This window comes from Streptomyces sp. MAR4 CNX-425 (genome assembly GCF_048656465.1).
GTDB lineage: Bacteria > Actinomycetota > Actinomycetes > Streptomycetales > Streptomycetaceae > Streptomyces.
Genome location: NZ_JBMDLF010000003.1, coordinates 1 through 225212 on the forward strand (window position 1 = coordinate 1; position 225212 = coordinate 225212).

Consider the following 225212-nt stretch of genomic DNA (forward strand, 5'->3'; position numbering starts at 1 on the left):
CATCACCAAGAGTAGACGAGTACGGGGCAGAATTGCTAGCCTCGTGAAAAATTCTGCCCCGGCTTGGAGGAATGGATTTGGCTGCCAGGAACACGCCGACTGAGCGGCAGAAGCGCTTGGGCAGCGAGGTGCGCAAGATCCGCACCTCCGCGGGCATGTCTGCCACGTACGCAGCGGGACTGCTGGGAGTGGACAGCGGCAAAATCTCCAACATGGAGTTCGGTCAGCGCACCATCACACCCGAGCGGTTGCGCACTCTGGCCTGCAACTGCCACTGCACCGACGAGAAGTACGTCGAGGCTCTGGTGGCGATGGCCGAGCCGGGCGAGAAGGGCTGGTGGGAACGGTACCGCGGGAGCCTCCCCCACGGGCTGCTGGACATCGCGGAGCTTGAGGCGCACGCCAAGCGGATGCGGATCGGAACGACCGTGCACGTCCCCGGCCTGCTACAGACTTCCGATCACGCCCTTGCCGTCTTCCGCGAGGTCATGCCGCCCCTGCCCGAAGACCAGGTCGGCCTCCGGCTCGCACTCCGCGCCAAGCGCCAGCAGGTGCTCTTCAGCGCCAATCCGCCTGACTATGTCGCAGTGGTACACGAAGCGGCCCTGCGCATGCAGTTCGGCGGTCGGGTGGTGGCACGCGCACAGTTGGGGCATCTTCTCGACATGTCCAACCGGGAGAGAGTCACCATCCGGGTGATCCCGTTCGACCAAGGCTCCTTCCCCGGCGCCGGCCAGAACATCCTCTACGCCGAAGGACCGGTACCCCAGCTCGACACCGTGCAGATCGACAACTCACACGGACCAGACTTCCTGCACGCGGACGGGCAACTCGCGAAGTACAGAGCACAACTGGACCGGCAGGAGGACGCGGCCCTGCCCCCGGACGAATCCCGGAACCTCATCCACGAGATCGCACGCCACCTCTAGAGAGAAGAAGACATGCCACCCACCATCGACTGGGAAGACCCGTTCTGCGGCGAAGGCAATGCGTGCTTCCGCATAGGCACGGACGCCGAGGGCAACGCCCACATCGCCGTCGCAGGCAGCGAGGAGCACCGCATCACCGACTCCGTCGAAGCCCTCCGGACCCTCATCCGCGACATCAAGGCCGGCAAGGCCGACCACCTGCTGTGACCGCACCACCCGCCATCCGGGGCGCCCGGCGCCGTACGGTTCCGCGCGGACGGAGCCCAGGACGAGCTTGGCGATGAGGATTGTCCGCCAGCACGTCGTCGAGCAGCGCGCCGATCGACGCGCGGCTCGCGTGTTCGGCCACAGCCTGCCGCAGGCCGGTCGTTCCTTTGAAGTAGTAGTGCACGAGGCCGGCGTTCGCCTTGGCGCGTGCAGCCACCGCACAGTGGGTGACTCCGCTCCAGCCCTGCTGGGCCAGAAGCGAAGCGCCGGCCTCGATCAGCTCCGCCCGGCGCTGCCGCCCTCGGGCGTCAGGCACCCGCACCTCACCTGATACAAGGCGAATGCACTGGTCGCGGGGTATCCGGGGCACGACGGCGCCCGCAGATCGGCAGCCCGCACGAGCCGGCAACCGCGCCCGCTGCCCCGGCCGGGACACCCGGGGCAGCGGGCGCAACCTCATGGTGGAAGATGGGGCGGCCCCCCAACTTCCAGTCACAGGAGTGGTGATGAGGGTGTTCGCAGATCACCTCCGCAGATCCGGCCGGAGAACCGGCGGCTGCGTCGTCGCGGTCGCGTTATCGATCGCGATGGCCGGCTGCGGGAGCCGGGACACCGCCGAGAGAGCGGATGAGGACGCGAAGAAGAACGAGGCGCAGGACACCAGGCCAGTCGTGCTCGTCAACAGGGCGCTGGAGACGACGTTCGACACGACGACGTCGCTGACGTCCACGAAGGACGCGCTGACGAAGGGGACGGTGGTCGTGCGCAGCGCCGTCGTCGACGGCACCCCCGAGTGCCACATGCGCATAAGTAAGGGCGACGACAGCTCCATAGATTTCCTGGTGAACGACTCAGGGATCTACACCCGCATCACAGAAGAAGCGATACGAGAGACTGCGCTGCGGCAGGGACAAGTGTTGCCGGAGCAGATCACGGCGATGGCCGGCCGATGGGTGAAGCGCGACGCGTACAAGGCCGAGATCATGCGCGAGGAGCTGTGCCGCCCGGAGGCTCAGCGTGCCCAGTTGGAGGAGCAGCTCCTGACCCCGAAGAACCTCAGGCACGGCAAGAAGGAAGCCGCGAGCCTGAACGGCCGGCCGACCACCAAGCTCACCTTCACGGGGGGACCGAGCAGGCTGGAGGTGCAGGTCGCGGCCGAAGGCCGACCGTACCTGCTGAAGATAGTCGAGTACGGTGGCGTGCTCTGGGAGTTCGGCGGGTTCGACAAGCCGTACCGGGTGAGCACGCCCGAGACGTCGATAGACGAAACGGACGTGGCGGCGGAGATCCTGGACGCCCTGTGACTGTGTCCACCCGGCGTGGCGTACCGCGCCGTCGTCAGCCGGGCCCGCCGCGCCAGGACCCGCTGAAGGCGACGGCAGGCCCTGGGCCGGGCCGGCCGGGCCGCAAGAGGCCCGCCGCGGACGGGTGATACGCCGTGGCGGGCCTCGCCGCGCGTGGTGCAGGTCAGCTCATGGGCGTCGAGTCGACCTTGAAGTCCATCTGGACCGTGTCTCCGGTGACCGAGGTCGCGGTGACCGTCACGCCCCACTGCTGGCTTTCCGCGCCGAGTACGCAGCGGATGGTGGCGTTCACCCGAGCCGGCAGGTCCTCGGTGCAGTCGAAGCTGTCGGGCTCCCGGCCGACCTGCGCCGCCAGGGCACTCCTGCCCTGGCGTTCGACCTCGGTGCTCGGCACCGACTCCGACGCGCCTCCGGCACTCGGGGACGCGGAGCCGTCCTCGGCGGGGGGTGCGGAGGAGTCCGTCTTGGGGGCGTCGTCCGCTTGGACGTCCATGTGGATCGTGTCGCCGTCGACCGACTCCGCGGTGACCGTCACGCCGATCTTGGTGCCGCCGTCGGTCAGTTCGCAGCGTACGGTCGCACCCACCTCGGCCTTGAGGTCGTCTTCGCAGGTGACATCGTCGGGCTCGCGGCCGACTTCCTTCGCCAGAGCTTCCGACGCCTTCTCCGCGACGTCCTCTTTACTCATGCTGTCCGACGAGCTTCCGAAGCTGACCGAGCACCCGGCGGAGAGCAGCACCGCCAGTACGCTCGCGGCGGCTCCCGTCACAATCCGGCTCGAAACTGCATGGCGCATTGCATCCCCCGAAAATACTCATGGCTCAATCCAGTCGATCGAATCATGAACATATCATTCGTCGATCAGGCCGGGCGGATGACCACGATGACGGTCCCGGAAACATCCGGGGTCGGCCGTGCCTGCCTCCTCCCGACGTCACGGTCCCGGCGGCATCGGCTGGACGGCACCCTGGCGGGTGCGGCCACGGCGCCCCCGACGCCCGCGGCACGGGCCCGCGGTCGATCGCGACCGGCGCTTTTCGGTCAGCGCCAGAGGCGGCGTACCTTCGCCGCCGGGGGCCTCCCGGGACACGTCCCACGGCGGGCGTCGCGGGCACCCCGTCACGCGGTCTCCGCGTCGGCTTCCCGCGGCCAGCGGCCCTCTGCGTACCGCTGGATGAGCGCCGCGTGGGAGAGCGGGCTGGTGGGATCCGCGACGTCGCCGTTGGTGGTGTAGTCCAGGAGCACGACATCGCTCTTGTCACGTATCCGCTCGACCAGGTCGGCGACGCGGTGTTCGAGGACCCACCGGTAGGCAGGCAGGTATATGCGGCGCCGGGCGCTCTCGTAGGGCAGCAGCCGGTCGCCGTGCAGACCGGTGCGGTGGCCCCGGACGGGACCGTACCGACGTACCGTTCGCTTCAGGCCCTTCATCGCGGTGATCCCGAGCCTGGCCGGGTCGACGTCGACGTCCTGGAAGACCTTGAGCGCCTGCCAGATGCCCTCCACGGACTCGCTGGTCACGCCCGCGTCGTACGGAACGGGGATGCCGCCGTGCGGATAGAAGGGGCTCAGCCGGACCCACGGCTCGGCGGTCCTGGAGGTCACGTCGACGAACTCCGCGCCCGGGAACGCGGCGGCGAGCGACGCCGCCGTACGGCGACGGCTGGCAACACGGATCGGCATCTGAGGTCTCCCGCCTCGGCGGCTTGGGCTGCCCAGCATCGCCGACGCCACTGACATCGAGGCGTCCGCACACCGCCTACGACGCCGGCGTCCGTACGGGGCGCACCGGGCGGAACTCGCGCGGGCGTGGGGGGGGGAGCGGTTAGCGGGCGTGAGGGGCGTAGCGGCGCAGGATGCGGTGGAGCTGGAAGGCCCACCGCGCCAGCTCCGCCTCGGTCCCGGCGTGCACCGTGCACGGCTCGGTCGAGCCATCGGCGGTCGCCGCCACCACGTCGAGGGCGCGCCACCGGAAGTGCGGGGCGACCGTCACCGAGTCCAGCTCCGCCCAGTCGAACTCGGTCGTGTCGCCCTCGACTCCGAGCGCGAGGCCGTCGGGGCCGGCGGTGAGGGCGTTCATGTGGTCGCGGGCCGACAGGGTGGGCTCCGGGCCCTCGCTGTCGGCCGGGTCGTCCTCGACGTCGAGCTCGTGGCCGAGGAGGGCCGCCAGCCACTCCAGCATCTCCGCCGCGGTGGGCCGCAGTTCCGGCTCGGGGGCCAGGCAGGCGGCAACGAGGGGGCGGATGTCACCGGTGAGGGGGTCGAGATCGGGCTCGTCGTGCGCGATGCGGTGTGCGGTCATGAGCGGCGTGTCCGCTTCGTATCCACTCCCGCCGGCGGCCGCCACCAGCACCGCGCCCAGCGCGAAGGCGTCACCGGCCCGGGTCGCCGCCCCGTCGTCGCCGAGCTCCGGCGCCCGGTAGGCGGCGGGCAGCGGGCCGACGGTCTCGGGGTCCACGAGCCAGGGCCCGTCCTCGTCCAGCACGACGCTGGCGGGATAGAGCATCCCGTAGGCCGGCGCTCCTTCTTCGCGTACGGCCTCCAGCTCGCCGACCAGCGCGACCCCGAGGTGTATGACCTCGTCCGGGTCCAGCGGCCCCTGTTCGACGAGCCGTTCGGCCAGCGACGGCGGCGGCAGCGGTTCCTCGTGGTCCATGACCGTGGATGCTCTCACGCGCCCCTGCGCAGCGCCGCCGGTTGCGGGGCGGCGGGGGGTGCAGCCGGGATCGAGGGTGCGTGGTGGGGGTGGCGGCGGGTGCGGCGGGGCGGCGGGGCGGCGACGGGGTGGTGGCCGCCGCCCGGAGGGTTCGCGGTCGACGGGGGGTCTGGCGTCGGGGGCGGGCGGGGACGGTGGGTGGCCGGGTGTCGGGGCGGCGTCGGGGGTGGGCGAGAGCGGTGGTGAACCCGGTGCCGGGGTGGACGCGGCAGCGTCGCGCTGGGCGAGGGCGGCGGGTGGACCGGTGTCGGGGTGGGCAGGGCGGCGACGGGGTGGCCGAGTGCGGTGGTGAACCCGGTGCCGGGGTGGACGCGGCAGCGTCAGGGGCGGCCGGGGGCGAGGGTGGGCCGGTGTCGGGTGGGCGGGGCAGCGACGGGGTGGCCGGGGGCGATGGGTGACCCGGTGCCGGGGTGGACGCGGCAGCGACGGGGTGGGCAAGGACGGCGGGTGGGGCGGTGCCGGCGGAGGCGGCAGCGTCGGGGCGGGCGGGCGAACGTGGGGGCCGCGGCGTCGGGGTGTTGGAGCATTTGTCCCCCGGGGCCCCGCTGCCCGGCGTGTCAGGAGTGCGGGCGTCGGGCTTCGCCGGCGATATGGCGGAGCTGGGCGGCTATCGGCCCTCGTATCGCTTCCGCACCGCAGGGCGCCCCACTGGCGCTGCCGACCGGCGGCGATGCGCCTGCGGCTGCTCGCCGCCCCCGGAAGGGGACGCGCCGCGTGTCACAACCTGCGGTAACCCCCTCCCCGAACCCGGGCAAATCGCCCGCCAGGGCCGAGTTTTGACCAGCTACGTGCGTGCGGGAGCTCGTTGCGCACGTGGCGGTGACGAACTCGCGGTAACCCACCCATCAAACCGGCCCGAATCGCCCACCGAGGCCGGGTTTTGACCACTCACGTGCGCGCGGACGCTCGGCACGCACGCGGCGGTGACGAACCCGCGGTAACCCACCCGCCAAACCGGCCCGAATCGCCCACCGAGGCCGAGTTTTGACCACTCACGTGCGCGCGGACGCTCGGCACGCACGCGGCGGTGACGAACCCGCGGTAACCCATCCGCCAAACCTGTCTAAATCACCCACGGGGGTCGGGTTTCGCCCGGCGACGTGCACCCCGGCGGGCCCTGGCCGCACCGGGCCCCGTGCGGACCCCGGAGAGCGGCGCGAGCGGGCGCCGCAGGGCAAGGTGCGGCCCCCGGGCAGCGGCGCGGACGCGATACGAGGGCCGATCGCTCGCCAGCTCCGTGCCAATCGCCGATCAGGCCCGACGCCCGTACTCCTGACACGCCGGGCAGCCGGGCCCCGGGGGACAAATGCTCCACACCCCCGACGCCGCAACACCCACCCGTACGCGCGCCCACCCCGATACCGCCCCTGCCCCCGACGCCGGGCCGTCCGCGGACCTGCCCGTCCCCGACACAGGCCCCACCCGACGCAGGCCCGCACACACGACCGCCCACCCCGACACCGCCCCCTCCCCCGGCACCGGGCACCCACCGCCCCCGGCCGCCCCCGACGCAGACCCCCGTCGCCGAGGCCGTGCACGCACGACCACCCACCCCGGCGCTGCCCGGCCCACCCCGCCACCGCTCCACCCACCGCCCCCGGCAATCCCCGACCCAGCCCCCCGGCGGGAGACGCCCCGGCCCCGTACGGCTGCAACCCCGCGCTGTCAGTGCGGGCGCATACCCTGGGGTGGGAGTGCGGGGATGTGAGGGCTGGGCGGATCTGGGGTACCAGCGACGCTCCCGAGCACCCGCGCGCCCGACCCAGCACCCCGCTCCCCCGCCCCCGCGCCTCCGGCGCCTCGTGCCCCGCGCCCGCCTCCGGCACCCCGCACCTCCAGCGCCCTACGCCTTCCGCGCGCCGCACCTCCGGCGCCCCACGCCGTCGCCGCGCCGCCGCGCCGCCCGCAGCGCCCCGCGTGCCCCCGCGACCGCCTCCCACGCCTCCCGCGCCCCACGCCGTCGCCGCGAAGCGGGCTTCGCACCGCCGCCGCGCCACCGCGCCGGCAGCGCCCCCCTGCGCCCGCCACAGCCGCGCCCGCCGCGCCGCCGCGACGCCGCACCCGCAGCGCCCCCGCCCCCCGGCACCGCCGCCGCGCCGGCCGCGCCCCCGGCGCCGCAGCCGCGCCCCCGGCGCCCCCGCGCCCCCCCCGCCCGCTACCCCACCGTCGGCGGGCCCGCCTCCACCCGGCGGCGCACCGGCGCCAGGTGGTCCAGGTCCGGGCCCGACTGGATCTGCCGCTCGTCCCACCACGTCGCGCCCGCGTGGTGCAGCGGGCCGATCACGTCCCGCGCCTTGGCCGCGTCCGGGGGCGTGGCACCGCCGAGTACGAACTCGAAGGGCTGGTCCGCCCCGGCCGCCGCCCGGTGCTCACGTACGTACGCGACGAGTTCCCGCACCTCGGCCGGCTCCGGCACGTGGCCGTGCCTCGCCGACTCGAACAACGGCACCGCCCCGTCCCACCGCGCCGCCCGCCGCATCGGCGGGCGGCGCGGCCAGAACCCGCCGATCCACACCGGTGGCCGGGGCTGCTGCACGGTGGCGGGCAGCAGGGCGGCGTCCCGTACCTCGTAGTGGCGCCCGCGGTGGTCGACCGGCTCGCCGGACCAGAAGCGCCGCAGCAGGTCCAGCCCTTCATCCAGCCGCTCGCCCAGCACGCGCGGTTCGGCGTGGTCGCCGAAGCTGCGGTACTCGTCCTCGACGGGGCCGCCGAGGCCCGCGCCGAAGGTCACCCGCCCGCCGCTGAGCGCGTCGAGGGTGGCCACCTGCCGGGCGAGTTGCTGCGGGCGGTAGCGGGGGACGGGGGTGAGCAGGGGGCCGAGCCGGATCCGGGAGGTCGCGAGCGCGGCGGCGGTCAGCAGCATCCAGGGATCGCCGAAGGGCCGCCCCTGGTGCCGCCGGTGCAGGACGTGGTCCCAGACGAAGAGCCCGTCCCAGCCGGCCTCTTCGGCGGCGGCCGCGAGCGTGGCGACGTTGCGGGGGTCGGCGAAGTCACCGAAGTTGGGGATGTTGACGGAGAAGCGCATCTGCGCAGGATGCGCGGCGAGCCCCGCGCGGGGCAATCACTTTCGCAGCGGGTCGGGCACCCACGGCGGCCAGGCACAGCGCCCCGCTCCCCTCCCCGCCCCGGCGCCGGGAACAGGGCGCCGTCACACACCCTGCCGCGGTCCCCTCCCCCCGGCGGTGAGTGCGACTTCATGGTGCAAGATTGGGCGTCCACCAACTTCCACCCCCGGAGGGGTTATGCCTGCGTTCCCCGGCGAAATACGTCGATCCCGCCACAGAACCACCGGTCCCCTGCTCGCCGCCGCCTTAGTCCTCGCCCTGAGCGCCTGCGGGAGCCGCACCCCCTCCGAGGAGATGCTGGTCGATGACGCTCTGGCCACCACCTTTGACGAGGTGGACAGCGTGACGTCGACCCACCGGACGCTGACGGACGGGTCGACCGTGATGCGCCGTTCCGTGGTCGACGGCGAGCCTCAGTGCCACATGCATGTGAGCGACGGCCGGCGCAGCATCGACCTCCTGCTGAACGACTCGGGCCGCTACACGCGAGGCAACGAGGAAGCGTTCCGGTGGACTCGCCGCCAGGGAGCGGATGTCACACCGGAGCAGATCGAGGAGAGGGCCGATCGCTGGGTGAAGCGCAGCAATCCGCTCGCGACCGACCTCCTCCGCGAGGACGTCTGTGATCCGAAGGCTCAACGGACCATCCTGGAGGAGAAGCTCCTCGCCCCGAAGAACCTCAAGGACATGGAGAAACAGGACGGGGCCGTGAACGGGCAGGAGACCACCAAGCTCATCTTCTCGGGCGGCCCGGACACGGTCGAGGTGCACATCGCGGCGGAAGGCCCTCCGTACCTCCTTAAGGTCGTCGAACGCGGCGGTGGCATCTGGACGTTCAGCGACTTCGACGAGCCGTACCGGGCGGAGACTCCCGCCGAGTCGATCAGTGAGGACGAGCTCTCCGGCCAGGCCGTCGACCTCGTCTGACGCCGGCACGGCGCCCTCCTGTGGCGCCCGCCTCCCGCCCCCGCCAGGGCCCGGCCGGTACTGCGGCAGGCCGGGCCCAGGCGTCGTAGCGGCGGACCACGTGACGGTGCCGGCGGGGCTCTCCCGGTTACACCACCTCCCCCAGCACCTCGTCCACCGCCGTAGCGGTCACCCCGAGGACCTTCTCCGTCTCCGACCAGTCGACGACGAACGGGTGCCCGGGCTTGACCAGAACCTCGTGCATCTCCGCCCAGAACGGCTCCGTGAGCGACAGCAGCGCGATGTCGCGTTCGCTCAGCTCCTCCATCCGCGGCTCGGGCGCCCCGGCCAGGGTGGCGAACCGCGCGGCCAGTTCCCGTACCGGCAGCGTCGAGGTCGGCGCGTGCCAGGCGCGGCCGTACGCGGCCTCCTCCCGGCTCGCCGCGATCAGCGTGCGGGCCGTGTCGGTGATCGCCGAGTAGCTGTGCGGTACGTCGAGGGGTTGCGGTACGAGGACCGGCCGGCCCGCCCTCACCTGGCCCTGCACCATGAGGCTGAACACCGAGACGGCGCCGGCGCCGTAGAACTGCCCCGCCCGTACCTCCGTCACCCGCACCCCGGAGGCCGCGGCCTCCTCCCAGACCCGCGCCCGTGCCCGGCCCTTGGGACCGGTCGCGGCGAGCGGGAGGTCCGGGGTCAGGGGACCGGCCACCGGGCCGTAGGCGTAGTGGTTGCCGAGCATCACGTACGCGGCGCCCGTCCGCCGCACCGCGCGCAGCAGGGACGCCGACAGGACCGGGAACTGCTCGGGCCACAGGTGGTACGGCGGGGCGGCGGTGGTGAAGAGCGTGTCCGCACCCTCCGTCACTGCGGTGAGCCGGTCGGTGTCGGTCGCGTCGGCGGCGATCCGCTCGACGAGGGGGTGGTCGGGGCCGCCGCCGGTCCGGCTGAGCATCCGTACCCGCTCGCCGTCCGCGGCCAGCAGCAGGGCGGTCTTCGACGCGGTGGCTCCGCGCCCCACGATCACATGAGTTGTCATGCGGACGACGGTGCCGCCGCGCGGCCTCGTACGATAGTGGCCGGAATGCCAAGTGTCCGGAGGTTCAGGCCATGGAGGCCATGCACCGCATCGCCGCGGTCACCGTCCAGCCGGTGCTGAGCTTCGACGTGTCGATCCCGCTCATGGTGTTCGGGAGCGTTCCTCAGTACGAGGTGCGCGTGTGTGCGGTACGGCCCGGGCCGATGGGGACCGTCGGCGGGCCCGACATCGTCGTCCCGTACGGGCTGGAGGGGCTGGACGGCGCGGACACCGTGCTCGCCGTCGGCAGCGGCGGCGAGGAGGCCCCGGCGGAGGTGCTGGACGCGCTGCGGAAGGCGGCGGCCCGCGGCGTACGGATCGCGTCCCTGTGCACGGGGGCGTTCGTCCTCGCCCAGGCCGGCCTGCTCGACGGGCGCCGCGCCACGACCCACTGGGGACTGGCCGGCGACCTCGCCGCCCGCTTCCCGTCCGTCGACGTACAGCCCGACCTCCTCTTCGTCGAGGACGGCGGCATCTTCACCTCGGCGGGGGCCGCCGCCGCCATCGACCTGTGCCTGCACCTGATCGGCGTCGACTACGGCGCCTCGGTCGCCCACACGGCCGCGCGGCGTGCGGTCGTGCCGCCCGTGCGGCCGGGCGGGCAGTCGCAGTTCATCGAGACGCCGCTGCCGCCGGAGCGCGGCACCTCACTGGCCTCCACGCGCGCGTGGGCGCTCGAACACCTCGATCGCCCGCTGACGCTCACGGACCTGGCCCGGCACGCACGGACCAGCGTGCGGACGCTGACGCGCCGCTTCCGCACCGAGACGGGGGTGAGTCCGCTGCAGTGGCTGCTGCACCGGCGCGTCCAGCGGGCGAAGGAACTGCTGGAGACGACCGGGCTGCCGATGGACCAGGTGGCCGCGAAGAGCGGGCTCGGAAGTGCGGATTCGCTGCGGAAGCACATGTCCGCCCAGGTCGGCCTCACACCCACCGCCTACCGCGCGAGCTTCAGCCGGGCCGCTGCGCCTCCGCGCGCCCCACAGCCCCCGGCCGCTCCCGGTTCCGGAAGCGAAGGCGCCGCTCGCGCGAATCCCGGGTGAACGAAACGGGAACGTTGCGCCTCGATTGCCAGTTCTCATCCGAAATTCGTACAGGGGTGCAAAAGTGCGCCTCGGGGGAAGGGCGGGGCAGTCGGGCACGACGTCGGTGCCCGCAGGCTCTGAGGGTGGGATCTCCGTGTCCTGGTGTCCGCCGCTGCCGTGCGGCGGACGGCCGCCGCCGTTCCGCGACAACTGCCGGCGCGCCCGGTGTCCCGGCGGGCCGCGAGGCATCCACCGACATGAAGGACAGGACAACGTGAGACGCACGCTTGTAGCACTGGCCAGCCTCTGCACCGCGCTCGGACTCTCCGCGCTGGAGACGGCCGCGGCGCAGCCCGGCTCGTCGCCGGCGGCGGCGCCCGACGGGTGGCAGGAGGTACAGGGTACGGAGGCGGCCGGCGCGCTCGGCGGGGCGCCGGCGCGTACCGCCGCGGCGGACGCGCAGGACACCATCGCGATCCAGTCGGTGACCAACGGCCGCTTCACGACCGCCGAGGTCAACTACGCCGCCCCGCACACCGGCGTGCTGCGCGCCCGCTCCGACCGCCCCGGCGGCTGGGAGACCTTCGACCTGATCTGGGACGAGGACACCGAGACCTACGCGCTGAAGTCCAAGGCCAACAACCGATTCGTGGCGGTGGAGCGCAACTTCACCGGCAAGGCCGCGAACGTGCTGCGCGCCCGCTCCACCACCGCCGGCGCCTGGGAGCGCTTCTCGCTCTGGTACAACGAGGACCTCGACCGCTGGGCCTTCCGCTCCGAGCTGAACGGCCGGTTCGTCACCATGGAGAACAACTACACCGGCTCCCTGCGGTACGTGCTGCGCGCCCGCTCCGACCGCCCCGGCGGCTGGGAGGAGTTCGCGCTGTACGACCGCAGCTGACCGACGACACCGCCGCCGGGTGTCCCCTCCGGCCGCCCACGCCCCACCGGCGGCCGGAGGCCGGGTCCGGGGCGGCGAAGACGGCGACGGACGGACGCCGACGCGTCACGCGCGTACGCTACGGGCCGACTCCGCGCAGCACCCGGCGGCACAGCCTGTCCGCGACCCGCGTCGTCTCCGGCAGCCGGTACCGCCGCGCCAGCCCGAGCGTGACCGCGCACGCGCCCTCCGCCCCGACCAGGTGACCGGCGGACACGTACACCGGCTTCACCCCCGTCTGCGTACGAAGCGCACGCCCCACCGCCTCCGCACCGTCCATCAGGGGCGCCGACGAACCCCGCTCCTCGCCCGGCGCGTCACACCGGAAGTACAGCGGGTTCTTCGCCACCCCGAACGACGGAACACCCGTCAGCACCCCCAGGTGACTCGCCAGGCCCACGCGGCGGGGATGGGCGATCCCGTACCCGTCGCACACGAACACGTCCGGCGCACGGTCCAGTTGCCGCAGCGCGGCCACGACCGCGGGAATCTCCCGGAACGCCAGCAGCCCGGACACGTACGGGAACGCGATCCGCGACACGGCGGTCACCGAATCGACGACGTCCAGACTCCCCACATCCAGCACGGCCACCGCCGCCGCGCACACCCCGGCCTCGTCGTCGTACGCCACGTCGACCCCGGCCGCCGTCCGCCACCGCGACACGTCGAACGCCCCCTCGACCCGGACGAGACCCCGCAGCCGCCGCTGCTCCGCCACCGCCTCCTCGACGGACCGCGGCTGACGCAACTCCCCGACCGGCTCCACCCGGCCACCGTAGCCGGGGCCCGGTCACGGCCAGACCGTGACCGGGCCCCGGCCGTCGCTAGTTCCGGTACCGGAAGACGATCCGGCCGCGCGCCAGGTCGTACGGCGGCAGCTCCACCAGCACCCGGTCCTCCAGGTTGATCCTGATGTAGTGCTTGCGCATCTTCCCGCTGATGTGCGCGAGCACCCGGTGGCCGTTCTCCAGCTCCACGGTGAACATGGCGCTGCGCAGGCACTCGACGACCCTGCCCTCGGCCTCGATGACGTTCTTGTCCTTGGTCATCGGACCAGCTCCAGGTTGCTGCCCACCGGCCGGGCCCCGACGCCCTCGAAGAGGGCGGTGGCGGGCCGGTTGGACGCGTGGACCCCGGCCCGGGCGGCGTCCGCCCCGGCCCGGTACAGCGCCCCCAGCGCGACGACCACGTCGTCGTCCGGTGCATGCCATTGCCGGTCCGCGACGCGGGCGATCGTCACCGCGTTCTCGCTCGGGCCGGCCAGGAAAGGTTTCGTATCCATCGGAGTCTCCCTCCCAGGAGTGCCTCGATCTCAGGCGCTCCGGGCGACACCGAAGGTCAGCCGCCGGACCGTGACGGGTTGGGGGAGCACCCATGGGTTGTTGCGTTCACGGGACTCACCTCCAGCAGCCGACTTCACGGTCCGCCCCAGACCGTAGCGCCCCGCCACCATCCCGCTCAAACCCTTTTCCGCGCCGCCGGGTCAGTCCCGCCAGTCCAGCTGCGCCTCGGGGACCCCGATGGCACGCGCGTACTCCAGAGCCCGCATACGGCCCTCGTCCTGCTGGCGCGGATAGCGGAAGACCACGCCCGCAAAGACCACGAACGCCTCGGCGGCGGTGTTGTAGTTGACGTACCAGCCCCCCACCGGAGCAAGGGAGGCGGCCAGCCGCTCGGCGAGCAGCCCGGCGTCGGCCGCGTCGGCGGTGAAGTCCAGCAGCGTCCAGTGCCGCGGCTGCCCCGCAGCCGTGTCACCCGCTTTCACCCGCGTGATCCTGGTGACCCGGAGCGGAACCCCCGCCACCTCGGCCCCCACCCGAAGGCTCTCCGCAACCAGCACCCCTTCAAGCACGCGGCCAACCTAGCGAACCGCTCCCGGACGGCGATCCCCCATCACTCCGTCGACGAACGCTTCCGGCGGCAGGTAGCGGTGTGCTTCGACGTAGTGGTGGATCAAGTCGGGCGCCGCCAGCCGGACGCCGCTGGTACCGCGCACCCGGACCTCGGCTCCCCCGAGCGCTACGGACCGCCCACCCGCCTCGATGGTGACCGGACAGGGAGGCGGCCCGTCCGGGTGCGGCAACTGGCACAAGTGCCACCCGCGCGTTCTCGCCTCGGCGTGGTCGGCGCAGAGAGTCCCGAGCCTCTCCAGAAACCCCACGGGCGCACTCCCCACCGGGTAGCCCCGACCCGCGTCCAGCCAGCCCACGTTGAGCACGGAGACGTCCGGCGGGACGCTCCCGGGAAGGTACGAGTACGGCGAGAGATCATCGAAAGCCGTCATACCACTCGCACCTCCTCCCTCCCGGTGATCCTGCACCCACCCTTGGCTGCCGGGTCTCTGCCGGGGGCGTCGAAGCCGACGGTCGCGGCGCAGACCACCGCCCCGGGTCAGCCTCTGCCGTGACGGCTCGGCCGGGAGGTGTTCGGGTCGGGGGTGGTTTCGATGACTCGGGTGAGTTGCCAGCGGGCTTCCTCCCACCGGCCGCTGCGGGCGCGGGAGGACTCGCCGGCAGGGTCATCGGCGTCTTCGGCCCGCCGCCGGCCGACGGCGGTCTGGGCCGAGCGGGCCACGTCCTTGCAACTTGGTGGCGACGACCCCATGCGGACGATGAGGTCGGCTGCCTCCATCAGACGTTGGGCGCTGCAGCCCAGAGCCATGTGCGCCACCGAACTCGCGTCGTCGCTCACACCGCCGCCGGTGGGGGTTGTGCGCACCGCGTAGAATTTGTGGTACGCGTCCGCCAGCCGCTCGTGTGCCCGGTCCAGGTCGACCGCCTCGCGTGCCGCCGCGAGGAGTTCGGCGCACGTGTCCCGGACGGGCGGTGCGAGCCGGCCGGCGTAGATTTCCAGGGTGTGCTCGGCGAAGTCCAAGGCCAGCTCGCGCTGGTGGAGCTCGTCGGCCTCGTCGAGCAGGGCTCCGAGCACCCGCGGAATGACGATCATGTCTCTACCATGCCCTACGCGGCTTGCTGAGGACTTCCAGCAGCTTGGCTGTGTCTCCTGCCGCCAGGTCGAATTTGGCCAGCCCCAGGTCCGCGGCGGCTTGGGCGGCGTTGCGCAACTGGTGGCCCGGGAGGGCTCCGCCGCCCATCTTGTGATCCACGATCCAGCCCACCTTCTTGGTCGCGTCGGACATGTCCACGATGGCGAAGTCGCCCATGCCGGCCTTCTGATCGGTCCGGTACACCTGGAGGTTGCCCCGGCGTTCCAGCAACTTCTTGACGAAGTCCCGCTCCACGTCTGTCAGCTTGTACTCCGGCCCCTTGAGCTGAAGCTTGTTCAGCGTCATCCGCACCGGCTTGCCGTATGGCGCCAGGCCCAGCGGGTCCGTCCACACGTGGGGGTTGTCGACGTATGCGGCGGGGTTGGGGCCCGGAGCCAGGCCGAGCGGGTCGGGGGTGAGGTAGCGGGCGATGCCGGGGTCGTAGTAACGCAGGACGTTGTAGTGCAGGCCGGACTCGGGATCGTCGTACTGGCCGGGGAAGCGCAGCGGTGTGTGGGCGGTGCTGTCGGCGGCCCACGCGGTGCGGCCCCACAGGGTGCTACGGCTGTGCCAGGCGACGGCCCCCTGCTCGTCCACGAGTTCGGTGGGCGTTCCCACCAGGTCGGTGACGATGGCGAAGAACCGGGAGTCGACAACCTCCTGCGCGGCCGGGTCGGTGAGCCGCTCCGCCTGTATGACCGGGGTCCCGCCGTCGTATTCCCAGGTGAGGGTGACCGGGTGGGGCAGCTCCGGGCCTAGGGTGGTCTGCTCGATGAGGGTGGTTTCGTGCCATGTGAAGCGGGTCTCCTCGACGGCTGTCGTCCCGTCGGCCGCCATGCGGAGCTTGGCGGTACGGCGCCCCAGCGGATCGTAGAGGTAACGCCAGAGGGTGCCGTCCGGCGTGGTGACCGCGGTGAGCCGGTCCTCGGCGTCCCATTCGTAGCGCCAGACGTCCGGTTTGCGCGACAGCCGCTTTCTGACGCGCGCGGTGACCCGCCCCACCCGGTCGTACTCGTAGCGGGTGCCGCCCGCGGTGACCAGGGCGGGGGCGTATGTGCGCTCTCCCGTGGCCACCGCGTCGGCGTGCCGCTCAGGCCACGTGGCGGCTACCTGGTTGCCCAGCGCGTCGTAGGCGTACGTCTCCTGCCAGCCGGGGCCGTGGACAGCCGTGACGCGCTCGGAGGCGTCCAGCTCGTAGTCCGTCCGGCCGTGCGCTCGGTCCTCCACAGCGGTGAGGGCGCCGCCGGGGCGGTAGTAGTAGCTGCGGGCGCGCGTCGTCCGGCCGTGGGCGAGGATCTGCCGGCCGTTCAGCCGGCCGGCCGGGTCCCACGTCTGCTCCAGCGTGAGGGAACCCAGCGTCCGGGAGAGCACCTGGCCGAGCGGATCGTGGGTGACGGCGAGGGCGGGCCCGGTAACCATGGTGAGCGAGGTCAGGTTTCCGGCCGGGTCGTAGTGGTAGCGGCTGTCGTGCCCGGCGGGTGTGGTACGGCGGACGGGCCGACCGGCGGCATCATAGGCGAAGGTCGTCGTCCGGCCGTCGACCGTCTCCGTAACGATCCGGTCGAGAGCATCGCGCTCCCATTCGACCCGCCCGCCCGCGCCCGCGGCGCGGACCAGCTCTCCGGCCGGACCGTACTCGTAGGTGCTCACGGCGCCCGCGGAGCGTTTGGCGGTGAGCTGGCGCAGGGCGTCGTACTCGAACTCCACCCTCTGTCCGACGGCGTTCTCTCTCCGTACGAGAGCCCCCGTGGCGTCGTAGGAGTAGGCCATGCGCCGGCCGTCGAAGTCGGTCTCCTCTACCAGCCTACCCGCGGGGTCGTAGGTATACGTCCACGTCTGCCCGAGCGGGTTCGTCACGGAGGTCACCCGCCGCTGGGTGTCGTACTCGTACGTGTGCTCCGCCCCGTCCGGCCCTGTCCTTGTCGCCAGCAGGTCGAAGTGGGTGTACGTGTAGCGGCTGGTAGCGCCGGAAGCGTCGGTGTGCCGGACGCAGTTGCCCTCGCCGTCGTAGGCCCAGGTGTACTCCGAGCCCTCGGGGGCGGACCAGCACAGCAGCTCGCCCTCCACAGACCACCAGACCCGGGTGGTGGCGCCCAGCGGGTCTGTCTGGGCGTGGATGCGGCCGAACGCGTCGTACCGGTAGCGGGTGGTGCGGCCGAGCGGGTCGGTCAGCTGGGCAGGCAGTCCGGCCGGGGTGCAGCGCACGTCCGTGGTCGTGCCGTCCGGCTCCGTGACGGAGGTGAGAAGCCCGTTCTGGTCGTATGTGTAGCGCGTGGCCCAGCCCGTCGGATCGACGGAAGTAAGACAGTTGCCCCGCTCGTCGTACTCCCAGCGCCACTCGACACCGCCGGGCAGCTCAGCACGGGTGAGCAGTTCGAGTTCGTCGTACACGAAACGCGCACTGGCGCCGTCCGGCCAAGTCACGCGCTCCGGCCGGCCTGCGGCACCGTACTCGTAGGCAGTGCTGTGGCCGAGAGGGTTGGACTCGGCGATGAGGTTGTGGTGTTCGTCGTATTCGGTGCGGGTGACGTGGCCGAGGGGATCGATCTCGGCGACGATCTGGCAGTTGTCGTTGATGACGAAGCGGGTGGTGCCGTCGGCTGTAGTGAGGGTGGTGATGGTGTGGTCGGGCCAGGCGGGATCGGTGCCGTCGTAGTCGAGGGTGAGGGCGAGGTGGCCGGCTTCACCGCCTTCGGCCGTGCAGCGGTCCTGGGCGTCGTAGGTGTAGTCGTAGCGGTGGCCGTTGCGGTCGGTCCAGGACGTGACGCGCAAGCGGTGGTCGTAAGTGAAGGCCAAGGGCAGACCGGAGGAGTTGATGTCCTGGGCCAGGTTGCCGTCGGTGTCGTAGCTGAATCGTTTGACGACGACGTCGGTGCCGTCGTCGGCGGCGTTCGCCAGGCTGAGGGCGGTGATGCGGTCGCGGCCGGTATTGGTGCTGAACTTGAGGTGGTAGCCACCGGAGTGGCGGATGTCGGTGGGGGTGCCCTCGTCGTCGTAGGCGAAGGTGATGGTGTGGCCGTTGCGGTCGGATATCTGCTCGATGGCTGCTAGGCCGTGGGCGTCGGGTGAGGTGAAGCAGCGCGTGTGGCCGGTGACGGTGTCGGTGATCGCGAAACCGCCGGTCTCCAGCCGCGTGAGCGGCCAGCGCGGGCCCTGGTCGGGCTGTACCTCGACGTCGGTTCTGGCGGGGTGCGGGTAGGCCAGGAGTCGGCCATCTTCGGTGACGAACACCACGCCTTGGTCGTCGATTTCGAGGCGTTGGTCGATCGTGGACGCCCAGGTGGGGCCGAACCACCAACCGCAGCGGTAGGTCGACCCCAGGCGGCGGGTGAACGCCAGCGGGAGCAGGCCGGGGAGTTCGACGTCGGTCTGCGGCAGGTACATCTGTCCAGTGGCCAGGTCCACGGGGTCAGTGAACTTCGAGACAATGTTCTTCAGCCGGGTCGTGGCACCCTGCACGGCGTCGTCGATCATCGTACGGCCGCGTTTGGCCAGGCCCAGCAATCCGGCCTTCATGGCCTTGAGGCCCTTCATGGCCTTCATGCCGCCCTTGGCCAACTTCGCCAGGCCGCCGAGGGTGGTGAGGCCCTTCATGCCAGGGATGCAGTCGAGGGCGGCGAAAGCGACGTCCCAGAGCGACGCCTCGCCGTTCATGTACTTGTAGAGGGTGTCGGCGAGGACAACGAGGGCTGCGGCGAGGACGACCAGTGCGAGAGGGCCGCCGATGATCATCACGACGATGCCGAGGACGGCGACGATGACCTTGCAGACGTTGACGATGGTGTCCCAGTTGTCCTTGACCCAGTCGACCGCCTTCTCCCACCACTTGCGGTTCTGGATCCCCGCGTCGGAGGCGTCCTCCAGCTTGTCCTTCGCCTCCGACGCCGCGTCCTCGCGCATCTTCTTCGCGTCCGCGGCCATCTTCTTCGCCGCCTCCAGGCCGCCCTCGGCGTTGTCGACCGCCCGCTGCGCGGACGACTGGGCGGACTTCGCGTCGGTGGCGTTGCGGGCCGCGGCGCGTACCTCCGAGTCGTCGGGCTTCTCCTTGCCCTCCGCCTCGTCGTACTTCTCCGCCTTCTCCGTCGCCCGCTCCACCCACGAGTTCGCCGAGTCCAGACGGCCGCTGGCGGCCGTCAGGTCGTTGCGGGCCTCCCGGCCCCGCGCTAACGCCTTGTCGGCCAACGACTGGGCACGTTCGAGCTTGGGCCAGTAGGCGGCAAGGGCGTCGCCCGCCATATCGTACGAGCGCTGCAGCTTCTTCAGGTTCTTGGGAACTTCGTCGAACTCGTCCTGGAACGCCTTCGCGGTCTTCCCTGCCCAGCGCAGGATCGCGTCCTCGCCGGCCATGCCCTTGATCTGGCGCAGCGCGTCCGCCACGTCGTCGGCGAAGTCGTGCAACTCCCGGGCAAGCTGCCGTACCCGCTCCGGATCACCCGGGGTGGGGTCCTCGTCTAGATCCAGCACGTGCCAGTCAGTCGGACGATTCGCCACCGTTTCCTACCTCCGTGTCATCAGCGGACGACCGACTGGATCTCGTCGACCTCCAGCTCGGTGGTCGTGCCGAAGTCGCCGTCCGGCAGGTCACCGCCGGTGTCGCCGGAGCCCTCCCAGCTGATCTCCCACCGGATCGTTGCGCGGAACGGGTAGGTCGCACCGTCGGGCGTCGCGCGCAGGTAGGTCAGCCCGCAGGGCGGGGTCTCCTCCGCCAGTTCCGCCGTGTACGGGGTGCCGACGGAGCCGTCGTCGTTGATGGGGCAGGTGCCCGAGGAGGGGTGCAGTTCGGCGTCGTCGGTGCCGGGGTCGAGGGTGAGCGAAACCGGGGTGGCCGTGGTCCTGGCCCATAAGCCCAGGACCGGCACCTCGGCGGTGACCGAGACGGGCGCGAAGGTGGCGTCGTCCAGCCAGGCCCAGGTCGGGAGGTTCACCTTCTGCGCGTTCTGGGCGTCGGGCTTGAGGTTGATCTCGGTGTCCGGCACCCGGATACGGTCGTACGCGATCTCCGCGAGGATCCGCGGTGTCACCGCGTTCTCGTACTCCGCCGGCGGCGGGTCGCCCGTGTCCACCCAGAACGGCCCGGCATCGCACTCCATCGCCCCCGGGACGCCCTCGCCGCCTTCCGGCACGTAGCCGTCCCAGAAGTAGCCCTCGCCGGTCTTGGCCATGTTGAAGTTCTCGTACGTGCCCGGCGTGTCCCCGCCTGCTACGTACTTGTCCCGCTGCATGTTGTCGAACTCGCTGCCGGTGGAGCCCAGCGACCAGGTGTGCTCCCGCTCCTTCTTCAGCTGCTTCGGCGTGTACTTCGGTGCGTACCAGCACGGCGGCGGCGACCAGTCCCCCACGGGGTCCAACGCCCCACCGGAACCCCCCGACCCGCCACCTTCCCCGCCCCCGTTCGCCGACTCGTCGACCACGATCCCGGAGGCTCCGGCGTCCAGCATCTGCCCATCGGCGCCACCGTGGGTGTCCGGGGGAGGCTGTGCAGCATCGGTTCCTCCACCGATCGTCTCGCCGGCCCATGCGGGCGACGAGACAGCCAGTAAGCTGACGGCCACTAAGGCGGTCACCCGGTGGAAGCGGCTCAGGGCAGGCATTGCTCGGCCCCCTTGCTCGCGATGTTCTGCTCGGTGACCCACACGCCCGCATCGTTCTCCCTCAAGCGCGCCTGATGAACGATGTAGTCATCGTTCGACGGCTCGGTTCTGTTCACCTTCTCGGGCTCCAGGTACATGTCGAACGACTTGGTCTGGTCTTCGCAGTAGATGAGGTCGGCAACCCCGGGTTCGTCCATCGTGATCTGTGCGTCGTAGAAACGGGTTCTTCCCGTAGTGCGGGCCTTCTCGTCCACATACGCCTGGATGTAGGTCTCGGTGTCCGCCGCGACTTCCCCTCCGGAGAAGAACCGGTATGCCTCATGCACCGGGTCCTGTTCCACGAGAGCCAGATCCACAGCGCGAATGCGGAGCTCTGCGTCCTGGAGAACGGCGTCCTTCGTGTCATCGCCGGTGCTCGGCCAGTCGAAGATCAGCTCCAGGTCATCCGGCAGCTTGATCTCCGGTCTGCCCGGTGTCTCGGGCTCCGAAGGGCTCGGCGACGGCGAGTCCTTCGCCTTGTCTGCGCCCTGGATCTTGTCGTCCGACGAGGCGTCGCCGTCGTCGTCGCCGCAGGCGGTCAGCAGCAGGCTCAGGGCGGCGGCGGCCGCCATCGCGGTAGCAGGAAGGGCGCGGGGGGACACGATCAACTCCCGGTTGCGGTGCGGATACGTACGGGAGCCGACGCTAGTGGATCCGCGACCCGGCTCACCACCCCGGATTTCGCCCTTGTGGATAACCAGAATGTGGCGCGGTAATCCATCGCCACCCCCACCAGGTGAGTGCAATTCCATCACGCTTCACGGCAACCGCCGACTGCCGGAATAGGCATATCCCCGCCCATGCCAAAGGCCCCGCCCCGCCGAAAGAATCGGCGGGGCGGGGCCCCGGGAACGCTTACCGTCAGGTCACTTGATGATCTTGGTGACCTGGCCGGCGCCCACCGTCCGGCCACCCTCACGGATGGCGAACTTCAGGCCCTCCTCCATGGCGATGGGCTGGATCAGCTCCACCTTCATGTCGGTGTTGTCGCCCGGCATGACCATCTCCGTGCCCTCGGGGAGGTGCACGACGCCGGTCACGTCGGTGGTGCGGAAGTAGAACTGCGGGCGGTAGTTGTTGAAGAACGGGGTGTGCCGACCGCCCTCGTCCTTCGACAGGATGTACGCCGTCGCCTCGAACTCGGTGTGCGGGGTGACGGTGCCCGGCTTGATGATGACCTGGCCGCGCTCGACGTCCTCGCGCTTGATGCCGCGGAGGAGGAGGCCGACGTTCTCACCGGCCTGGCCCTCGTCCAGCAGCTTGCGGAACATCTCGATGCCCGTGACCGTGGTCTTGGTCTTCTCTTCCTTGATGCCGATGATCTCGACTTCCTCGTTCACCTTGAGGATGCCGCGCTCGATGCGGCCGGTGACGACGGTGCCGCGACCGGTGATCGTGAACACGTCCTCGATCGGCATCAGGAACGGCTTGTCGATCTCCCGCTGCGGCTCGGGGATGGACTCGTCGACGGCCTTCATCAGGTCGAGGACGGTCTTGCCCCACTCGGCGTCGCCCTCCAGCGCCTTCAGCGCGGAGACCTTGACGACCGGGACGTCGTCGCCCGGGAACTCGTACTCGGAGAGAAGCTCACGGACCTCAAGCTCGACGAGCTCCATGATCTCCTCGTCGTCCACCATGTCGGCCTTGTTCAGCGCGACGACGATGTACGGCACGCCGACCTGGCGGGCGAGCAGCACGTGCTCCTTGGTCTGCGGCATCGGACCGTCGGTGGCGGCGACCACGAGGATCGCGCCGTCCATCTGGGCGGCACCGGTGATCATGTTCTTGATGTAGTCCGCGTGACCGGGGCAGTCGACGTGCGCGTAGTGCCGCGACTCGGTCTGGTACTCGACGTGCGCGATGGAGATCGTAATACCGCGCTGCTTCTCTTCCGGAGCCTTGTCGATCATGTCGAAGGCCGAAGCCTCGTTCAGGTCCGGGTAGGCGTCGTGCAGCACCTTGGTGATCGCCGCGGTAAGAGTGGTCTTGCCGTGGTCGATGTGACCGATGGTGCCGATGTTGACGTGCGGCTTAGTCCGCTCGAACTTCGCCTTCGCCACTGGGGTCCTCCTGTGGACTGGTGCTGTACGCCCCCCGCCTTCTACGGAGGGGTTCAGGTGGTCGTTCCGAACCGGTCAGGACCCCTAGGGGGACGCCCTTGACCTGTCCGACTGTGGTCGGCGGCGGGGGGACCCGCCGCAGTTCCCGGGGGATCTGCGGCGGTATGCCCCGTATGCCGTTTGCTACAGCCTACGGCTTCACTCGCCCTTGGCCTTCGCGATGATCTCCTCGGCGACGTTCTTGGGAACCTCGGCGTAGGAGTCGAACTGCATGGAGTAGCTCGCCCGGCCGGACGTCTTGCTGCGCAGGTCGCCGACGTAGCCGAACATCTCCGACAGCGGGACCAGACCGGTGACCAGCTTGGCACCGCCCCGGTCCTCCATGGACTGAATCTGCCCACGGCGCGAGTTGATGTCGCCGATCACGTCGCCCATGTAGTCCTCGGGCGTCGTGACCTCGACCTTCATCATCGGCTCCAGCAGGACCGGTGCGGCCTTGCGGGCGGCCTCCTTGAAGGCCATCGAGCCGGCGATCTTGAAGGCCATCTCGGACGAGTCCACCTCGTGGTAGGCACCGTCCAGCAGGCGCACACGCACGCCCGTCAGCGGGTAGCCGGCGAGGATGCCGAACTCCATGGCCTCCTGGCTGCCCGCGTCCACCGAGGGGATGTACTCCTTGGGGATACGGCCGCCGGTGACCTCGTTGACGAACTCGTAGCCGTCGCCCTCCAGCGGTTCGAGCGCAATGATCACGCGCGCGAACTGGCCGGAGCCGCCGGTCTGCTTCTTGTGCGTGTACTCGTGCTTCGCGACCTGCCGGCGAACCGTCTCGCGGTACGCCACCTGCGGCTTACCGACGTTCGCCTCGACCTTGAACTCGCGCTTCATGCGGTCGACCAGCACGTCCAAGTGCAGTTCGCCCATGCCCGAGATAATGGTCTGACCGGTCTCCTCGTCCGTCTTGACCCGGAAGGACGGGTCCTCCTCGGCGAGGCGCTGGATCGCGACGCCCAGCTTCTCCTGGTCGCCCTTCGACTTCGGCTCGATGGCGACCTCGATCACCGGGGCCGGGAAGTCCATCGACTCCAGGATCACCGGGCTCGCCGGGTCGCTCAGGGTCTCACCGGTGGTGGTCTGCTTCAGACCCATGACGGCGACGATGTCGCCGGCACCCACCGATTCGATCTCCTCGCGCTTGTTGGCGTGCATCCGGTAGATCTTGCCGATGCGCTCCTTGCGGCCCTTGACCGAGTTCTGCACCTGCGAGCCGGAGTTCAGCCGGCCCGAGTAGACCCGGATGAAGGTCAGCTTGCCCAGGTGCGGGTCGCTGGCGATCTTGAAGGCGAGCGCCGAGAGCGGCTCCTCCTCCGAAGGCCGGCGGACGATGACCTCGTCGGGGTTGTCGACGGCGTGGCCCTCGACGCCCTCGACGTCCAGCGGCGACGGCAGGTAGCGCACGATCGCGTCCAGCAGGGGCTGGACGCCCTTGTTCTTGAACGCGGTGCCGCAGAACACCGGGGTGACGGTGGTGCCCTCGCCCTTGCCGGAGTTGATGGTGATACGGCGCACGGCCGCGTAGAGCTGCTCCTCGGTGGGCTCCTCGCCCTCCAGGTACAGCTCCATCATCTCCTCGTCGTTCTCGGCGACGGCTTCGAGCAGCGTGCCGCGCCACTCGTCGGCCGCTTCGAGGTGCGTGTCCGGGATGTCGACGACGTCGTACGCCTCGCCGAGCTTCGCCTCGGGCGACCAGACGAGCGCCTTCATCCGGACCAGGTCGACGACGCCCCGGAAGTCCGCCTCGGTGCCGATCGGGATCTGCATGACCAGCGGGGTCGCGCCCAGCCGGTCGGTGATCATGTCGACACAGCGGTGGAACTCGGCGCCCGTGCGGTCCAGCTTGTTGACGAAGCAGATGCGCGGGACGCCGTAGCGGTCGGCCTGGCGCCACACGGTCTCGGACTGCGGCTCGACACCGGCGACGCCGTCGAACACCGTCACCGCGCCGTCGAGCACGCGCAGCGAGCGCTCCACCTCGATGGTGAAGTCGACGTGGCCCGGGGTGTCGATGATGTTGATGGTGTGGTCGACCTCGTCGAGCGGCCAGTGGCAGGTCGTCGCGGCGGACGTGATCGTGATGCCGCGCTCCTGCTCCTGCGCCATCCAGTCCATCGTGGCTGCGCCGTCGTGGACCTCACCGATCTTGTACGAGACACCGGTGTAGTACAGGATCCGCTCGGTGGTGGTCGTCTTGCCCGCGTCGATGTGGGCCATGATCCCGATGTTGCGGACCTTGGCCAGGTCAAGCGAAGTGGTGGCCATGTTGGCTCAGTCTTCTCTCTCGTAATACGGGGTTTTCGACTACCAGCGGTAGTGCGCGAAGGCCTTGTTGGCCTCGGCCATCTTGTGGGTGTCCTCGCGGCGCTTGACGGAGGCGCCGAGGCCGTTGCTGGCGTCCAGCAGCTCGTTCATCAGCCGCTCGGTCATCGTCTTCTCGCGGCGGGCGCGGGAGTAACCGACGATCCAGCGCAGCGCGAGCGTGGACGAGCGGCCGGGCTTGACCTCGACCGGGACCTGGTAGGTCGCACCGCCGACGCGGCGGGACTTGACCTCGATGGCCGGCTTGACGTTCTCCAGGGCGCGCTTCAGAGTGATCACCGGGTCGTTGCCGGTCTTCTCGCGCAGCCCTTCCATGGCGCCGTAGACGATGCGCTCGGCGGTGGAGCGCTTGCCGTGCAGCAGGACCTTGTTGATCAGCGAGGTCACCAGAGGAGAGCTGTAGACCGGGTCGATGATGACCGGGCGCTTCGGGGCGGGGCCCTTACGAGGCATGCTTACTTCTCCTTCTTGGCGCCGTAGCGGCTGCGGGCCTGCTTGCGGTTCTTGACACCCTGGGTGTCGAGCGAACCACGGATGATCTTGTAGCGAACGCCCGGCAGGTCCTTCACACGGCCACCGCGCACGAGCACGATCGAGTGCTCCTGCAGGTTGTGCCCCTCCCCCGGGATGTAAGCGGTGACCTCGATCCCGCTGGTCAGACGCACACGCGCGACCTTACGCAGGGCCGAGTTCGGCTTCTTCGGGGTGGTGGTGAACACACGCGTGCACACGCCGCGGCGCTGGGGCGAACCCTCAAGCGCGGGCGTCTTGTTCTTCTCGACCTTGTCCTGCCGGCCCTTGCGGACCAGCTGCTGGATCGTAGGCACCGTTTCTCCGGTTTCTGTGTGCCGATCTCGATACTTCTAACCTGGGGTTCTGTCCGTGAAGACCGGCCGGCCCCCGACCCACGCGGTCGGGTGTGTCGCAAGCCCCGAACGTCCCCGCGAAAATCACGGGGAAGTGCAGCTCTTCGGTGTCACAGCCTCGGCGCCTTCGCGGGAGCGCCCCCGCGCACGCGAAGACCCGGGGACACCCCAGGCACAAGGTCAGAGCGTACCTACAGCAACCCGCTCCGGTCAAAACAAAAAGACATAAGGGACGGCCGGCCCGGGTAACCTTATGCGCCGCTGCTGGCCACGGCCGCCACGATGACCGCGATGAAGGCCACGAAGCTGAGCGCCAGATAGCCGATGACCAGGCCCGCGAGCGCCATCCCGTCGCCCTGCTCACCGGTTCTGCGGATCTCCGCGCGCGCCTTGTGCCCCAGGATGATCGCCGGGATGAACGTCACCCCGACCACCGGCACCAGCGCCCCGCACACCATCGCGCCGACCGCCGAGCTGTTCGTGCTCCGCGGGGGCGGCAGCACCGGGACGGGCTGGAACGTGCGCGGCACCACGGCCGGCATCGCCGGGATGCCCATGGGGCCCTGCGGCAGATCCGAGATGAGCGTGTGCAGCTCGCCGTACGTCTGCGCCTCGTACGCCCGCGACATCCGCTGCTCGTACTCCGGCTGGGTGAGCCTGCCCTCGGCGAACCCCGCCTTGATCACGTCGACGGTCCGCTCCCGGTCGGCGTGCGAGGCACGCATGGACGGAGGCCGGCTTTGGTCCCACGGCTGCATGGACACTCAGGAACCTCCCCACCCGCGGTCTCAGGTACCGCGTGCTTTCTATTGTGCTCGACGCACGGGACGCCGGGGGAGTTCCGGCGCGGGGCCGTGAAGTTCGCCTCCATGGTAGCCCGGTGGGCCGCTTTCCTCCCCCCGGGGAACGCCGCAGGGCGGCTCTCCCGCCGGGAGAGCCGCCCTGTGGTCCGTGCGGTGCCGCAAGGCCCGCCTTACTGGTTGTACGGGCCGTAGTCGTAGTCCTCCAGCGGGACCGCCTGGCCGGAGCCGGTACCGAAGGGCGAGTAGTCGATGTCGTCGTAGCCGACGGTCGAGTACATCGCGGCCTTGGCCTCCTCGGTGGGCTCCACCCGGATGTTGCGGTAGCGGGACAGGCCCGTACCGGCCGGGATCAGCTTGCCGATGATCACGTTCTCCTTGAGGCCGATCAGGGAGTCCGACTTGGCGTTGATCGCCGCGTCGGTCAGCACCCGGGTCGTCTCCTGGAACGACGCCGCCGACAGCCACGACTCGGTGGCCAGCGACGCCTTCGTGATGCCCATCAGCTGCGGACGGCCGGAGGCCGGGTGACCGCCCTCCGCCACCACGCGGCGGTTCTCGCCCTCGAACTTCGAGCGCTCGACCAGCTCGCCCGGCAGCAGCTCCGCGTCACCGGACTCGATGATCGTCACCCGGCGCAGCATCTGCCGGATGATGATCTCGATGTGCTTGTCGTGGATGGACACGCCCTGGCTGTTGTAGACCTTCTGGACCTCGGCGACCAGGTGGACCTGCACGGCCCGCTGGCCGAGGATGCGCAGCACGTCGTGCGGGTTCTCGGTGCCCACGGTCAGCTTCTGGCCGACCTGGACGTGGTCGCCGTCGCCGGCGGTGAGCCGGGCCCGCTTGGACACGCCGTACGCGACCTCGTCGGAACCGTCGTCGGGGGTGACGACGACCTTCTTGGTCTTCTCCGTCTCCTCGATCCGCACCCGGCCCGCGGCCTCCGAGATCGGCGCCACGCCCTTGGGCGTACGGGCCTCGAAGAGCTCGACGACACGCGGCAGACCCTGGGTGATGTCCTCACCCGCCACACCGCCGGTGTGGAAGGTGCGCATCGTCAGCTGGGTGCCGGGCTCACCGATGGACTGGGCGGCGATGATGCCCACGGCCTCGCCGATGTCCACCAGCTTGCCGGTGGCCAGCGAGCGGCCGTAGCACATGGCGCAGGTGCCGACGGCGGACTCGCAGGTGAGCACCGAGCGGGTCTTGACCGTCGCGACGCCGTGCCGGATCAGCTCGTCGATGAGCACGTCGCCCAGGTCGGTGCCGGCGGGGGCCAGCACCTTGCCGTCGACGACGATGTCCTCGGCGAGGCAGCGCGCGTACACCGAGGTCTCGGCGTCCTCCTCCTTACGGAGAACGCCGTCGGTGCCGGGCGTCGCGATCTTCAGCTTGAGGCCGCGGTCGGTGCCGCAGTCCTCCTCGCGGATGATCACGTCCTGCGAGACGTCCACCAGGCGCCGGGTCAGGTACCCGGAGTCGGCGGTGCGCAGCGCGGTGTCGGCGAGACCCTTGCGGGCGCCGTGCGTGGAGATGAAGTACTCCAGGACGGACAGGCCCTCGCGGAACGAGGACTTGATCGGCCGCGGGATGGTCTCGTTCTTGGCGTTGGACACCAGGCCGCGCATGCCCGCGATCTGGCGCATCTGCATCATGTTTCCGCGCGCGCCCGAGTTGACCATCATGAAGATCGGGTTGGTCTTCGGGAAGTTCTCGTTCATGGCCTCGGCGACCTCGTTCGTCGCCTTGGTCCAGATCGCGATCAGTTCCTGGGTGCGCTCGTCCTTGGTGATCAGGCCGCGCTCGTACTGCTTCTGGACCTTCTCGTCCTGGGCCTCGTACCCGGCGATGATGTCCTTCTTCGCCTCCGGGACGACGACGTCCGAGATGGCGATGGTGACGCCGGAGTGGGTGGCCCAGTAGAAGCCCGCGGACTTCAGGTTGTCGAGGGTCTGCGCGACGAGGACCTTCGGGTAGCGCTCGGCGAGGTCGTTGACGATCTCGGAGAGCTGCTTCTTGCCGACGGTGTAGTGGATGAACGGGTAGTCCTCGGGCAGCAGCTCGTTGAAGAGCGCCCGGCCCAGCGTCGTACGCAGCCGGAACGGGTCGCCCGGCTGCCAGTCCGCGTCGGTCGCGGTCTCGCCCTCCGGCTCCGGCGGCGTCCAGCCGCGCGGCGGCACGGAGCCGACCGGGAAGCGGATGTCGACGTTCGCCTGGAGGGACAGCTCGCCGGCGTCGAAGGCCATGATCGCCTCGGCGACCGAGGCGAACGAGCGGCCCTCGCCCTTCTTCTCACCCTCGATCTCGTCGGTGGTGAGGAAGAACAGCCCGAGCACCATGTCCTGCGTGGGCATGGTCACCGGCCGGCCGTCGGCCGGCTTGAGGATGTTGTTCGAGGACAGCATGAGGATGCGGGCCTCGGCCTGCGCCTCCGCGGACAGCGGCAGGTGCACGGCCATCTGGTCGCCGTCGAAGTCCGCGTTGAACGCGGTGCAGACGAGCGGGTGGATCTGGATGGCCTTGCCCTCGACCAGCTGCGGCTCGAACGCCTGGATGCCGAGGCGGTGCAGCGTCGGCGCCCGGTTCAGCAGCACCGGGTGCTCGGCGATGACCTCTTCCAGCACGTCGTACACGACCGTGCGGCCGCGCTCGACCATCCGCTTGGCGCTCTTGATGTTCTGCGCGTGGTTGAGGTCCACCAGGCGCTTCATCACGAACGGCTTGAACAGCTCCAGCGCCATGGCCTTGGGCAGGCCGCACTGGTGCAGCTTCAGCTGCGGGCCGACGACGATGACGGAGCGGGCCGAGTAGTCGACGCGCTTGCCGAGCAGGTTCTGCCGGAAGCGGCCCTGCTTGCCCTTGAGCATGTCGGACAGCGACTTCAGCGGGCGGTTGCCCGGGCCGGTCACCGGCCGGCCGCGGCGGCCGTTGTCGAACAGCGCGTCGACGGCCTCCTGAAGCATGCGCTTCTCGTTGTTGACGATGATCTCGGGCGCGCCGAGGTCGAGAAGCCGCTTCAGCCGGTTGTTGCGGTTGATGACCCGGCGGTACAGGTCGTTCAGGTCGGAGGTCGCGAAGCGGCCGCCGTCCAGCTGCACCATCGGACGCAGGTCCGGCGGGATCACCGGGACGCAGTCCAGCACCATGCCGTTGGGGCTGTTGCGGGTGTGCTGGAACGCGGAGACGACCTTCAGCCGCTTCAGGGCGCGGGTCTTCTTCTGGCCCTTGCCGGTGCGGATGATCTCGCGGAGCTTCTCCGCCTCCTCGTCCAGGTCGAAGGACTCCAGGCGCTTCTGCAGCGCCGCGGCGCCCATGCCGCCCTGGAAGTACGTGCCGAAGCGGTCGCGCAGCTCGCGGTAGAGCAGCTCGTCGCCCTCCAGGTCCTGCACCTTGAGGTTCTTGAAGCGGCTCCACACCTCGTCCAGGCGGTCCAGCTCGCGCTGGGCCCGGTCGCGGAGCTGCTTCATCTCGCGCTCGCCGCCCTCGCGCACCTTGCGGCGCACGTCGGCCTTGGCGCCCTCGGCCTCCAGCTCGGCCAGGTCGGCCTCCTGCTTCTTGGCCCGGGCCTCCAGGTCGCCGTCGCGGCGCTGCTCGATCTGCTGGCGCTCGACGGAGATCTGCGCCTCCAGCGACGACAGGTCGCGCGTGCGGCGCTCGTCGTCCACCCACGTGATCATGTAGGCGGCGAAGTAGATGACCTTCTCCAGGTCCTTCGGAGCCAGGTCGAGCAGGTAGCCCAGGCGCGACGGGACGCCCTTGAAGTACCAGATGTGCGTGACGGGCGCGGCCAGCTCGATGTGGCCCATCCGCTCCCGGCGCACCTTGGCGCGGGTCACCTCGACGCCGCAGCGCTCACAGATGATGCCCTTGAAGCGGACGCGCTTGTACTTGCCGCAGTAGCACTCCCAGTCCCGGGTGGGGCCGAAGATCTTCTCGCAGAAGAGGCCGTCCTTCTCGGGCTTGAGGGTGCGGTAGTTGATGGTCTCGGGCTTCTTGACCTCGCCGTGCGACCAGGTCCGGATGTCGTCCGCGGTCGCCAGGCCGATCCGCAGCTCGTCGAAGAAGTTGACGTCGAGCACTCTCGTCAATCCCTCTCAGGGTCGTGTGTCAATGGTCTGATCGGGGTCGCGGGGGCCGGAGCGGCTTCGGGGGAAGCCGCTCCGGGACCCGTCAGACCTCTTCGACGCTGCTCGGCTCACGCCGGGACAGGTCGATGCCAAGCTCTTCGGCGGCACGGAAGACGTCCTCGTCCGTGTCGCGCATCTCGATGGACATGCCGTCGGAGGAGAGGACCTCCACGTTCAGGCACAGGGACTGCATCTCCTTGATGAGGACCTTGAAGGACTCGGGGATGCCCGGCTCGGGGATGTTCTCGCCCTTGACGATGGCCTCGTAGACCTTCACGCGGCCGGTGACGTCGTCCGACTTGATGGTGAGGAGTTCCTGCAGCGCGTACGCGGCGCCGTACGCCTCCAGGGCCCACACCTCCATCTCGCCGAACCGCTGGCCGCCGAACTGCGCCTTACCGCCCAGCGGCTGCTGGGTGATCATCGAGTACGGGCCGGTGGACCGGGCGTGGAGCTTGTCGTCCACGAGGTGGTGCAGCTTGAGGATGTACATGTACCCGACGGAGATCGGGTCCGGGAACGGCTCGCCGGAGCGCCCGTCGAACAGCTGCGCCTTGCCCGACGGCTGCACCATGCGGTTGCCGTCGCGGTTGGGCAGGGTGTTCTGGATCAGGCCGGCCAGCTCGTCCTCGCGGGCGCCGTCGAAGACGGGGGTCGCGACGTTCGTACCGGACTCGACCTGGTCGGCGCCGATGCCCTGCAGCCGCTCGGCCCACTCCTCGCGGATGCCGGAGACGTCCCAGCCCTGGGCGGCGAGCCAGCCCAGGTGGATCTCCAGGACCTGCCCCGGGTTCATCCGGGAGGGCACGCCGAGCGGGTTGAGGATGATGTCGACCGGGGTGCCGTCCGCCATGAACGGCATGTCCTCGATCGGCAGGATCTTGGCGATGACGCCCTTGTTGCCGTGCCGGCCGGCGAGCTTGTCGCCGTCGGTGATCTTGCGCTTCTGGGCCACGTAGACGCGGACGAGCTGGTTCACGCCGGGCGGCAGCTCGTCGCCCTCCTCGCGGTCGAAGACGCGGACGCCGATGACGCGGCCGGTCTCGCCGTGCGGCACCTTCAGCGACGTGTCGCGGACCTCGCGGGCCTTCTCGCCGAAGATCGCGCGCAGCAGCCGCTCCTCCGGGGTCAGCTCGGTCTCGCCCTTGGGCGTGACCTTGCCGACGAGGATGTCGCCGGCGACGACCTCGGCGCCGATGCGGATGATGCCGCGCTCGTCGAGGTCGGCGAGGACCTCCTCGGAGACGTTCGGGATGTCCCGGGTGATCTCCTCGGGGCCCAGCTTGGTGTCGCGGGCGTCGACCTCGTGCTCCTCGATGTGGATCGAGGACAGGACGTCGTCCTGCACGAGGCGCTGGCTAAGGATGATGGCGTCCTCGTAGTTGTGGCCCTCCCACGGCATGAACGCCACCAGGAGGTTCTTGCCGAGCGCCATCTCGCCCTCGTCGGTCGAGGGGCCGTCGGCGAGCACCTGGCCCTCGATGACGCGGGCGCCCTCGTCCACGAGCACCTTCTGGTTGAAGGAGGTGCCCTGGTTGGAGCGGTGGAACTTGTTGACGCGGTACGTGGTGTAGGTGCCGTCGTCGTTGGCGACGGTGACGTAGTCCGCGGAGACCTCCTGGACCACGCCGTCCTTCTCGGCCTTGATGACGTCGCCGGCGTCGACCGCGCAGCGGTACTCCATGCCGGTGCCCACCAGCGGGGCCTCGGCCCGGATCAGCGGCACGGCCTGGCGCATCATGTTCGAGCCCATGAGGGCGCGGTTGGCGTCGTCGTGCTCCAGGAACGGGATCATCGCGGTGGCGACCGACACCATCTGGCGCGGCGAGACGTCCATGTAGTCGACGTCGTCGCCGGGGATGTAGTCGACCTCGCCGCCGCGGCGGCGGACCAGGACCCGGTTCTCGGCGAAGTGCAGGTCGTTCGTCAGCGGCGCGTTGGCCTGCGCGATGACGAAGCGGTCCTCCTCGTCGGCCGTCAGGTAGTCCACGTCGTCGGTGACGACGCCGCCCTCGACCTTGCGGTACGGGGTCTCGATGAAGCCGAACGCGTTGACCCGGCCGTACGAGGCGAGCGAGCCGATGAGGCCGATGTTCGGGCCTTCCGGCGTCTCGATCGGGCACATGCGGCCGTAGTGCGACGGGTGCACGTCGCGGACCTCGAAGCCGGCCCGCTCACGGGACAGACCGCCGGGGCCGAGCGCGTTGAGCCGGCGCTTGTGGGTCAGGCCCGACAGCGGGTTCGTCTGGTCCATGAACTGCGACAGCTGGCTGGTGCCGAAGAACTCCTTGATGGAGGCGACGACCGGCCGGATGTTGATCAGGGTCTGCGGCGTGATCGCCTCGACGTCCTGGGTCGTCATGCGCTCGCGCACGACGCGCTCCATGCGGGCGAGGCCCGTACGCACCTGGTTCTGGATCAGCTCGCCGACGTTGCGGATGCGGCGGTTGCCGAAGTGGTCGATGTCGTCGGTCTCGACGACCACGGCCTGACCGTTGTCCCCGAGCGTCTCGACCTCGCCGGCGTGCAGCTTGACCAGGTACTTGATCGAGGCGATGACGTCCTCGACCGTCAGCGTGCCCGAGTCCAGCGGCGCGGCGGCGCCCAGCTTCTTGTTGATCTTGTAGCGGCCGACCTTGGCGAGGTCGTAGCGCTTGGGGTTGAAGTAGAGGTTCTCCAGCAGCGTCTGCGCGGCCTCCTTGGTCGGCGGCTCGCCCGGACGCAGCTTGCGGTAGATGTCGAGCAGCGCGTCGTCCTGCCCCTGGGTGTGGTCCTTCTCCAGGGTGGCGCGCATGGACTCGTACTCGCCGAACTCCTCAAGGATCTGCTCGTTGGTCCAGCCGAGCGCCTTGAGCAGCACGGTGACCGACTGCTTGCGCTTGCGGTCGATGCGGACACCGACCATGTCGCGCTTGTCGATCTCCATCTCCAGCCAGGCGCCCCGGGAGGGGATGACCTTGACGGAGAAGATGTCCTTGTCGGAGGTCTTGTCGATGGAGGAGTCGAAGTAGACGCCCGGGGACCGGACGAGCTGCGAGACCACGACACGCTCGGTGCCGTTGATCACGAACGTGCCCTTGTCGGTCATGAGCGGGAAGTCGCCCATGAAGACCGTCTGGGACTTGATCTCACCGGTCTCGTTGTTGGTGAACTCGGCGGTGACGAAGAGCGGTGCGGCGTAGGTGAAGTCGCGCTCCTTGCACTCGTCGATGGAGTTCTTCGGAGGCTCGAAGCGGTGGTCGCGGAAGGTCAGCGACATCGACCCGGAGAAGTCCTCGATCGGGGAGATCTCCTCGAAGATCTCTTCGAGGCCGGACTTGGTGGGGACGTCCTGTCCATGATCCAGGGCCTCCTCGACACGAGCCTTCCAGGCGTCGTTGCCGAGGAGCCAGTCGAAGCTCTCGGTCTGGAGCGCAAGAAGGTTCGGAACCTCGAGGGGCTCCTTGATCTTCGCGAAAGAGATGCGCAGCGGGGCGGTGCTGGCGCCGTTGTTCATACTAGCGGTCGAGGCGGTGCGCGAGGCGGCCAAGAGGGGTCCTTCCGAGGGCTCGGACTCACTACGCGCGTACCGGTCCCAAAACCCACACGGAGAAGAAACGCCCAGGTCAAAGCGTGTCTCTCAAGATCGTACGAGCTCTGGACAGACCCCTGGTGACGGGCAGGGGGCAGTTAACAGGCAGCGCAAAGGGTCAGTGTAGCGACTCGCCACACTGATGTCCAGCGGAGGCTGGAGACCAGCAAATCTTCGATCTCTCCCTGCCTGGGGAGCGCCCGCCTCGCGTGGGGCCTCCCCTGAAGTTATGCCGAGTACCGGATGCCTTCGCGCTTGAAGCCATTCCCACTCCGTCACCGATCCATGCCTCGGAGTACGGACCGATGTGACGACCTGAGAATCGCGCGCCGCTGGCCGTTCGTCAAGGCCCCCCTGCCCCAGGGAGATCATGCCGGCGCGCCCCGGCCGGTGAAGATCACCATACCCGCAGCCGCGCACGGGGCAAGCGCTCCGGCCGGAGGGCCCGGCAACGCAGCGAGGGCGACCACCCGTCTGGGTGATCGCCCTCGGCGGTGACCGCGACGGCCGCGGGGCCGTCAGGCCCGGCGGCCGGGGCTCAGAGCGCCCCGGCCGGCCGGGACGGGGTCACTTGACCTCGACGGAGGCGCCGGCGCCCTCAAGGGACTCCTTGGCCTTGTCCGCGGCCTCCTTGTTGACCTTCTCCAGCACGGCCTTCGGCGTGCCGTCGACCAGCTCCTTGGCCTCCTTCAGGCCGAGCGAGGTCAGCTCGCGCACGACCTTGATGACCTGGATCTTCTTCTCGCCGGCACCGGTGAGGACGACGTCGAACTCGTCCTTCTCCGGCTCGGCGTCGGCCGGGGCGCCCGGGACGCCCGGGGCGGCGACGACCGCGGCCGGGGCGGCGGCCTCGACGTCGAACTTCTCCTCGAACTTCTTGACGAACTCGGAGAGCTCGATGAGGGTCATCTCTTCGAACTGCGCGAGCAGGTCGTCCTGGCTGAGCTTCGCCATGGTGGCGGTCCTTCCACTAAGTCGGCTGGTGCCGGTTGTGCTGATGCGTCGGTGCGGCGGGCGTACGCGCTGCCCCCCGCCAGGCCGCGGACTACTCCGCGGCGTCGGCGGGATCCGGCGTACCGGCACCGCCCTGCTCGCGCTTGTCGCGCAGCGCGTCCGCGGTGCGGACGAACTTCGACAGCGGGGCCTGGAAGGTCGCCGCGGCCTTGGCCATGGACGCCTTCATGCCGCCGGCCAGCTTGGCGAGCAGCACCTCGCGGGACTCCAGGTCCGCGAGCTGGTTGATCTCCGCGGCGGTCAGGGTCTTGCCGTCGAGGACACCGCCCTTGATGACCAGCGCGGGGTTGTCCTTGGCGAAGTCACGCAGCCCCTTGGCCGCCTCGACCGGGTCACCGGTCACGAAGGCCACCGCGGTCGAGCCCTGGAGGTGCTCGTCCAGCTGGTCGAGCCCGGCCTCCTTCGCCGCGATCTTGGTGAGCGTGTTCTTCACCACTCGGTACTGCGCGTTCCCGCCGAGAGAACGGCGCAGGTCCTTCAGCTGCGCCACGCTCAGTCCGGTGTACGCGGTCACGACGGCCGCGTGGGAGTTACGGAGCTTGTCCGTGATCTCCTTGACGGCATCGACCTTGTCCGGCGTCGCCATGTGCCTCAGCCTCCTTCCGGGTGATGGACCGCCCTTCGGATGCACGAGGCCCCCGCACACGACGAACGCCCCGGCGCAGGCGCACGGGGCGTGACTCGACCGCACGGGCTCGGGGCCCGGCGGGAGGATCTGCCTCATTCACCTGCGCGGGCCGTCCGCGGCGTACGCGGAACCTTCGGCCACCGCACCCCCTTGCGGGCGTACGGCGACGGCCAGCGGTCTTTGGCTACGAGGAGGAAGCGTACGGCAGCGGCCGCCCCACGGGCAAATCGCCCCCGGGACGGCCGGGCCGTACGTACCGCCTGGTCCGGCTTACGCGTCGGGGGGCGTCTCCTGCATCGCCTCGTCCATGTCCATGACCTCGGACGCCGGCGGGGCCTTCACTGTCACGGGCTCGTTGTAGCTCAGGAAGGTCATGGTGCTGTCCATCGGACCCTCCTTCGTCTCGGCCTGCATGCGGAACTGCCTGGTGTGGTCCTCGCCGTCGATCCACATGTCCAGGGTGAGCTCGTCGACACCGAGCTCCGCCATCTCGTCGATGTTCTCCCGGCGTTGCTTCTTCGTCTCCGCGTCCTCGCCCTTCAGCTGTGCGCGGAGGTCGTCGAGGGTGACGGTGCCGGTGTAGTGGGTGGTCCCGACCCCCTCGATCTCCTCCTCGCCGACCCGCTCCAGGTCCTCGGCCGCGGTCATCATCTGGGCTTGGTCGGCGGGGTTGTCCTCCGACTGGCCCAGGTCCAGCATCGGCTCCTCGTCGTCCGAGGCCGAGCCGAGCTTGATCCAGGACTTGCCGCCCATGCCGCCGGCGGACGCCGAGTCGACCTTCATGTACGTGATGTCGTCGACGACGCGTATCTCCATGCTGCCGTCCTCGTCGGCGGTCGCCCCGTCCGTCGTCATCTTCATCCGCAGGGCAGGCGGGTCCATGCTCATCGCCCCGGAGCCCTTCATGGCGCCCTCACCGGGGACCGTGCCGTCGATCCGGTACTCCAGGGACGTCAGCTCCTCCGCGTTGTCCGTGGCCTTACGGACGGCGGCGGCGGGCGTGACGTCCACCGGCTGACCGGCGTTCCCGCCCTTCTTGCCGTCCGCCTTGCCGTCTCCCCCGTCGTCGGAGCAGGCCGTGAAGGCGGTCAGGGCGAGGGCGGCCGCGCCGAGCGCGGCACCGCCCCGTACGAACGTCGAGCGCATCATGATCCTTTCCCTCCGGGCACGCATGTCCCGGCATATGGCGGGGCAACACGCTAGTGCCTCGGGCGAGATGGGGTGGATCCGGGCGGCGGCCGGGACCGGAGGCCGCCGGCGGCGGAGCCCCGCGATCCCGCCCGGAGGCGCCGCGCGGGCGGGCCGGCGGCTACCGGACCTCGGTGAAGTCGATGCTCTCCGCCGCCGAGGGCTCCTCGACCTCGACCTCGGTGCCGTAGTCCGAGTAGTAGACGGTGGAGCTGAACTCGCCGCCCGTCATCTCGCCGGACTCCTCACGCTTGATCATGAGGTCGTTCTCGTCCACCCAGATGTCGACGGTCTGCGTCGTGATGCCGGACGCCTCCAGCTGGTCCTCCAGGTCCGACAGCTCTTCCTCGCTCATCGTCTTGGACGACGCGCGGGCCAGGTCGGCGACGTTCACCGTGCCGGAGTAGTGCGTGGTCTGGACGCCGCGCACCTCCTCCTTGCCGACCTCCTCGACGTCCTCGGAGGCCAGCAGCAGCTTCACGGCCTGCCCCGGGGTGCTGTTCTGCATCTGGTCCTTCATGTACGCCCCGGACGGGCCCATGAGCTCGGCCATGTCGTCGTAGTCGTAGCGGATCCACTTCTTGCCCGGGTACTGCGTCTGGAACGCGCCCTCCACGCCCGCGTAGTACGCGTCCGGCAGGTAGCGCGCGTCCAGCGTGCCGTCGTCGTCCATCAGCTGAATCGACGAAGCCATCTGGCCGTCGGTGTACTCGACGGTGGCGGTGCCGATCGCGCCGTCGGCCCAGTCGAGTTCGCCCTCGTTCTCGGTGGTCATCGCGTCGCCCATGACCACGGTGCTCTCGAACTTCGACGACTCCGCGCCCGTGGTCTTCTCGTCGACCGCCAGCAGCGCGGCCTGGGCGCCCTCAACGACGCCGCCACCGCCGCCGCCGTTCCCGCCGCCGTCCGTGCCCCCGCCGCCGGAACCGCCGTCGCCGCCGGAGTCGGACCCGCAGGCCGCCGCGAATGCGAGCAGCAGCGCAGCCCCCAGCGAGACACCTGCGCGCTTCACGGTCGTGTGCATGAGAATCCCCGCCCCCTCGTGGGTCAGTCGTTCGCCGGGCAGGTGTTCTGCCCGTACGGCCAGTCAACACGAGAAACGGGCCGGATCCGGTTCCCCATGGGGGTTCGGATCCGACCCGTTGCCTGGTCGTGACAGTCGATGCGCGATCGTCGCACGGGCGGCGCCCGCCGGACCGCGCCGACGCGCGGCGTCAGACCGCGGCGTCCTCCGTCAGGAGGTTCCGCGTCCGCGCGGGGTCCACCGGGATGCCGGGGCCCATCGTCGTGGTGATCGTGGTCTTCTTGATGTAACGGCCCTTGGCGGCCGACGGCTTGAGCCGCAGGACCTCCTCCAGCGCCGCGCTGTAGTTCTCCACCAGCTTCTGCTCGTCGAACGAGGTCTTGCCGATGATGAAGTGCAGGTTGGAGTGCTTGTCCGTACGGAACTCGATCTTGCCGCCCTTGATCTCGGTCACGGCCTTGGCCACGTCGGGCGTGACCGTGCCGGTCTTCGGGTTCGGCATCAGACCGCGCGGGCCGAGGACCCGGCCGAGGCGGCCGACCTTGCCCATGAGGTCCGGGGTGGCGACGACCGCGTCGAAGTCGAGGCGGCCCTTCTGCACCTCCTCGATCAGCTCGTCGGCGCCGACGATGTCGGTGCCCGCGGCCTCCGCCGCCGCTGCACGGTCACCGGTCGCGAAGACCAGGACCCGGGCGGTCTTGCCGGTGCCGTGCGGGAGGTTCACGGTGCCGCGGACCATCTGGTCGGCCTTGCGCGGGTCGATGCCCAGGCGCATGGCGACCTCGACGGTGCCGTCGAACTTCGTCGTGGACGTCTCCTTGGCGAGGCGGACGGCCTCCAGGGGTGCGTACTGCCGCGTGCGGTCGACCTTGGCGTCGCCGCCGCGGAGTGCCTTGCTGCGCTTCACTGCTGCTCCTGATGTGTCGGTACGGAGTCGTGGTCCGGGCCGGCGCACGGCCCTGCCACAGGTGGTGCCGCGGGGCCGTCAGCCCTCGACCGTGACGCCCATCGAGCGGGCGGTGCCGGCGATGATCTTCTCGGCGGCGTCCAGGTCGTTGGCGTTGAGGTCGGACATCTTGGTGGTGGCGATCTCGCGGACCTGGTCGCGGGTGATCTTCGCGACCTTGGTCTTGTGCGGCTCGCCGGAGCCCTTCTCCACGCCCGCGGCCTTGAGGATCATCTTCGCGGCCGGCGGCGTCTTGGTGATGAAGGTGAACGAGCGGTCCTCGTAGACCGTGATCTCCACCGGGATCACCCAGCCGCGCTGCGACTCGGTGGCGGCGTTGTAGGCCTTGCAGAACTCCATGATGTTCACGCCGTGCTGGCCCAGCGCGGGGCCGACCGGCGGGGCCGGGTTCGCGGCACCGGCCTGGATCTGGAGCTTGATCAGCCCCGTGACCTTCTTCTTCTTGGGAGGCATGTCTCTCCGGGTCCTTGAATGAGAGGTTTGCGCCTCGATCCGGTGATTGGCCGTCTCCCGGACGGAGGCATACCGCACCACGATAGCCGTATCGGGTACGAGTCCTGAAACCGAGCAGGTCAGAGCGGCTGCGAAGCCGTCTGACCTGGTCGGAAGCGTACGGGGCGGGCCGGGCGCGCCGCCGTCAGTCGTTCTTCTGGATCTGGTCGAAGCTCAGCTCGACCGGGGTCTCCCGGCCGAAGATCTCCACCAGGCCCTTGACCTTCTTCGAGTCCGCGTTGATCTCGTTGATGGTCGCCTGCAGCGTCGCGAACGGGCCGTCGGTGACGGTGACCGAGTCGCCCACGGCGAAGTCGAGCACCTGCACCTCGACCTGGCGGGACGGCGCCGGCTTGCCCTCGGCCTCGGCGGCCTCGCGGGCGGCCTTCTCCTCGGCCTCCGGGGCGAGCATGCGGACGATCTCGTCGAGCGTCAGCGGGTACGGGTCGTAGGCGTTGCCGACGAAGCCGGTGACGCCCGGGGTGTTGCGCACGACGCCCCACGACTCGTTCGTCAGGTCCATCCGCACCAGGACGTAGCCCGGGAGCTTGTTCTGCCGGACGTTCCTGCGCTCGCCGTTCTTGATCTGGACGACCTCTTCCTCGGGCACCTCGGCCTGGTAGATGAAGTCCTCGACGTTCAGGGAGACCGCGCGCTGTTCGAGGTTGGCCTTGACCCGCTTCTCGTAGCCCGCGTAGGTGTGGATCACGTACCACTCGCCGGGCAGGCCGCGCAGCTCCTGGCGCAGCGCCTCGACGGGGTCGACGGCCTCGTCCTCCGCGGCCGCGTCCTCCGCGACCTCGTCCTCGGTGGCCTCGTCCTCCGTGGCCTCGTCTTCCGCAGCCTCGTCCGCGGCCGCCTCCGGTGCGTCGTCGTCCGCCGCGCCCCCGGCCTCGGCGTCCTCGGCGGCTTCCGTGATCTCGATGTCCTCGACGTCCTCGTCGGCCCCGGTGACCGCGGCGTCCTCCACCTGCCCGGCAGGGGCACTCTCGGCAGGCTCTGCCCCCGTGGCGCCGGCAACCTCGTCGGTCGCGACTGCGTCGTTCAGGTTCGGGTCAGACACGGTAGCTGCTTCTTCCTGGTTCAAAAGGGGATGTGCACATGCAGTCGCCTACCTTACGTACCTTACGGGGCGGCGTACGCGAATCGGTCAGCCGAAGACGTACTGCATGAGTTCGGTGAACCCGAAGTCGATCACCGTCACGATGCCGATCATGACCACCACGAAGATGATCACGACGGTCGTGTACGTCGTCAGCTGGTTGCGCGTCGGCCAGACGACCTTGCGCAGCTCCGCGACGATCTGCCGGTAGAAGAGCCCCAGGCGGGCGAACGGGCCCTTCCGGCCGCGCTTGCCGCCGCGGCGAGCGGGTCGCGCGTCGCCTTCGGGGCGGTCAGGCGTCGCGGTGGGAGCTTCCGTCACTCGTCCTCACCTGGATCCCGGGTCGTTGACCTGCCGCGCCCGGTGGAGCCGCACGGCGGGGTTGCTGTGAACTGCGTACGCACCTCCTGAGGAGATGCGCGTAGCAGGGCCGGAGGGACTTGAACCCCCAACCGCTGGTTTTGGAGACCAGTGCTCTTCCAATTGAGCTACGACCCTTTGTGTCATCCCAACCTAACGCATTCTTGCAGGGCCTTCACGGGCGCGTGCAAGATCTGCACCTGGGCTGGCACGGTCCATGAGTGTACGGGTTTCACGCCCCGCCGTCGAACGAGTACGCCGCGCGCCCCGCGGACGAGCGGTGCGACCCGTGTGCCGCCGCCCCCGCCGGTCTGGAACGATGGGCGCCATGACCGCTGCAAACTCCGCACCCCAGTCCCCGACCGAACGCCGGGTGTCGGCCCGCGTCGGCGCTATCTCGGAGTCCGCGACGCTCGCCGTGGACGCCAAGGCCAAGGCCCTCAAGGCCGCCGGCCGCCCGGTGATCGGCTTCGGCGCCGGCGAGCCCGACTTCCCGACGCCCGACTACATCGTCGAGGCCGCGATCGCAGCGTGCACCAACCCGACGTACCACCGCTACACGCCCGCCGGCGGGCTGCCCGAGCTGAAGTCCGCGATCGCCGCGAAGACCGCGCGCGACTCGGGCTACGAGGTGGAGCCGGCCCAGGTGCTCGTCACCAACGGCGGCAAGCAGGCGATCTACGAGGCGTTCGCCGCCCTGCTCGACCCGGGCGACGAGGTCGTCGTCCCCACGCCGTACTGGACCACCTACCCGGAGTCGATCCGGCTGGCCGGCGGCGTGCCCGTCGACGTCGTCGCCGACGAGACCACCGGCTACCGGGTGTCCGTCGAGCAGCTGGAGGCCGTACGCACCCCGCGCACGAAGGTGCTGCTCTTCGTCTCCCCGTCCAACCCGACCGGCGCGGTCTACTCCCGCGAGCAGGTCGAGGCGATCGGCCGCTGGGCGGCGGAGCACGGGCTGTGGGTGCTGACGGACGAGATCTACGAGCACCTGGTGTACGGCACCGCCGAGTTCCACTCGCTGCCGGTGGTCGTGCCCGAGCTGCGCGACCGGTGCGTCGTGGTCAACGGCGTGGCCAAGACGTACGCGATGACCGGCTGGCGGGTCGGCTGGGTGATCGGCCCGAAGGACGTCGTCAAGGCCGCGACGAACCTGCAGTCGCACGCCACGTCGAACGTCTCCAACATCTCCCAGGCCGCCGCGCTGGCGGCCGTCTCGGGCGACCTGGACGCGGTGGCGAAGATGCGCGAGGCGTTCGACCGGCGGCGCCGGACGATCGTGCGGATGCTGAACGAGATCGAGGGAGTGGAGTGCCCGGAGCCGGAGGGCGCGTTCTACGCGTACCCGTCGGTGAAGGGGCTTCTCGGTAAGGAGATCCGCGGCCGGCGCCCGGCGGACTCGGTGGAGCTGGCCGGGGTGATCCTGGAGGAGGCCGAGGTCGCGGTGGTGCCGGGCGAGGCGTTCGGCACACCCGGGTACCTGCGGCTGTCGTACGCGCTGGGCGACGAGGACCTGGTCGAGGGCGTCTCGCGGATGCAGAAGCTGCTCGCGGAGGCCGCGGTAGCGGCCGCGGCGGGAGCGGCGCGGGGCTTGTCCGGACAGCCGTCCGGGCAAGATCTCTTCGTGACTCCGCTCCGAGGGAGCTTCCAGCCCGAAGGCTGCGGTCCAGCCCGAACCGGCCCTTGCAGGACGCCGCGACAATACCACCGGAAGGGGGCGCAAGGTGACCATGGAACATCGCCGAGACGTCCGCCGCCTGCCCAAGGCCCACCTGCACCTGCACTTCACCGGCTCCATGCGCTCCGGCACGCTGATCGAGCTGGCCGCCAAGTACGGCGTCCACCTGCCCGAGGCGCTGAGCGGCGGCGAGCCGCCCCAGCTGCGCGCGACCGACGAGCGCGGCTGGTTCCGCTTCCAGCGGCTCTACGACCTCGCCCGCTCCTGCCTGCGCGCCCCCGAGGACATCCAGCGGCTGGTGCGCGAGGCGGCCGAGGAGGACCTCGCGGACGGCTCGCGGTGGCTGGAGATCCAGGTCGACCCCACGTCGTACGCGCCGCGCCTCGGCGGGCTGATCCCGGCGCTGGAGATCATCCTCGACGCGGTCGAGACGACCTCCCGGGACACCGGCCTCGGGATGCGCGTGCTGGTCGCCGCCAACCGGATGAAGCACCCGCTCGACGCCCGCACCCTCGCCCGCCTCGCCGTGCGCTACGCGGGCCGCGGTGTCGTCGGCTTCGGGCTCTCCAACGACGAGCGCCGCGGCTTCGCCCGCGACTTCGACCGCGCCTTCGCCATCGCCCGCGACGGCGGCCTGCTGGCCGCCCCGCACGGCGGCGAGCTGGCCGGGCCGGCGAGCGTGCGGGACTGCCTGGACGACCTGGACGCGCGCCGCATCGGGCACGGCATCCGCGCCGCCGAGGACCCGCGGCTGCTGTCGCGGCTGGCGGCGGCGGGCGTGACGTGCGAGGTGTGCCCGTCGTCGAACGTCGCGCTGGGGGTGTACGAGCGGCCGGAGGACGTGCCGCTGCGGACGCTGTGGGACGCGGGGGTGCCGATGGCGCTGGGCGCGGACGACCCGCTGCTGTTCGGGTCGCGGCTGGCGGCGCAGTACGAGCTGGCGCGTGCGCACCACGGGTTCACCGACGAGGAGCTGGCGGAGCTCGCGCGGCAGTCGGTACGGGCCTCGGTGGCGCCGGACGAGGTGCGGCGGGGGCTGCTGGCGGACGTGGACGGCTGGCTGGCGGGCGCGCCGGACGGCGGCGGGGGCCGGGGCGGGCCCGCGGGGCGTCAGGGGGCGGACGGGGGCGCCACGGGCGGCGGGGAGCCCGCGGGTGGCGGGGGCGCCGCGGAGTCCGCCGGAGGCGGGCAGACGGCCGCCCAGACCGTCCGGGACACCGCCGCGGCGAAGTCGTCCGCCGGCTGAACCGCCGCCGGCCCGCCGAAGGCGACGAAGAACGCCCGCTGGAAGCACGCGCCGAGCAGCAGCACCGCCGCGGCCCGGGGGTCCGCGTCGGGCCGGATGCGGCCGCGCTCCCGCTCCCGTACCAGGTACGCCGCGAGCGCGTCGCTCGCCTCGTACGGCCCCTTGCGCCCGACCGCGGTAAGCCCCTCGGCGAACCGCGTGAGCAGCCCGGGCTCGACCAGCAGCGCGCCCACCATGGGCAGCATCTCCTCGTAGAACTCGGCCGCCTTCCGGGCGACGACCCGCAGGCACTCCTCGACGCCGCGGCCGCCCGGGTCGTCGGCCAGCTCGGTGAGCAGCGCGCCGAGGCGCGGCAGCCGCTCGAAGAGGACGCGGAGGAAGATCTCCTCCTTGTTGACGAAGTGCTTGTAGAGCAGCGCCTCCGAGCAACCCGCCTCGCGCGCGATCTCCTTGGTGGTCGCGTGCACGAATCCGGCGGTGCGCACGAGGCGCTCGGCGGCGTCCACGATGCGCTCCGGAGCCGGCCTTGACGGCGGGGTGGGCATTCACTCACCCTAACAGTGAGTGGGCGATTACCCACTGCGGGAGGGGACGATGAAGCTCACGGTCCTGGGCGCGTCCGGCGGCACCGGCCGGGAGGTGGTCCGGCAGGCGCTGGCCGCCGGGCACGAGGTCACGGCGGTGGTGCGCAAGGGCGCGCGGCTGCCGGGCGCGCGGCTGGCGGCGGCCGGGACGGCGGCCGGAGGGACTGCGACCGGCGGGACTGCGGCGGCCCGGACGGCGGCGGCCGGGACCGCGGCCGGCGGGACGGCGCCCGGGCGCGGTGGGACCGCCGGTGCGGAGACCGCCGCCGCGAAGGGCGGGAAGGGCCGCGGGAGTGCGGAGGACCGGGACGGCGCGGCCGGCGGCGGGCGCGGCCGGCTGGCGGTGACGACCGTCGCCGACGCGACGGATCCCGGCGCCCTCGCCCCCGTCGTCCGGGGCCGCGACGCGCTGCTGTTCTGCCCCGGCCTGCAGAGCACCGCCCGGCCCCCGGGCCGCCTCGGCGCGGCGACGCACGCGCTGGTACGGGCCGCGCGGGCGGCGGGCGTACGGCGGCTGCTCGTGGTCAGCTCGGCGCCGGTCGGGCCGCTGCCGCCGGACGAGGGGATGTTCGGGCGGGCGGTGTCGCCGGTGCTGCGGACGGTGTTCAAGGACGTGTACGCGGAGGCCGCCGCCATGGAGTCGGAGCTGGCGCACAGCGGGCTGGACTGGACGGTGCTGCGGCCGGGCAAGCTGACGAACCGGCGCGGCAAGGGCCGCTACCGCCGCCGGGTCGGCGGGAACGTGCCGGGCACCGGCATGATGGCCCGCGCGGACCTGGCGCGCGCGATGCTCGACCTGCTGGACGACCCGGCGGTGCGGGGGCAGACGGTGGGGCTGGGTTCGGCGCGGGGGTGAGCGCGCGGGGCCCGTACCGGACGAAGGCCGCGCGAACCGGCGCTAGAGGCGCACGCCGACCGTCACCGGCTCGTTGACCAGCGTGACGCCGAACGCCTCCCGCACCCCGTCGCGCACCTCGCGGGCGAGCGCGAGCAGGTCCTCGGTGGTCGCCGAGCCGCGGTTGGTCAGGGCCAGGGTGTGCTTGGTGGAGATACGGGCCGGGCCGGTCCCGTACCCGCGGGTGAAGCCGGCGCGGTCGATGAGCCAGGCCGCCGACGTCTTCGTGCGCCCCTCCCCCGCCGGGAACGCCGGGGGGTGCACGTCCGGCCCGAGGCGGTCCGCGACGCGGGCGCGGAAGGCGGCGTAGGCGGGCTCGTCCAGGATCGGGTTGGTGAAGAAGGAGCCGGCCGACCAGGTGTCGTGGTCCTCCGGGTCGAGCACCATGCCCTTGCCCGCGCGCAGCTTCAGCACGACGTCGCGCGCCTGCGCGGCGGGCACCCGCTCGCCGACCTCGACGCCGAGCGCGCGCGCCGTCTCCGCGTACCGGACGGGCGCGGACAGGCCGCCCGCGTCGGCGAGGCGGAAGCGGACGCGCAGGACGACGAAGCGGCCGGGGTCGGCCTTGAAGCGGCTGTGGCGGTACGAGAAGCCGCACTCGGCGCCGGGGACGGTGACGGTCTCGCCGGTGGTGCGGTCGTACGCGACGACCTCGGTGATCGTCTCGGCGACCTCCTGGCCGTACGCGCCGACGTTCTGGATCGGCGTGGCCCCGGCCGAGCCGGGGATGCCGGCGAGACACTCGACGCCGGCGAGGCCGGCGTCGACGGTGCGGGCGACGGCGTCGGACCAGTTCTCGCCGGCGGCCAGTTCGAGCGCGGTGCCGTCGAGGGTGAAGCCGGTGGTGGCGAGGCGCAGGGCGGTGCCGGGGAAGCCGGCGTCGGAGACGACCAGGTTGCTGCCGCCGCCGACGATCAGCAGCGGGGTGCCGGCGGCGTCGGCCGCGCGCACGGCGTCCACCACCTCGGCGTCCGTGGTGGCGGTGACGAGCCGGGCGGCGGGGCCGCCGAGGCGGAAGGTGGTCAGCGGGGCGAGCGGGGCGTCGTGGCGTACCTGCACGGGGACAAGGTTACGGGCCGGGGGTGACAGCGGGCGCCGGCGGCGCCGGTGTCCCGGCGCAGGTGGCGTTCTTCGCAGGAGAAGTGCGCGGCTCGGTGCGGACAGCGGCGGGGGTGGCCGGGGCCGGGGGCGCGGCCTGCGGCGGGGCAGGGGCCGGCTCGCATACGCGGTCCAGCATCGCGGTGACGGCGCCGTGCTCGTCGCGGAGGGGCGACCCGCCGTAGGGCCGCGGGCGTACGGGCCGGGCGCCCCCCGCGTGCGCCGCTACGCGCCCCGCCGCGGCGCCCGGTGCCGCCCGCGGCCGGCGGCCACGGCCCGTACCACCAGGAACACCACCACCGCCAGCGCCACCACCCCCAGCACCGCCTTCGAGTACACGCCGACGATGTCGCTGATCTCGTGCCAGCGGGACCCCAGCCCGTACCCCGCGAGCACGAACACCGTGTTCCACAGGGCGCTGCCCGCGGCCGTGAGCCCCAGGAAGACCGGCACCCGCATCCGTTCGACCCCCGCGGGCACGGATATGAGGCTGCGGAAGATCGGGATCATGCGGCCGAAGAACACCGCCTTCGTGCCGTGGCGGGCGAACCATGCCTCGGTGCGCTCAATGTCGCGCACCTTCAGCAGCGGCAGCTTCGCCGCCAGCGCGACCGTCCGCTCGCGGCCGAGGAGCGCGCCCACCCAGTAGAGCGCGAGGGCGCCGACGACGGAGCCGACGGTGGTCCAGACGAGGACCGCCGCGAGGTTCAGCCCGCCCTGCTGCGCCGAGAAGCCCGCGAGCGGGAGGATGACCTCGCTGGGCAGCGGCGGGAACAGGTTCTCCAGGGCGATGGCCAATCCGGCCCCGGGCGCCCCGAGATCCTCCATGAGCCCGGCGGCCCACCCGGCGACGCCGCCGCTGGGCGCCTCTCCGGAAGCGATTCCGATCATGGCGTCGACGTTACGGGGCCGGTCCGGCAACCGGAATCCGGGGTCCCGTCCAAGCCGCTGCGGGACACCGCACGCACGTCAGGACGGCACCCCCCACCCCCGCCCTGCGGAAAGCCGCAGTGCGCCGCCCGGCCGGCCGCGGTTAGCGTGACCGCATCATGCGTCCGATCCTGCTCCGCCGCCTGCGTACCGCGGCCGGGGTCCTCACCGGCTGCCTCACCGCCCTCGTCGAGCTGCCGCTCGTCGCGCTGTGCGGGCTGTGGCTCCTCGCCACCTGGCCGTGGCAGGCCGCCGCCGGCGGCGCCCCGCGCGCCACCCGCGTCCCGTACGGGGCCGCCGCGCGCCTCACCGCCGCCGAGCGCACGCGCATGACGTACTTCTACGGCAGCGAGCTCGCCCCGCCCCGGCCGTCCCCGCGCGCGCTGCAATACCTCGCCCTGCGCTGGGGCGTCGGCGTGCTCGGCGGCGCGGTGCTCCTGACCGCGCTGATCGGCGCGCTGTACGGCTCGACGCTGCTGTGGATCTGGTTCGTGGCGCGGGACGCCGACCCGTTCATGCTCGTCGCCGCCGGCCTCGCCGGCCTCTTCCTGCTCTTCCTGTCGGTCCAGGGCGTCGACGGCGTGGCCGCCCTGGACAACCACCTCGCCCACCGCTTCCTCGGCCCCAGCCCCGCCGACCTCCTCCAGCGCCGCATCGGTGAACTCGCCGCCACCCGCGCCGGCGTCGTCGCCGCCGTCCACGACGAGCGCCGCCGCATCGAACGGGACCTCCACGACGGCGTACAGCAGCGCCTCGTCGTCCTCGGCATGCTCCTCGGCCGCGCCCGCCGCACCGCCGCGGCCGACCCGGCGAAGTCGCGGGAGCTGCTCCGCCAGGCCCACGAGCAGGCGCAGCTGACGCTCACGGACCTGCGCGAGGTCGCCTGGCACGTCTACCCCGCGGCGCTCGACGACGCCGGGCTGCGCGCCGCGCTGGAGGCGCTGGCGGAGCGCGCGGAGCTGCCCGTACGGATCGAGTACGGGCTCGCCGAGCCGCTGCCGGAAGCGGTCCGTACGGTCGCGTACTTCACGGTCTCCGAGGCCGTCACGAACGCGATCAAGCACTCGTCCGCCACGCTGGTGACCGTACGGCTGACGCGGGATGCGACGATGGCGCGCGTGAGCATCGAGGACGACGGCGCGGGCGGCGCGAACCCGTCGGGCGGCGGCCTGCTGGGCCTCGCCCGCCGCGTCGCCGCCCTCGACGGCCGGCTCACCGTCGCCAGCCCCCCGGGCGGGCCCACCACCGTCACCGCGGAGCTGCCGTGCGCGTAGTGCTGGCCGACGACTCGACGCTGCTCCGCGAGGGCCTCGCCCGCCTCCTCACCGACGAGGGCCACACCGTCACCGCCGCCGTGGGCGACGCCCCGGCGCTGGTCGCCGCGGTCGCCGCCGGCCCCCCGGACGTCGCGGTGGTCGACGTCCGCATGCCGCCGGGCCACGCGGACGACGGGCTGCGCGCGGCGCTGGAGATCCGCGGACGGTGGCCGGAGACGGGGGTGCTGGTGCTGTCGCAGTACGTGGAGCGGCGCTACGCGGCGGAGCTGGTCACCGGCAGCACGGGCGGCGTGGGTTATCTCCTGAAGGACCGCGTCGTCGAGGTCGACGAGTTCCTCGACGCCCTGGACCGGGTGGCCGCGGGCGGCACGGCCCTCGACCCCGAGGTCGTACGCCGCCTCCTGGCCCACAGCACCCGCACGGACCCGCTGGACCGCCTCACCCCGCGCGAACGCGAGGTGCTGGACCGGATGGCCCAGGGCCACACCAACGCGGCCATCGCCGCCCGCCTGTACGTCTCCCAGAGCGCGGTCGAGAAGCACGTGAACGCCATCTTCGACAAGCTCGACCTCGGCCACGCCGAGGGCTACAGCCGCCGGGTCCTGGCGATCCTGCGCTACCTGGATCCGTAGCGCGGGCAACGCATCCGGCGCTCCCTGGACTCTCCAGGGGTGAAGGGAGTGCCCATGACAGCCGAGCAGACTCAGCGGGACACCGATTTCCAGAGCTTCATGGCGAGCCGGTGGCCGCGGCTGCTGCGTACGGCGTACCTCCTCACCGGCGAACAGCACGCCGCGGAAGACCTGGCGCAGATCGCGCTGGAGCGCGCGTACGTCGCCTGGCGGCGAGTGACGCAGGCCGACGACCCGGACGCGTACGTCAGAAGGATCCTCTACAACGCCCACGCGCGGCGCTTCCGCTCCGGCCGGCGCCCGGAGCTGCCGAACGGCGGCCGGAGCGGCACCGAGGAGACGCACCCGGCCGACCGGGACCGCATCGCCCAGGCGGACGACCGCCTGGCGCTGCTGCCGGCGCTGCTCGCGCTGCCGCGGCGGCAGCGGCAGGCGGTGGTGCTGCGCTACTGGGAGGACCTGAGCGTCGACGAGGCCGCGGCGGCCATGGGGTGCTCGACCGGAACGATCAAGAGCCAGACCGCCAAGGGCCTCGCCAAGCTGCGGAGTTCACCGGCCCTGAGGGAGCGGATCGACGAGACCCGTGAGCGCAGCGGGAGGAGCGGGTGAGGGGCATGCGCGACGACGACATCGACATCGGCATCGACATCGGCACGGAGCTGCCGGAACGGCTCGCGACGGCGGCCGACCAGGCGGTGATCACCGCGGTACCCACGGCCGCCGTGCTGCGCCGCGCGCGCCGGCGGCGGCGCGGCAGGCGGCTGGCGTCGGGCTCGGCCGTCCTGGCCGCCGGCGGGCTCCTCGCGGCCGGGCTGGCGGCGCTGCCGCAGGGCGGGCAGGAGCGGCCGGCGGCGATCGTCGTCCCGCCCGGCTCGGCCACCCCGGCGCCGGCGGGGGTGACGCGGCCGTCGAACGCGGTCCTGGGCGAGGGCGAGGCGGGCGGGTACCGCTTCCGGGTGGAGCTGGACGTCTGGGCAGCCGCCGCCGACGAGGAGGACGTCTGGCGCCAGGTGCGGGCGATGTACGAGAGCGACACCGAGCTGCCGTTCGAGGTCGAGACCGGCGCCAACTACCCGCCGGTGCGGGGCGAGGACGAGCTGCCGTACGGCCCGGGAACTTCCTGGTACTACGTCTACCTCTCGGTGGACGGCAACCCGCGCGCCGCGTACATGCAGGGAGAGGTGCGCGGCGGCAGCCGCGACGAGATCCGGGTCTCCGGCACCAACCTGGACGGCAACGGCAACGAGAGCCCGGACGCCGAGGAGACGACGGTCGAGCTGATCTTCGGCCACGTGCCCGAGGGGGTCGAGCGGGCGGAGATCGTGTGGGAGAACGACACGGTGTCGGAGCCGGAGCTGGTCGAGGGGGCGGGAGCACCGGGGGGCTGGTTCACGGCCGCGGGGCCGGAGGGCGGGGTGGACCCGGTCGAGCTGCGGACGTACGACGGACGGGGAAGGCCCGGCCCGGGGTACGCCTTCAACGGCTGGTGAGCCGCGCCGTACGGGAGCGGCGGCGGGGTCGCCGCTCCCGTACCGTGCACGCCGACGGGCGGAAGCCCGGCCACACGGGCGATGTGCGCCGCTTCCCGACGGAGGATGCCGCCGATAGCGCCCACCTGCGCGCACCCGCGCAGGCGTCAGCCCTCGCCGTCAGCTCCGACGGGATACGGCTCGAAGCCGATGTAGTCGAGGGGATCCTCGTCGTCCCGCCCGAGCCGGGGCAGGCCCTCGGTGGCGAAGCCGCCGCGCAGCCAGTCCAGCAAGGTGTCGGCGAGACCGCGCCCCCGCAGCGGCGGGCCCTCGTCGGCGTGCCGGGGCACGACGATCAGAGGCCAGTCCTCCGGGGTGTCCCCCTCGGTGAGCCAGCAGAGCTGGTCGCCGTCGATGGAGTCGGCGAACGGCAGGAACCCGCCGGGCTCGGGCCACACCGCGAGGGAGTGGAACTCCGGGAACCTGGTGCGGCTGCGGACATAGTTGCCGGAGTACCAGGTGGCCCAGGGCGCGAGCGCGTACTGGTGCTCGCTGAGCGGGCGCTTGAACCGCAGCCAGCCAGTCCAGCAGCCCGCGCCGTACGTCTCCATCAGCCGCACGTACTCCTCGGGCAGCCGGGTGCCCAGCCCGTCGTACAGCCACTCCCAGCCGCGCTCTCCGAGCACCGGAGCCGGCGGCGGGGGAACGAGGGCGGTCAGCGTCCGCAACCCGCTGCCGGAGGTGAGCGCCGCGCGCTGCCGCGCCGTCGGCTCCGGCCGCCGCCGCGGCGGGGTCCAGGCAGCGGATTCGAGTTCGCCGTACACACGGCTGCGGACGGCGACCGGCCGCAGCCCCTCGGCGACGAGCCGCGCCAGCGTCGGCACCAGCGGCGCGCCGAAGCGGCGCCACACGTCGCGGCTCCCGTCCCGGTGGTCGGGGCAGTGCATCACGACCGGCCACTGATCCGGGTCGTCGGACGCCGTGGTGTCCCAGAACAAGGTGTCGCACCTGCGGGTCTCGCCCACGGCAAGGACGCCGGGAGCCTCGCGCCGCGTCTCCGGCGCCCACGTCCCGTAGTCGAACGTCCCGCTGCCGTGCGGGGTGTGCAGCCAGAGGTGCTCGCCGATGTCCAGCGGGCCGTACGCGGAGGCGACGGCCTTGTAGTCGGCGGGCAGCGCCGTCCCCAGCCAGGTCTCGACCGCCTCCCAGTCGACCGGGACGGCGAAGCCGGCCGGCGGCGCGCCGAATATCTCGGCGAAGGCAGCGACATGCGGGTTCGTGGGCGACATGGCGGTACGGACCTCCCAGGCGCTGCGTTGCCCCACGACGATAGGTCTCGCCACCGACAACGGCGGCCGCCGCGCATGCACCAGCCGCGGCAGCCCGCGGTGCTCGCCTCCGCGCGCCCGTCGTCGGCGGTCGACCGCCACGGAGAGGCTTTTGTCACCTACGTGAGAGGCCGGTTGGGGACCGCCCTCGTCAACCGGCCGTGGCAGCGCCTCGACCTTGCCCCGACCTGGGCGTCAACACTCCGTCTCACCACCCACCGACCGCGCCATCTCCAGCAACTCGAACAGGTCGACATGCGTGCCGACGATCCCCTCGTCATGCAGATGGGCGTTGTCCGGCGACACGGTCACCCCGCTCGCGATGAGGTGGAACTGCTCTGCCGGATCCGGCAGGTGGCGCAACCCGGCCACGATGAGGCGGGTGACATGCGCCTGACTGCGGCCGTGAGAGTGCCCCCAGGCGCGCGTCCCTACGGCCTCGGACGGATCCGGCAGTTCGGCGAAGGTGCGCTCGTACAACTCGAGATGAGGGTGCCGATTCGGCCCGTCCACGAGGTGCACGTGTCCGACCACCCAGCAGCGGCGCAACCGGATCGCGAGGACGTCTCCGCCTCGGGTGAAGGTGAGGGTCTCCCGCGTGCTCGGCTTCCGCGTGAGCGGGGGCGGCGGCGAACGCAACAGCGCGATCATGTCGTCTGTTCGATGCAGGAACGCGTCGCTCAACCACACGGCGTCGTTCAGGGCATGGATCCCGGCGGTCGCCGATTCGGTGAGCTCGGGATCCACCAACCCGACTTCGTGCAACGCGGTAGCCAGGGCGATCGCAACCTTGTAGCCGTTCATCCGTTCACTCTCGGATGCGCCCGAATCCTCACGGGTTGCATCGAGCAGGAACCGCCACCGGCCCTTCACGGCCGGCACGACGTCGGCGTACCGAACACCTTCCAGACCTTGGTGCCTGGCGGAGAAGAAGCTCTTCTGCGCCAGGATCCGCACTTCATCCCGCGCTGTCGGGGCCACGGCACCGGCCGCGAGCTTGTCGAGGATCTGCTGGTGACGCACGAGGCCGCCCTCAGGGTCGTCCCGTAAATGATCTACGGTGTGGGTCGTTGACCTGCTCGCTTCCCCGTCATCCGGCAAGGGCGGGGCTGTGCAGGCAGGCGATGCCGGGCATGGCTCCCCGAGCCGGGGCGCTTCCGCCGGGCCACCACCGGCACCCCTCCGGCCGCACGACGAGGACACCACCCGTTCGGCGGTGGAGACCACGCTCGCGCACGCGCCCTGAATATTCGCAGGTCAGCGGCCCGGGCTAACGGTAGTTGACGAACTGGACCGCGAAGTCGAGGTCCTTGCCCTTGATGAGGGAGATGACGTCCTGGAGGGCGTCCCGGCTCTTGGAGGTCACCCGCAGCTCGTCCCCCTGCACCTGCGCCTTGACGCCCTTCGGCCCCTCGTCGCGGATGATCTTCGCGAGCTTCTTGGCGTCGTCCTGGGAGATGCCCTCCTTGACCGTGGAGTACAGCCGGTACTCCTTCCCGGACGCCTGCGGCTCCCCCGTCTCCAGGGCCTTCAGCGAGATCCCCCGCTTGACCAGCTTGGACTGGAAGATGTCCAGCACGGCCTTGGCCCGCTCCTCGGCGTTGGCCCGGATCTCGATCCGCTCCCCGGACCACGCGATCGCGGCGCCGACACCCTTGAAGTCGTAGCGCTGCGAGATCTCCTTGGCGGCCTGGTTGAGAGCGTTGTCGACCTCCTGCCGATCGACCTTCGAGACGATGTCGAAACTGGAGTCGGCCATCTTCGGTGCGCTCCTCGTGCACTGGTTCCCTGATACCGCACCCCGGTCCCGGGGCCGTGGGCCAGCCTAGTCACCCCCGCCCGGCCCACCAGCCCCGCAACCGGGTGGCGGACCACCCCCGGCCATCGGGTATGGTTTACGACGTTGCCGGGCAGCCCCAGCGGCCGGACCAGGCGACATCCCCAGGCGGTGTGCCCGAGTGGCCAAAGGGAGCAGACTGTAAATCTGCCGGCTCAGCCTTCCCAGGTTCGAATCCTGGCGCCGCCACACACGAAGAAACCCCTTCTGACCTGCCAAAAGGCAGCCCAGAAGGGGTTATGTGCTTTTCGGACGACCGCGTTCGGTCGGGGGCCGAAAGGGCCCGTCCTGCCTCGCCTCGCCCCGGCGCAGACCGGACTCGGGAAGCCCGTGCTCGGTGTCGACGGCGCACCCGGTACGGCTTGGCCCGGTCGGGGCGCACCTCCCGTGGAGGAGGTCCGTACGTCGTAGCCCGGCACTCCAGGTCCTCCGTCCACGACTCCAGCCCCCGGGGGCATGTGGTCGGGGGAACGCGCGCAGGTCGTGACGGAGTCCCAACTCCGCACGGCCTTCCGGCTTTTCGGCAAGCCACCGGCGTATTACGAAACGCGGACGCCCGGCCGGAGACGGAACCGGGGGACCCCGGGGGGTGTCTAGCGTGCGGGGAAGTCCGCTCGCCCCGAGCGGTGTCCCCGATGAGAAGGACGACTCATGCGTGTTCGGAGGAAGGCGGCCCTGGCCGTCGCCGCCCTGGCGGCCGGCCTGGTGCTCACCGCCTGCGGTGGAGACGACGGCTCCGCGTCGGACTCCTCGACCGCCGCCGCCGAGTCCTCGGACAGCGCGGCGCCCGAGGCCGACGCGCCGGACGGTGACGAGGAGGGGGCCACGGACGAGTACGTGAGCTGCACGGATCAGATCAACTACGCCGGTGACCCCCGCGCCAACGCCGAGATCAACACCATCGGTGAGGAGACCGGCGAGTGCCCGGAGCCCCTGGACCCCGACGAGGTCTCGGATATCCCCTACGACCCCGAGGTCAGCTGCACGGACCAGATCAACTACGCCGGCGACTCCCGCGCCAACGCCGAGATCGACACCGTCGGCGAGGAGACCGGCTGGTGCCCGCAGCCGCAGACGGCCGACGAGGCCGACGAGGCCGACGAGGCCGACGAGGGCGGCGTCGCCTACGACCCCGAGGTCCCTTGCACGGACCAGATCGACTACGCCGACGACCCCCGGTCCGACTCCGACATCAACCTCGCCGGCCAGACCACCGGCTGGTGCCCGGAACCCCAGCGGTAGCCACAGCAGCGGTGAGGGCTCTCCCCCGCTCTCTCTTTCGGGCACGGGCCCCCCGGTCGGCCGACACCGGCCGGGGGCGGGTCCGGCGCGGCACGCGGCGGGGCCGGACTCGTCTCCGGCGGCCGCTATAGGCTGCCCGCACACCTGTTCCGCGTGGAGGGGGCCGCCGCCGTGATCGACACCACCGTTCCGCACATCGCGCGGGTATGGAACTACTGGCTGGGCGGGAAGGACAACTACGAGGCCGACCGCCAGGCGGGTGAGCGCGTCAAGCAGGCGTTTCCGCAGATCACCGACATCGCGCGGGCCGACCGCGCCTTCCTCGCCCGCGCCGTCGCGTACCTCGTCGAGGAGGCCGGCATCCGGCAGTTCCTCGACATCGGCACCGGCCTGCCCACCGCCGGGAACACCCACGAGGTGGCCCAGTCGCTCGCGCCCGAGGCGCGCGTCGTCTACGTCGACAACGACCCCCTCGTCCTCACCCACGCGCGCGCCCTGCTCACCTCCAGCCCCGCGGGCGCCACCGACTACGTCGAGGCCGACGCGCGGGACCCGGAGACGATCCTCGGCGCCGCCGCGCGCACCCTGGACTTCGACCGCCCGGTGGCGGTCATGATGCTCGGCGTCCTGCACTACGTCCCCGAGTACCAGCGGACGCTGGGGGTCGTACGCCGGCTGCTGGAGGCCGTGCCGGGCGGCAGCCACCTCGCGATCACCCACGCCACCTTCGACGCCGCCCTCGGCGGCCGGGAGGGCATGGAGGGGAACGCGGAGGCCACGGAGTACTGGAACCGCAACGCGCCGATGCCCATCGCGCACCGCGCCAAGGAGCTGATCGCGGCGTACTTCGACGGCCTGGACCTCGTCGACCCGGGGCTCGTGTCCATGCCGCTGTGGCGCCCGGAGACCACGCCCTTCGGCGAGCCGCCGCCCCTCTTCGGGTACAGCGGGGTCGGTCGGAAGCCGTGACCGGCAGGACGGCCGCCGAGCTGACCTTTCTCTCCCGGGTCGCCTTCCGGGGGCGGGAGATCACCGCGCCGCGGGTACGCGCCCTGCTGGCCCTGCTCGCCGGGGAGCTGCGCGGCGGGTGCAGTGTCGCGCGGCTCGTGGACGGGATCTGGGGGGACGAGGCGCTGCCGGCGGATCCGGCGAACGCGCTGCGGATCCTGGTGTCCCGGGCGCGGGCCCAGGTGGGGGCCGACACCGTCGTCGGCACGCCGGCCGGGTACCGCCTGGCGCTGGCGGCGGACCGGGTCGACACGGCGGCGGTGGAGCGGTGCGCCGAGGCGTGCGCGCGGGCCGCGCGGGGCGGGGACCACGCCGGGGCGCTGGCCGCCGCCGAGGAGGGGCTCGGGTTCTGGGACGCGGCGCCGGAGGCGGGCGGGGGGCCGGTGGCCGGGGATCCGGTGGCGGAGCTGCGGGCCGCGCGGGCGCCGCTGTACAGCGATCTCGTACGGGCCCGGGCCCTGGCGCTCGCGCGCACGGGCCGGCGCGAGGAGGCGGCGGCGCCGCTGGCGCAGGTTCTCGCCGGCGCGCCCCGCGACGAGGAGGTGCTCGCCGAACTGCTGCGCGCCGAGGCGGCGTCGGCCGGGCCCGCGGCGGCGCTCGCCCGCTACGACACGTACCGGCGCGAGCTCCGCGACGACCTCGGCGCCGACCCGGGCGCCGCGCTCCGGGCCGTCCACCGCGAGCTGCTGCGGGAGGAGGCCCCCGCCGTCCGCCGCGGCGTGCCGCACGACCCGAACCCGCTGCTGGGGCGGGACGGCGACGTCGCGGCGGTGTCCGGGCTGCTGCGCTCGTCGCGGCTGACGTCGGTGGTGGGGCCGGGCGGGCTGGGCAAGACGCGGCTGGCGTACGCCGTGAGCCGGCGGGCGGAGCAGCGGCTGGTGCACTTCGTGTCGCTGGCCGGGGTCCGGGCCGACGAGGACGTGGCCGGGGAGGTGGCGTTCGCGCTGGGAGGCGGGGCGGGCGGGGCCGGAGGGGCCGGGAGCGGGGCCGGGAGTGGCGACGCTCTCGCCGCCGTCCTCGCCGCCCTCGGCGGGCAGCCCGCGCTGCTCGTCCTCGACAACTGCGAGCAGGTCGTCCAGGGCGCCGCCGACCTGGTACGGGAGCTGGTGGCGCGCGCCGCCGACCTCCGCGTGCTCGTCACCAGCCGCGCGCCCCTCGGGCTCAGCTCCGAGGCCGTCTACCAGCTCCCGCAGCTCTCCGCCGCGACCTCCGCCGAGCTGTTCGCCCAGCGCGCCCGCGCCGCCCGCCCCGACGTCGCGCTCCCGGCCGCCGCGGTCGCAGAGCTGTGCCGGCACCTCGACGGGCTGCCGCTCGCGGTGGAGCTGGCGGCGGCGCGGGTGCGGGTGCTGTCCGTACCGGAGATCGCGCGGCGTCTCGGCGACCGGTTCGCGCTGCTGCGCGGCGGCGCGCGGGACGCGCCCGAGCGGCACCGTACGCTGCACGCGGTCGTGGAGTGGAGCTGGAACCTGCTGGACGAGGACGCCCGGGCCGCCCTGCGGACGCTGTCCGTCTTCCCCGGCGGCTTCACGGCCGCGGCGGCGGATCACCTGCTGGGCGGGGACGACGCGCTGGAGCTGCTGGAGCAGCTCGTGGACCAGTCGCTGCTGAAGGCCGCCGACACCGCCGCCGACGCCGCGGCGGGGGTCCGCTTCCACATGCTGGAGACGGTGCGCGAGTTCTGCGCCGCCCGGCGCGCGGCGGCCGGCGAGGAGGAGGCGGTCACCGACCGGTTCCTGGGCTGGGCGCGGGACTTCGGGCTCGCCCACCACGACGCGCTGTTCGGCCGCGAGCCGCTACGGCACTGGGCCCGGCTGCGCGCGGAGCAGGACAACCTCGTCCTCGCCCTCCGCCACGCCCTCGCCCGCGGCGACCACGCCACCACCGCCGCCGCCGGCGCCGTCCTCGCCGGCGTCTGGACCACCGACGCCGCGACCTTCCACCGCACCTTCGCCCTGGCCGCCGACACCGCCCGCCCGCTGTCGCACTACCGCCCCGCCCCCGGCCACATCGAGGTCGCCCGCACCCTCAGCACGCTGTGCACCGCCGGCCCGTTCATGGGCTACGGACCGCTCCACGCGCGCCACCTCGCCACCCTGCGCCGGCTGCCGCCCGCCGAGCCGGACACCCTGCTGCGGGCGCTCTCCGTCGTACTGTGCGCCGTCCCGGACATGCGCGCGCCCCGCTACGAGGCGCTGGACGCACTCCGCACCAGCGACTCCCCGCTGCTCGCCGGCATCGCCGAGTGCGTCGCCAGCTACCTCTGGGAACACGGGCACGAGCCGGAGCGCGCGCTGGCCGCCGCCCGCCGGATGCACGCCGCCGTCGGCGCCGTCCCCAACCCGTCGCTGAAGCTCCTCGCGCACTCGCGCTGCAGCGAGCTGTGCATGGAGGCCGGGCTGGGCGAGGAGGCGTACGGGCATCTCCTCGCGGCGCTGGACGCGCTGGCGCACCTGAGCGACCAGTCGCCGACGACGGGGCTGCGCCGCGGGCTGGTGCTGGCGTGCCTCCAGCGCGGGGAGCCGGAGGAGGCGGAGGAGTGGCTGCGGCGGGTGGAGGCGGCCCGGTCGGCGGCGGAGCAGCCGCAGATGGTCGCGGGCGACACGGGGGCGTGGGCGGAGATCGCGCTGTCGCGCGGGCTGACGGAGCTGGGGCTGAAGCGGTGGCGTACGGCGGTGGCGCAGCTGCGTACCGCCGCCCCGCCCCACGCCTTCGTCCCCGCGCTCGCCGACGCGCACGCCGAGCCCCACGCCGACACCAGCCCCGACGTCGACGCGGAAGTCCGCCCCGACGCCCACGTCGACGCCCACGCCGGGTCGCCCGGTGCGCCGCCCGGCGGCGCGACCGGTACCGCGCCCGGCGGCCCGCCCGCCGACCCCCTGGCCGAGTCCTGGGGCATGCACCTCGCAGCCACCGCCGTCGCCGCGCACGCCCACGCCGGCCGCCTGGAGCCCGTCGCCGGTCTCGTGGCCGAGCTGGAGGGCCGGATCCGTACGCTGCTCGCCGCGGACCCCCGCACCGGCGAGGTTCCCGCGGAGGCCGCGGTCGACGGCGCCGCGGTGCTGTGCCTGGGCCTCGTCCGGCTGGCCGCCGGCGACGACCCCGCGGCGGCGGTACGGCTGGTGGCACTCGCCGAGCGGCTGTACGTGCCGCAGGCGTTCCACCCCACGCTGTCCGTCGCCCGCGCCCGCCGCGCCGCCGAGGACGCCGACGGGGCGGCGTACGCCGACGCGGTGTCGGAGTACGCCGCCCTGGGGCGGGGCGAGCTGCGCGAGGTGGCCCGCGGGCTCATCCCGGTCACTTCGCCTCGCGGTTGAAGGACGCCTGGGACCAGAAGTAGCCGAGGACGGTCAGCCCCACGCACCAGCCCACGGCCAGCCAGCCGTCGTGCCCGATCTCCGTGCCGAGCAGCAGCCCGCGCAGGGTCTCGATGGCCGGGGTGAACGGCTGGTACTCGGCGACCGGCCGGAACCATCCCGGCATCGCGTCGAGCGGCACGAAGGCGCTGGACAGCAGCGGCAGCAGAATCAGCGGGGTGGCGTTGTTGCCGGCGCCCTCGGCGTTCGGGCTGACGAGCCCCATGCCGACGGCGATCCAGGTCAGCGCGAGGGCGAAGAGCACCAGCAGGCCGAAGGCGGCGAGCCACTCCAGCACGGTCGCGTCGGTGGAGCGGAAGCCGATGGCCACGGCGATCGCGCCGACGAGGACCACGCTGGCGAGGCATTGCAGCACGCTGCCGAGGACGTGCCCGATGATCACGGAGCCGCGGTGGATCGCCATGGTGCGGAAGCGGGCGACGATGCCCTCGGTCATGTCCATCGCGACGGAGACCGCGGCGCCGACCGTGGTGGACCCGATGGTCATGAGCAGCAGGCCGGGCACGACGTAGGCGATGTAGACGTCGCGGTCGGGGGCGCCGCCGACGAGGCCGGCGCTCATGGTGTCGCCGAAGACGTAGACGAAGAGCAGGAGCAGCATGACCGGGGTGAGGAGCAGGTTCAGGGTCAGGGAGGGGTAGCGCCGGACGTGCAGCAGGTTGCGGCGCAGCATGGTGGACGAGTCGCGTACGGCGAGGGCGAGGGAGCTCATCGGACGTTCTCCTTGACGGTGGTGGCGGTGGTGGCGGTGAGGGCGAAGAAGACGTCGTCCAGGTCGGGGGTGTGGACGGTGAGGGTGTCGGCGTGCACGTCGCCGGCGTCCAGCCAGTCGAGGATCGCGCGCAGCTCGCGCTGCGTGCCGTCGCTGGGAATCTGGAGCGTCAGCGCCTGGTCGTCGCGTACGGTCTCGCGCAGCGCGCGGGCGGCCCGCTCGTACGCCCCGGGGTCCTCGAACCGCAGCCGGACGTGGCCGCCGGGGACGAGCCGCTTCAGCTCGTCGGCGGTGCCGTGGGCGGCGATCCGGCCGTCGTGCAGGACGGCGATGGTGTCGGCGAGTTCGTCGGCCTCTTCGAGGTACTGGGTGGTGAGGAAGACGGTGACGCCGTCGGCGACCAGCTCGCGGATGATCCGCCACATGTTGTGGCGGGAGCGCGGGTCGAGGCCGGTGGTCGGCTCGTCGAGGAAGAGGATCCGCGGGCTGCCGACGAGGGTCATGGCGATGTCGAGGCGGCGCCGCATGCCGCCGGAGTAGGTGGCGGCGGGCTTGCCGGCGGCGTCGGTGAGGTCGAAGCGGGCGAGGAGTTCGGCGGCGGCCCGGCGGCCCTCCCGGCGGGGCAGGTGGTGCAGGTCCGCCATCAGGAGCATGTTCTCCTCGCCGGTGATGAGGTTGTCGACGGCGGAGAACTGGCCGGTGACCCCGATGGCGGCGCGGACGGCGCCGGGGTCGGCGGCCGGGTCGTGGCCGGCGACGCGGATGTCGCCGGCGTCGGCGGTGATGAGGGTGGAGAGGATCTTCACGGCGGTGGTCTTGCCGGCGCCGTTGGGGCCGAGGAGCGCGAAGACCGTGCCCCGGGACACGTGCAGGTCGATGCCGTCGAGGACGGTCTTCTCGCCGTACGACTTGCGCAGCCCGGTGGCCGCGATGGCGGTGGTGGTGGCGGTGGTCGTCGTCATGCCCCGTAGCCTGCGGGGCGCGGCGCTCAACGGCCTTTCAGCGCCGTTTCAGCGTCCGCCGCTCCCCGGCGGGGGCTGAAATACCCGGCCCGTACGCCCCGGATGCCCGGAAAGCGGCCCGGCTGGTCAGACGCGCGGTCACCCGCTAGATTCCCCCGACCGCAGGGGAGGGTCTTGTGAGCTTGTGTTTCGTGCCGTTCAGGAAGTACGCGGACTTCACCGGCCGGGCGCGCCGGCGGGAGTTCTGGTCGTTCCTGCCGCTCGTTCTGCTGCCGGCCGCCGCTCTCGTGGGCGCGGCGCTGCTGTCGGGGTCGGACGCCGTCTGGTTCGCGTTGACCAGCTACGTGCTGGTGACCTTCCTGCCCTCGCTCGCCGCGAGTGTGCGGCGGCTGCACGACGTGGGCAGGTCCGGCTGGTGGTGGCTCCTGACGGCGTTCGTCCCGTTCGGCGGAGTCGTGGTCCTCGTCTTCCTGCTGCTGGACAGCGAAGCGCGGGACAACGACCACGGGCCCTGCCCGAAGGCCGTCCCGGTTGCGGCGCACCCGGTTCCGCCGCCCCCGGCGTGAGTCCGTACGGCCCGGGTGTGGCGGCTGCGCCGCGGGGCCGTCCGTCGGGTTGAATCCCCTTCGTCTCCGGCAACGACGCGGTGGGAGTGGTGACGGTGGACAGCGGCGGGGAGCGGTTTCTGCGGCGGGCCTTCGAGCTGGCGGCCGAGGCGCGGGCGGCGGGCAACGGGCCGTTCGGGTCGCTGCTGGTGGGGCCCGGCGGAGACGTACTGGCGGAGGACCGGAACACCACCGTCGTGGACGGCGACATCACCGCGCACCCCGAGCTGAAGCTCGCGCGGTGGGCCGCGCGGGAGCTGGACGCGGACACGGCGGCGGGGACGACGATGTACACCAGCTGCGAGCCGTGCGGGATGTGCGCGGGGGCGCTGGTGTGGTCGGGGATCGGGCGGGTGGTGTACGCGCTGTCGGCCGGGCAGCTGCGGGAGTTGCGGGGGCGGCCGGGCGGGCCGGCGGCGGTTCCGTCCGCGGGGCCTTATCTGTATGAGGAGGCCAGTCGCGTCTTCGAGGGGTACGTCCCGTAGCCGGTCGGCGCGGCGAACGGGGATGTGTAGTATCCCCGTTATGCACATGGGTGAAGGCGTCGAGTGGGGGCTGCACAGCTGCCTGACCCTGGCCTGGCTGCGGGACGCGGGCCCGGTGCCGATCCGCCGCCTGGCCGCCTGGTTCGACCTGCCGCAGGAGTATCTGAAGAAGCGCCTCCAGGCCCTCGCCCGCGCGGGCATCCTCGCCTCCACGCCGGGAGCGCGCGGCGGGTTCTCCCTGGCGCGGGCGCCGGAGCGGATCACGCTCATGGACGTCGTGACCGCCCTGGAGGGCCCGCTCGAACCCTTCACCTGCACCGAGATCCGGCAGCGGGGGCACGGAGGGCGGGGCGGGGAGCGGGAGTTCACGCGGCCCTGCGGGGTGGCCACCGCCATGCGCCGCGCCGAACTGGCCTGGCGGCGCGAGCTGGCCGGCCAGACGGTCGCCGACCTGATGGCCGCGGCGCCGGCGGCCAGCGCGGAGCGTACGCGACGGCAGTACGCCCGGCTCGCCGGCTGACCCGCGGCACGTACACCGACAACCCGGCCACCTGGCCAACGGGCCGCGGGCCGCCACAGGGGAGGAATAGGGATGGCAGATATCCCGGTTACGCGCGCGGCCGGGGACGCCGGAGCCGTCGGGTCCGCCGGAGCCGCCGGCCGCTCCCGCGGGCTCTCCGCCACCCTCGTCCTCGCCCTCGGCACCTTCGCCGTCGGCACCGACGCGTTCGTCGTCGCCGGCTTCCTCCCCGCCATGGCCGGCTCGCTCGGCGTCTCCGAGTCCGCCGCCGGGCAGTCCGTCACCGTCTTCGCCGCCGCGTACGCCGTCCTCTCCCCCGTCCTCGCCACCGCCTGCGCCCGCGTCCCCCGCCGGGCGCTGCTCGTCGGCGCCCTGCTCGTGCTCGCCGCCGCCAACCTCGCCTCCGCGCTCGCGCCGAACTACGCCGTGCTCCTCGCCGGCCGCGTCCTCGCCGCGGCCGGCGCGGCGGCGTTCACGCCCGGCGCCGGCGCCGTCGCCGCCGCCCTCGCGCCGCCCGAGCGGCGGGCGCGGGCGCTCGCGGTCGTCGTCGGCGGGCTGACCATGGCCACCGCCCTGGGCGTGCCGCTGGGCACGCTCGTAGAGCGGGCGGTCGACTGGCGTACGGCGCTGGGGCTGGTCGCCGCGCTCTGCGCGGTGTGCGCGGCCGGGGTCCACGCCGCCATGCCGCCCCTGCCCGGCGCCGCGCCGGTGCCGCTGCGGGCGCGGCTGCGCGCGCTGCGCCGGCCCGGGGTGCTCGCCGTGCTGCCGCTGACCGCGCTGGGCATGGGCGCGGGGTACACCGTCTACGCGTACACCGTGCCCCTCCTCGCCAACGCCGGCGTCGGCGGCGCGGGGGTGACGTGGATGCTGTGCCTGTACGGGGCCGGGGCCGTCGCCGGCAACCTCGCCGCCGGTACGGCCACCGACCGCTGGGGCGCGGTGCGGGTGCTGGCCGCCGGGTACGCGCTGATGGCGGCGGGCCTGGGCGTCCTCGCCCTGGCGGCCGCGGCGGGCCCGCGCGCCCTGCCGCTGACGGCCGCGGCGGTGGTGGCGTGGGGCGCGGGCAGCTGGTGCCAGACCCCGCCGCAGCAGCACCGGCTCATCTCCGCCGCGCCCGGGGAGACCGCGCTCGTGGTCGGCCTGAACGCCTCGGCCATCTACACCGGCATCGGATTCGGCACGCTGCTCGGCGGGCTGCTGCTGCCCCTCGGGACCGCGTCGGCGGCGGCGGCCGGGGCGGTGCTGGCGCTGGCGGCGGGTGCCTGGCTGGCGGGGACGCGACGGTACCGGTGAGCGGGCGCGGCGGGGACGTACGGGCGGCGGGATACGCCCGTACGGAACGAACAGGCCCGCACCCACCCGAAACCCCCGCGCCTTGGCGGGTCCGCACCACCGCGCGCCCCCAGGACTGTCGCCCCGACCCTCCTGCCCACGGCGGCCGTTGTGCTGCAATCAACTATGGCCACGACCACCGACGGCACCACGCCCTCCGTACCGGACGAACCGGTCCACCGGCTGCGTACCGAGATCCAGCGGTTACGGGACGAGGCCGCGCAGCAGAAGAAACTGGCTCACCGCCGGGCCGAGTTCTGGGCCAAGGCCGACGTCGCGCTCGGCTTCCCCGCCGCCCTGCTCGCCGCCGTCTCCGGCGCCGCCGCGCTGGCGTCCCCGGACGCGCGGGTGCCGGCGGCGCTGGGCACCCTGGTCTCGGCGGGCTTCGCGGCGGGGGCCGCGTTCCTGCGCAGCGAGCGGCGGCGGCTGGCGAACAAGTGGTCCCGGCAGGCGTGGGCGGCGGTGGAGGCGAAGGCGACCGTGCTGCTGGCGCGGGAGTGGATCGGCCCCGCGGACCTGGCCGAGCTGTTCGAGGTGCGGCAGGTGGCGCTCGGGGCGTACGAGGGCGACGAGACCCCGCACCCCCCCGGCCCACCACCCGCAACCCCGGGCCCGGCCTGACGCGCGCGGCCGCTACTGGTCCGGGCCCACCGTGGGCAGGTAGCGCGGTGCTCGCCAGGCGTCCAGCCGGTGCTCCACCGCCGCCCCGAGCGCCAGCAGTTCGGCGTCCTGCCGGTCGCCGGCCATGAGCAGCAGCCCCACGGGCAGCTCGCCGACGAAGCCGGCCGGCACCGACAGCGACGGGTAGCCGGACACCGCGGCGGGGGTGGAGGAGGGGATCACGTCGTCGTCGCCGCGGGCGCAGTCCGTGGTCCAGGCGGGCGGGTTCGTCGGGGCGGCGATGGCGTCGAGGCGGTGGGCGGCCAACGTCTCGTCGATCGAGCGCTTCGACAGATCGTTCAGCTCCGCGCGCATCGCCCGGTACCCCGGGTCGGTCGGCGGCGGGGCGGCGAGCGCCGCCTCGAACAGCTCCTGGCCGGCGAAGCAGCTCTGCTCCTCCGGGTGGGTGCGGTTGAACTCGATCAGCCCCGCGAGGTCCACCGGGCCCTCGCGGGTGGCGAGGTAGGCGTCGATGTCCCGGTGGAACTCCGTCAGCAGCGCCGGGAACTCCAGCTCCGCGAGCCGCTCCTGGTACGGCAACGTCACCTCCACGACCTCCGCGCCGGCGCGGCGCAGCTTCCGGGCCGTACGGACCATCAGCGCGTCCACCTCGGGGCCCAGCGTGGGCAGCCGCCACAGCCCGATGCGCTTGCCGCGCAGGCCGCGGACGTCGTCCGGCGTGAGGGCGGCGCGTACCGACTCGTCCTCGGCGAGGGCGGCGAGGGTGAGCGCGGTGTCGGTGACGTTGCGGGCCATCGGTCCCGCCGTGTCCTGCTCGGCCGAGATCGGGACGACGCCGTCCTGGCTGACGACGCCGAGGCTCGGCTTGTGGCCGACGACGCCGGTCATCCCGGCCGGGCAGACGACGGAGCCGTCGGTCTCGGTGCCGATCGCGACCTGGGAGAGGGAGGCGGCCAGGGCGGCGGCGGAGCCGGCGGAGGAGCCGCAGGGGTTGCGGTCGAGGACGTACGGGTTGCGGGTCTGCCCGCCGACTGCCGACCAGCCCGACGTCGGCTTGGCGGCACGGAAGTTGGCCCACTCGGAGAGGTTGGCCTTGCCGAGGATCACGGCTCCGGCCGCGCGCAGCCTGGTGACGAGCGCGGCGTCGTCGGCGGGCGGCTCGCCGGCGAGGGCGAGGGAGCCGGCGGTGGTCGGGAGGTCGCGGGTGTCGATGTTGTCCTTGAGGAGGACGGGGATGCCGTCCAGCGGGCCGCGGGTGCGGCCGCGGCGGTGCCGGGCGTCGCTGGCGGCGGCCTGGCGGAGGGCGGTGGGGTCGGTGCGCAGCACGGCGTCGATACGGGGGTCGACGGCGCGGATGCGGCGGAGGTAGGCGCGGGTGAGGGCGGTGGCGGTGAGGGAGCCGCTGTGCATGCGGCGTTGCAGCTCGGGGATGGTGACGGTGTCGAGGTCGACGCCGAGGGAGGCGGGCGTGGCCGGGGCGCCCCCGGCGGCGGTGCCGGGGGCGGGCGGGGCGGCGTGGGCGGACGGGCCGGGCAGGCCGGTGGGACCGGCGAGGAGGGCCCCGGCGGCGAGGACGGCGACGAGTGCGGCGGTGCTCCTGTTCCCCATGCGGTCAGGGCACCTCAGCCCCGCGGGGCACCGCAAGGGCGCACGGCGGTATGGGCGGGACGTGAGGGGTGGGACGCCATGGGTGGGCGCGGCCCCTCTGTCATCCCGTGTCGTCGGCTACGACGCCGGGCCCGCCACCGCCGCGACCGCCTCCAGCACCGGCGTGCCGCCGGCGACCAGCTCCAGCGTCAGCCCCGCCGTCCGCGGCTCGTCGAGCAGCGCGACCAGCACCGCCGCGACGTCGTCACGGGCGATCTCCGAGCGGCCCGTCCGCTCGGCGAGGTGCACGAGGCCGGTGCCGGCGTCGTTGATCAGCCGACCGGGGCGCAGGATCGTCCAGTCGAGGGCGGCCCGGGCCCGTACGGCGTCGTCCGCGGCGGTCTTTGCCCGCAGGTACGCGGCGAAGACCGGGTCCGTGCCGGGCGGCGGCTCACGGTCGGTGCCCATGGCGGAGACGACGACGAAGCGCCGCACGCCGGCCGCCTCGGCGGCGTCGGCGAAGAGCACGGCCGCATCGCGGTCGACGGTCTCCTTGCGCGCCTCGCCGCTGCCGGGTCCGGCGCCGGCGGCGAACACCGCGGCGTCGGCGCCTTCGAGGTGCCGGGCCACCTCGTCGGGGGCGGCGGACTCCAGGTCGCAGACGACGGGTACGGCGCCGACGGCCGTCAGGTCCTCGGCCTGTTCGGGGCGGCGGATGAGCCCGGCGGCCTCGTCGCCGCGGGCGGCGAGCAGGCGCTCCAGTCGCAGGGCGATCTGACCGTGTCCTCCGGCGATGACGATGCGCATGCGTTCGACGGTAACGCCTCCCCGTCCCCGGCGCGCGACACGGCACGGAGCGGCGGGGGGGAGGGGGTGAAGAGCGGCGGGCGCAGGGGCGGTGCGGCGGAGTGCGGCGGGCGCTGGCGCGGTGCGGCGCGGCCAGGTGTTGCGCGCAGGCGGGGCGCGGCGGGCGCTGGCGCGGTGCGGCGCGGCCAGGTGTTGCGCGCGGGCAGGGCGCGGCGGGCGGTACGGCGTAGTGCGGTGGGCGCAGGGGCGGTGCGGCGCGGCCAGGTGTTGTGCGCAGGCGGGGCGCGGCGCGCGGTACGGCGTAGTGCTGCGGGCGCAGGGGCGGTGAGCGCGGTGGGGTGTTGTGCGGCGGGCGCAGGCGCGGTACGGCGTAGGCGCGCGGACGCCGGCGCGGCGCGGTGCGCGGCCGGGTGTTGAGCGCAGGCGCGGTACGGCGTAGTGCGGCGGGTGCTGGCGCGGCGCGGCCAAGTGTTGTGCGCGGGCGGGGTGCGGCATGCGGTACGGCGGCGGGCGTGGGCGTTGTGCGAGCGGCCGGGGAGGAAGGGGCGTAGGGCAGTTGGCGACAGCAACCTGCCGTTCCCCGCACTCCCGCCCCAGGGTAAGCGGCGCCCCTGACAACGCCTGCGACTCCGACCGCACCTGCGGCGGCGGAGCCCCGCGCCCCGCCGCGCGGCGGGCGGCGGGCGGCCTCAGCCCGCCGTGCGGCGCAGGCCCTGGCGGGGCAGGTCCAGCTCCGCGGCGACCGAGTCGCAGTACTCCCGTACCGCGCTCGTCCGGGCCACCACCCGGCCGCGGTGGATCACGATCCGGCTGTACCCCAGCGACAGCGCGCCCGCGACCGAGTCGCCCCGCACCGCGAGCAGCTCCGCCGGGAAGCCCGCCTCCACCCGCACCTCCGGCAGCCCCAGCACCGCCCGCGCCTGCCCGGCCACCGCGTCGTACGCCGCCGCCGGGCCGGTCGCGCGGGCGGCGGCGAGGAGGTACGCGGACTGGAGCGGGTCGCCGCGGCCCACGGGGTTCGCGGCGTCGCGTACGGCGCCGCTCCCCGCCGCGACGCGCACGCCGGCGGCGCGCAGGAGTTCCACGGGGGCGTACGAAAACGCCCGCGCCCCCGCACCGCCCGCCCCCGCGCCACCCGCCACCGCACCGTCCCCGTGCCCCGCACCCCGCCGCACGCCGACGCAGTCCCCCTGCGGCAGACACACCACCGACACCCCCGCGCCCGCCAGCCGCTCCGCCACCCCCACCGCCGTCTCGTACGGCACCCGCGCCAGCCCGCCGCACGGCCCGACCGCCACCCCCGCCCCGCCCCGCAGCTCCCCCGCCATGGCCGCCACCCGGTCGAGCCGCGCGGGGTCCGCGCCGTCGCAGTGCAGGTCGACCGCGCACCCGTACTCCGCGGCGACCCGCAGCACCGTCTCCGTGAAGCCGTCCGGGTCCGGGTCCAGGTCCGGGCGACCGCCCAGCGCGGTGGCGCCCATGGCGACGGCGTCGTGGAGCAGCGCCCGGCCGCCGGCGCCCGCGACGCCGGTCAGCACCCGGGGCGCGGCCACCACCGCGACGTCGGCGAGGCCGCGCAGCGCGGCGCGGGCGGCGAGGACGGCGCCGAGCGCGTCGAGGGCGCCGGAGCCGCCGGGCCCGCCGGAGCCGGCTCCGTCACCGATACGTACATGCGTGCGCAAGGCGGTCGCGCCGTGCCCGAGTTGGAGAAGGGCCGCCTCGACGGCCCGCCGCTGCACATCGGCAGCGGAGGCAGCGGAGGCGCCCGAGACGCCCGAGGCCCGCGAGGCGCCCGGGGCGTCAGCGGGACCCGGGGCCGCCGCCGTCAGCGCCGTGTCGAAGTGCGCGTGCGGCTCCGCCGGCGCCGGCAGCAGCAGATACCCGCCGAGTTCCACGCGCGCCCCGCACCCGCCCGCCTCCCCCGCCAGGCTGCCGGCCGTCCCCACCGCCAGGATCCGGCCGCCCCCGAGACGTACGTCCACCGTCCTGCCGTCCGCGAGCCGCGCGCCGCACAGCACCGGTGTTCCCTCGCCGCCCGGGGCCGGGGCGGACCCGTACCGGGGCTGCTGCGGAGGCGGAGGAGGAGGGCTGGCGGGCATGTGACTCCTGCGGACAGGTCAGGGTAAACATCCCCGATGTGGGCAAAATCGCATAGTCAAGAACACACAGGCACAGTCAGGACCGATCAAGATCAGAAGGCGAGACCGTGCCGGGCGGCGCGAACGAGCCTAGGCGGGGCGGGCGCGCGCGACGCGGAGGAGGCGATAAGTCGTACCGGCGTGGCAACCGGCAGGTCCGCCCGCCGGCGGAGATCGACAGGCGTGCGGGGGCGCGGTCGGGGGCGGGTTACTGATTTCACGTTCGGCCGCTCAGCGTGTAGTGTCTTCATCGCTCGCCCCAATAGCTCAGTCGGCAGAGCGTCTCCATGGTAAGGAGAAGGTCAACGGTTCGATTCCGTTTTGGGGCTCTGATGCGTATAGCACCTCGCTACCCTGGGAGGAGCAGAGCATCGCAGCGGTGTAGCTCAGTCGGTAGAGCAAGCGGCTCATAATCGCTGTGTCACCGGTTCAAGTCCGGTCACCGCTACTCACCCCAAGTAGCCGATTGCAGGCTCGGACCTACGATCGGCTACTCTTTCTGCGTTGAACAGTTGTCCGTTCGTCAAGGAGCACTCACGTGGCTGCCACAGACGTCCGCCCGAAGATCACGCTGGCCTGCGTGGAGTGCAAGGAGCGGAACTACATCACCAAGAAGAACCGGCGTAACAACCCGGACCGACTGGAGATGAAGAAGCACTGCCCGCGCTGCAACGCCCACACGGCGCACCGCGAGACCCGCTAAACCGCAGGCCCTCGAACCCCTCGTCCCGGCCGGGGCGGGGGGTTCGCCGCGCTTCCGGCCCGCGCGCACCCATGCCCACACCGCCGCCCCTGCGCCGCGCCCGCGCAGCGCCCCGGCACGCCGCGCGGCTAGGGTGGTGCCCCGCCGCGCGACAGGAGGGTCCATGCCGCTCGATCAGTCCTTCGTGGGCCGGAGTTATCCGCCCACCGCCCCCTACGAGGTGGGCCGGGAGAAGATCCGCGAGTTCGCGGAGGCGGTGGGTGATGCCAACCCCGCGTACACCGACCCGGAGGCCGCGAAGGCCCTGGGCCACCCCGACGTGATCGCGCCGCCGACGTTCGTGTTCGCGATCGCGTTCCGGGCGGCGGGCCGGGTGATCGAGGACCCGCAGCTGGGGCTGGACTACAGCCGGGTCGTGCACGGGGACCAGAAGTTCGCGTACAGCCGTCCGGTACGGGCCGGGGACCGGCTCTCGGTGACGTCGACGATCGACTCGATCAAGTCGATGGCCGGGAACGACATCATGGATGTGCGCGGCGAGGTGCGGGACGAGGCGGGCGAGCATGTGGTGACGACGGTCATCAAGCTGGTCGCCCGCGCCCCGGAGACCCCCGAGACCCCCAAGACCCCCGAGACCGCCGAGGAGGGCTGAGGAGCCGATGGTGGCGAAGGTGGCGTACGACGCCGTCGAGGCCGGTACGGAGCTGCCGGCGCAGTCGTTCCCGGTGACCCGCGAGACGCTGGTGCGCTACGCGGGCGCGTCGGGGGACTTCAATCCGATCCACTGGAACGAGCGGTTCGCCCGCGAGGTCGGGCTGCCGGACGTGATCGCGCACGGGATGTTCACGATGGCCGAGGCGATCCGGGTGGTCACGGACTGGGTCGGCGACCCGGGCGCGGTGGTGGATTACGGGGTGCGGTTCACGAAGCCGGTGGTGGTGCCGGACGACGGCACGGGGGCGGTGATCGAGGTCTCCGGGAAGGTCGCGCAGAAGCTGGACGACGGGGCGCGTACGGTCCGGGTGGACCTGACGGCGACGAGCGCCGGGCAGAAGGTGCTGGGCATGTCGCGGGCCGTGGTCCGGCTGGCGTAGCGGGGGTGCGCCGCCGCGGTTGACAAGTTAGTGAGTAGCCAATAACTTAATCGGCATGGCAAGGATGAGCGCAGAGGAGCGGCGCGAGAGCGTCATCCGCGCGGCGATCACGGAGTTCGGCCGCGGTGGTTACCACGGCACGTCCACCGAGGCGATCGCCAAGCGCGTCGGCGTCTCGCAGCCGTACCTCTTCCGCCTCTTCCCCAACAAGCGCGCCATCTTCCTCGCCGCCGCCCTGCGCTGCGTCGAGGACACCGCCGCCGTCATGCGCGCCGCCGCCGAGGGCCTGCCGCCGGAGGAGGCGCACAAGGCCGTGGCGGTGGCGTACCAGCGGCTCATCGAGGACCGTGACCGGCTGCTGATGCAGATGCAGACCTACGTCGCGGTGGCCTCGGCCGAGTCGTCGGGCGACCACGACTTCGGCAGGCCCATCCGGGCCGCCTGGTCCGAGCACCTCTACGACTTCGCGCTGCTGACGTTCGAGGGCGACGCGTCGGAGGCCACGACCTTCCTCGCCTTCGGCATGCTGATCAACACCCTGGTCGCGCTCGGCTACCCGCCGGACGACCGGGTCTGGGACGGGTTCTGGCCCGAGACCAAGCCCAGCACGTAGCCCCACCCCACACCCGCACCACCGCACACCCGCACCACCGCACACGTCCGTACCCCCGCACGGCCGCGAAAGTTATTGAGCGATAACTAATCTGGAGGGACCATGCCAGCCACCGGCACCGCACCGCCCGAGCGCCGCCGCCCCGGCGCCACCTTCTGGGCGCTGCTCCTGACCAGCGTCGCCAGCTTCATGGGCGCGCTCGACAACCTCGTCGTCGTCACCGCCCTCCCCGCCATCCGCGAGGACCTCGGCGGCGGCATGGCGGACCTGGAGTGGACGGTCAGCGCGTACACGCTCACCTTCGCCGTCCTCCTCATGCTCGGCGCCTCCCTCGGCGACCGCTTCGGCCGCCGCCGGATGTTCGGCGCCGGCATCGCGATCTTCACCGCCGCCTCCGCCGCCGCGGCCCTCTCCTCCGGCCTCGGCACCCTCGTCGCCGCCCGCGCCGTCCAGGGCGTCGGCGCCGCGCTGCTGATGCCGCTGTCGCTGACCCTGCTCTCCGCCGCCGTGCCGGCCGCGCGCCGCGGGATGGCGCTCGGCGTCTGGGGCGCGGTGCAGGGCCTGGCCGTCGCGTCCGGGCCGCTGGTCGGCGGGGCGCTGACCGAGCACATCTCGTGGCACTGGATCTTCTGGCTGAACGTGCCCGTCGGCCTCGCCCTCCTGCCGCTGGTCCGGCTGCGGCTGGCCGAGAGCCGCGGCCCGAACGACCGCCTCGACATCCCCGGCACCCTGCTCGCCAGCACCGCGCTCTTCGGCCTCGTCTACGCCCTCGTCCGCGGCAACGCCGACGGCTGGACCTCCGGCCCCGTCCTCGCCGGGCTGATCGCCGCCCCGGTGCTGCTGGCCGCCTTCGTCGCGTACGAGCTGCGCGCCGCGAACCCCATGCTGCCCATGCGCCTCTTCCGCAACCGCAGCTTCAGCGCCGTCAACGCGGCGAGCGTGCTGATGTTCGTCGGGATGTTCGGCTCGATCTTCCTGCTGAGCCAGTTCCTCCAGGACGTCGGCGGCTACTCGCCGCTGGAGGCGGGCCTGCGGATGCTGCCGTGGACCGCGATGCCGCTGATCGTCACCCCGATCGCCGGCGCGCTGTCCGACCGCATCGGCGGCCGGCCGATCATCGCCGCCGGGCTCGCGCTTCAGGCGGTGGGCCTGGTGCTGTGGGCGGTGACGGTCGAGGTGGGCTTCTCGTACGGGGCGACCCTGCCGGCGCTGACGGTGAGCGGCGTGGGCATGGCGATGTACTTCGCGCCCTCCGCGAACGTCGTCCTGTCCAGCGTCGCCCCCGAGGAGCAGGGCATCGCCTCCGGCGCCAACAACGCCTTCCGGGAACTGGGCGGCGCGCTGGGCATCGCGGTGCTGGCCGCCGTCTTCTCCGCCCAGGGCGGCTACGAGACCGGGCAGACCTTCGTCGACGGGCTGACCCCGGCGCTGTGGGCGGGCGCGGCGACGGTGGCGGTGGGCGCCGTGGCGGCGCTGCTCATCCACCGGCACCGGCCGGCGCGGGTCGCGCCGGCGGACGCCCCCGCCTCCGCCCCCGCCCCCGGCTCCGACGCCGCGGACCAGGACCGTACCCCGGTCGGCGTCTGACCCGTCTGGCTCGTCTGACCCGTCCGCCCCCCGCCCCACGGGACCGCCCCGCGCCACCGGCCGCGGGGCGGTCCCGTGGCCGCTCCGTTTCCGTCCCGGCACGTCCCGTGCCGATACTGGTCACGACGGACCGCACGCCGACGCGAGAGGTGCCGACCGTGAAGCTCTTCAACCTCCTCTTGAACGTCCTGTGGCTGATCTTCTGCGGCATCTGGATGGCGATCGCCTACACGATCGCCGCGCTGGTGTGCTTCGTCCTGATCATCACGATCCCGTTCGGCGTCGCGTCGCTGCGGATCGCGGGCTACGTGCTGTGGCCGTTCGGCCGCACCACCGTGGAGCGGCCGGGCGCCGGGGCGCCCTCCTTCGTCGGCAACGTGATCTGGCTGGTCTTCGCGGGCTGGTGGCTGGCCCTCGGGCACCTGCTCACCAGCATCCCGCTGTTCCTGTCGATCATCGGCATCCCCTTCGGGTGGGCCAACCTGAAGCTGATCCCGATCTCGCTCATGCCGCTGGGTCGCGAGGTGGTCCCGACGGACGAGCGCTTCGGGTACGCGCGTCAGCCCGCCCCGCGCTGACCCGACGCCGGCGCGCCCGGCGTGTATCCGCTTTGTATGCGCGCCCTGTTGAATCGGCGGTGACGCCGACGACAGGGGAGAACCGTGCGCAGACGTTTCCGCCGACTGCTCGCCGCGGCCGCCGCGGCCGCCGCCGTGGCGGTCGTGGCGCCGCTCGCCGGCGCGGCCCCGCAGGCCCCGGCCGCCGGGGGCCTCGCGCCCGCCGCCAACCCTTCTTCCTTCCGGCTGGCCGACCCGGACACCGTACGGGCGAAGGACGGCAGATACGTCACCTACGGCACCACCGTGCCCGCCGGCCGCGGCAAGCGCTGCGGCGGCGCCACCGGCCGGCTGTACGTCCCCGTCCTCGTCCACGGCTCCGGCAACACCGTCGGCATGACCGACTGCGCCTCCGGCGACGCGCTGCCCGGCGGCCCCGGCGCCTGGGCCGAGCCGGGCGGCGCGATCTGGGCGCCCGGGGTGGCCCGCTACGGCGACCGCTACTTCATGTTCTACACCGCCTCCCGCCGGGACTCCGGGCAGAAGTGCATCGGCCGGGCCGTCTCGGGGTCCGCCCGCGGCCCGTTCCGCAACGCCGGCGAGTGGGCCTGCCCGCCGCGCGGGCGGTGGGCGATCGACGCGAACCCCTTCACCGGCGGCGGCAGGCTGTACGTCACGTACCGGGACGACGCGATCACCGCCGGCGCCGAGACCGGCATCTCGACCGTACGGACCGACAGCGCGGGCCGGGCCGTCTGGAGCACCCGCCGCGACGTGCTGAAGAGCACCGACATCACCTGGGACACCCGCCGGACCGGCGGCGGCACGCACGTCGTCGAGAACCCGTCGATGTGGCGACGGGCGAACGGCACCTGGTACCTGATGTACTCCGGCAACAACTGGGACAGCGCCCGCTACTCCACCGGCATCGCCGAGTGCGGCGGCAGGCCGCTCCCCTCGTCGCGCTGCAAGCCGCTGCGCCGCGGCGTGGAGCGCCCGTACTTCGGCTTCACCGGCTCCGGCGGCCTCGGCCCGTACCGCGGCCTGCCGGGCAACCACCGGGGTCCCGGCGGCATGGACGTCTTCAAGGCCGCGGACGGCACCTTCCGGGTGGTGTGGCACTGGTGGGACGGCGGCCCCCGCTACCCGATCACCGGCGCGCTGCGCCTCAACTCCGGCGGCTACTACGTGCGGTAGCCCGCCGGCACGCCGATCGCACAGAAGCTCGCGGAGGGAGAAGTCGTGGACGGGATCACCAGGAGGCGCGCGCTGGGGCTCGGCGGCGCGGCCGTCGTCGGCGGCGCGGGGACGCTGGCCGCCGCCGACGGCGCGGAGGCGGCCGGCGGCTGGAAGCGGCTCGTCGTCGTCACCGCCAACATCGGGCGCAAGAACCCGGGCCAGCGCGAACGCGCCATCCGGGACGTCCGGCACGCCGTGCGGATCGACGGCAGGCTGACCAAACCGCTGGTCGGCTGGCAGGAGATCGGCGAGGGGGACGGCGACAACCGGGAGCCGCGGTGGATCAACCAGTACTTCGGCACCGCCTACCGGAACATCTTCGAGTACGACGACAGCGCCCACCGGGTGCCGATGTCGATCCCCCGGGCGTACGACATCCTCGACCGCCGGGAGACGTTCGTCCACGGCGGCAAGGCGGGCGTCTCGCCGCACCGGGTCATCACCGAGGCGGTGCTGGCGCGGGCGGACGACCCGAAGGTGAGGTTCGTCTTCGTCAACACCCACTACGTCGCCGGGGCGTTCAACGGCAAGCAGGACTCGTACGAGGCGTGGCGGGACGACATGTGGCGGCGCCACTTCCGCAAGCACCGCGACGACGTGCTGGGCCACTGGCGCGCCCGCGGCTTCCCGGTGATCTGGACCGGCGACGTGAACCGCAGCCCGATGCCGCTGCTGCTGCCCAACTACGAGAAGCGCGCCTTCCGCCGCGGCATCGACCAGATCGGCTGGGTCCCGGGCACGAACGGCACGCAGCTGCGGCTGCGCTGGACGAAGACCGTCCCCATGTACGTGGACGGCCACGACGCCCGCGTCGCGGTGATGCAGGTCCGCCGCGCCTGAGGGCCCGGGGGCGGTGTTCCGGTGCTACGGTCCCGGCATGGCGGAGCGGATCAGTTACGAGTTGACCGACGCCGAGGCCGAACTGCTGCTGGAGCTGGCGAAGGACGCCGCCGGCGCGGCGGGCGAGCTGGGCGGCAGGATCGGCGGCGGGGCGGCCGGAGGCGGCGGCTCCGCCGGCGCGTCGGGCGGCCGCCGGGGCGGGCGGCTGGGGGCGCGCATGACGAAGGCGCAGACCGCGGCGGCGACGGTCGACGTGCCCGTCGGCCCGGACGACGCGCGCGCCCGGGCGCGGAGCGCCATCGCGCGGCTCGGCACCGGGATCGAGGATCCCAACGGGGCGGGCGACGGCTCCCTCTGGGGCGTCATCCCGTCCGGCGTGGCGAACATGTCGCCGGCGCTGCTCCGTGTGCAGGTGGAGCCGCACGGGTCCGGTGCCCGGGTGCATCTGCGGGCCAGCGGGCGCGAGGCTCTGATCAAGCAGCGCATCGGGGCGAAGGCCGTCGACCGGGTCGCCGCGGCCATCGCCGCGGGGCAGTAGCTCCCGTACCGGACCGGGGGCCCGTACGCCTCAGTTGCCGGGGCTGCGGCCGGCCATCCGCTCCAGGCGGGCGATACGTTCCGCCATCGGCGGGTGCGTCGAGAACAGCCGCGACATGTTGCCCGAGCCGCGCCGGAACGGGTTGGCGATCATCATGTGGCTCGCCGTCTCGATGCGCGGCTCCGGGGGCAGCGGCAGCTGCTTCGTGCCGGCTTCGAGCTTCCGCAGCGCGCTCGCCAGGGCCAGCGGGTCGCCGGTGAGCTGGGCGCCGGTCTGGTCGGCCTCGTACTCCCGGGAGCGGCTGACCGCCAGCCTGATGATGCTGGCCGCCACCGGGCCGAGGAAGAGGACCAGGAGCATGCCGAACGGGCCCGGGCCGTTGCCGTTGCGGTCGCCGCTGGGGATCAGCCAGGCGAAGTTCACCAGGAACATCACCACCGAGGCGAGCGCGCCGGCGATCGAGGAGATGAGGATGTCACGGTTGTAGACGTGCATCAGCTCGTGGCCCAGGACGCCGCGCAGCTCGCGCTCGTCGAGGATCTGCAGGATGCCGTCGGTGACGCAGACCGCGGCGTTGCGCGGGTCGCGGCCGGTGGCGAAGGCGTTCGGGGCCTGGGTGGGCGATATGTACAGCCGGGGCATGGGCTGGCGGGCCTCGGTGGAGAGCTCGCGCACGATGCGGTAGAGGTTCGGCGCCTCGATCTCGCTGACCGGGCGGGCGCGCATCGCGCGCAGCGCCAGCTTGTCGCTGTTCCAGTACGCGTACGCGTTGGTGCCGATGGCCACGACGAGCGCGATGACCAAGCCCGTACGGCCGAAAATGCTGCCGATGAGCAGGATCAGCGCCGACATGCCGCCGAGGAGCGCGGCTGTCTTCAGCCCGTTGTTCGACCGGTGCACGGTGTGCCCTCCAAAACCTGCCGCCGCAAGGTGTCGGCCGTCTCCTTCCAGTGGACCCCTCCCACGCACAGAACGCCCGGTCGGCGGGGTAAGTTCCCTGGTCAAGCGCGGACGCCGATTGCGCCGAGCGGGTGAGGCGGCGCTAGAGCAGGGCGTCGCCCGCGAAGCGGAGCACGAGCTGCGGGGCGCCGGAGAGCGCGAGGCCGAGCGCCGCGGTCAGGCCGACGGCGCCGCGCAGCGGCGCGGCCAGGGCGGTACGCACCGGGGCGGGCGCGGCGGACGGTGCCGCCGGGCGGAACAACAGCGCCGTCCACCGGAGGTAGTAGTACAGGCCCATGACCACGTTCGCGGCGGTCACCACGGCCAGCCAGCCCAGCCCCGCGTCCACCGCCGAGCCCAGCACGGCCACCTTCGCGAAGAGGCCGATGATCCCCGGCGGCAGCCCGGCGAGGTTGATCAGGAAGAACGCCAGCGCCAGCGCGAGCGGCAGCCGCGTCGCCGCGAGCCCCCGGTGGTCCGTGACCCGGCCGCCGCGCCCGCCGCTCCCGCCGTCCCCGCCCTTCTTCGCCGCCACCGCGGCGACCACCGCGAACGCGCCGAGGTTCACCACCCCGTACATCAGCGCGTACGAGAGCGTGGCGCCCACCGCGCGCCCCGGCTCGTCGGCGTAGCCCGCGGCGGCGATCGGGACCAGCAGGTAGCCGGCCTGCGCCACCGACGACCAGGCCAGCAGCCGCACGGCGCTGTGCGGGGCGTCGAGGCGCTGGCGCAGCGCGGCGACGTTGCCCGCGGTCATCGTCAGCGCCGCCAGCACCGCGACCGCCGGGCCCCACACGTCGTCGTACGCCGGGAAGGCCACCACGGTGACGAGGATCAGCCCGCTGAAGCCCACCGCCTTGCCGACGACCGACAGGTACGCGGCGACCGGGAGCGGCGCGCCGACGTACGTGTCCGGCACCCAGAAGTGGAACGGCGCCGCCGCCGTCTTGAACGCGAACCCGACCAGCGTCAGCACCACCCCCGCCGCCGCCAGCGTCTCCAGCCGCTCCGGCGCGGCGGCGAGCCCGTCGGCCAGCCGCACCAGGTGCAGGCTGCCCCCGGCGGCGTAGACGAAGCTGACGCCCAGGAGCATGACGGCGGTCGCGGTGACGGAGGAGAGGAAGAACTTCAGCGCCGCCTCGGCCGACAGCCGGTCCCCGCGCCGCAGCCCGACCAGCGCGAAGGCCGGCAGCGAGGCGACCTCCAGGGCGATCACGAGCGTGGCCAGGTCGCGGGCCGCGGGCAGCAGCGCCGCGCCGGCGGCCGAGGCGAGCAGCAGGAACCAGAACTCCCCGGCGGGCAGCCGCGTCGCGCGCACGTCGTGGACGGACAGCAGCGCGGCGAGCAGCGCGCCCGCCAGCACGAGGAACTGCACGACGAGCGCGAAGCGGTCGGCGGTGTAGCTGCACACGTCCGCGTCGGCGGTGAGGCAGAAGGTGGCGCGGTCGCCGTCGAGGAGCGGCAGCAGCGCGAGGAGGGCCACGGCGAGGGCGGCGATCGCGCCCCAGCCGAGGAGGTGCTTGGCGCGTTCGGGCACGAAGAGGTCGGCGACGAGCAGCGCGACGGCGGCCACGGCGACGACCGTGGGCGGCGCGACGGCGAGCCAGTCGACGGACTGGACGACGGACTCGGCGAGCTGCGTGTCCGCGTACGCTGCGTACGTCATCAGCTGCCTCCCGCGAGGAGCTTCTGCACGGCCGGGTCGGTCAGGCCGAGGAGGGCCGCGGGCCAGAGGCCGGCGAGGACGGTGAGGGTGACGAGCGGGCTCCAGGCGGCGAGCTCGTAGCGGCGTACGTCCCCGAGGGCCGCCGGCCGGTGGGCCGTACGGTCGCCCATGCAGACGCGGCGGACGACGACGAGCAGGTACGCGGCGGTGAGCAGCGTGCCGAAGCCGGCGACCGCCATGCAGACCAGGTACGCCGGCCGGGACAGCCCGGCGGCCGGGTCGTACGCCGCGAACATCGCCAGCATCTCGCCCCAGAACCCCGCGAGGCCCGGCAGCCCCAGCGACGCGACGGCGCCGAAGGCGAGGAGGGCGCCCAGCCGGGGGGCGCTGCCGTAGAGGGCGGCGCCGGTGCGGCCGGCGAGGGCGTCGAGGTCGGTGGTGCCGGTGCGGTCCTTCAGCGCGCCGACGAGGAAGAAGAGCAGGCCGGTGATGAGGCCGTGGGCGATGTTGGCGAAGAGGGCGCCGTTGACGCCGGTGGGGGTGAGGGTGGAGATGCCGAGGAGCACGAAGCCCATGTGGCCGACGGACGAGTACGCGATGAGCCGCTTGAGGTCGCCGCGGGCGCCGGTCCGGGCGAGGGCGAGGCAGGCGAGGGAGCCGTAGAGGATGCCGGTGACGCCGAAGGCGGCGAGGTAGGGGGCGTACGTCTCCATGCCGTCGGGGGCGATGGGCAGCAGGACGCGGACGAACCCGTACGTGCCCATCTTCAGCAGCACGCCGGCGAGGAGGACCGAGCCGACGGTGGGGGCGGCGGTGTGGGCGTCGGGGAGCCAGCTGTGCAGCGGCCACATCGGGGTCTTCACGGCGAGGCCGATGCCGATGGCGAGGACGGCGATGAGCTGGGTGGTGTGGCTGAGGCCGGACCCGTTGTCAGTGGCGAGTGCCACCATGTCGAACGTGCCGCCCTGGAACCCGACGAGGAGGAGGCCGAGGAGCATCACGACCGAGCCGAGCAGCGTGTAGAGGATGAACTTCCAGGCGGCGGGGCCGCGGCCGTCGCCGCCCCAGCGGGCGATGAGGAAGTACATCGGGATGAGGACCATCTCGAACGCCAGGAAGAACAGCAGCAGGTTGAGGACGGCGAAGGTGGCGAGCATGCCGCCTTCGAGGACGAGGAGCAGGGCCACGAACGCCCGGGGTGACGGCCCGGTGGCCCGCGGCGACAGCCGCTGATGTTGCTGCGCGAAGTAGCCGTAGACCGCGCAGAGGAAGGTCAGCAGCGCGGTGAGGACGAGAAGGGGGAGCGATACGCCGTCGACGCCGAGGTGCAGCCGGATCCCGAGGGCGGGGATCCAGCCGACGTCGGAGTCGGCCTGCATGGTCCCGGCGTCGTCGTAGTCGAAGCCGGCGGCCAGGACGACGGACAGGACGAACACGGCGCCGGTGACGGTGACGCCGTGGCGCAGCACGGCCTGGTCGGGGCTCTTGCCCTTCAGGCCGGGCGGCGCGGGGAACAGGGCGGCCAGAGCGCCGAGAAGGGGGAGCACGACGATGGCGGCGAGGACGAGTTGCATCGCGGTGTGGTTCATATCCGGCGTCAGCCTCCCGTGACCGAGGTGGTGGCGACGACCACGGCGACGGCCAGGACGAGCGCGCCGCCGAGCAGCGCGCTGAGGTAGCTCTGCACGTTGCCGGTCTGCGCCCGGCGGACCGCGGCGCCGAGCAGCCGGGGCGCGGTGCCGGCGCCGCGCACGTACGTGTCGACGACCTCCCGGTCCAGGAAGCGGACCAGCCGGGCCGCGGCCCGGACCGGGCGGACGAAGAGCGCGGCGTACAGGGCGTCGACGTGGAAGCCGCCGCCGGCGTGCCGGTAGAGGACGGGGCCGAGCAGGATGCGGCCGGGGTCGGTGGCGGTGCCGTCGGGGGCGGCGCCCGAGGCGGCGGCGCCGTCGTCCGCGGGGCTGCCGTACACCTGCTCGTGGGTGGCCTCCGCCTCGGCCTCGGTGAGCGCGGGCTCGGCGTCGGGGTGCGCGGCGACCGCGCCGGCGGGGACGCGGACGGCGACCCCGGCGGTCTGCCGCCAGGCCGCGTACGTCGCCGCCGCGCCGACGAGCGCCAGCCCGGTGCCGAGGACGGCGGTGGTGAGCGTCGGGGTGAGCGGGTGTTCGCCGTCGCCGAGCCAGTCGGGCAGCGTCCACACGGTCAGCCCGAACGCCAGGGTGGGCACGAGCAGCAGCCACAGCACGGCGTTCATGACGACCGGGGTCCGTACCCGGTGCCCCGCCTCGGCGGCGCCGTCCGTGACGGACGCCGGTGCCGGCGGTGCCGGCGCCGCGGCGTCGGGGGCCGGGGCACCGGCCCCGCCCGGGTCCCGCCGGGGCGGGGACGCCCCGGCCAGCAGCCACAGCCGAGCGGCGTACGCGGCGGTGAGCAGGGCGGTGGCCAGCCCGGCGACCAGAACGAGCCAACCGGCCCCGGCCGGCACACCCGTCACGTCGCCCATGGCCGCGTGCTCCGCGGCGGCGAGGATCGCCTCCTTGGAGAAGAAGCCGGCGAAGGGCGGGATGGCGGCGAGGGCGAGGAGGGCGACGGCCATCGTCCAGTAGGCGTCCGGCGCCCGCTGCCGCAGGCCGCCCATCCTGGCCATCGCGGCGAGCGAGTTGGTGCCGACGGCGTGGATGACGACGCCGGCGGCGAGGAAGAGCAGCGCCTTGAAGGCGCCGTGCGAGAGGAGGTGGAACACGGCGGCGTCCCGGGAGCCGGCGGCCAGCGCGCCGGTCATGTAGCCGAGCTGGCCGACCGTCGAGTACGCGAGCACCCGTTTGATGTCGTCCTGCGCCAGCGCGGCCAGCGCCGAGCCGACCATGGTCACGGCGGCCAGCACCGCCAGCACCACCAGCGCGGCGGCCGAGGCGGCGAAGACGGGCAGCAGCCGGGCCACGACGTACACGCCGGCCGCGACCATCGTCGCCGCGTGGATCAGCGCGGACACCGGCGTGGGGCCGGCCATCGCGTCGGGCAGCCAGGTGTGCAGCGGGAACTGCGCGGACTTGCCCGCGACCCCGGCGAGCAGCAGCAGCGCGATGAGCGTGGGGTGGGCGAGGCCGTCGCCGGAGGCGGCCGCGGTCAGGATGCCGCTGATGCGGAACGTACCGGCCTCGGCGGCGAGCGCGAAGATGCCGAAGAGGAAGGGTACGTCGCCGAGCTTGGTGACCAGGAACGCCTTGAGCGAGGCGGACCGCGCGACCTCCGTCTCCCAGTAGTGGCCGACGAGGAAGTACGAGCAGATGCCCATGATCTCCCAGCCGACCAGCAGCACCATCAGGTCGCCGGAGTAGACGACGAGGAACATCGCGGCGGTGAAGAGGGAGACGAACGCGGCGTACGAGGGGTAGCGCGGGTCGTCGCGCAGATAGCCGGTCGAGTAGACCTGCACGCAGGTGGCGACGACGCCGACGAGCACGGCGACCAGCACCGCCATGCCGTCGAGGTGCAGCGCCAGGTCGACGGGCACGGACCCGGTCGGGGTCAGCTCCGTGGCGGCGGTCACCGGCTCGTCGCCGCCCTGCCGGACCGCGACGACGGCGGCGAGCACGGCGGCGGCCACGGTCGGCAGCACGGCCAGCGGCTGCACCATGCCGGGCGAGCGGCGGCCGAGGAGCAGGCCGGCGACGGCGCCGAGGAAGGGCAGGAGGGGGACGAGCGCGGCGAGGGTGGTGGTGGTCACGCGGTGGCCTCGGCCTTCTGCGCGGCGGCGCCGGCGCCGCCGCCGTCCGGGTCCGTCTCCGCCGCCGCCTCCGCCGCCGCCGCGCCGCCGCCCGGGACGTCCGTCTCGGCGAGGTCGCGGAGGCGGTCGACGGCGGAGGTGCCCCGGTTGCGGTAGACCATCAGCACGATGGCCAGCCCGATGCCGATCTCGGCCGCCGCCAGCGCGATGATGAACAGCGTGAACGACTGCCCGGAGCGCAGCGCGTCGCGGAACGCGATGTCGAAGGCGACGAGGTTGAGGTTGACGGCGTTGAGCATCAGCTCGACGGACATCAGCACGAGGATGGCGTTGCGCCGGGCCAGGACGCCGTAGAGGCCGACGCAGAACAGCAGCACGGCCAGCACGGCCGGATACGCGAGATGCATCAGCCCTCCCCGCTGTCGTCGGCGGCGTCCTCGGCGGCCGCCTCCTCGTGCCCGGCTCCGCCGTTCCTGCGGGACAGCACGATCGCGCCCACCAGCGCCGCCAGCAGCAGCACCGACAGCGCCTCGAACGGCAGCACCCAGTGCCGGAAGACACTGGCCCCCAGCAGGTCCGTCGTCCCCCGGGGCTCGTCCAGGCCGATCCACGTCGTCCGGAACGCGTCCACGACCAGCGTCACCAGCAGCACCGCGGCCACCCCCGCCACCCCCAGGGCCACCCACCGGTTGCCCGAGTCGGCGTCCGGCGAGCGGCCTATCGGCGCGCGGGTCAGCATCAGCCCGAAGAGCAGCAGCACCACGACGGAGCCGACGTAGATCAGCACCTGCACCCAGGCCACGAACTCCGCCGTCAGCAGCAGGTACTCGACCGCCAGCCCGCCCAGCGCGACCACGAGCCACAGCGCGGCGTGCACCAGCTGCCGCGTCGTCACGGTGATCACGGCGGCCCCGAGGGTCACCAGGCCGGTGAGCAGGAAGACGATCTCGACGCCGGTGGGCGACAGGAAGCCGTGGGTCTCGGCGGCGAAGGTCATGCGTCGCCCTCCCCGGCGCCGGACCCGCGCGCCGCCCGCGCCGCGGCCTCCGCCTTCTCCGCCTTCTCCGCCTTCTCCGCCGCCTTCCGCGCCGCGCCCAGCTCCTTCGGCTCCTCCCCCGCCGGGTCCGCCGCCGGCGGCGGCGGCACCGTCCACATCCAGTCCCGCAGCCGGTCCCGCTCGTGGGTCAGCTCGTGGATGTCGGTCTCCGCGTACTCGAACTCCGGCGACCAGAACAGCGCGTCGAACGGACAGACCTCGATGCAGATCCCGCAGTACATGCACAGCGCGAAGTCGATCGCGAAGCGGTCGAGCACGTTGCGGCTGCGCTCCCGCCCGCCGGGCGCGGCGGGCGGCACGGTCTCCTTGTGCGAGTCGATGTAGATGCACCAGTCCGGGCACTCGCGGGCGCACAGCATGCACACCGTGCAGTTCTCCTCGAACAGCGCGATGACGCCGCGGCTGCGCGGCGGCAGCGCGGGCAGGGCGTCGGGGTAGTGCGCGGTGTGCGAACGCCGCGTCATCGTGCGCAGCGTGACCGCGAGCCCCTTCGCAAGCCCCTTCACCGTCAGATCACCACCTTCACGATGCCGGTCAGCGCGATCTGCGCGAGCGCGAGCGGAATGAGAGTCGTCCAGGCGAAGCGCTGCAACTGGTCCTCGCGCAGCCGGGGGTACGTGACGCGCAGCCAGATCACCGCGAACGCCAGGACCCCGGTCTTCAGCAGCGTCCACAGCCAGCCGAGCCCGTCGGCGTACGGGCCGTGCCAGCCGCCGAGGAACAGCACGGCGGTCAGCGCGCTGAGAACGACGATGCCGGCGTACTCGGCGAGCAGGAACAGCGCGAAGCGCAGACCGGAATACTCGGTGTACGCGCCGAAGATGATCTCGGAGTCGGCGACGGGGGCGTCGAACGGCGGACGCTGCAACTCGGCGAGCCCGGCGGTGAAGAACACGAAACCGCCGACGAGCTGCCACGGCAGCCACCACCACTCGAACCCGTCGACGATCCCGACGAGGGACACCGTCCCGGCGGCCATGGCGACGGAGGCGGCGGCGAGCAGCATGGGCAGCTCGTAGGCGAGAAGCTGCGCGGCGGTGCGGAGGCCGCCGAGGAGCGAGTACTTGTTGGCGGAGGCCCACCCGCCCATGAGCGACCCGAGAACGCCGACGCCCATGACGGCCAGCACGAAGAAGATGCCCGCGCCGAGCGACTCCCCGACGCCGCCGTCGGGGGCGAAGGGGATGGCGACGAGGACGACGAGGTAGGGGAGCAGCGCGACGGCGGGGGCGAGTTGGAAGACGCGGCGGTCGGCCCCGGCGGGGACGACGTCCTCCTTCTGCGCGAACTTGACGCCGTCGGCGACGAGCTGGGCCCAGCCGTGGAAGCCGCCGGCGTACATGGGGCCTACGCGGCCCTGCATGTGGGCCATGACCTTGTGCTCGGTCTGGCCGACGAGGAGGGGGAAGAGCAGGAAGACGGCCAGCACGGCGAGAAGGGTGAGCAGGGTTTCGAGCACGTCGTTCACGACTCACCGCCTTCGTCCGGGGGTTCGCCTGCGGCGGGCTCCGCGGGGGAAGTGCCGCCGTGGCGTGGCTCGGGAGGAGCCGGATCGCCACCGGCACCGGGGGCACCTGCGGCAGGGCCGGGGGTCCCCTCGGCAGGCGGCTCGGACGGAGCCGGGCCGCCTGCGGCGGGCGGATCTGGCTCGCCTGCGGCGGGCTCCGCGGGAGAAGTGCCGCCGTGACGTGGCTCGGGAGGGGCCTGATCGCCACCGGCGGCCCCGGGGGCACCTGCGGTGGGCTCGGCGGGTGGGGAGCCCTCGCCGTCTGCGGGGCCGCCGGGCGGGGTCGGCTCGTCGTCGGGTCGGGGGCGCTGCCAGGGGGCGTCGGGCGTACGGGTACGGGCCCGAGGGGTCTCCCCCGCGGACGCGTCCCCCTCAGCCGCCCCGCCCCCGGCGGCCCTCTGCGATGCGGAACCCTCGCTTGCCGATCGCACGCGCCGCGCACCGCGCGCCGGGCGGGCGGGCCCGGGGCCGGTCCCGGCCCCGCCGGGGGCCGCGCCTTCGGCGCCGTCCCCGGCGGGCGGCGGCTTCGCCGCCTCGCCTGCCGCCGAACCTTCGGCCGCCGAACGCGTACCACCCGCCGCGCCTTCGGCGCCCGGCGCCGCCGCCTCGTCCACCCCCTCCGGCCCGCCCCCGGCGGGCCGCTGGGACGCCGAGCCCTCGCCTGCCGAACGGGCGCGCCGGGTGCTGCCTGCCGGGCTGCCGGGGCCGGGTTCGCCGTCCGTGGGTCGCTGCGACGCGGAGCCCGCGTTTGCCGAGCGGGCGCGGCGGGGTGGGGCGTCGCCTCGCGCGCCCGCGCGGCGCGGGGTGCGGGTCGGGGCCGGGGGGAGCTGGCCCTTCTGGGGGCCCCAGTCGTTCGGGTCGGGGACGCCCGGGGGCTGCATCTGGCGGCGCTTCGGGCCGCCGTCGTGGGGCTCGCCCGGTTCCTTCGCGCCCGGCCACGCCTTCGCCACCCGGGCCGCCAGCACGAAGTCCTTCCGCAGCGGATGCCCCTCGAACTCCTCCGGCAGCAGCAGCCGCGCCAGATGCGGGTGGCCGGCGAAGTCGACGCCGAACATCTCGTGGGTCTCGCGCTCGTGCCAGGCCGCGCCTGCGTACACCTCCGTCGCCGTGTCCAGCGCCGGCGCGCCGTGCGGCACCGTCGTGCGGAGGAGCAGGCGGCGCGGGGGTGTGCCGACCGCGACCACGTGGGCGGCGACGCGGAAGCCCTGCTCCGGTTCGTCGACGGCGCTGAGCCAGTCGAAGAACGTGCAGCCCAGCTCGTCCCGCGCCGTGCGCAGCGCCGCTGTCCACGCGGCCGCCGGCACGTCGACGGTCAGGACGTCGTACGCCTCGCTCGCCGCCGCTCCCGGGCCGAACACGTCCTCCGCCGGGCCCGGGAGCCAGCCGGCTCCCGCGGCGCCCTCCTCCTGCTCCGTCATCCGGCGCCCTCCGGCGGCTTCACCAGGCCGCTGGTCAGGGCCGCTGCCGGGGTCCCGTCCCCGTACCGCTCCGCCAGCGACTCGCGCGCGATCTTCTCCTGGAGCTTCAGGATCCCCTGGAGCAGCGCCTCGGGCCGCGGCGGGCATCCCGGCACGTACACGTCCACCGGGACGATCTGGTCGACGCCCTTCGTCACCGCGTACGAGTCCCAGTACGGGCCGCCGCAGTTGGAGCAGGCGCCGAAGGAGATCACGTACTTCGGCTCCGGCATCTGCTCGTACAGCCGCTTGACCGCCGGGGCCATCTTGTCGGTGACCGTCCCGGACACCACCATCAGGTCCGCCTGCCGCGGGCCGGGCGCGAAGGGGATGACGCCGAGGCGGATGAAGTCGTGCCGGGCCATCGACGCCGCGATGAACTCGATCGCGCAGCAGGCGAGGCCGAAGTTGAAGACCCACAGGCTGTAGCGGCGGCCCCAGTTGAGGACGACCTTCATCGGCTGGGGTGCCAGGCGCTGCAGTACGCCGACACTCTGCCCGGGCCGGCGCGCGGGGTTCACGTCCATGCGAGGACGCCCTTCTTCCAGGCGTAGAGGAGGCCGACGGCGAGGAAGCCGAGGAAGAGGAACATCTCCACCAGCGTCACCGCCCCGTATCCGGGCGCCGCGAAGACCGTCGCCCAGGGGAAGAGGAAGATCACGTCGACCGCGAAGATCACGTACAGGAAGGCGTACACGTAGTACCGGACCTGCGTGTGCGCCCAGCCCTCCCCGACCGGGTCCACCCCGCACTCGTACGTGAGCAGCTTCTCCGGCGTCGGCACCGCCGGGCGCAGCAGCCGGGCGCCGCCGAAGGCGACCCCGACGAAGAGCAGGCCCAGCACGGCGACGAGGCCGACCACCCCGTAGCCGTCGAAGTACCCGGCGGCAACGGCGTCGGCAGCGAGCATGTCCGGCACGTCCGCTTCGCTCCCCTGGCTGCTGTGGCTGGCTGACCCGTGCTCGTTCGGTCAGGACATCGACCTGTACGGGCAAGGAGTGTAGGCCCTGCCCCGCGCCGCGCGCCCCTCCCGTGTACGCCACTTCCGGCGCGCCGCACGCGCCGCACGCCCCCCGCCCGGCCCACGGCGGGCGGGGGAAGCGGAGACTTCTCCGCAATGGGTGGGGTTAACCCCCGTACGTTCCCCCCACGCCCCCCATGGCGCCCGGCCGCTCCGGCGCGGCAAGCTGGGAGGATGACGTACAGCCGCCCCGGTGCGGAGCCGCTGCCCAAGCCCGGCGGCGCCGAGCCGCTTCCGCCGCCGCGCCCGCCACTCGGCGGCACGACCTGGCTTGAGATCGTGCACCTGCTGGTGAACCTGCCCATGGCGATCTTCACCTTCACCTACGTCTCGATCTGGCTCTACGCCGGCGCGCTGCTGTCGATCACCGTGATCGGCCTGCCGCTGCTGGCCGCCGGGCTCGCCGGGGCGCGCGGGATCGGCGGGTGGGAGCGCGCGCGGGCGCGGGTGCTGCTCGGCGTGCACGTCGAGTCGCCGACGCCGATCCGGCGGAGCACGTACGGGGGCTTCCTGCCGTGGCTGTGGGCGACGCTGAAGGACCCGGTGGGCTGGCGGACCACGCTGTACAGCCTGATCCGGCTGCCGTGGGGGGTCCTCTCGTTCGCGCTGACGACGGTGGCGCTGTTCGTGCTGTGGCCGCTGCTGCCGTGGCTGGCGCGCGGGCTGTCGGAGGTGGACCGGGCGATGGTGCGCGGGCTGCTGGCGCCCTCGACGCCGCTGGAGCGGCGCATCAAGGAGCTGGAGCAGAACCGCGGGGTCGTGGTGGACACGGCGGCGGCGGACCTGCGGCGCATCGAGCGCGACCTGCACGACGGCGCGCAGGCCCGGCTGGTGGCCCTGGCCATGGGGCTCGGCCTGGCGAAGGAGAAGCTGCTGGAGGACCCCGAGGCGGCGGCGGAGATGGTCGGGGAGGCGCACGGCGAGGTGAAGCTGGCGCTGGAGGAGCTGCGCGACCTGGCCCGCGGCATCCACCCGGCGATCCTCACCGACCGCGGCCTGGGCCCGGCCCTGTCGGCGGTCGCCGCCCGCTGCACGGTGCCGGTGAAGGTGACCGTCGACCTGACGGAGCGGCCGGCGCAGGCCATCGAGGGCATCGCGTACTACACGGTCTCCGAGCTGCTGCAGAACATCAGCAAGCACAGCGGCGCGAAGACCGCGAACGCCGACGTGTGGCGGACCGAGGACCGCATCATGCTGCAGGTCACCGACGACGGCAGGGGCGGCGCCCGGCTGGACGCCGGCAGCGGCCTGTCGGGGCTGGCGGACCGGCTGGGGTCGGTGGACGGGCTGCTGGTCGTCGACTCGCCGGAGGGCGGCCCCACGGTCGTCACCGCCGAACTGCCCTGGCGCAACCGCGAGTCGCGGACACCGGGGCAGGCGCCGCCCGGGAACCGGCCGCCCGCCCGCGCGCGCGTGTAGGCCCTCCGCCGGAGGTGGGGTTTTCCCCCGTACCGACAGACCGACCCGCTCCATGGCCCGCGGCGCCCCGCTTAGGGAGGCTGGAGGCACAAGCTCGACAGACCCGTCACCAGCGCTCCGGCAGAAGGACTTCCGACGATGGACAGCACCGCGTACGCCCCCGAGGACCGCCGCCCGCGGCTCCCCCTCGCCCTGCGCGCCCCCTTCGAGGCGCGCACCTGGCGCGAGTTCCTCTTCCATATGCTCAGCCTGCCGGTCTCCGTCGTGTTCTTCGTCTACACGATCACGATGCTGTCGCTGGGCCTGGGCCTGCTGATCACGTTCCTCGGCGTCCCGGTGCTCGCCGGGATGCTGGCGGGCTGCCGCGGCATGGGGTACTTCGAGCGGGCCCGCGCGCGGCTGCTGCTGGGCCTGGAGGTCGACGATCCGGAGCCGCTGCACCGGCGGTCCTCGGGGTTCATGGGCTGGGTCGGGGCGCTGTTCCGCAGCGGCGAGTCGTGGCGGTCCATGCTCTACGGGCTGCTGCACATGTTCTGGGCGGTGTTCTCGTTCGGCATCTCCGCGGCGGTGATGTTCTGGAGCTGGTCGATGGTCACGTACCCGCTGTGGATGTGGGTCTTCCCGGCGCACTGGGAGCAGGACGGCCTCCAGTTCTACGGGAACGACGACGGCTCCGGCTGGTACCTGGACACGCCGCTGGAGCAGCTCTTCGCGGTCTGCGTCGGCGCGGTGTTCCTGATCGCCTCGCCGTGGGTGGTGCGCGGGCTGTCGTACGTGGACCGGGCGATGGTCGCCGGGCTGCTCGGCCCGTCGAAGCTGGCGACCCGGGTGCACGAGCTGGAGACGGACCGCGGCGTCGTGGTGGACACGGCGGCGGCGGACCTGCGGCGCATCGAGCGCGACCTGCACGACGGCGCGCAGGCCCGGCTGGTGGCCCTGGCCATGGACCTGGGGCTGGCGAAGGAGAAGCTGCTGGAGGACCCGGAGGCCGCGGCCGAGATGGTCGACGAGGCGCACGGTGAGGTGAAGCTGGCGCTGGAGGAGCTGCGCGACCTGGCCCGCGGCATCCACCCGGCGATCCTCACCGACCGCGGCCTCGGCCCGGCCCTGTCGGCGGTCGCCGCCCGCTGCACGGTGCCGGTGTCGGTGACGGTGGACCTGCTGGAGCGGCCGGCGCAGTCGATCGAGGGCATCGCGTACTACACGACGTCGGAGCTGCTCCAGAACATCAGCAAGCACAGCGGCGCGAGCCGGGCGATGGTGGACCTGTGGCGGGCCGACGGCCGGCTGATGATCCAGGTGACGGACGACGGCAACGGCGGCGCCCGGCTGGACGGCGGCACCGGCCTGTCGGGGCTGGCGGACCGGCTGGGGTCGGTGGACGGGCTGCTGGTCGTCGACTCGCCGCCCGGCGGGCCGACGGTGGTCACGGCGGAGCTGCCCTGGTGGGCGTAGCCCCGGGGCCGTAGGCGGGGCGGCGCCGTACCGCCTACGGCCCGGGGGCGCAGGCGGCGCCGCACCGCCCCGCCCGCCGTTTCCCGCCCTTTACCCGGCGTTGTCCGTCGCCTGCGTCTCCCCCGCCCCCGAAGCCTGGGATGCTGGAGGTCTACACATCTTCTTCTGGGGGGCAGGCAACGGTGGAGGACAGCGTGCGGGTGGTCATCGCCGAGGACTCGGTGCTGCTCCGGGAGGGGCTCACCCGGCTGCTCACCGACCGGGGACACGAGGTCGTCGCGGGCGTCGGGGACGGCGAGGCGCTGGTCCGGAAGGTCGGCGAGCTGGCCGGCGAGGGCAGCGCGCCGGACGTGGTCGTCGCCGACGTGCGGATGCCGCCGACGCACACGGACGAGGGCGTGCGCGCGGCCGTGCGGCTGCGCCGCGACCACCCGGACGTCGGCGTGCTGGTGCTCTCCCAGTACGTCGAGGAGCAGTACGCCACCGAGCTGATCGCCGGGTCCAGCCGCGGGGTCGGCTATCTGCTGAAGGACCGGGTCGCGGAGGTCCGCGAGTTCGTGGACGCCGTCGTCCGGGTCGCCGAGGGCGGCACGGCGCTCGACCCCGAGGTCGTCGCCCAGCTGCTCGGCCGCAGCCGCAAGCAGGACGTGCTCGCGGGGCTGACCCCGCGGGAGCGCGAGGTGCTGGGCCTGATGGCCGAGGGGCGGACGAACTCCGCGATCGCCGGGCAGCTCGTCGTGAGCGACGGCGCGGTCGAGAAGCACGTGAGCAACATCTTCATGAAGCTGGGCCTGGCGCAGAGTGAGGGAGATCACCGCCGGGTGCTCGCGGTCCTCACGTACCTCAACTCCTGACCGCTGCCCGACCGCGGCCCGACCCCCGCTGACCGCCTCCTGACCGCCCGCTGACCGCCCGCACAGTCACCGCCAAGCGACCCGCAAGCACCGCTGACAAGTGATTGTCAGCCCGGTGGGCGGCTCCTGACGGGCAGCTAGATAGCGACAAAAGGGGATATAAACCCACGTCTCGGCGCCGTCCAGTTTCCGGACACGCCGAGGAAGGCATGCCTAACCGACGTACGATGGTCACTGGGTCAGGCGGTCGGCATCCCGTTCCCGAAACGGCCGTCGCGAGGGAGGTCCACGAAGGTGACCAGCGAGGTCAACAGCAAAGAGGTCAGGCGTCTGGACCGGGTGATCGTCCGGTTCGCCGGGGATTCCGGTGACGGGATGCAGCTGACCGGGGACCGCTTCACCTCGGAGACGGCGTCGTTCGGCAATGATCTGTCGACGCTTCCGAACTTTCCGGCCGAGATCCGCGCCCCGGCAGGGACTCTGCCGGGGGTTTCGAGTTTTCAGGTGCATTTCGCGGACCACGACATCCTGACGCCGGGGGATGCGCCGAATGTGCTGGTGGCGATGAACCCGGCCGCGTTGAAGGCGAACATCGGTGATGTTCCGCGCGGCGCGGAGGTGATCGTCAACACGGACGAGTTCAACAAGCGGGCGATGGCCAAGGTGGGGTATGCGGCCAGTCCGCTGGAGGACGGGTCGCTGGACGGGTACAGCGTGCACGAGGTGCCGCTGACGACGCTGACGGTTGAGGCGTTGAAGGAGTTCGGCCTGTCGCGTAAGGACGCCGGGCGTTCGAAGAACATGTTCGCGCTGGGTCTGCTGAGCTGGATGTACAACAGGCCGACGGAGGGGACGGAAGGCTTTTTGCGGGCGAAGTTCGCGAAGAAGCCGGACATCGCCGAGGCGAACATCGCCGCTTTCCGGGCGGGGTGGAACTTCGGGGAGACCACGGAGGACTTCGCGGTCTCGTACGAGGTGGCGCCGGCGCGGTCGGCGTTCCCGGCGGGCACGTACCGTTCGATCTCGGGGAACCTGGCTTTGGCGTACGGGCTGATCGCGGCGGGGCAGCAGGCGGACCTGCCGCTGTTTTTGGGCTCGTATCCGATCACGCCGGCCTCGGACATCCTGCACGAGCTGAGCCGGCACAAGAACTTCGGCGTGCGTACCTTCCAGGCGGAGGACGAGATCGCCGGGATCGGCGCGGCGCTGGGCGCGGCGTTCGGCGGGGCGCTGGGGATCACGACCACCTCCGGGCCGGGTGTGGCGCTGAAGGCGGAGACGGTGGGGCTGGCGGTGTCGCTGGAGCTGCCGCTGCTGATCGTGGACATCCAGCGTGGCGGGCCGTCGACGGGGCTGCCGACGAAGACGGAGCAGGCGGATCTGCTCCAGGCGATGTTCGGGCGCAACGGTGAGGCGCCGGTGCCGGTGGTGGCGCCGTCGACGCCGTCGGACTGCTTCACCGCGGCGTTGGACGCGGCGCGGATCGCGTTGACGTACCGCACGCCGGTGATGCTGCTGTCGGACGGGTATCTGGCGAACGGCTCGGAGCCGTGGCGGATCCCGGAGGTCGACGAGCTGCCGGATCTGCGGGTGCAGTTCGCGACCCAGCCCAATCACACCCTGGACGACGGCACGGAAGTGTTCTGGCCGTTCAAACGTGATCCGCAGACGCTGGCGCGGCCGTGGGCGGTGCCGGGCACGCCGGGGCTGGAGCACCGGATCGGCGGGATCGAGAAGGAGGACGGGTCGGGCAACATCTCCTACGCGCCGTCCAACCACGACCTGATGGTGCGTACGAGGCAGGCGAAGGTCGACGGCATCGAGGTCCCCGACATCACCGTCGACGACCCCGAGGGCCCGGAGGGTGAGCGGGCGCGGACGCTGGTGCTGGGCTGGGGTTCGACGTACGGGCCGATCACCGCGGCGGTACGCCGCGTACGCCGCGCCGGAGACCGGATCGCGCAGGCCCACCTGCGCTACGTCAACCCCTTCCCGTCCAACCTCGGCGAGGTCCTGGCCGGTTACGACAAGGTCATCGTGCCGGAGATGAACCTCGGCCAGCTCGCGACCCTCCTGCGCGCCCGCTACCTCGTGGACGCCTTCTCCTACAACCAGGTCAACGGCATGCCGTTCAAGGCCGAGCAGCTCGCCACCGCTCTCAAGGAGGCCATCGACAATGGCTGAGACGACCGCTGAGGGACCGGCGATCGACACCCTTTCGCTGATCCCCAAGGCCGAAGCCAAGCAGTCCATGAAGGACTTCAAGACCGACCAGGAGGTCCGCTGGTGCCCCGGCTGCGGTGACTACGCCGTCCTGGCCGCCGTCCAGGGCTTCATGCCCGAACTCGGGCTGGCCAAGGAGAACATCGTCTTCGTCTCCGGCATCGGCTGCTCCTCCCGCTTCCCGTACTACATGAACACCTACGGGATGCACTCCATCCACGGCCGCGCCCCCGCCATCGCCACCGGCCTGGCCGCCACCCGCCGGGACCTGTCGGTGTGGGTCGTCACCGGCGACGGCGACGCGCTGTCCATCGGCGGCAACCACCTCATCCACGCCCTGCGCCGCAACGTCAACCTCAAGATCCTGCTGTTCAACAACCGGATCTACGGCCTGACCAAGGGCCAGTACTCGCCGACCTCCGAGACGGGCAAGGTCACCAAGTCCACCCCCATGGGCTCGCTGGACTCCCCCTTCAACCCGGTCTCCCTCGCGCTCGGCGCGGAGGCGTCGTTCGTCGCCCGCACCGTCGACTCCGACCGCAAGCACCTCACCGAGACCCTGCGCGCGGCGGCCGCGCACCCGGGCACCGCGCTGATCGAGATCTACCAGAACTGCAACATCTTCAACGACAACGCCTTCGAGGTCCTCAAGGACCGCGAACAGGCCCAGGAAGCGGTCATCCGGCTGGAGCACGGCAAGCCGATCCGCTTCGGCGCCGACGATCACAAGGGTGTCGTACGCGACCCGGCCACCGGCGACCTCCAGATCGTCGAGGTCACAGCGGACAACGAAGCCGACATCCTCGTCCACGACGCCCACGCCGCGACCCCCACCACCGCCTTCGCCCTCTCCCGCCTCGCCGACCCCGACACCCTGCACCACACCCCCATCGGCGTGCTGCGCGACGTCAACCGCCAGGTCTACGAGACCGAGATGGCCGAACAACTCGACGACGCCGTCCAGCACAAAGGCAAAGGCGACCTCGCCGCCCTCCTCGCCGGCGGCGACACCTGGACCGTCCTCGGCTGACGCCGCCGCGCGCCGGGGGCCGACACCACCCGGACCCGGACCCGGGCCCGCACCCCGGGTCCGGGTCCGGGCGCGTTCGGCGCACGCTCAGGCGCGCGCCTCGTCGTACCCGGACCGCGCCCGGTGCACCTCCGGCACGCTGTCGTTCGCCCAGACCGCCAACGGCCGCACCAGCACGGCCGCCTGCTCACCGAGCGGCCGCAGCGAGTACTCCACGTGCGGCGGGATGACCGGCTTCGCCTCGCGCCGCACCAGGCCGTCGCGCTCCAGCGTCTGCAACGTCTGCGCGAGCATCTTCTCGCTGACCCCGCCGATCCGCCGCCGCAGCGCGCTGAACCGCATCGTCCCGTCCAGCAGCGCCAGCAGCACGAGCATGCCCCAGCGGCTCACGACGTGCTCCAGGATGTTCCGCGCCGGGCAGTCCGCCGAGATCACGTCCGGGAAACCCAGCAGCCCGACCTCTGCCTCTTCACTTACCTTCATACCAGTACCTTACGTCAAAGTGGGTACTTTCTCGCCGTAAGCATGCAGCCTACGGTGGTTCTCATGAAGATCACCGTCACCGGAGCCACCGGACACCTGGGCCGCCTCGTCGTCGCGGCCCTGCTGGAGCAGCTGCCCGCGGAGCGGATCGCCGCCGTCGTACGCAGCAAGGACAGGGCCGCGGACCTCGCGGCGCGCGGCGTGGAGCTCCGGATCGCCGACTACGACGAGCCCGCCGCGCTCGCGGACGCCTTCCGCACCGGTGAGCGGGTGCTGTTCGTCTCGGGCAGCGAGGTGGGGCGGCGGGTGCCGCAGCACCAGGCGGTCGTCGACGCCGCCGCGGCGGCGGGCGTCGGGCTGCTCGCGTACACCGGCATCCTGGGCGGGCCTGAGGCCGACTTCCCGCTCGCGGACGAGCACAAGGCCACCGAGCGGATGATCCTCGACTCCGGCCTGCCGTACACCTTCCTGCGCAACGGCTGGTACCACGAGAACTACACCGAGCACCTCGCCCCCGTCCTCGCCCACGGCGCCGTCGTCGGCAGCGCGGGCGCCGGCCGGATCGCCTCCGCCGCCCGCGCCGACTACGCCGCGGCGGCCGTCGCCGTGCTCACCGGCACGGGCCACGAGGGACGGGCGTACGAGCTGAGCGGCGACACGGCGTGGAGCCTCCCGGAGTACGCCGCCGAGGTCGCCCGGCAGTCCGGCGCGGCCGTCGGCTACCGCGACCTGCCGCCCGCCGAACACCTGCGGACCCTGCTCGGCACGGGGATGCCGGAGCCCATGGCCGAGGTGCTGGTCGGCGTCGACGCGGCGGTCGCCCGCGGGCTGCTCGCCGGCACGACGGGCGAGCTGTCCCGGCTCCTCGGCCGGCCGACGACGCCGCTGGCGGAGGCGGTCGCGGCGGGGCTCGCGGCGCCGGGGGCGGGGCGGGGCGCAGCACCGGAGGCGTAAGGACCCAAATGCTGATACGAGAATGACAAGCGGCCCTCCCGCCCGCTACCGTCATCACGGCGACAGGCCGTGTGGGCGGCGCGGACGGGAGGGCGGCCGTGGGGTCATCAGGTGACGCTCCGGCGAAGTCGGCGGCCGAGACGCGGCTCGGGCTGCTCTACGGCTTCGCCGCGTACGGCAGCTGGGGGATCATCCCGCTGTTCTGGCCGCTGCTGGAGCCCGCGAGCCCCGCGGAGATCCTGGCCAACCGCATGGTGTGGTCGCTCGCCGCCTGCGTGCTGCTCCTGCTGGTACTGCGCCGCTGGGCGTGGATCCGGCCGCTGCTGCGCGAACCGCGGCGCCTGGGGCTGGTCACGGCGGCCGCGGCGACGATCACGGTCAACTGGTTCGTCTACATCTGGGCGGTCAACTCCGGACACGTCGTCGAGGCCGCCCTCGGCTACTTCATCAACCCCCTCGTCAGCATCGCCTTCGGCGTACTGCTGCTCCGCGAACGGCTGCGCGTCCCGCAGTGGGTCGCGGTCGCGGTGGGCGCGGCGGCGGTCGCGGTGCTGACGGTGGGGTACGGGCGGCTGCCGTGGATCGCGCTGGTGCTGGCGTTCTCCTTCGGGACGTACGGGCTGATCAAGAAGCGGATCGGGCTGGAGGGCATCGAGTCCTTCGCGGCCGAGACGTCGGTGCAGTTCCTGCCGGCGCTGGGGTTCATGCTGCTGCTCGGCGCCCGCGGCGATGCGACGTTCCACACGGAGGGCCCGGGCCACGCGCTGCTCCTCGCGAGCTGCGGGGTGGTGACGGCGGTCCCGCTGATCTGCTTCGGGGCGTCGGCGGTCCGGCTGCCGCTGTCGACGATCGGGCTGATGCAGTACCTCGCGCCGACGTTGCAGTTCATGCTGGGCGTGCTGTACTTCCGCGAGTCGATGCCGGCCGAGCGGTGGACGGGGTTCCTGCTGGTGTGGGTGGCGCTGGGACTGCTCACGTACGACGCGCTGCGCACGGCGCGGCGGGGTCGGCTGGAGCTGCGCCGCGCGGCGGCCGCCGCGGAGGCGGCGGGCGCGGCCGGCCCGGGCGCGGAGGCGCCGGGCGCGGTGGGGCAGGCGGGTCCGGCGCGACCGGGCTGAGGCGGGGGCCGGGGCTGGGGATGGTGAACCGGCCGGGCGTCAGCCCTCGGTGGCCGCCGCCGCGGTCGGCCGCGCGGTGCCGGCGAAAACGTGCCGCGCTCGCGTACGTCCGCCGCCCGGCCGAGCGCCGCGAGGTCGGCCGCCGGCGCGCGCGGCTCGTGGAAGAGCTTCACGCGGGCCCGGTAGCGGGCGGTCTGCTCGGCGAGGCGGTCGTCGTCGCTCAGGGGCCCGACGGTGACGGGGCGGGGGCGGGCCGGGGGTGCGCGCGTAGGCTGCGGGGATGGTGGAGGAGCGGGTGGGCGGGGCGCAGTTGCGGGCTCAGGTGGGCACGGCGGGAGTGATGGGCGCGTTCGCGGGCGCGGCGCTCGCGGGCGGGCGGGGGGCCCGGGCGGCGGCCGTGGGGGCGCTCGCGGGGGCGGTGGGGCTCGGTGCGGCGGAGGCGGTCGCCCGGGCGCGGCAGCGGCCGGGTGAGCTCCCGGCGCTGTGGCAGCGCATCGCCACCAGCGGCGCGCTGTCCGCCGCCGCGGGCTGGGCGGGCGCCCGGCTGACGGGCGCGGGCCCGGTGGCGGTGGGCACGGTGGCCGGCACGGCGGCGGGGGCGCTGGGCGTACGGCCGCACAAGGTGGCGCTGGGCCCGGTGGTGGGCGCGGCGGTGGGCGGCGCGGTCGCGCTGCGCGGCGGCGGCTCCGCCGCGGGTGGGCGGGGCGACGCGGGCGGGACGATCGGCGCGTACGTCCTGCGCCGGGGCGGCGGCACCGACACGAGCGGCGGAAACCGCACCGGAGGCAGGAGCGGCGCGGCGCGCCGGATCGCCGCGGGCGGCCGGAGCGGCGCGGCTGGCGGCGGGAGCGGGCCGGCGAAGGCCGGCGGCCAGAGCGGCGCGGGCGCGCGGATCGGCGCGTACGTCCTGCGCCGGGGCGGCGGCACGGGCGGGACCCGCGCGGCGCTGCGCGCGCTCGGCGCCGCAGGGCGCCAAGGCGGCCCCCGGGTCGCCGGCACCGCGGCCGCGGTCGCCCCGCCGCGGCGCCTCGGCGCCGGGGGGCGGCACGCGCGCGGGTATCCGCTGCGGCGCCGCGGGCTTCCCTTTCCCGGGCCGCCCGGTGCCGTCGCCGCGCGGGGGGCGGCGGTGGCGGGGGGTGCGGTGGTGGCGTTCCGGGTGGTGTCGGCGCTGGTGTTCCGGGAGGCGCAGGTCAGCCTTGTCGCCGAGGAGGCCACCGCGGGCGACCTGCCGTTCGTCGTGCCGCTCGAAGCGCGGTCCGCGTACGTCGGGACCTCGTACGTACGCGACCTCGCCGGTGTCCTCGGCGGTGCGTACACCGCGGACGCCCCCGACGTCGGCATCGTCGACTCCCTCGACGCGCTCGCCGGGCCCGGCTTCGACCCGGCCGCCGTGGATCCGCGGGTGCGGGAGTTCTACGAGCACACCGCCCGCTTCACCCTCGATATCGAACCCCGCTGGCGCCTGTGGGTCCGCCCCGGCTACCTCCTCTACCGCACCCTCGTCGCCCGCCCCCTCGGGCAGGCCAACGTGCCCATGAACCAGCGCGAGGTGCAGCGCGGCATGCGCAGCCGCATCGACACGATCACCCCGGACGCCGCGGCCCGCGCCGAGCCCGGCGCCGCGGCCACCGCCGTCCGCGGCTGGATCCGGTCCTTCGCCGACACCGACGACCCCATCTACGTCGGCATCTACACCACCTACCGGCACGGCGGCCGCGGCTACGTCAGCGTCGGCTTCCCCCTCCCCCACGCCAGCTTCACCGCCACCCTCCTCCCCCGCGCCCGCCCCGGCGGCGGCCTGACGCTCACCAGCCACGGCGACGCGGCCGACGGCACCGACCACCCCGGCCACTACCTCACCTACATCGACCCCGGCACCCGCGAGCTGACCACCCTCGGCGTCCCCGGCTTCGCCGAACACCTCGACGTCCACGTCACCGACGACGGCCGGCTCCGCGCCGAGCACGCCTTCTCCGTCTTCGGCATCCCGTTTCTCGTGCTGCACTACCGGATGGACCGCAAGACACCATGACCGACGACTGGACCCCCGTCACCACCGGCGAGTCCGGTGCCACCGTGCTCCGCAGCCCGGACGGCACCCGCTACGCCAAGCACGTACCCGCGACCGCCCCCGCCGGCCACGCCGGGGCCGCCGCGCTCGCCGCCGAGCGCGACCGCACCGCCTGGCTGGCCGACCGGCCCGGCGCGCCCGGACCCCGCGTCCTCGACTGGCGCTCCGACGCCGCCGGCGCCCGCCTCGTCACCGCCGCCGTCCCCGGCGTACCCGCGGACCAGCTGCCGCCCGCCGAGCTGCGGGCCTGCTGGCCCGCCCTCGCGGAGGCCGTACGGGACCTCCACGCGCTGCCCGCCGCCGACTGCCCGTACCGCCGGGACCTCGACGGCGTGTTCGCCACCGCCCGCGACGTCGTCGCCCGCGGCGCCGTCAACCCCGACTTCCTCCCGGTGGAGCAGCAGCACACCCCCGCCCCCGAGCTGCTGGCCCGCCTCGAACCCGAGCTGCCGGGCCGCCGCGAGCAGGCCGCCGCCGACCCCGTCGTCTGCCACGGCGACCTGACCCTGTCGAACATCGTCCTCGACCCGCACACCCGCACCGTGGCGGGCTTCGTCGACCTCGGCCGCCTCGGCCTCGCCGACCGCCACAGCGACCTGGCCGTGCTCTTCGCCCACGCCCGCGAGACCTGGCCGACCGCGGCCGAGGCCCGGGTCCGGGAGATGGTCTTCGCCGCCCGCTACGGCACCGCCCCCGACCCCGACCGGCTCCGCTTCTACCTCCACCTCGACCCCCTCACCTGGGGCTGAGCCGGCGCGCCTCAGGCGGGGGCGGCCGCCCTGATCAGCCGGACGTGGGACTCCTGCACCCCCTCGGGCAGCGCGTCCGGGCTGAACCACTCCGCGGCCAGGATCTCGAAGCTCTCCAGCCGCAGCGTGCCGCCCACGTGCCGCGCCTCGTACGCGATCTCCGCGCGCAGCCGGTAGCCGCTGGTCACCCGGACCAGCCGCCCCGGAACGACGTCGAGGCCGGTCTCCTCCCGCACCTCCCGGACGACCGTCTGCGGGAACTCCTCGCCCTTGACCGCGAAGCCGGTGGGCAGCCCCCACGGCCGGGCGTCGGGCCACATGCGGTGCTTGAGCAGCAGCACCCGGCCCTGCTCGTCCCGCACCACGCCCGTCACGCCGATCATGAACTTGGCCTGGGTGAACCACAGGAGGCGCCACTGTACGGAGCCGCGCAGCAGCTTCCACCCCCGGGCCACGATGCGCTTCACACGTCTCCCTTCAGTCCTGGTCCGCGCCCTCCGGGGCCTCCGCCCCGCGGCGGGCCCGGAGGGCGCGGACCTTCTGGCGGTTGCCGCAGCGCTCCATCGAGCACCAGCGGCGGCGGCCCGGCCGCGAGGTGTCCGCGAACAACAGGTAGCACCGCTCCCCCGCGCACTCGCGGACGCGGTGGCCGTACGGGCCCGAGAAGAGCGCCACCGCGTCCCGGGCGACCGTCGAGAGCACCTGCGCCGCGGTGGCCGGGGGCCCGGCCCAGGCGGGGGCGCCGTCGGCGGTGAGGCGGGGGGCCAGCGGGGGTGCGGCGGCGGTGGTGTTGAGGACGTCGAGGGCGGCGGGCGGGAGGGGGGCGCCGTGGGCGCGGGCCCGGGCGAGGTGGAAGAGGGCGTCGCGCACGTGGCGTACGGCGGTGACGTCGGCGTCCTCGACCGTCAGCTCCGGCACCGGGCGCAGCCGGCTCGCCGCGGCCCACGCGGCGACGTCCGCGGGGGTGTGCAGCACCTCGTACCGCGCGAAGGGGCCCGGGCCGCCGGTGGTGAGCAACTCCAGGCTGAGCGCGCCCGGATCGAAGCGGAAGACCTGGCCGTCCGGGGGGCGCAGCACCATGCCCGGGGTGCGGTCGCTTGCCTCGTCCACCATGTAACCAGTATAACCGGTACATGGTTCCTACGCACTGGAAAGTCGTCGTCGACTCCACCGACCCGCACGCCCAGGCCGACTTCTGGGCCGCCGCCCTCGGCTACGAGGTGGAGGACAACAGCCCGCTCATCGAGCAGCTCGTCACCGCCGGCGCCGTCCCCGAGACCGTGCTGACGCGCCACCACGACCGCCGCGCCTGGCGCACCGCGGCCGCCGTGCGGCACCCCGACGACCCGTACGACCCCGCCTCCGGCACCGGGCTGGGCCGCCGGCTGCTCTTCAACCAGGTCCCCGAGCCCAAGCCCGCGGCCAAGAACCGCCTCCACCTCGACCTGCACCCCGGGCCCGGGCGGCGCGCGGAGGAGACGGCACGGCTGGCGGAGCTGGGCGCGACCGTCCTGCGGCACGTGCAGGAGCAGGGCGGCGAGTGGACGATCATGGCGGACCCGGAGGGCAACGAGTTCTGTGTGCACTGACCCCCGTGCGCCCCGACCCGTGCGCACCGGCCCCGCGGGCCGCGCACGCGAAGGCCGCCGCACGCCCGGAGGCGCGCGGCGGCCCTGTGGGCGGCGGTGGTGCGGTCAGTCGCCCGCGGCGGCCTGGAGGGCCTCCGGGGTGACGGCGCCGGCGTAGACCTTGTCGTCCGTGATCAGCACGTTGACCAGCCGGCTCTCGAAGACCCGGCCGGCGTCCGTCTTCTCGGTGAAGAAGTCCAGGGCCGCCCCGGCCCCGTCCTCGCTCAGCGTGCCGCCGGGCAGCGCGATCTCGGCGATCGAGCCCCAGCCCTCGCCGTGGACCCGCACGTCCTCCAGGCCGGCGGGCATGTCGCCCTTGTCGCCCTTGGCGCCCTTGTCCCAGTCGCCGCCCCAGTCGCCGTTGTCCTTGCCGAAGCCGCCGAAGCCTTCTCCGAAGCCCTCACCGGGGCCGCCGAACTCCCCGCCGAAGCCCTCGCCGAGGTCCTTCTCCGTCACCTCGGCGCCCTCCGGCGGCGCGAACAGCCCGGCGTCCGGCTTGGTGAAGTCGACCTTCGTGAAGCCGACGTCCACGACCGCCTTGCCGTCGTCCGCGGTCAGCGCCACCCGCAGCGGCACGCCGTTGTCGGCGTCCACGGCGACGGTGATGTCCCGGACCGTCGACTCGTCCTGCTTCGGCGTCAGCCGCAGCTCGTACGCGTCCTGCCCGGCGACCTGCGCCGTGCCCGCCACGTCCACGTCCGTCGTGTCGCCCGCGGCCTTCAGCAGCCGCTCCGCCAGCTCCTGCGGGGTGGCGTCCTGAAGGTCCTTCGGCAGCGCGAAGCCGTCGCCGTGCTCCGCGTCCTTCCCCGCGTCCTTCTTCGCCTCCTGCGGGACCGTCGAGTGGAAGACCTCGTCGGAGTCGCCGCCGAACGTCCAGACGTCGTCGCCGTTGCGCACCAGGGTCCGGTCGCCGTCCGAACCCTCCAGCGTGACCCGCTGCTTCTCCGGGCCGTCGGCCGCGACCTGCAACTTGGTGTCGCCGGAGAGCAGCCGCGAGAGGTCCGCGCCCTCTCCGCCGCCCATCCCGGCCATCCCGCCGAAGGGCAGCGACGGCAGGCCGAGGTCGGTGCTGACCTTCACCGTGCCGTCGACCGACTCGACCTCCGAGGCCAGCGCCTTGGCTATCAGCTCCTTCGCCGTCACGTCGTCGGCGCTCGGCCCGTCGTCCTGGGCGAGCGCGGGCACCAGGCCGATGGTCGCGGCGGCGAGACCCGCGACGGCCAGGGGTACGCCGTACCGCACCGCCTTTCTGCGCCTGGCGGCGGCGAGTTCCACGGCGAGGTCTTCGGCCTCGTCGTAGGGTCGCTCCGGTGGGATCAGTGCCATGGGATGTACCTCCGTCTCCGCGGTGATGCGCGGAAAGTCACCTGCTGCGTCGCACTCGTCCGCCCCATCGGGCCATTGTCACCCGATCCGCCGTATGGGGGCTGTAAACCATCACAACAAACCGGACGGCCCGGGGCGTCAGCCCGTGGGCGCAGGTTGGCTTACTCCTGTCGTATGACGGCATCCGCCGCGAGTGGGGGTTCGCCCCGGTCGGTGTACGGGCCATCCGCTTGCGCGGCGCCTCCGGGCCCGCTACCCGGCGCCGCTACCCGGCCCGGTCCACCACCGCGTCGCACAGCCCCTCCAGCGCGGCCCGCGCCGGGCACGCCGGCAGCGCCGTGAGGATCGCCCGCGCCTCCGCGGCGTACCGCACGGTGTCCCGCCGGGCCTGCTCCACCGCGGGGTGCACCCGCAGCCGGGCCAGGGCCTCCGCGTGCCGCGAGTCGTCCGTCAGGTCGTCGGCGAGCAGCGCCGCCAGCTCCAGGTCCTCCGGCCGGCGGTCCCGCTGGGCGGCGGCGCGCAGGTGCAGCACCGGCAGGGTGGCCACGCCCTCGCGCAGGTCCGTGCCCGGGGTCTTGCCGGACTCGTCGCCGTCGCTGGTGATGTCCAGCAGGTCGTCCGCGAGCTGGAAGGCGATGCCGATGCGCTCACCGTACTGCGTCAGCACCTCCACCACCGACTCGTCCGCGCCCGACGTCAGCGCGCCGAAGCGGCCGGAGACGGCGATGAGCGAACCCGTCTTGCCGGAGAGCACCTCCAGGTAGTGATCGACCGGGTCGCGGCCCTCGGCCGGGCCGGCGGTCTCCAGGATCTGCCCGGTGACGAGCCGCTCGAACGCCTGCGCCTGGATCCGGACCATCTCCGGCCCGAGGTCGGCGAGGATCCGGGAGGCGCGCGCGAAGAGGAAGTCGCCGGTGAGCACGGCGACGGAGTTGGCCCAGCGGCTGTTCGCGCTCGGTACGCCCCGGCGCACCGCCGCCTCGTCCATCACGTCGTCGTGGTAGAGCGTGGCCAGGTGCGTCAGCTCGACGACGACGCCCGAGGGCGCGACGCCGGGCGCGTACGGGTCGCCGAACTGCGCGGAGAGCATGACGAGCAGGGGGCGGAACCTTTTGCCGCCGGCGCGGACGAGATGCCGCGCCGCCTCGGTGATGAACGGCACATCGCTCTTCGTGGCCTCCAGGAGACCCTCTTCGACGGCCGCGAGGCCGGCCTCGACATCGGCTTCCAGGCCGGGGTCCTGAACGCTGAGCCCCAAGGGCGCGACCACGGTCACGAGGGCTCCTCCTGTCTCCAGACGTTCACGTGGAACAGATTGTCGATGTGTCGCCAGCAACCACCATGCACCACGTTCGCAGCGTAGCCGGTCACGCGACGATCACGTCGGGCGGCTTCCCCCAGGACGCCCCGGGGGTCGTAACCTGAGGTCCCCAGCCCACCGACCACGATGAGGCAGGACTCCGCGATGTCCGAGCACAGCCCGCTCGACGTGCCCGAAGGCGATCCCTTCGGGCCGCACAATCTCCCCTACGGCGTCTTCACCGCGCCCGGCGACGCAAACCCCCGCGTCGGCGTCCGCTACGGGGCGTCCGTCCTGGACACCGCCGCCGTCGCGGCGGCCCTCGGCTCCCCGCACGCCGCGCTGCTCGCCGCCCCCACGCTGGCCCCGCTGCTGGCCGCGGGCCGGCCGGTGTGGCGGGCGGTACGGGCCGAGGTGACCGGCTGGCTGACGGACCCGGCGCACCGCGCCGCCGCCGGGCCGCACCTGCACGCGCTGGACGGGGTCGCGCTGCACATGCCGTTCGAGGTCGGCGACTACGTCGACTTCTACTCCAGCGAGCACCACGCCGCCAACGTCGGCCGCATCTTCCGCCCCGGCGAGGAGCCGCTGACGCCCAACTGGAAGCACCTGCCCATCGGCTACCACGGCCGGGCCGGGACCGTCGTGCCGTCCGGCACGCCCGTCGTACGCCCCGCGGGCCAGCGCAGGGGCGCGGGCGACGCGCCGGCCCCGGAGTTCGGGCCCTCCGCGCGGCTCGACATCGAGGCCGAGGTCGGCTTCGTCGTCGGGGTGCCGTCGCCGATGGGCACCCCCGTGCCCCGTACCGCCTTCCGCGACCACGTCTTCGGGCTCTGCCTGGTCAACGACTGGTCCGCGCGCGACGTCCAGCCCTGGGAGCAGCGCCCCCTCGGCCCGCACCAGGCGAAGTCCTTCGCCACCTCGATCGCGCACTGGATCACCCCGCTCGACGCCCTGGACGCCGCCCGCGTCGCCCCGCCGGAGCGTACGCACCCGCTGCTGCCGTACCTCGACGACACCGCCGCCGACGAGCAGCCGCACGGCTACGACCTGCGCCTTGAGGTACGTGTCAACGGGGAGACGGTCTCCCGGCCGCCGTTCGCCTCGATGTACTGGACGGCGGCGCAGCAGCTCGCCCACATGACCGTCAACGGCGCGTCCCTGCGCACCGGCGACCTCTACGCCTCCGGCACGGTCAGCGGGCCCGAGCCGGACCAGGTGGGCTCGCTGCTGGAGCTGACCCGGGGCAAGGGCCCGTGGCTGGCGGACGGGGACACCGTCGAGATCGACGGCTGGGCCCCCGGCCCGGACGGCGTACGGATCGCGCTCGCCGCCGTCCGCGGGGAGGTCCGGCCGGCGAGTTGAGCCGGCGTCGGGTCGCGGACCGGCCGGCGCGGCCCAGGGGCAGATCCGGCCGCTGCCGCGGGGGGCCGGGGGCGAAGCCCCCCGGAAACCCCGCGGCGGTGAGCCGTCGGTTTCCGGGGCACGCGGCGGCTGCCGCGGGGGCCCGGGCCTGCGGAGCGGCCCGGCACGCCGAGCGGCAACGCGACGTCCACCGTAGATCCGCCCCCGCCCCTCGGGGGCCCGGGGGCGAGGCCCCCGGAAACCCGCCGCCCCCGCGGAGCGGGCTAGCGGACGAACACCCCCGCGTCCCCGGCCAGGTCCAGGAAGTACTGCGGCGCCACGCCCAGCACCAGCGTCGCGGCCAGGCCGACCGCTATGGCCGTGACGGTGAAGGCGCTCGGCACCGTCACCGCCGGGCCCTCCGGCCGCGGCTCGCTGAAGAACATCAGCACGATCACGCGCACGTAGAAGAACGCGGCGATGGCCGAGGCGATGACGCCGACGACGACCAGCGGCGTCGCGCCGCCCTCCGCCGCCGCCTTGAACACCGCGAACTTCCCGGCGAAGCCGCTGGTCAGCGGGATGCCCGCGAACGCCAGCAGGAACACCGCCATGACCGCCGCCACCAGTGGCGAACGCCGCCCGAGCCCCGCCCACTTGGACAGGTGCGTGGCCTCGCCGCCCGCGTCCCGGACCAGCGTGACGACCGAGAACGCGCCGATCGTCACGAACCCGTACGCGGCCAGGTAGAACAGCACCGAGGAGATGCCGTCCTCGTTGGCCGCCGTGACACCGGCGAGGATGAACCCGGCGTGCGCGATCGACGAGTAGGCCAGGAGCCGCTTCACGTCGGTCTGGGTGATCGCGAGGATCGCGCCGATGACCATCGTGACGATCGCCACGCCCCACATCACCGGCCGCCAGTCCCACTTCATGCCCGGCAGCACGACGTACAGCAGCCGCAGCAGCGCGCCGAACGCGGCGACCTTGGTGGCCGCGGCCATGAAGCCGGTGACGGGCGTGGGGGCGCCCTGGTAGACGTCCGGGGTCCACATGTGGAACGGCACGGCGCCGACCTTGAAGAACATCCCGAGCAGCAGCATGGCGCCGCCGATGAGCAGCAGCGCGTCGTTGCCCATGGTGTCGGCGAGCGCCGGCGTCATGTGCTGCGGGTTGCCGGCGACGACGTCGGCGATGACGGCGTACTTCACGCTGCCCGCGTACCCGTACAGCAGCGCGATGCCGAAGAGCAGGAACGCCGACGAGAAGGCGCCCAGCAGGAAGTACTTCACCGCCGCCTCCTGCGACATCAGCCGCTTGCGGCGGGCGACGGCGCAGAGCAGGTACAGCGGCAGGGAGAAGACCTCCAGCGCGATGAAGAGCGTCAGCAGGTCGTTCGCGGCGGGGAAGATGAGCATGCCGCCGGTCGCGAACATCAGCAGCGGGAACACCTCGGTGGTGGTGAACCCCGCCTTGACCGCGGACTGCTCCGCCTTGCCGCCGGGCACCGCCGCCGCCTCCGCGGCGAAGGAGTCGACCTGCCTGCCGTGCGCGGCCGGATCCAGCCTGCGCTCGGCGAAGGTGAACACCGCGAGCACGCCGATCAGCAGGATGGTGCCCTGGAGGAACAGCGCCGGTCCGTCGACGGCCAGCGCGCCCATCGCGGCGGTCTGCGCCTCGTCGGTGCCGTGGCCGGTGGCGGCCAGGGTGATGACGGCGCCGAACGCGGCGGCCATGGCGAGCACGGCGAGCCCGACCTGGACGACGTACCGGTGCCGCCGGGGGACGAACGCCTCGACGGCGACGCCCAGCACGGCCGCGCCGACCACGATCAGCGTGGGCGCCAACAGGTCGTACTCGATGTGCGGCGCTTCGATCTTGTCGACGCCGTCCTGTGCGATCCACAGGCTGTGGACACCCCTACTCATGCGCGGCCTCCACAGGGTTCACATCGGGCTCCGGGTCGGACTTGTCTACGTCGGACATGGTGTGCTCGACGGCCGGGTTGACGATCTCGGTGAGCGGCTCCGGGTACACGCCGAGGCCGATGAGCAGCGCGACCAGCGGCGCCGCCACCAGCACCTCGCGCACCCGCAGGTCGGGCAGCTTGGCGACCTTGTCGGCGACCGGCCCGGTCATCGTCCGCTGGTACAGCACCAGGACGTAGATCGCGGCCAGCACTATCCCGACGGTGGCGATGATGCCGATCACCGGGTAGCGGCTGAACGTGCCCACCAGCACCAGGAACTCGCTGACGAACGGCGCGAGCCCCGGCAGCGACAGCGTCGCCAGACCGCCGATCAGGAACGTGCCGGCGAGCACCGGCGCCACCTTCTGCACCCCGCCGTAGTCGGCGATGAGCCGCGAGCCGCGCCGGGAGATCAGGAACCCGGCGACCAGCATCAGCAGCGCGGTGGAGATGCCGTGGTTGACCATGTACAGCGTCGCCCCGGAGTGGCCCTGGCTGGTCATCGCGAAGATGCCCAGGATGATGAAGCCGAAGTGGGAGATCGAGGCGTACGCGATCAGCCGCTTGATGTCCCGCTGCCCAATCGCGAGCAGCGCGCCGTACAGGATGCTCACCAGCGCCAGCACCAGCACCAGCGGCGTCGCCCAGTCGCTGGCCTCGGGGAAGAGCCCGAGGCAGAAGCGGAGCATCGCGAACGTGCCCACCTTGTCGACCACCGCGGTGATGAGCACCGCGACGGGCGGGGTGGACTCGCCCATGGCGTTGGGCAGCCAGGTGTGCAGCGGCCACAGTGGCGCCTTGACGGCGAAGGCGAAGAAGAAGCCGAGGAAGAGCAGCCGCTCGGTGTTCGTCGACAGCTCCAGCTCGCCGTTGCCGCGCGCTTCGAGGATGGCCTGGAGCGAGAACGTGCCCTCGCCGAGCTGGTCGCTGGTGGCGGCGTACAGGCCGATGACCGCGGCCAGCATGATGAGGCCGCCGGCCAGGTTGTAGAGCAGGAACTTCACGGCCGCGTAGGAGCGCTGCCGCGCCGCCTCCTCCTCGCCGTGTTCGTGCGCCTTGTCCCCGAAGCCGCCGATGAGGAAGTACAGCGGGATGAGCATGGCTTCGAAGAAGATGTAGAAGAGGAAGACGTCCGTGGCCAGGAAGCTGATGATGACCATCGCCTCGACGGCCAGGATCAGCGCGAAGAAGCCCTGGGTGGGGCGCCAGCGCGACTGCGTGTCCGCGGCGGCGCCGCCGGCCGGGTCGGCGTCGCGCCAGCCCGCGAGGATCACGAACGGGACGAGCAGCGCGGTCAGCGCCACCAGCGCGACGGCGATGCCGTCGACGCCCAGTTCGTATCTCACCCCGAAGTCGGCGATCCACGCCCGCGACTCGGTGAGCTGGAAGCGGTCGCCGCCCGGGTCGAACCGGATCGCGATGACCGCGGCCAGCACGAGCGTCGCCAGCGACACCCCCAGCGCGAGCACCTTGGCGAGCTCGCGCCTGGCCGCGGGCACCGCGGCCGTGGCGATGGCGCCCACCGCCGGGACCGCCGCGGCGAGCGTCAGCAGCGGGAAGGAAGAATCAGCCATGGGTTCAGACCGCCCTCATCAGCAGGGTCGCGGCGATGAGGACCACCGCGCCGCCGAACATCGAGACCGCGTAACTGCGGGCGTAGCCGTTCTGGATCCGCCGCATCCGCGCGGAGAGCCCGCCGAACGCCGCCGCGGTGCCGTTGACGATGCCGTCGACCAGCTTGTGGTCCAGGTAGACCAGGCCGCGGGTCAGATACTCGCCGGGCTTGACCAGCGCCACGTGGTTGAAGTCGTCCTGCAGCAGGTCGCGCCGGGCGGCCCGGGTGAGCAGGGAGCCGCGCGGGGCGGCGGCGGGCACCGGGCGGCGGCCGTACTGCAGCCAGGCCGCGCCGACGCCGAGCACCATGCAGGTGACGGTGGCGGCGGTGACCATGCCGACGGTCAGGCCCTCGGGCAGGTGCCCGTGCTCGAAGCCGGTGACCGGCTCCAGCCAGTGCACGAACCGCTCGCCGATGTCGAAGAACGCGCCCGCGCCGACCGAGCCGACGGCCAGCACGATCATCGGGATCGTCATCGTCTTCGGCGACTCGTGCGGGTGCGGCATGTCGCCGTTCGCGTCCGCCTCCCAGCGCTTCTCGCCGAAGAACGTCATGAGCATCACGCGCGTCATGTAGTACGCGGTGATCGCCGCGCCCAGCAGCGCCGCGCCGCCCAGGATCCAGCCGTGCGTACCGCCCTTGGCGAACGCGGCCTCGATGATGGCGTCCTTGGAGAAGAAGCCGGACAGGCCCGGGAAGCCGATGATCGCCAGATAGCCGAGGCCGAAGGTGGCGAACGTGACCGGCATGTACTTCCTGAGGCCCCCGTACTTGCGCATGTCGACCTCGTCGTTCATGCCGTGCATGACCGAGCCCGCGCCGAGGAACAGCCCGGCCTTGAAGAAGCCGTGCGTCACCAGGTGCATGATCGCGAAGGCGTAGCCGATCGGGCCCAGCCCGGCGGCCAGGATCATGTAGCCGATCTGCGACATCGTCGAGCCGGCCAGCGCCTTCTTGATGTCGTCCTTCGCGCAACCGACGATCGCACCGAAGAGCAGCGTGACCGCGCCGACGACCGTGACGACGAGCTGCGCGTCGGGCGCCGCCTCGAAGATCGCGCCGGAGCGGACGATCAGGTAGACGCCGGCGGTCACCATCGTCGCGGCGTGGATCAGCGCGGAGACCGGCGTCGGGCCCTCCATCGCGTCACCCAGCCAGGACTGGAGCGGGACCTGCGCCGACTTGCCGCACGCGGCGAGCAGCAGCATGATCCCGATCGCCGTCATCTTGCCCTCGCTCGACTCCCCGACCGAGTTCATGACCGGCTCGAAGGCGAAGGTGCCGAAGGTGACGAACATCAGCATGATCGCGATGGACAGGCCGACGTCGCCGACGCGGTTGACGATGAACGCCTTCTTCGCCGCCGTGGCCGCGCTGGGCTTGTGCTGCCAGAAGCCGATCAGCAGGTACGAGGCGAGGCCGACGCCCTCCCAGCCGACGTACAGCAGCAGGAAGTTGTCCGCGAGGACCAGCAGCAGCATCGCCGCGAGGAAGAGGTTCAGGTAGCCGAAGAACCGGCGGCGGCGCTCGTCGTGCTCCATGTAGCCCACGGAGTACAGGTGGATGAGCGAGCCGACGCCGGTGATCAGCAGCACGAACGTCATCGACAGCTGGTCGAGCTGGAACGCCGCGTCCGCCTGGAACCCCTCGACCGGGATCCAGGTGAAGAGGTGGCTGTGCAGCGCCCGCTCCTCGCCGTCCTTGCCGAGCATGTCGGCGAAGAGGACGAGGCCGAGGACGAAGGAGGTGAAGGCCAGGGCCGTGCCGAGCCAGTGGCCCGTACGGTCCAGCCTCCGCCCGCCGCAGAGCAGCACCGCCGCGCCGAGCAGCGGCGCCGCGACGAGCAATCCGATGAGTGACTCCACTGGTGCGTCCCCTTACAGCTTCATCAAAGCGGCGTCGTCGACCGAGGCCGAGTGGCGGGAGCGGTACACCGACACGATGATCGCCAGGCCGACCACGACCTCCGCGGCGGCGACGACCATGGTGAAGAACGCGACGATCTGGCCGTCGAGGTTCCCGTGCATCCGGGAGAACGTGATCAGCGCCAGGTTGCAGGCGTTCAGCATCAGCTCGATGCACATGAACACCACGATGGCGTTCCGCCTGATGACCACCCCGGCCGCGCCGATGGTGAACAGCAGCGCGGAGAGATACAGGTAGTTGACCGGGTTCACTCGCCCTCTCCCTTTCCGGCCGTTCCGGTTCCGGCCGTCCCGGCGTTCGCGCTGACGGCGTCGTCCCCGCGGTCCCCGTCGTCGTCGCCGGTGTCCGGCTCCAGGGCCTTGCCCTGGTAGTCGGCGGTGCGCTGCTCGATCGCCGCGAGGTCCGCCAGCGCCTGCTGCGAGACGTCCCGGATCTGGCCGCGGTCGCGCAGCGTGCGGTTGACGGTCAGGTCGGACGGCGTGCCGTCGGGCAGCAGCCCGGGGATGTCCACGGCGTTGTGGCGGGCGTAGACGCCGGGCGCGGGCATCGGCGGCACCTGGACGTTGTCGCGTACGCGCTGCGCGGCCTGCTCGCGCTGCGTCGGGGTGCGCTCGGTCTTCTCGCGGTGGGTGAGGACCATGCCCGCGACCGCCGCGGTGATCAGCAGCGCGCCGGTCAGCTCGAAGGCGAAGACGTAGTCGCGGAAGATCAGCGCCGCCAGCCCGTGCACGTTGCCGCCGGAGTTGGCGTCCTCCAGGCCGTTGAACGTGTCGAGGCTCGCGTTGCCGATGCCGGCCATCAGCAGGATGCCGAAGCCGATGCCGCAGAGCATCGCCAGCCAGCGCTGGCCCTTGATGGTCTCTTTGAGGGAGTCGGCGGCGCTGATGCCGACGAGCATCAGCACGAAGAGGAACAGCATCATGACCGCGCCGGTGTAGACGACGATCTGGACGACGCCGAGGAAGTACGCGCCGTTGGCGAGGTAGAAGACCGCCAGGATCACCATCGTGCCGGCGAGGCAGAGCGCCGAGTGCACCGACTTCTTCATCAGCACGGTGCCCAGCGCACCGGCGACGGCGAAGACGGCCAGCACCCAGAACTGGGTCGCCTCCCCGGTGGAGGTGGTGTAGCCGGCCTGGGCGAGGGCGTTCATGCCTGGACTCCTTCGGAGTGCTCCGGGTCCGGCCCCGGCGCCGGCTCGCCCTTGCTGACGGCGACCTGGCGCTCCGTACCCGGGGCGGCCTCGGTGACGAGGCCGCTGTAGTAGTCCTTCTCCGTCATCCCCGGGTAGATGGCGTGCGGCGAGTCGACCATGCCCTCGGTCAGCCCGGCGAGCAGCTCGTCCTTGGTGTAGATGAGCGACTCGCGGCTGCTGTCGGCGAGTTCGTACTCGTTGGTCATGGTCAGCGCCCGGGTGGGGCACGCCTCGACGCACAGCCCGCACAGGATGCAGCGCAGGTAGTTGATCTGGTAGACGCGGCCGTAGCGCTCGCCCGGCGAGTAGCGCTCCTCCTCGGTGTTGTCCGCGCCCTCGACGTAGATCGCGTCCGCCGGGCAGGCCCACGCGCACAGCTCGCAGCCGATGCACTTCTCCAGCCCGTCCGGGTGCCGGTTGAGCTGGTGGCGGCCGTGGAAGCGGGGGGCCGTGGGCTTCTTGTACTCGGGGTACTGCTCGGTCAGCCGCTTCTTGAACATGGCCTTGAAGGTCACGCCGAAGCCGGCCACCGGGTTGACGAACCCCTGCTTGTCCTTCTTCTCGTCAGCCATTGTCGGCCTCCTCAGTGTCGCCTCCGGGAGCGTTCGTGCCCACCAGCTCACGCTCGCGGCGCGAGGGGCGGCGGGGCACGGGCGGGAGGGTCTGGCCGGGCAGCGGCGGCACCGGGAAGCCGCCCTCGGTCGGGTCGAACTCCGGCTTGGGCCGGGCCGCCTCGCGGGCGGCCTCCTCCTTGTCCTGGCGGTCGCGGAAGATGTCCACGACGAAGGACACCAGCAGGATCACCAGCAGCCCGCCGGCGATGTAGAGCACGATCTCGGTGAAGTCCACGTCCTCGTTGCGCAGCGCCCGGACGGTGGCGACCAGCATCAGCCAGACCATGGAGACCGGGATGAGGACCTTCCACCCCAGCTTCATGAACTGGTCGTAGCGCACCCGCGGGAGCGTGCCGCGCAGCCACACGAAGCCGAACAGGCAGATGACGACCTTCGCGGTGAACCAGAGCATCGGCCACCAGCCGGTGTTCGCGCCCTCCCACACGGTGCTGAGCGGCGCGGGCGCGCGCCAGCCGCCGAGGAAGAGCGTGACCGCCACGGCGGAGAGCGTCACCATGTGCACGTACTCGGAGAGCATGAACATCGCGAACTTGATCGACGAGTACTCGGTGGAGTACCCGGCGACCAGGTCGCCCTCGGACTCCGGCATGTCGAAGGGCAGCCGGTGCGCCTCGCCGACCATCGCGATGAGGTAGACGAGGAACGACACCGGCAGCAGGATCGCGAACCAGCGGTCGTCCTGCGCCGCGACGATCTCCGAGGTCGACAGCGACCCGGAGTAGAGGAACACGGCCGCGAACGACAGCCCCATCGCGACCTCGTACGAGATCACCTGGGCGGTCGCGCGGACGCCGCCGAGCAGCGGGTACGTGGAGTTGGACGCCCAGCCGGCGAGAACCACGCCGTAGGCGGCGATGGAGGCGGTGGCCAGCACGTACAGCATGGCGACCGGGAGGTCGGTCAGCTGGAGCGCGGTGCGCTCGCCGAAGATCGACACCTGGTTGTCGGCGGGGCCGAAGGGAATGACCGCGATGGCCATGAAGGCGGGCACCGCGGCGAGGATCGGCGCCAGGATGTAGACCGCCTTGTCGGCGCCCTTGACGATGATGTCCTCTTTGAACATCAGCTTCACGCCGTCGGCGAGCGACTGCAGCAGGCCCCAGGGGCCGTGCCGGTTCGGGCCGACGCGCCGCTGCATCCAGCCGAGGACCTTGCGCTCGAAGACGATCGCGATGAGGACCGTCAGCATCAGGAACGCGAAGCAGAAGACCGCCTTGAGCAGGATCAGCCACCAGGGGTCGCCCCCGAAGAAGCTGAGGTCGTCAGCGGCGAGGTGGGTGGTCACGCCTGAACCTCCTTGGAGACGGCCGAGACCTGGACCAGGTCGCCGGGGTTGGCGCCGGTCGCCGCCGTCACGCCCGGGGCCGTCGACGCCAGCGGCAGCCAGACGACCTGGTCGGGCAGCTCCTCGGTGATCCGCAGCGGGAGCGTGACCGTGCCGGCCGGGCCGGTGACGGCGAGCGGGTCGCCGTCGGCGACGCCGGTGGCGGCCGCGGTGGCGGGGGAGAGCCGGGCGGCGGCCTCGTGGCGGGTGGCCGCGAGCGCGTCGTCGCCCTCCTGGAGCCGGCCCTCGTCGAGCAGCAGCCGGTGGCCCGCGAGCACCGCCTCGCCGGCGCCGGGCTGCGGCAGCGGCGCGGCGCGGTCGTCCGGCGGGGCGGGGCGGGGGCCGCCGGCGGGGACGCCGAGGCGGTCCAGCTCGGCCCGTACCGTACGGGCGTCGGGCAGGCCCAGGTGGACGTCGAGGGCGTCGGCGAGCATGTGCAGCACCCGCTGGTCGGCAGGGGCGAGCCGGCGCGTCATCTGGTCCGGCTTCAGCGCGGCCTCGAACGGCCGGACGCGGCCCTCCCAGTTGAGGAACGTGCCCTGCTTCTCGGCGACCGCGGCCACCGGGAAGACCACGTCGGCCCGCTCGGTGACCTCGCTGGGCCGCTGCTCCAGGCTGACCACGAACTCCGCCCGATCCAGCGCCTCCCGGGCCTTCGCCGGGTCCGGCAGGTCGGCGACCTGCACGCCGCCGACGAGCAGCGCGCCGAGGTCCCCGGCCGCCGCGGCGTCGAGGATCTCACCGGTGTCGCGGCCACGCGCGGCGGGCAGTTCGGCCAGGCCCCAGACGGCGGCGGTCTCGCGGCGCGCCTCGGGGTCGGCGGCGGACCGGCCGCCGGGCAGCGTCCCGGGCAGCGCGCCCGCCTCGACCGCGCCGCGCTCGCCGGCGCGGCGCGGGATCCAGGCGAGGGTGGCGCCGGTGGCCTCCGCGGTGCGTACGACCGCGGACAGCGCGCCGCGTACGGCCGCCAGCCGCTCGCCGACGAGGATCACCGCGCCCGGCCGGCGCAGCGCCTCGGCCGCGGCCTTGCCGTCGTCGCCGAGGCCGGCGCCGGAGCCGAGGGCGTCCAGCCAGCTGGGCTCGGTGCCGGGGGCGGCGGGCAGCAGCGTGCCGCCGGCCTTCGTCAGGCCGCGGGTGGCGAAGGGGGCGATCGCGTAGACCTCCAGGCCCTTCTTCCGCCACGCCTTGCGCAGCCGGAGGAAGACGCCGGGCGCCTCCTCCTCGGCCTCCAGCCCGGCGAGCAGCACCGCGGGCGCCTCCTCCAGCGCGCGGTACGTGACGCCGCGGCCGCTGCCCGCGACGCGCGCGGCCAGGAACTCGGCCTCCTCGGCGCTGTGCACCCGGGCGCGGAAGTCGATGTCGTTGGTGCCGAGCGCGGCGCGCGCGAACTTGGCGTAGGCGTAGGAGTCCTCCAGCGTCAGCCGCCCGCCGGTGAGCACGCCCGCGCGCCCGCGGGCCGCCGCCAGGCCGGTGGCCGCGGCGCGCAGCGCCTCGGGCCAGCTCGCCGGCGTCAGCTCACCGTTCTCGTCGCGGACGAGCGGGTGGGTGAGCCGGTCGGGCAGCTGCGCGTAGCGGAAGCCGAAGCGGCCCTTGTCGCACAGCCACTCCTCGTTGACCTCGGGGTCGTTGGCGGCGAGCCGGCGCATGACCTTGCCGCGGCGGTGGTCGGTGCGGGTGGCGCAGCCGCCGGCGCAGTGCTCGCAGACCGACGGCGAGGACACCAGGTCGAAGGGGCGCGAGCGGAAGCGGTACATCTTCGAGGTGAGCGCGCCGACCGGGCAGATCTGGATGGTGTTCCCGGAGAAGTACGACTCGAACGGCACGCCCTCGCCGGTGCCGACCTGCTGGAGCGCGCCGCGCTCCAGCAGCTCGATCATCGGGTCGCCCGCGACCTGGTTGGAGAACCGGGTGCAGCGCGCGCACAGCACGCAGCGCTCGCGGTCGAGCAGCACCTGCGCCGAGATCGGCACCGGCTTCTCGAACGTGCGCTTCTGGCCGTCGAAGCGGCTCTCGGCCTGCCCGGCGGACATCGCCTGGTTCTGCAGCGGGCACTCGCCGCCCTTGTCGCAGACCGGGCAGTCGAGCGGGTGGTTGATGAGCAGCAGCTCCATCACGCCGCGCTGCGACTTCTCGGCCACCTCGGAGGTCAGCTGGGTCTTCACCACCATCCCGTCGGTGCAGGTGATGGTGCAGGACGCCGACGGCTTGCGCTGGCCCTCGATCTCGACGATGCACTGCCGGCAGGCGCCGACGGGGTCGAGGAGCGGGTGGTCGCAGAACCGCGGGACCTCGATGCCCAGCTGCTCGGCGGCGCGGATGACGAGGGTGCCCTTGGGCACGCTGACCTCGACGCCGTCGATGGTCAGCGTGACCAGATCGGTCTTCTCGGGGGCCTTCTCCGGCTCCGTGACGGTCACGCGGTCACCTCCCGGTGGGTCGTGGAGCCGGGGGTGTCGGCCCAGGCGGTGGACTTGGCAGGGTCGAAGGGGCAGCCGCCGCCGGTGACGTGCTGCTCGTACTCCTCGCGGAAGTAGTTGAGCGAGGAGAAGATCGGCGCGGCGGCGCCGTCGCCGAGGGCGCAGAACGACTTGCCGTTGATGTTGTCGGCGATGTCGTCGAGCTTGTCGAGGTCGGCCATCGAGCCCTTCCCGGCCTCGATGTCGCGGAGCAGCTGGACCAGCCAGTACGTGCCCTCGCGGCAGGGCGTGCACTTGCCGCAGGACTCGTGCTCGTAGAACTCGGTCCAGCGGGTGACGGCCCGCACCACGCAGGTCGTCTCGTCGAAGCACTGGAGCGCCTTGGTGCCGAGCATGGAGCCGGCGCCGCCGACGCCCTCGTAGTCGAGGGGGACGTCGAGGTGCTCGTCGGTGAGCATCGGGGTGGACGAGCCGCCGGGGGTCCAGAACTTCAGCCGGTGGCCCGGGCGCATGCCGCCGCCCATGTCGAGCAGCTGGCGCAGCGTGACGCCGAGCGGCGCCTCGTACTGGCCGGGGCGGGCGACGTGGCCGGAGAGCGAGTAGAGCGTGAAGCCCGGGGACTTCTCGCTGCCCATCGTCCGGAACCACTCCTTGCCCTTGTTCATGATCGCGGGAACAGAGGCGATGGACTCGACGTTGTTCACCACAGTGGGGCAGGCGTACAGGCCCTCGACGGCGGGGAACGGCGGGCGCAGCCGGGGCTGTCCGCGGCGGCCCTCCAGCGAGTCGAGCAGCGCGGTCTCCTCGCCGCAGATGTACGCGCCGGCGCCGGCGTGCACCGTCACGTCGAGGTCGAGCCCGGAGCCGAGGACGTCCTTGCCGAGGAAGCCCGCGTCGTACGCCTCGCGCACCGCCTCGTGCAGCCGGCGCAGCACCGGGACGACCTCGCCGCGCAGGTAGATGAACGCGTGGTTCGACCGGAAGGCGTGGCAGGCGATGACGATGCCCTCGATGAGGGAGTGCGGGTTGGCGAAGAGCAGCGGGATGTCCTTGCAGGTGCCCGGCTCCGACTCGTCGGCGTTGACGACGAGGTAGTGCGGCTTGCCGTCGCCCTGCGGGATGAACTGCCACTTCATGCCGGTGGGGAAGCCGGCGCCGCCGCGGCCGCGCAGGCCGGCGTCCTTGACGTAGGCGATGACGTCGTCGGGCGGCATCGCGAGCGCCTTGCGCAGGCCCTCGTAGCCCTCGTTGCGCCGGTACGTGTCCAGCGTCCAGGACTCGGGGTGGTCCCAGAAGGCGGAGAGCACCGGGGTCAGCAGCTTCTCCGGCGAGTCGACGGTCATCACGCGCCCTCCTCCTCGGTGGGCTCCGCCGCGGGCGGCTCGTCCGCGGACGCGGTGGACGGGTGCGCCGGGTCGGACGCGGAGGTCTCCTGCGGCGCGTCGTGCGAGCTGGGGTGGCCGGCGGGCGGCTGGTCGGCCAGGGCGTCCGGCGGCGGGTTCTCGGGGTGCGCGGCGCGCTGGCCGACCACGCGGGCGACGGGCTCCTCGCCCTTGGCCATGCGCAGCCCGATGAGCGAGGCGGGGCCGGCGCCGCCGGACTCGGCGACCGCGCCGGGGCGCTCGTCGGGGAAGCCGGCCAGGATGCGGGCGGTCTCCTTGAAGGTGCAGAGCTTCGCGCCGCGGGTGGGGTGCACGTCGTTGCCGGCGCGCAGGTCGTCCACGAGCCGGCGGGCGGACTCGGGCGTCTGGTTGTCGAAGAACTCCCAGTTGACCATCACCACGGGGGCGTAGTCGCAGGCGGCGTTGCACTCGATGTGCTCCAGGGTGACCTTGCCGTCCTCGGTGGTCTCCTGGTTGCCGACGCCCAGGTGCTCCTTCAGGTCGTCGAAGATGGCGTCGCCGCCCATGACCGCGCAGAGCGTGTTGGTGCAGACCCCGACCTGGTAGTCGCCGGAGGGCTTGCGCCGGTACATGGTGTAGAAGGTGGCGACCGCGGTCACCTCGGCGGCGGTCAGGTCCAGCATCTCGGCGCAGAACTGCATGCCGGTGCGGGTGACGTGCCCCTCCTCCGACTGCACCAGGTGCAGCATCGGCAGCAGCGCGGAGCGGCTGCCCGGATAGCGCGCGATGATCTCCTTCGCGTCCGCCTCCAGCCGCTCGCGTACGTCGGCCGGGTAGTCCGGGGCGGGCAGTGGGGGCATGCCCAGCTGGACGCCGGACCGGCCCTGCTCAGCTGTCGTCATCGGTCGACGCCTCCCAGCACGGGGTCGATGGACGCGATGGCCACGATCACGTCGGCCACCTGGCCGCCCTCGGTCATGGCCGCGATGGCCTGGAGGTTCACGAACGACGGCTCGCGGAAGTGCACCCGGAACGGGCGGGTGCCGCCGTCGCTGACGGCGTGCACGCCGAGTTCGCCCTTGGGCGACTCCAGGGCCACGTACGCCTGCCCGGGCGGCACCCGGAAGCCCTCCGTGACCAGCTTGAAGTGGTGGATCAGGGCCTCCATCGAGGTGCCCATGATGTTCTTGATGTGGTCCAGCGAGTTGCCGAGGCCGTCCGGGCCGAGCGCGAGCTGCGCGGGCCAGGCGATCTTCTTGTCGCCGACCATCACCGGGCCCGGCTCCAGCCGGGCCACGCACTGCTCGACGATGCGCAGCGACTGGCGCATCTCCTCCAGCCGGATGAGGAACCGGCCGTAGGCGTCGGCGGTGTCGGCGGTGGGGACCTCGAAGTCGTACGTCTCGTAGCCGCAGTACGGGTCCGTCTTGCGCAGGTCGTGCGGCAGCCCGGTGGCGCGCAGGATCGGGCCGGTGGCGCCGAGCGACATGCAGCCGGCCAGGTCCAGGTGCGCGATGTCCTGCATGCGCGCCTTGAACGCCGGGTTGTTGGTGGCCAGCTTGTCGTACTCCGGGAAGTTCTTGCGGAGCGTCTTGATCGTCTCCCGGATGGCGTCGACCGCGCCCGGGGGCAGGTCCTGGGCGAGGCCGCCGGGGCGGATGAACGCGTGGTTCATCCGCAGGCCGGTGATCAGCTCGAAGAGGTCGAGGATCATCTCGCGGTCGCGGAAGCCGTAGACCATGACCGTGGTGGCGCCCAGCTCCATGCCGCCGGTGGCGATGGCCACCAGGTGCGAGGAGAGCCGGTTCAGCTCCATCAGCAGCACCCGGATGACCGTGGCCCGGTCGGGCACCTCGTCCGTGATGCCGAGGAGCTTCTCCACCGCCATGCAGTACCCGGCCTCGTTGAAGAACGAGGTGAGGTAGTCCATGCGGGTCACGAAGGTGGAGCCCTGGGTCCAGGTGCGGTATTCGAGGTTCTTCTCGATGCCGGTGTGCAGGTAGCCGATCCCGCAGCGGGTCTCCGTCACGGTCTCGCCGTCGATCTCCAGGATGAGCCGCAGCACGCCGTGGGTGGAGGGGTGCTGCGGGCCCATGTTGACGACGATCCGCTCGTCGTCGGCGCGGTGGACCGACTGGGCCAGCTCGTCCCAGTCGCCGCCGGTGACGGTGTAAACGGTGCCCTCGGTGGTCTCGCGGGCCGAGGCCGCGCCGGTCGCGTGGGTGGTGCTCATCAGCTGTACGACCTCCGCTGGTCGGGAGCCGGGATCTGGGCGCCCTTGTACTCGACGGGGATGCCGCCGAGGGGGTAGTCCTTGCGCTGCGGGAAGCCCTGCCAGTCGTCCGGCATGAAGATCCGGGTCAGCGCGGGATGGCCGTCGAAGACGATGCCGAAGAAGTCGTAGACCTCGCGCTCGTGCCAGTCGTTCGTCGGGTAGACGTCGACGACGGACGGGATGTGCGGGTCGTCGTCGGGGGCGCTGACCTCGACCCGGATGAGCCGGGTGTGGGTGAGGGAGCGCAGGTGGTAGACGGCGTGCAGCTCGCGGCCCTCGTCGCCGGGGTAGTGCACGCCGGAGACGCCGGTGCACAGCTCGAAGCGGAGCGCCGGGTCGTCGCGCAGCGTGCGCATCACGCGCGGCAGGTGCTCGCGGGCGACGTGGAAGGTCAGCTCGTCGCGGTCGACGACGGTCTTCTCGACGACGTTCTCCGGGACGAGCCCCTGCTCCTCCAGGGCGCCCTCCAGCTCGTCGGCGACCTCGTCGAACCAGCCGCCGTAGGGGCGTACGGACTCCCCCGGCAGCCGGACGCTGCGCACCAGGCCGCCGTAGCCGGAGGTGTCGCCGCCGTTGTCGGCGCCGAACATGCCGCGCTGGACGCGGATGGTCTCGCCGTGCTCACCGCGCCGGCCGGGCAGGTTCTCGGCGTTCAGGTCCTGGTCGGGGTTCACCCCGTCCGCGTTCTCCCCACTCACCGCAGCAGGCCCTTCATCTCGATCGTCGGCAGCGCCTTCCTGGCCGCCTCCTCGGCCTCCCGGGCCGCCTCCTCGCGGTTCACGCCGAGCTTCTCGTTCTTGATCTTCTCGTGCAGCTTGAGGATCGCGTCCATGAGCATCTCGGGGCGGGGCGGGCAGCCGGGCAGGTAGATGTCGACCGGCACGACGTGGTCGACGCCCTGCACGATCGCGTAGTTGTTGAACATGCCGCCGGAGGAGGCGCAGACGCCCATGGAGATGACCCACTTGGGGTTCGGCATCTGGTCGTAGACCTGGCGCAGCACCGGCGCCATCTTCTGGCTCACCCGGCCGGCGACGATCATCAGGTCGGCCTGGCGCGGCGAGCCGCGGAAGACCTCCATGCCGAAGCGGGCCAGGTCGTAGCGTCCGGCGCCGGCGGTCATCATCTCGAACGCGCAGCAGGCCAGCCCGAACGTCGCCGGGAAGACGGACGACTTGCGCGCCAGCCCGGCGGCCTGCTCGACCGTGCTCAGGATGAACCCGCTCGGGAGCTTTTCCTCAAGTCCCATTGGTGGTGCCCCCTAGTCCCATTCCAGTCCGCCGCGGCGCCACACGTAGGCGTACGCGACGAAGACGGTGAGCACGAAGAGCAGCATCTCCACGAGCCCGAAGATCCCCAGGGCGTCGAAGGAGACGGCCCAGGGGTAGAGGAAGACGATCTCGATGTCGAAGATGATGAACAACATCGCCGTCAGGTAGTACTTGACCGGGAAGCGGCCGCCGCCCGGCGGCACCGGCGTCGGTTCGATGCCGCACTCGTAGGCGTCGAGCTTCGCCCGGTTGTAGCGCTTCGGACCCACGAGCGCCGCCGCGACCACGGAGAACACCGCGAAGGCCGCCGCAATGGCTCCGAGCACGAGGATCGGCGTGTATACGTTCACCGCTGCCCCGCTCCTCTCCAGTCGACGATGACTGCCTGCCAGTCCACACCGGACTCGCGTTCCTGTCCCACCAAGATCGTGCTCATGTGAGGCAGTTCACAAGCCCTACTGATGCGCATCTTATGCCCCCCGCTCTGTGATCTGCGACACGGGGGTCCCCTAAGGCTTTGTGATCTTAACCACCCGGCGATCGATCGACCGAACGAATGGCCGCCCGGCCGTTCACCCCGCGCGAAGGGACGGTCACCGGATCTCCGCGCCGGCCGTAACGCCGCAGGTCAGGAAGGTGCGGGCGGCCGGGTTGGACGTGCGGTCGATTTCGGCTCCGGAGCGCCCGGGGCGAATTCGAGCGCGCAGCTGCTCAATTGTTATTCGAGGCCCGGGACGCTTGCGTACGCCCTCTCAAGCCCCCGCGAGGGCCGTCCGGCGCGGAAACGGCGGGGAAACCGGGCGGAGTGATGTGGGCCACAGCGGACGTCCCGAAGCGAGGGCCCTTGCTTGGTTTGCGGCGGGAGAAGTGATAACCGTCCGGCAACGTTCGGCCCGCCGGGCAAATGCCGTGGGTATCGGGCGGGTAACGGCGCGGGGGCCGGCGGGCGCGGCGCGGCCGGCGCGGAACAGAGCGCCCAAATGCCGCATTTCGCGACCGGGGTCGCCAAGTGTGGCGCATCCCACGAGTGTTGAATCCCGGACCTTCCGCCTGATAGCGCTGGTCCTCATGTCCCGTAAACCGCACATACCCAGCCACCGGAAACCCCGGAGCCGGCAGGCCCCCGCGTGGGTCGTCCGCACCGGGGTCGCCGGTGGCGCCCTCGGCACGATGGTCGCGACGGCGGCGTCCGCTCCCGCCCTCGCAGACAGCAGCAGAACGGCCGGGGCGACGGCCGCGGAGTCGACGGCCGAACTTCCCGCCGTGGACGCCGACGTCAGCGTGAGCACGGCACTCGCCACCGGCGTCGAGCGGAGCACCGACGCCACCCGGACCGCCGCCCTGCGCCTGGCGCTGACCAAGGAGTCGGAGGAGGCCGCCGAGCACGCCCGCAAGGAGGCCGCGAAGGCCAAGAAGGAGGCGGAGGCCCGCGCGGCGGCCGAGGAGCGCGCCCAGGAGCGCGCGGCCGCCCGCGCGGCCGAGCGCGAGGAGCTGGCCGCCGCGTCCGCGTCCTCGGCGCCGTCGTCCGAGTCCGCGCCGGCCGCCGAGACCCCGGCGGCCGCCCCGGCCGCGTCGGGGAGCGTCGGCACGGTCCTGGACTTCCTGAACGCCCAGGTCGGCAAGGCGTACGTGCTGGGGGCCACCGGCCCGTCGGCGTACGACTGCTCGGGCCTGACCCAGGCGGCGTTCCGCACCGTGGGCGTGGAGCTGCCGCGCACGGCGGCGGAGCAGTCCACGGTCGGCACCCCGGTGGCGGTGTCCGACGTCCAGCCCGGCGACCTGGTGTTCTGGGGCGGCGTGGGCTCGGCGTACCACGTGGCCGTCTACATCGGCGACGGCAAGTACCTGGACGCGGCGAACCCGTCGAAGGGCGTGGTGATCCAGGAGATGTCGTACTACATGCCCACCTCCGCCGTCCGGGTCCTCTGACCCCCGTCCCCCTGCTCCGCCAGAGCCCCGGCCGGATGTCCGGCCGGGGCTCTCGCGGGTGCTTTTCAGGCGGATTGTGCGCGGATTCTCAAGCCCGGCCGCGACCGCGGCGCCCCGCGCGGCTCACGGCTTGCGGGCGAGCCCCCCGTGGTCGCCCGTGTGCCCGGCGGTCCCCACCGCCGAGTCGTCCGGGCGCCAGTCCTCCACCGGCACCAGACCGGGCTCCAGCAGCTCAAGGCCGGTGAAGAACTCGTGCAACTGCGCCACCGTGCGCAGGTGGTACGGGTCGACGCCGCTCTCGGCGTACTTGTCCGCGGCCTCGCGCACCTTCTCGCCGCTGTCGGTGTTGTCCCGCAGCAGCAGGTAGCTGCCCGAGGGGACGGCGTCCATCACGCGGGCGGCGATGGACTTGGCCTCGTCGAAGTCCGCGACGTAGCCGAGGATGCCGAGGAACACCACCGCGACCGGCTCGTTGAAGTTCAGCACGTTCCGGGCGTCCGCGACGATCAGCTCGGGGTCGTGCACGTCGGCGTCGACGTAGGCGGTGACGCCCTCCGGGGTGGTGTTGGTCAGCAGCGCGCGGGCGTGGGCGAGCACGATCGGGTCGTTGTCGACGTAGACGACCCGGCACTCGGGCGCGACGGCCTGGGCCACCTCGTGCGTGTTCAGCATGGTGGGCAGGCCGGTGCCGATGTCGAGGAACTGCCGCACCCCCAGCTCACCGGCGAGCAGCCGCACCGCGCGGATCAGGAACTGCCGGGACTGCCGCGCGAGGGTGACGATCTGCGGATACGACGCCACCACCGCCTCCCCCGCGACCCGGTCCGACCGGTAGTGGTCCTTGCCGCCGAGCCAGTAGTTCCACACCCGCGCGGAGCTGGGCACCTGCTGCTGCTCAAGGGACAGGGCGGCAGGCTCGCCGCGCAACTCATCAGCCATGGCACGGAGGCTACGACCCGGCGAGCCGCACGCGGAAGCGGATCACGCGCACACGCCCGAATTCACCCGAGCACGACCGGCCCGGCTCCGGCGCCGCCGCTCCGGCGCCGCCGCTCCAGCCCGCGCGTGGCGGCCGCGGCGTCCCCACCCTGTCGGCGAACCTTGCGTCAGCCATCCGCCCCGCACAGCCACCGTACGGGCGTAGTCACCTCTCCCGCGTCGTCGCGCTGAGCGGCCACGGGCATACACACCGTGCTCGCCCGCTCCGCGCGGACGACGTTCTGTACAGAAGGAGATCGGTGGCGACTGTGACACAGCGCTTGCGGAACATCGACGAGCACACCGTCCAGGAGTGGGCGATGCGCTACGCCATGGTCAAGCGGTCGGCGCGGCTGACCCGCAGCCACACCCGCTGCACGCTGACCGGCTGGGGCTGGCGCGGAGACGTCGGGAACGCCGTCCTCATCGTCTCGGAGCTGGTGTCGAACGCCATCCAGCACGGCCGGGTGGCCGGGCACCAGCTGGCGCTGCACCTCACCCTCCTCGAATGCGGCGGGCTGGTGATCGACGTCTCCGACCCGGTCCCGGACTTCCCCGACTTCGCGGGCGCCCTCGCCCGGGACACCGACCCGCAGCACCGCGAACGGGGGCGGGGGCTGCTGGTCGCGGCGCGGCTCGGCGGGGAGATCACCTGGTTCCCGCGGCGGTTCTGCGGCAAGACCGTACGCGCCCGCCTCGCCGGCGCGCCGGACTGCCGGCGCTGCGACGACGGCTTGTGCGCGGATTCCCAAGAACCGGTGGCGGCTACGCGCGCGGGGCGACCTTCGTCAGGCCGTTGATGATGCGGTCCATCGCGTCGCCGCCCTGGGGGTCCGTCAGGTTCGCCAGGAGCTTCAGGGTGAAGCGCATCAGCACCGGGTGCGTCAGGCCGCGTTCGGTGGCGAGCCTCATCACCTTCGGGTTGCCGATGAGGCGGACGAAGGCGCGGCCCAGCTGGTAGTAGCCGCCGTAGGTGTCCTTCAGGACCTTCGGGTAGCGCTGGAGCGCCAGCTCGCGCTGGGCGTACGTCGCGCGGCCGTGGGCCTGGACGACGACGTCCGCGACGATCTGGCCGGACTCCATCGCGTACGCGATGCCCTCGCCGTTGAACGGGTTGACCATGCCGCCGGCGTCGCCGACGAGCAGCAGGCCGCGGTCGTAGTGGGGCTGGCGGTTGAACGCCATGGGCAGGGCGGCGCCGCGGATGGGGCCGGTCATGTTGTCCGGGGTGTAGCCCCACTCCTCGGGCATCGAGGCGCACCACGCCTTGAGCACGTCGCGCCAGTCCAGCTCCTTGAAGGCGGACGACGAGTTGAGGATGCCGAGGCCGACGTTGGACGTGCCGTCGCCCATGCCGAACACCCAGCCGTAGCCGGGCAGCAGCCGGTCCTCCGGGCCGCGCTTGTCCCACAGCTCCAGCCAGGACTCCAGGTAGTCGTCCTCGTGCCGGGGGGAGGTGAAGTACGTCCGGACGGCGACGCCCATGGGGCGCTTCTCGTTGCGGTACAGGCCCATCGCCAGGGAGAGCCGGGAGGAGTTGCCGTCGGCGGCGATGACCAGCGGGGCGTGGAAGGTGACGGGGGTCTTCTCCTCGCCGAGCTTCGCGTGGACGCCCGTGATCCGGCCGGTGCGCTCGTCGATGACGGGCTCGCCGACGTTGCACCGCTCGTACAGCCGCGCGCCGGCCTTCTGCGCCTGCTGGGCGAGCTGCTGGTCGAAGTCGTCGCGCTTGCGCACCAGCCCGTAGTCCGGGTAGGCCGCCAGCTCCGGCCAGTCGAGCTGGAGCCGGTTGCCCCCGGCGATGATCCGCAGGCCCTTGTTGCGCAGCCAGCCGGCCTCTTCGGAGACGTCGATGCCCATGGCGATGAGCTGCTTGGTGGCCCGGGGGGTGAGCCCGTCGCCGCAGACCTTCTCGCGGGGGAACGCCGTCTTCTCCAGGAGCAGGACGTCGAGCCCGGACTTGGCCAGGTAGTACGCGGTCGTCGAGCCGGCCGGCCCGGCCCCGACGACGATCACATCGGCACTGCGGGTGGACTCAGTGGCGTCCGTCACGGCGGCTCCCAGGTCACGCGGGTCGTTCCCGGAAGTCTAAGTGCCCCCGCCGACAGCCCGGCGCGCGCCCCTTGCCGCGCCCCCGGCTCAGCCGGCGGCGTACCCGCGGTGGAGGGCCACGATGCCGCCGCTGAGGTTGCGCCAGGCCGGGCGGGTCCAGCCGGCGGCGGCGAGCCGGGCGGCCAGGGCCGGCTGGTCCGGCCAGGCGCGGATGGACTCCGCGAGGTAGACGTACGCGTCCGGGCTGCTGCTCACCCGCTCCGCGAGCGGCGGCAGCGCGCGCATCAGGTACTCGGTGTAGACGGTGCGGAACGGCGCCCAGGTGGGGTGCGAGAACTCGCAGATCACCAGCCGGCCGCCGGGCCGCGTCACCCGCCGCATCTCGCGCAGCGCGGCGTCCGTCTCCTGGACGTTCCGCAGCCCGAAGGAGATCGTCACCGCGTCGAACACCCCGTCCGCGAACGGCAGCCGCGTCGCGTCGCCCGCCGTCAGCGGCAGCCGCGGGTGGCGCCGCCGGCCCTCGCGCAGCATGCCGAGCGAGAAGTCGCACGGCACCACGTACGCCCCCGCCGCCGCGAACGGCAGCGACGACGTGCCCGTACCCGCCGCCAGGTCCAGCACCCGCTGCCCCGGCCGCGCGTCGACCGCGCGGGCGACCGCGCGGCGCCACAGGCGCGCCTGGCCGAGGGAGAGGACGTCGTTGGTGAGGTCGTACTTCGCGGCGACGTCGTCGAACATCGCCGCCACCTCGTGCGGCTGCTTCTCCAGGGTCGCGCGCGTCACCGGTCGGCCTCCACCAGCGTCAGCTCCGGGTGCGCCGTGCCGCCGTCGATGGCCGTGGACGACAGGTGCGAGACTACGCGGTCGTCGGCCGGGTCGTCCGCCGGGTCGTCGTGCACCACGAGGTGCTCGTACGTCGTCGCACGCTGCGCCGGCACCCGGTCGGCGCCGCGGATCATCTCGATGATCTCGCGCAGGTTCGAGCGGTGCCGGGCGCCCGCGGAGGACACCACGTTCTCCTCCAGCATCACCGAGCCGAGGTCGTCCGCGCCGTAGTGCAGCGTCAGCTGGCCGACGTCCTTGCCGGTGGTCAGCCAGGAGCCCTGGATGTGCGCGACGTTGTCGAGGAAGATCCGCGCGATGGCGATCATCCGCAGATACTCCAGCGTGGTCGCCTGCGTGCGGCCCTTCAGCTTGTTGTTCTCCGGCTGGTACGTGTACGGGATGAAGGCCCGGAACCCGCCGGTGCGGTCCTGCACGTCGCGGATCATCCGCAGGTGCTCGATCCGCTCGGCGTTCGTCTCGCCCGTGCCCATGAGCATCGTGGACGTCGACTCCACCCCGAGCCCGTGCGCCGTCTCCATGATCTCCAGCCACCGTTCGCCGCTCTCCTTGAGAGGTGCGATGGCCCGCCGCGCCCGGGCGGGCAGCAGCTCCGCGCCGGCGCCCGCGAAGGAGTCCAGCCCGGCGGCGTGGATGCGGCGGATGGCGTCCTCGGCGGTGGTGCCGGAGATGCGGGCCATGTGCTCGACCTCGGAGGCGCCGAGGGAGTGGATGACGAGCTGCGGGTACGCCTTCTTGATCGCGGAGAAGTGCTCTTCGTAGTACTCCACGCCGAAGTCGGGGTGGTGGCCGCCCTGGAACATGATCTGCGTGCCGCCCAGCCGCACGGTCTCCTCGCAGCGGCGCAGGATGTCGTCCAGGCCGCGGGTCCAGCCCTTGTCCGTGGCGGTGGGCGGGGCGTAGAAGGCGCAGAACTTGCAGGCGGTGACGCAGACGTTCGTGTAGTTGATGTTCCGCTCGATGATGTACGTCGCGATGTGCTCGGTCCCGGCGTAGCGGCGGCGGCGTACGGCGTCGGCGGCGGCGCCCAGCGCGTGCAGCGGGGCGGAGCGGTACAGGTCGAGGGCCTCGCCGGGGGTGACGCGGCCGCCCGCGGCGGCGCGGTCCAGGACTGCCTGAAGATCGGTGGTCACGGTGACCGGCCCCTTCCGCGAGTGGTGCGTACGAGCGGACACCAGCCTACGCGGGTGACGTCACCCGCTCCGGCGCCGGGCCCGCCCCGGCGGGCGCGGCCCTCAGCCGGAGGCCCTGGACAGCGTCGAGCGCGGGTTGCCCGACGCCTCCGCGTCGGACCGGTACTCGACGGTCGTGCCGCCCTTGTGGGTCAGCGTCACCTTCGACTCGCCGGAGGTGCAGACGCCCTCGGAGTTCTCCCGGGCGGGGTCGTCCTCCTCCCGGAGGGTGAGGGTGGTGCCGGTGGCGGCGGTGAGCTTCGCGCGGCTGTAGCAGTGCGCGACGTCGTAGACGGAGTAGTCGAAGTACGCGACGTACTCGCCCTTTCCGCCCTCCTTGATCTCGACGCTGACGCTGCCGTTCGGCACGCCGTCCTCCTGGAGGATCTGGCCCTGCCAGTCGCCGAGGAACTTCTCCGGTACGGCGTCCACCTCCGTCGCCCGGGTGGGCTCCGGGGACGGGCTGTCGGTCGCCTCGCCGCCGTCGTTGCCGCTGCCGTCGCCGTCGCCGTTGCCCGCGGAGGCGCCGGCGCTGCTGTCGCCGGCCTGCGAACTGCCTCCGTCGCCCTCCAGCAGCCCGGGGACGAAGAACAGGCCCAGCGTCAGCGCCGCGAGGGCGCCCGCGACGGACAGCACCAGCGTGCAGCTGAACCGCCGCGAGCGCAGACCGACCTCGGCACGCCGCTCGGCCGCCGTCGGGCCGCCGGCCGCCAGGGCTCCGGCGGCCCCGGCGCCCGGCCCGCCCGTCGGCTGCCCGGCCCCCGGCGCCCCCGGCGCCGTCGTGCCGCCCGGCGCCGTCCCGTCCAGCACCGGCGGCGGCCCGAACGCCCCCGGCCCGTACTCCGCCGACTGGAGCGGCACCGGCCCCGAGGGCAGCCCGTCGCCGCGCTTCTCCGCCCCGGACGGCTCCGCCGGATCCGCGGGCTGCGCCTCCATCGCCAGCAGCTCCACCGCCCGCCGGCTGATCTGCTCCGTCACCGGCGCCGGCAGCCATCCGGGCCGTACGAGACCGGCCGCCCCGCCGCCCGCCGCCAGCCGCCGCGCCACCTCCGCCGGCTCCGGCCGGGCCGCCGGGTCCTTCGCCAGGCACGCCGCCGCCAGCTCGCGCAGCTCGCCGGTCAGCCCGTGCAGCTGCGGCTCCTCGTGCACCACCAGGTACAGCAGCGTCGGCGCGCTGTCCCCGGGGAACGGCGGCTGCCCGGTGGCCGCGAAGACGAGCACGGCGCCCATGCTGAAGACGTCGCCCGCGCCCGTCACGGGCCGGCCGAGGATCTGCTCGGGCGACATGTAGCCGGGCGAGCCGACCGAGGCGCCGGAGGCGGTCAGCGAGGCGGTGCCGTCGGTGGCGCGGGCGATGCCGAAGTCGATGAGGCGGGGGCCGTCCAGGGTCAGCAGGACGTTGGAGGGCTTGACGTCGCGGTGGACGAGCCCGAGCCCGTGCACCGCCGCCAGCGCCTCGGCCAGCCCCGCGCCCAGCGTGCGCATCGCCTCCCCGGGCAGCGGCCCGTGCTCGGCGACCGCGTCGCGGAGGCTGGGCCCGGCGACGTACCCGGTGGCGACCCACGGCACGTCGTCGTCCGGCCCGGCGTCGAGGACGGGCGCGGTCCACGCGCCGCCGACGCGCCGCGCCGCCTCGACCTCGCGGCGGAAGCGGGCGCGGAACTCGTCGTCGTGCGCGAAGTGCGGGTGGACGACCTTGACGGCGACCGTGGCGCCGCCGGGGCTGCGGCCGAGGAAGACCCGGCCCATGCCGCCGGAGCCCAGCCGGCCCAGCACCCGGTACGGCCCGACGGCCCCGGGATCTCCGCTCTGCACCGGCTGCATCGGCACCCCCCTGGCCCGTCGTCCTCACCTGGCCTACGGCTCTCTCCTACGGGCCCGCCCCCGGCCCGCGGACGGCCCAGTTTATGGCGCCCCGCCCGCGGGCAGCAGCCGCACCCGCGCCTCGTCGGGAAACCCGGCCCGGCGCGCGAACTCGTCGATGCCCTCCAGCTGCGCCGCGCCCAGCCGGAAGTCCAGCGTGCGGAAGTACCGTTCGAGCAGCGGCGGGTCGAACGACTCCCACCGCGCCGCCTGCTCCGCGACCTTGCCGACCTCGGCCAGCGACAGGTCGCGCGAGTCGAGGAACGCCCGGTGCACGTCCGTCACCAGCGCGGGCTCGCGCGCGAGGAAGTCGCGGCGCACGGCCCAGACGGCGAACACGAACGGCAGCCCGGTCCACGCCTTCCACATCTCCCCCAGGTCGTGCACGTGCAGCCCGAGGCGCGGGGCGTCGTGCAGCGAGGCGCGCAGGGCGGCGTCGCCGATGAGCACGCCGGCCTGCGCCTCGCGCATCATCAGGGAGAGGTCGGGCGGGCACGAGTAGTAGTCGGGCGCGACGCCGTACTGCTCGCCGATCAGCAGCTCGGCCAGCCGCACGGAGGTGCGGGACGTGGAGCCGAGCGCGACGCGCTCCCGGTCCAGGTCCGCCAGTGGCCGCTGCGAGACGATCACGCAGGACATCACGGGGCCGTCGCAGCCGACGGCGATGTCGGAGAGCGCGACCAGCTCGTCGGCGTGCCGCAGATACTCCACGAGGGTGACGGGGGCGATGTCCAGCTCCCCGTCGATGAGCTGCTCGCTGAGCCGTTCCGGGGTGTCCTTCGAGAGCTCCAGGTCGAGCAGGCTGCCCGTACGGGCGAGGCCCCAGTAGAGGGGGACGCAGTTCAGGAACTGGATGTGGCCGACCCGCGGCCGCCGTCTGGCTCCTGCGTCAGGAGGTGGTGCTGTCACGGCTCCGAGGCTAACCGCCGCCCCGCCGCACGGGGGTACGGGGGCACACCGGAGCGTGATCTTTTCCCTACCGGGACGGGCTCCCCCGTGCTAGGCTCGGCGCCAAGTTGCAGTTTGGTTTCCTTGCAGTACCGTGCCTGCGGAGATTCTGACGCCGCAGGCATGTGTCGTTTTCAGGCTTCTTCGAGGCTCTGGGGCAGGGCGACCCTTTGGCCCAAGGAGGGCTCATGGCTACCGGAACCGTCAAGTGGTTCAACGCTGAAAAGGGCTTCGGCTTCATCGCCCAGGACGGCGGCGGTCCCGATGTCTTCGTCCACTACACCGCTATCAACGCCCAAGGCTTCCGCTCGCTTGAAGAGAACCAGCAGGTGACCTTCGACGTGCAGCAGGGCCCGAAGGGTCCGCAGGCGGCGAACGTCAACCCGTCCTGACGCCCGCCCCACGCTGACCAGGGAGAACCCCCGCCGCCCGGCGGGGGTTCTGCCATGTCCGGATACGGTGGCGTCCCATGGGCGACACCGAGACCAGCGCGCCCGGGCCGGCGGACCCCGGGACCCCCGAGATCACCGCGGAGCTGATCCGCGGCCTCCTGCGCGACCAGCACCCCGACCTCGCCGGCCGGACCCTCCGCCTCGGCGCCCGCGGCTGGGACAACCAGCTCTGGCGCCTCGGCGACGACCTCGCCGTCCGGCTCCCCTGGGCCACGCGGTCCGCGGACGAGCTGCTGCGCAAGGAGCACACCTGGCTCCCGGACCTCGCCCCGCGCCTCCCCCTGCCCGTACCCGTGCCGCGCCGACTCGGCGAGCCCTCCGCCCGCTTCCCGCGCCCCTGGACCGTCACCACCTGGGTGCCCGGCACCCCCGCCGACCACGCCCCCGTCCCGGCCGCCGGCGGCCCGGCCGCCGCCGACGCCCTGGCCGCGTTCCTCACCGCGCTGCACCGCCCCGCCCCCGGCGGCGCGCCCGCCGGGCGGGGGCGCGGCGGGCCGCTGGCGGAGGTGGGCGGGTGGTTCGAGGAGCAGCTCGCCGAGGCCACCGGGCTGGGGGTCGTCGCCGCCGCGGACGCCGACGCCGTACGGGCCGTCTGGGCGGACGCCGTCGCCGCGCCGCCGTGGACCGGGCCCGCGCTGTGGCTGCACGGCGACCTGCACCCCGCGAACGTCCTCACCGCCGGCGGCACCCTCTGCGGCGTCGTCGACTTCGGCGACCTGTGCGCCGGCGACCCCGCGCTCGACCTCGCCGCCCCGTGGATCCTGCTCCCCGACGACGCCGCCGCCGACCGCTTCCACGCCGCGTACGGGCCCGCCGCCGACGCGGCGACGCGGCGCCGGGCGCGGGGCTGGGCGGTGCTGCGGGCGCTGGTCGGGCTGCTGATCGGGGAGGCGGGGGTACGGGGCCGGGCGGGCGGCAAGCGGACGTGGGGGCCGCCGGCGGCGGCGTCGCTGCGGCGGCTGCTGGCGGGCGCGGAGCGCGGCTGAGGGGCACGCGCCCCCGGGGCGGGTCCGGGGCGCCGGGCGGGTCCGGGTGGCCCGGAGCGCCGGGCGGTCCGGGTGCCGGAGGGGCGGGGAGCCGGTCAGCCTTCGGCCGCGTACAACTCGTCGATGACCGCCCCGAAGTCCCGCACGATCGCCGCCCGCTTCAGCTTCATCGACGGCGTCACATACCCGCCCGCCTCCGTGAACTCCGCCGGCAGCACCGTGAACCGGCGGATGGACTCCGCCCGCGACACCAGCTCGTTCGCCTCGTCCACCGCCCGTTGCAGGTCGGCCCGGAGCAGCCCGTCGCGTACCAGGTCCTCCACCGGCACGTACTCGCGCTTGCGCATCATCCGCCAGTGCCGCAGCCCCTCCGGGTCGAGGGTGATGATCGCCGCGACGTACGGCCGGTCGTCGCCCACCACGAGGCACTGGCTGACCAGCGGGTGCGCGCTCAGCCTGCTCTCCAGCGGGGCCGGCGCGAGGTTCTTGCCGGAGGCGGTGACGATGAGGTCCTTCTTGCGCCCGGTGAGGGTCAGGTAGCCGTCGGCGTCCAGCTCGCCCAGGTCGCCGGTGGCGAACCAGCCGTCGTCGTCGGTGTCGAGCCGGGTCACGCCGGCCGCGGCGTCCCAGTAGCCGGAGAACAGGTGCCCGCCGCGCACCAGCACCTCCCCGTCGTGCGCGATGCGTATCCCGGTGCCCGGCAGCGGCCAGCCGACCGTGCCGAAGCGGGGCTTCAGCGGCGGGGTGACGGTGGCGGCGGCGGTGGTCTCGGTGAGGCCGTACCCCTCGAAGACCATGACGTCGGCGCCCGCGTAGAAGGCGGCCATGCGGCGGCCGAGCGGGGAGCCGCCGCAGATCGCGTACGTGACGCGGCCGCCGAGCGCGGCCCTGATGCGGCGGTAGACCAGCGTGTCGTACAGCTTGCGCAGCGCCCTCAGGCCCGCCCCCGGGCCGGGCCCCTCGCCGTGCAACTCGGCCTCGACGGCCTCGGCGTACCGGACGGCGACCTTGGCGGCGCGGTCGAAGGAGGCGAGGCGGCCGATGCCCTCGGCGGTGGCGCGGCCGGTGTTGTAGACCTTCTCGAAGACGTACGGGATGCCGACGAGGAACGTCGGGCGGAACGCGGCGAGGTCGCGCAGCAGGTCCTCGGTGCGGATGCTGGGCGCGTGGCCGAGCTTGACGCCGGCGCGGAGGCAGCCGACGGCGGTCATGCGGCCGAGGACGTGGGAGAGGGGGAGGAAGAGGAGGGTGGCGGCGGGATCCTCGCTGACGGCCTTGAACAGGGGGTAGAGCAGCTCGATGGCGTTGTCGACCTCGGCGAGGAAGTTGCCGTGGGTCAGGACGCAGCCCTTCGGCAGGCCGGTGGTGCCGGAGGTGTAGATGACGGTGGCGACGCTGTCCGGGCCGAGGCCGGCGCGGCGCTGGCGGACCAGGGTGTCGGGCACGTCGTGGCCGGCGGCGGCGAGCTGGCCGAGGATGCCGGTGTCGAGCTGCCAGAGGTGGGCGAGGTGCGGAAGGGCCTGGCGCGCGCCGCTGATCAGCCGGGCCTGCTCGACGGTCTCGACGGCGCAGGCGACGGCGCCGGAGTCGTGCAGGATGTGGCGGGCCTGGAAGGCGGAGGACGTGGGGTAGACGGGGACGGTGATGAGGCCGGCGGCCCAGGCGGCGAAGTCCAGCAGGGTCCACTCGTACGTCGTCCGCGACATGATCGCGAGCCGGTCCCCGGGGCGGAGGCCGTAGACGATCAGGCCCTTGGCGACGGCGAGGACGTCGGCGGCGAACTCGGCGGCGGTGACGTCGGCCCAGGCCCCGCTGCCGTCGTCGCGGGGGCGGGCGAGCGCGGCCGCGCCGGGGGCGCGGGCGGCGCTGTCGAAGGGGATGTCGGCGAGGGAGCCGGCGGCCGCCCGCGGCACGGCGGGCGGTACGACGGCCTCCCGGACGCCGCGGTCGTCGACGCGGACCGCGGGCGGCAGCAGCTCGGGGACCGCGGTGCCGGGGAGGAGTCTGGAGTGGATCTCCTTGAGGTACTGCGACCCGGGCGGGGCGGGCGCCGGGCGCTGCTGCTGTGGTGCGGACTGCGTCATCAGTGGCTCCCTGACGGTCGCGTCGGCCGTGTTCGACTCGCGGGGCGGCGGGGCCGCCGCGCCCCCGCGAACGGCCCGCCGCCCCGCCGGAGGACGCCGCGCCCGGTACTCCCGGTTCCGCTTCGGCCGTCAGCGGACCGGGACGCGCGCCTGCCGCGCCGCCCCGTCCTCCCGCCGCAGCGCGCCCACCACGACCGTGACCAGGGCGGACCCGACGAACGTACCCATCATGACCAGCCCGACCCCGACAACGTAGAGCCCGCTCCCGTCGTCCGACCAGTCCGCGTAGGACGCGAGGGTCAGCCCGAGGGTCGGCCCGAGGACGGCGGGCACGAAGTGCCGGACGTACGCGCCGGCGGCCACGGCGCCAAGCAGCGTGGCCACCAGCCCGAGGACCTGCCACGCCGCGTACGGCCCCGTCTCGGTGCCGTCCGGCCCGACGTTCCGGACCTGGTCCCAGCCGAGCCACGCGGCCCAGGCGCCGACGGCGGCGCCGGCGAGGAGAGCGAGCGAGAGGGACTGGAGCAGCAGGATCCGCAGCACAGGAGGCATGCCGCCAGCGTCACGGCCGCCGGCGGGACGGGACCAGAGCGGTGGTACTCACCCGCGCCTGAGTACGAGCACCGGTAGCCCCCTTCCGGCACTCCCCCGGTCACTCCCCGGTCACGCCCCCGGCCCGCCGACCGCCCGCCGGAACACCTGCCGCGAACCGCCCTCGGGCCCGGGCGGCGCGTCCTCCGCGGCACGGAACCCCAGCCGCTCGTAGAAGACCCGCGCCCCGCCGTCCACGGCCCCCGGATGGTCCGCCCCGAACGTCACCACCTCGACGCACCCGGCCCCCCGCCCCCGTACGAACCGCCGCTCCGCCTCCGCCATCAGCGCCTGCCCGACCCCCTGCCCCCGCGCCCGCTCGGACACGACCAGCCAGTGCACCTCCCACACCGGAGCCGCGCCCCCGAACAGCAGCCCGCCGACGACCTCGTCGTCCCTGTCCCTGGAGACGGCGGCGAGCGCGGCGCCGTGCCGGATGTGCTCGCGTACGGCGTCGTGGAACCCGGGTTCCGCGACCATGGGCCCGAACCACACCTCGACCTCGGCGGCGAGCGCGAGAAAGCCGGGGAAGTCCCGGTCCCCGGCGACTCTGACGATCACGGTTGGACGGGGCGGCCGACGAGACCGCGGTGGCGCGGCACCGTACGCTCCCGCGCGACCGGAACGCCCCGCGGCCGCCGGAACCCTGTTGGCGCGTACGCGTCGTCCACCCGCCACCACCCGAACTCCACCGGCATACCCGCTCCCACTTCCTTCGCCGCCTCCGCAGAGTCAAGCAGAGCGGGCGGCCGGAGGTGACAGGATGGCCGCGGGGCTCACGGTCGAGGAGGGGAACGTACGTGGCAGGTCTGTTCAGACGGCGGCCGGGCGGGGACAAGACCACGCGGACACCGCCGCCCGAACTGGTGGCGGAGGCCCGTCGGCACGCGGGCGGCTGGGTGTACGAGATCGACGCCACGATGGTGGACGACCCCGACGGCGAAGTGCCGCCGACGGCCATCGTCGGCGGCTGGGAAGTGAGCCGGAAGGGCACGCTGACCGGCGTCTACATGGCGAACCCGAACTACGCCCCCGACGCCGCCGGGCGTCGCAGGGACGAGTGAGCAGGATGAGAATCGCCGTGGACGACCTGTCCGGCCCGCAGATCGCCCGGTTCCTCGCCGACCACCTGCGCCAGATGCGATCCCTGACACCCCTGGACAGCAAGCACGCGCTCGACCTCGACGCGCTCCGCCGCCCCGGAGTCACCTTCTGGTCGGCGCGGGAGGACGACGCCGTCGTGGGCTGCGGCGCGATCACCAGACTGGACGCGCACCACGCCGAGCTGAAGTCGATGCGCACCGAACCGACGCGCACCCGCAGCGGGATCGCCTCCCGGCTGCTGGCGCACATCCTCACCGAGACCGGGCGACTGGGCTTCACGCGGCTGAGCCTGGAGACGGGCGCGGCCGACTTCTTCCTGCCCGCCAGAAAGCTCTACGAGAAGTTCGGCTTCGACTACTGCGGCCCGTTCGCCGACTACCGGCCCGACCCCAACAGCGTGTTCATGACCCGGACGCTCTGAGACCCCCGGCGCCTTCACGCCGGGTCAGGCGGGTATCCACGAGGGCCACCCCGGCCGAGTTCCGCCCCCCGACGTGCGCCGCCGCCTACGCACTGGTTGCCGTGGCGCGGCAGCCCGCGGGGCGCGGCCTTGCCCGACTGTGCCGTTGCGGCCGCGGCGTCCGCGGCGGCAGGGTGCCGCCGGAGGTGAGGCGGATGCGGGAGCTGCGAGCCGGCTACCGGGTGCACGGTGCGGCGGCGTTCGCACTGTGCCTCGCCGGACTGGTCTCCGCCGGCGGCACGCTCCTGCCGGGAGCCGGCGTCATGCCCCGACGCCTCGTGCTGGTGCTCATCGCGCCGGCCGTCCCCGTGTTCGTCGTCGCCCTGATCCGATACCGCGCGCCGGAGGCCGGACTTGGACGCGAGCGTCGACTCGCCGCCGGCCTGCGCTCTTTCCCGCGCGCGGTGAAGCCTGCCTTGGCGGTGGTCGTCTGCCTGGTCGCGCTCGGCCTGAGCACCGTCGACAACGGCGGCCGACAACCCGCGTCCGACGACACCGGGTACACGATCCCCGGCAGCAGTCCCCCGGCGGACCTGACCCGGGCCGAGTACGACGCGGCGATGAACGACCACTACCGCCTCCTCATCCTGGTGTCCGCGCTGTTGTACGCCTCCGCAGGTACCCTCACCGTTGCCTCGACGAGAGCAAGACCTCAACCGGTCGCACCTCCCGTCCACGAAGCCGAGCCGTTCCCCCACCCCACACCGTGCAAGCTGGCCTGCTGCGCCCCGCGCACACCGCCACCACCGGACGAACCCATGCCTCACCCAGACCAGCCCGCGTCTCCCGCAGAGCGGGCCGCCACCGCCCGGCTCGGCGGCTCCGCCCCCGTCCGGACCGCCATGTTCGTCCTGCTGTTCCCGCCCCTGATGATCGGCAGCGCCCTCACGGATCCGGATTGGAGCTGGTGGCAGCGCCTCCTCGGCGGGACAGCAGGCGTAGCTGTGATCGTGTACGTCCTCCGCGCCGTGCTCCGAGCGCTGTCCCGCCCCCGGCGGCGCCGCTGACCCGCACCGGCGTCGTCGACGCCGAAGCCGGTGGCGTTGTCGTACGCCTCGCGGTCCAGGATCTCCTCCCGGGAGGCGACCAGCACCGGGACAACCCACCGCCCCGGAACGGTGGGAGGGCCGACAGGTACGCGTCCTGAACCTGAACCCCTGACCGCCTCGGACCGGGAGCCGTCGGGCGCCTGGAGCCGCACCCCGGCCGGAGAGGCCCGTCCCCGGCCGGACCGGTCCGCCGTCCGGTCCTCCTCCCCATCGCCGGGAAGGCCATCGGCCACACCCCGGACTCGCTGTCACGCCGCGCGGCGTCTGACTCCCGGGGGGTGATCCGGCCCCGCCCTCGGGCGAGTTGTGGCCCTCATCTCCGGCGTGCGCCGGGGCTCTTCTGCGGACTCCGGGCCGGGTAGCTTGGATTACCCGCGAAAAAGGAGATCGGATCATGACAGGAAGCCCCCAGGACGTCACTGCTCGCGTGCAAGCCGCTGCCGCCCGTACCTCGGCGGCCGGTTCGGCGCGGTTGTCGTATGGGTTACAAGTCGGTGCGCCCACGCTCAAGGAGCGGGTGCGGGATTGGGACTGCGAGGGCGTGGTCGATTTCGCGGCCCGCGTAGCGCAGGTGTCTCAGTTTCTTATGCCCGCGCATATCCGGGACAACATGCAGAACGTGCCGGAGGCACTCACCAGACCGCACGAATTGCTCTACGACGGAGCGACCGCGCTGATGCGTTCGGGCGATTCCTGGTTCGCGCCCCCCGACAGTGACCGGGACGGCCCACGCAGCACTCACGATCCGCTCTGGCCACTGGACGCCCTGTTCGGTGCCGGTGATGACGTCACCGAGGCCGGTACGGACACCATCCGTGACGCCACCACCACTCACTACCGGCTCACCGTCGGCACCCCGTCAGCGGACGAACCGCTGCCCACGGGGACCGAAGTGCCGGAAGTGCCGTTCCGCCGCTCGCGCGAGCAGCCGGCAGAGGTGTGGCTGGACGACGCGGGCCTGGCGCGCCGAATCGCGATCCAGAACGCCGCCGGCAATCGTCAGATCTGGAAGGTCACCGAGTTCTGGGACTTCGGCGTCACGGTGGCGATCACCCCTCCCGAGGCCGACCAGATCACGACCGCGGACGCGACCAATATGCAGCAGATCTTCATGGGAGGCAGCTAGGTCCTGACCAGTCGGCTGATCGGACGCAGTCGGCCCGTCCACCCTCGCCCGGACGAAGCTCCGGGCCGCTCCCGGTCGGCCTGACCAGCAAGGTCCACCTGCCTGACCACCTCGGCGGCGACAGGGCGTATGCGTCCCGCCGCAACCGCCGCTGCCTCCGGCGGCGGTGGAGAAGCCCACGGTCCGCCCTTGACCCGTCCCCCGGGGTCCGGGTTTAGCGTTCTGGGAGGACGAGGAGGTGCACATGCGTGCAGGTGAGGCGGCTGCCGCCGCAGGCGTGACGATCAAGGCGCTGCGCTATTACCAGGACTGCGGCCTGCTCAGCCCCGGCCGTACCCCCAACGGCTACCGCGACTACACCGCGGAGGACGTCCGGCTGGCCGAGGAGATCCGCGGCCTCGGGGCACTCGGCCTCACACCCAAGGAGACCAGGCCCTTTCTGGCGTGCCTGCGCGCGGGCCACGAGGAGGCCGACCACTGCACGGAGTCCGTGGTCGCCTACCAGCAGAAGATCGAGGCACTGGACCTGCTTGTCGCCCGGCTGACCCACAGCCGGGACCGGCTGATCCGCCGCCGGGACGCGGCGGCCAGGCGAGGTTTCCCCGCCGCCACCGAACCCACGAAGGAGCCCGACGAGATGCTGCCCCGAGCCGACCCCCTGCCCGTCGACCTGCCGGCCCCGGTCGACGACGGCGCCGCCGCCCACCTGACCGGCCGGACGCTCCCCGCCCTGGTCTTCACCGGCACGGACGGCAGCGACATCACCCTCGACACGGTCTCCGACGGCCGCTGGGTGCTCTTCCTGTACCCCCTCACCGGAGACCCGGCCGCCGATATCCCGGAGGGCTGGAACGAGATCCCCGGCGCCCGCGGATGCAGCCAGGAAGCGTGCAACTTCCGCGACAACCTCGCCGCGCTGAGGGCGGAAGGCGTCGACCGCGTGCTCGCCCTGTCCTCGGACCGGGCCGAGTACCAGCAGGCGCTCGTGGACCGCCTGCACCTGCCCTACCCGATGCTCTCCGACCCGCGGCTCACGCTCGCGGACGAACTGAAGCTCCCGACGTTCGAGGCCCACGGCCAGACGCTCTACCGGCGTCTGACCCTGGTCCTGCGCGGCGCCACGATCGAGCACGTCTTCTACCCGGTCTTCCCGCCGGACACTCACGCCGACGAGGTGACGCGGTGGTTCCAGCAGCATCGCGACGCATGACGGAACAGACCGGGGCCGCTTCCTTCGGATCATCCGATCCTTGGTCGTCGCCGGACCGTGCGCCTCGTCGACGCGATCGCGTTCACGTACCGCGAAGGAGACCCGGACCGGGTCGTCGCGGTCGGCTCCGCCTTCGCGCGCGCCCCTCAGCACGCGGCCGGGGCCCGGAAAAAGAGGGCCTCGGCCGCGTGCTGCACGACCGTGGTGGCGGTCAGGCCGGTGCTGGGACCCGGGGGCTCTGGGCGGGCTTGTTGGTGTCCACCGGGTCGGGGTCGTTGAGGTCGAAGCTGGTGGCGTTGTCGTACGCCTCGCGGTCCAGGATGTTCTCCCGGGAGGCGACCAGGACCGGGACCACCGCCTGACCCGCGACGTTGGTCGCGGTGCGGACCATGTCGAGGATCGGGTCGATCGCCAGGAGCAGGCCCACGCCCTCCAGCGGGAGGCCCAGCGTGGAGAGGGTCAGGGTGGTCATGATCGTGGCGCCCGTGAGGCCCGCGGTGGCGGCGGAGCCGATGACGGAGACGAAGGCGATCAGGACGTAGTCCTGGATGCCCAGGGTCACGTCGAAGATCTCGGCGATGAAGATGGCCGCCAGCGCGGGGTAGATCGCGGCGCAGCCGTCCATCTTCGTCGTCGCGCCGAAGGGGACGGCGAAGGAGGTGTACTCCTGCGGGACGCCGAGGCGTTCGGTGACCTTCTTGGTGACCGGCATCGTGCCGACCGACGAGCGGGAGACGAAGGCCAGCTGGATCGCGGGCCAGGCGCCGCGGAAGAACTGCAGGGGGTTGACCTTGGCGACGGTGGCCAGCAGCAGGGGGTAGACGCCGAAGAGGACGAGGGCGCAGCCGATGTAGACGTCGGCGGTGAAGGTGGCGTACTTGCTGATCAGGTTCCAGCCGTAGTCGGCGATGGCGAAGCCGATGAGGCCGACGGTGCCGAGGGGGGCGAGGCGGATGACCCACCACAGCGCCTTCTGGAGCAGCTCCAGGATGGTCTCGCTGAGCGCGACGACGGGCTGCGCCTTCTCGCCGAGCTTCAGCGCGGCGACGCCGAGGGCCGCGGCCATGAAGACGATCTGCAGGACCTGCAGTTCGGTGAAGGGGGTGATGATGTCGGTCGGGACGATTCCGGTGAGGAAGTCGATCCACGAGCCGCTGCTCTCCGGGGCGGCGCCGTCCTTCGGGGTGAGGCCGGTTCCGGCGCCGGGGTTGGTGAGCAGGCCGATGGTCAGGCCGATGGCGACCGCGATCAGCGAGGTGGCGAAGAACCACAGCAGGGTGCGGGTCGCGAGGCGGGCGGCGTTGTTGACGTTGCGGAGGTTGGTGATCGACACCAGGATGGCGAAGAACACCAGCGGCGCGACCGCCAGCTTCAGCAGCTGGACGAAGATGGTGCCGATCTGTTCCAGGGTGTCCTTCAGCCAGGCGACGTCGCCGGTGCGGGCGGCCCAGCCGAGGAGCACGCCGAGGACGAGGCCGGTGAGGATCTGGGCCCAGAAGGGCACCTTGGGTATCCGGAAGCCGCTGCGCGGCTGCGCGGTGGTGGGGGCAGGGGTGGGTGTGGACACGGGCGTCTCCGTGACTGGGCGCGCACCGGGCCCCGCCTCGGGTCCGCCCGCGTGGGGGCGGCGGCCGGACAGGGGTGCGCGCGGCTGCTACTGGGGAAGGTGTGCGGTGACCGTCAGAGCGCGGGGGACCGGCGGCTCTGACATGCCGCGGAGAGACAGCGGCACAGGTCGACGTGCAGGCGCGCCACGAGCAGAGGGCTCGTGGGCATGCGAAGCGCAGCTGCCGTCGTCGTCATGACGAGCAGACTAACACTCCCGCTTTGACATTCCCATAGTGCGGCTTTGGGGGTGACGACCCTCACCCCGCCGTTACGACGCCTCGCCGCGCGCCTCGTCGTCCGCGTCGTCCTCGCGGCTGCGGTTCTGGGCCAGCCGCTCCTTCGACTTCTCCACCCTGCCCACGATCTGCTCCGACATCTCGTCCCGCTGCCTGCGCAGCAGGACGAAGCTCAGCGGCGCGGAGACGACGATCGCCAGCAGCATGACCCACAGGTAGTTCGAGTCCCCCAGCCCCGCCGGGAGCGCGCCGACGCGGACCAGGACGGCCAGGATCACGAACGACGCGGCGAAGACGCCGAGGCGCATGGCGGTGTAGCGGACGGCGGGGTTCGGCTTGGTGGTCACGGCTGACAACTTCTCTCTGCTCTCTGCTCCGTAGGGACCGGGCGGGCCTTTCAAGTATGCAGCGGTAGCCACATCGTGATGTCGTCGCGGTAGTCGTCGTCCGCGACGCGTATCGCGTCCGGTACGCGGCCGACCTCCTTGTAGCCGCACGACGCGTAGAAGGAGTCGACTCCCGTCCCGCCCCGGCACGTCAGCCGGATCCCCCGCATCCCCGGCAGGCCGCGCGCCGCGTCCGCCGCGGCGGCCATCAGGCGGCGGCCCTCGCCGGTGCCCTGGCGGGCGGGGTGGACCATGACGGTGTAGAGCCAGCACCAGTGCCGCATCAGCCGGTGCGTGTTGAGGGTCAGGAAGGCGGTGGCGGCCGGGCGGCCCGCCGCGTCGAGCCCGGCGACCAGCCGGGTGCGGCCCTCGGCCAGCGCGGCGAGGTGCTTGATCAGCTCCGGGCGGATGTCGTCGGCCGTCACCGGGGGTACGAAGCCCACGGCGCCGCCGGCGTTGCTGACGTCGGCCCAGAGCGTGCATATGCCGTCGCGCAGGGCAGGGGTGAGCGCGGGGTCCAGCTCGTAGCGCAGGGTCATGGCGTCCTCAGAAGCGCATGGCCTGCGGCGTCTCGCGCCGCTCCGGGTCCGGGCCCGCGTGCTCGCGGACGGCGGTGTAGCGGGCGTCGCGCTCCACGGGGTGCAGGCCCGCGTCCTGAATCAGGTCCACGAGCTCGTCGGCCGGGAGGGCGTCGGCGCCGGTGCCGTCCGCTCCGGGCGCCGGTGCGAAGTCGTCCGCGCCGTGCTGGAGCGCGAGCTGCGCCGTCTGCGTGCCGTACGCCGGCCACGCGGCCCGTACGTGCGCGACGTTGTCCAGCAGCAACCGCGCCACCGCGAACGTCTTCAGCACCTCCGCGCCCGTGACGGGCCCGGCCGCCAGCGGCGCGACCGCCAGCAGGCCGGCGCCGGCGTCCTGCCGGTCGCGGACGGCCAGCAGCGCGTCGACGACCTGTGCCGCCGGCTCCTCGCCGTACGTCACCTCCACGGCCGCGACCGCGTCGTCCGCCGCGCCCGGGCCCGCGGCGAAGTACCCGCGCTCCCCGTGCCGCCGCGTGCGCGCCTCGTGCGCGAGCCCGCCGAGCCACGCCAGGTCACCGCTCCCGTACAGCGCGACGCCGTCCTCCCGGCTCAGCCGCGCGCCCGTGCGCGCCTTCTCCGCCAGCTCCCGCCTGCGCCCTGCGTCCACGGGCCGCCTCCCTGCCGTACGTCGCTTTCCTGCGCATCTGCGCGCATCGAGCCTACGCGGCCTACTCCTCGGCGATTTCCCCCACCCTGCTCTCCCACATCGTGGACAGCACCACCGTGGTGTCCGTGTGCGAGACGCCCTTGATCCGCGACAGCCGCCGCACCAGCTGCCCGAGGCCGTCCACGTCCGGCGCCCGCACCTTGAGCATGAACGACGCCTCCCCGGTGATGAAGAAGCAGTCCTCGATCTCCGGCTGCTCGCGCAGCCGCTCCGCGATGTCGTCGTGGTCCCCCGCCTCGGAGAGCGAGAGCCCGATGAGCGCCGTGACGCCCTGGCCCAGCAGGGCGGCGTCGACGGTGGCGCGGTAGCCGGTGATCACCCCGGCGCTCTCCAGGCGGTTGATCCGGTCGGTGACGCTGGGGCCCGAGAGCCCGACGAGCCGGCCCAGCTCGGCGTACGAGGCCCGGCCGTTCTCCCGCAGGGCCTGGATGAGCTGTCTGTCGACGGCGTCCATGTGTGATCTCAAGCCTTCCGTGCTGCTGTGTCGGCGGGTGTCAGCGGGCGCGCCCCAGCTCCCCTTCCCATCGGCGGTAGAGCTTGTGCGGTACGCCCGCGGAGTCGAGGGCGCGTCCGGCGACGAAGTCCACGAGGTCCTGGATGCCGGTGGCACCGGCGTAGAAGGCGGGGGCGGCCGGGAGCACCGTGGCGCCCGCCTCGTCGAGCGCGACCATCTGGCGCAGCGTCGGCCCGGGCAGCGGCGTCTCCCGTACGACGACGACCAGCGGCCGGCCCTCCTTCAGCGTCACGCTCGCGGCGCGCTGGAGCAGGTCCTTGGAGAGCCCGAGCGCGATGCCGGCCACCGCGGCCGTGGAGGCGGGCACGACGATCATGCCCTTCGCGGCGTACGAACCGGAGGAGGGCCCGCCCGCCAGGTCGCCGGCGGCCCAGTGCCGTACGTCCGACAGGTCGATATCAGTACTGAACGCGTCGGGCCGGCCGTCCGCGCCGGCGGCGAGCCAGCGCCGCAGGTCCTCGCGCCAGTGCGCGTCGCGGAACGGGCCGCCGGTCTCGTCGAGCACCGTCAGCCGCGCGGCGCGGCTGACGACGAGGTCGACAGCCTCCCCGGCCCGCAGCAGCGCGCGCAGCACGGCGGCGGCGTACGGGGTGCCGGAGGCGCCGGAGACGCCGACGACCCAGGGCCGGCGCCGGGCCGGGGCCGGCGGGTCCGGGGGCGGTGCGGTGTACGGGGCCTCGTTCGGGTCCTCGTACGGCGTCTGGTGCGGGGGCTCCACGTGGCGAGCCTATCCGGCGCCGGGAACCGCGACGCGGGCCACCTGCGTTTCCCAGGGAGGACACACGGTCCGTGAGGGGGCTCGGGTGATGTACGAACCTTATGGGCGTGGCAGCCCCGCCGCGCAGCCGGGCAATGCGGCGCCGCGGGCGCCGCGCGGCCGGATATACGTGATGCGGGCCGGCGTGGTGATGCTGGCCTGGGTGGCGCTGCTGTGGGTGCTGGAAGCGGTCGACCAGATCCGCGACAACAAGCTCGACACCTACGCGATCTCGCCGCGCGAGCTCGGCGAGCTGCGGGACGTGATCCCGGCGTCGTTCATGCACTTCGGCTGGGACCACCTCTCGGCGAACTCGGTGCCGCTGCTCGTCCTGGGCTTCCTCGCGGCGATGCGCGGGGTGACCCGGTTCCTGGGCGTGGTCGCGGTGATCGTGCTGGTGAGCGGGCTCGGGGTGTGGCTGATAGCCCCGGCGCACTCGGCCACGGCGGGGGCGTCGGGGGTCGTCTTCGGGCTGTTCGGCTACGTGGTGGTGCGCGGCTTCGTCGACCGGCGGCTGTCGGACGTGCTGATGGGTGTGCTGGTCGCGTTCCTGTACGGCTCGATGCTGTGGGGGGTGCTGCCCACGGACGAGGTGGTGGAGCAGTCGATCTCCTGGCAGGGGCACCTGTTCGGGCTGCTGGGCGGCGTGCTGTCGGCGTTCTATTTCAGCGACCGGAGGCGGGGGGCGCTGCGCGCGGGCTAGGGTTTGCGGCTGTCACGGCGCGGACGGCACCCGGGGGAGGGGCGCATGAGCGAGCAGGACCCGCCGAGCGAGAAGGACCCGGGTACGTCCCCGCCGGGCGGCCCGCCGGGCGCGGACCCCGGCGGCGGCCCGCCGGGCGGCCATGCGCCCGGGGCTCCGCCGGGCCCGCCGCCCGGCCCCGCACCGGCGCCCCCCGGCCCCGTGCCGTACCCGCCGCAGGCCGGCGGCCCCGGGCCGTACGCGCCGCCCGCGGGCGGCCCCGTGCCGTACCCGCAGCCGCCCCCCGGCAGCCCGTACCCGCCGCCGCAGCTCTACCCGCAGGGCCCGCCCGGGAAGCCGCCGCCCGACACGGCGATGTGGGCGCACCTGTCCGCGCTGATCATCTTCGTCGCCGGCACCGGCGCCTGCTGCATCGGCTTCCTGCTCTCCTGGATCGGCCCGCTCAACATCCGCGGCAAGGCCCGGGACCCGTTCGTGCGCCACCACGGCACCGAGGGCCTGAACTGGGGCATCACCCAGGTCGCCGCGTCGGTGTTCTTCGGCGCGCTGCTGGGCGGGAGCATCTACATGGCGGAGGAGCAGGGCTGGCCGGAGTGGGTGCCGGCGGTGCCGATGATCGCGTGGGGGGTGCACCTGCTGACGTCCTTCGCCTTCGCGATCGTCGGCTGCCGCCGGGCGAAGAACGGCGTGCTGTGGTCGTACCCGCGCGTGATCGCGCTCCCGTTCGCCAAGCCGTGAGCGTACGAAGAACTCCGCCCCCTGGGGCAGCGGCAAGCGCCGCCTGCGGGACCGGGCGGCGGCTCACAGGCTCAGGTCGCGGACGAGCAGATCCGCCGCCGCGCAGCAGAACAGCACGATCCCGATCACACCGTTCAGCGTGAAGAACGCCCGGTTCACCCGGCTCAGGTCGCCCGGGCGCACGATGCTGTGCTCGTACGCGAACACCCCCGCCACTACCGCCAGACCGCCCCAGAACAGCGCACCCGCGTCCGTCGCCAGCGCGTACCAGACGAACAGCGCCATCGTCACGACGTGCGCCCCCCGCGCCCCGTACAGCGCTCCCGCGACGCCGAAGCGGGCCGGGACCGAGCGGATGCCCTGGGCGCGGTCGGTGTCGACGTCCTGGCAGGCGTAGATCAGGTCGAAGCCGCCGATCCACACCCCCACCGCGAGCCCCAGCAGCACCGCGGGCCACGACCACTCCCCCGTCACCGCCAGCCACGCGCCGATCGGCCCGATCGCCTGCGCCAGCCCGAGGATCGCGTGCGGGTACGTCGTGAACCGCTTGCCGTACGGATAGACCACCATCGGCACCGCCGCCACCGGCGCCAGCGCCAGGCACAGCGGGTTCAGCAGCGCCGCCGCGCCGAGGAAGACCGCGAGCGCGATCAGCGCGCCCGTCCACGCCGAGCGCACCGACACCGCGCCGGTGACCAGTTCGCGGTGCGCGGTGCGGGGGTTGCGGCCGTCGATCTCGCGGTCGATGATCCGGTTCGCGGCCATCGCGAACGTGCGCAGCGCCACCATCGCGACCGTGACGAGCAGCAGCGTCCCCCACGCGACGGTCCCGTCCCCGTCGACCAGCATCGCCGTCAGCGCGGCGGTGTACGCGAACGGCAGCGCGAAGACGGAGTGCTCGATCATCACCAGCCGCAGGAACGCCCGCACCCCGCTGCCCGACCGGGCCGGCCCCGGGCCGACGACGCTCCCCGCGGCCGTCACAGGCCGTACTCCCGCCACCGCGCGTCGACCTTCGCCGCGGTATCCGGATCGGAGACGATCATGTCGGGCCAGCCGCGGGTGTACCCCTCCTCGGGCAGCTTCGCCGTCGCGTCGATGCCTGCCTTGCCGCCCCAGAACTGCTGGTACGAGGAGTGGTCGAGGTGGTCCACCGGGCCCTCGACGACGGACAGGTCGCGGGCGTAGTCGGTGTTGCCCAGCGCCCGCCAGGCGACCTCGTGCAGGTTGTGCACGTCGCAGTCGGCGTCGACCACGATGATCAGCTTGGTGAGCGACATCATGTGCGCGCCCCAGATCGCGGACATCACCTTCTGCGCGTGCTTCGGGTACTTCTTGTCGATCGAGACGATCGCGCAGTTGTGGAAGCCGCCCGACTCCGGCAGGTGGTAGTCGACGATGTCCGGCACGATCACCTTCAGCAGCGGCAGGAAGAACCGCTCGGTGGCCCGCCCCAGCGGCCCGTCCTCGGTCGGCGGGCGGCCGACGACGATGGACTGGAGCAGCGGGCGGCGGCGCATCGTGACGGCGTCGATGGTCAGGGCCGGGAACGGCTCCTGCGGGGTGTAGAACCCGGTGTGGTCGCCGAAGGGGCCCTCGGGCAGCTCCCGGCCGGGCTCCAGCCAGCCTTCGAGCACCACCTCCGCGTGCGCGGGGACCTGGAGCGGCACGGTCTTGCAGTCGACCATCTCGACGCGCTTGCCGCCGACGAAGCCGGCGAGCATGTACTCGTCCATGTCGCCGGGCAGCGGCGCGCTCGACGCGTACGTCACGGCCGGCGGGCAGCCGAAGGCGATGGCGACGGGCAGCTTCTCGCCGCGGCGGGCGGCGACCTGGTAGTGGTTGCGGCTGTCCTTGTGGATCTGCCAGTGCATGCCGAGGGTGCGGCGGTCGTGGCGCTGGAGGCGGTAGAGGCCGAGGTTGCGGACGCCGGTCTCGGGGTCCTTGGTGTGGGTGAGACCGAGGTTGAAGAACGACCCGCCGTCCTGCGGCCAGGTGAACAGCGCGGGCAGCGCGTCGAGGTCGACGTCGTCGCCGGTGAGCACGACCTCCTGGACCGGCCCGTCCTTCGCCTTCCGCGGCGGCACGTGCGCCATCGAGCCGAGCTTGCCGAACGCCTCGCGTACGCCGGTGAAGCCCTGCGGCAGCTCCGGCTTGAGGAGCCCTCCGATGCGCTCGCCGATCTCGGCGTACGAGGTGAGGCCGAGGGCCTTGAGGAGCCGGCGGTCGGTGCCGTAGACGTTCATCGCCAGCGGCATCGCGGAGCCCTTGACGTTCTCGAAGAGCAGCGCCGGACCGCCGGCCTTGTTCACCCGGTCGGTGATCTCGCCGACTTCGAGGTGCGGGTCGACCTCGGCCTTGATGCGCTTGAGGTCGCCGTCGCGCTCCAGGGCCCGCAGCAGCGAGCGGAGATCGTCGTAAGCCATGCGCCCCAGTATCCGCCAGGGGCCGGGCGCGATCCGCGAAGGGGTACGGGGACGGGGCGTCAGCGGCGCGCGGGCGGTGTCCGGGGTACGGATTACCCTGGACGGACAGCGGGTCCGGGCGGGGTACCGCACCGGACCGGACGCGGGACCGCGCCGCATCGCCGCACCGCCGCACGTCGAAGGGCCGCACATGCTCAGGTATCTGCCGTTTCTGCTGGTCCTGGCGGTGTGGATCTATGCCTTCATCGATTGTCTGAACACCCCGGAGAAGGAAGTGCGGAACCTGCCCAAGCTGGTGTGGGTGGCGATCATCGTGCTCTTCGGCTCGGTGCTCTTCGGGCCGCTCGCCTGGCTCGTCGGCGGCCGCCCGCGCGGCCGTCCCGTGCTCGCCGGCGGCGAGGAGGGAGCCGGCGGCGGGGGCGGCGCGCGGCGGCCGCGGCGCGGCCGGTGGGTGGCCCCGGACGACAACCCGGACTTCCTGCGGTCGCTGGAGGAGGACCGGCGGCGCAGCGAGCCGGCGGAGGAAGAGCCGCAGAAGGACGAGGAAGGCCCCGAGGGACGCCAAGGACCCGACGAGGACCGGCGCTGAGACGTTAACCTGACGCGGAGACGCAGTGGGGGCCACGGCGTAGCCCCGCGACATTCAGGGGGTTTGCCGCGTGCTCCGCTACCTGCCGGTCTTCCTCATCCTCGGAGTGGTGATATACGCGGCGATCGACTGCGCCACCACGAAGAAGGAGGACGCCAAGCACCTTCCGAAGGTCGCGTGGATCGTGCTCATCGTCCTGTTTCCGCTGCTGGGCTCGCTCGGCTGGCTGTTCGCGGGCAAGAACCGCCGCCCGGCCGCGGCGGGCGGTGGCGGCGGGGCCGGTGGCGGGTTCGGCGGCCTGGGGCGGCGGTCGACGTGGGTGGCGCCGGACGACAATCCGGAGTTCCTGAGGAAGCTGGGCGACGAGAACGCGAAGGACGCCCGGAGCGAGGACGCGGGCGGCACCGGGGACGACGACGGTCGCGACGGCGCCCGGGACGCGGGCGACGGCCGCGGCGGGCCCGACGAGCGCGGCGGGCCCGACGGTCGCGACGGGCACGACGACCGCGACGAGGACGACGGCCGGAAGGACGGCGGCGGCCCCGGCCGGTAGGCCGGACGCGCGCGGGCGTACGGACCCGTACCCGGGCCGTCGCACGGTCCCGTACCGCGCCGGCGCCCGTCTCCCACCCCGTATCCGCGCCCCGCGCCGCGCGTGACGCGGCTCACGTACCCGCCTGTCACGTACCGCCCCGGCCGGCTGTCCCATGGTCGCTCCCGCGCTCCCGCGCGGGCCGCAGACCACCGGAGGGACCGAGATGACCACCACCCAGCCCCGCGGCCACCGCGTCGTCGTCGTAGGCGCCGGCTACAGCGGCATGCTCGCCGCCGTCCGCACCGCCCACCGCACCCGCCGCCTGGGCACCCGCATCACGCTCGTCAACCCCTCGCCGCGGTTCACCGAGCGGCTCCGCATGCACCAGGTCGCCGCCGGCCAGCGGCTCGCCGACCACCGCATCGCGGACCTGCTCGCGGGCACGGGCGTCGAGTTCGTGCAGGGCCGCGCCGTCGCCATCGACCCGCGGGCGCGGCGGGTGACGGTCGAGCGGACCGGCGGCGGGGGCGACGCCGAACCGGCCGGCGCGCCGGAGGACGTCACCGTCGTCCCGTACGACACCCTCGTCTACGCCCTCGGCAGCAGCGCCGACACCACCCGCGTCGACGGCGCCGCCGACCACGCCGTCACCCTCGATGACCCGCGCACCGCCCACGCGGCCGGCACCCGCCTCGCCGCCCTGGCCGCCGCCGGGGGCCGGGTCACCGTCAGCGGCGGCGGCCTGACCGGCGTCGAGGCCGCGACCGAACTCGCCGAGAGCCACCCCGGCCTCCGGGTCACCCTCCTCAGCCGCGGCGTGCCCGGCGCGATGATGGGCACGCGCGCCCGCGCGCACCTGGACCGCGCGCTGGCGCGCCTCGGCGTGACCGTACGCGCCGGGGTCGAGGTCACGAAGGTGCTGCCCGGCACCGTCGAACTGGCCGGTGGCGAGCGGGTGCCGTCCGACCTGACGCTGTGGACGGCGGGCGTCCGGGTGTCCGGTCTCGCCGCCCGCGCGGGGATCGAGACGGACGGCCGCGGGCTGGTGGTGGTGGACGACCGGCTGCGGTCGGTGTCGCACCCGGAGGTGTACGCGGTCGGGGACGCGGCGGCCGTACGGCAGGCGTGGGGGCAGGTGCACGGCACGTGCCAGAGCGGGCTGCCGACCGCCCAGCACGTCGCGGACGCCATCGCCCGGACGCTGCGGGGGCGGGCGGTGAAGCGGTTCCGGTTCGGCTACTTCCACCAGCCGGTGAGCCTGGGGCGGCGGGACGCGGTGATCCAGTTCACGTACGCGGACGACACGCCGCGGCGGGCGTACCTGCGGGGGCGGTGGGCGGTGCGCTACAAGGCGGCGGTGAGCGCGAGCCCGCTGGTGACGTACCGGCTGAGCAGGCGGATGAACGTCACCTCGGTGCTGTCGCGGGGCGGACGCACGACGCGGTGAACCTTGCCGGGCGGGTGGGGCGCGGGAAGTATGGGGCGATGAGCGACGGGGAACGGGCGGTGGGCCGGCGGCGCGCGGCCGGGCGGCGGCCGGCGGAAGGGCAACGGCCGGAAGGGCCCGAACCCGCGGCGGTGCAGCCGCCGGAAGACCCGCCCCCGACGGAAGGCCCGCCTCCGCCGGAAGGCCCGCCTGCGCCGGAGGGCTCACCCCCGCCGGAAGCGCCGCCCCCGGCCGCGGAACCCTCCGCCGACGACCCCTTCGCCGCCCACCGCCGGCTCCTCTTCGGCACCGCGTACCGCCTCCTCGGCAGCGTCGCCGACACCGAGGACGTACTCCAGGACGCCTGGCTGGCCTGGCACCGGACCGACCGCGCCGCCGTCCGCAACCCCCGCGCGTACCTCGTCCGCACCGTCACCAACCTCTCCCTCAACCGCCTCACCTCCGCCCGCGCCACCCGCGAGCGCTACGTCGGCCCCTGGCTCCCCGAGCCGCTGCTCACCTCCCCGGACGTCGCCGACGGCGCCGAGCTGACGGAGACCGTCTCGACCGCGATGCTCGTGGTCCTGGAGACCCTCTCGCCCGTCGAGCGCGCGGTGTTCGTGCTCCGCGAGGCGTTCGGCTTCACGCACGCCGAGATCGCCGGGTTCCTCGACCGCCCCGAGCCGACCGTCCGGCAGATCGCCCGCCGCGCCCGCGGGCACGTCGAGTCCCGCCGCCCCCGCTTCGACGCCGACCCCGGCCGCCGCGCGGAGGTCACCACCCGCTTCCTGGCCGCCGCCGCGGGCGGCGACCTCAACGCGGTCCTGGAGCTGCTCGCCCCCGACGTCGTCGCCTGGAGCGACGGCGGCGGCGTGGTCAGCGCGGCGCGCCGCCCGCTGTACGGCCCGGACCACGTCGGCCGCTGGGTGCTCGGCGTGCTGCGGAAGCCCGTCTCGGCGGGCGTACGGCTGCGCGCCGCCACGGTCAACGGCCAGCCCGGTATCCTCATCGACCAGGGCGGCACGGTCATCGGCTCGATGTCGTACGACCTGGCCGACGGCCTCGTACGGCACCTGCACATCCAGCTGAACCCCGCCAAGCTGCGCGGCCTCCAAGCGCCCGCGCCCGAGGAGGGAGTGCGATGAGCGAACCGGAGTGGGTACCGCGGTCCTGCACCCTGCCCACCGAGGAGCAGCCCCTGCGGGTCGCCGCGTGGGACGCGCTGTTCGCGGAGCGGCTGGTCGCGGTGGACCGGTCCCGGCCGCTGCGGCTGCGGCTCGGGCTGCGGGGCGGGGACGGCGTGGCGGAGCGGGTGCGGGAGCTGGCGGAGCTGGAGAGCGGCTGCTGCGCGTTCTTCACCTTCGGCACCGAGGACGACGGCGTCGGCGGGCTCGTCCTGGACATCGGGGTCGACCGGACCCACGAGGCCGTCCTCGACGCCCTGGCCGCACGCGCCGACGCCGTGGCGGCCCGCTGAGCGCCGCCCCGTACGACGCGGCCGCCCCGGGCGCCCGCCCGCAGGGCGCCCGCGGCACCCCGGGCCGAACCTGACCGTCCGCGGCTGTTCACCCCGCCGCCCGGCCGTTGCGCCCGCGTCACGATCTGCACGGACTGGGAGCACGGGTTTCCCGGCGGCCGGCGTCCGTGCCTCCGCTGCGACCTGCCCAGGCACCTCGACCCGGACTACGGCGAGTGATCCCCTACCCGGCGGCGCTCCGCTCCACGGCCCTGTCCAGGTGGGCGATGACGGCGGGCACGTCGTCGCTCTCGGTGGCGCGGATCAGCTGGAGCGCCGGCCGGACGAGCCCGCCCGGGCGGGCGATGAGGCGGGCGAGCACCTGGGCGCGTACGTCGAGCCGTTCGAGGGTCGCCGCGCGCTCCTCCTCGTTCTGCCCGGCGAGCAGGACCGCGTTGTGCCACGCCTCCTCGCGGGACTGGACGACGCTGAAGTCGAGGATCCGCTCGTCCGTACGGGCCCCGACCTCGTCCAGCAGCGACAGCAGCGGCGACACGGCGCCGACCGAGTCCTGCACCTTCAGCACCACCCCGCCGAGGATGTCGTTGATCAGGAGGAAGTCGCGGCGCAGCGTCCGGATGTCCGCGCCCTCGGACGTGCGCGCGGCGGCGAGGGCCAGGTCGAGGTTGATGTGCGCGTTCACCCCGAGGATCAGGTGCTGGACGATGACCGTGCCGTCGTCGTCCAGCAGCCCGAACGCCTCGCGCCAGCAGCGCGGCCCGCTCCGGTCGCGGTGCCAGGCGTCGTACGCCTCGAAGTAGCGGTTGCCGAAGAGGGTGTCGAAACGGTCCATGCGGGCCCCGTCGTCGAACCGCCCCTCGTGGATGGCCGCGCGGACCTCCACGGTCACCTGCCGGTACAGCGCCGCGAAATACCCGGCGCGGTCCCCGTCGCGGACGGCTTCCCGGACGATCCCGGCAAGCCCGTCCACGACCTCGTCGATGTTCTCCGCGTTCCCCACCGGCATGCCCACTCCCGTTCCCGGTTCCGTCGTCCCGCCGGCACCGTCCTACCACCTCGCGGCGGGGAGGGGGCCCGGCGGGACGACGGGCACGGGGCAACGGGCGGGGGCGCGCGGGCCGTCAGGAGAAGAGCAGCCCCCCGATGGTGGAGGCGCCGCCCACCAGCGCGCCGCCGAGCGTCGCTCCCACCCGGCCGATGCCCCGCGCGTTCCTGGCCAACTGGCCTATGGCGCTCGACTGGCCCCAGGTGACCACCCCCACCGCGGCCCACCCCATCGCGATCGCGAAGTCCTTGCTCCAGATGCCCTTGTCCATCCCGACGAAGATCGCGCTGGCAACGCCGAACAAGGCCGACGCCGCACCGGTGATGACCGCCAGCCCGGCAAAGGTGATGGAGCCGATGATGGTGACGGACGTGAACAGCGACGCGATGCTGCACGCGGCGGAGACGCCCGCGAGCCCGATGCTGATACCCGAGGTGATCTTGGCCCAGCGCCCGGGGTCGCCCCAGCCGCCGCCGCTGTCGATGTCGTCGTTCTCGGCGGTGTTGGAGCGGTCCCTGCGCTCTTCCTCGTCCTGGAGCGCCCGCTGCTTGGCCCGCGCCGCCTCCGCCTCGATCTCTTCCTGCCGCTTCCGGTCGGCGATGCGGTGGGCGTCGCTCGCCGCGGCCGCCGCCTCCCGCGCGGACTTCCCCGCCGCGAGGGCGGACCGGCGCGCGCTGCTCGCCGACGCCTGCGCGCTGTACGCGTACTGCAGGGCGGTATGTGCCGCCGCTATGGCCTGGTTCGCCGAGTAGTTCGCCTTGCGGGACGCGCGCCGGGCCTGCTGCGCCGCCGTGGCGGCCCGGGCGGCGGAGGCGCGGGCGGACTCCGCGGAGCGCTCCGCGGCGTCGGCGTGGCCGCGCGCCCGGTCGGCGTAGTCGGCGGCGCGGACCGCCGCGGCCTGCGCCTTCGACGCCCACGCCGCCGCCTCGTCGGCCGCCTTGCGCGCCTTCGCCGCGGCCTCCTGGGCCCGCGCCGCGTCCTCCTGCGCCTTCTCCGCGACCTTCGCCGCCGCGGCGATCGTCCCCGCGATCGCCGCCCGGTGGGCGGCGAAGTCCTGGTCGACCCGCGCGGTCAGGTACTGCACCTTCCCGACGAAGTTCCGGCGCATCCACGGCGTGCCGGCCAGGGCGACCTCGGCGTACGCACGGGTGTAGGGACCGCCGTCGTTCAGCAGGACCGCGGTGGCGACGCCGTCGTCCTCCAGCAGGGCGTCCAGGAGCGTGCGTTCGAAGAAGTGCCGGAGCGCGCTGCCGGTGCCCTCGGCGAGCGCCGCGTCGGCCGCGGCCTGCACGGCTCTGCCGGGGTCCTCGGACAGGACGCGGAAGAGCTGCACGCGGTACTCCTCCGCGCCGGCCTCGGCCGCGCCTTCGGTGAGGAAGTCGCGTACGACCTGGATGTCGTCGCTTTGCAGCGCGGCCTCGGCCGCCGTGCCCACCGAGGAGGGCGCGACCTGGGCCAGATACAGGGCCTGCTCCCGGTCGTCCTGGCCCAGGGCGATCTGCCGGTCCACCTCCAGCCACGCGTGGACGTCGGCGTCCGAGCCGGCCAGCGCGAACTGCGCCGCCTGCTGTGTCCAGCTCCCGCCGCCCGTCAGCAGGCCGACGGCGGCCTGGCGGCCCAGCGTGGCCGCGAGGGCCCCGTCCCCGGCGGCGAGGGCCTGTTCGGCCCGTACGATCAACTCCTTGACCGCCTCCGAGGTCTGCTGCTCCTGGGTGCGCTCGCCCTCGGTCGCGCGGCGTCGGGCCTGTTCCTCCTCCAGCAGCAGGGCGGCGTCGCTGAGGCCCTGGAGCCGGTCCTCGTCGATGTTCGCCAGCTCCGCCTCCCGCGCCTCCTCGGCCACCGTGACGGCGTCCTCGACGGCCTGGGTGGCGGTGTTGGCGGCGTCGGTGGCGGCGTTGGCGTGGGCGGTGGACTTGTTGGCGTAGTCGCGGGCCTCGCCGGCGTACTTCACGGCCTCCTCGGCCGCCTCCGCCGAGTTCTCGGCGTGCTGGGCGGCGGAGAGGGCGGCGTTGCGGGCGGTGTTCGCGGCGGCTCCGGCCCGGTTGGCGAGGGTCTGGGCCCGGGCGGCGGCGTCGGTGGCCCGGTTCGCGGCGCCGTTCGCGATCGCCGCCTGCCGCCTCGCCTCGGCCGCCTCGGCCCGTGCCGCGCCGGCCGCCGCGGCGGCGTCGGCGCTGGCGCCGGCCGCGGCCGCCGCGTTGCGGGCCGCGGAGGCGGCGGCCGAGCCGGCGCCGGCGGCCCTGCGCGACGCGTCGCTGGCGTGGCCCGCGGCGGCTGCGGCGGTCCGGGCCCGGGCGGCGGCGTTGCGGGCGGCGACCGCGGCGTTGCGGGCGGCGGCGGCGTTCGAGGCGTCCCGGGAGGCCGCGATGGCGGCGTTGTAGGCGCGGGCGGCGGCGCTTCCGGCCCGGGCGGCGGCCTGGGAGGCCGCGGCGGCGGCCTGCGCTGCGCGCCGGGAGGCGGTCATGGCCGTACGGGAGGCGTTGATGGCGCTCCGTGCCGCGCTGGCGGCGCCCTTGGCGGCGCCGGCCGCCTTGCGGGCAGCGGCGCCTGCTCTCCGTACGTCCTCCCGGGCCTCCTCGGCCTCCGCCACGGCCCGCTCCGCGGCCTCCTTGGCCTTCTGCGCGGCGGTCTGGGCGCGTTCGGAGGTCTCCACGGCGAGGTCGGTCTCGGCCTCCGCGCGCCTGCCCTCGCGTTCGACGACCGCGACGAGCTCCTCGACCGTGGCGGACTCCTGGTCGCGGGCGCGGGCGAGGTGCTGGCCGGTGTCCAGGAACCAGTCGAGGTCCTCGGCGGTGCCTTCGAGTGCGCGGGAGGCGTACAGCTGCACCTGCGGGCCGGCGTCCGTCAGCATCGTCGCCGTCTCCACCCGCATGTCCTCCTCCCGGGCCGGGTGCTGGCCGACGAGGAGGAAGTCGCGCAGGGCGTCGTCGGTGCCGGCGTCGAGGGCGGCCGCGCCGGCGCGCCGGAGGGCGGTGCCGCCGTTGTTCATCACCGTGGCCGTCGTCACGCGCAGGTCCTCGGCGACGGCGGCTTCGAAGCCCCCGTCCAGGAACGCGGAGATCGCCGCGTCGCCGCCGCTGAGCGCGGCGGTCGCCTCCCGCCGCACCCCCGTGCCCGCGGTGGCCAGCTGGCTCGTGAGGCCGACCCGTTTGTCCTCGGCGGTCACCGCGGGCAGTTCGTCGGCGAGGAAGCGGCTGATGTCCGCGTCCGTACCGCTCAGGGCCGCGGCGGCGGCCGCCTTCGTGGCCTTGCCGCCGGTCAGCCAGGCCCGGAGCACCGAGCCGCGGTCGGTGTCGGGGAAGGAGAAGGCGTCGGGGGCCGGGTCGTCGGCCGCGGCGGCGGCCGCGCCGGCGGGGCGGGGTAACGCGAGGGGCAGGGCGGCGGCGGCCGAGGTGGTGGCCAGGGCGCCGAGGAGGCGCCGTCTGCTCCAGTAGATCGTCTGCATCGGAGTCTCTCTCCCAAGGTCGAGGGGGTACGGGGACCGCCGTGCCCCGCGGCGGCGCCTTGGCGTGCCGCGGGGCGGGAACCGGCCCGTTGCGGGTTACTCCACGGTCGAGCCGAACCGCGTGCCCGCGGCCGGCAGGCCGTTCCTGCCGGGCTCGTGGCTGGTCACGGCGGACTGGCCGGGCCAGCCGCGGGCGTTGGCCCAGGGCATCGCGTGGGCGGCGCCGTACGGGGAGGGCCCGTAGGGCATGCCGATGTACAGGTGCCGGCCGCCGGCGTCGAGGTGGGCGCCGAGCCGGTGGTCGGCGGCCAGGCTGCCGGGCATCCCGGTGGTGTTGCCCTCCTGGATCCACAGGCTGGACGCGCCCGGGGACGCCTGGAGGTGGCTGAACGTCTGGACGGCGCCGGCGTCGGGCAGGCCGGTGAGGTTCTCGCCGGGGACGCCGACGGCCAGGACCAGGGCGGCGCTGTCCCCGGCCGCCCGCGGGCGGACGTTGGCGGCGGCGAGTTCGGCGCCGAAGCGGTCGCCGGTCTCGGGCCCGCCGGCGGTGCCGCCGTAGCCCTGCATCATGACGTTCACCAGGCCGACGGCGCCGTCTCCGGTCACCCGGATGTTCGCGACCCACCCGGCGTCGCTGGCGGCGGCGCCGTCGACGGTGGTGTCCTCGCCCGGTACGCCCAGGGAGATGACGGACTCGGTGGCCGCGGCGGAGCCGGCCGGCCGGTAGCCGGCCGCGGCGAGGCCCTCGGAGAACCGGTCGCCGGGCTCGGCGGTGTTGCCGCCGAACATCGCGTGGTCCTGGTTGACGACCGCGGTCGCCTTCGGGGTCCCGGCGGTGGTCAGCGCGTGCTCCATGATCTGCACGCCGCCGGCGTCGGCGCGGCTGCCCAGGGCCTCGCCGGGGACGCCGACGGCGATGTGCTGCGGCGTGGCGGCGAGGGTGGCGCCGAAGTCGTCGCCGTTCTCCGGGTCTCCGGCCATCCCGGGGTCGAACTGGTCGACCGCGCGGCTGACGGTGCCGCGGAGGTAGAAGACGGACCCGGCGTCGACGGCGGAGCCGATGTCCTCCCCGGGCACGCCGACGACCAGGTACGGCTCGCCGGTGACGGTCTGCCCGGCGGCGAGCGCGGCGCCCATCCGGTCCCCGGCCTCCGACGCCTCGGTGCCGATGTCGCCGGGGCCGTCGCCCTGTGCGTAGCCGGCCGGCGCCCGCCCGGCGGCCAGGCCGTCCGGGGCGCCGTACAGGACGCTGACCGCGCCCGCGTCGGCGGCACCGCCGACGTCTTCGTACGGGGCGCCGACGACGAGGTCGGTGCACCCGTCCTCGTCCCGGTCGTAGCCGGCCAGCGCGTGGCCGAACCGGTCGTTCGCCTCGGCGCCGCCGGCGGCGTCCGCGAGGTCCTGGGTGATCTCGGCGGTGCCCTTGCCGCCGCCGTAGACGACGCGCACGAGGCCGGCGCCGGCTCTGCCCGCGACCGTCGCGAGGGGGTCGGCGACCGCGACGTCCTCGGTGCCGTCGCAGTTGAAGTCGTTGCCGCGGGGCTCGTCGAGCGTGGCGTCCACCCAGGTGCGCAGGTCGTCCACGCGGGTGCCGACCGCGGTGTTCGGGGTGCCGTCCGGCGTCTCGGTGCCGTAGCAGCCGACCTGGAACGAGCGGCTGCTCAGGGCGACGAGCTCGACGCCGGTGCCGGTCGCGCGCAGCGCGGGGCCGCCGGTGTCGCCCCGGCAGACGGCCGCGCCGTCCCGGCCCGACAGGCCGACGTCGCTGCCGTTGACCGAGTCGACGTCGAAGGTGCCGGCGTGCGGCTTCTCCGGGGCCCAGGTATCGGCGGTGCGCCCGTAGCCGGCCACCCGCAGCTCCTCCCCGGCCGCGGGGGGCGTGGCGCCGATGGCGACCGGGGTGATGCCGGTGACCGGCCGGGACAGCCGGGCCAGCACCGCGTCGCGGTCGTCGCGGGGGACCAGTTCGACGACGGTCCGCGTCTGGCCGCTCCGGGTGGCCGGATCGGTCCGGCCGACGGTGGCGACGGTCCGCAGCGCCGGCTTCCCCGGCGGTACGGCCAGGCCGGCGGCCGGGTCGTCGACGAAGCAGCTGGCCGCGGTCAGCAGCCACTCGGCGTCGACGAGGACGCCGGAGCAGCCGCGCTCGTAGTGGCCGACGGTGAGCTGCGCGGTGAAGGCGTACGAGGTGTCGGGGGTGCCGACGACCGCCTGCGCGGGCGCCGCGGTCAGGGCCGGCGGCGCCGCGAGCACGGCCGCGGTCAGCGCGGCCGGCAGGGCCCGCCGGATCTGTCTGTGCCGGTTCATGGCAGGGTCCTCCGGGCGTCAGCGGGACGTGGTGAGCTCGACGAGCATGTGCTCGCGGCCCTCGGGATCGGTGCTCTCCCCGACCGGCGTCCAGGTGCCGGCGGGGATGTCGAAGGACTTCTCCTCGCCGTCCACGGTCATGTCGGCCGTGGCGGACTCGTCGTCGCTGCCCTTGATGGCGTACACCGCCGGCAGCTCCAGGCTCAGATACCCCTCGGCGCCGGTGACCTCGAAGCAGACCCGGTCGCGGGCGCGCGCCCACACCTCCATCAGCCCGGCCGGACCGCAGTCCGCGAGCGTGATGTGCCCGTTGCCGCGCTTGAGCAGGATGCCCTTCTCGGCCTGGATCTCGTCGGCGTACGGGTACGCGAAGTCCTCCACGGCGTAGGCCGGCTCCGCCTCGGCGGCGGTGGCGACCGCCGGGCCGTCGGCGGCTCCGGTGGCGCGGGCCGCCGCGAAGGCGGCCAGCGCGGCGAGGGCGGCCGCCGCCGCGGCGGCCGGCGCGCGGGAACGTAACCTCATGTGCCTCTCACGTCCTTTGCGTCACACGTCGAGTGGGAAAAACCACGTGGCGTCGAAGTTCCAAGCAGCCCACGCTGGCAGCAAAATGCTGAACTCTATAGGGTCGTTTAGCACCATAACGTCGGGGAGATAACGCCCCGTTATCCCCGGACCGGCCGGTACGGGCGGAGCCCGGCCGCCCGGCCCGCGCGAGGCCGTCCGTTTCCCCTTCCGGCCGGCGACACCCCGCTGACACCCGGGGGCGGAGGTGCGGAGCGGACCGCGCAGCAGCCGGGTCGGCGGGCCGTCGGCCGGGCGCCGGAATTTTTCTTCGGCGGACCGCCAACGGCATCACGCGGGAGGGGCACGACGGGCCGCTCCCCCATTCGGACGCGTATTCCACGCCGGTGGCAAAGGGCCCGGGGAGACCGCCGGACGCCGGAAGGGGGCCCGCGACCTGCCCGGGGATCCGGACACCCGTACGCCCCCGGAGCCCCGGGTTCCGGCTCGCCGCCGTCCGCGTCACCGTGGCCGGGAGCCACCCGTGCTACGCTGGGTGAAGTTGCAGTTGTGGTTCCCATGTACTTTGTGTGCGCCTGCTGGCATTGACCTTCAGGCGCATTTCTGTTTTTCGGTGTTTTTCCGGATCGGGTAATCACCGCGGCGACGCGGGATCGCGCACCGTGCGGATCTCCGGCACAGCCAGCAGAAGGAGAAAGACATGGCCACCGGCACTGTAAAGTGGTTCAACAGCGAAAAGGGCTTCGGGTTCATCGCCCAGGACGACGGCGGCGCCGACGTCTTCGCCCACCACTCCAACATCAACGCTCAGGGGTACCGCGAGCTGACCGAGGGTCAGCGGGTGGAGTTCGACGCCACCCAGGGCCAGAAGGGTCTGCAGGCGGAGAACATCACCATCGTCTGACCCCTGATCCGAGGACGTGGCGCAAGTCACGAGCACGGGCCCGCGCGGCTGCACCGCGCGGGCCCGTGCCCCGCGGCCGGAGCGCTCCGCGCCCCGCGCCGCCGTTCGCCCATTCCCCGGCCCGTTCCTGCGGCCTCCGCGCGGCCCGTCGCCGCCGGAGCCTCCTCGGCACGCGCCGTGACGAGGAGGTTCCCGTGAACCGCACCAACCGCCGGGCCCCCGACGGCCCGGCCCGCCACCGTTCGCGCGGCCGGACCGCGCACCGGCCGGCCCCCGCGCTGCCCCCGGCTGCGTCGTTCGCCGACCTGGACATGCCGTCCGCACTGCTGACGGCGCTGCGCCACCAGGGTGTGACCGTGCCGTTCCCCATCCAGGCGGCCACCCTTCCCGACTCCCTGGCCGGGCGGGACGTCCTCGGCCGCGGCCGCACCGGCTCGGGCAAGACCCTCGCCTTCGGCCTGGCCCTGCTGGCCCGTACCGCCGGCCGGCGCGCCGCACCCCGGCACCCGCTGGCGCTTGTCCTGGTGCCCACCCGCGAGCTGGCCCAGCAGGTCACCGAGGCCCTCACCCCCTACGCCCGGGCGGCGCACCTGCGGCTGGCCACCGTGGTCGGCGGCACCTCCCCGGCGCGGCAGGCCGCCGCGCTGCGCGACGGCGCCGACGTCGTCGTGGCCACCCCGGGACGGCTGCGGGACCTCATCGACCGCCGCGACTGCCGCCTCGACGAGGTACGCGTCACCGTGCTGGACGAGGCCGACCAGATGGCCGACATGGGCTTCCTGCCCCAGGTCACCGCCCTGCTGCGGCAGGTGCCCGCGGACGGGCAGCGGATGCTGTTCTCGGCGACGCTCGACCGCAACATCGACCGGCTGGTACGGGACTTCCTCACCGACCCGGTCGTCCACTCGGTCGACCCGCCGGCCGCGACCGTGACGACGATGGAGCACCACGTGCTGCACGTGGCCGACGGCGACAAGCGGACGGCCGTCACCCACATCGCCGCCCGCGACGGCCGGGTGCTGCTGTTCCTGCACACCAAGCGCGGCGCCGACCGGCTGGCCCGGCACCTGCTCGCCAACGGAATACGGGCCGCCGCCCTGCACGGGGACAAGTCCCAGTCCCAGCGCACCCGCACCCTCGAACGGTTCAAGCGCGGAGACATCACCGCGCTCGTCGCCACCAACGTCGCCGCCCGCGGCATCCACATCGACGACCTCGACCTCGTCGTCAACGTCGATCCGCCGGCCGACTACAAGGACTACCTCCACCGCGGCGGCCGCACCGCCCGCGCCGGCGGGTCCGGCAGCGTCGTGACCCTCGTCCTGCCCGACCAGCGCCGCGAGATGAGCCGCCTGACCACCGCCGCCGGCATCACCGCGCACACCACCCGCGTCCAGCCCGGCAGCGCGGAACTCGCCCGCATCACCGGCGCCCGCACGCCCTCCGGCGTCCCCGTCACCCCCACCCCCACCGCCGCCGCCGCGACCCCCGTCAAGCCCAAGAACACGGCAGGACGCCGCGGCCGCCGCGGCCGCCCCAACCCGACCCGGCACGCGCAGTCCCCCCGCACCGGCTCCCCGATGAAGGCGCCGCCGCGCAGAGCGGCGGCGTAACACCACCGCCGCAGGCCCCACCCGGCCGCGCCCCCGGGGATCGACGCCCGCGCCCGTACCGTGCACTGTGGAACGCTGAACGAAGTGCAGGGCAGCCGCGGAAGCGGCGGGAGAACAAGGAGCGCCGGAAGTGATTCGAAAGCTGCAGGCGGTCGCGCTGGACTGCGCGGATCCGGTACGGCTCGCGGAGTTCTACGCGGACCTGCTCGGCGGCCGGGTGGTCGCGGACGAGGGTGACCTCGACTGGATCGAGGTCCAGGGCTTCGAGGGAACCCCGATCGCATGCCAGCGGGTCGACGGCTACCGGCCCCCCGAATGGCCCGGCCAGGACCACCCGCAGCAGCTCCACCTCGACTTCGACGTGGACGACCTCGAAGGAGAGGAGAAGCGGGCGCTCGCCCTCGGCGCGACGGTGCTGGAGCGCACGGACCAGATCCACCCGGAGGCCAACTGGCGCGTCTACGCGGACCCGGCCGGCCACCCGTTCTGCCTCTGCCTCCACTGAACCCGCCGAGCGGAACCCGCGCCGGTACGCGACCGGACCCGGCGAACTGTGGCGCGCTACGGCTTGCGGGCGACGCCGCAGTGGATCGCCGCCTTCTCCGGCGCCCCGGCCGCCGCCGGGTCCGGCCGCCACAGCGGGGTCGACACCACGCCCGGCTCGACCAGCTCCAGCCCGTCGAAGTACGCGGCGATCTGCTCGACGTCGCGGTTGGTGTACTCGCGGCCGGGGTTGTCCCGGTTGAACTCCTCGACCGCGTGCAGCCGCGCCGGGTCGGTGGTGTCGCCGTCGCTGACCACCAGGTACGAGCCGGGGCAGACCGCCTCCAGCACCGCCGCCCGGATGTCGCGTACGCGGTCGTCGTCCGGGATGTTGCCGAAGATGCCGAGCATCATCACGCCCACCGGCTCGGTGAAGTCCAGGGTCTGCGCCGCCTGCCCAAGGACGCGGCCGATGTCGCGCACGTCGCCGTCGAGGTACGCGCACGCCCCCGCGGCGGCGGAGGTCAGCAGGCCCTGGGCGTGGGCCAGGACGATGGGGTCGTTGTCGACGTAGACGATCCGGCAGGCCGGGTCGACGCGCTGGGCGACCTCGTGGGTGTTGTCGTTGGTCGGCAGCCCGCTCCCCAGGTCGAGGAACTGCCGGACGCCCGCCTCCCGTACCAGGAAGCGCACGGCGCGGCGCAGGAACGCCCGCTGCTGGCGGGCGTCGACGACGATCCCGGGGAAGAGTTCCTTGACGGCGTCGCCGGCCGCCCGGTCGGCCGCGTAGTGGTTCTTCCCGCCGAGCCAGTAGTCCCACATGCGCGCCGAGTGGGGCACGCTCTGGTCGATCGGGGCGGACCTGCGCTCTGCGTCGTCCGACACGTGTGCACCCTTCGGTGATCAGGCGGTGGACCGTGCTTGGCCGTTCCGTCTTTTCCCCTCGCGGTCGAGGATGACGTGGACGATGGAGTCACGCCAGAGTCCGTCCTTCACTGATGTGCGCGCGGATGCGTCCCTCTTCGGTCGTCCCTGCTGTGAGCATGGCCGTCGCGGCGGCAATGCAACCAGAGATGTACGGCCCGCCCGCGTACAGCCGGCGATGCACGCGGTGAACCCGACCGTGACCTGACGTACCGGCCGGCTCCTCGTGCGTAGCCTGAGGGCGTGTCCGGCACGGCTCCAGCGCGGCAGGTTCAGCGGTTTCTCACCAGGCGGCCTCACCCCCTGGTCCTCCTCGACGTCGCGCTCGCCGTCCTGCTGTGCGTCGGTCTGCTGTGGGCCGACGCCCGCAGCGGCACCCACCGCGCCGCCGGCGTCGAGGCCGCGCTGCGGACCGCGGGCATCGTCCTCGCCGCTCTCGCCGTCGCTGCCCGTCGGCTCTGGCCGCGCGTGTCGTTCGCCGTGGCGTCGCTCTGCGCCTTCCTGGTCGCCGCGCTCGGCGGCGCACCGCAGGTGTCGGTCTGCGTCGCCGTCACCGCCTACACCGTCGCGGAGACGGCGGAGTACGCGTTCTGGTGGGTTCCCCCCGGTATCGCCGGTCTGCTGATGGCCGCCGGGGTCGGTATCGGGCGGGTCTCCTCGGGCTGGCTGGCCGTGCTCGTCGCCAACGTCGCGATCGTCTGCGTCGGCTGGTTCGCCGGCCTCGCCGCCCGGGAGCGCCGGAACAGGATCGTCGCCGCTGCCGAGCGAGAGGCCGAGCGCGAACGCCGGCAGGCCGCCCGCGTCCGCCAGGCCGCCGTCGACGAGCGCCTGGTCATCGCCCGCGAACTGCACGACATCGTCGCGCACTCGATGAGCCTCATCGCGGTACGCGCCGGTGTCGCGCGCGTGGTCATGGACAGCGATCCGGCCCAGGTGAAGGAGACCCTCGCCATCGTCGAGACCACCACCCGCCAGGCCCTCCACGAGATGCGGCTGCTCGTGGAGGTGCTGCGCCACGAGCACGCGGCCGACCCCGCGCTCACCCCCACGCCCGGGCTCGCCGACACGGCAGCGCTGACCGAGCAGATCCGCAGCGCCGACGTCGACCTGCGCCTCGACATCCGGGGTACGGCCCGCCCGCTCCCCGCCGCGGTGGACCTGTCGGCGTATCGCATCGTCCAGGAGGCCCTCACGAACGTCGTACGCCACGCCGGGCCGACCCGGGCCACGCTCCGCATCGAGTACCGCACCGATGAGGTGCTCATCGAGGTCACCGACGGCGGCCCCTCCGAGCCGCACCGCCGGAAGGACCCCGTATCCCGGTCCGCCGCCGAGCCCGCCGCCGAGCCCGCCGCCGCGGCCGGTCACGGGCTGGTCGGCATGCGCGAGCGAGCGGCCCTGTTCGACGGCTACCTGCGCGCCGGCCCTCACCGTGACGGCTTCCGGGTCCAGGCACTGCTGCGTACGGGCGAATCCAGCCCCCGCGACCCCAGCCGCGACACCACCTGAGCCCGCCCCGGGTGTGCCGGTGGGCGGGGTCGGCGTCGGCGCGGCCCTGCCCGGTCCGGGCACCGTCGTGACAGGACGGGCGGGAGCAGGCCGGGAACGTGCGGCCGCCCCGCCCGTCGGCCGTCAGGTGCCGAGCGCGCTGATGCTCTCGGCCATGTCGTCGAGGAAGTTCTGTATGTCGGGTCCCGAGCCCGTGGACGCCAGCAGGAAACCGAAGAGCACCGCGACGATCGCGGGCCCCGCCTTGACCGAGCCGCCGCGTATCAGCACGATCAGGATGATCCCCGTCAACAGCACCACGGACAGTGAGATCGCCACGCCCTCATCACCCCTTGGTTCTCTTTTCGCCGCCCAGGGCACCCGTCGCCCGCACACCCTGGTGGCGTATCCGAAGTCGTGCGGGCCGCCGAAGCGGGAGTGTCACTTTCGATGCGTGCCGTGGCGTGCGCGCGTCGCACGGCGCGGCAGCGCAGGCCCGCGGCCGGAAGCGCGACGGAGAACATCAGGCGCCGCGCTTGTCGGTGAGGACCGGAGTCCGGTCGTCGGCCGGGGGCGCGTGGGGGTCCCGTTCGCCGCGGGTGGGCGTATCGACAGGTCCCTCGACGGAGACGTGGGGCAGGATTCGGTCGATCGCCCTGGGCAGATACCAGTTCCGCTTCCCGAACAGCTGCATGGCCGCCGGTACGAGGATCGTGCGCACCACCAGGGCGTCGAGCAGGATGGCGACGGCCAGGCCGAGCCCGAACTCGGCGATGATGCGCATGCCGACGAACACGAAGGCCGTGAACACGCAGATCATGATGAGCGCGACAGCCGTGATGATCTGCCCGGTGGCGGCCTGGCCGCGGCGGACGGCGAGGTCGTTGTCGCCGGTGTGGAGCCATTCCTCGTGGATGCGGCTGACCAGGAACACCTCGTAGTCCATCGACAGGCCGAACAGGACGGCCAGCATCATGGGCGGCAGGAACGACTCCACGGGCCCGGCCGGGCCCGCGCCCAGGGCGGACGAGCCCCAGCCCCACTGGAAGACCGCGACCACGATGCCGAAACCGGCGCCGGCCGAGAGGAGGTTCATCACCGCCGCGGTGAGCGGGATGAGCACGCTGCGGAACGCGAGCATCAGCAGCAGGCATCCCAGGAGGACGACGACGGAGACGAAGAGCGGCATCTTGCCGCTCAGTTCGGACGCGAAGTCCTTGTGCACGGCGGTCTGCCCGCCGACGTGGACGGTGAGTCCGTCCTCCTCGTGATCGGGGATCACGCGGTCGCGGAGCGTGTCGATGAGGTCCGACGTCTGTTCCGACTGCGGGGATGCCGTGGGGACGACCCGCATGGTCCGCGCCGTCGCGTCGGGCGTGGCCGGGGGGATCTGGACGGACGCCACCCCCGGAACGGTCTCGATCTCCTGTCCCAGCTGGGTGAAGGCGGTCCCGGCCCGCGGGGACGGGACCTCCGCCACGAGCAGCAGCGGGCCGTTGTGTCCGGGGCCGAAGCCGTCGGCGAGCAGGTCGTAGGCCCGGCGTGTGGTGGTGTCCGCCGGGTTGTTGCCGGCGTCGGAGGACCCCAGCCGCATCGAGAAGAACGGGATCACCAGCGCCACCATGAGCACGGTCGCCATGATCGTCAGCGGCACCGGCCGCTTCTGCACGAATCCGGCCCAGCGGGCCCACTTGCTGGAGACCCCGGTCTCGGCCGGCCCTTCGCGCGTGAGCCGGGCGCGTTGGCGGCGGCTGAGCACCCGCGTGCCGAGCACCGCGAACAGGGCGGGCAGCAGGGTCACGGCGACCGCGACGGCGAACGCCACCATGATCGCCGCCGACAGTCCGATCCCGGACAGGATGCTGAAGCCGAGCATGAGCAGGCCGAGCATCGCGACCGCGACCGTGCCGCCGGCGAAGAGGACGGCCCGGCCGGAGGTGTTCATGGCCGCCACGGTCGCTTCCTGCGGGTCGAGCCCGGCGCGGAGGCCGCTGCGGTAGCGGGCGACGATGAACAGCGCGTAGTCGATGCCGACGCCGAGGCCGATGAACGCGGCGATGATCGGGGCGGTGCTGGGGACGCTCATCACCTGGGTGAGGAGGTCGATGGAGAGAATCGCGCCGCCCAGAGCGAGGACCGCGGCGATGATCGGGACGGCCATCGCCACCAGGGACCCGAACGCGTACAGCATGACGATCGCCGCGGCCAGGAGGCCGATCAGTTCGCTGCTCGACGTCGAAGGGCTCTCCAGCTCCCCGATCACCGCCCCTCCGAACTCCACCCGCAGGGCGTCGCTGCGCAGCTCCGCGCCCAGGTCCACGACCCGCTGGATGTTCTCGGTGTCCAGGCTCTGCCTCTGCTCGGTGAAGGTGACCGTCGCGTAGGCGGTCCTGCGGTCGTCGCTGACCTGCGCCGCCCCGTCCGGGCCGAACGGGCCTGTTACGGCACCGACCTGGGGCACTCCGGCCACCCGGGCCAGCGTCTTGTGCACGTCGGCCCGGACCGCCGGGTCGGTCACCTCGCCGCCGGTCGCGTGCAGCACGAGGGTGCTCGTATCGCCCGAGGTGCGCTCGAACTGTGCCGACATCAGCTCCGCGGCCTTGCTCGACTCGGTACCGGGCAGGCCGTACTCCTCCGTGAAGGCGGCGCCGCCCGCGGCGCGCATGCCGCCCAGCAGGACCGCGAGGAGCAACAACCACCCGCCGATGACGAGGAACCGGTGCCGGAAGCACCATCGCGCGATCCCGCTCATCGGTTTCCGCCCGGGAGCCGGTGTCGCCGGTTGTCCAAAGGGAGCACAGCTCTGCTTTCGTGACGTAGGTCGGGGACTCGGCGCCTCGCCGCGCCGTACGGTCCGCCCATCCCTGTCCCGCGGACCTTCCCGCAGCTCAAAGCCTGCCTCCGCGGACGGCCCGGTGTCGTCAGGCTGGGGTCTGGCGCGGGCGTCACGCCAGGAAGGTAGGGACCGCCGGCATACAGTCCTGGATGTACGCGCGGGTGCGACCGTGACCCGAGGGCCGCTCGCCGTCGTGCCGCCGGGGGACGCACCGATCGTGCGCGGACCGGCACGCAGGGCCTTGTACGGTGACTACCTGCGGTGCCCTACCGACGTCCGCATCCGGAGGCCGGCGATGACGATTCGGGTGGTCGTGGCCGACGACCACATCCTCGTACGGGCCGGCTTCTGCGTGCTCGTGAACGCCGCGCCGGAGATGGAGGTCGTCGCCGAGACCAGCACCGGCCGCGACACCGTGGCAGCCGGCCGCCGGCACCTGCCCGACGTCATCCTGATGGACGTACGGATGCCCGACATGGACGGCATCGAGGCCACCCGGCAGCTGCTCGGCGACCCGGCCACCGCGGCCATCCGGATCGTCATCCTCACCACCTTCGACCTCGACGAGTACGTGTTCGCCGCCCTCAAGGCCGGCGCCAGCGGCTTCCTCCTCAAGGACACCCCGCCCGAGCAGCTGCTCGCCGGAATCCGCACCGTCGCCGCCGGCGACGCGCTCCTCGCGCCGAGCGTGACCCGGCGTCTCATCCGTGACTTCGTCAACCGCCCCGCCCTCGACTCCGGCGTCTCGCCCACGCTGCTCGACCCGCTCACGGAGCGCGAGAGAGAGGTCCTCGTCCACGTGGCCGCGGGACACTCGAACACCGACATCAGCGCGCAGCTCAACATCAGCGTGGCCACCGTCAAGACCCACGTCAGCCGTCTGTTCAACAAGCTGCAAGCGCACGACCGCGCGCAGCTCGTCGTGATCGCCTACGAGACCGGCCTCGTCGAGCAGGCCCGGCGGCGGTAGGCCGCCTGCGCGGCGGTCCAGCGCGCGTGCGCGGAGCCGGGATCGGCTGACGGCCGGGCGTACCTCCGGGGCGGTGTGATCGCGCCGCGGCCGGTCCCGCAGAACCTGGTCGCCGGAAGCTGGTGGGAACGCTCCCAAACGAGGATCATGGTGCGATGACCATGCCCCCCGCCGTACGCCCGTACCGTCCCGGTGATCAGGCCGCCCTTGAGGACATCTGCATCCGCACCGGTCACGAAGGCGGCGACACCCGCCCCCTCTATGCCGACCCGGGCGTCTTCCCCGTCACCTTCGCCGGCCCCTACGTCCACCTCGAACCGGACCTCGCCTTTGTACTGGACGACGGCCGGGGGCAGGCCGTCGGATACGTTCTCGGCACCGCCGACACGCTCGCCTTCGTGGAGCGCTTCCGCTCGATCTGGCTGCCGCTGGTCGCCGACCGCTACCCGCGGCCCGGCGGCGAGCCGCGCACACCGGACGAGGGGATCGCGGAGCTGCTGCACACGCCGGAGCGCATGATCCTTCCCGAACTCGCCGACTACCCGGCCCACCTGCACATCGACCTGCTGCCCGACTGGCAACGCCGCGGTCATGGCCGCACGTTGATGCACACCTTCCTGCGCGCGCTGTCCGAGCGCGGGGTCCCCGCCGTCCACCTGGCGATGGTCACGGCCAACAGCGCGGCGAGAGCCTTCTACGACCGGCTGGGGTTCCACGAGATAGACGTCCCCGCCCCGGGCCCGGTCACGTACCTCGGCCGCGAAACGGCGAAGCCTACTGCCTGAGTCCGCCCCTGCCACACCCCTCTTGTCCAGGCGCGATGCGCCGCTCTGGTCGATGGGGCACGAACCCGGATCCCCATGTGCTCGACGACGTACGATGGCGCTTAGGTTTTACGGCAGGGAGGCCGGGATGCGCGGGTTCGGCGAGCTCGAACAGGCGATCATGGACGAGGTGTGGACCGCGGACGCGCCGCCGACGGTGCGTGAGGTGCTGGCGGAGCTGAACCGTGACTCGCGCCGGGAGAAGGACCTGGCCTACAACACGGTGCAGACCGTGATGGAGATTCTGCATCGCAAGGGCTGGCTGTCCCGGGCCAAGGACGGACGCGCGTTCCGCTATGCGGCGACATCCAGCCGTGAGGAGTACGCCGCCTCGCTGATCGACCAGGTCTGGGCCACCGGCGCCGACCGTACGGCCACGCTGGTACGGCTCTTCGACGAACTGGATGCGTCCGAGGCGGCGGAGCTGCGCGCCGCCCTCGCCGCGCGGCAGAAGAAGTAGGGGGCCGGGCATGAGGGTCGCCCTGCTGCTGGTCGGCTACGCGGCCACCCTTGCCCTGGTCGGCCCGCTGCTGGCCCGGGCGTCGTGGTCGGCGCGTGCGCCGCGGCTGGCGATCCTGGCCTGGCAGGCGTTGACCGCGGCGGTGGTGGCGTCGGTCGCGTTGGCCGGGGTGGCGCTGGTGGTGCCGTCGGTGCCGGTCAGCGGCAACGTGGCGGAGCTGCTGCACGCCTGCGTGATGATGCTGCGGGAGCAGTACGCCACGCCGGGCGGGGCCGCGGCCGCGGCCGGTGGTCTGGTGTTCGCCCTGTTCGTGGTCCTGCGGGTCGGCGGCTTCCTGGTCGTCGGCCTGGTACGGGCACGTCGGGAGCGCAGCAGGCATGCGGAGGTGCTGGCGGTGGTCGGCGGGTACCGGGCCGATCTGGGGGTGACGGTGCTGGATCACGCGCGTCCCGCCGTGTACTGCCTGCCGGGGGCGGGACACCGGATCGTGCTGACGTCGGCCGCGCTGGCCGCCCTGTCGCCGTCCGCGCTGGACGCCGTGATCGCGCATGAGAGGGCCCACATCCGCCAGCGTCACCACCTGGCGCTGGCCTACGCGGACGCGATGGAGCGCGCCTTCCCGAAGGTCGCGCTCTTCCGCCTCGCGGCGGAGCACACCCGGCGGCTGGTGGAGCTGGCGGCCGACGACGCTGCCTGCTCCCGGGCCGACTCGCTGGCCCTCGCCGGCGCGCTGCTCGACCTGGCCGGCACCGGGGCGCCCGCGGCCGCGCCGCCGGCCGCGCTGGCGGCCTCCGGCGGTCAGGTGGGTCCACGAGTGCGGCGGCTGCTTGCCGCCCCACGGCCGCTGCACTGGGCTGTCGCCGGGGGCGGGACGTTGGTGGCCGGCGTGCTGCTGGCGCTGCCGCTGGTACTGGCCGCCCAGCCGGCGGTGGCGTCGGCGGAGATGAGCGCCTGCCCGCTGCTCGATCAGTCGGCCGCTGCCGCGCAGCCCTCGGCCTGACGGTTTCGCTCCCGCCCTCGTGGCTTGGGCGCTGCGGCGGCGGGCTCGGACGGCGCGGGGGCCGCTGGTCGCGGCATCCGCGGCTGGCCGCGCGACGCAGGTAACCACCGACCGGTGCCGGCGCAGCGCCCCGTCAGCGGCGCCAGATCCCGATCCGTGCTCCTTCCACTCCCCCCTGGTTGCCGTCTGGTAGGTTCGACGCCATCACCTATGCAGCTTAGGTATACGGAGTGAGTGGCATGTTCACGGACGCAGGGCCCGGGACCTCCCCGGCGGCGCACCGCCGGGACCGGATCGCCATGCAGGCTGCCCTCACCCCGGGGCCGGGTCTGCCCGCCGGGGGTCTCATCGGCGGGCTGCCGGGCATCACCGTGCCGCCCTTCGATCCGCACCACCGGTACGGGCAGTTCGGCGGCCTCGTGCCGGTGCTGTTCGGGCTCACCCGATGGCGCTGACCGCCCCAGCCGGCTCCACCGCGGTCTTCCGGCGGATCGCCCGGGGCCCGTCCCTGCTGCTGACCGGCGCGGTGCTGGCGGCCGTGGCCGCCGTCGCCCTGCTGTGCGGAGCGGGTACGGCGGCAGCGTCCGGCTCCGTCGTGAAGACTGAGCGCCACGTCCTGCCGACCGCGGCGGCCACGGCGGTCCCGGCCGCTGCGGACGGCCACACCGTCACCTGGGCGGTGTGCGATGAGTGCCGCCCCGACGGCGGCGGCGTACGGCACTGCGAGCGTACGGCCGTCACCGTCATGCCCGGCACCGCGCACCGCGTCGATCCGCCCCTGACGGCCGCCCCCGGCCCCGGGCGGGCCCCGGCGGCGACACCGCATCCGCCCATGCCCCCGCCGCCCGCTCCCGCCGCTCCAGACCCTCCGGACCTGCATCGACTCCAGCGCCTGCTGGTGTAGACGGGCTCGGGCCGCCGCCTTCGGCGGGCCCGGCCGACCCGTTGACACCCGATCCCTGAGCAGCGCCCCTGCGGGAAGACGCCGTGGGCGAAGAGAAGGACACCCCGATGGGAAGCAAGAACGCAAAGGCGCAGGCGGCCGAGCGCCGTGCCCGGATAGCGGAGATGCGCAAGGCGGAGCAGGCGCGCGAGCGCCGCAACCGGATCCTCACCCTGGTGACCGTGGCCGTCGTGGTCCTGGCCACCGCCGGAGGCGGGGTCTTGCTGTGGCGTGCGGCGGAGGACGAGCAGCAGGCCCGGGACGAGGCGAAGGCGGCCCCGGTCAAGGGCGCCAAGACCTGGGACGACCTGAGCCAGGACCATGTGGAGGGCGAGGTCGACTACCCGATGAGCCCGGCCGCCGGCGGCGAGCACAGCCAGACCTGGGCCACCTGCGACGCCCAGGTCTACGACGAGGAGATCAACGACGAGAACGCCGTGCACTCCCTGGAGCACGGCGCGGTCTGGATCACCTACAACGACAAGGCCGCCAAGGGGGACGTCGAGAAGCTCAAGGACACCGTGAAGAGCACGCCGTACTCCTTCGTGAGCCCCTACCCGGACCAGAAGTCGCCGATCGCCCTGACCGCGTGGGGCGTACAACTGAGCGTGGACAAGGCGTCGGACAAGCGGGTGCGGCAGTTCCTGGACACGTACGTGCAGGGCGAGCAGACCCCGGAGAAGGGCGCCACCTGCTCCGGCGGGACGATGCCGTGACCGCCGGGACCCGGGTCGCCGTGGCCGACGAGTCCGCGTCCGCGCCACGACGCCGGTGGGTCTTCGGCGCGTCGGGCCTGGCCGCGTCGCTGCTGGCGGTGCTCGCCCTGCTGGCCGTCGCCCAGTGGCCGGAGGCGGAGGCGGCGCCGTCCGCGGCATCGGCGGACGCGGGCTTCGCCCGGGACATGGCGGTGCACCACCAGCAGGCGGTCGAACTGTCCTTCCTCGTCCGCGACGGCACCGACGACGAGGAGGTGCGGCGCCTGGCGTACGACGTCATCAACACCCAGGCCAACCAGCGCGGCATGCTCCTCGGCCTGCTCGATTCCTGGGGCCTGCCGGCCACCTCCGGCGAGGCGCCGATGGCATGGATGGGGCACGAGCCGTACGAGCCGCGCGATGGCTCGCTGATGCCCGGCATGGCCACGGACACCCGGGTCGAGCAGCTGCGCCAGGCCGAGGGCAGGGCTGCCGAAGTGCTCTACCTCCAGCTGCTCACCGCACACCACCGCGCCGGCGTCGACATGGCCGAGGGAGCCGTCGAGCTGGCAGACGACCAGCAGATCAGGAACCTCGCCAAGGGCATGGCCCGCGGCCAGCGGTCCGAGATGAAGCTGATGGCCGGCATGCTCGCCGACCGCGACGCGCCGCCGTGAGACCGGCCGCCCGGCGGGAAGCGCCGCGCTCGCCTCCGGCGGGGAGGGACGGGCTGCGCGGTCTCCGACGAGCCTGCGAGGCGTCCCTCAGCGCGGTGTACGGCCGACCGCGCCGTGCGCGGCGCGGCCGGCCGCTCGTCTCCGTCGCCACACCAGCACCACGGTGTACGCGACGCCCGTGGCGGCCGCCGCCGCGTACAGCAGCAGCCCGGTCGCCCGGCCGCTGTCCGCGCTGGTACGCAACAGCTCGGCGTGCGCCTGCTGGTTGACCACGAGGGCGACGAGCGCGCACAGCCCGGCGACGAGCAGCGGCCGACCGCGGTGGACGCGCAGGTTGACCCAGCCCCCGCTCGTCCGCCCCACCACCGCCCGGGCCAGCGCCAGGGCGGCGCCCGGAACCAGCAGGTAGACGACCGGGTTGTACGCCCAAGCGGCGGCGAGGTCGCCGCGGAGCAGCGCGTGCACGCCGCGCGTGCCGCCACACAGCGGGCCCATCACGCCCGCGTAGTGCAGAGGGCCGTGCAGGTCCAGCGGCGGCAGGCCGAGGACGGCCACGAGCACCCCGGCAACCAGCCCGGCCGCGGCGAGCGGCCCGGCCCACCGATGCCGGTCGCGCCCCTCACGGACCACCGTCATCACCGGTGTCCTCGCTGCCCGTGTCCGCACGTTCCCGACCCTCTCCCACCGTGCTGCTCCCGGCCCCGGGCGGCGCTGTCCAGCTGCGCGGAACGCACGCGGAGGCCCACCGCGGCGGCCGCTGGGCCACGGCGTAGACTCCCACCCTAAACCTAAGAGGCTTAGTTTCTCAGCTCCACTCCACCGCTTCACTCAGGGGGTTGTCGACCATGCGGAGACCTGCCGTCCTCGCCGCCGCGCTTACCGCGACCGCCATGCTCACCTTCACCGCCTGCGGCACCGGCAGTACCGAGTCCGAGGAGAAGCCGCTGGTCAGCGTCGACGCCGACCAGGAGCCGACAAAGGCGGCGACGGCGCTGGACACGCCGTTCGACAAGCCGGAGCTGGTGCTCACCGACACCCGCGGCGAGAAGTTCGACCTGCGCGAAGAGACCAAGGGCAAGCTGACGCTGGTGTACTTCGGCTACACGCACTGCCCGGACGCCTGCCCGCTGACGGTGAGCAACATGGCCATCGCCTACCAGGGACTGTCGAAGGCGGAGCGGGAGCAAGTGCGGTTCGTGTTCGTCAGCACCGACCCCCGGCGGGACACCCCCGGGGAACTGGGCAAGTGGCTGCGCAGCGCCGGGAGTCCCGACTTCATCGGGCTGCACGGGCCGTACAAGAAGGTCGAGGCCGCCGCCCGCACCGTGGGCGTGGGCATGGCACCGCCCGAGGTCGACGCGGACGGCGAGGTCACCGCCACCCACGGCAAGTCGGTCCTGGCCTTCTCACCCGTGGACGACAAGGCGCACGTGCTCTACAGCGGGGCGGAGGCGACCGCGAAGGACTACGCGAAGGACATCCCCGTCCTGCTCAAGGGCGAGATCCCGTGACCCCGCCGCCGGCCCGCCCGTGCGGCGGGCGGCGGTGCGCGGGTCAGACGCCCGCGTAGGAGTGCAGTCCCGTGATCAGGATGTTGACGCCGTAGTAGCTGAAGACGAATGCGGCGAAGGCGATCAGGCCGAGGACGGCGGCCTTGCGTCCCTTCCAGCCGGCGGCGGCGCGGGCGTGCAGATAGGCGGCGTAGGCGACCCAGGTGATGAACGCCCAGGTCTCCTTGGGGTCCCAGCCCAGTAGCGGCCCCAGGCGGCCCCGGCCCAGAGGGCGCCGGCGACGACGGCGAAGGTCCACAGCGGGAAGACCAGCGCGGTCAGCTGGTGGACCAACTCGTCCAGGGCGGCCGCGGTGGGCAGCCGCCGCCACAGGACCGCCGCCCGCGGCGGCCGCTTCCCGCTCCCGGCTGCCCGTTCCTGCCGGTCGCGGACGAGGTAGAGCACGGAGGCCACGGCGGCGGCGTGGAAGAGGCCACCGGAGACGACCGCGGCGGAGACGTGGATGGCCAGGCAGTACGAGTCCAGGGCCGGGATGAATTGGGCGGACTCCACGTACAGCACGGCGACCGCGAGGCCGAGGGTGAGCAGCACCGGGAGGGTGACCGGCAGGCCGAGCACCCGGTACGGCGGGGGCGGCCGGGGCCGGTGGATGGCTCGGCGTTGGGGGGAGGGGGCGGTGTCGGGGTGGGCGGCCGCGCGCGAGGGCCCGCGCCGGGAGAGGGCGGCGTCGGGGACGGGCAGGCCGGCGGGTGGCCCGGCGCCGGGGAACGGGGCGGCGTCGGCGTGGGCGGCCACGCGCGAAGGCCCGCGCCGGGCGAGGCCCGCGTCGGGGACGGGCAGGTCGACGGGTGGCCCGGCGCCGGGGAACGGGGCGGCGTCGGCGTGGGCGGCCACGCGCGAAGGCCCGCGCCGGGCGAGGCCCGCGTCGGAGACGGGCAGGCCGGCGGGAGGCCCGGCGCCGGGGGACGCGGCGGCGGCGGGGTGGGAGGCCACGCGCGAAGGCCCGCGCCGGGCGAGGCCCGCGTCGGGGACGGGCAGGTCGACGGGTGGCCCGGCGCCGGGGGGACGGGGCGGCGGCGGGCTGGGCGGCCGCGCGCGAAGGCCCGCGCCGGGAGGGGCCCGTGCCGGGGACCGGCAGGTCGACGGGTGGCCCGACGCCGGGGGGACGGGGCGGCAGCGGGGTGGGCGACCGTGCGTGTGGGTCGCGGCGTCGGGGGGTTGGAGCATTTGTCCCCCCGGGCCCCACTGCCCGGCGTGTCAGGAGTGCGGGGCGCCGGGGCCTGGTCGGCGATGGGCACGGAACTGGCGGCGATCGGCCCTCGTATCGCGTCCGCACCGCAGGGCGCCCCACTGGCGCTGCCGCCCGGCGGCGATGCGCCTGCGGCTGCTCGCCGCCCCCGGGAGGGAACGCGCCGCTGCCCGGGGCCCGCACCCTGCCCCGCGGCACTCGCCCGCACCGCCCTCCGGGGTCCGCACGGGGCCCGGCGCGGCCAGGTGCCCGCCGGGTGCACGTCGGCGGGCGAAACTCGGCCCCCCGTGGGCGATTTGGTCCGGTTTCGACGGTGGGTTGCCCCGGGTTCGTCACCGCCACGTGCGCCCTGAGCGCCCGCGCGCACGTGGGTGGTCGAAACTCGGCCCCGGTGGGCGATTCGGGACGGTTTGGCGGGTGGGTTACCGCTAGTTCGTCACCGCCACGTGCGCACCGGGCGCCCGCACGCACGTGGGTGGATGGTGCCCCGTCGAGTGGTGTAGAGACGCTGGCCAATTCGAACGAACTCGGCGCGCGGACCGGCAGCTTGGTGTCCGTGGGGCACAGCGAGTCGAACGAACCTACACCACTCGGTGGGACACGTCTCGTGGGTGGTCAAAACTCGGCCTCGGTGGGCGGTTTGCCCGAGTTCGGGGAGGGGGTTACCGCGGGTTGTGACACGCGGCGCGTCCCCTCCCGGGGGCGGCGAGCAGCCGCAGGCGCATCGCCGCAGGGCGGCAGCGCCAGTGGAGCGCCCTGCGACGCAGACGCGCTACGAGGGCCGATCGCTGCCCAGCTCCGCCGCATCGCCGGCCAAGCCCGACGCCCGCACTCCTGACACACCGGGCAGCAGTGCCCCGGGGGACAAATGCTCCAACACCCCGACGCCGCACCACCGTACGCACGCCCGCCCACCCCGACACGGCCCCAACCCCCGACACCGGCCCACCAACCGCCCCGGCCACCCCCGACGCAGGCCCTCCCCCGACGCCGCGCCCCCGCACGCACGGCCGTTCACCCCGACACCGCCGCCCCCACCCCGACACCGCGCCACCGACCGCCCCGGCCACCCCTGGCGCGGCCCAAGCCCGACCCGGCCCCCACGCGCACGCCCGCCCACCCCGGCGCCGCCCCAAGCCGCGCCGTCGCCCCAAACCCCGACCCCCGACCCCCGGTCACCTGCCACCCTCGGCCACCCCCGGCGCTACCCGGCCGCGGGAGCGGAAGCCGGTGGCGAAGTACGCGGGCAGCATCACCGAGATGCAGCACGGCGCGAGCAGCGCCACCTTCCCCCCGAGCAACGACGCCAGCAGCGTCGTGCCGAACAGCGGCTCGCCCATGCGGCCCCTTTCCGCAGGCCACGGACTCGACACCCCTTATCACCTATGCAACTTCGGACCTAAATTGCATAGGAGATAGCGTGTCTGTCGACCGGCCCCTCGACCGAACGAAAGGCGCTACTCGTGGACGTCAGCCAGATAGTCGGCTCCGGCTCCCTGCTCCTGGCCGCCCCGATCGCGCTGGCCGCCGGCGCGATCACCGTCGCCTCGCCCTGCTGCCTGCCGCTGGTCCCCGGCTATCTCTCGTACGCCACCGGCATGACCGCCGCCGACGCCCACACCGCCCGCGGCAGCGCCGTCCGCTCCCGGGCACTGCTCGGCACCGCCCTGTTCATCCTCGGCTTCGCCGCCGTCTTCACCGCCTACGGCGCTCTCTTCGGCTCGCTCAGCACCCTGCTGCTGGCCCACCAGGGCACCCTCATCCGTGTCCTGGGTGTGCTCACCATCGCCCTCGGCCTGATCTTCATGGGAGTGCTGGAGCGCCTTCCGCTGCTCTCACGGACCGTCAAACCGCAGTTCACCCCGCGCGCCGGGCTGGCCGGTGCGCCGGTGCTGGGGGTGATGTTCGGCATCGGCTGGACGCCCTGCATCGGCCCGACCCTCGCCGCCGTGCTCTCCCTGTCCCTGACCACCGGCTCCGCCGGCCGTGGCGCCTTCCTGGCCTTCCTGTACGCCGTCGGCGTCGGCATCCCGTTCCTGCTCTTCACCCTCGCCCTGGGCAAGTCGCTGCGCGCCTTCGACTTCGCCCGGCGGCACACCGCCGCGGTGCTGCGCCTCGGCGGCGCGCTGCTGGTGGCGGTCGGCATCGCCCAGGTCTCCGGCCTGTGGAGCTGGATGATCTACGAGATGCAGACCTGGGTCAGCGGCTACGAACTGCCGCTCTGAACAGCCCGGACTCATGACATGCCCCGCAGCTCCGTGAAGCTGCTCCTGCGACCCAGGCCGTCAGGTCAGGGCCACACCAGGCAGTACGGCTGGTGGCCCGCCTCGTGCAGCCTGTCGGCGAACTCCTGCCACTCGTGGAGCATCCGGTAGACGTCGAAGGCGTCGCGGGGGCCGCCGCGGTCGGGGACCGTGGACCAGATGAAGGCGGCGGCGCCGACCTCCTCCTCGCCGATGCCGCGGAGCGGGTCGACGACCGTCATGGGGAGGCGGACCACCGCGTAGTCGGGGTGGAGGACGACGAGCTCCAGGGGCGGGACCTTGTGGAGCGGTATGCCCTCGATGCCGGTCAGGACCATCGCGGACATCGTTTCGGGCTTCACCTTGGCGAAGAGCCCGCCCTGGCCGAACTCGTCGCCGCCGAGTTCTTCCGGGCGCATGGAGATGGGTACGCGGGCCGCTGTCGCGCCGTCGGGCGCGCCGAAGTACTTGTACGTCACGCCGCCGGACCGGCTGTCGTTCCTGTTCACGCCCTCGCCGCCGTGGTCCACCCGGCGATGGCGTCCCGACCTGGCGCGCCGGGGCCCTCGGTCGTCGGTCCCCTCGCCCAGTTCGCCACCGCGATGCATATCTCCACCCGACTGCTTTCAGAGGTGCACTGCCCCCGCCGCGCAACCCGATCATCGTCTCAGCTACATCCCCAGCAGCGGGCCCGCGAAACACCCCGGCGCGGGTCGCCTTGCCACTCTGAGACCATGGCTTGCGTGACTTATCCGTACCAGGCTCCAGTCTCGCAGAAGCTCTTCGACCGTGCGGCCGCCGTGACACCGGGCGGCGTGAACTCTCCGGTGCGCGCCTTCCGCGCCGTGGGCGGTACGCCCCGGTTCATGGTGTCGGGGAAGGGTCCGTACCTGACCGACGCCGACGGGCGCAGCTACGTCGACCTCGTGTGCTCCTGGGGTCCGATGATCCTCGGGCACGCGCATCCCGAGGTGACCGCGGCGGTGCAGGAGGCCGTCGCGCGGGGGACGTCGTTCGGGACTCCGGGGGCCGGGGAGGTGGCGCTCGCGGAGGAGATCGTGGCCCGGGTCACCCCTGCTGAGCAGGTACGACTCGTGTCGTCGGGCACCGAGGCGACGATGTCGGCGATCCGGCTGGCGCGCGGGTTCACCGGGCGGGCGAAGGTCGTGAAGTTCGCCGGGTGCTACCACGGGCATGTCGACGCGCTGCTCGCCGCGGCCGGGTCCGGGGTCGCCACGCTGGGGCTGCCGGACACGCCGGGGGTCACCGGGGCGCAGGCCGGCGAGACGCTCGTACTGCCGTATAACGATTTGGCAGCTGTCCGCGCGGCGTTCGACGAGCACCCCGGGGAGATCGCCTGTGTGATCACCGAGGCGTCGCCCGGGAACATGGGCGCGGTGCCGCCGCTGCCCGGCTTCAACCAGGGGCTGAAGGACCTGTGCGCCGAGCACGGCGCGCTGTACGTGTCCGACGAGGTGATGACCGGCTTCCGCACCTCCCGGGCCGGCTGGTACGGGGTCGACGGCGTGACCCCGGACCTCATGACCTTCGGCAAGGTCATGGGCGGCGGCTTCCCGGCCGCCGCGTTCGGCGGCCGGGCGGACGTGATGGGGCGGCTCGCGCCCGCCGGGCCCGTGTACCAGGCGGGCACGCTCTCCGGGAACCCCGTGGCCACCGCCGCCGGGCTCGCGCAGCTGCGGCTGCTGGACGACGCGGCGTACGCGAAGCTGGACGCCGTCTCGGCGCAGCTCCGGCAGCTCGTCGCGGAGGCGCTGGGCAAGGAGGGCGTGGCGCACCGGGTGCAGACGGCCGGCAACATGTTCTCCGTCTTCTTCACGGATTCTCCCGTTACCGACTACGAAGGCGCCCGGACGCAGCGTACGGAGCAGTTCACCGCGTTCTTCCACGCGATGCTCGCCGCGGGGGTGTACCTGCCGCCGTCCGCCTTCGAGTGCTGGTTCGTCTCCACGGCGATCGGCGACGCGGAGATCGAGCGGATCGCCGGCGCGCTGCCGGCCGCCGCCCGCGCCGCCGCCGAAGCCGGTGCCGGTGCCGGTGCCGGGGGCGGCTCCGGAACTCGGGAGTAGGACGTACCACAATGGCTGGCATGCGCGGTAAAGATGAAGAGATCCTCACCGTCGTACACGTGCTGCGCCACGGTGAGGTCCACAACCCGGACGGCGTCCTCTACGGCCGCAACCCCGGCTTCCACCTCTCCGACCTGGGCCGGCGGATGGCCGAGCGGGTCGCCGAGCACCTCGCCGGCCGCGACATCCGGTACGTCGCCGCCTCCTCCCTGGAGCGCGCGCAGGAGACCGCCGCGCCCGTGGCGAAGGCGCACGGCGTGGACGTCGCGACCGACGACCGGCTCATCGAGGCGGCCAACGTCTTCGAGGGCAAGGCGTTCGGCGTGGGGGACGGCGCGCTGCGCAAGCCGGCGAACTGGAAGTACTTCACCAACCCCTTCCGCCCCTCCTGGGGCGAGCCGTACGTCGAGCAGGTCGTACGGATGACGGGCGCGCTGCAGTCCGCGCGCGAGGCCGCCCGCGGGCACGAGGCCGTCTGCGTCAGCCACCAGCTGCCGATCTGGGTGCTGCGCAGCTTCGCCGAGGGGCGGCGGCTGTGGCACGACCCGCGGTCGCGGCAGTGCACGCTGGCGTCGCTGACGACGTTCACCTTCGACGGCGACGACATCGTGTCCGTCGGCTACAGCGAGCCCGCCCGCGACCTCGTGCCGCCGCACCTGCTCGCGGGGGCGCAGCGCAAGTTCGGCCGCGGCGCCATCCGCGGGCCCGCCGCCAACGCGCAGGCCCCGCGACCGTAGTCCCGCACGGCCGTAGTCCCGCGCGGCCATGATCCCGCGCGGTCGTGGTCCCCCGCGGCCGTGGTCCCGCGCGGTGCAGATGGGCAGGCCAGACGGTAGACAGCAGGCCGCCGCGCGCGCTAAAGGGGGGTGGGGAAGATCCCTCTCCGGCCCATGCGAAACTTTTCACATGATTTCTGCGAGGAGGCCCCATCGCCGGACCCTCGCGGCCGCCGCCGCGGTCGCCGCCGGCGCGCTGGTGCTGACCGGGTGCGGGGACGACGCGACGTCGTCCGGCGGCAATACCCAGTTCGTCAGCGGCACCGGCGAGCTCACGGTGGTCAAGCCGAGCAAGCGCGTCGCGGCCCCGGACATCTCCGGTGAGACCACCCACGGCAAGCAGCTCGCGCTCGCCGACTACCGCGGCAAGGTCGTCGTCCTCAACGTGTGGGGCTCCTGGTGCGCCCCCTGCATCTCCGAGGCGCCGCACCTGCGCAAGGTCGCCGAGGACACCGCCGACCGCGGCGTGCAGTTCATCGGCATCAACACCCGCGACCTTGAGCCCGCCAACGCGCGGGCGTTCGACCGCGAGCACAACATCAAGTACCCGAGCCTGTACGACCCGATGGGGAAGCTGATTCTGGAGTTCCCCAAGAACACCCTCGCGCCGCAGGCGATCCCCTCCACGCTGATCCTGGACCGGGAGGGGAAGATCGCCGTACGGGCCCTCAAGCCGCTCGGCGAGGAGGAGCTGCGCAAGGCCCTCGACCCGGTCATCGAGGAGAAGTGACGTAACGCCATGGTGGAGCCGAACCAGACCGTGCTGACCGGGGCCCTGCTGCTGGCCTTCCCGGTCGCGGTGTTCGGCGGCCTGGTGTCGTTCTTCTCCCCCTGCGTGCTGCCGCTCGTCCCGGGCTATCTCAGCTACGTCACCGGGGTCAGCGGCACCGACCTGGAGCACGCCCGCCGCGGCCGGATGGTCGCCGGCGCCACGCTCTTCGTCCTCGGCTTCACCGCGGTCTTCGTCTCGACCGGCGCGTTCTTCGGCGGCGTCGGCAACAACCTCCTGACGCACCGGGAGACGATCTCCAAGGTCGTCGGGGGGCTGACGATAGTGCTCGGGCTGGTGTTCATGGGCGTGCTGGGCGGCGCGCTCGGCGGGTTCACCCAGCGCGAGTTCCGGCTGCACCGGCGGCCGTCCGTGGGGCTGGCCGGGGCACCGATGCTCGGGATGGTCTTCGGCATCGGCTGGACCCCGTGCATCGGGCCGACGCTGATCTCGGTGCTCGCGCTGTCCACGAACGAGGCCAGCGCCGGCCGCGGCGCCCTGCTGACGGTGGCGTACTGCCTGGGCCTCGGGCTGCCGTTCATCCTCGCCGCCGTCGCCTTCCGCCGGGCGCTCGGGGCGTTCGCCTGGGTCAAGAAGCACTATGTGTGGGTCATGCGAATCGGCGGCGGGATGCTCGTCGTGACCGGCATCCTGCTGCTCACGGGCGCCTGGGACCACATCATCAACGAGATGCAGGTCTGGTCGTCGAACTTCACGGTGGAGGTCTGAGCCATGACCACGACCGACGAGCGCGAGCTCACGGCCGCCGCGTCCCAGTTGTCCACGGCGCCGGTCGACGACGCGCCGCAGAGCCCGGGGCCGCAGGGCGGCTCGTTCGGGCGGGAGCTGGTGGCGTGGGCCCGCTGGTTCTGGCGGCAGCTGACGTCGATGCGGGTGGCGCTGATCCTGCTCTTCCTGCTGTCGCTGGGCTCCGTGCCCGGGTCGCTCATCCCGCAGAACTCGGTCAACGAGATCGCCGTCACCCAGTTCCGCGAGCGGCACGAGACCCTGGCGCCGATCTACGACAAGCTGCAGCTGTTCGACGTCTACAGCTCGGTGTGGTTCTCGGCGATCTACATCCTGCTGTTCATCTCCCTGGCCGGCTGCATCATCCCGCGCACCTGGCAGTTCGTCGGCCAGCTCCGCGCCCGCCCGCCGCGCGCTCCGCGCAACCTGACCCGGCTGCCCGCGCACACCACGTGGGAGACCGAGGCCGGTGAGGCGGAGGTGCGCGAGGCCGCCGAGCGGGTCTTCCGGCGGCGCCGCTTCCGCTACTCCGTGGCGCCGGCCGGCGCCGGCGGCGGCGGTGCGGTGTCCGCGGAGAAGGGCTATCTGCGCGAGGCCGGGAACCTGCTGTTCCACATCGCGCTCTTCGTCCTCCTCGTCGCCTTCGCGACCGGCAACCTCCTGCGCGTCGAGGGCGGCAAGCTGATCGTCGAGGGCGACGGGTTCGCCAACACCCTCACGCAGTACGACGACTTCCAGGACTCCGCCTTCGGCGCCGATCTCGATCCCTTCGGCTTCACGCTGGACGACTTCACGGCGACGTTCGAGAAGAGCGGGCCGCAGCGCGGCACGGCGCGCGAGTTCTACGCCGACCTGACCTGGTGGGAGGGCGCCGACGGCGAGCGGCACAAGGAGCGGGTCGAGGTCAACCACCCGCTCCAGATCGACGACACCAAGATCTTCCTCATCGGCCACGGCTACGCGCCCGTCGTCACGGTCCGCGACGGGCAGGGCAACGTGGCGTTCACCGGCCCGGTGGCGTTCCTGCCGCAGGACGGCAACCACACCTCCACGGGCGCGATCAAGGTCCCGAGCTACCGGGACGAGAACGGCAAGAAGTCGGACATCGCCTTCCAGGGCATCTTCGCGCCGACCTACGGCGGCTTCGGCCGGCAGGGCGCCATGTTCTCGCAGTTCCCCGGGCCGCAACTCCCGGCGCTGTTCCTCAACGCCTACCGCGGCGACCTCGGCCTGGAATCGGGCGTTCCGCAGAACGTGTACCAGCTCGACACCGAGGACCTGAAGCGGTTCAAGCAGAAGAACGGCGAGCCGCTGAAGAAGATGCTGCGGCCCGGCGACACGTTCAAGCTGCCGAACGGGGCGGGGTCGCTGAAGTTCGAGCGGCTGGAGCGCTGGGCGAGCTTCCAGATCTCCCAGCAGCCCGGCAACTACTGGGCGCTGGCCGGTTCGCTGCTCGCGGTCGTCGGCCTCGCGGGGTCGCTGTTCATCCAGCGCCGGCGGGTGTGGCTGCGGGCGACGGCGGGGGCTGACGGCCGTACGGTCGTGGAGCTGGCCGGGCTGGGGCGCAGCGAGAGCGCGCGGCTGCCGGAGGAGCTGGCGGACCTGGCGGTGGAGTTGCAGACCGGCGGCGCGCCGCCGGTGGCGGCGGACGGCGACACGTCCGGGGCCGGTGCCGGGGACGAGTCCGGCGCGGGCGGGGGCGGGTCCGCGGCGGGCGGTGCGAAGTCCGTAGAGTCCGAAGCCACGTCCGAAGAGCCGGCGTCCGAAGAGCAGGCGTCCGACGAGGCGGCGTCCGAGAAGGCGGCGCCCGACGAGGCGGCGGCCGAAGAGCCCGTGTCCGAACAGCCGACGTCCGAAGAGAAGCAGACCGAGTCAGAAGCACCCGAAGGGCCCGGAGCCCAGCCCCATGAAGGAGCGCGCGCGTGATCCTCGCTGCCGCGACCAACCAGAACCTGGCGGACCTCAGCAACGTCCTCATCTACTCCGCGATGGCCGTCTACGCCCTCGCCTTCTTCGCACACGTCGGGGAGTGGGTCTTCGGCAGCCGTAGCCGGGTGGCCACCACCTCCGCCGCGCTCACCCCGGCGCAGGCGGCCGGCGGGGACGCGGCCCCCGTGACCGTGACCGTCAAGCGGCGCGGCGGCGGCACCACCGTGCTGGAGCGGCCGAAGGTCGTCACCCGCACCCCCGGCGGCGGCCGGGAGGTGCCCGACGGGCCGGGCGCCGCGGGCGGCGACGAGCAGGGCGACGTGTACGGCCGCGTCGCGGTCTCGCTCACCGTGCTGGCGTTCGCGCTGCACGCCGCCGGGGTGCTGATGCGCGCCCTGTCGGTGGAGCGGGCGCCGTGGGGCAACATGTACGAGTTCTCCACGACGTTCTCGATGGTCGCGGTCGCCTCGTACCTCGGCTTCCTGGTGGCCGGCAAGAACGTCCGCTGGATGGGCCTGCCGCTCATCACCACGGTCCTGCTGGACCTGGGCCTGGCGGTGTCGGTGCTCTACACCGACAGCGACCAGCTGGTGCCCGCGCTCGACTCGTACTGGCTGTGGATCCACGTCTCGCTCGCCATCGCCTGCGGGGCGCTGTTCTACCTCGGCGCGGTCGCGACGGTCCTCTACCTCTTCCGCGACCGCTACGAGGCGAAGCTCGCCGACCCGAGCGGCCCGCAGCCCGGCTCGTTCGCGCAGTCGGTGCTCGCCCGGCTGCCCGCGGCGTCGTCGCTGGACAAGTTCGCGTACCGGGTGAACGCGGCGGTGTTCCCGTTCTGGACGTTCACGATCGTCGCGGGCGCCATCTGGGCGGAGAGCGCCTGGGGCCGCTACTGGGGCTGGGACCCCAAGGAGGTCTGGTCGTTCATCACGTGGGTCGCGTACGCCTGTTACCTGCACGCGCGCGCCACGGCCGGGTGGAAGGGCCGCAAGGCGGCGTACCTGGCGATCGCCGCGTTCCTGTGCTTCCTCTTCAACTACTACGGCGTCAACATCTTCGTCGACGGCCTGCACTCGTACTCCGGCATGTAGGAACAATCGCGAACCTCCCTTTCTTGCCGCGCGCCGCCCGGGCGGCGCACACTGGAATGCGGCAGGAAGGGAGGTATCGCCATGCTGGAAGTAAAGACAGTCGAGAAGCCCGATGAGCGGCGCGATTTCCCGCGCGGCCACCTCGAAGCGGTTCACCTGAGCGGTCTCGACTTCGCCGTCGCCACGTTCGAGCCGGGCTGGCGCTGGTCGGAGTCGGTGAAACCCCTGGCGGGTACCGAGAGCTGCATGGTGCACCACAACGGATACGTCGTCCAGGGCCGCATGCACATCCTCATGGACGGCGGTCAGGAGTCCGAGGTGGGCCCCGGCGACGTCTTCGTCTGCCCGCCCGGACACGACGCGTGGGTCACCGGGGACGAACAGGTCGTCCTCTACGACTTCGCCGGCGGCATGGCGGCGGATTACGCGAAGGAGGGCTGAGGACGATGGCGTTCGTTCAGCTCATCGAATACGAGACCGACCGTGACGAAGGCGAACTGAGCCGCGTCATGGACGAATGGATGCAGGCAACGGAAGGAAAGCGCACGATGTCCCGGGAAATGCACACCCGGGACCGTGAGAACAACGGGCACTACGTGGACATCGTCGAATTCCCCTCGTATGAGCGGGCGATGGCCAACAGTGACCTGCCGGAGACGCAGCGTGCCGCCCGGCGGTTCCGGGAGCTGTGCAGCTCCGAGCCCAGGTTCGTCAATCTGGAAGTCGTCGAGGAACGCACCTGACGGCGCCCTCTGGCCCGGGGTGGCTCCCGGGGCCATCCTGGGGCCATGGCCACCTCCAACGGCTACGTCCTCGACGAGTCCCCGCGCCGCCTCGGTACGCTGCGCCCCGTGCCCGACGCCGAGCGGGAGGACCGCGGGGCGCTGTGGGAGCGGCTGCGGCGGCAGGGGTACCTGTGGCTGCGGGGAGCGCTCGACCCCGACGCCGTACACGGGTTCCGCCGCTTCTACTTCGCGCACGTCGACCCGGAGCTGCCCCGCGGGGAGCAGCGCGAGGCGCTGTTCGGGCGGGTGGTGCCGGGCCCCGAGTACGCGGCGTTCTGCGCGCAGCCGGCGGTCCGGGACTGGTACGCGTGGTTCCTCGGCGGCGAGACGTTCCTGCACCGGCGCAGGATCCTGCGCCACACCTGCCCCGGCGAGGCCGGCGTCGGCACGGCCACGCAGGCGCACTACGACCTCGTCTATCTCCGCGAGGGTACGGACCGGGTGCTCAGCTCGTGGATCCCGCTCGGCGACTGCCCGGTGGAGCTGGGCGGGCTGGTGTACCTGGAGGGCAGCCACGCGCGCGTGCTGGCGGAGGAGGCGGCGGGCACCCTGAAGCGCCCGGCCGCCTCGCTCACCGCCGACCTGCCCGCGCTGGCCGAGGAGTACGACGCGCGCTGGCTCCTCGCCGACTACGCGGCCGGCGACATGGTCGTCCACTCGGCGCACATGGTGCACGCGTCGCTGGACAACACCGCGGACACGTACCGCCTGTCGACCGACATCCGCTACCAGCGCGCCGACCAGCCCATCGACTGGCGCTGGCAGGAGCACTGGCACGACCTCGACGGGCTCTGACCGGCCCGGGGCGGCTTCCGGGTCACGCGCCCTCCGGCCAGAGCGCCGGCCGCCGCGCCGCCACCGCCGCCGCCATCCGCGCCACCGCCTCGGCCGCCGGCAGCGGCGCGAGCCGCCGCCCGTCGCGCAGCCGCAGCGCCGCCTCGCCCCCGGCGGCCTCCCGCGGCCCGACCACCGCCTGGTACGGCGCCAGCCGCGCCGCCCGTACCCGCGCGCCCAGGGTGCCCCGCTCCGGGCCCGCCAGCTCCGCGCGCAGCCCCGCCTCGACGCACCGCCGCACCAGCGCCGCCGCCGGCGCCACCTCCGCCTCCCCCACCGGCAGCACCACCGCCTGCACCGGCGCCAGCCACGGCGGGAACGCCCCCTGGTGCACCTCGATCAGCTGCGCCACCGCCCGCTCCGCGCTGCCGACGACGGACCGGTGGACCATCACCGGGCGGTGCCGGGCGCCGTCCGCGCCCACGTACGCCAGGCCGAAGCGGGCGGGCTGGTGGAAGTCGACCTGCACGGTGGACAGGGTCGCCTCGCGGCCCGCCGCGTCGCGCACCTGGACGTCGATCTTCGGCCCGTAGAACGCCGCCTCGCCCTCCTCCGCGTCGTACGGGACGCCCGCCGCCGCGAGCGCCTCCTCCAGCAGCGCGCCCGCCCGCCGCCACAGCCCGGGGTCGCGCACGTACTTGCCGCCGGGGCCGGGCAGCGAGAGCCGGTGGCGGGCGGCGTCGAGGCCCATCGCGGCGTACGCCTCGCGGATCATGCGCAGCGCCGCGAGCGCCTCGTCGGCGACCTGCTCCAGGGTGCAGAAGACGTGCGCGTCGTTGAGCTGGATGGCGCGTACGCGGGTGAGCCCGCCGAGGACGCCGGACAGCTCGGCGCGGTACATGGCGCCCAGCTCGGCCAGGCGCAGCGGCAGGTCGCGGTAGCTGCGCTCGCGGGCGCGGTAGATCAGGGCGTGGTGGGGGCACAGGCTGGGGCGGAGCACGACCTCCTCGCCCTCGGGGCCGGAGCCGAGGCGCAGGGGCGGGAACATGTCGTCGCGGTAGTGCTCCCAGTGGCCGGACAGCTCGTACAGCTCGCGCTTGCCGAGCACGGGCGAGTAGACGCGCTGGTAGCCGGCGCGGTGTTCGAGGCCGGCGACGTACTCCTCCAGCGCCTGCCGCACGGCGGCGCCGGCGGGCAGCCAGTAGGGCAGTCCGGCGCCGATGAGGGGGTCGGTGTCGAAGAGGTCGAGTTCGCGGCCGAGGCGGCGGTGGTCCTGCACGGTGGGCTCCTCGCGGGTCGGTGGGGGCCGGTGGGGCGGGGCCGCCCGCGGGGGCGCGCACGGCGAAGCCCCGGGGCGGTCCGCCCCGGGGCTTCGGCTGGGTCGTGGGTCAGCGCGCCGGGACGGTGTCCGGCGTCGTCGTCTGCACAGCGCGCTTCATGCGGAGGAGGTTAGCAGGAGCAGGCGGCGGGTTCCGGCCCTTTTTCGGGTACGGGCACGGATGCTGGGCCGGGTACGGGCACGGGTGCTGGGCCGGGTACGGGTACGGGGCCGGGCGCCTCCGGCACGGGCGCCGCCCGCGCCGGGCCGAAGCGGTCCCGGTACGCCGACGGGCTCAGCCCCGTACGCCGCCGCAGCTGCGCCCGCAGGTTCGCCGCCGTGCCCAGCCCGCTCGTCCGCGCCACCACCTCCAGCCGCCCCTCGCCGCGCTCGATCAGCCGGCACGCCAGCGCCACCCGCTCCCCCGTCAGCCACGCCAGCGGCGTCGTGCCCAGCTCGCGCACGAACCGCCGGTGCAGCGTGGCGGGGCTGACGGCCGCCTGCCCGGCCAGGTCGGCGACGGTCAGCGGCCGGTCGAGGCGCTCCGCCGCCCAGGCCAGCACCGGGGCGAGCGAGGCGTCCGGCACCTCGGGCACCGGGCGCTCGATGAACTGCCGCTGGCCGCCGTCGCGGTGGGCGGCGAAGACCAGGCGCCGGCTGACGTGGTTGGCCACCTCGGCGCCGTGGTCGCGGCGGATCAGGTGCAGCCCCAGGTCCAGGGCGGCGGCGCTGCCGGCGGCGGTGAGCACGTCGCCGTCGTCGACGAAGAGCACGTCGCGCCGGACCCGTACGGCCGGGTGGCGGGCGGCGAAGCGGTCGGCCCAGCGCCAGTGGATCGCCGCCGGGCGGTGGTCGAGCACGCCGGCGGCGGCGAGCGCGTACGCGCCGGTGCAGAAGCTCACCAGCCGGGCGCCCCGGGCGGCGGCGCGGCGGATGGCGGCGACGACGGGGGCGGTGGGCGGCGTGTCGTCGGGGCGGTTGGGGACGATCACGGTGTCCGCGGCGTCGGCGGCTTCGAGGCCGGGGACGCCGCTCAGGGTGAAGAAGCCGTCGTGCATGCGCACGTCGGGGGCGGGGGCGCAGAGCGTGAAGTCGTACCACGGCACGTCCAGCTCGGGGCGGCGCAGCCCGAAGAGCTCGGTGGCGATGCCCATCTCGAAGGGGTTCGAGCCGGCGTCGACGAGCATGGCGACGCGGTGCGCTCCGCCCGCATCCGGGTGCGAGGATTCTTGCGGCATATGCGATTCGTAGCACTCCCGGCGCGCTCCTGTCACGCGCAGGATGGGTGGGGAGAGATCGCCGCGCCCCCGCGGCGAGGGAAGCGAGGAGTCCATCGTGATCAGCCACCCCGCCGAGCCCACCGCCCTCGGGAACGCGCTGGAGCGCATCGCGGAACCGTGGAGTCCGCACGTCGTCGCGCGGGTCAACGACTACGACGTCAAGATCGCCCACGCCGAGGGCGAGCATGTGTGGCACGTGCACGAGCACACCGACGAGTTCTTCCTCGTCGTCGAGGGTGAGCTGCGCATCGGCCTGCGCGAGGAGGACGGCGAGCGCACGGTCACGCTGCCGAAGGGCGCGGTGTTCACCGTGCCGCGCGGCGTCGAGCACCGGCCGGTGGCCGCGCCCGGCACGGCGATCATGATGTTCGAGCCGGCCGGCACCGTGAACGTCGGCGACCGCCACGAGGCCGTGCCGGGCCACATCCCCGCGACGACCGGCTTCGAGCTGGCGTAGCGCGCCGGGGTCAGCCCGCCGGCTGCCGCGGGTCGCGGCCCGTCGCGGCCAGCGCGCGGTCGAAGGGCGGGGCGTCCGCCGGTACGGACACGGGGTCTGCGAAGCCGTCGTACTTCCGGTACATCTCGCCGTGGTCCTCCGCGACCCGCAGCACCAGCGCCGCCACCCCCGCCGAGGCCCGGTACTCCTGCCCGGTGGCGCGCGCCACGTCCCAGCCGTGCACCGCCATCTCCTTGGCGATCACCGCGGCCACCTCCGGCGCCGCCATCGACAGGAAGCCCAGGTCGACGTCGCCCTCCCAGGCCGCGGGCGCCGCCCAGGCGGCGAGGGCCCGGTCGAGCTGCGCGGCGTACGCGTCCGCCCAGCCGGGCTCGGCGGCGAAGTCGCGCTTCGGCAGGTCGTCGGGGAGCGCGGTGCGGTGGGCGCGGTGCTCCAGGCCGTGGGAGGTGAAGGCGACCCAGTGGTTGACGAGGGCGCGTACGTCCCAGTCCGCGCAGGGCGTCGGCCCGCCGAGCTGCTCCGGCCGCACGCCGCGGGCGATACGGGCCGCCTCCTCGGCGCACTCCTTCATCACGGCGTACACGGCTGCGTTCTCGGTGCTCTGGCTGTTCTCGCTGCTCATACGGGCGAACGTACGGCGGGGCGGCGCGGCGGGTCTTGAACAAACGCGACAGCTACGCTGCGCGTATGCCCGCACCCGGCTCCGGTTTCGACGACGCGCACGGCGTGCTGCACCCCGGCGAGCACGCCCGCCTCGCCTCGCTCGACCGCCGCGCGCCCGGCGCGGCGGCGGCGCCGTTCGTCGAGTGGTACTGGCACGTGCGCTGGCGGCTGCCGGGCACGGAGACGTACGACACGCAGGTGCTCACCCACCCCACCCTGCACCTGGTCTTCGAGGAGCCCGAGCCGCTCGTGTACGGGGTGCAGCGCGACCTGTTCGTCCGGCGGCTGGCGGGCGCCGGGCAGGTGCTCGGGGTGCGGTTCCGGCCCGGCGGCTTCCGGGCGCTGGCGCCGGGGCCGGTCGTGGAGCTGGCGGACCGGCGGGTGCCGGCGGCCGAGCTGTTCGGGCCCGGCGTGGCGGAGGTGGGCCGGGCGGTGCTGGCGGCGGCGGACGCGGCGGAGATGTGCGCCCGGGCGGAGGAGTTCCTGCGGCCGCTGCTGCCGGCCGCGCCGGAGCCCGCCGCCGAGGAGGCGGCGGCCGCGGTGGCGCGGATCGCGGCGGAGCCGGGGCTGCTGCGGGTGGACCAGGTGGCGGCGCAGGCGGGGATGTCCGTACGGCGGTTGCAGCGGCTGTTCGCGGAGTACGTCGGGGCGAGCCCGAAGTGGGTGCTGCGGCGGGCCCGGTTGCAGGAGGCGGCGGCGCGGGCGGACGCGGGCGCGGCGCTGGACCTCGCGGCGCTGGCGGCGGACCTGGGGTACGCGGACCAGGCGCACCTGACGCGGGACTTCACCGCGACGGTGGGCGCGCCGCCGTCGCGGTACGCGGGCGGCACGGCGGGCTGACGGCGCGGGGCCCGGCGGCGGGCCCGTACCGCGTACGGCACCGGCAGGGGGCGCGCCGGGGGCCACGACCGGCCCCGCGCCCCCTGCCCGTACGCCCCTCAGCCCGCCCAGCCCGCCCAGTCCGGCCGCCGCCCCAGATAGGCCACCAGCCGCTCCCCCGGCCCCGCCTCCTCCCGCACCCACCGCACCTCCGCGAACCGCACCGGCCGGTCCTCCGCCGCCACGAACAGCGGCGCCAGCTCCAGCAGCTCCTCCGCCAGCGCCGCCGGCACCGGCTCCGGCTGCCCGCTGGCGCGGGCCAGGTCCCAGCCGTGCACCGCCAGCTCCAGCGCGCCCGTACAGGTCACCACCGCCGCCGCCAGCGGCAGCCGGCCGACCGTCACCAGCTCCCGCCGCCGCACCGCCGCCCACGCGCCGAGCAGCCGCCGGGCCCGGTCCCGCACCGCCCCGACCGGGTCGGCGAGGCTGTACGCGGCCTGCGGCTTGAGCGCGACGTGGCCGGTGTCCGCGGCCTCGTTGAGCGCCGCCATGGAGTCGCCGACGTGCGCGAGGAGCTGCCCGAGGTCCCACCGCGCGCACGGCGTCGGCCGCCGCAGGTCGCCGGGGCCGATGGGGTGCAGCACGCCCAGGGCGTACGTCACCGAGCGCTCCAGCAGCGCCACACCGCCGCGCAGCGCCGGGGGCGCGGTCCCGTCGGGCCTCATCGGGCGCCCCCGTCCGTCAGGGCCGCCGGCAGACCGGCCGCGGCGAAGAGCGAGGTGTCGAAGAAGCAGCCGACGTGCGAGACGGCGCGGCCTTCGGGCGCGACCGTCAGCACGTGCAGCGCGAACGGACGGTAGACGCCGTAGGCGCCGTCCGGGCCACGGGTGTAGAGCGCGAAGCCCGGCTGCCCGTTGAGGCCCACCGGCAGCAGACGCGCCTCACCGGGCGCGTACGGGCACTGCACGGTGGTGAGCGTCGCCACCTTCTCCGGCCCGCGGAACCACGCGGGGAACGGCGGCATCTCCCAGACCACGTCCTCGGTGAAGAGACGCACGATCTCCCGCACGTCCTTGGTGACGAACGCGTCGACGTACCGGTCCAGCAGCTCCCGCCGCGCCGCGTCGTCCGGCTCGGCGACCGACTCCTCGCTCGGCGCGGCCTTCTCCAGCTGCGCGCGGGCGCGCTGGAGCGCGCTGTTCACGGACGCGGTGGACGTGTCCAGCAGCTCCGCGACCTCGGCGGCCTTCCAGCGCAGCACGTCGCGCAGCAGCAGCACCGCGCGCTGCCGCGGCGGCAGGTGCTGCAACGCGGCGACGAACGCGAGCCGCACGGACTCCCGCGCCCCCACGACCGCCGCCGGGTCCGTCTCCGCCGGCTCCACCAGCGCGTCCGGCACCGGCTCCAGCCACGGCACCTCGGGCCGCTCGGCGAGCTGCCCGGCCGGGTCGTCGCCGGGGCCGCCGAGGCCGGTGGGCAGGGGACGGCGCCGGCGGCCCTCCAGGGCGGTGAGGCAGGCGCGGGTGGCGATGGTGTGCAGCCAGGTGCGCAGCGAGGAGCGGCCCTCGAAGTTCCCGTACGCCCGCCAGGCGCGCAGGTACGTCTCCTGCACCAGGTCCTCGGCGTCGTGCACCGAGCCGAGCATGCGGTAACAGTGCGCGAGCAGCTCGCGCCGGTAGGGGTCGGACAACCGGAGGAAGTCCTCCTCCGCCGCCGTGTTCGCCGTAGCCATCGCCGCTCCGCCCCTCTCCGGTCGCCTTCGCCGCATCCGCTTACCCGTACTGACTGCGCGATGCACGAAAACTCATCGCCGCCCGCACACGCCGGACGCGGGGCCCGCGCGCTCGTCGCCCCCCGCCGGCCCCACCACCCCCGCCCACCTGCTTATCCTGGGCTCCATGCCTACCGCAGTCGTCACCGGCGCGAGCAGCGGCATCGGCGCCGCCACCGCCCGCCAGCTCGCCGCCGCCGGCCACCACGTCGTCCTCACCGCCCGCCGCAAGGACCGCATCGAGGCGCTCGCCGCCGAGCTGACCGCCGCCGGGCACGCCGCGACCGCGTACGCCCTGGACGTCACCGACCGCGCCGCCGTCGACGCCTTCGCCGCCTCCCTCGACGCCTTCCCCTCCGTCGACGTGCTCGTCAACAACGCCGGCGGGGCGCTGGGCACCGAGCAGGTCGAGGCCGGTGACCCGGCCGACTGGCGGGCGATGTACGAGGTGAACGTCATCGGCACGCTCCACCTCACCCAGGCCCTCCTGCCCGCCCTCGTCGCCTCCGGCGACGGCACCGTCGTCATCGTCACCTCCACCGCCGGCCACGCCGTGTACGAGGGCGGGGGCGGCTACGTCGCCGCGAAGTTCGCGGAGCACAGCGTCGCGGCCACCCTGCGGCTGGAGCTGAACGGCCGCCCGGTGCGCGTCATCGAGATCGCCCCCGGCATGACCCGCACCGAGGGTTTCGCCGTGACCCGGATGCGCGGCGACGAGGAGAAGGCCGCCGCCGTGTACGCGGGCGTGAAGGCGCCGCTGACGTCGGAGGACGTGGCGGACACCATCACCTGGGCGGTGACCCGCCCGCCGCACGTCAACGTCGACCTGCTGGTCGTGCGCCCCCGCGCGCAGGCCGCGAACCACAAGGTGCACCGCGAGTTGTAGATCCGGCCCGGGCGGGCACCCGAACGGCCGCGCCGCGGCGGCCGTCGCGCGCGCGGCGCGGGAGAGTCGTCGTATCGCCAGCCGCCAGGGGAAGGAAGTGCCGCCGTGCCTCCGGGCCCGTATCCGCCGATCGCGGACCACGGCATCGTCGGGGACCTGCAGACCGTCGCGCTGGTCTCCGCCGACGGCGTGGTCGACTGGCTGTGCGCGCCGCGCATCGACTCGCCCAGCGTGTTCGGCGCGCTCCTCGACCACGAGCGCGGCGGGCGTTTCGCGCTCACCGCCGACGTCCCCGACGCCGTCCCGCGCCAGCTCTACCTGCCCGGCACCGCCGTCCTCGTGACCCGCTTCCTGTCCACCGAGGGCATCGGGGAGGTGCTGGACTTCATGCCGGTGGACCGGCCGGAGCAGGCGACGGACACCCACCGGCTGATCCGGCTGGTGCGGGCCCTGCGCGGCCGGATGCGCTTCACGCTCGACTGCAGCCCCCGCTTCGACTACGGCCGGGACCCGCACCGGCTCGAACTCGACGGCGGCACCGCCCGCTTCCGCTCCGCCACCGCCGACGGCCACCTCCAGCTCCTCGGCCCGGACGCCACGCTGACCCGCGACGGCGAGGACGTGCGCGCCGTGCTGGATCTGGCGCCGGGGCGGTCGGCGGCCGCGGTGTTCACCGTCTGCGCCCCGGGCGCCGAGCCGCCGCCGGCCGCGTACGAGCAGGGGGTGCACCGCGAGCTGACCGCCGTACGGACGTACTGGCACCGCTGGACGGCCCGATCCACCTACCGGGGCCGCTGGCGCGAGGTGGTCACCCGCTCCGCGATCACGCTGAAGCTGCTGACGTACGCCCCGACCGGCGCGCCCGTGGCCGCCGCCACGATGGGGCTGCCGGAGCAGATCGGCGGCGAGCGCAACTGGGACTACCGCTACACCTGGATCCGCGACGCCTCCCTGTCCGTACGCGCCCTGGTCGACCTCGGCCACGTCGCGGAGGCGGACGCCTTCCGCCGCTGGCTCGGCGACCGCCTCGCCGCCGGCGACCCGGCGCCGGACACCGCCGGTGACGGTGCCGGCAGCGCCGGCACCGTCACCGGCGAGCCCCTCCAGACCCTCTACCGCGTCGACGGCGACCCCCGCCTGCCCGAGGAGACCCTCCCCCACTGGGAGGGCTACCGCCGCTCCGCCCCCGTCCGCGCCGGCAACGCCGCCGCCGACCAGCTCCAGCTCGACATCTACGGCGAGGCCGTCGACGCCCTCGCCCAGACCCGCGACGCCGGCGGCCACGCCGGCTACGACGCCTGGCTCCGCCTCGCCGCCGTCCTCGACTGGCTCGCCGACCACTGGGACCGCCCCGACGAGGGCATCTGGGAGACCCGCGGCGGGCGCAAGGACTTCACGTACAGCCGGCTGATGTGCTGGGTGGCCTTCGAACGCGGCATCCGCATGGCCACCGAGCTGGCCCGCCCCGCCGACGTCCCGCGCTGGACCGCCACCCGCGACGCGATCTTCCTTCAGGTGCTGGAGCGCGGCTGGAGCGAGGAGCGGCAGGCGTTCGTCCAGCACTACGACGCGGACGTGCTCGACGCCTCGCTGCTGCTGATGCCGCTCGTCGGCTTCCTCGCGCCGCACGAGCGGCGCTGGCTGTCGACGCTGCGGGCGATGGAGGCCGAGCTGGTCACCGACAGCCTCGTCCACCGCTACGACCCGTCCGCCAGCCCCGACGGGCTGCGCGGCAGCGAGGGCACGTTCTCGCTGTGCAGCTTCCTGTACGTGTCCGCCCTCGCCGGCGCGGGGCAGGTGGACCGGGCGCGCTACGCGTTTGACAAAATGCTCACGTACGCCAACCACGTCGGCCTGTTCGCCGAGGAGATCGGCCCCACCGGCGAGCAACTCGGCAACTTCCCGCAGGCGTTCACCCACCTCGCGCTCATCACCGCCGCGCTGACGCTCGACGAGGCCCTCGACGCCGCGGCGGCGGAAGGAGAGCCCGCCCATGGGTGACCTGCTGCTCGTACGGCACGGCGAGACCGAGTGGAGCCGCACCGGCCGGCACACCGGACGTACGGACCTGCCGCTGACCAAGACCGGCGAGGAACAGGCCCGCGCGCTCGTCCCGCTGCTCGCGGGGCGCCGGATCGCCACCGTGCTGTGCAGCCCGCTGGCGCGCGCCGTCCGCACGGCGGAGCTGGCGCTGCCAGGGCGCCGCGGCATCGTGCTGGAGCCGCGGCTGCAGGAGTGGGACTACGGCGGCTACGAGGGCCTGACCACCCCGGAGATCCGCGCCGACCGCCCCGGCTGGGACCTGTGGCACGACGGCGTGCCCGCGGGCGCCCCCGGCCACCCCGGCGAGACGCTGGCGGCCGTGGGCCACCGCTGCGACGAGGTGCTGGCCGTCGCCGACGAGGCGCTGCGCGCCACGGGCGGCGCGGGCGGCGGGGGCGGCGCGGGTGGTCCGGGCGGCGCGGAGAGCGACGTGCTGCTCGTCGCCCACGGCCACGTGCTGCGCGTCCTCACCGCCCGCCGGCTGGGCCAGCACCCGGCCGCGGGCGCCCTGTACCGGCTGGAGACGGCCACGCTGTCGGTCCTCGGTACGGAGCACGACCGGCCCGTGCTCCTCGGCTGGAACCTGCCCGGCAGCGATCCGCGCTGAGGCGGGCGGCCTCCCGTCCGGGGCGCGCGTGCGCGAAGATAACGGGGTCAACCGCCCCACCCCGGACACCCGACCGGACGAACCGGCAGGACGTGCGATAAACATGGTGGTCGTCCGCCGTGTCCGGACGGCACCATGTTCCGCAGTCGGAAGGAGCCTTCTCCCGTGCAGCGAAGGGCACTCGCGCAGGCCGCCGCCACGGCCGCCGTGCTCGCGGTCGCGCTGGCCGGCTGCACCGGCTCCGACGAGACCACCGGGGCCGTCGACAGCCAGTCCGGCAGCGCCGACGCCAGCTCCGCACCCGCGCCCTCCGGGAAGTACAGCACCCTCCCCGAGCCGTGCACGGCGCTGAGCACCGGGACGCTGGAGGAGCTGCTGCCGGGAACGGAGGAGGAGAGCGAGGACAGCGGAGAGAGCGGGGAGAGCGGAGAGGACGGCACCGAGGACGCCGAGGAGGCGCTCGCGGGCAAGCCGGACCTCACGTACGACGCCGACCGGCTGGTGGGCTGCCGCTGGGAGCGGGAGAGCACCGCGGGCGGGCACAAGCTGGAGCTGCGGTTCGAGCGGATCGTGTCGTACGACGACGAGATCAGCGACGACGAGCAGGCGGAGCAGGTCTACGCGGAGCGGGCCGACGAGCACGGCGTCGACGTGGCGAGTGAAGCGCCGGACCTGCCCGACAAGGGCGGCGCGACGCACGAGGCCGAGGACGGCGGCGGGAGCGGCGACGGGACGAACGGCGACGACGCCACGGACACCGCGAACGCCTCCGACCCCTCGGACACCGGCACGGCCGCGGGCGACGGCGACTCCCCCGAGGCCCCGGGCTCCCCCGACTCCTCCGACTCCTCCGGCTCCTCCGACGACGGCGACGACGACCCCACCTCCACCCTCGCCCCCCGCCTCCTCGACGACATCGGCGACGAGTCCTTCCTCGACGACCGCTCCGGCGGCGCCGCCACCGGCGAGCACCGCGAGGTGACAGTGGTGTTCCGCACGTCGAACGTCGTGGTGACCGTCACGTACGACCGGTGGGACACCGCCGCCACGCAGCCGCCGGACAGCGCTGAGCTGCAACAGCGCGCTCAGCAGGTCGCCGACCAGCTCGCGGACCAGCTCGCCGGCTGACGGCCCGGCCTCCCCGACCGCCCGTACGCCGTCCGCGGCGGCGGGTACGCTCGCTAGCCGGTGCCCTCCGGGGCGCCGGGCCCAGGGCGTCGTGCACCCCCGCTCGCGGGCCCGCCCGACGACCGAGTGATGAAGGACCCATGCACCGCTCAACCACCCGCATCCCCCGCGTACTGGCCGCCGCGGCCGTACCCGTGATACTCGTCACCGCCGGCTGTTCGTCCGGCGACGACGGCGGCGACGGCGGCAGTGCGAGCAGCGCCGCGCCGTCCCCCGAGACCAGCGAGCCCAAGGTCGCACCGGCGAAGTTCGCCGACCTGCCCGACGCGTGCGACGCGCTCACCAAGGACACCGTCAAGGACCTCGTGCCGGGCGCGAAGAGCACCGCCGGCACCGCCGGCAAGTCCGCCGACACCTCCCAGCGCAGCAGCTGCTCCTGGGACGGCCTCAAGGGCTACCAGTGGCGCTGGCTGGACGTCTCCTTCCAGCGCTACGACTCCGACCCCGCCATCGGCAGCGGCGCCGACCGCGCCGCGGAGTACTACGGCAAGCAGGTCCGGGCCGTGGAGGACACCGAGGACGCCAAGGGCATGAAGTCCTCCGCGGCGTCCGGACTCGGCCAGAAGGCCACGGAGTTCACCTGGGAGACGACCAAGGACAAGGAGGACTACCGCAAGCAGACGGTCCTGGCCCTCCACGAGAACGTCGTCGTCACCGTCAACTACCACGGCGCCGGCTTCCAGGGCACGGACGAGCCGAAGGCCGACGACCTGCTGAAGGACGCGGAGAAGGCGACCAAGGAGGCCGTGGCCGCGGTCAAGTGACCGCACCCGCATACCCGGACCTGCCTACCAAGCCCGCACTGCTGTGCGAGGCTGGCGTGGCCCCGGGCCGGTCCGGGGCGACCGGTGATCGCCAGCGGAGAGGGAACGGCGCGTGGACAGGGCTCCTGCGATACGCATGAACCGGACGCACCGCGTACTCATCACCGTCGTCGTCCTCGGCGCGGTGCTGATCGCGGCGATCGGCTTCGCCGGGTCCTACGCGGCCGTGCGCGACCTCGCGGAGAAGAAGGGCTTCGGCGACTTCGCGGTCTTCTTCCCCATCGGCATCGACGCCGGGATCGTGGTGCTGCTGGCCCTCGACCTGCTGCTCACCTGGATACGCATCCCGTTCCCGCTGCTGCGGCAGGCGGCGTGGCTGCTGACGGCGGCGACGATCGCGTTCAACGGCGCGGCGGCGTGGCCGGACCCGCTGGGCGTGGGGATGCACGCGATCATCCCGGTGCTGTTCGTGGTGTCGGTGGAGGCGGCGCGGCACGCGATCGGCCGGATCGCGGACATCACGGCCGACAAGTACATGGAGGGCGTGCGCATCTCGCGCTGGCTGCTGGCCTTCCCCTCCACGTTCCGGCTGTGGCGCCGGATGAAGCTGTGGGAGCTGCGGTCGTACGAGGAGGTCATCCGCCTCGAACAGGACCGCATGGTCTACCGCGCCCGGCTGCGCGCCCGGTACGGGCGCGCGTGGCGGCGGCGGGCGCCGGTGGAGGCGGTGATGCCGCTGAAGCTGGCGAAGTACGGGGTGCCGCTGGCGGAGACGGCGCCGGAGGGGCTGGCGGCGGCGGGCATAGACAAGCCGCTGCGCCCGCGACCAACGCAGTCGGTGCCGCCGGCGCAGTCCCCTCAGCCCGAGCTGGAGCCGCGCCGGGCGGCCGCGGACGCCCCGGCCGCCGCGCAGCTCACCAAGCCCGCGCAGACCACCCCGGCCGCCCAGCCGGCTCAGACGGCCCCGGCCGCTCATGCAGCCCCGGCGGCCCCGGCCGCTCATGCGGCCCCGCCGGGCCCGGCAACCGCCACCGCGCCGCAGGCCGCCGCCGCGCCCGCCCCGGCCCCCGGCCCCGTACCGGAGCCCGAGCCGCTGCCCGCGCCGGAGCCCGTCGCCACCATCCCGGGCCCCGCCCCCCGCCGCGACCTGCGCGCCCCCGCCGCCTCGGCCGCCGTCAACGGCCACCCGCGCTCCGCGCCGCAGCCGCCGTCCTTCGTCGCCCCGCCGCCCCCGGCGCCGGAACCGGAGCCCGAACCGGAGCCGGAGCCCTGGCCGCGGCCCGAGCCGCCGCCGTCGGCGGCCGCGGCGGCCGCCGACGACCCCGACGAGGTCGTCGGCCTGCCGGACGGCATCCCGTACGACGACGCCCTCTTCGGCTTCTACCGCCAGTTCGTGCTGGACGAGGGCCGCTTCCCCTCCCCGCGCCCGTTCGGCCGCTACCTGCGCGACGTCCACGGCGTGCGGTACGCGGACGGCACCGCGCTCAGCGAGCGCTACCTCCGTACCTACCTGCCCGAGCTGCGCGAACGCTACAACCAGGGCATGGGCACCGCCTGACGGCCGGCGTCAGCCGCCCAGCAGCTCCCGTACCCGCTCCTGGCCCACCGCCAGCAGCAGCGTCGGCAGCCGCGGCCCGGTGTCGCGGCCCACCAGCAGCCGGTACAGCAGCGCGAAGAACGCCCGCTGCTCCGTCTTCAGCTCCGGCGTCGGCTTCGCGTCCGCGGGCAGCCCGGCGCGCAGCTTCGGCACCCCGTACAGCAGGGTCGTCAGCCCGTCCAGCGACCAGTGCCCGTCGAGCCCGTCCAGCAGCAGCCGCAGCAGCTCCCGCTCGTCCGCGCCCAGCGACCCCAGCAGCTCCGCGTCCGCGTCCTTGCGCACCTGGGTGCGCTGGTCCGCCGGGACGTGCGTGGTGATCCAGCGCTCCGCCTTGTCCAGCCGGGGCCGCACGTCGGCCAGCGACGTCAGCGGGCGTTCCGGGTCGGCCTCGGCGAGGATGCGCAGGGTCTGCTCGTCGTCGCCGGCGGTGACGTCGGTCACGGAGGCGAGCATCCGGTACGGCAGCGGGCGCGGCGTCGCGGGCAGCGGCCCCGCGGCGGTGCCGGCGGCGCGCTCGTACGCGGCGACGTCGCCCGGCTGCGCCGCGCCGGCGCCGACCTTGCGGACGAGGGCGTCCCACTCGTCGTACGTCCGCTGGATCTCCTGGTCGAAGGCGACCTTGAAGGACTGGTTCGGCCGGCGGCGCGCGTACAGCCAGCGCAGCAGCATCGGCTCCATGATCTCCAGCGCCTCGGCGGGCGTGGGCACGCCGCCCTTCGAGGACGACATCTTCGCCATGCCGCTGATGCCGACGAAGGCGTACATCGGGCCGATGGGCCGCTCCCAGCCGAAGATGCCGACGAGCTGGCCGCCGACGTTCCAGGAGGAGCCGGGCGAGTGGTGGTCGACGCCGGAGGGCTCGAAGACCACGCCCTCGTACGCCCAGCGCATCGGCCAGTCGACCTTCCAGACCAGCTTGCCGCGGTCGTACTCGGCGAGGCGCACGGTCTCGCCGTGGCCGCAGGCGCAGGTGTAGGTCAGCTCGGTGGTCTCGTCGTCGTACGCGGTGACGGTCGTCAGGTCGCGCTCGCAGACCGCGCAGTACGGCTTGTACGGGTAGTAGGCGCCGCCGGCGGTCAGGCCGTCGTCCTCGTCGGCGGCGCCGGAGCCCTCGGCCGCCGCCAGCTCGGCCTCGTCCACCGGCTTCTGCTGCTGCTTCTTCTGCTGCTTCGGCTTCGTGCGGAACTCGGCGAGGACGGCGTCGATGTCCGCGCGGTGCCGCATCGCGAAGAGGATCTGCTCGCGGTACGTGCCCGAGGTGTACATCTCCGTCTGGCTGATGCCCCGGTACGTCACGCCCATCTCGGCGAGCGCGCCCTCCATGGCCGCCTTGAAGTGCGCGGCCCAGCTGCCGTGCGGGCTGCCCGCGGGCGCGGGCACGGAGGTCAGTGGCTTGCCGATGTGCTCGGCCCAGGACTCGTCGACGCCCTCGACGCCGACGGGGACCTTGCGGAAGCGGTCGTAGTCGTCCCAGGAGATGAGGTGCTCGCAGGGGACGCCGCGGCGGCGGATCTCGTCGGCGACCAGGTGCGGGGTCATCACCTCGCGCAGGTTGCCGAGGTGGATGGGGCCGGAGGGGGACAGGCCGGAGGCGCAGACCACCGGTTTGCCGGGGGCGCGACGCTCCGCCTCGGCGATGACCTCGTCGGCGAAACGGGAGACCCAGTCGGCGGCCTCGGCGGTGGCACCCACAGTCCAGACTTCCTCTCTCTTCAGCGCTTGCGGGGCCATTCTCCCAAACAAAACGGCTTGCTCCTGCATGGGATACTGAGGGTCCATCCCACCCCTCCGTCAGGAAGCGGCGATCACGAACATGGCCTCAGTCCCGTCCCTCGCCACCCAGGTCCGGCAGCGGGTCTCGGACGCCCTCGCGGTGGCCCTGCCCGAGGGGTCGTCCGCCGACCCGTCCCCTCGCCCTGCGGGCTGGGGAGACCCCATGCTGCGCCGAAGCGACCGGGCGGACTTCCAGGCCAACGGGATGCTGGCGCTGGCCAAGGAGCTGAAGGCCAAGCCGCGGGAGCTGGCCGGCCGGGTCGCGGCGCAGGTCGACGGCGGCGACCTGCTCGCGGAGGTCGAGGTCTCGGGGCCCGGCTTCCTCAACATCACGGTGACGGACGCGGCGATCACGTCGAACCTCGCCGCCCGGGCCGCGGACGACCGCCTCGGCGTGCCGTACGCGGACGCCCCGGGCACCACGGTCATCGACTACGCCCAGCCGAACGTCGCGAAGGAGATGCACGTCGGCCACCTGCGGTCGGCGGTCATCGGCGACTCCCTCGTACGGCTGCTGGAGTTCACCGGCGAGACCGTGGTCCGGCGGCACCACATCGGCGACTGGGGCACGCAGTTCGGCATGCTCATCCAGTACCTCGACGAGCACCCGCACGAGCTGGACCACGGCGCCGCCGGGGGCCCCGCCTCCGGCGAGGAGGCCGCGTCGAACCTCAACCGGCTCTACAAGGCCGCCCGGGCCGTCTTCGACGCCGACGACGCCTTCAAGGAGCGGGCCCGGCGGCGGGTCGTCGCGCTGCAGTCGGGCGACCCGGAGACGCGGGCGCTGTGGCAGCGGTTCGTGGACGAGTCGAAGCTGTACTTCTTCTCCGTCTTCGACAAGCTCGACATGGAGGTCAGGGACGCCGACATCGTCGGCGAGTCCGGCTACAACGACATGCTGGACGAGACCTGCGCGCTGCTGGCGGACGCGGGCGTCGCGGTCGACTCCGAGGGCGCGCTGTGCGTGTTCTTCGACGACATCAAGGGCCAGGACGGCCAGCCCGTCCCGCTGATCGTCCGCAAGTCCGACGGCGGCTACGGCTACGCGGCCACCGACCTGTCCGCGATCCGCGACCGGGTGTTCAACCTCAAGGCGCAGACGCTCCTGTACGTCGTGGACCACCGGCAGTCGCTGCACTTCCGGATGGTCTTCGAGACGGCCCGCCGGATGGGCTGGCTGGACGACGGCGTGACGGCGGTCCAGCTGGCCTTCGGCACGGTGCTGGGCAAGGACGGCAAGCCGTTCAAGACCCGGGCGGGCACGACGGTGCGGCTGGAGGACCTGCTCGACGAGGCGATCGACCGGGCGTCGGCGGTCGTGCGGGAGAAGGCCGACAAGGCGGTGCCGCCGCTGACGGAGGCGGAGATCGCGGAGCGCGGCACGCAGGTGGGCATCGGCGCGGTGAAGTACGCCGACCTGTCGACGTCCGCGGCCCGGGACTACAAGTTCGACCTCGACCAGATGGTGTCCCTCAACGGCGACACGTCGGTCTACCTCCAGTACGCGTACGCCCGGATCCGCTCCATCCTCCGCCGGGCCGGCTCCGACGCCCGCCCGGTGCCGCACCCGGAGCTGGCGCTGGAGCCCGCGGAGCGGGCGCTGGGGCTGCACGCGGACGGCTTCGCGGCGGTGGTCGCGGAGGCGGCGGAGGAGCACGCGCCGCACAAGGTGGCGGCGTACCTGTACCAGCTCGCGTCGCTCTTCACGACCTTCTACGAGCACTGCCCGGTGCTGAAGGCGGACACCCCCGCCCAGGTCGAGAACCGCCTCTTCCTCGCCGACCTGACCGCCCGGACCCTCCACACCGGCATGGACCTGCTCGGCATCCGCACCCCGGAACGCCTCTGAGCCGCTGAAAGCAGCAGGTGAGTGTACACTTGGCGCCATGTCAGTGACGCATACGGTGACAGAGGGCCGCAACCGCTTCGGGCAACTCGTGCGCCGGGCCTCCCACAGCCGGGAGCGCATCACCATCACCGACCACGGACAGCCCGCCGCCGTGCTGATCAACGCCGATGAACTGGCGGACCTGGAGGAAGCCAACGCGGTCCTGGAGTACAAGCTGCGCCGCGCGCTGGGGCAGACCGGCGACACGGTGCCCGCCGCCGAAGCCCGCCGCCGGGTCTTCGACGAGTGAACGTCGCCTGGGAGCCGAAGGCCCTGGCCGCCGCGCAGCTCTACGCGAAGGAGGACCGGGAGGGCGTCCTGGCCGTCTTCGACGCCACCGACGCCCTCGCCTCCGACCCCCGGCCGCCGGGGTCACTCTCGTACGGCGAGAACCTGCACCGGCTCCGGGTGGGCCGTTACCGCGTCTGGTACGAGATCAAGGACGAGGTGGTGGAGATCGCCGTCTTCCACCTCGGCCGCGCAGGCGCCTGAGGGAGCACGCGGGGGCCCTCCCGTACGCTGATCGTCATGAGCGACTGGGAGTTGACGCGGACCTTCGCCGGCTCCGCCGGGGAGGTCCGCTGGGAGCGGCTCGGCCCGGGCGGGGACGGCTCCGGAGGGCGGCCGGTGGTGCTGCTGCACGGGACGCCGTGGTCCTCGTACACCTGGCGCGCCGTCGCCCGCGCGCTGGCGCGCGGGCGCGAGGTCTACGTCTGGGACATGCCCGGCTACGGGCGGTCGGAGAAGCGCGCCGGGCAGGACGTCTCGCTCGGCGCGCAGGGGCAGACCTTCGCCGAGCTGCTCGGCCACTGGGGGCTGGACGAGCCGCTGGTCGTCGCGCACGACTTCGGCGGTGCCGTCGCGCTGCGCGCGCACCTGCTGCACGGCGCCGCGTACCGCGCGCTGGCCCTCGTCGACCCCGTCGCGCTCGCCCCCTGGGGGTCGCCGTTCTTCCGGCTCGTACGGGACCACGCGCCCGTCTTCGAGCAGCTCCCGGCGGCGCTGCACGCCGCGCTGGTCCGCGAGTACATCGGCACCACCGGCGGGCCCGGCCTGCACCCCGCCGTCCTCGACGCCCTCGTCGCGCCGTGGACGGACGACGCCGGGCGGCCGGCGTTCTACCGCCAGATCGCCCAGGCCGACCAGCGGTACACCGACGAGATCCAGCCCCGCTACGGCGAGGTCGGCCTGCCCACGCTCGTCTGCTGGGGCACGGACGACACATGGATCCCGGTCGCCAAGGCGCACGAGCTGGCCGGTCTCATCCCCGGCGCCCGGCTGGAGCTGTTCGAGGGCGCGGGACATCTCGTACAGGAAGACGCCCCGGCCGAACTGACCGCCGTCCTGCAGACGTTCCTCGCCGAGCAGTCCTAGTCGTCCCGGCCGACCGCCCGCGTCGCGCCTACGCCTCCTCCTCCCACCACGGCCGCACGTCCGCCGCGACGACCCAGTCGTGGAAGTCCATGTTGGCTATCTCCAGGTTGCAGGCCATGGAACCGGCCAGGCGGGACGGCACGACGGCGATGTGCCCCGGGGCGCTGCGGAGGTCGACGGCGACCAGCGGCCGGCCGGGCCCGGCGAAGGTGCCGGCGTCGGCCAGCAGGACGAGCACGGTGTGCTCGCCGGACGGGACCAGGGCGGGGACGGCGCCGGGCGGCAGGCCCGCGTAGGCGGGGTCGTCCACGGTCAGGGCCGTCAGCGGGTAGTCGTCCACGTCGATGTCGTCCGGGTCGAGGTCCGCGCCGACCCACCCCTGCTCGTCGGTCCCGCCCAGCTCGGCCAGCAGGGCGCGCCAGCCGTCGTCGTCCTCGAAGCAGGTGCGGACCAGCAGGGTGGTCTCGACGTGCGCCGCGGGCAGGGCGGGGAAGGGCCGGGGCGGCGGGGTGGTCGGCGTGGGGAAGGCCGGGCGGCCCGCGTCGCCCCGGTACCGGCCGCGCACGTCCGTGCCGCGGACCAGGTCGTCGAAGACCAGCGTCCCGTCGGACAGGCCGGTCAGCACCTCCCCGAGCAGGTCGGCGTCCACCCGGACCCCGCGCCCCGGTATCCCGGCGAGATCCACCAGCAGCGGCCACCCGAACCCCGCGCCGATGTCCGCCAGGACGGCGACGGACGCGGCCGACCCGCCGGCCGGGAGAAGCGCGGGCAGCTGTCCACCGTGCAGGTGGTCCCAGCCGGCGTCGGCGACGGGGCGCAACCGGACCGGGGCGTCGTCGGGGACGAGCGCGCCGCCCTCGATCCGGTGCCGCAGCCCGCCCCAGCCGGGTTCGCCGTGCTTGTAGTACGTGCAGACCACCAGCACGTCGCCGGGCGTGGTCCGGGGTAGCTCAGGGCGGGGCATGGCTCCCCTTTCGCGAGGTTGCCGCGGGATGCGATACCTCGGAAGCTATCGCGCCGGACTGACAACGGCCGCCGCCGGCGGTCCCCGCAACCCCGCCGCTACGACGCCGACTTCGGGCGGGCGCGCAGGTGCGCGCGCTCGCCCTGGCCGCCGAAGAGGCTCAGGAACTCCACCGGCTCGTCGTCCGCGGCCCCGAACCAGTGCGGCACGCGGGTGTCGAACTCCGCCGCCTCGCCCGGTTCGAGGACGAGGTCGTGCTCGCCGAGCACGACGCGCAGCCGGCCGCTCATCACGTACATCCACTCGTAGCCCTCGTGCGTACGCGGGTCCGGGACCCGGCGCCCGCTGCCCGCCGGCAGGATCAGCTTGAACGCCTGGATCCCGCCGGCCCGGCGGGACAGCGGCAGCATCGTCATGCCGTTGCGGGTGACCGGGCGCAGGTGGATGCGCGGGTCGCCGGTCGGCGGGGCGTCGACCAGCTCGTCGAGGGTGACGCCGTGCGCGCGGGCCAGCGGCAGCAGCAGCTCCAGCGTGGGGCGGCGGCTGCCGGACTCCAGCCGGGACAGGGTGCTCACCGAGATGCCGGTGGCCGCCGACAGCTCGGCGAGCGTCGACTCGCGCCGGCGGCGCAGCTCGCGCAGCCGGGGGCCGACCGCGGTGAGGGCGGTGTCCAGGTCGTCGTCGGGTTCAGCCATACGAACAGTTTGCCATAGCGGCAAGAAGGTTTGCGGATCTGGAGGGTCCGGCCGCACGATCGTCGGCATGGAGGTGGTCGACGTGACGGACACGGCGGAGAAGACCGACGAACTCGCGGAGAGCTACGAGGTAGCGGTGGTCGGCGGCGGCGCCGCCGGCCTGAACGGCGCCCTGATGCTGGCCCGCTCCCGCCGCTCCGTGGCGGTGATCGACGCGGGCGCGCCGCGCAACGCGCCGGCGGACGGCGTGCACGGGCTGCTGGCCCGCGAGGGCATGCCGCCGGGCGAGCTGCTGGCCCGCGGGCGGGCGGAGGTGCGCGGCTACGGGGGCCACGTGGTGACCGGCGAGGTCACCGGCGCGACGCGCGGCAACGAGGCGGACGCCGGCGGCGCGGCTGACGCCGGCGGCGGCGAGAGCCCCGGCTTCACCGTCGCGCTCGCCGACGGCCGGTCCGTACGCGCCCGCCGGCTGCTGGTCACCACCGGGCTCGTCGACGAGCTGCCGCCGGTGACCGGGCTGCGCGAGCGCTGGGGCCGCGACGTGCTGCACTGCCCGTACTGCCACGGCTGGGAGGTCCGCGACCAGGCGATCGGTGTGCTCGCGACCGGGCCGATGTCGCTGCACCAGACGCTGCTGTTCCGGCAGCTCAGCGACGACGTGACGTACTTCGCGCACACCGCCGGGCCCCCGGACGGCGAGGCCGCCGAGCAGCTGGACGCCCTCGGCGTACGGGTCGTCACCGGCACGGTGACGGGCCTCGCGGTCGCCGGCGACCGGCTGGCGGGCGTACGGCTCGCGGACGGCACGGTGGTCCCCCGCGAGGCGCTCGCGGTGGCGACGCGCATGGTGGCGCGCGGCGGGTTCCTGGCCGGGCTGGGCCTCACGGCCGTGCCGCACCCGTCCGGCATGGGCGAGCACATCCCCGCCGACGCCACCGGCCGCACCGACGTGCCCGGCGTGTGGGCCGCGGGCAACGCCACCGACATGGCCGCCCAGGTCGGCGCCGCCGCGGCGGCCGGCGCGATGGCGGGTGCCCAGATCAACGCCGACCTGGCCGCCGAGGACGCCCGCCGGGCGGTCGCGGCCCGCCGGGTCCGCGTATGACGTACGAACCGATCGGGAGGGATCGACGATGACGAACGCGACGGAAGAGTTCGGCGAGGCGTACTGGGAGGAGATGTACCGGGGCCGGGACGCGGTCTGGAGCGGCCGGCCCAACCCCCAGCTCGTGACCGAGATCGCGGACCTGCCGCCCAGCACCGCCCTGGACGCCGGCTGCGGCGAGGGCGCCGACGCCGTCTGGCTCGCCGAGCGCGGCTGGCGGGTCACGGCGGCGGACATCTCCGGGACCGCCCTCGACCGCGCCCGCGCGCACGCCGAGGCCCGCGGCCCGGAGGTCGCCGGGCGGATCACCTGGCTCCGGGCCGACCTGACGGACACCACCCCCGACGGCGCGCCCTTCGACCTGGTCACCACCCACTACGTGCACACGACGGCGTCCCGCGAGACGCTGATGCGCCGCCTCGCGGCGGCGGTCGCCCCGGGCGGCACGCTGCTCGTCGTCGGCCACCACGAGACGGACCCGCGTGCCCGGTCGATGGCCGAGGAGCACCCGGGGGTGCACTTCACCGCGCAGGACGTGGCGGCGGACCTGGCGCCGGCGGACTGGGACGTCGTCACGGCGGAGGTCCGGACCCGGTCGGCCCCGGTGGGCCACGAGCCGCAGCACACGCACGACGGCGACGGACACGGCGGCGACGGCGGCCATGGCGAGGACGGCGAGCCGGCCGAGCACCACGACGCGGTGCTGCGCGCCCGGCGCCGCTGACCCCGTTCCGTACGACCAGAGGCAGGCGGCCACTGCCGGCGGTGCGGCCGGCGCCCCGCGACCCCGCGGGGCGTCAGTCGCGCAGCCGGTGGGCCGCCTCGGTCGCCCAGTACGTGAGGATGAGCTGCGCGCCGGCCCGCCGGATCCCCGTCAGCGTCTCCATCATCGCCGTCTCCCGGTCCACCCAGCCGCGCTCCGCCGCCAGCTCGACCATCGCGAACTCGCCGGAGATCTGGTACGCCGCCACCGGCACGTCCGACTCGTCGGCGACCCGGCGCAGCACGTCCAGATACGGCCCGGCCGGCTTGACCATCACCATGTCGGCGCCCTCGGCGAGGTCGAGGGACAGCTCGCGCAGCGCCTCGCGCGCGTTCGGCGGGTCCTGCTGGTACGTCCTGCGGTCGCCCTCCAGCGAGGAGTTGATCGCCTCGCGGAACGGCCCGTAGAAGGCGGACGAGTACTTCACGGTGTAGGCGAGGACCCCCGTGTCCGTGTGGCCCGCCCGGTCCAGCGCCTCGCGGATCACCGCGACCTGGCCGTCCATCATGCCGCTCGGGCCCAGCACGTGCGCCCCGGCGTCGGCCTGCACCACGGCCATCTCCGCGTACCGCGCGAGCGTCGCATCGTTGTCGATCCGGCCGGCGGCGTCCAGCACGCCGCAGTGCCCGTGGTCGGTGGTCTCGTCCAGGCACACGTCGGACATGACCACCAGCTCGTCCCCGACCTCCGCCCGCACGTCGCGCAGCGCGACCTGGAGGATGCCGTCGGGGTCCGTGCCCGCAGACCCGGCCGCGTCCTTCTTCGACTCCTCCGGCACGCCGAAGAGCATGATCCCGCCGACGCCCGCGGCGACCGCCTCGGCGGCGGCCTTCTTCAGGCTGTCGCGGGTGTGCTGCACGACGCCGGGCATGGCGGAGATCGGCGCCGGCTCGTCGAGGCCCTCGCGTACGAAGGCGGGCAGGATCAGCTCCGCCGGGTGCAGCCGGGTCTCGGCGACCATGCGCCGCAGCGCGGGCGTGGTGCGCAGGCGCCGCGGGCGGACGACGGGACGGGTGACGGTGCCGGTGCGCGGGGCTGCGCTGTCTGGGGCGTCGGACACGTGCGCTTACCTCCGTGGGGCGCCCCGCCCACGAGTGGGGAGGCACGAACGGACGCGCCCCCCAGCGGGCGGCGGGGGGCCGGATGCCCTCCACCGTACGCCCCGCCGGTGACACTCCCCGCCGGGGTGCCGTCAGCCCGGCGTCGTCGTCCGCGCCCGCCGCCGCGGCCTGCGCTCGCTGGGCCGGGTGACATGCTCCCCGGCCTCCACCGCCGCCGCCCGGCGCCGCGTGCCGAACTCCGCCAGCGCCTCCGCCAACCGGTGCACGGACGGCTCCGGCGCCATGACGTCGACGCGCAGCCCGTGCTCCTCGGCGGTCTTCGCCGTCGCCGGCCCGATGCAGGCGATGACCGTGACGTTGTGCGGCTTGCCGGCGATGCCGACGAGGTTCCGCACCGTCGAGGACGACGTGAACAGCACGGCGTCGAACCCGCCGCCCTTGATCGCCTCCCGGGTCTCGGCCGGCGGCGGCGACGCGCGCACCGTGCGGTAGGCGGTGATGTCGTCGACCTCCCAGCCGAGGTCCTTCAGCCCCGCCACCAGCGTCTCGGTGGCGATGTCGGCGCGCGGCAGGAACACCCGGTCGATCGGGTCGAAGACCGGGTCGTACGGCGGCCAGTCCTCCAGCAGCCCGTGCGAGGACTGCTCGCCGCTGGGCTGGAGGTCGGGCCGTACGCCGAACTCCACCAGCGCCGCCGCCGTCTGCTCGCCGACCGCGGCGACCTTGATCCCGGCGAACGCGCGGGCGTCGAGCCCGTACTCCTCGAACTTCTCCCGCACCGCCTTGACGGCGTTGACGGAGGTGAAGGCGATCCACTCGTACCGCCCGGTGACCAGGCCCTTGACCGCCCGCTCCATCTGCTGCGGGGTGCGCGGCGGCTCGACGGCGATCGTCGGCACCTCGTGCGGCACGGCGCCGTACGAGCGCAGCTGCTCGGACAGCGACGCGGCCTGCTCCTTCGTCCGCGGCACGAGCACGTGCCAGCCGAAGAGCGGCTTGGACTCGAACCAGGCCAGCTGCTCCCGGCGGGCCGGCGCGCTCTGCTCGCCGACGACCGCTATCACCGCCTGCCCGGCGTCCGGCGACGGCAGCACCTTCGCCGACTTCAGCACCTGCGCGACGCTGCCGAGCGTGGCGCTGAACGTCCGCTGCCGCGTCGTCGTACCGGCGAGCGTGACCGTCATCGGGGTGTCCGGCTTGCGGCCGGCGGCGACCAGCTCGCGGGCGGTCGCCGCGGCGGCCTCCAGCGACGTCTGCACCACCAGCGTGCAGTCGCTCGCGCCGGCCTCGCCCCAGATCTGCTCCGAGGCGGTCGCGGCGTCCACGACGCGCACGTCCGTGCCCTCGGGGTCGTGCAGCGGCACGCCGGCGTACGCGGGCACGCCGACGGCGGTCGCGACCCCGGGCACCACCTCGAAGGAGATGCCCTCGGCCGCGCACTCGCGCATGGCCTGCGCGGCGCCGCCGTCGAGGCCCGGATCGCCCGCCACGGCATGCACGACCCGCCTGCCGGCGCGCGCGGCCTCCATGACAAGATGGCTCGCGTCAGCGGTAGTTGGCGCTCCGTCGGCGGCGGCTGGATCCGCCGCGCCGGCCACGGCCGCCGGCTCCGGCGGGGCGGTCGGCGGTGAGACCGCGCCGGCGCGCGCGTGGGCGCGTACGACGGCGAGGACCTTCGGGTCGGCGACCAGGACGTCCGCGGCTGACAGCGCTTCCACGGCGCGCAGCGTCAGCAGTCCCGGATCTCCGGGGCCCGCGCCCAGGAAGGTGACGTGGCCGCGGGCGGCGGGACCGGGCGGCCGGGCCGCGCCGGTCGCTGCGGTACGCGCCGACGCGCCGGCCTTACGGATCGAAGGTGTGGGGCTCAAAGTGCTCGCTCCCCCATCAGACCGGCCGCGCCCTTGGCGAGCATCTCTTCTGCGAGCTCGCTTCCGAGCGCCACGGCGTCGTCGTACGACGCCGGCACGGGGCCGGTGGCGGACAGCTGCACCAGCGCGGAGCCGTCGGGGGTGCCGACGACGCCGCGCAGGCGCATCTCGGTGGCAGTGGACGCTGTGCCCATGTCGGCCCCGGAGGGACCCTCCGCGTGCAGGTCGGCGAGCGCGCCCAGGGGCGCGCTGCAGCCGGCCTCCAGGGCGGCGAGCAGCGTCCGCTCGGCGGTGACGGCGACCCGCGTCTGCGGGTCGTCGAGCTCCGCGAGCTGGGCGGTCAGGCGCGCGCTCGACGAGGCGCACTCGACCGCCAGGGCCCCCTGGCCGGGGGCGGGCAAGACGGTGTCGAGGGAGATCAGCTCGGTGGCCTCGGCGAGCCGGCCGAGGCGGCTGAGCCCCGCGGCGGCGAGCGCGACGGCGTCCAGCTCCCCCTTGTGGACGAACCCGATGCGGGTGCCGACGTTCCCGCGGACCGGGACGGTCTCGATCGCGCCGCCGCGGGAGCGGGCCCAGGCGTGCAGCTGGCAGGCGCGGCGCGCCGAGCCGGTGCCGATACGGGGCCGGGCGCCGGCTTCGAGCAGCTGCTCGAAGCCGAGGCCGTCGCGGGCGACGAGCGCGTCGCGCGGGTCCTCGCGGGGCGGGACGGCGGCGATCACCAGTTCGTCGGGCTGTGCGGTCGGCAGGTCCTTGAGCGAGTGCACGGCGAGGTCGACCTCGCCGTGCACGACGGCCTCGCGGAGCGCGGCGACGAAGACGCCCTGGCCGCCGATCTCGGAGAGGTGCGCGCGGGAGACGTCCCCGTACGTGGTGATCTCGACCAGCTCGACGGGGCGGCCGGTGATGCGGCGTACCGATTCGGCAACCCGCTCGGACTGCGCGAGCGCGAGCTTGCTGCGCCGGGTGCCGAGGCGCAGCGGGCGCCGGAACCGCGGCGCCTCGTGCGCGCCCTGCGGCTCGTGCGCCGAAGTCGCCTGCGCCGGGGGCGCCGGGGCGCCCGGCGTCGGCTTGGCTGCGGTCATGACGGCTCCCGTTCGCTGCGTGCGCTGGCCGCCGCGCGGCCCGAGTCCGCGCGGCTGACGGCGTCGACGGTGGCCGGGTCGAGGTCGAAGAGCTCCCGCAGGGCGTCCGCGTACCCGGCTCCTCCGGGGGTGGCGGCCAGCTCCTTGACCCGTACGGTCGGCGCGTGCAGCAGCTTGTCGACGACGCGGCGCACGGTCTGCGCCACCTCGGCCCGCTGACGTTCGTCGAGCCCGGGCAGCCTACCCTCCAAACGGGCGATCTCGCCCGCGACGACGTCCTGGGCCATGGTCCGCAGCGCGACCACGGTGGGCGTGATCCCGGCGGCCCGCTGCGCGGCGCCGAAGACGTCGACCTCCTCGGCCACCAGGGCCCGCACCTGGTCCACGTCGGCGGCCATGGGCGCGTCGGCGGAGGCGCCGGCGAGGGTCTCGATGTCGACGAACCGGATGCCGGGGGTGTCGTGCAGGGCGTGATCGATGTCACGCGGCATGGCGAGGTCGAGCAGCGCGAGACCGCCTGCGGCGACGCCGGGTGCGGACGAGGGACCGCCGTCTTCGGCAGCCGCGCCACCCGCGCCTCCGGCGCGGTGGCCGGGAGCCACACGCACGTCATCCCTGTCCGATCCGTCGGGACCCAGCGCGTCAGCGCCCGGGCCCGCAGGGCCCCGGCCCGTCGTACCGTCACCATCCGCCCCGCCGGCGCCCGGTGCCCCGGCACCGCCGCCCGCGCCCGCCGCGCGGCGGCGCAGCGCTTCGTGTACGTCGTCCGCCGTCAGCACCAGGCCCGTTGCGCCCGTGCACGACACGACCACGTCCGCCGCCGCCAGCTCCTCGGCGATCTCCTCCACCCGCACCGCACGCGCCGCCACCGGTACCGGAGCCGGAACGGCCCCGCCCTGCGCCGGGATCCCCGCCGCGCCCGCCGCAGGCGAGCCCGCGTTCAGGCTCGCCGCCAGGCGCTCGGCGCGCTCGTACGTGCGGTTGGCGATCACCAGCTCCGCCGCCCCCGCGCGCGCCAGCGTCGTCGCCGCCAGCGCCGACATCGACCCCGCGCCGATCACCAGCCCCCGGCGGCCCGCCGCCCACTCCGCGACCGGCGCCCCGCCCGCGAGCTGCGCCAGCCCGAACGAGACCAGCGACTGCCCCGCCTTGTCGATGCCCGTCTCGCTGTGCGCCCGCTTGCCGACCCGCAGCGCCTGCTGGAACAGGTCGTTCAGCGTCCGGCCCGCGGTGTGCAGCCGCTGCCCCAGCGCCAGGGACTCCTTGATCTGGCCGAGGATCTGCCCCTCGCCGACCACCATCGAGTCCAGCCCGCAGCCCACCGAGAACAGGTGGTGCACGGCGCGGTCCTCGTAGTGCACGTACAGGTGCGGCGTCAGCTCCTCCAGGCTCACGCCCGCGTGCTGCGCCAGCAGCGTCGACAGCTCGGCGACGCCCGCGTGGAACTTGTCAACCGCGGCGTACAGCTCTATCCGGTTGCACGTGGCCAGCACCGCCGCCTCCGTGACCGGCACCGCCGCCACCGCGTCCGCGAGCAGCTTCCCGCGCGCGTCCGGCGCGAGCGACGCGCGCTCCAGCACGCTCACGGGCGCGCTGCGGTGGCTGAGGCCGACGACGAGGACACTCATGCGGGCATCACGGCGGGTACGTCCCCGTCGGGCCCCTGTTTGGTGCGCTTCTTCGCGGCGACCGGGGGCGCCGCCGGGCCGCCCTCCGCGGTGGCGCCCTGCGCGGCGGCGGCGGACGCCGCGGCGGCGTCGCGCAGCTCGGCCTCCTCGCCGGCCTTGCGCTGCTCGTGGAAGGCGAGGATCTGAAGCTCTATCGACAGGTCGACCTTCCGTACGTCGACGCCGTCGGGGACGTTCAGCACGGTGGGCGCGAAGTTGAGGATGGAGGTGACCCCGGCCTCCACCAGCCGGTTGCAGACCGCCTGCGCGGCGCCCGCCGGGGTGGCGATGACGCCGATGGAGACGCCGCTCTCCTTGATGAGCGGCTCCAGCTCGTCGGTGTGCCGCACGGTCAGGCCCGCGACCTGCTTGCCGGTCATGGCCCGGTCGGCGTCGATCAGCCCGGCGACGCGGAAGCCGCGGGAGGCGAAGCCGCCGTAGCCGGCGAGGGCGGCGCCGAGGTTGCCGATACCGACGATGACGACGGGCCAGTCCTGGGTCAGGCCGAGCTCGCGGGAGATCTGGTAGACGAGGTACTCGACGTCGTAGCCGACCCCGCGGGTGCCGTACGAGCCGAGGTAGGAGAAGTCCTTGCGCAGCTTCGCCGAGTTGACGCCGGCGGCGGCGGCCAGCTCCTCGGACGAGACCGTGGGCACGGAGCGCTCGGAGAGCGCCGTGAGGGCCCGCAGATACAGCGGGAGCCGGGCGACGGTGGCCTCGGGGATCCCTCGGCTCCGGGTCGCCGTTCGGTGGGTTCGGCCAGTTGCCACGGTGCTCCTGACGCTCGTGCGGTGCCGCGTACGGCCCGCCGGGGCGAAACCGCACTGATGGGAGAAGGCTATGCCTTTGTGAACGCGTGCACAAAGATACTGTCCGCTTTGTCCGGGCAAAGTGACGGGCGTCACCCCGTGCCTCACCCCGCACCTCACGACCGCAGCGCCCGCCGCAGCCGCCCGGGGTCCACCCGCCAGAAGTCGTGCTGCTCACCGTCCACGAGGACCACCGGGATCTGCTCCCAGTAGCGGCGGTGCAGCTCCTCGTCCGCGGTGATGTCCTTCTCCTCCCACCCGGCGCCCAGCTCCGCGCACACGGAGACGACCACCTCGCGCGCCTCGTCGCACAGATGGCAGCCGGGCTTGCCGATGAGGGTCACGGTCCGGTCGGCGGCGGCGGGCGCGGACGCGCCGCCCTTACGTCGCAGCAGGCTCATGCCTTCGATTGTGCCGCCCGCGAACGCCGTGCGGGTCCGCGCGGAACCGATCAGAGTCGGACAAAGAAGAAGCAGAGGACTAACGGAACCTGGACACAGCCGGACAACAAGCGGGCGGAGCCGCCCGGAACCCCACCCGGGAGTTCACGCCGGCGCCTCCGGAGCCGCGGTCCCTCGACACCGGCCGGCCCGCCGCACACCGTTATGCTCATCGGCATGGCGGCATTCGGATGGCTCCCCTCCCGGCGCCGCGCGACCGCGCGCAGCGTCGCGGCCGGCGAGGCCGCGGCCGAGGCGGCGCGGAAGACGTCGCAGGAGCTGGAGCACGCCACCCGGGCCGAGGCGGAAGCCGCCCTCGCCGCGGGCGCGGCGACCGCGGAGGGCGCCGCGGAAGAGGCGGCGGAGGAGGCGGAGGAGGCGGAGCCGGACTTCCCCGTCGCCGGCGACGTCCACGCGGCGGCCTTCTTCGACCTCGACAACACGATCATGCAGGGCGCCGCGCTGTACCACTTCGGGCGCGGGCTGTACAAGCGCAAGTTCTTCCGCACCCGCGACCTCGCCCGGTTCGCCTGGCAGCAGGCGTACTTCCGCCTCGCCGGCGCCGAGAACTCCGGGCACATGGAGGACGCGCAGTCCAGCGCGCTGTCCATCGTGCAGGGCCATCGCGTCGCCGACCTCATGGAGATGGGCGAGGAGATCTACGACGAGTACATGGCCGAGCGCATCTGGCCCGGCACCCGCGCGCTGGCCCAGGCGCACCTGGACGCGGGCCAGAAGGTGTGGCTCGTCACCGCCGCCCCCGTCGAGACCGCGACCATCATCGCCCGCCGCCTCGGCCTCACCGGCGCGCTGGGCACGGTCGCGGAGTCCGTCGGCGGCGTCTACACCGGCCGGCTCGTCGGCGAGGTGCTGCACGGCCCCGCCAAGGCCGAGGCGGTACGGGCCCTGGCCGCCGCCGAGACGCTGGAGCTGGCCCGCTGCGCCGCGTACAGCGACTCGGCCAACGACATCCCGATGCTCTCCCTCGTCGGCCACCCGTACGCGATCAACCCCGACGCCCGGCTGCGCAAGCACGCGCGCGAACACGGCTGGCGGCTGCGCGACTACCGCACCGGCCGCAAGGCGGCCAAGGTCGGCATCCCGGCCGCGGCGGGCGTCGGCGCGGTGGCGGGCGGGGCCGCCGCGGCGGCCGCGTTGCAGCGCCGCCGCCGCTGACGCGAGGGCCGACACCGCCTGCTGACCGATTTCTCCGGGTAACCCACAACACGCCCGCGAACCAGGCAGTTCGTGTCACTTACCGATCAAACTCAATCCGACGGCTGATACTTGAGAGGTCGTCAATAAGCTATGGATCGGACGGAAACGGTGATTTAGGCAACTGGAGGTAGCGCGCCCGACACGAAGCGTTATTCTCCTCAGACGCAATCCGGTGGAAGCACTGCCTCTGGGAGTCCCGTGTACCCATACGTCGGGGTTGACGCCTCAGGCCTGGCTACGCTGCGCGCGCAGGTGATCGAGCAACTGCGCCTCTTCTCGCCCGCCCTGGCCGTCGCCGGCCCCGCCGCAGGTTCCGCCGCCGGCCCTGCCGGGGGCCCCGCCTACGCCCTCACCGACGGCAGCGCGGCGGTCGGCAGCAGGCGCCAGGGCGGCGGCGCGGGCACCCGCGAGCGCGGCGGCCGGCCCTCCCGGCCCAGCCAGCCCTCGACCGGCGACAGCCGCCGCATGATGGACCTGGTCGAGCGCGCCCAGGCGGGCGAGACCGAGGCGTTCGGCCGGCTCTACGACCAGTACGCCGACACCGTCTACCGCTACATCTACTACCGGGTCGGCGGCCGGGCCACGGCCGAGGACCTCACCTCGGAGACCTTCCTGCGCGCCCTGCGCCGCATCGGCACGTTCACCTGGCAGGGCCGCGACTTCGGCGCCTGGCTGGTGACGATCGCGCGCAACCTCGTCGCCGACCACTTCAAGTCCAGCCGGTTCCGCCTGGAGGTCACCACCGGCGAGATGCTGGACCCGAGCGAGACCGAGCGCAGCCCCGAGGACTCCGTCCTGGAGTCCCTGTCCAACACCGCGCTGCTGGAGACCGTACGGAAGCTCAACCCACAGCAGCAGGAGTGCGTGACCCTCCGCTTCCTCCAGGGCCTCTCGGTGGCCGAGACGGCTCAGGTGATGGGCAAGAACGAGGGCGCGATCAAGACCCTCCAGTACCGGGCGGTGCGCACCCTCGCCCGGCTGCTGCCGGACGACGCCCGCTGAACGGGAGCGCCCAGTCGTGGAAGTGCCGATACCCGGGGCCCCTCCGCCGCCCGGAGTAGTATCAACGCCACCGCGTAACCCGACTGCCCTGCCCGTCGTTGAGCGGGTAGCAGGGCTTCTTCCGACGCGAGTTGTCCACCCTGGCTCACCCCTTCGAGTGAATTGGGTCAAGGAGTACAACTCTGCGGGCGGGATAGGGAGTCCCACACAGAGACCCCGAGTCGACAGGAGGTGCCGCCCGTGATCGGATCCGTATCGGCACACCGGCGGGCCAACGCCTTCGCCCAGGCCCTTGATGAGGAGTCTCGGGCGCAGCAGGCGGAGGAGCCGGCGGCAGATCCCGAGCAGGCGCGGCTGCTGGGCCTCGCGGGCCGGCTCGCCTCGGTGCCGGGACCGGCCCTCGACCCCGAGGTCAAGACCGCGCAGCGGACCCGGCTCATCGCCGCCATGGAGGCGATGCTCGCCGAGGACCTCGCCGAGGACGCCGCGGAGAGCACGGACGCGCCCCTCATCCCCGCCCCCCGCCGCCGCGGCGCCCACCGCGCGGCCGGCCCGCTGTCCCGGCTGCGCCCGCGCTCCCGGCTCGCCCGCGGCGTGGCCATCGGCGGCGTCGGCGTCGGCGTGGCCGCCGGGGCCTTCAGCGCCGCCGCCGCGGTCAGCTCCGACGCCCTCCCGGGCGACACGCTCTACGGCCTCAAGCGCGGCATGGAGGACCTGCGCCGCGGCATGGCCGACGGCGACACCGAGCGCGGCCGCATCTACCTCGACCAGGCGTCCACCCGGCTCAACGAGGCCCGCCGCCTCATGGAGCGCGACCGGGCCGGCGACCTCGACATCGAGTCCGTGGGCGAGATCCGCGAAGCCCTCGACAACGTACGGCACGACGCCGGCGAAGGCCGCCGGCTGCTGCGCGGCGCGTACGACGAGAACGGCTCGCTCGCCCCCATGCAGACCCTCTCCGCCTTCTCCCAGAAGAACGAGCGCAGTTGGCAGCAGCTCCGCGACCGGCTCCCGCCCGAGCTGGGCGAGCTGGGCGACGAGGTCAGCTCGGTGTTCGACGCCATAAAGCAGGACGTCGCCCCGCTGTCCTCGCTGCTGCCCGGCCCCGAGGACGACTCCACCCCCGGCGGCACCGCACCCGGCACCGAGGGCACCGGCGGCACGCGCACCGACCCCGACCCGTCCGGCCCGGCCCCCTCGCCCACCGCCACGGCCGACGGCGAGGTCGGCGTCGACGGCGAGCCGAAGCCCAGCGCCACCGAGAAGGACGGGCTGGTCGGCGAGGACGGCCTGATCGGCGGCGTCCTGCCCGACGAGGAGGAGTCCGGCGGCCGGGAGACCGACGGCAGCTCCTCCCCCACCGGGCAGGACCCCGACGGGACGAAGCCGGAGATCACCCTCCCGCCGCTGCTGCCCCTGCCCGACCTGGGCCTCGACATCGGCGAGGAGGAGGAATAGCGGAGGAGCAGCCGGGGGGCCGCCGGGGAGCGGCGGCCACGGGTCAGAAGAAGACCGACCGCCGCTCGACGAGCAGCCGGTACAGCGTGTGCTGGATCGTCTCGCGCACCTGGTCGGTCAGGTTGAACATCAGCATGGGGTCGTCCGCCGCCTCCGGCGGATAGCCGTCCGTGGGAATCGGCTCGCCGAACTCGATGGTCCACTTCGTCGGCAGCGGCACGGCGCCCAGCGCGCCCAGCCACGGGAACGTCGGCGTCAGCGGGAAGTACGGCAGCCCCAGCAGCCGCGCCACCGTCCGGGCGTTGCCGACCATCGGATAGATCTCCTCCGCCCCGACGATCGAGCACGGCACGATCGGCGCCCGCGCCCGCAGCGCCGTCGAGACGAAGCCGCCGCGGCCGAAGCGCTGGAGCTTGTAGCGCTCGGCGAACGGCTTGCCGATCCCCTTGAAGCCCTCCGGCATCACGCCGACGACCTCGCCGCGCGCCAGCAGCCGCGCCGCGTCGTCGGCGCAGGCCAGCGTGTGCCCGCCCTTGCGGGCCAGCTGGTTGACGAACGGCAGCGCGAACACCAGGTCGGCCGCGAGCAGCCGCAGATGGCGGTCGGCGGGGTGGTGGTCGTGCACGGCGACCTGGGCCATCAGCCCGTCCCAGGGCAGCGTGCCGGAGTGGTTGCAGACGACGAGCGCGCCGCCGGTGTCGGGGATGTTCTCGACGCCCTTGACCGTCACCCGGAAGTACTTCTCGAAGACCGGGCGGAACATCGGCACGAGCACCTGGTCGGTCAGCTCCGCGTCGTAGCCGAACTCGTCGACCTCGTAGTCGCCGGTCAGCCGGCGCCGCAGGAAGCCCAGGGCGTCCGTGGCCCGGCGCTCCCAGCCGCCGCCGAGGAGCCGCGGCAGCACGTCCACGAGGGCGCCCTGGAGGGCCGGGGCGACCGCGTCGGCGGCGTCGGCTCCCGGAGGGCGCGTACGGGCCCCTGACGCGGCGTGGGAGCCGTGCGCGGCGTCGCCGTCGGCGTCGGAGGCGGCGTCCGAGTCTGCGCCGGAGGCGGATCGTTCCGCCCCGGCCGCTCCCGCCTCGCCGGTACGCTCCGCGCCCCCGCCGTCCGCCGCGCCCTGCCCGCCCGGCAGCGCCGCGAGCGGCGCCTCCGCGCCCTCACCGCCGCCGTCGGCCGCGCGCCGCGGCCGGCCCGCGCCCGGGCGGCGCCGCGGCCTGCCGCCGCCGCGGGAGCGGTCGTCGTCGAACGGGATCACCTTCGCGTCAGCCATCGTGCACCGGCTCCTTCGCACCGCCGTCCGCCTGCCCCGGGACCCGTACGCCCGGCAGCCCCAGCAGCTCCCCGACCGCGTCCACGGCCCGCCGCACCTCCGCCGGCGGCAGCAGCCCCGCCGCGCGCCCGGCTGCGAAGTCGGCGAACGCCGCCACCGTCGAGTACCGCGGGGTGAAGCCCAGCAGCTCGCGCATCTGCGTCGTCTCCACCACCCGGCCGTGGGTCAGCAGCCGGATCTGCTCCGGCGAGAAGTCCGTCATCCCCGCCGACCGCAGCGCCGACCCCACCCACGTCACCGCGGGCAGCGGCACCGGAACGGTGGGGCGGCCGAGCCGCCGGGCCGCCTGGGACAGCAGCAGCACGCCCTCGCCCGCGATGTTGAACGTGCCGCTGTTGATCGTGCCGCGGCGCGGCTCCCCGGCGGCGAGCAGCAGCACGTCGACGACGTCGTCGTCGTGGACGAACTGCAACCGCGGGTCGTAGCCGAGGACGGTCGGCAGCGCGGGCAGCGCCAGATACTCGGCCAGGGGGGTGTCCACCCGCGGGCCCAGGATGTTGGCGAAGCGCAGCACGCACACGGCCACGTCCGGCCGGCGCCGGGCGAACCCGCGCACGTACCCCTCGACCTCCACCGCGTCCTTCGCGAAGCCGCCGCTGGGCAGCGCCTTGGGCGGCGTGCTCTCGGAGAACACCGCGGGGTCGCGGGGCGCGGAACCGTAGACGCTGGTGGTGGACTTCACGACGAGCCGCCGCACGCGCGGCGCCTGCTGACAGGCGCCGAGCAGCTGCATCGAGCCGATGACGTTGTTCTCCTTGACCGCCGCCCGGCCGCCGCGCGCGAGCGGGGTGCCGGTGACGTCCATGTGCATGACGGTGTCGACGCCGTGCTCGACGAGGATCCGGGCGAGCACCGGGTGGCGGATGTCCGCGGGGACGAAGTCGGCGCCCCCGAGCCCGTGCTCCGGCGCCCGGGCGTCGACGCCGATGACGCGGTCCACGTCCGGCTCCCGCACCAGCCGGCGGACCAGGCGCCCGACGAGGGGACGGGCGACGCCGGTGACGAGCACGGTCCTGCCCACGGGCCTCGCCTCCCTCTCCCTGCTGCCCGCGCCCCTGCCGTACGCGGCCGATCGCCCCACCGTACTCGCAGGACAACCCGGCACCACGCACAACCGCCGTCCACCCGCCGGGAAGGCGGATGGACGGCGGTACGGGTGCGGGCTACCGCTACTTCTTGTTGCGGCGCTGCACTCGCGTGCGCTTGAGCAGCTTGCGGTGCTTCTTCTTCGCCATCCGCTTACGCCGCTTCTTGATCACAGAGCCCACGGGTACCCTCGCTCACTTCATCTCCGTCGGGGTGGGCGGGCAAGGGCCCACACGTCTTACAGGGGCCCAAGCCTACCCGGGCGAGCAGGATTGACGTAATCGAGGGTGCGCAACCGGCCCGACCCGTCAGGCGGACTCCACCCCCACATACGACTCGCGGAGGTATTCGTGCACGGCCTGCTCCGGCACCCGGAAGGACCTCCCCACCCGGATCGCCGGCAGATGGCCGCTGTGCACCAACCGGTACACGGTCATCTTCGACACTCGCATCACCGCGGCCACTTCGGCCACGGTCAGGAACACAACCTCATTCAGAGGCTTATCGCTTGCAGCCATGACACACCTGAACCTTCCGCACATGACGGACACCGGCTTCCCCTCCGGTGCCTCCTCCTCGCATGCGCGCTCCTCCCCAGATTAGGGGCGGGTGATGCAAGTGGGGAAGAGGAGTAGCGATCGCATGGCTACAGTGACAGACGGGCGTGTTTGAGCACATAGTCGGCCACCGGCCCGTAGCTGTCCGGTTGCACAGCGTCATCAAGAGGGACGACGACGGACACGCGGCCCTCCGCCTGGGCGACGAAGAGTGCCGGGTCGTCGGCGTCCGCCAGGCCGATGGCCTCGATGCCCAACTGACCAGCCCCGCAGGCCCATCCGTGGTCGCCCACCACCAGCCCGGGCAGCGGCCCGCCCGCGTCCGCGGCGGCACGGAGTGCCGCACGCAGGGGAAGCGGAGAGTGAGTATGGACCCCCCTGGTGGCGGGGGTCGCGGAGGGGTCCGGGTCCCGCAGCACGGCGACGCTCCCGGGGTAGTCGAGGTGGTATGTACGTACGCCGAATCGGGTCGTTATGTCGACATCTCTGCCCTCACCGGGGGTGAGGACAACGCACCCAGCCGCCGAGAGCGCCGCAGCCAAGGGGGCGTAGAAGCCGAGGAGCCGATCGGGATGACCAGTCCCGAACAGGACAGCCCCGCCGTCCCGCGCGGCGCTGCGCAGCCGCTCGGCGAAGGCGTCCAGGGCGGCGATCGTACGGTCCGGATCGATGACCTCGGTTCCCGAGATCCGGCCCGGATCACCGCTCGTACCGCAGCGTTCGGCCATCAGCCGCAGCAACTCGGCCACGGACCAGTCGCGTTCCGGTTCGAGGCCGAGCAGCACCCGGGGGTCGCGAGCCGCGAACTGCTGGTACCTGCGGAGGCTCTTGTCGCGGCTCGTCGTCACGCTGCCGGCGATCCCGGTCGCCAGCAGATGCGTACGCAATGCGGGGTCGT

The 225212-nt window shown here is 73.4% G+C and carries 213 protein-coding genes, 4 tRNA genes and 4 pseudogenes (1 of these 221 running past the window's edge); 102 read left to right on the forward strand and 119 right to left on the reverse strand.

Annotated features, from left to right (window positions below; translation table 11 throughout):
- Positions 1–77: 77 nt before the first annotated feature.
- Together ACHZ99_RS09615 and ACHZ99_RS09620 are read left to right on the forward strand one after the other, a co-directional pair.
- Entirely contained in the window at positions 78–929 is an 852-nt protein-coding gene (locus tag ACHZ99_RS09615; RefSeq protein ID WP_420304037.1) for a helix-turn-helix domain-containing protein, read from the forward strand.
- 12 nt (positions 930–941) lie between these two features.
- Positions 942–1136 (forward strand): hypothetical protein, encoded by a 195-nt coding sequence (locus tag ACHZ99_RS09620; protein ID WP_420304038.1) that lies wholly within the window; start codon positions 942–944, stop codon positions 1134–1136.
- On the opposite strand, the gene ACHZ99_RS09625 is transcribed toward ACHZ99_RS09620, so the two are convergent.
- Entirely contained in the window at positions 1105–1596 is a 492-nt protein-coding gene (locus ACHZ99_RS09625) for a TetR family transcriptional regulator (RefSeq protein ID WP_420304039.1), read from the reverse strand. The two genes, ACHZ99_RS09620 and ACHZ99_RS09625, sit on opposite strands and share 32 nt — an antisense overlap.
- A gap of 46 nt (positions 1597–1642) precedes the next feature.
- Between ACHZ99_RS09625 and ACHZ99_RS09630 the strand changes: the two genes are divergently transcribed.
- Complete coding sequence (locus ACHZ99_RS09630; RefSeq protein ID WP_420304040.1) at positions 1643–2440, forward strand: hypothetical protein; 798 nt, start codon at positions 1643–1645, stop codon at positions 2438–2440.
- Between the two features lie 163 nt (positions 2441–2603).
- On the opposite strand, the gene ACHZ99_RS09635 is transcribed toward ACHZ99_RS09630, so the two are convergent.
- Positions 2604–3128, reverse strand: coding sequence for a DUF4333 domain-containing protein (locus ACHZ99_RS09635; RefSeq protein ID WP_420304041.1), 525 nt, complete (start codon positions 3126–3128; stop codon positions 2604–2606).
- On the opposite strand from ACHZ99_RS09635, the gene ACHZ99_RS09640 reads away from it, so the two are divergent.
- Positions 3127–3285, forward strand: coding sequence for a hypothetical protein (locus ACHZ99_RS09640; RefSeq protein ID WP_420304042.1), 159 nt, complete (start codon positions 3127–3129; stop codon positions 3283–3285). The genes ACHZ99_RS09635 and ACHZ99_RS09640 overlap by 2 nt on opposite strands.
- Before the next feature lie 274 nt (positions 3286–3559).
- Here ACHZ99_RS09640 and ACHZ99_RS09645 read toward each other — a convergent pair whose 3' ends face one another.
- The 3 genes from ACHZ99_RS09645 to ACHZ99_RS09655 all read right to left on the reverse strand — a co-directional run bounded on the left by ACHZ99_RS09645 (position 3560) and on the right by ACHZ99_RS09655 (position 8181).
- Positions 3560–4123, reverse strand: coding sequence for a DUF6939 family protein (locus tag ACHZ99_RS09645; RefSeq protein ID WP_420304043.1), 564 nt, complete (start codon positions 4121–4123; stop codon positions 3560–3562).
- Positions 4124–4265: 142 nt separating this feature from the next.
- Positions 4266–5096 carry a hypothetical protein gene (locus ACHZ99_RS09650; RefSeq protein ID WP_420304044.1) on the reverse strand — a complete coding sequence of 277 codons (831 nt, stop codon included), beginning with the start codon at positions 5094–5096 and terminating at the stop codon, positions 4266–4268.
- 2215 nt (positions 5097–7311) lie between these two features.
- On the reverse strand, positions 7312–8181 hold the full coding sequence (locus tag ACHZ99_RS09655; protein WP_420304045.1) for an LLM class flavin-dependent oxidoreductase: 870 nt from the start codon (positions 8179–8181) through the stop codon (positions 7312–7314).
- A 334-nt stretch (positions 8182–8515) separates the two neighbouring features.
- Between ACHZ99_RS09655 and ACHZ99_RS09660 the strand changes: the two genes are divergently transcribed.
- Positions 8516–9148, forward strand: coding sequence for a hypothetical protein (locus ACHZ99_RS09660; RefSeq protein ID WP_420304046.1), 633 nt, complete (start codon positions 8516–8518; stop codon positions 9146–9148).
- 127 nt (positions 9149–9275) lie between these two features.
- Here ACHZ99_RS09660 and ACHZ99_RS09665 read toward each other — a convergent pair whose 3' ends face one another.
- Positions 9276–10166 (reverse strand): NAD-dependent epimerase/dehydratase family protein, encoded by an 891-nt coding sequence (locus tag ACHZ99_RS09665; RefSeq protein ID WP_420304047.1) that lies wholly within the window; start codon positions 10164–10166, stop codon positions 9276–9278.
- An 80-nt stretch (positions 10167–10246) separates the two neighbouring features.
- On the opposite strand from ACHZ99_RS09665, the gene ACHZ99_RS09670 reads away from it, so the two are divergent.
- Together ACHZ99_RS09670 and ACHZ99_RS09675 are read left to right on the forward strand one after the other, a co-directional pair.
- On the forward strand, positions 10247–11248 hold the full coding sequence (locus tag ACHZ99_RS09670) for a GlxA family transcriptional regulator (RefSeq protein WP_420304667.1): 1002 nt from the start codon (positions 10247–10249) through the stop codon (positions 11246–11248).
- A 256-nt stretch (positions 11249–11504) separates the two neighbouring features.
- Positions 11505–12131, forward strand: a complete 627-nt coding sequence (locus ACHZ99_RS09675) for a fascin domain-containing protein (RefSeq protein WP_420304048.1) — start codon at positions 11505–11507, stop codon at positions 12129–12131.
- Positions 12132–12249: 118 nt separating this feature from the next.
- Here the strand turns inward: ACHZ99_RS09675 and ACHZ99_RS09680 are convergent, their stop codons facing one another.
- From ACHZ99_RS09680 to ACHZ99_RS09800, 25 genes are all read right to left on the reverse strand, one after another.
- Positions 12250–12936 carry an endonuclease V gene (locus ACHZ99_RS09680; protein WP_420304049.1) on the reverse strand — a complete coding sequence of 229 codons (687 nt, stop codon included), beginning with the start codon at positions 12934–12936 and terminating at the stop codon, positions 12250–12252.
- A 58-nt stretch (positions 12937–12994) separates the two neighbouring features.
- Positions 12995–13219: a translation initiation factor IF-1 gene (infA, locus tag ACHZ99_RS09685; RefSeq protein WP_018834859.1), complete on the reverse strand. Its 225-nt coding sequence runs from the start codon at positions 13217–13219 to the stop codon at positions 12995–12997.
- Positions 13216–13452, reverse strand: a complete 237-nt coding sequence (locus ACHZ99_RS09690; RefSeq protein WP_420304050.1) for a hypothetical protein — start codon at positions 13450–13452, stop codon at positions 13216–13218. The genes infA and ACHZ99_RS09690 overlap by 4 nt, the downstream gene beginning before the upstream one ends.
- Before the next feature lie 201 nt (positions 13453–13653).
- Positions 13654–13935, reverse strand: coding sequence for a hypothetical protein (locus ACHZ99_RS09695; RefSeq protein ID WP_420304051.1), 282 nt, complete (start codon positions 13933–13935; stop codon positions 13654–13656).
- Between the two features lie 96 nt (positions 13936–14031).
- Positions 14032–14454 (reverse strand): hypothetical protein, encoded by a 423-nt coding sequence (locus ACHZ99_RS09700; protein ID WP_420304052.1) that lies wholly within the window; start codon positions 14452–14454, stop codon positions 14032–14034.
- Positions 14455–14561: 107 nt separating this feature from the next.
- Entirely contained in the window at positions 14562–15116 is a 555-nt protein-coding gene (locus ACHZ99_RS09705) for a hypothetical protein (RefSeq protein ID WP_420304053.1), read from the reverse strand.
- Between the two features lie 4 nt (positions 15117–15120).
- Positions 15121–19620: a DUF6531 domain-containing protein gene (locus ACHZ99_RS09710; protein ID WP_420304054.1), complete on the reverse strand. Its 4500-nt coding sequence runs from the start codon at positions 19618–19620 to the stop codon at positions 15121–15123.
- A 47-nt stretch (positions 19621–19667) separates the two neighbouring features.
- A complete protein-coding gene (locus ACHZ99_RS09715) occupies positions 19668–20747 on the reverse strand; it encodes a hypothetical protein (protein WP_420304055.1) in 1080 nt (359 codons plus the stop codon).
- Entirely contained in the window at positions 20735–21388 is a 654-nt protein-coding gene (locus ACHZ99_RS09720) for a hypothetical protein (protein WP_420304056.1), read from the reverse strand. The genes ACHZ99_RS09715 and ACHZ99_RS09720 overlap by 13 nt, the downstream gene beginning before the upstream one ends.
- A 264-nt stretch (positions 21389–21652) precedes the next feature.
- Positions 21653–22846: an elongation factor Tu gene (gene tuf / locus ACHZ99_RS09725; RefSeq protein ID WP_420304057.1), complete on the reverse strand. Its 1194-nt coding sequence runs from the start codon at positions 22844–22846 to the stop codon at positions 21653–21655.
- Positions 22847–23044: 198 nt separating this feature from the next.
- Positions 23045–25165, reverse strand: a complete 2121-nt coding sequence (gene fusA / locus ACHZ99_RS09730) for an elongation factor G (RefSeq protein ID WP_420304058.1) — start codon at positions 25163–25165, stop codon at positions 23045–23047.
- A gap of 39 nt (positions 25166–25204) precedes the next feature.
- A complete protein-coding gene (gene rpsG, locus ACHZ99_RS09735) occupies positions 25205–25675 on the reverse strand; it encodes a 30S ribosomal protein S7 (protein ID WP_027754781.1) in 471 nt (156 codons plus the stop codon).
- Between the two features lie 2 nt (positions 25676–25677).
- A complete protein-coding gene (gene rpsL / locus ACHZ99_RS09740) occupies positions 25678–26049 on the reverse strand; it encodes a 30S ribosomal protein S12 (RefSeq protein WP_003948652.1) in 372 nt (123 codons plus the stop codon).
- A 290-nt stretch (positions 26050–26339) separates the two neighbouring features.
- Positions 26340–26813: a DUF1707 and DUF4190 domain-containing protein gene (locus ACHZ99_RS09745; protein ID WP_420304059.1), complete on the reverse strand. Its 474-nt coding sequence runs from the start codon at positions 26811–26813 to the stop codon at positions 26340–26342.
- A gap of 248 nt (positions 26814–27061) precedes the next feature.
- On the reverse strand, positions 27062–30970 hold the full coding sequence (locus tag ACHZ99_RS09750) for a DNA-directed RNA polymerase subunit beta' (protein WP_420304060.1): 3909 nt from the start codon (positions 30968–30970) through the stop codon (positions 27062–27064).
- Between the two features lie 91 nt (positions 30971–31061).
- Positions 31062–34547: a DNA-directed RNA polymerase subunit beta gene (gene rpoB, locus ACHZ99_RS09755; RefSeq protein WP_420304061.1), complete on the reverse strand. Its 3486-nt coding sequence runs from the start codon at positions 34545–34547 to the stop codon at positions 31062–31064.
- 609 nt (positions 34548–35156) lie between these two features.
- Positions 35157–35543: a 50S ribosomal protein L7/L12 gene (gene rplL / locus ACHZ99_RS09760; protein ID WP_420304062.1), complete on the reverse strand. Its 387-nt coding sequence runs from the start codon at positions 35541–35543 to the stop codon at positions 35157–35159.
- A 91-nt stretch (positions 35544–35634) separates the two neighbouring features.
- On the reverse strand, positions 35635–36189 hold the full coding sequence (rplJ, locus tag ACHZ99_RS09765; protein WP_420304063.1) for a 50S ribosomal protein L10: 555 nt from the start codon (positions 36187–36189) through the stop codon (positions 35635–35637).
- Between the two features lie 312 nt (positions 36190–36501).
- Entirely contained in the window at positions 36502–37380 is an 879-nt protein-coding gene (locus ACHZ99_RS09770; protein WP_420304064.1) for an LppX_LprAFG lipoprotein, read from the reverse strand.
- 160 nt (positions 37381–37540) lie between these two features.
- Positions 37541–38443, reverse strand: a complete 903-nt coding sequence (locus ACHZ99_RS09775; RefSeq protein ID WP_420304065.1) for a hypothetical protein — start codon at positions 38441–38443, stop codon at positions 37541–37543.
- A gap of 190 nt (positions 38444–38633) precedes the next feature.
- Positions 38634–39350, reverse strand: a complete 717-nt coding sequence (gene rplA / locus ACHZ99_RS09780) for a 50S ribosomal protein L1 (RefSeq protein WP_420304066.1) — start codon at positions 39348–39350, stop codon at positions 38634–38636.
- A gap of 78 nt (positions 39351–39428) precedes the next feature.
- Complete coding sequence (rplK, locus tag ACHZ99_RS09785; protein WP_420304067.1) at positions 39429–39863, reverse strand: 50S ribosomal protein L11; 435 nt, start codon at positions 39861–39863, stop codon at positions 39429–39431.
- Between the two features lie 184 nt (positions 39864–40047).
- Positions 40048–40965, reverse strand: a complete 918-nt coding sequence (nusG, locus tag ACHZ99_RS09790) for a transcription termination/antitermination protein NusG (RefSeq protein ID WP_420304068.1) — start codon at positions 40963–40965, stop codon at positions 40048–40050.
- Between the two features lie 87 nt (positions 40966–41052).
- Entirely contained in the window at positions 41053–41325 is a 273-nt protein-coding gene (secE, locus tag ACHZ99_RS09795; protein ID WP_420304069.1) for a preprotein translocase subunit SecE, read from the reverse strand.
- Between the two features lie 104 nt (positions 41326–41429).
- Positions 41430–41502: transfer RNA gene (locus ACHZ99_RS09800), tRNA-Trp, on the reverse strand.
- Between the two features lie 190 nt (positions 41503–41692).
- Between ACHZ99_RS09800 and ACHZ99_RS09805 the strand changes: the two are divergent.
- Positions 41693–42922: pseudogene (locus ACHZ99_RS09805) on the forward strand (pyridoxal phosphate-dependent aminotransferase); the annotation flags it as partial.
- A gap of 172 nt (positions 42923–43094) precedes the next feature.
- Positions 43095–44288, forward strand: a complete 1194-nt coding sequence (locus tag ACHZ99_RS09810; RefSeq protein WP_420304070.1) for an adenosine deaminase — start codon at positions 43095–43097, stop codon at positions 44286–44288.
- A 380-nt stretch (positions 44289–44668) separates the two neighbouring features.
- Here the strand turns inward: ACHZ99_RS09810 and ACHZ99_RS09815 are convergent.
- A pseudogene (locus ACHZ99_RS09815) lies at positions 44669–44833 on the reverse strand (TetR/AcrR family transcriptional regulator); the annotation flags it as partial.
- A 49-nt stretch (positions 44834–44882) separates the two neighbouring features.
- On the opposite strand from ACHZ99_RS09815, the pseudogene ACHZ99_RS09820 reads away from it, so the two are divergent.
- Positions 44883–44996 (forward strand): annotated as a pseudogene (locus tag ACHZ99_RS09820) (NAD(P)H-binding protein); the annotation flags it as partial.
- Positions 44997–45215: 219 nt separating this feature from the next.
- Positions 45216–45728 carry an NAD(P)-dependent oxidoreductase gene (locus ACHZ99_RS09825; RefSeq protein ID WP_420304668.1) on the forward strand — a complete coding sequence of 171 codons (513 nt, stop codon included), beginning with the start codon at positions 45216–45218 and terminating at the stop codon, positions 45726–45728.
- A gap of 42 nt (positions 45729–45770) precedes the next feature.
- On the opposite strand, the gene ACHZ99_RS09830 is transcribed toward ACHZ99_RS09825, so the two are convergent.
- Both ACHZ99_RS09830 and ACHZ99_RS09835 read right to left on the reverse strand, forming a co-directional pair.
- A complete protein-coding gene (locus ACHZ99_RS09830) occupies positions 45771–46826 on the reverse strand; it encodes a UDP-N-acetylmuramate dehydrogenase (protein WP_420304071.1) in 1056 nt (351 codons plus the stop codon).
- A 264-nt stretch (positions 46827–47090) separates the two neighbouring features.
- Complete coding sequence (locus ACHZ99_RS09835) at positions 47091–47693, reverse strand: DedA family protein (RefSeq protein WP_420304669.1); 603 nt, start codon at positions 47691–47693, stop codon at positions 47091–47093.
- Between the two features lie 221 nt (positions 47694–47914).
- Here ACHZ99_RS09835 and ACHZ99_RS09840 point away from each other — a divergent pair, with 221 nt between their 5' ends.
- Genes ACHZ99_RS09840 through ACHZ99_RS09855 form a run of 4 tightly spaced genes read left to right on the forward strand, consistent with a single transcriptional unit; the run spans position 47915 to position 51194 of the window.
- Positions 47915–49069 carry a sensor histidine kinase gene (locus ACHZ99_RS09840; RefSeq protein WP_420304072.1) on the forward strand — a complete coding sequence of 385 codons (1155 nt, stop codon included), beginning with the start codon at positions 47915–47917 and terminating at the stop codon, positions 49067–49069.
- The gene (locus ACHZ99_RS09845) at positions 49060–49704 is read left to right on the forward strand and encodes a response regulator transcription factor (RefSeq protein WP_420304073.1); all 645 of its coding nucleotides are present in this window, start codon (positions 49060–49062) and stop codon (positions 49702–49704) included. Before ACHZ99_RS09840 ends, ACHZ99_RS09845 begins: the two co-directional genes overlap by 10 nt.
- 54 nt (positions 49705–49758) lie before the next feature.
- Positions 49759–50313, forward strand: a complete 555-nt coding sequence (locus ACHZ99_RS09850) for a SigE family RNA polymerase sigma factor (RefSeq protein WP_420304074.1) — start codon at positions 49759–49761, stop codon at positions 50311–50313.
- Positions 50314–50318: 5 nt separating this feature from the next.
- On the forward strand, positions 50319–51194 hold the full coding sequence (locus ACHZ99_RS09855) for a hypothetical protein (protein WP_420304075.1): 876 nt from the start codon (positions 50319–50321) through the stop codon (positions 51192–51194).
- Between the two features lie 146 nt (positions 51195–51340).
- Here ACHZ99_RS09855 and ACHZ99_RS09860 read toward each other — a convergent pair whose 3' ends face one another.
- The 3 genes from ACHZ99_RS09860 to ACHZ99_RS09870 form a co-directional block, all read right to left on the reverse strand.
- Positions 51341–52498 (reverse strand): SMI1/KNR4 family protein, encoded by a 1158-nt coding sequence (locus ACHZ99_RS09860; RefSeq protein ID WP_420304076.1) that lies wholly within the window; start codon positions 52496–52498, stop codon positions 51341–51343.
- Positions 52499–52696: 198 nt separating this feature from the next.
- Complete coding sequence (locus ACHZ99_RS09865) at positions 52697–53524, reverse strand: hypothetical protein (protein ID WP_420304077.1); 828 nt, start codon at positions 53522–53524, stop codon at positions 52697–52699.
- Positions 53525–53771: 247 nt separating this feature from the next.
- A complete protein-coding gene (locus ACHZ99_RS09870) occupies positions 53772–54260 on the reverse strand; it encodes a YajQ family cyclic di-GMP-binding protein (protein WP_420304078.1) in 489 nt (162 codons plus the stop codon).
- Positions 54261–54445: 185 nt separating this feature from the next.
- Here ACHZ99_RS09870 and ACHZ99_RS09875 point away from each other — a divergent pair.
- The 4 genes from ACHZ99_RS09875 (at position 54446) to ACHZ99_RS09890 (ending at position 59902) form a co-directional block, all read left to right on the forward strand.
- A tRNA-Tyr gene (locus tag ACHZ99_RS09875) sits at positions 54446–54527 on the forward strand.
- A 462-nt stretch (positions 54528–54989) separates the two neighbouring features.
- Positions 54990–55580 carry a hypothetical protein gene (locus ACHZ99_RS09880; protein ID WP_420304079.1) on the forward strand — a complete coding sequence of 197 codons (591 nt, stop codon included), beginning with the start codon at positions 54990–54992 and terminating at the stop codon, positions 55578–55580.
- A gap of 174 nt (positions 55581–55754) precedes the next feature.
- Positions 55755–56549, forward strand: coding sequence for an SAM-dependent methyltransferase (locus ACHZ99_RS09885; RefSeq protein ID WP_420304670.1), 795 nt, complete (start codon positions 55755–55757; stop codon positions 56547–56549).
- The gene (locus tag ACHZ99_RS09890; protein WP_420304080.1) at positions 56546–59902 is read left to right on the forward strand and encodes an ATP-binding protein; all 3357 of its coding nucleotides are present in this window, start codon (positions 56546–56548) and stop codon (positions 59900–59902) included. The genes ACHZ99_RS09885 and ACHZ99_RS09890 overlap by 4 nt, the downstream gene beginning before the upstream one ends.
- Here the strand turns inward: ACHZ99_RS09890 and ACHZ99_RS09895 are convergent.
- On the reverse strand, positions 59883–60674 hold the full coding sequence (locus ACHZ99_RS09895) for an ABC transporter permease (RefSeq protein ID WP_420304081.1): 792 nt from the start codon (positions 60672–60674) through the stop codon (positions 59883–59885). The genes ACHZ99_RS09890 and ACHZ99_RS09895 overlap by 20 nt on opposite strands.
- On the reverse strand, positions 60671–61636 hold the full coding sequence (locus tag ACHZ99_RS09900; protein WP_420304082.1) for an ABC transporter ATP-binding protein: 966 nt from the start codon (positions 61634–61636) through the stop codon (positions 60671–60673). The genes ACHZ99_RS09895 and ACHZ99_RS09900 overlap by 4 nt, the downstream gene beginning before the upstream one ends.
- Before the next feature lie 191 nt (positions 61637–61827).
- Between ACHZ99_RS09900 and ACHZ99_RS09905 the strand changes: the two genes are divergently transcribed.
- From ACHZ99_RS09905 to ACHZ99_RS09925, 5 genes are all read left to right on the forward strand, one after another.
- Positions 61828–62202 carry a DUF805 domain-containing protein gene (locus ACHZ99_RS09905; RefSeq protein ID WP_420304083.1) on the forward strand — a complete coding sequence of 125 codons (375 nt, stop codon included), beginning with the start codon at positions 61828–61830 and terminating at the stop codon, positions 62200–62202.
- A 95-nt stretch (positions 62203–62297) separates the two neighbouring features.
- The gene (locus tag ACHZ99_RS09910; protein WP_420304671.1) at positions 62298–62726 is read left to right on the forward strand and encodes a nucleoside deaminase; all 429 of its coding nucleotides are present in this window, start codon (positions 62298–62300) and stop codon (positions 62724–62726) included.
- 40 nt (positions 62727–62766) lie between these two features.
- The gene (locus ACHZ99_RS09915; RefSeq protein WP_420304084.1) at positions 62767–63246 is read left to right on the forward strand and encodes an RrF2 family transcriptional regulator; all 480 of its coding nucleotides are present in this window, start codon (positions 62767–62769) and stop codon (positions 63244–63246) included.
- Between the two features lie 72 nt (positions 63247–63318).
- Positions 63319–64539 carry an MFS transporter gene (locus ACHZ99_RS09920; protein WP_420304085.1) on the forward strand — a complete coding sequence of 407 codons (1221 nt, stop codon included), beginning with the start codon at positions 63319–63321 and terminating at the stop codon, positions 64537–64539.
- Positions 64540–64704: 165 nt separating this feature from the next.
- Positions 64705–65199: a hypothetical protein gene (locus ACHZ99_RS09925; protein WP_420304086.1), complete on the forward strand. Its 495-nt coding sequence runs from the start codon at positions 64705–64707 to the stop codon at positions 65197–65199.
- 12 nt (positions 65200–65211) lie between these two features.
- On the opposite strand, the gene ACHZ99_RS09930 is transcribed toward ACHZ99_RS09925, so the two are convergent.
- From ACHZ99_RS09930 to ACHZ99_RS09940, 3 genes are all read right to left on the reverse strand, one after another.
- The gene (locus tag ACHZ99_RS09930) at positions 65212–66807 is read right to left on the reverse strand and encodes an amidase family protein (RefSeq protein WP_420304087.1); all 1596 of its coding nucleotides are present in this window, start codon (positions 66805–66807) and stop codon (positions 65212–65214) included.
- Positions 66808–66924: 117 nt separating this feature from the next.
- Positions 66925–67593 (reverse strand): NAD(P)H-binding protein, encoded by a 669-nt coding sequence (locus tag ACHZ99_RS09935; protein WP_420304088.1) that lies wholly within the window; start codon positions 67591–67593, stop codon positions 66925–66927.
- 689 nt (positions 67594–68282) lie between these two features.
- The gene (locus tag ACHZ99_RS09940; protein ID WP_420304089.1) at positions 68283–69692 is read right to left on the reverse strand and encodes a hydrolase; all 1410 of its coding nucleotides are present in this window, start codon (positions 69690–69692) and stop codon (positions 68283–68285) included.
- Positions 69693–69987: 295 nt separating this feature from the next.
- On the opposite strand from ACHZ99_RS09940, the gene ACHZ99_RS09945 reads away from it, so the two are divergent.
- The 11 genes from ACHZ99_RS09945 to ACHZ99_RS09995 all read left to right on the forward strand — a co-directional run bounded on the left by ACHZ99_RS09945 (position 69988) and on the right by ACHZ99_RS09995 (position 76902).
- Positions 69988–70060 (forward strand) — tRNA-Thr (locus ACHZ99_RS09945).
- A 46-nt stretch (positions 70061–70106) separates the two neighbouring features.
- A tRNA-Met gene (locus ACHZ99_RS09950) sits at positions 70107–70179 on the forward strand.
- A 90-nt stretch (positions 70180–70269) separates the two neighbouring features.
- The gene (rpmG, locus tag ACHZ99_RS09955; protein WP_003948671.1) at positions 70270–70434 is read left to right on the forward strand and encodes a 50S ribosomal protein L33; all 165 of its coding nucleotides are present in this window, start codon (positions 70270–70272) and stop codon (positions 70432–70434) included.
- Positions 70435–70597: 163 nt separating this feature from the next.
- Positions 70598–71086 carry an FAS1-like dehydratase domain-containing protein gene (locus tag ACHZ99_RS09960; RefSeq protein ID WP_420304090.1) on the forward strand — a complete coding sequence of 163 codons (489 nt, stop codon included), beginning with the start codon at positions 70598–70600 and terminating at the stop codon, positions 71084–71086.
- A 7-nt stretch (positions 71087–71093) separates the two neighbouring features.
- Positions 71094–71528 (forward strand): MaoC family dehydratase, encoded by a 435-nt coding sequence (locus ACHZ99_RS09965; RefSeq protein WP_420304091.1) that lies wholly within the window; start codon positions 71094–71096, stop codon positions 71526–71528.
- A gap of 55 nt (positions 71529–71583) precedes the next feature.
- Entirely contained in the window at positions 71584–72141 is a 558-nt protein-coding gene (locus ACHZ99_RS09970) for a TetR/AcrR family transcriptional regulator (RefSeq protein ID WP_420304092.1), read from the forward strand.
- A 102-nt stretch (positions 72142–72243) separates the two neighbouring features.
- Complete coding sequence (locus tag ACHZ99_RS09975) at positions 72244–73728, forward strand: DHA2 family efflux MFS transporter permease subunit (RefSeq protein WP_420304093.1); 1485 nt, start codon at positions 72244–72246, stop codon at positions 73726–73728.
- A gap of 158 nt (positions 73729–73886) precedes the next feature.
- Positions 73887–74306 (forward strand): YccF domain-containing protein, encoded by a 420-nt coding sequence (locus ACHZ99_RS09980; RefSeq protein ID WP_420304673.1) that lies wholly within the window; start codon positions 73887–73889, stop codon positions 74304–74306.
- 84 nt (positions 74307–74390) lie between these two features.
- Complete coding sequence (locus ACHZ99_RS09985; RefSeq protein WP_420304094.1) at positions 74391–75482, forward strand: family 43 glycosylhydrolase; 1092 nt, start codon at positions 74391–74393, stop codon at positions 75480–75482.
- Between the two features lie 45 nt (positions 75483–75527).
- Positions 75528–76364 carry a hypothetical protein gene (locus tag ACHZ99_RS09990; RefSeq protein ID WP_420304095.1) on the forward strand — a complete coding sequence of 279 codons (837 nt, stop codon included), beginning with the start codon at positions 75528–75530 and terminating at the stop codon, positions 76362–76364.
- Positions 76365–76401: 37 nt separating this feature from the next.
- Positions 76402–76902, forward strand: a complete 501-nt coding sequence (locus ACHZ99_RS09995; RefSeq protein ID WP_420304096.1) for a hypothetical protein — start codon at positions 76402–76404, stop codon at positions 76900–76902.
- A gap of 30 nt (positions 76903–76932) precedes the next feature.
- On the opposite strand, the gene htpX is transcribed toward ACHZ99_RS09995, so the two are convergent.
- The 11 genes from htpX to ACHZ99_RS10050 form a co-directional block, all read right to left on the reverse strand.
- Positions 76933–77802, reverse strand: coding sequence for a zinc metalloprotease HtpX (gene htpX / locus ACHZ99_RS10000; RefSeq protein WP_420304097.1), 870 nt, complete (start codon positions 77800–77802; stop codon positions 76933–76935).
- Positions 77803–77944: 142 nt separating this feature from the next.
- The gene (locus ACHZ99_RS10005; protein WP_420304098.1) at positions 77945–79507 is read right to left on the reverse strand and encodes an NADH-quinone oxidoreductase subunit N; all 1563 of its coding nucleotides are present in this window, start codon (positions 79505–79507) and stop codon (positions 77945–77947) included.
- Positions 79507–81096 carry a complex I subunit 4 family protein gene (locus tag ACHZ99_RS10010; RefSeq protein ID WP_420304099.1) on the reverse strand — a complete coding sequence of 530 codons (1590 nt, stop codon included), beginning with the start codon at positions 81094–81096 and terminating at the stop codon, positions 79507–79509. Before ACHZ99_RS10010 ends, ACHZ99_RS10005 begins: the two co-directional genes overlap by 1 nt.
- A gap of 8 nt (positions 81097–81104) precedes the next feature.
- On the reverse strand, positions 81105–83234 hold the full coding sequence (locus ACHZ99_RS10015; RefSeq protein ID WP_420304100.1) for an NADH-quinone oxidoreductase subunit L: 2130 nt from the start codon (positions 83232–83234) through the stop codon (positions 81105–81107).
- On the reverse strand, positions 83231–83641 hold the full coding sequence (gene nuoK / locus ACHZ99_RS10020; protein ID WP_420304101.1) for an NADH-quinone oxidoreductase subunit NuoK: 411 nt from the start codon (positions 83639–83641) through the stop codon (positions 83231–83233). Before nuoK (ACHZ99_RS10020) ends, ACHZ99_RS10015 begins: the two co-directional genes overlap by 4 nt.
- The gene (locus tag ACHZ99_RS10025) at positions 83641–84231 is read right to left on the reverse strand and encodes an NADH-quinone oxidoreductase subunit J (protein WP_420304102.1); all 591 of its coding nucleotides are present in this window, start codon (positions 84229–84231) and stop codon (positions 83641–83643) included. The genes nuoK (ACHZ99_RS10020) and ACHZ99_RS10025 overlap by 1 nt, the downstream gene beginning before the upstream one ends.
- The gene (locus tag ACHZ99_RS10030) at positions 84228–84755 is read right to left on the reverse strand and encodes a 4Fe-4S binding protein (protein ID WP_420304674.1); all 528 of its coding nucleotides are present in this window, start codon (positions 84753–84755) and stop codon (positions 84228–84230) included. The genes ACHZ99_RS10025 and ACHZ99_RS10030 overlap by 4 nt, the downstream gene beginning before the upstream one ends.
- A 44-nt stretch (positions 84756–84799) precedes the next feature.
- Positions 84800–85759 (reverse strand): complex I subunit 1/NuoH family protein, encoded by a 960-nt coding sequence (locus ACHZ99_RS10035; RefSeq protein ID WP_420304103.1) that lies wholly within the window; start codon positions 85757–85759, stop codon positions 84800–84802.
- Positions 85756–87216: an NADH-quinone oxidoreductase subunit C gene (locus ACHZ99_RS10040; protein ID WP_420304104.1), complete on the reverse strand. Its 1461-nt coding sequence runs from the start codon at positions 87214–87216 to the stop codon at positions 85756–85758. Before ACHZ99_RS10040 ends, ACHZ99_RS10035 begins: the two co-directional genes overlap by 4 nt.
- The gene (locus ACHZ99_RS10045; protein WP_420304105.1) at positions 87213–87782 is read right to left on the reverse strand and encodes an NADH-quinone oxidoreductase subunit B; all 570 of its coding nucleotides are present in this window, start codon (positions 87780–87782) and stop codon (positions 87213–87215) included. Before ACHZ99_RS10045 ends, ACHZ99_RS10040 begins: the two co-directional genes overlap by 4 nt.
- Complete coding sequence (locus ACHZ99_RS10050; RefSeq protein ID WP_420304106.1) at positions 87773–88165, reverse strand: NADH-quinone oxidoreductase subunit A; 393 nt, start codon at positions 88163–88165, stop codon at positions 87773–87775. The genes ACHZ99_RS10045 and ACHZ99_RS10050 overlap by 10 nt, the downstream gene beginning before the upstream one ends.
- 285 nt (positions 88166–88450) lie before the next feature.
- Here ACHZ99_RS10050 and ACHZ99_RS10055 point away from each other — a divergent pair, with 285 nt between their 5' ends.
- The 5 genes from ACHZ99_RS10055 (at position 88451) to ACHZ99_RS10075 (ending at position 95257) form a co-directional block, all read left to right on the forward strand.
- On the forward strand, positions 88451–89695 hold the full coding sequence (locus tag ACHZ99_RS10055) for a sensor histidine kinase (RefSeq protein WP_420304107.1): 1245 nt from the start codon (positions 88451–88453) through the stop codon (positions 89693–89695).
- Between the two features lie 138 nt (positions 89696–89833).
- On the forward strand, positions 89834–91150 hold the full coding sequence (locus tag ACHZ99_RS10060) for a sensor histidine kinase (protein ID WP_420304108.1): 1317 nt from the start codon (positions 89834–89836) through the stop codon (positions 91148–91150).
- A gap of 194 nt (positions 91151–91344) precedes the next feature.
- On the forward strand, positions 91345–92004 hold the full coding sequence (locus ACHZ99_RS10065; protein ID WP_420304675.1) for a response regulator transcription factor: 660 nt from the start codon (positions 91345–91347) through the stop codon (positions 92002–92004).
- Positions 92005–92298: 294 nt separating this feature from the next.
- The gene (locus ACHZ99_RS10070; protein ID WP_420304109.1) at positions 92299–94188 is read left to right on the forward strand and encodes a 2-oxoacid:acceptor oxidoreductase subunit alpha; all 1890 of its coding nucleotides are present in this window, start codon (positions 92299–92301) and stop codon (positions 94186–94188) included.
- Positions 94181–95257 (forward strand): 2-oxoacid:ferredoxin oxidoreductase subunit beta, encoded by a 1077-nt coding sequence (locus ACHZ99_RS10075; protein WP_420304110.1) that lies wholly within the window; start codon positions 94181–94183, stop codon positions 95255–95257. Before ACHZ99_RS10070 ends, ACHZ99_RS10075 begins: the two co-directional genes overlap by 8 nt.
- 87 nt (positions 95258–95344) lie before the next feature.
- Here ACHZ99_RS10075 and ACHZ99_RS10080 read toward each other — a convergent pair whose 3' ends face one another.
- The gene (locus ACHZ99_RS10080; protein WP_420304111.1) at positions 95345–95740 is read right to left on the reverse strand and encodes a winged helix-turn-helix transcriptional regulator; all 396 of its coding nucleotides are present in this window, start codon (positions 95738–95740) and stop codon (positions 95345–95347) included.
- A 63-nt stretch (positions 95741–95803) separates the two neighbouring features.
- On the opposite strand from ACHZ99_RS10080, the gene ACHZ99_RS10085 reads away from it, so the two are divergent.
- From ACHZ99_RS10085 to ACHZ99_RS10100, 4 genes are all read left to right on the forward strand, one after another.
- Positions 95804–96694 (forward strand): NmrA family NAD(P)-binding protein, encoded by an 891-nt coding sequence (locus ACHZ99_RS10085; protein WP_420304112.1) that lies wholly within the window; start codon positions 95804–95806, stop codon positions 96692–96694.
- A gap of 98 nt (positions 96695–96792) precedes the next feature.
- The gene (gene rarD / locus ACHZ99_RS10090) at positions 96793–97812 is read left to right on the forward strand and encodes an EamA family transporter RarD (protein ID WP_420304113.1); all 1020 of its coding nucleotides are present in this window, start codon (positions 96793–96795) and stop codon (positions 97810–97812) included.
- Positions 97813–98092: 280 nt separating this feature from the next.
- A complete protein-coding gene (locus ACHZ99_RS10095; protein WP_420304114.1) occupies positions 98093–99844 on the forward strand; it encodes a hypothetical protein in 1752 nt (583 codons plus the stop codon).
- The gene (locus ACHZ99_RS10100; protein ID WP_420304115.1) at positions 99841–100632 is read left to right on the forward strand and encodes an APH(3'') family aminoglycoside O-phosphotransferase; all 792 of its coding nucleotides are present in this window, start codon (positions 99841–99843) and stop codon (positions 100630–100632) included. Before ACHZ99_RS10095 ends, ACHZ99_RS10100 begins: the two co-directional genes overlap by 4 nt.
- Positions 100633–100643: 11 nt before the next feature.
- Here ACHZ99_RS10100 and ACHZ99_RS10105 read toward each other — a convergent pair whose 3' ends face one another.
- Together ACHZ99_RS10105 and ACHZ99_RS10110 are read right to left on the reverse strand one after the other, a co-directional pair.
- The gene (locus ACHZ99_RS10105) at positions 100644–101099 is read right to left on the reverse strand and encodes an NUDIX domain-containing protein (protein ID WP_420304116.1); all 456 of its coding nucleotides are present in this window, start codon (positions 101097–101099) and stop codon (positions 100644–100646) included.
- Between the two features lie 10 nt (positions 101100–101109).
- Positions 101110–101745, reverse strand: a complete 636-nt coding sequence (locus ACHZ99_RS10110; RefSeq protein ID WP_420304117.1) for a CGNR zinc finger domain-containing protein — start codon at positions 101743–101745, stop codon at positions 101110–101112.
- 20 nt (positions 101746–101765) lie between these two features.
- Here ACHZ99_RS10110 and ACHZ99_RS10115 point away from each other — a divergent pair, with 20 nt between their 5' ends.
- Positions 101766–102221: a VOC family protein gene (locus ACHZ99_RS10115; protein WP_420304118.1), complete on the forward strand. Its 456-nt coding sequence runs from the start codon at positions 101766–101768 to the stop codon at positions 102219–102221.
- 105 nt (positions 102222–102326) lie between these two features.
- Here ACHZ99_RS10115 and ACHZ99_RS10120 read toward each other — a convergent pair whose 3' ends face one another.
- Together ACHZ99_RS10120 and ACHZ99_RS10125 are read right to left on the reverse strand one after the other, a co-directional pair.
- Positions 102327–103586 (reverse strand): LolA family protein, encoded by a 1260-nt coding sequence (locus ACHZ99_RS10120; RefSeq protein WP_420304119.1) that lies wholly within the window; start codon positions 103584–103586, stop codon positions 102327–102329.
- Positions 103587–103851: 265 nt separating this feature from the next.
- Positions 103852–104862 carry a polyprenyl synthetase family protein gene (locus ACHZ99_RS10125; protein WP_420304120.1) on the reverse strand — a complete coding sequence of 337 codons (1011 nt, stop codon included), beginning with the start codon at positions 104860–104862 and terminating at the stop codon, positions 103852–103854.
- Positions 104863–105051: 189 nt separating this feature from the next.
- Here ACHZ99_RS10125 and ACHZ99_RS10130 point away from each other — a divergent pair, with 189 nt between their 5' ends.
- Positions 105052–106251 (forward strand): fumarylacetoacetate hydrolase family protein, encoded by a 1200-nt coding sequence (locus ACHZ99_RS10130; RefSeq protein WP_420304121.1) that lies wholly within the window; start codon positions 105052–105054, stop codon positions 106249–106251.
- Between the two features lie 263 nt (positions 106252–106514).
- On the opposite strand, the gene nuoN is transcribed toward ACHZ99_RS10130, so the two are convergent.
- Genes nuoN through ACHZ99_RS10200 form a run of 14 tightly spaced genes read right to left on the reverse strand, consistent with a single transcriptional unit; the run spans position 106515 to position 122550 of the window.
- Entirely contained in the window at positions 106515–108158 is a 1644-nt protein-coding gene (gene nuoN / locus ACHZ99_RS10135) for an NADH-quinone oxidoreductase subunit NuoN (RefSeq protein ID WP_420304122.1), read from the reverse strand.
- Positions 108151–109773 (reverse strand): NADH-quinone oxidoreductase subunit M, encoded by a 1623-nt coding sequence (locus ACHZ99_RS10140; protein ID WP_420304123.1) that lies wholly within the window; start codon positions 109771–109773, stop codon positions 108151–108153. The genes nuoN and ACHZ99_RS10140 overlap by 8 nt, the downstream gene beginning before the upstream one ends.
- Before the next feature lie 4 nt (positions 109774–109777).
- Entirely contained in the window at positions 109778–111679 is a 1902-nt protein-coding gene (gene nuoL / locus ACHZ99_RS10145) for an NADH-quinone oxidoreductase subunit L (protein WP_420304124.1), read from the reverse strand.
- A gap of 12 nt (positions 111680–111691) precedes the next feature.
- Positions 111692–111991 (reverse strand): NADH-quinone oxidoreductase subunit NuoK, encoded by a 300-nt coding sequence (gene nuoK, locus ACHZ99_RS10150; RefSeq protein ID WP_420304125.1) that lies wholly within the window; start codon positions 111989–111991, stop codon positions 111692–111694.
- Positions 111988–112893 (reverse strand): NADH-quinone oxidoreductase subunit J, encoded by a 906-nt coding sequence (locus ACHZ99_RS10155; RefSeq protein WP_420304126.1) that lies wholly within the window; start codon positions 112891–112893, stop codon positions 111988–111990. The genes nuoK (ACHZ99_RS10150) and ACHZ99_RS10155 overlap by 4 nt, the downstream gene beginning before the upstream one ends.
- The gene (nuoI, locus tag ACHZ99_RS10160) at positions 112890–113507 is read right to left on the reverse strand and encodes an NADH-quinone oxidoreductase subunit NuoI (protein ID WP_420304127.1); all 618 of its coding nucleotides are present in this window, start codon (positions 113505–113507) and stop codon (positions 112890–112892) included. The genes ACHZ99_RS10155 and nuoI overlap by 4 nt, the downstream gene beginning before the upstream one ends.
- The gene (nuoH, locus tag ACHZ99_RS10165) at positions 113500–114855 is read right to left on the reverse strand and encodes an NADH-quinone oxidoreductase subunit NuoH (protein WP_420304128.1); all 1356 of its coding nucleotides are present in this window, start codon (positions 114853–114855) and stop codon (positions 113500–113502) included. Before nuoH ends, nuoI begins: the two co-directional genes overlap by 8 nt.
- Positions 114852–117311, reverse strand: coding sequence for an NADH-quinone oxidoreductase subunit G (locus ACHZ99_RS10170; protein WP_420304129.1), 2460 nt, complete (start codon positions 117309–117311; stop codon positions 114852–114854). Before ACHZ99_RS10170 ends, nuoH begins: the two co-directional genes overlap by 4 nt.
- Positions 117308–118654, reverse strand: a complete 1347-nt coding sequence (gene nuoF, locus ACHZ99_RS10175; RefSeq protein WP_420304130.1) for an NADH-quinone oxidoreductase subunit NuoF — start codon at positions 118652–118654, stop codon at positions 117308–117310. The genes ACHZ99_RS10170 and nuoF overlap by 4 nt, the downstream gene beginning before the upstream one ends.
- Positions 118654–119556 (reverse strand): NADH-quinone oxidoreductase subunit NuoE, encoded by a 903-nt coding sequence (gene nuoE, locus ACHZ99_RS10180; RefSeq protein ID WP_420304131.1) that lies wholly within the window; start codon positions 119554–119556, stop codon positions 118654–118656. The genes nuoF and nuoE overlap by 1 nt, the downstream gene beginning before the upstream one ends.
- Positions 119553–120887 (reverse strand): NADH-quinone oxidoreductase subunit D, encoded by a 1335-nt coding sequence (locus tag ACHZ99_RS10185; protein WP_420304132.1) that lies wholly within the window; start codon positions 120885–120887, stop codon positions 119553–119555. Before ACHZ99_RS10185 ends, nuoE begins: the two co-directional genes overlap by 4 nt.
- The gene (locus ACHZ99_RS10190) at positions 120887–121627 is read right to left on the reverse strand and encodes an NADH-quinone oxidoreductase subunit C (RefSeq protein WP_420304133.1); all 741 of its coding nucleotides are present in this window, start codon (positions 121625–121627) and stop codon (positions 120887–120889) included. The genes ACHZ99_RS10185 and ACHZ99_RS10190 overlap by 1 nt, the downstream gene beginning before the upstream one ends.
- Entirely contained in the window at positions 121624–122178 is a 555-nt protein-coding gene (locus tag ACHZ99_RS10195) for a NuoB/complex I 20 kDa subunit family protein (RefSeq protein ID WP_420304134.1), read from the reverse strand. Before ACHZ99_RS10195 ends, ACHZ99_RS10190 begins: the two co-directional genes overlap by 4 nt.
- A 12-nt stretch (positions 122179–122190) precedes the next feature.
- A complete protein-coding gene (locus tag ACHZ99_RS10200; protein ID WP_420304135.1) occupies positions 122191–122550 on the reverse strand; it encodes an NADH-quinone oxidoreductase subunit A in 360 nt (119 codons plus the stop codon).
- Positions 122551–123370: 820 nt separating this feature from the next.
- Between ACHZ99_RS10200 and ACHZ99_RS10205 the strand changes: the two genes are divergently transcribed.
- Positions 123371–124129 carry a C40 family peptidase gene (locus ACHZ99_RS10205; protein WP_420304676.1) on the forward strand — a complete coding sequence of 253 codons (759 nt, stop codon included), beginning with the start codon at positions 123371–123373 and terminating at the stop codon, positions 124127–124129.
- Between the two features lie 123 nt (positions 124130–124252).
- Here the strand turns inward: ACHZ99_RS10205 and ACHZ99_RS10210 are convergent, their stop codons facing one another.
- Positions 124253–125068, reverse strand: coding sequence for an SAM-dependent methyltransferase (locus ACHZ99_RS10210; RefSeq protein ID WP_420304136.1), 816 nt, complete (start codon positions 125066–125068; stop codon positions 124253–124255).
- Between the two features lie 299 nt (positions 125069–125367).
- On the opposite strand from ACHZ99_RS10210, the gene ACHZ99_RS10215 reads away from it, so the two are divergent.
- Positions 125368–125907, forward strand: a complete 540-nt coding sequence (locus tag ACHZ99_RS10215) for an ATP-binding protein (protein WP_420304137.1) — start codon at positions 125368–125370, stop codon at positions 125905–125907.
- On the opposite strand, the gene ACHZ99_RS10220 is transcribed toward ACHZ99_RS10215, so the two are convergent.
- The 5 genes from ACHZ99_RS10220 to ACHZ99_RS10240 form a co-directional block, all read right to left on the reverse strand.
- Positions 125873–127159, reverse strand: a complete 1287-nt coding sequence (locus ACHZ99_RS10220; RefSeq protein WP_420304138.1) for a geranylgeranyl reductase family protein — start codon at positions 127157–127159, stop codon at positions 125873–125875. The two genes, ACHZ99_RS10215 and ACHZ99_RS10220, sit on opposite strands and share 35 nt — an antisense overlap.
- Before the next feature lie 87 nt (positions 127160–127246).
- On the reverse strand, positions 127247–127942 hold the full coding sequence (locus ACHZ99_RS10225) for a demethylmenaquinone methyltransferase (protein WP_420304139.1): 696 nt from the start codon (positions 127940–127942) through the stop codon (positions 127247–127249).
- Complete coding sequence (gene mqnC / locus ACHZ99_RS10230; RefSeq protein ID WP_420304140.1) at positions 127939–129135, reverse strand: cyclic dehypoxanthinyl futalosine synthase; 1197 nt, start codon at positions 129133–129135, stop codon at positions 127939–127941. The genes ACHZ99_RS10225 and mqnC overlap by 4 nt, the downstream gene beginning before the upstream one ends.
- Positions 129136–129237: 102 nt before the next feature.
- On the reverse strand, positions 129238–130998 hold the full coding sequence (locus ACHZ99_RS10235; protein WP_420304141.1) for a serine/threonine-protein kinase: 1761 nt from the start codon (positions 130996–130998) through the stop codon (positions 129238–129240).
- 81 nt (positions 130999–131079) lie between these two features.
- Positions 131080–131946, reverse strand: coding sequence for a menaquinone biosynthetic enzyme MqnA/MqnD family protein (locus ACHZ99_RS10240; RefSeq protein WP_420304142.1), 867 nt, complete (start codon positions 131944–131946; stop codon positions 131080–131082).
- A gap of 227 nt (positions 131947–132173) precedes the next feature.
- Here ACHZ99_RS10240 and ACHZ99_RS10245 point away from each other — a divergent pair, with 227 nt between their 5' ends.
- Positions 132174–132377 carry a cold-shock protein gene (locus ACHZ99_RS10245; protein ID WP_420304143.1) on the forward strand — a complete coding sequence of 68 codons (204 nt, stop codon included), beginning with the start codon at positions 132174–132176 and terminating at the stop codon, positions 132375–132377.
- A gap of 77 nt (positions 132378–132454) precedes the next feature.
- Complete coding sequence (locus tag ACHZ99_RS10250) at positions 132455–133423, forward strand: phosphotransferase (protein WP_420304144.1); 969 nt, start codon at positions 132455–132457, stop codon at positions 133421–133423.
- Positions 133424–133518: 95 nt separating this feature from the next.
- On the opposite strand, the gene ACHZ99_RS10255 is transcribed toward ACHZ99_RS10250, so the two are convergent.
- From ACHZ99_RS10255 to ACHZ99_RS10265, 3 genes are all read right to left on the reverse strand, one after another.
- Positions 133519–135507 carry an AMP-dependent synthetase/ligase gene (locus ACHZ99_RS10255; RefSeq protein ID WP_420304145.1) on the reverse strand — a complete coding sequence of 663 codons (1989 nt, stop codon included), beginning with the start codon at positions 135505–135507 and terminating at the stop codon, positions 133519–133521.
- 129 nt (positions 135508–135636) lie between these two features.
- Complete coding sequence (locus tag ACHZ99_RS10260) at positions 135637–136059, reverse strand: hypothetical protein (protein ID WP_420304146.1); 423 nt, start codon at positions 136057–136059, stop codon at positions 135637–135639.
- 111 nt (positions 136060–136170) lie between these two features.
- A complete protein-coding gene (locus ACHZ99_RS10265) occupies positions 136171–136659 on the reverse strand; it encodes a GNAT family N-acetyltransferase (protein WP_420304147.1) in 489 nt (162 codons plus the stop codon).
- A 239-nt stretch (positions 136660–136898) separates the two neighbouring features.
- Between ACHZ99_RS10265 and ACHZ99_RS10270 the strand changes: the two genes are divergently transcribed.
- From ACHZ99_RS10270 to ACHZ99_RS10290, 5 genes are all read left to right on the forward strand, one after another.
- On the forward strand, positions 136899–137162 hold the full coding sequence (locus ACHZ99_RS10270; protein WP_420304148.1) for a hypothetical protein: 264 nt from the start codon (positions 136899–136901) through the stop codon (positions 137160–137162).
- Between the two features lie 5 nt (positions 137163–137167).
- Positions 137168–137623, forward strand: a complete 456-nt coding sequence (locus ACHZ99_RS10275; protein ID WP_420304677.1) for a GNAT family N-acetyltransferase — start codon at positions 137168–137170, stop codon at positions 137621–137623.
- Positions 137624–137817: 194 nt separating this feature from the next.
- A complete protein-coding gene (locus ACHZ99_RS10280) occupies positions 137818–138669 on the forward strand; it encodes a hypothetical protein (RefSeq protein WP_420304149.1) in 852 nt (283 codons plus the stop codon).
- Positions 138670–139105: 436 nt separating this feature from the next.
- The gene (locus ACHZ99_RS10285; protein ID WP_420304150.1) at positions 139106–139837 is read left to right on the forward strand and encodes a hypothetical protein; all 732 of its coding nucleotides are present in this window, start codon (positions 139106–139108) and stop codon (positions 139835–139837) included.
- Positions 139838–140081: 244 nt separating this feature from the next.
- Positions 140082–141047, forward strand: a complete 966-nt coding sequence (locus ACHZ99_RS10290; protein ID WP_420304151.1) for a MerR family transcriptional regulator — start codon at positions 140082–140084, stop codon at positions 141045–141047.
- A gap of 211 nt (positions 141048–141258) precedes the next feature.
- Here the strand turns inward: ACHZ99_RS10290 and ACHZ99_RS10295 are convergent, their stop codons facing one another.
- From ACHZ99_RS10295 to ACHZ99_RS10320, 6 genes are all read right to left on the reverse strand, one after another.
- On the reverse strand, positions 141259–142614 hold the full coding sequence (locus ACHZ99_RS10295) for a dicarboxylate/amino acid:cation symporter (RefSeq protein WP_420304152.1): 1356 nt from the start codon (positions 142612–142614) through the stop codon (positions 141259–141261).
- A gap of 309 nt (positions 142615–142923) precedes the next feature.
- Positions 142924–143238, reverse strand: coding sequence for a DUF4229 domain-containing protein (locus ACHZ99_RS10300; RefSeq protein WP_420304153.1), 315 nt, complete (start codon positions 143236–143238; stop codon positions 142924–142926).
- Between the two features lie 50 nt (positions 143239–143288).
- Positions 143289–143816: a GNAT family N-acetyltransferase gene (locus tag ACHZ99_RS10305; RefSeq protein WP_420304154.1), complete on the reverse strand. Its 528-nt coding sequence runs from the start codon at positions 143814–143816 to the stop codon at positions 143289–143291.
- Between the two features lie 7 nt (positions 143817–143823).
- Positions 143824–144462, reverse strand: coding sequence for a hypothetical protein (locus ACHZ99_RS10310; protein ID WP_420304155.1), 639 nt, complete (start codon positions 144460–144462; stop codon positions 143824–143826).
- A gap of 61 nt (positions 144463–144523) precedes the next feature.
- Entirely contained in the window at positions 144524–144976 is a 453-nt protein-coding gene (locus ACHZ99_RS10315) for an Lrp/AsnC family transcriptional regulator (RefSeq protein WP_420304156.1), read from the reverse strand.
- A gap of 40 nt (positions 144977–145016) precedes the next feature.
- Entirely contained in the window at positions 145017–145754 is a 738-nt protein-coding gene (locus tag ACHZ99_RS10320) for a UbiX family flavin prenyltransferase (RefSeq protein ID WP_420304157.1), read from the reverse strand.
- A 172-nt stretch (positions 145755–145926) separates the two neighbouring features.
- On the opposite strand from ACHZ99_RS10320, the gene ACHZ99_RS10325 reads away from it, so the two are divergent.
- Complete coding sequence (locus ACHZ99_RS10325) at positions 145927–146496, forward strand: rhomboid family intramembrane serine protease (RefSeq protein ID WP_420304158.1); 570 nt, start codon at positions 145927–145929, stop codon at positions 146494–146496.
- Between the two features lie 45 nt (positions 146497–146541).
- A complete protein-coding gene (locus tag ACHZ99_RS10330) occupies positions 146542–147234 on the forward strand; it encodes a DUF4870 domain-containing protein (protein ID WP_420304159.1) in 693 nt (230 codons plus the stop codon).
- Between the two features lie 63 nt (positions 147235–147297).
- Here the strand turns inward: ACHZ99_RS10330 and mqnP are convergent, their stop codons facing one another.
- Both mqnP and ACHZ99_RS10340 read right to left on the reverse strand, forming a co-directional pair.
- Complete coding sequence (gene mqnP / locus ACHZ99_RS10335) at positions 147298–148218, reverse strand: menaquinone biosynthesis prenyltransferase MqnP (RefSeq protein ID WP_420304160.1); 921 nt, start codon at positions 148216–148218, stop codon at positions 147298–147300.
- Positions 148215–149660 carry a menaquinone biosynthesis decarboxylase gene (locus ACHZ99_RS10340; RefSeq protein ID WP_420304161.1) on the reverse strand — a complete coding sequence of 482 codons (1446 nt, stop codon included), beginning with the start codon at positions 149658–149660 and terminating at the stop codon, positions 148215–148217. Before ACHZ99_RS10340 ends, mqnP begins: the two co-directional genes overlap by 4 nt.
- Before the next feature lie 190 nt (positions 149661–149850).
- Here ACHZ99_RS10340 and ACHZ99_RS10345 point away from each other — a divergent pair, with 190 nt between their 5' ends.
- The 5 genes from ACHZ99_RS10345 to ACHZ99_RS10365 all read left to right on the forward strand — a co-directional run bounded on the left by ACHZ99_RS10345 (position 149851) and on the right by ACHZ99_RS10365 (position 153687).
- A complete protein-coding gene (locus ACHZ99_RS10345) occupies positions 149851–150249 on the forward strand; it encodes a PLD nuclease N-terminal domain-containing protein (protein ID WP_420304162.1) in 399 nt (132 codons plus the stop codon).
- A 70-nt stretch (positions 150250–150319) separates the two neighbouring features.
- Positions 150320–150802 carry a PLD nuclease N-terminal domain-containing protein gene (locus tag ACHZ99_RS10350; protein ID WP_420304163.1) on the forward strand — a complete coding sequence of 161 codons (483 nt, stop codon included), beginning with the start codon at positions 150320–150322 and terminating at the stop codon, positions 150800–150802.
- Positions 150803–151007: 205 nt separating this feature from the next.
- A complete protein-coding gene (locus ACHZ99_RS10355) occupies positions 151008–152231 on the forward strand; it encodes an NAD(P)/FAD-dependent oxidoreductase (protein ID WP_420304164.1) in 1224 nt (407 codons plus the stop codon).
- A gap of 38 nt (positions 152232–152269) precedes the next feature.
- On the forward strand, positions 152270–153355 hold the full coding sequence (sigJ, locus tag ACHZ99_RS10360) for an RNA polymerase sigma factor SigJ (RefSeq protein WP_420304165.1): 1086 nt from the start codon (positions 152270–152272) through the stop codon (positions 153353–153355).
- Positions 153352–153687, forward strand: coding sequence for a hypothetical protein (locus ACHZ99_RS10365; RefSeq protein ID WP_420304166.1), 336 nt, complete (start codon positions 153352–153354; stop codon positions 153685–153687). The genes sigJ and ACHZ99_RS10365 overlap by 4 nt, the downstream gene beginning before the upstream one ends.
- Positions 153688–153910: 223 nt before the next feature.
- Here ACHZ99_RS10365 and ACHZ99_RS10370 read toward each other — a convergent pair whose 3' ends face one another.
- The 4 genes from ACHZ99_RS10370 to ACHZ99_RS10385 form a co-directional block, all read right to left on the reverse strand.
- Positions 153911–154693: a DUF5995 family protein gene (locus ACHZ99_RS10370; RefSeq protein WP_420304167.1), complete on the reverse strand. Its 783-nt coding sequence runs from the start codon at positions 154691–154693 to the stop codon at positions 153911–153913.
- A gap of 115 nt (positions 154694–154808) precedes the next feature.
- Positions 154809–158174, reverse strand: coding sequence for an ALF repeat-containing protein (locus tag ACHZ99_RS10375; RefSeq protein ID WP_420304168.1), 3366 nt, complete (start codon positions 158172–158174; stop codon positions 154809–154811).
- Positions 158175–158270: 96 nt separating this feature from the next.
- Positions 158271–160481, reverse strand: coding sequence for a trypsin-like serine protease (locus tag ACHZ99_RS10380; RefSeq protein ID WP_420304169.1), 2211 nt, complete (start codon positions 160479–160481; stop codon positions 158271–158273).
- 18 nt (positions 160482–160499) lie between these two features.
- Positions 160500–161003, reverse strand: a complete 504-nt coding sequence (locus tag ACHZ99_RS10385; protein WP_420304170.1) for a hypothetical protein — start codon at positions 161001–161003, stop codon at positions 160500–160502.
- A 700-nt stretch (positions 161004–161703) separates the two neighbouring features.
- Here ACHZ99_RS10385 and ACHZ99_RS10390 point away from each other — a divergent pair.
- From ACHZ99_RS10390 to ACHZ99_RS10400, 3 genes are all read left to right on the forward strand, one after another.
- Positions 161704–161907, forward strand: a complete 204-nt coding sequence (locus tag ACHZ99_RS10390) for a cold-shock protein (RefSeq protein WP_420304171.1) — start codon at positions 161704–161706, stop codon at positions 161905–161907.
- A gap of 194 nt (positions 161908–162101) precedes the next feature.
- A complete protein-coding gene (locus ACHZ99_RS10395; RefSeq protein ID WP_420304172.1) occupies positions 162102–163520 on the forward strand; it encodes a DEAD/DEAH box helicase in 1419 nt (472 codons plus the stop codon).
- Between the two features lie 130 nt (positions 163521–163650).
- Positions 163651–164025, forward strand: a complete 375-nt coding sequence (locus tag ACHZ99_RS10400; RefSeq protein ID WP_420304173.1) for a VOC family protein — start codon at positions 163651–163653, stop codon at positions 164023–164025.
- A 56-nt stretch (positions 164026–164081) separates the two neighbouring features.
- Here the strand turns inward: ACHZ99_RS10400 and ACHZ99_RS10405 are convergent, their stop codons facing one another.
- Positions 164082–164888, reverse strand: coding sequence for an SAM-dependent methyltransferase (locus ACHZ99_RS10405; protein WP_420304174.1), 807 nt, complete (start codon positions 164886–164888; stop codon positions 164082–164084).
- Between the two features lie 282 nt (positions 164889–165170).
- Here ACHZ99_RS10405 and ACHZ99_RS10410 point away from each other — a divergent pair, with 282 nt between their 5' ends.
- Positions 165171–166436, forward strand: a complete 1266-nt coding sequence (locus ACHZ99_RS10410) for a sensor histidine kinase (protein WP_420304175.1) — start codon at positions 165171–165173, stop codon at positions 166434–166436.
- Between the two features lie 123 nt (positions 166437–166559).
- Here ACHZ99_RS10410 and ACHZ99_RS10415 read toward each other — a convergent pair whose 3' ends face one another.
- Both ACHZ99_RS10415 and ACHZ99_RS10420 read right to left on the reverse strand, forming a co-directional pair.
- Positions 166560–166754, reverse strand: coding sequence for a hypothetical protein (locus tag ACHZ99_RS10415; protein WP_420304176.1), 195 nt, complete (start codon positions 166752–166754; stop codon positions 166560–166562).
- A gap of 184 nt (positions 166755–166938) precedes the next feature.
- The gene (locus ACHZ99_RS10420) at positions 166939–169167 is read right to left on the reverse strand and encodes an MMPL family transporter (RefSeq protein ID WP_420304177.1); all 2229 of its coding nucleotides are present in this window, start codon (positions 169165–169167) and stop codon (positions 166939–166941) included.
- Between the two features lie 379 nt (positions 169168–169546).
- Between ACHZ99_RS10420 and ACHZ99_RS10425 the strand changes: the two genes are divergently transcribed.
- From ACHZ99_RS10425 to ACHZ99_RS10460, 8 genes are all read left to right on the forward strand, one after another.
- Entirely contained in the window at positions 169547–170221 is a 675-nt protein-coding gene (locus ACHZ99_RS10425) for a response regulator (protein ID WP_420304178.1), read from the forward strand.
- 155 nt (positions 170222–170376) lie between these two features.
- A complete protein-coding gene (locus ACHZ99_RS10430; protein WP_420304179.1) occupies positions 170377–171006 on the forward strand; it encodes a GNAT family N-acetyltransferase in 630 nt (209 codons plus the stop codon).
- A 127-nt stretch (positions 171007–171133) separates the two neighbouring features.
- Positions 171134–171505, forward strand: a complete 372-nt coding sequence (locus tag ACHZ99_RS10435) for a BlaI/MecI/CopY family transcriptional regulator (protein WP_420304180.1) — start codon at positions 171134–171136, stop codon at positions 171503–171505.
- Positions 171506–171515: 10 nt separating this feature from the next.
- Entirely contained in the window at positions 171516–172505 is a 990-nt protein-coding gene (locus ACHZ99_RS10440; RefSeq protein ID WP_420304181.1) for a M56 family metallopeptidase, read from the forward strand.
- Between the two features lie 239 nt (positions 172506–172744).
- Complete coding sequence (locus ACHZ99_RS10445; protein ID WP_420304182.1) at positions 172745–172960, forward strand: hypothetical protein; 216 nt, start codon at positions 172745–172747, stop codon at positions 172958–172960.
- Positions 172951–173409 carry a hypothetical protein gene (locus tag ACHZ99_RS10450; RefSeq protein WP_420304183.1) on the forward strand — a complete coding sequence of 153 codons (459 nt, stop codon included), beginning with the start codon at positions 172951–172953 and terminating at the stop codon, positions 173407–173409. Before ACHZ99_RS10445 ends, ACHZ99_RS10450 begins: the two co-directional genes overlap by 10 nt.
- A gap of 107 nt (positions 173410–173516) precedes the next feature.
- Entirely contained in the window at positions 173517–174164 is a 648-nt protein-coding gene (locus ACHZ99_RS10455; protein WP_420304184.1) for a DUF3105 domain-containing protein, read from the forward strand.
- Entirely contained in the window at positions 174161–174820 is a 660-nt protein-coding gene (locus ACHZ99_RS10460) for a DUF305 domain-containing protein (protein ID WP_420304185.1), read from the forward strand. The genes ACHZ99_RS10455 and ACHZ99_RS10460 overlap by 4 nt, the downstream gene beginning before the upstream one ends.
- 87 nt (positions 174821–174907) lie before the next feature.
- On the opposite strand, the gene ACHZ99_RS10465 is transcribed toward ACHZ99_RS10460, so the two are convergent.
- Positions 174908–175456, reverse strand: a complete 549-nt coding sequence (locus ACHZ99_RS10465) for a DUF2752 domain-containing protein (RefSeq protein ID WP_420304186.1) — start codon at positions 175454–175456, stop codon at positions 174908–174910.
- A 209-nt stretch (positions 175457–175665) separates the two neighbouring features.
- Here ACHZ99_RS10465 and ACHZ99_RS10470 point away from each other — a divergent pair, with 209 nt between their 5' ends.
- On the forward strand, positions 175666–176331 hold the full coding sequence (locus ACHZ99_RS10470) for an SCO family protein (RefSeq protein ID WP_420304187.1): 666 nt from the start codon (positions 175666–175668) through the stop codon (positions 176329–176331).
- Between the two features lie 43 nt (positions 176332–176374).
- Here ACHZ99_RS10470 and ccsB (ACHZ99_RS10475) read toward each other — a convergent pair.
- Both ccsB (ACHZ99_RS10475) and ACHZ99_RS10480 read right to left on the reverse strand, forming a co-directional pair.
- A pseudogene (gene ccsB, locus ACHZ99_RS10475) lies at positions 176375–176952 on the reverse strand (c-type cytochrome biogenesis protein CcsB); the annotation flags it as partial.
- 1803 nt (positions 176953–178755) lie between these two features.
- Positions 178756–178920, reverse strand: a complete 165-nt coding sequence (locus ACHZ99_RS10480) for a hypothetical protein (RefSeq protein WP_420304188.1) — start codon at positions 178918–178920, stop codon at positions 178756–178758.
- Positions 178921–179043: 123 nt separating this feature from the next.
- Between ACHZ99_RS10480 and ACHZ99_RS10485 the strand changes: the two genes are divergently transcribed.
- The gene (locus tag ACHZ99_RS10485; RefSeq protein WP_420304189.1) at positions 179044–179805 is read left to right on the forward strand and encodes a cytochrome c biogenesis CcdA family protein; all 762 of its coding nucleotides are present in this window, start codon (positions 179044–179046) and stop codon (positions 179803–179805) included.
- A 65-nt stretch (positions 179806–179870) separates the two neighbouring features.
- Here the strand turns inward: ACHZ99_RS10485 and ACHZ99_RS10490 are convergent, their stop codons facing one another.
- Positions 179871–180431 carry a hypothetical protein gene (locus tag ACHZ99_RS10490; RefSeq protein WP_420304190.1) on the reverse strand — a complete coding sequence of 187 codons (561 nt, stop codon included), beginning with the start codon at positions 180429–180431 and terminating at the stop codon, positions 179871–179873.
- A gap of 126 nt (positions 180432–180557) precedes the next feature.
- On the opposite strand from ACHZ99_RS10490, the gene hemL reads away from it, so the two are divergent.
- The 9 genes from hemL (at position 180558) to ACHZ99_RS10535 (ending at position 188802) form a co-directional block, all read left to right on the forward strand.
- Positions 180558–181910: a glutamate-1-semialdehyde 2,1-aminomutase gene (gene hemL, locus ACHZ99_RS10495; RefSeq protein WP_420304191.1), complete on the forward strand. Its 1353-nt coding sequence runs from the start codon at positions 180558–180560 to the stop codon at positions 181908–181910.
- A gap of 20 nt (positions 181911–181930) precedes the next feature.
- A complete protein-coding gene (locus ACHZ99_RS10500; RefSeq protein ID WP_420304192.1) occupies positions 181931–182647 on the forward strand; it encodes a histidine phosphatase family protein in 717 nt (238 codons plus the stop codon).
- A 169-nt stretch (positions 182648–182816) separates the two neighbouring features.
- Positions 182817–183416 (forward strand): TlpA family protein disulfide reductase, encoded by a 600-nt coding sequence (locus tag ACHZ99_RS10505; protein WP_420304193.1) that lies wholly within the window; start codon positions 182817–182819, stop codon positions 183414–183416.
- A gap of 9 nt (positions 183417–183425) precedes the next feature.
- Positions 183426–184184 carry a cytochrome c biogenesis CcdA family protein gene (locus ACHZ99_RS10510; protein ID WP_420304194.1) on the forward strand — a complete coding sequence of 253 codons (759 nt, stop codon included), beginning with the start codon at positions 183426–183428 and terminating at the stop codon, positions 184182–184184.
- 3 nt (positions 184185–184187) lie between these two features.
- Positions 184188–186128 carry a cytochrome c biogenesis protein ResB gene (gene resB, locus ACHZ99_RS10515; protein WP_420304195.1) on the forward strand — a complete coding sequence of 647 codons (1941 nt, stop codon included), beginning with the start codon at positions 184188–184190 and terminating at the stop codon, positions 186126–186128.
- Positions 186125–187222, forward strand: a complete 1098-nt coding sequence (ccsB, locus tag ACHZ99_RS10520) for a c-type cytochrome biogenesis protein CcsB (protein ID WP_420304196.1) — start codon at positions 186125–186127, stop codon at positions 187220–187222. Before resB ends, ccsB (ACHZ99_RS10520) begins: the two co-directional genes overlap by 4 nt.
- Positions 187223–187303: 81 nt before the next feature.
- The gene (locus ACHZ99_RS10525) at positions 187304–187663 is read left to right on the forward strand and encodes a cupin domain-containing protein (protein ID WP_420304197.1); all 360 of its coding nucleotides are present in this window, start codon (positions 187304–187306) and stop codon (positions 187661–187663) included.
- 5 nt (positions 187664–187668) lie between these two features.
- Positions 187669–187965, forward strand: coding sequence for a hypothetical protein (locus ACHZ99_RS10530; RefSeq protein ID WP_420304198.1), 297 nt, complete (start codon positions 187669–187671; stop codon positions 187963–187965).
- Positions 187966–188010: 45 nt separating this feature from the next.
- Entirely contained in the window at positions 188011–188802 is a 792-nt protein-coding gene (locus ACHZ99_RS10535; RefSeq protein ID WP_420304199.1) for a phytanoyl-CoA dioxygenase family protein, read from the forward strand.
- Positions 188803–188824: 22 nt separating this feature from the next.
- Here ACHZ99_RS10535 and thrS read toward each other — a convergent pair whose 3' ends face one another.
- Both thrS and ACHZ99_RS10545 read right to left on the reverse strand, forming a co-directional pair.
- Positions 188825–190060, reverse strand: coding sequence for a threonine--tRNA ligase (gene thrS / locus ACHZ99_RS10540; protein WP_420304200.1), 1236 nt, complete (start codon positions 190058–190060; stop codon positions 188825–188827).
- Positions 190061–190230: 170 nt separating this feature from the next.
- The gene (locus ACHZ99_RS10545) at positions 190231–191337 is read right to left on the reverse strand and encodes a GlxA family transcriptional regulator (RefSeq protein WP_420304201.1); all 1107 of its coding nucleotides are present in this window, start codon (positions 191335–191337) and stop codon (positions 190231–190233) included.
- A 97-nt stretch (positions 191338–191434) separates the two neighbouring features.
- Between ACHZ99_RS10545 and ACHZ99_RS10550 the strand changes: the two genes are divergently transcribed.
- On the forward strand, positions 191435–191836 hold the full coding sequence (locus tag ACHZ99_RS10550) for a cupin domain-containing protein (RefSeq protein ID WP_420304202.1): 402 nt from the start codon (positions 191435–191437) through the stop codon (positions 191834–191836).
- Between the two features lie 10 nt (positions 191837–191846).
- Here ACHZ99_RS10550 and ACHZ99_RS10555 read toward each other — a convergent pair whose 3' ends face one another.
- Positions 191847–192458: a TIGR03086 family metal-binding protein gene (locus ACHZ99_RS10555; RefSeq protein ID WP_420304203.1), complete on the reverse strand. Its 612-nt coding sequence runs from the start codon at positions 192456–192458 to the stop codon at positions 191847–191849.
- 65 nt (positions 192459–192523) lie between these two features.
- On the opposite strand from ACHZ99_RS10555, the gene ACHZ99_RS10560 reads away from it, so the two are divergent.
- Positions 192524–193339, forward strand: coding sequence for an AraC family transcriptional regulator (locus ACHZ99_RS10560; protein WP_420304204.1), 816 nt, complete (start codon positions 192524–192526; stop codon positions 193337–193339).
- Between the two features lie 98 nt (positions 193340–193437).
- On the opposite strand, the gene ACHZ99_RS10565 is transcribed toward ACHZ99_RS10560, so the two are convergent.
- Together ACHZ99_RS10565 and ACHZ99_RS10570 are read right to left on the reverse strand one after the other, a co-directional pair.
- Entirely contained in the window at positions 193438–194043 is a 606-nt protein-coding gene (locus tag ACHZ99_RS10565) for a TIGR03086 family metal-binding protein (protein WP_420304205.1), read from the reverse strand.
- Entirely contained in the window at positions 194040–195050 is a 1011-nt protein-coding gene (locus ACHZ99_RS10570; protein ID WP_420304206.1) for a sigma-70 family RNA polymerase sigma factor, read from the reverse strand. Before ACHZ99_RS10570 ends, ACHZ99_RS10565 begins: the two co-directional genes overlap by 4 nt.
- 166 nt (positions 195051–195216) lie before the next feature.
- Here ACHZ99_RS10570 and ACHZ99_RS10575 point away from each other — a divergent pair, with 166 nt between their 5' ends.
- From ACHZ99_RS10575 to ACHZ99_RS10600, 6 genes are all read left to right on the forward strand, one after another.
- Positions 195217–195975, forward strand: a complete 759-nt coding sequence (locus tag ACHZ99_RS10575; RefSeq protein WP_420304207.1) for an SDR family NAD(P)-dependent oxidoreductase — start codon at positions 195217–195219, stop codon at positions 195973–195975.
- Between the two features lie 105 nt (positions 195976–196080).
- Complete coding sequence (locus tag ACHZ99_RS10580) at positions 196081–197976, forward strand: glycoside hydrolase family 15 protein (protein ID WP_420304208.1); 1896 nt, start codon at positions 196081–196083, stop codon at positions 197974–197976.
- Positions 197969–198625, forward strand: coding sequence for a histidine phosphatase family protein (locus ACHZ99_RS10585; protein ID WP_420304209.1), 657 nt, complete (start codon positions 197969–197971; stop codon positions 198623–198625). The genes ACHZ99_RS10580 and ACHZ99_RS10585 overlap by 8 nt, the downstream gene beginning before the upstream one ends.
- Positions 198626–198790: 165 nt before the next feature.
- On the forward strand, positions 198791–199753 hold the full coding sequence (locus tag ACHZ99_RS10590) for a hypothetical protein (protein ID WP_420304210.1): 963 nt from the start codon (positions 198791–198793) through the stop codon (positions 199751–199753).
- Positions 199754–199893: 140 nt separating this feature from the next.
- On the forward strand, positions 199894–200577 hold the full coding sequence (locus tag ACHZ99_RS10595) for a DUF3558 family protein (RefSeq protein WP_420304211.1): 684 nt from the start codon (positions 199894–199896) through the stop codon (positions 200575–200577).
- Positions 200578–200713: 136 nt separating this feature from the next.
- A complete protein-coding gene (locus ACHZ99_RS10600; RefSeq protein ID WP_420304678.1) occupies positions 200714–202135 on the forward strand; it encodes a DUF2637 domain-containing protein in 1422 nt (473 codons plus the stop codon).
- 9 nt (positions 202136–202144) lie between these two features.
- On the opposite strand, the gene lysS is transcribed toward ACHZ99_RS10600, so the two are convergent.
- Positions 202145–203905, reverse strand: a complete 1761-nt coding sequence (lysS, locus tag ACHZ99_RS10605; RefSeq protein ID WP_420304212.1) for a lysine--tRNA ligase — start codon at positions 203903–203905, stop codon at positions 202145–202147.
- An 82-nt stretch (positions 203906–203987) separates the two neighbouring features.
- Between lysS and argS the strand changes: the two genes are divergently transcribed.
- Genes argS through ACHZ99_RS10625 form a run of 4 tightly spaced genes read left to right on the forward strand, consistent with a single transcriptional unit; the run spans position 203988 to position 207209 of the window.
- Positions 203988–205796, forward strand: coding sequence for an arginine--tRNA ligase (gene argS / locus ACHZ99_RS10610; RefSeq protein ID WP_420304213.1), 1809 nt, complete (start codon positions 203988–203990; stop codon positions 205794–205796).
- A gap of 37 nt (positions 205797–205833) precedes the next feature.
- The gene (locus tag ACHZ99_RS10615) at positions 205834–206085 is read left to right on the forward strand and encodes a type II toxin-antitoxin system Phd/YefM family antitoxin (protein WP_407560382.1); all 252 of its coding nucleotides are present in this window, start codon (positions 205834–205836) and stop codon (positions 206083–206085) included.
- A complete protein-coding gene (locus tag ACHZ99_RS10620; RefSeq protein ID WP_420304214.1) occupies positions 206082–206327 on the forward strand; it encodes a type II toxin-antitoxin system RelE family toxin in 246 nt (81 codons plus the stop codon). Before ACHZ99_RS10615 ends, ACHZ99_RS10620 begins: the two co-directional genes overlap by 4 nt.
- A 36-nt stretch (positions 206328–206363) precedes the next feature.
- Positions 206364–207209 (forward strand): alpha/beta fold hydrolase, encoded by an 846-nt coding sequence (locus ACHZ99_RS10625; protein ID WP_420304215.1) that lies wholly within the window; start codon positions 206364–206366, stop codon positions 207207–207209.
- A 28-nt stretch (positions 207210–207237) separates the two neighbouring features.
- Here the strand turns inward: ACHZ99_RS10625 and ACHZ99_RS10630 are convergent, their stop codons facing one another.
- Together ACHZ99_RS10630 and ACHZ99_RS10635 are read right to left on the reverse strand one after the other, a co-directional pair.
- Positions 207238–208173 carry a DUF6924 domain-containing protein gene (locus ACHZ99_RS10630; protein WP_420304216.1) on the reverse strand — a complete coding sequence of 312 codons (936 nt, stop codon included), beginning with the start codon at positions 208171–208173 and terminating at the stop codon, positions 207238–207240.
- Positions 208174–208271: 98 nt separating this feature from the next.
- Entirely contained in the window at positions 208272–208868 is a 597-nt protein-coding gene (locus ACHZ99_RS10635; RefSeq protein WP_420304217.1) for a helix-turn-helix domain-containing protein, read from the reverse strand.
- Positions 208869–208935: 67 nt separating this feature from the next.
- On the opposite strand from ACHZ99_RS10635, the gene ACHZ99_RS10640 reads away from it, so the two are divergent.
- The gene (locus ACHZ99_RS10640) at positions 208936–209973 is read left to right on the forward strand and encodes an NAD(P)/FAD-dependent oxidoreductase (protein WP_420304218.1); all 1038 of its coding nucleotides are present in this window, start codon (positions 208936–208938) and stop codon (positions 209971–209973) included.
- 28 nt (positions 209974–210001) lie between these two features.
- Entirely contained in the window at positions 210002–210697 is a 696-nt protein-coding gene (locus ACHZ99_RS10645) for a class I SAM-dependent methyltransferase (RefSeq protein ID WP_420304219.1), read from the forward strand.
- A 73-nt stretch (positions 210698–210770) separates the two neighbouring features.
- On the opposite strand, the gene hemB is transcribed toward ACHZ99_RS10645, so the two are convergent.
- The 6 genes from hemB to ACHZ99_RS10675 form a co-directional block, all read right to left on the reverse strand.
- Positions 210771–211796 carry a porphobilinogen synthase gene (gene hemB / locus ACHZ99_RS10650; protein ID WP_420304220.1) on the reverse strand — a complete coding sequence of 342 codons (1026 nt, stop codon included), beginning with the start codon at positions 211794–211796 and terminating at the stop codon, positions 210771–210773.
- Between the two features lie 132 nt (positions 211797–211928).
- Complete coding sequence (locus ACHZ99_RS10655; RefSeq protein WP_420304679.1) at positions 211929–213560, reverse strand: uroporphyrinogen-III synthase; 1632 nt, start codon at positions 213558–213560, stop codon at positions 211929–211931.
- Between the two features lie 101 nt (positions 213561–213661).
- On the reverse strand, positions 213662–214747 hold the full coding sequence (gene hemC, locus ACHZ99_RS10660; RefSeq protein WP_420304221.1) for a hydroxymethylbilane synthase: 1086 nt from the start codon (positions 214745–214747) through the stop codon (positions 213662–213664).
- Positions 214744–216375: a glutamyl-tRNA reductase gene (locus ACHZ99_RS10665; RefSeq protein WP_420304222.1), complete on the reverse strand. Its 1632-nt coding sequence runs from the start codon at positions 216373–216375 to the stop codon at positions 214744–214746. The genes hemC and ACHZ99_RS10665 overlap by 4 nt, the downstream gene beginning before the upstream one ends.
- Positions 216372–217184, reverse strand: coding sequence for a redox-sensing transcriptional repressor Rex (locus ACHZ99_RS10670; RefSeq protein WP_420304223.1), 813 nt, complete (start codon positions 217182–217184; stop codon positions 216372–216374). The genes ACHZ99_RS10665 and ACHZ99_RS10670 overlap by 4 nt, the downstream gene beginning before the upstream one ends.
- 155 nt (positions 217185–217339) lie before the next feature.
- Positions 217340–217624 (reverse strand): glutaredoxin family protein, encoded by a 285-nt coding sequence (locus ACHZ99_RS10675; protein ID WP_420304224.1) that lies wholly within the window; start codon positions 217622–217624, stop codon positions 217340–217342.
- Positions 217625–217840: 216 nt separating this feature from the next.
- Here ACHZ99_RS10675 and ACHZ99_RS10680 point away from each other — a divergent pair, with 216 nt between their 5' ends.
- The 3 genes from ACHZ99_RS10680 to ACHZ99_RS10690 all read left to right on the forward strand — a co-directional run bounded on the left by ACHZ99_RS10680 (position 217841) and on the right by ACHZ99_RS10690 (position 221341).
- On the forward strand, positions 217841–218839 hold the full coding sequence (locus ACHZ99_RS10680) for an HAD family hydrolase (protein ID WP_420304225.1): 999 nt from the start codon (positions 217841–217843) through the stop codon (positions 218837–218839).
- A gap of 240 nt (positions 218840–219079) precedes the next feature.
- The gene (locus ACHZ99_RS10685; RefSeq protein ID WP_420304226.1) at positions 219080–219883 is read left to right on the forward strand and encodes an ECF subfamily RNA polymerase sigma factor, BldN family; all 804 of its coding nucleotides are present in this window, start codon (positions 219080–219082) and stop codon (positions 219881–219883) included.
- A gap of 240 nt (positions 219884–220123) precedes the next feature.
- On the forward strand, positions 220124–221341 hold the full coding sequence (locus tag ACHZ99_RS10690) for a DUF5667 domain-containing protein (RefSeq protein WP_420304227.1): 1218 nt from the start codon (positions 220124–220126) through the stop codon (positions 221339–221341).
- Between the two features lie 43 nt (positions 221342–221384).
- Here ACHZ99_RS10690 and ACHZ99_RS10695 read toward each other — a convergent pair whose 3' ends face one another.
- The 5 genes from ACHZ99_RS10695 to ACHZ99_RS10715 all read right to left on the reverse strand — a co-directional run.
- Complete coding sequence (locus tag ACHZ99_RS10695; protein ID WP_420304228.1) at positions 221385–222611, reverse strand: lysophospholipid acyltransferase family protein; 1227 nt, start codon at positions 222609–222611, stop codon at positions 221385–221387.
- A complete protein-coding gene (locus ACHZ99_RS10700) occupies positions 222604–223692 on the reverse strand; it encodes an NAD-dependent epimerase/dehydratase family protein (RefSeq protein WP_420304229.1) in 1089 nt (362 codons plus the stop codon). The genes ACHZ99_RS10695 and ACHZ99_RS10700 overlap by 8 nt, the downstream gene beginning before the upstream one ends.
- 148 nt (positions 223693–223840) lie before the next feature.
- Positions 223841–223939: a 30S ribosomal protein bS22 gene (locus ACHZ99_RS10705; RefSeq protein WP_003948845.1), complete on the reverse strand. Its 99-nt coding sequence runs from the start codon at positions 223937–223939 to the stop codon at positions 223841–223843.
- Positions 223940–224065: 126 nt separating this feature from the next.
- Positions 224066–224275, reverse strand: coding sequence for a helix-turn-helix domain-containing protein (locus ACHZ99_RS10710; protein ID WP_158691643.1), 210 nt, complete (start codon positions 224273–224275; stop codon positions 224066–224068).
- A gap of 128 nt (positions 224276–224403) precedes the next feature.
- A protein-coding gene (locus ACHZ99_RS10715; RefSeq protein ID WP_420304230.1) for a phosphatase crosses the window boundary here: on the reverse strand, positions 224404–225212 show its 3' portion. The gene runs 10 nt beyond the window's last position; only the last 809 of its 819 coding nucleotides appear in the window; its start codon lies beyond the right edge, outside the window; it ends in the stop codon at positions 224404–224406.

Excerpts from the sequence above, each read along its gene's own strand:
- ACHZ99_RS09620 (WP_420304038.1), top strand. The coding sequence starts at position 942 with ATGCCACCCACCATCGACTGGGAAGACCCGTTCTGCGGCGAAGGCAAT.
- sigJ (WP_420304165.1), top strand. The coding sequence starts at position 152,270 with ATGAGCGACGGGGAACGGGCGGTGGGCCGGCGGCGCGCGGCCGGGCGG.
- ACHZ99_RS10120 (WP_420304119.1), bottom strand. The coding sequence starts at position 103,586 with ATGGCACTGATCCCACCGGAGCGACCCTACGACGAGGCCGAAGACCTC.
- ACHZ99_RS09995 (WP_420304096.1), top strand. The coding sequence starts at position 76,402 with ATGGCGGAGCGGATCAGTTACGAGTTGACCGACGCCGAGGCCGAACTG.
- ACHZ99_RS09925 (WP_420304086.1), top strand. The coding sequence starts at position 64,705 with ATGGCCACGACCACCGACGGCACCACGCCCTCCGTACCGGACGAACCG.
- ACHZ99_RS10430 (WP_420304179.1), top strand. The coding sequence starts at position 170,377 with ATGACCATGCCCCCCGCCGTACGCCCGTACCGTCCCGGTGATCAGGCC.
- ACHZ99_RS09665 (WP_420304047.1), bottom strand. The coding sequence starts at position 10,166 with ATGACAACTCATGTGATCGTGGGGCGCGGAGCCACCGCGTCGAAGACC.
- ACHZ99_RS10425 (WP_420304178.1), top strand. The coding sequence starts at position 169,547 with ATGACGATTCGGGTGGTCGTGGCCGACGACCACATCCTCGTACGGGCC.
- ACHZ99_RS09625 (WP_420304039.1), bottom strand. The coding sequence starts at position 1,596 with ATGAGGTTGCGCCCGCTGCCCCGGGTGTCCCGGCCGGGGCAGCGGGCG.
- ACHZ99_RS10355 (WP_420304164.1), top strand. The coding sequence starts at position 151,008 with ATGACCACCACCCAGCCCCGCGGCCACCGCGTCGTCGTCGTAGGCGCC.
- ACHZ99_RS10385 (WP_420304170.1), bottom strand. The coding sequence starts at position 161,003 with ATGAGGTTACGTTCCCGCGCGCCGGCCGCCGCGGCGGCGGCCGCCCTC.
- ACHZ99_RS09880 (WP_420304079.1), top strand. The coding sequence starts at position 54,990 with ATGCGTGTTCGGAGGAAGGCGGCCCTGGCCGTCGCCGCCCTGGCGGCC.
- ACHZ99_RS10050 (WP_420304106.1), bottom strand. The coding sequence starts at position 88,165 with ATGCTCGCTGCCGACGCCGTTGCCGCCGGGTACTTCGACGGCTACGGG.
- ACHZ99_RS10315 (WP_420304156.1), bottom strand. The coding sequence starts at position 144,976 with ATGGACGCCGTCGACAGACAGCTCATCCAGGCCCTGCGGGAGAACGGC.
- ACHZ99_RS09930 (WP_420304087.1), bottom strand. The coding sequence starts at position 66,807 with ATGGGGAACAGGAGCACCGCCGCACTCGTCGCCGTCCTCGCCGCCGGG.
- ACHZ99_RS10630 (WP_420304216.1), bottom strand. The coding sequence starts at position 208,173 with ATGCCCCGCCCTGAGCTACCCCGGACCACGCCCGGCGACGTGCTGGTG.
- ACHZ99_RS09940 (WP_420304089.1), bottom strand. The coding sequence starts at position 69,692 with ATGCCCGCCAGCCCTCCTCCTCCGCCTCCGCAGCAGCCCCGGTACGGG.
- ACHZ99_RS10480 (WP_420304188.1), bottom strand. The coding sequence starts at position 178,920 with ATGGGCGAGCCGCTGTTCGGCACGACGCTGCTGGCGTCGTTGCTCGGG.
- ACHZ99_RS10470 (WP_420304187.1), top strand. The coding sequence starts at position 175,666 with ATGCGGAGACCTGCCGTCCTCGCCGCCGCGCTTACCGCGACCGCCATG.
- nuoF (WP_420304130.1), bottom strand. The coding sequence starts at position 118,654 with ATGACCGTCGACTCGCCGGAGAAGCTGCTGACCCCGGTGCTCTCCGCC.
- ACHZ99_RS10075 (WP_420304110.1), top strand. The coding sequence starts at position 94,181 with ATGGCTGAGACGACCGCTGAGGGACCGGCGATCGACACCCTTTCGCTG.
- ACHZ99_RS10645 (WP_420304219.1), top strand. The coding sequence starts at position 210,002 with ATGACGAACGCGACGGAAGAGTTCGGCGAGGCGTACTGGGAGGAGATG.
- ACHZ99_RS09850 (WP_420304074.1), top strand. The coding sequence starts at position 49,759 with ATGACAGCCGAGCAGACTCAGCGGGACACCGATTTCCAGAGCTTCATG.
- ACHZ99_RS10440 (WP_420304181.1), top strand. The coding sequence starts at position 171,516 with ATGAGGGTCGCCCTGCTGCTGGTCGGCTACGCGGCCACCCTTGCCCTG.
- ACHZ99_RS10680 (WP_420304225.1), top strand. The coding sequence starts at position 217,841 with ATGGCGGCATTCGGATGGCTCCCCTCCCGGCGCCGCGCGACCGCGCGC.
- ACHZ99_RS10280 (WP_420304149.1), top strand. The coding sequence starts at position 137,818 with ATGCGGGAGCTGCGAGCCGGCTACCGGGTGCACGGTGCGGCGGCGTTC.
- ACHZ99_RS09970 (WP_420304092.1), top strand. The coding sequence starts at position 71,584 with ATGGCAAGGATGAGCGCAGAGGAGCGGCGCGAGAGCGTCATCCGCGCG.
- ACHZ99_RS10570 (WP_420304206.1), bottom strand. The coding sequence starts at position 195,050 with ATGGCTACGGCGAACACGGCGGCGGAGGAGGACTTCCTCCGGTTGTCC.
- ACHZ99_RS10260 (WP_420304146.1), bottom strand. The coding sequence starts at position 136,059 with ATGCCTCCTGTGCTGCGGATCCTGCTGCTCCAGTCCCTCTCGCTCGCT.
- ACHZ99_RS10695 (WP_420304228.1), bottom strand. The coding sequence starts at position 222,611 with ATGGCTGACGCGAAGGTGATCCCGTTCGACGACGACCGCTCCCGCGGC.
- ACHZ99_RS09870 (WP_420304078.1), bottom strand. The coding sequence starts at position 54,260 with ATGGCCGACTCCAGTTTCGACATCGTCTCGAAGGTCGATCGGCAGGAG.
- ACHZ99_RS10710 (WP_158691643.1), bottom strand. The coding sequence starts at position 224,275 with ATGGCTGCAAGCGATAAGCCTCTGAATGAGGTTGTGTTCCTGACCGTG.
- ACHZ99_RS10290 (WP_420304151.1), top strand. The coding sequence starts at position 140,082 with ATGCGTGCAGGTGAGGCGGCTGCCGCCGCAGGCGTGACGATCAAGGCG.
- ACHZ99_RS10560 (WP_420304204.1), top strand. The coding sequence starts at position 192,524 with ATGCCCGCACCCGGCTCCGGTTTCGACGACGCGCACGGCGTGCTGCAC.
- ACHZ99_RS09770 (WP_420304064.1), bottom strand. The coding sequence starts at position 37,380 with ATGATGCGCTCGACGTTCGTACGGGGCGGTGCCGCGCTCGGCGCGGCC.
- rplK (WP_420304067.1), bottom strand. The coding sequence starts at position 39,863 with ATGCCTCCCAAGAAGAAGAAGGTCACGGGGCTGATCAAGCTCCAGATC.
- ACHZ99_RS10565 (WP_420304205.1), bottom strand. The coding sequence starts at position 194,043 with ATGAGGCCCGACGGGACCGCGCCCCCGGCGCTGCGCGGCGGTGTGGCG.
- ACHZ99_RS10250 (WP_420304144.1), top strand. The coding sequence starts at position 132,455 with ATGGGCGACACCGAGACCAGCGCGCCCGGGCCGGCGGACCCCGGGACC.
- ACHZ99_RS10095 (WP_420304114.1), top strand. The coding sequence starts at position 98,093 with ATGGTGGAGGAGCGGGTGGGCGGGGCGCAGTTGCGGGCTCAGGTGGGC.
- ACHZ99_RS10585 (WP_420304209.1), top strand. The coding sequence starts at position 197,969 with ATGGGTGACCTGCTGCTCGTACGGCACGGCGAGACCGAGTGGAGCCGC.
- ACHZ99_RS10575 (WP_420304207.1), top strand. The coding sequence starts at position 195,217 with ATGCCTACCGCAGTCGTCACCGGCGCGAGCAGCGGCATCGGCGCCGCC.
- ACHZ99_RS10185 (WP_420304132.1), bottom strand. The coding sequence starts at position 120,887 with ATGAGCACCACCCACGCGACCGGCGCGGCCTCGGCCCGCGAGACCACC.
- ACHZ99_RS10340 (WP_420304161.1), bottom strand. The coding sequence starts at position 149,660 with ATGGCTTACGACGATCTCCGCTCGCTGCTGCGGGCCCTGGAGCGCGAC.
- ACHZ99_RS10445 (WP_420304182.1), top strand. The coding sequence starts at position 172,745 with ATGTTCACGGACGCAGGGCCCGGGACCTCCCCGGCGGCGCACCGCCGG.
- ACHZ99_RS10285 (WP_420304150.1), top strand. The coding sequence starts at position 139,106 with ATGACAGGAAGCCCCCAGGACGTCACTGCTCGCGTGCAAGCCGCTGCC.
- ACHZ99_RS10330 (WP_420304159.1), top strand. The coding sequence starts at position 146,542 with ATGAGCGAGCAGGACCCGCCGAGCGAGAAGGACCCGGGTACGTCCCCG.
- ACHZ99_RS09935 (WP_420304088.1), bottom strand. The coding sequence starts at position 67,593 with ATGCGCATCGTCATCGCCGGAGGACACGGTCAGATCGCCCTGCGACTG.
- ACHZ99_RS10205 (WP_420304676.1), top strand. The coding sequence starts at position 123,371 with ATGGTCGCGACGGCGGCGTCCGCTCCCGCCCTCGCAGACAGCAGCAGA.
- ACHZ99_RS09640 (WP_420304042.1), top strand. The coding sequence starts at position 3,127 with ATGCTGTCCGACGAGCTTCCGAAGCTGACCGAGCACCCGGCGGAGAGC.
- ACHZ99_RS09630 (WP_420304040.1), top strand. The coding sequence starts at position 1,643 with ATGAGGGTGTTCGCAGATCACCTCCGCAGATCCGGCCGGAGAACCGGC.
- ACHZ99_RS09810 (WP_420304070.1), top strand. The coding sequence starts at position 43,095 with ATGGAACATCGCCGAGACGTCCGCCGCCTGCCCAAGGCCCACCTGCAC.
- ACHZ99_RS10305 (WP_420304154.1), bottom strand. The coding sequence starts at position 143,816 with ATGACCCTGCGCTACGAGCTGGACCCCGCGCTCACCCCTGCCCTGCGC.
- ACHZ99_RS10420 (WP_420304177.1), bottom strand. The coding sequence starts at position 169,167 with ATGAGCGGGATCGCGCGATGGTGCTTCCGGCACCGGTTCCTCGTCATC.
- nuoE (WP_420304131.1), bottom strand. The coding sequence starts at position 119,556 with ATGACGACAGCTGAGCAGGGCCGGTCCGGCGTCCAGCTGGGCATGCCC.
- nuoK (WP_420304101.1), bottom strand. The coding sequence starts at position 83,641 with ATGCATCTCGCGTATCCGGCCGTGCTGGCCGTGCTGCTGTTCTGCGTC.
- ACHZ99_RS10555 (WP_420304203.1), bottom strand. The coding sequence starts at position 192,458 with ATGAGCAGCGAGAACAGCCAGAGCACCGAGAACGCAGCCGTGTACGCC.
- ACHZ99_RS10345 (WP_420304162.1), top strand. The coding sequence starts at position 149,851 with ATGCTCAGGTATCTGCCGTTTCTGCTGGTCCTGGCGGTGTGGATCTAT.
- argS (WP_420304213.1), top strand. The coding sequence starts at position 203,988 with ATGGCCTCAGTCCCGTCCCTCGCCACCCAGGTCCGGCAGCGGGTCTCG.
- ACHZ99_RS10600 (WP_420304678.1), top strand. The coding sequence starts at position 200,714 with ATGAACCGGACGCACCGCGTACTCATCACCGTCGTCGTCCTCGGCGCG.
- fusA (WP_420304058.1), bottom strand. The coding sequence starts at position 25,165 with ATGGCCACCACTTCGCTTGACCTGGCCAAGGTCCGCAACATCGGGATC.
- ACHZ99_RS10450 (WP_420304183.1), top strand. The coding sequence starts at position 172,951 with ATGGCGCTGACCGCCCCAGCCGGCTCCACCGCGGTCTTCCGGCGGATC.
- ACHZ99_RS10325 (WP_420304158.1), top strand. The coding sequence starts at position 145,927 with ATGCGGGCCGGCGTGGTGATGCTGGCCTGGGTGGCGCTGCTGTGGGTG.
- ACHZ99_RS10245 (WP_420304143.1), top strand. The coding sequence starts at position 132,174 with ATGGCTACCGGAACCGTCAAGTGGTTCAACGCTGAAAAGGGCTTCGGC.
- ACHZ99_RS10435 (WP_420304180.1), top strand. The coding sequence starts at position 171,134 with ATGCGCGGGTTCGGCGAGCTCGAACAGGCGATCATGGACGAGGTGTGG.
- ACHZ99_RS09715 (WP_420304055.1), bottom strand. The coding sequence starts at position 20,747 with ATGCCTGCCCTGAGCCGCTTCCACCGGGTGACCGCCTTAGTGGCCGTC.
- ACHZ99_RS10005 (WP_420304098.1), bottom strand. The coding sequence starts at position 79,507 with ATGACGTACGCAGCGTACGCGGACACGCAGCTCGCCGAGTCCGTCGTC.
- ACHZ99_RS10525 (WP_420304197.1), top strand. The coding sequence starts at position 187,304 with ATGCTGGAAGTAAAGACAGTCGAGAAGCCCGATGAGCGGCGCGATTTC.
- ACHZ99_RS10465 (WP_420304186.1), bottom strand. The coding sequence starts at position 175,456 with ATGACGGTGGTCCGTGAGGGGCGCGACCGGCATCGGTGGGCCGGGCCG.
- ACHZ99_RS10490 (WP_420304190.1), bottom strand. The coding sequence starts at position 180,431 with ATGCATCGCGGTGGCGAACTGGGCGAGGGGACCGACGACCGAGGGCCC.
- nuoN (WP_420304122.1), bottom strand. The coding sequence starts at position 108,158 with ATGAGTAGGGGTGTCCACAGCCTGTGGATCGCACAGGACGGCGTCGAC.
- hemC (WP_420304221.1), bottom strand. The coding sequence starts at position 214,747 with ATGACCGCAGCCAAGCCGACGCCGGGCGCCCCGGCGCCCCCGGCGCAG.
- ACHZ99_RS09895 (WP_420304081.1), bottom strand. The coding sequence starts at position 60,674 with ATGAGCTCCCTCGCCCTCGCCGTACGCGACTCGTCCACCATGCTGCGC.
- ACHZ99_RS09835 (WP_420304669.1), bottom strand. The coding sequence starts at position 47,693 with ATGGAGGATCTCGGGGCGCCCGGGGCCGGATTGGCCATCGCCCTGGAG.
- ACHZ99_RS09920 (WP_420304085.1), top strand. The coding sequence starts at position 63,319 with ATGGCAGATATCCCGGTTACGCGCGCGGCCGGGGACGCCGGAGCCGTC.
- ACHZ99_RS10510 (WP_420304194.1), top strand. The coding sequence starts at position 183,426 with ATGGTGGAGCCGAACCAGACCGTGCTGACCGGGGCCCTGCTGCTGGCC.
- ACHZ99_RS10040 (WP_420304104.1), bottom strand. The coding sequence starts at position 87,216 with ATGACGGAGCAGGAGGAGGGCGCCGCGGGAGCCGGCTGGCTCCCGGGC.
- ACHZ99_RS10010 (WP_420304099.1), bottom strand. The coding sequence starts at position 81,096 with ATGAACCACACCGCGATGCAACTCGTCCTCGCCGCCATCGTCGTGCTC.
- ACHZ99_RS10060 (WP_420304108.1), top strand. The coding sequence starts at position 89,834 with ATGGACAGCACCGCGTACGCCCCCGAGGACCGCCGCCCGCGGCTCCCC.
- ACHZ99_RS10635 (WP_420304217.1), bottom strand. The coding sequence starts at position 208,868 with ATGGCTGAACCCGACGACGACCTGGACACCGCCCTCACCGCGGTCGGC.
- ACHZ99_RS10595 (WP_420304211.1), top strand. The coding sequence starts at position 199,894 with ATGCACCGCTCAACCACCCGCATCCCCCGCGTACTGGCCGCCGCGGCC.
- nuoI (WP_420304127.1), bottom strand. The coding sequence starts at position 113,507 with ATGGCTGACGAGAAGAAGGACAAGCAGGGGTTCGTCAACCCGGTGGCC.
- resB (WP_420304195.1), top strand. The coding sequence starts at position 184,188 with ATGACCACGACCGACGAGCGCGAGCTCACGGCCGCCGCGTCCCAGTTG.
- ACHZ99_RS09650 (WP_420304044.1), bottom strand. The coding sequence starts at position 5,096 with ATGGACCACGAGGAACCGCTGCCGCCGCCGTCGCTGGCCGAACGGCTC.
- ACHZ99_RS10275 (WP_420304677.1), top strand. The coding sequence starts at position 137,168 with ATGAGAATCGCCGTGGACGACCTGTCCGGCCCGCAGATCGCCCGGTTC.
- ACHZ99_RS10115 (WP_420304118.1), top strand. The coding sequence starts at position 101,766 with ATGGTTCCTACGCACTGGAAAGTCGTCGTCGACTCCACCGACCCGCAC.
- ACHZ99_RS10530 (WP_420304198.1), top strand. The coding sequence starts at position 187,669 with ATGGCGTTCGTTCAGCTCATCGAATACGAGACCGACCGTGACGAAGGC.
- rpsG (WP_027754781.1), bottom strand. The coding sequence starts at position 25,675 with ATGCCTCGTAAGGGCCCCGCCCCGAAGCGCCCGGTCATCATCGACCCG.
- ACHZ99_RS10140 (WP_420304123.1), bottom strand. The coding sequence starts at position 109,773 with ATGGCTGATTCTTCCTTCCCGCTGCTGACGCTCGCCGCGGCGGTCCCG.
- ACHZ99_RS10210 (WP_420304136.1), bottom strand. The coding sequence starts at position 125,068 with ATGGCTGATGAGTTGCGCGGCGAGCCTGCCGCCCTGTCCCTTGAGCAG.
- ACHZ99_RS10025 (WP_420304102.1), bottom strand. The coding sequence starts at position 84,231 with ATGACCTTCGCCGCCGAGACCCACGGCTTCCTGTCGCCCACCGGCGTC.
- ACHZ99_RS09975 (WP_420304093.1), top strand. The coding sequence starts at position 72,244 with ATGCCAGCCACCGGCACCGCACCGCCCGAGCGCCGCCGCCCCGGCGCC.
- ACHZ99_RS10500 (WP_420304192.1), top strand. The coding sequence starts at position 181,931 with ATGCGCGGTAAAGATGAAGAGATCCTCACCGTCGTACACGTGCTGCGC.
- hemL (WP_420304191.1), top strand. The coding sequence starts at position 180,558 with ATGGCTTGCGTGACTTATCCGTACCAGGCTCCAGTCTCGCAGAAGCTC.
- ACHZ99_RS10545 (WP_420304201.1), bottom strand. The coding sequence starts at position 191,337 with ATGCCGCAAGAATCCTCGCACCCGGATGCGGGCGGAGCGCACCGCGTC.
- ACHZ99_RS10365 (WP_420304166.1), top strand. The coding sequence starts at position 153,352 with ATGAGCGAACCGGAGTGGGTACCGCGGTCCTGCACCCTGCCCACCGAG.
- ACHZ99_RS09700 (WP_420304052.1), bottom strand. The coding sequence starts at position 14,454 with ATGACGGCTTTCGATGATCTCTCGCCGTACTCGTACCTTCCCGGGAGC.
- ACHZ99_RS10625 (WP_420304215.1), top strand. The coding sequence starts at position 206,364 with ATGAGCGACTGGGAGTTGACGCGGACCTTCGCCGGCTCCGCCGGGGAG.
- ACHZ99_RS10640 (WP_420304218.1), top strand. The coding sequence starts at position 208,936 with ATGGAGGTGGTCGACGTGACGGACACGGCGGAGAAGACCGACGAACTC.
- ACHZ99_RS10675 (WP_420304224.1), bottom strand. The coding sequence starts at position 217,624 with ATGAGCCTGCTGCGACGTAAGGGCGGCGCGTCCGCGCCCGCCGCCGCC.
- ACHZ99_RS09670 (WP_420304667.1), top strand. The coding sequence starts at position 10,247 with ATGCACCGCATCGCCGCGGTCACCGTCCAGCCGGTGCTGAGCTTCGAC.
- ACHZ99_RS10615 (WP_407560382.1), top strand. The coding sequence starts at position 205,834 with ATGTCAGTGACGCATACGGTGACAGAGGGCCGCAACCGCTTCGGGCAA.
- ACHZ99_RS09645 (WP_420304043.1), bottom strand. The coding sequence starts at position 4,123 with ATGCCGATCCGTGTTGCCAGCCGTCGCCGTACGGCGGCGTCGCTCGCC.
- infA (WP_018834859.1), bottom strand. The coding sequence starts at position 13,219 with ATGACCAAGGACAAGAACGTCATCGAGGCCGAGGGCAGGGTCGTCGAG.
- ACHZ99_RS09960 (WP_420304090.1), top strand. The coding sequence starts at position 70,598 with ATGCCGCTCGATCAGTCCTTCGTGGGCCGGAGTTATCCGCCCACCGCC.
- ACHZ99_RS10195 (WP_420304134.1), bottom strand. The coding sequence starts at position 122,178 with ATGGGACTTGAGGAAAAGCTCCCGAGCGGGTTCATCCTGAGCACGGTC.
- ACHZ99_RS09655 (WP_420304045.1), bottom strand. The coding sequence starts at position 8,181 with ATGCGCTTCTCCGTCAACATCCCCAACTTCGGTGACTTCGCCGACCCC.
- ACHZ99_RS09745 (WP_420304059.1), bottom strand. The coding sequence starts at position 26,813 with ATGCGTGCCTCGCACGCCGACCGGGAGCGGACCGTCGACGTGATCAAG.
- ACHZ99_RS10155 (WP_420304126.1), bottom strand. The coding sequence starts at position 112,893 with ATGAACGCCCTCGCCCAGGCCGGCTACACCACCTCCACCGGGGAGGCG.
- ACHZ99_RS10110 (WP_420304117.1), bottom strand. The coding sequence starts at position 101,745 with ATGGTGGACGAGGCAAGCGACCGCACCCCGGGCATGGTGCTGCGCCCC.
- ACHZ99_RS10665 (WP_420304222.1), bottom strand. The coding sequence starts at position 216,375 with ATGAGTGTCCTCGTCGTCGGCCTCAGCCACCGCAGCGCGCCCGTGAGC.
- ACHZ99_RS10100 (WP_420304115.1), top strand. The coding sequence starts at position 99,841 with ATGACCGACGACTGGACCCCCGTCACCACCGGCGAGTCCGGTGCCACC.
- ACHZ99_RS09660 (WP_420304046.1), top strand. The coding sequence starts at position 8,516 with ATGCTGGTCGATGACGCTCTGGCCACCACCTTTGACGAGGTGGACAGC.
- ACHZ99_RS09900 (WP_420304082.1), bottom strand. The coding sequence starts at position 61,636 with ATGACGACGACCACCGCCACCACCACCGCCATCGCGGCCACCGGGCTG.
- ACHZ99_RS10390 (WP_420304171.1), top strand. The coding sequence starts at position 161,704 with ATGGCCACCGGCACTGTAAAGTGGTTCAACAGCGAAAAGGGCTTCGGG.
- ACHZ99_RS10085 (WP_420304112.1), top strand. The coding sequence starts at position 95,804 with ATGAAGATCACCGTCACCGGAGCCACCGGACACCTGGGCCGCCTCGTC.
- ACHZ99_RS09635 (WP_420304041.1), bottom strand. The coding sequence starts at position 3,128 with ATGAGTAAAGAGGACGTCGCGGAGAAGGCGTCGGAAGCTCTGGCGAAG.
- ACHZ99_RS10505 (WP_420304193.1), top strand. The coding sequence starts at position 182,817 with ATGATTTCTGCGAGGAGGCCCCATCGCCGGACCCTCGCGGCCGCCGCC.
- ACHZ99_RS09775 (WP_420304065.1), bottom strand. The coding sequence starts at position 38,443 with ATGCACACGACCGTGAAGCGCGCAGGTGTCTCGCTGGGGGCTGCGCTG.
- ACHZ99_RS10235 (WP_420304141.1), bottom strand. The coding sequence starts at position 130,998 with ATGCAGCCGGTGCAGAGCGGAGATCCCGGGGCCGTCGGGCCGTACCGG.
- ACHZ99_RS09690 (WP_420304050.1), bottom strand. The coding sequence starts at position 13,452 with ATGGATACGAAACCTTTCCTGGCCGGCCCGAGCGAGAACGCGGTGACG.
- ACHZ99_RS10455 (WP_420304184.1), top strand. The coding sequence starts at position 173,517 with ATGGGAAGCAAGAACGCAAAGGCGCAGGCGGCCGAGCGCCGTGCCCGG.
- ACHZ99_RS09840 (WP_420304072.1), top strand. The coding sequence starts at position 47,915 with ATGCGTCCGATCCTGCTCCGCCGCCTGCGTACCGCGGCCGGGGTCCTC.
- ACHZ99_RS10370 (WP_420304167.1), bottom strand. The coding sequence starts at position 154,693 with ATGCCGGTGGGGAACGCGGAGAACATCGACGAGGTCGTGGACGGGCTT.
- ACHZ99_RS09855 (WP_420304075.1), top strand. The coding sequence starts at position 50,319 with ATGCGCGACGACGACATCGACATCGGCATCGACATCGGCACGGAGCTG.
- ACHZ99_RS10535 (WP_420304199.1), top strand. The coding sequence starts at position 188,011 with ATGGCCACCTCCAACGGCTACGTCCTCGACGAGTCCCCGCGCCGCCTC.
- lysS (WP_420304212.1), bottom strand. The coding sequence starts at position 203,905 with ATGGCCCCGCAAGCGCTGAAGAGAGAGGAAGTCTGGACTGTGGGTGCC.
- ACHZ99_RS10130 (WP_420304121.1), top strand. The coding sequence starts at position 105,052 with ATGTCCGAGCACAGCCCGCTCGACGTGCCCGAAGGCGATCCCTTCGGG.
- ACHZ99_RS10055 (WP_420304107.1), top strand. The coding sequence starts at position 88,451 with ATGACGTACAGCCGCCCCGGTGCGGAGCCGCTGCCCAAGCCCGGCGGC.
- ACHZ99_RS09965 (WP_420304091.1), top strand. The coding sequence starts at position 71,094 with ATGGTGGCGAAGGTGGCGTACGACGCCGTCGAGGCCGGTACGGAGCTG.
- ACHZ99_RS10045 (WP_420304105.1), bottom strand. The coding sequence starts at position 87,782 with ATGGACGTGAACCCCGCGCGCCGGCCCGGGCAGAGTGTCGGCGTACTG.
- rplJ (WP_420304063.1), bottom strand. The coding sequence starts at position 36,189 with ATGGCGACGCCGGACAAGGTCGATGCCGTCAAGGAGATCACGGACAAG.
- ACHZ99_RS10080 (WP_420304111.1), bottom strand. The coding sequence starts at position 95,740 with ATGAAGGTAAGTGAAGAGGCAGAGGTCGGGCTGCTGGGTTTCCCGGAC.
- ACHZ99_RS10380 (WP_420304169.1), bottom strand. The coding sequence starts at position 160,481 with ATGAACCGGCACAGACAGATCCGGCGGGCCCTGCCGGCCGCGCTGACC.
- ACHZ99_RS10375 (WP_420304168.1), bottom strand. The coding sequence starts at position 158,174 with ATGCAGACGATCTACTGGAGCAGACGGCGCCTCCTCGGCGCCCTGGCC.
- ACHZ99_RS10255 (WP_420304145.1), bottom strand. The coding sequence starts at position 135,507 with ATGACGCAGTCCGCACCACAGCAGCAGCGCCCGGCGCCCGCCCCGCCC.
- ACHZ99_RS09705 (WP_420304053.1), bottom strand. The coding sequence starts at position 15,116 with ATGATCGTCATTCCGCGGGTGCTCGGAGCCCTGCTCGACGAGGCCGAC.
- ACHZ99_RS09915 (WP_420304084.1), top strand. The coding sequence starts at position 62,767 with ATGCACATGGGTGAAGGCGTCGAGTGGGGGCTGCACAGCTGCCTGACC.
- ACHZ99_RS10030 (WP_420304674.1), bottom strand. The coding sequence starts at position 84,755 with ATGACGCGGCGTTCGCACACCGCGCACTACCCCGACGCCCTGCCCGCG.
- rplL (WP_420304062.1), bottom strand. The coding sequence starts at position 35,543 with ATGGCGAAGCTCAGCCAGGACGACCTGCTCGCGCAGTTCGAAGAGATG.